214 protein-coding genes, 1 tRNA gene and 1 pseudogene (2 of these 216 only partly in view) are annotated in these 226065 nt (G+C 64.3%); 102 read left to right on the top strand and 114 right to left on the bottom strand.

Annotation, left to right across the window (positions count from 1 at the left end):
• Nucleotides 1-742, bottom strand: the 5' portion of a protein-coding gene (locus HUX88_RS08470; RefSeq protein WP_176361481.1) for an ABC transporter substrate-binding protein. 227 nt of this gene lie to the left of the window's left edge; only the first 742 of its 969 coding nucleotides appear in the window; the start codon lies at nt 740-742; its stop codon lies beyond the left edge, outside the window.
• Nucleotides 743-1004: 262 nt separating this feature from the next.
• Here HUX88_RS08470 and HUX88_RS08475 point away from each other — a divergent pair, with 262 nt between their 5' ends.
• Nucleotides 1005-1481 carry a helix-turn-helix domain-containing protein gene (locus HUX88_RS08475; protein WP_176361482.1) on the top strand — a complete coding sequence of 159 codons (477 nt, stop codon included), beginning with the start codon at nt 1005-1007 and terminating at the stop codon, nt 1479-1481.
• A complete protein-coding gene (locus HUX88_RS08480) occupies nt 1481-2059 on the top strand; it encodes a putative toxin-antitoxin system toxin component, PIN family (protein ID WP_176361483.1) in 579 nt (192 codons plus the stop codon). The genes HUX88_RS08475 and HUX88_RS08480 overlap by 1 nt, the downstream gene beginning before the upstream one ends.
• Nucleotides 2060-2062: 3 nt before the next feature.
• Here HUX88_RS08480 and HUX88_RS08485 read toward each other — a convergent pair whose 3' ends face one another.
• Nucleotides 2063-2620: a hypothetical protein gene (locus HUX88_RS08485; RefSeq protein ID WP_176361484.1), complete on the bottom strand. Its 558-nt coding sequence runs from the start codon at nt 2618-2620 to the stop codon at nt 2063-2065.
• Nucleotides 2621-2826: 206 nt separating this feature from the next.
• On the opposite strand from HUX88_RS08485, the gene HUX88_RS08490 reads away from it, so the two are divergent.
• Nucleotides 2827-3972: an ABC transporter substrate-binding protein gene (locus tag HUX88_RS08490; RefSeq protein WP_176361485.1), complete on the top strand. Its 1146-nt coding sequence runs from the start codon at nt 2827-2829 to the stop codon at nt 3970-3972.
• A gap of 45 nt (nt 3973-4017) precedes the next feature.
• Here HUX88_RS08490 and HUX88_RS08495 read toward each other — a convergent pair whose 3' ends face one another.
• From HUX88_RS08495 to HUX88_RS08515, 5 genes are all read right to left on the bottom strand, one after another.
• On the bottom strand, nt 4018-6084 hold the full coding sequence (locus HUX88_RS08495) for a M13 family metallopeptidase (protein WP_373886766.1): 2067 nt from the start codon (nt 6082-6084) through the stop codon (nt 4018-4020).
• 88 nt (nt 6085-6172) lie between these two features.
• Nucleotides 6173-8173, bottom strand: a complete 2001-nt coding sequence (locus HUX88_RS08500; RefSeq protein ID WP_217916274.1) for a M13 family metallopeptidase — start codon at nt 8171-8173, stop codon at nt 6173-6175.
• Nucleotides 8174-8374: 201 nt separating this feature from the next.
• Nucleotides 8375-10366, bottom strand: coding sequence for a M13 family metallopeptidase (locus HUX88_RS08505; RefSeq protein ID WP_217916275.1), 1992 nt, complete (start codon nt 10364-10366; stop codon nt 8375-8377).
• Between the two features lie 55 nt (nt 10367-10421).
• Nucleotides 10422-12635, bottom strand: coding sequence for a TonB-dependent siderophore receptor (locus tag HUX88_RS08510; RefSeq protein WP_176361487.1), 2214 nt, complete (start codon nt 12633-12635; stop codon nt 10422-10424).
• A gap of 85 nt (nt 12636-12720) precedes the next feature.
• Nucleotides 12721-13302 carry a hypothetical protein gene (locus HUX88_RS08515; protein WP_176361488.1) on the bottom strand — a complete coding sequence of 194 codons (582 nt, stop codon included), beginning with the start codon at nt 13300-13302 and terminating at the stop codon, nt 12721-12723.
• Between the two features lie 363 nt (nt 13303-13665).
• Here HUX88_RS08515 and HUX88_RS08520 point away from each other — a divergent pair, with 363 nt between their 5' ends.
• Nucleotides 13666-15129 (top strand): S41 family peptidase, encoded by a 1464-nt coding sequence (locus tag HUX88_RS08520; RefSeq protein ID WP_176361489.1) that lies wholly within the window; start codon nt 13666-13668, stop codon nt 15127-15129.
• 127 nt (nt 15130-15256) lie between these two features.
• Complete coding sequence (locus HUX88_RS08525) at nt 15257-16378, top strand: beta-ketoacyl-ACP synthase III (RefSeq protein ID WP_176361490.1); 1122 nt, start codon at nt 15257-15259, stop codon at nt 16376-16378.
• Here HUX88_RS08525 and HUX88_RS08530 read toward each other — a convergent pair.
• Together HUX88_RS08530 and HUX88_RS08535 are read right to left on the bottom strand one after the other, a co-directional pair.
• Complete coding sequence (locus HUX88_RS08530) at nt 16375-16989, bottom strand: FMN-dependent NADH-azoreductase (protein ID WP_176361491.1); 615 nt, start codon at nt 16987-16989, stop codon at nt 16375-16377. The genes HUX88_RS08525 and HUX88_RS08530 overlap by 4 nt on opposite strands.
• Nucleotides 16986-17429 (bottom strand): GNAT family N-acetyltransferase, encoded by a 444-nt coding sequence (locus HUX88_RS08535; protein WP_117012485.1) that lies wholly within the window; start codon nt 17427-17429, stop codon nt 16986-16988. Before HUX88_RS08535 ends, HUX88_RS08530 begins: the two co-directional genes overlap by 4 nt.
• A gap of 79 nt (nt 17430-17508) precedes the next feature.
• On the opposite strand from HUX88_RS08535, the gene HUX88_RS08540 reads away from it, so the two are divergent.
• The 4 genes from HUX88_RS08540 to HUX88_RS08555 all read left to right on the top strand — a co-directional run bounded on the left by HUX88_RS08540 (nt 17509) and on the right by HUX88_RS08555 (nt 22250).
• Complete coding sequence (locus tag HUX88_RS08540; protein WP_176361492.1) at nt 17509-18960, top strand: PLP-dependent aminotransferase family protein; 1452 nt, start codon at nt 17509-17511, stop codon at nt 18958-18960.
• A 93-nt stretch (nt 18961-19053) separates the two neighbouring features.
• Nucleotides 19054-19506, top strand: coding sequence for a carboxymuconolactone decarboxylase family protein (locus tag HUX88_RS08545; protein ID WP_117012483.1), 453 nt, complete (start codon nt 19054-19056; stop codon nt 19504-19506).
• Between the two features lie 61 nt (nt 19507-19567).
• Nucleotides 19568-21295, top strand: coding sequence for a YbaL family putative K(+) efflux transporter (ybaL, locus tag HUX88_RS08550; protein WP_176361493.1), 1728 nt, complete (start codon nt 19568-19570; stop codon nt 21293-21295).
• A complete protein-coding gene (locus tag HUX88_RS08555; RefSeq protein ID WP_176361494.1) occupies nt 21285-22250 on the top strand; it encodes a hypothetical protein in 966 nt (321 codons plus the stop codon). Before ybaL ends, HUX88_RS08555 begins: the two co-directional genes overlap by 11 nt.
• A gap of 6 nt (nt 22251-22256) precedes the next feature.
• On the opposite strand, the gene HUX88_RS08560 is transcribed toward HUX88_RS08555, so the two are convergent.
• A complete protein-coding gene (locus HUX88_RS08560; protein WP_176361495.1) occupies nt 22257-24302 on the bottom strand; it encodes an NADPH-dependent 2,4-dienoyl-CoA reductase in 2046 nt (681 codons plus the stop codon).
• A 205-nt stretch (nt 24303-24507) separates the two neighbouring features.
• Between HUX88_RS08560 and HUX88_RS08565 the strand changes: the two genes are divergently transcribed.
• Nucleotides 24508-25035 (top strand): SRPBCC family protein, encoded by a 528-nt coding sequence (locus HUX88_RS08565; RefSeq protein ID WP_229219249.1) that lies wholly within the window; start codon nt 24508-24510, stop codon nt 25033-25035.
• Here the strand turns inward: HUX88_RS08565 and HUX88_RS08570 are convergent, their stop codons facing one another.
• The 6 genes from HUX88_RS08570 to HUX88_RS08595 all read right to left on the bottom strand — a co-directional run bounded on the left by HUX88_RS08570 (nt 25036) and on the right by HUX88_RS08595 (nt 30262).
• A complete protein-coding gene (locus tag HUX88_RS08570; RefSeq protein WP_117012479.1) occupies nt 25036-25488 on the bottom strand; it encodes a hypothetical protein in 453 nt (150 codons plus the stop codon).
• Between the two features lie 24 nt (nt 25489-25512).
• A complete protein-coding gene (locus tag HUX88_RS08575) occupies nt 25513-25956 on the bottom strand; it encodes a DUF2721 domain-containing protein (RefSeq protein WP_117012478.1) in 444 nt (147 codons plus the stop codon).
• A 70-nt stretch (nt 25957-26026) separates the two neighbouring features.
• The gene (gene pip, locus HUX88_RS08580) at nt 26027-26983 is read right to left on the bottom strand and encodes a prolyl aminopeptidase (protein ID WP_117012477.1); all 957 of its coding nucleotides are present in this window, start codon (nt 26981-26983) and stop codon (nt 26027-26029) included.
• 89 nt (nt 26984-27072) lie between these two features.
• Entirely contained in the window at nt 27073-27813 is a 741-nt protein-coding gene (gene phbB, locus HUX88_RS08585; RefSeq protein ID WP_117012476.1) for an acetoacetyl-CoA reductase, read from the bottom strand.
• A 99-nt stretch (nt 27814-27912) separates the two neighbouring features.
• Nucleotides 27913-29091, bottom strand: coding sequence for an acetyl-CoA C-acetyltransferase (locus HUX88_RS08590; protein ID WP_117012475.1), 1179 nt, complete (start codon nt 29089-29091; stop codon nt 27913-27915).
• Nucleotides 29092-29353: 262 nt separating this feature from the next.
• Nucleotides 29354-30262, bottom strand: coding sequence for a LysR family transcriptional regulator (locus HUX88_RS08595; RefSeq protein ID WP_117012474.1), 909 nt, complete (start codon nt 30260-30262; stop codon nt 29354-29356).
• A 106-nt stretch (nt 30263-30368) separates the two neighbouring features.
• Between HUX88_RS08595 and metE the strand changes: the two genes are divergently transcribed.
• The 4 genes from metE (at nt 30369) to minE (ending at nt 34750) form a co-directional block, all read left to right on the top strand.
• Complete coding sequence (metE, locus tag HUX88_RS08600) at nt 30369-32726, top strand: 5-methyltetrahydropteroyltriglutamate--homocysteine S-methyltransferase (protein ID WP_176361497.1); 2358 nt, start codon at nt 30369-30371, stop codon at nt 32724-32726.
• A 149-nt stretch (nt 32727-32875) separates the two neighbouring features.
• A complete protein-coding gene (gene minC, locus HUX88_RS08605; protein WP_176361498.1) occupies nt 32876-33652 on the top strand; it encodes a septum site-determining protein MinC in 777 nt (258 codons plus the stop codon).
• A 28-nt stretch (nt 33653-33680) separates the two neighbouring features.
• Nucleotides 33681-34496: a septum site-determining protein MinD gene (gene minD, locus HUX88_RS08610; RefSeq protein WP_117012471.1), complete on the top strand. Its 816-nt coding sequence runs from the start codon at nt 33681-33683 to the stop codon at nt 34494-34496.
• Nucleotides 34497-34498: 2 nt separating this feature from the next.
• Complete coding sequence (gene minE, locus HUX88_RS08615) at nt 34499-34750, top strand: cell division topological specificity factor MinE (RefSeq protein WP_008443622.1); 252 nt, start codon at nt 34499-34501, stop codon at nt 34748-34750.
• Here the strand turns inward: minE and HUX88_RS08620 are convergent, their stop codons facing one another.
• Nucleotides 34751-35263 carry a hypothetical protein gene (locus tag HUX88_RS08620; RefSeq protein WP_176361499.1) on the bottom strand — a complete coding sequence of 171 codons (513 nt, stop codon included), beginning with the start codon at nt 35261-35263 and terminating at the stop codon, nt 34751-34753. It abuts the gene before it with no gap.
• A 235-nt stretch (nt 35264-35498) separates the two neighbouring features.
• Between HUX88_RS08620 and HUX88_RS08625 the strand changes: the two genes are divergently transcribed.
• The 7 genes from HUX88_RS08625 to HUX88_RS08655 all read left to right on the top strand — a co-directional run bounded on the left by HUX88_RS08625 (nt 35499) and on the right by HUX88_RS08655 (nt 42975).
• Entirely contained in the window at nt 35499-36188 is a 690-nt protein-coding gene (locus HUX88_RS08625) for a response regulator transcription factor (RefSeq protein ID WP_117012469.1), read from the top strand.
• 106 nt (nt 36189-36294) lie between these two features.
• Complete coding sequence (gene hemA / locus HUX88_RS08630) at nt 36295-37569, top strand: glutamyl-tRNA reductase (RefSeq protein WP_117012468.1); 1275 nt, start codon at nt 36295-36297, stop codon at nt 37567-37569.
• Nucleotides 37570-37665: 96 nt separating this feature from the next.
• Nucleotides 37666-38742 (top strand): peptide chain release factor 1, encoded by a 1077-nt coding sequence (prfA, locus tag HUX88_RS08635; RefSeq protein ID WP_176361500.1) that lies wholly within the window; start codon nt 37666-37668, stop codon nt 38740-38742.
• A gap of 87 nt (nt 38743-38829) precedes the next feature.
• The gene (locus HUX88_RS08640; RefSeq protein ID WP_117012466.1) at nt 38830-39297 is read left to right on the top strand and encodes a disulfide bond formation protein B; all 468 of its coding nucleotides are present in this window, start codon (nt 38830-38832) and stop codon (nt 39295-39297) included.
• Entirely contained in the window at nt 39297-40136 is an 840-nt protein-coding gene (gene prmC / locus HUX88_RS08645; protein ID WP_176361501.1) for a peptide chain release factor N(5)-glutamine methyltransferase, read from the top strand. The genes HUX88_RS08640 and prmC overlap by 1 nt, the downstream gene beginning before the upstream one ends.
• A gap of 183 nt (nt 40137-40319) precedes the next feature.
• On the top strand, nt 40320-41918 hold the full coding sequence (gene gshA, locus HUX88_RS08650) for a glutamate--cysteine ligase (RefSeq protein ID WP_176361502.1): 1599 nt from the start codon (nt 40320-40322) through the stop codon (nt 41916-41918).
• Between the two features lie 13 nt (nt 41919-41931).
• On the top strand, nt 41932-42975 hold the full coding sequence (locus HUX88_RS08655) for a histone deacetylase family protein (RefSeq protein WP_176361503.1): 1044 nt from the start codon (nt 41932-41934) through the stop codon (nt 42973-42975).
• Here the strand turns inward: HUX88_RS08655 and HUX88_RS08660 are convergent.
• Entirely contained in the window at nt 42972-45362 is a 2391-nt protein-coding gene (locus HUX88_RS08660) for a sulfite reductase flavoprotein subunit alpha (RefSeq protein ID WP_176361504.1), read from the bottom strand. The two genes, HUX88_RS08655 and HUX88_RS08660, sit on opposite strands and share 4 nt — an antisense overlap.
• A 119-nt stretch (nt 45363-45481) precedes the next feature.
• Here HUX88_RS08660 and HUX88_RS08665 point away from each other — a divergent pair, with 119 nt between their 5' ends.
• Nucleotides 45482-46222: a diguanylate cyclase domain-containing protein gene (locus tag HUX88_RS08665; protein ID WP_176361505.1), complete on the top strand. Its 741-nt coding sequence runs from the start codon at nt 45482-45484 to the stop codon at nt 46220-46222.
• Here HUX88_RS08665 and tolB read toward each other — a convergent pair.
• Entirely contained in the window at nt 46219-47496 is a 1278-nt protein-coding gene (tolB, locus tag HUX88_RS08670) for a Tol-Pal system beta propeller repeat protein TolB (RefSeq protein WP_176361506.1), read from the bottom strand. The two genes, HUX88_RS08665 and tolB, sit on opposite strands and share 4 nt — an antisense overlap.
• Nucleotides 47497-47611: 115 nt before the next feature.
• On the opposite strand from tolB, the gene HUX88_RS08675 reads away from it, so the two are divergent.
• The 3 genes from HUX88_RS08675 to HUX88_RS08685 are packed head-to-tail and all read left to right on the top strand — an operon-like array spanning nt 47612 to nt 50372.
• Entirely contained in the window at nt 47612-48304 is a 693-nt protein-coding gene (locus HUX88_RS08675) for a methyltransferase (RefSeq protein WP_176361507.1), read from the top strand.
• A complete protein-coding gene (locus HUX88_RS08680; protein WP_117012459.1) occupies nt 48301-49548 on the top strand; it encodes a hypothetical protein in 1248 nt (415 codons plus the stop codon). Before HUX88_RS08675 ends, HUX88_RS08680 begins: the two co-directional genes overlap by 4 nt.
• Nucleotides 49539-50372, top strand: coding sequence for an arginase family protein (locus tag HUX88_RS08685; protein WP_229213086.1), 834 nt, complete (start codon nt 49539-49541; stop codon nt 50370-50372). The genes HUX88_RS08680 and HUX88_RS08685 overlap by 10 nt, the downstream gene beginning before the upstream one ends.
• 34 nt (nt 50373-50406) lie before the next feature.
• Here HUX88_RS08685 and HUX88_RS08690 read toward each other — a convergent pair whose 3' ends face one another.
• Nucleotides 50407-51951, bottom strand: coding sequence for a carboxylesterase/lipase family protein (locus HUX88_RS08690; RefSeq protein WP_217916260.1), 1545 nt, complete (start codon nt 51949-51951; stop codon nt 50407-50409).
• A 432-nt stretch (nt 51952-52383) separates the two neighbouring features.
• Between HUX88_RS08690 and HUX88_RS08695 the strand changes: the two genes are divergently transcribed.
• Nucleotides 52384-53352: an FHA domain-containing protein gene (locus HUX88_RS08695; protein WP_176361508.1), complete on the top strand. Its 969-nt coding sequence runs from the start codon at nt 52384-52386 to the stop codon at nt 53350-53352.
• Between the two features lie 169 nt (nt 53353-53521).
• Nucleotides 53522-54412, top strand: coding sequence for a serine/threonine-protein kinase (locus HUX88_RS08700; protein WP_176361509.1), 891 nt, complete (start codon nt 53522-53524; stop codon nt 54410-54412).
• Here the strand turns inward: HUX88_RS08700 and HUX88_RS08705 are convergent.
• The 3 genes from HUX88_RS08705 to HUX88_RS08715 form a co-directional block, all read right to left on the bottom strand.
• Nucleotides 54355-55551 carry a Tat pathway signal protein gene (locus HUX88_RS08705; protein WP_176361510.1) on the bottom strand — a complete coding sequence of 399 codons (1197 nt, stop codon included), beginning with the start codon at nt 55549-55551 and terminating at the stop codon, nt 54355-54357. The two genes, HUX88_RS08700 and HUX88_RS08705, sit on opposite strands and share 58 nt — an antisense overlap.
• Before the next feature lie 378 nt (nt 55552-55929).
• The gene (locus HUX88_RS08710) at nt 55930-56133 is read right to left on the bottom strand and encodes a hypothetical protein (RefSeq protein ID WP_117012454.1); all 204 of its coding nucleotides are present in this window, start codon (nt 56131-56133) and stop codon (nt 55930-55932) included.
• A 122-nt stretch (nt 56134-56255) separates the two neighbouring features.
• Nucleotides 56256-58193, bottom strand: a complete 1938-nt coding sequence (locus HUX88_RS08715; protein WP_176361511.1) for a PatA/PatG family cyanobactin maturation protease — start codon at nt 58191-58193, stop codon at nt 56256-56258.
• Nucleotides 58194-58469: 276 nt separating this feature from the next.
• On the opposite strand from HUX88_RS08715, the gene HUX88_RS08720 reads away from it, so the two are divergent.
• Nucleotides 58470-58895 (top strand): organic hydroperoxide resistance protein, encoded by a 426-nt coding sequence (locus tag HUX88_RS08720; protein ID WP_176361512.1) that lies wholly within the window; start codon nt 58470-58472, stop codon nt 58893-58895.
• 95 nt (nt 58896-58990) lie between these two features.
• Nucleotides 58991-59443: a GNAT family N-acetyltransferase gene (locus HUX88_RS08725; RefSeq protein WP_176361513.1), complete on the top strand. Its 453-nt coding sequence runs from the start codon at nt 58991-58993 to the stop codon at nt 59441-59443.
• Here the strand turns inward: HUX88_RS08725 and HUX88_RS08730 are convergent.
• Both HUX88_RS08730 and HUX88_RS08735 read right to left on the bottom strand, forming a co-directional pair.
• Nucleotides 59440-60687: a PAS domain-containing sensor histidine kinase gene (locus HUX88_RS08730; protein WP_176361514.1), complete on the bottom strand. Its 1248-nt coding sequence runs from the start codon at nt 60685-60687 to the stop codon at nt 59440-59442. The genes HUX88_RS08725 and HUX88_RS08730 overlap by 4 nt on opposite strands.
• The gene (locus HUX88_RS08735) at nt 60677-62053 is read right to left on the bottom strand and encodes a sigma-54 dependent transcriptional regulator (RefSeq protein WP_176361515.1); all 1377 of its coding nucleotides are present in this window, start codon (nt 62051-62053) and stop codon (nt 60677-60679) included. The genes HUX88_RS08730 and HUX88_RS08735 overlap by 11 nt, the downstream gene beginning before the upstream one ends.
• 191 nt (nt 62054-62244) lie before the next feature.
• On the opposite strand from HUX88_RS08735, the gene HUX88_RS08740 reads away from it, so the two are divergent.
• The 4 genes from HUX88_RS08740 to HUX88_RS08755 are packed head-to-tail and all read left to right on the top strand — an operon-like array spanning nt 62245 to nt 69111.
• Entirely contained in the window at nt 62245-63549 is a 1305-nt protein-coding gene (locus tag HUX88_RS08740) for an efflux RND transporter periplasmic adaptor subunit (protein WP_229219250.1), read from the top strand.
• A 31-nt stretch (nt 63550-63580) separates the two neighbouring features.
• Nucleotides 63581-64261 carry an ABC transporter ATP-binding protein gene (locus tag HUX88_RS08745; protein ID WP_161085091.1) on the top strand — a complete coding sequence of 227 codons (681 nt, stop codon included), beginning with the start codon at nt 63581-63583 and terminating at the stop codon, nt 64259-64261.
• Between the two features lie 17 nt (nt 64262-64278).
• Entirely contained in the window at nt 64279-66669 is a 2391-nt protein-coding gene (locus tag HUX88_RS08750; protein ID WP_176361516.1) for an ABC transporter permease, read from the top strand.
• Between the two features lie 12 nt (nt 66670-66681).
• Nucleotides 66682-69111 carry an ABC transporter permease gene (locus HUX88_RS08755; RefSeq protein WP_176361517.1) on the top strand — a complete coding sequence of 810 codons (2430 nt, stop codon included), beginning with the start codon at nt 66682-66684 and terminating at the stop codon, nt 69109-69111.
• Nucleotides 69112-69172: 61 nt separating this feature from the next.
• On the opposite strand, the gene HUX88_RS08760 is transcribed toward HUX88_RS08755, so the two are convergent.
• Nucleotides 69173-70027: an FKBP-type peptidyl-prolyl cis-trans isomerase gene (locus tag HUX88_RS08760; RefSeq protein ID WP_229219251.1), complete on the bottom strand. Its 855-nt coding sequence runs from the start codon at nt 70025-70027 to the stop codon at nt 69173-69175.
• A 126-nt stretch (nt 70028-70153) separates the two neighbouring features.
• Complete coding sequence (locus HUX88_RS08765; protein WP_117012443.1) at nt 70154-72034, bottom strand: potassium transporter Kup; 1881 nt, start codon at nt 72032-72034, stop codon at nt 70154-70156.
• A 202-nt stretch (nt 72035-72236) separates the two neighbouring features.
• On the opposite strand from HUX88_RS08765, the gene rarD reads away from it, so the two are divergent.
• On the top strand, nt 72237-73112 hold the full coding sequence (gene rarD, locus HUX88_RS08770) for an EamA family transporter RarD (protein ID WP_117012442.1): 876 nt from the start codon (nt 72237-72239) through the stop codon (nt 73110-73112).
• 82 nt (nt 73113-73194) lie between these two features.
• Nucleotides 73195-74862 carry an energy-dependent translational throttle protein EttA gene (ettA, locus tag HUX88_RS08775; protein ID WP_117012441.1) on the top strand — a complete coding sequence of 556 codons (1668 nt, stop codon included), beginning with the start codon at nt 73195-73197 and terminating at the stop codon, nt 74860-74862.
• A gap of 49 nt (nt 74863-74911) precedes the next feature.
• Here ettA and HUX88_RS08780 read toward each other — a convergent pair whose 3' ends face one another.
• The gene (locus HUX88_RS08780) at nt 74912-75499 is read right to left on the bottom strand and encodes an outer membrane beta-barrel protein (RefSeq protein ID WP_117012440.1); all 588 of its coding nucleotides are present in this window, start codon (nt 75497-75499) and stop codon (nt 74912-74914) included.
• Nucleotides 75500-75680: 181 nt separating this feature from the next.
• Nucleotides 75681-76286: an alpha-ketoglutarate-dependent dioxygenase AlkB gene (locus HUX88_RS08785; RefSeq protein WP_176361519.1), complete on the bottom strand. Its 606-nt coding sequence runs from the start codon at nt 76284-76286 to the stop codon at nt 75681-75683.
• A 43-nt stretch (nt 76287-76329) separates the two neighbouring features.
• Here HUX88_RS08785 and HUX88_RS08790 point away from each other — a divergent pair, with 43 nt between their 5' ends.
• Nucleotides 76330-76917, top strand: coding sequence for a molybdopterin-dependent oxidoreductase (locus tag HUX88_RS08790; RefSeq protein WP_117012438.1), 588 nt, complete (start codon nt 76330-76332; stop codon nt 76915-76917).
• Here the strand turns inward: HUX88_RS08790 and HUX88_RS08795 are convergent.
• The 6 genes from HUX88_RS08795 to HUX88_RS08820 form a co-directional block, all read right to left on the bottom strand.
• Complete coding sequence (locus tag HUX88_RS08795; RefSeq protein WP_229213088.1) at nt 76914-77180, bottom strand: hypothetical protein; 267 nt, start codon at nt 77178-77180, stop codon at nt 76914-76916. The two genes, HUX88_RS08790 and HUX88_RS08795, sit on opposite strands and share 4 nt — an antisense overlap.
• 331 nt (nt 77181-77511) lie before the next feature.
• Complete coding sequence (locus tag HUX88_RS08800; RefSeq protein WP_176361520.1) at nt 77512-78336, bottom strand: Rossmann-like and DUF2520 domain-containing protein; 825 nt, start codon at nt 78334-78336, stop codon at nt 77512-77514.
• Entirely contained in the window at nt 78336-78935 is a 600-nt protein-coding gene (locus HUX88_RS08805; RefSeq protein WP_176361521.1) for a DUF924 family protein, read from the bottom strand. Before HUX88_RS08805 ends, HUX88_RS08800 begins: the two co-directional genes overlap by 1 nt.
• A 2-nt stretch (nt 78936-78937) precedes the next feature.
• Entirely contained in the window at nt 78938-79684 is a 747-nt protein-coding gene (locus HUX88_RS08810) for an MgtC/SapB family protein (RefSeq protein WP_117012435.1), read from the bottom strand.
• A 25-nt stretch (nt 79685-79709) separates the two neighbouring features.
• Nucleotides 79710-79967 carry a hypothetical protein gene (locus HUX88_RS08815; protein WP_176361522.1) on the bottom strand — a complete coding sequence of 86 codons (258 nt, stop codon included), beginning with the start codon at nt 79965-79967 and terminating at the stop codon, nt 79710-79712.
• Entirely contained in the window at nt 79964-81778 is a 1815-nt protein-coding gene (locus HUX88_RS08820; protein WP_176361523.1) for an aminopeptidase P family protein, read from the bottom strand. The genes HUX88_RS08815 and HUX88_RS08820 overlap by 4 nt, the downstream gene beginning before the upstream one ends.
• A 316-nt stretch (nt 81779-82094) precedes the next feature.
• On the opposite strand from HUX88_RS08820, the gene HUX88_RS33250 reads away from it, so the two are divergent.
• Nucleotides 82095-82274, top strand: coding sequence for a HigA family addiction module antitoxin (locus HUX88_RS33250; RefSeq protein WP_373886767.1), 180 nt, complete (start codon nt 82095-82097; stop codon nt 82272-82274).
• A 221-nt stretch (nt 82275-82495) separates the two neighbouring features.
• Here HUX88_RS33250 and HUX88_RS08830 read toward each other — a convergent pair whose 3' ends face one another.
• Entirely contained in the window at nt 82496-83185 is a 690-nt protein-coding gene (locus tag HUX88_RS08830; protein ID WP_117012431.1) for a Crp/Fnr family transcriptional regulator, read from the bottom strand.
• 139 nt (nt 83186-83324) lie between these two features.
• On the opposite strand from HUX88_RS08830, the gene HUX88_RS08835 reads away from it, so the two are divergent.
• The 9 genes from HUX88_RS08835 (at nt 83325) to HUX88_RS08875 (ending at nt 92539) form a co-directional block, all read left to right on the top strand.
• Nucleotides 83325-85271: an AMP-binding protein gene (locus HUX88_RS08835; protein ID WP_217916276.1), complete on the top strand. Its 1947-nt coding sequence runs from the start codon at nt 83325-83327 to the stop codon at nt 85269-85271.
• Nucleotides 85272-85285: 14 nt separating this feature from the next.
• On the top strand, nt 85286-86119 hold the full coding sequence (locus HUX88_RS08840; RefSeq protein ID WP_176361525.1) for an ABC transporter ATP-binding protein: 834 nt from the start codon (nt 85286-85288) through the stop codon (nt 86117-86119).
• Nucleotides 86116-87018: a branched-chain amino acid ABC transporter permease gene (locus HUX88_RS08845; RefSeq protein ID WP_176361526.1), complete on the top strand. Its 903-nt coding sequence runs from the start codon at nt 86116-86118 to the stop codon at nt 87016-87018. Before HUX88_RS08840 ends, HUX88_RS08845 begins: the two co-directional genes overlap by 4 nt.
• A gap of 9 nt (nt 87019-87027) precedes the next feature.
• A complete protein-coding gene (locus HUX88_RS08850) occupies nt 87028-88086 on the top strand; it encodes a branched-chain amino acid ABC transporter permease (RefSeq protein WP_117012428.1) in 1059 nt (352 codons plus the stop codon).
• Nucleotides 88087-88118: 32 nt separating this feature from the next.
• A complete protein-coding gene (locus HUX88_RS08855) occupies nt 88119-89417 on the top strand; it encodes an ABC transporter substrate-binding protein (RefSeq protein ID WP_176361527.1) in 1299 nt (432 codons plus the stop codon).
• Nucleotides 89414-90253 (top strand): ABC transporter ATP-binding protein, encoded by an 840-nt coding sequence (locus HUX88_RS08860; RefSeq protein ID WP_117012426.1) that lies wholly within the window; start codon nt 89414-89416, stop codon nt 90251-90253. The genes HUX88_RS08855 and HUX88_RS08860 overlap by 4 nt, the downstream gene beginning before the upstream one ends.
• 12 nt (nt 90254-90265) lie before the next feature.
• Nucleotides 90266-90613, top strand: coding sequence for an MmcQ/YjbR family DNA-binding protein (locus tag HUX88_RS08865; RefSeq protein ID WP_117012425.1), 348 nt, complete (start codon nt 90266-90268; stop codon nt 90611-90613).
• 6 nt (nt 90614-90619) lie between these two features.
• Nucleotides 90620-91876: a phenylacetate--CoA ligase family protein gene (locus HUX88_RS08870; protein ID WP_176361528.1), complete on the top strand. Its 1257-nt coding sequence runs from the start codon at nt 90620-90622 to the stop codon at nt 91874-91876.
• A 93-nt stretch (nt 91877-91969) separates the two neighbouring features.
• Complete coding sequence (locus tag HUX88_RS08875; RefSeq protein ID WP_117012423.1) at nt 91970-92539, top strand: hypoxanthine-guanine phosphoribosyltransferase; 570 nt, start codon at nt 91970-91972, stop codon at nt 92537-92539.
• Between the two features lie 3 nt (nt 92540-92542).
• On the opposite strand, the gene HUX88_RS08880 is transcribed toward HUX88_RS08875, so the two are convergent.
• The gene (locus HUX88_RS08880) at nt 92543-93730 is read right to left on the bottom strand and encodes a tetratricopeptide repeat protein (protein WP_176361529.1); all 1188 of its coding nucleotides are present in this window, start codon (nt 93728-93730) and stop codon (nt 92543-92545) included.
• A gap of 84 nt (nt 93731-93814) precedes the next feature.
• Here HUX88_RS08880 and HUX88_RS08885 point away from each other — a divergent pair, with 84 nt between their 5' ends.
• The 3 genes from HUX88_RS08885 to HUX88_RS08895 all read left to right on the top strand — a co-directional run bounded on the left by HUX88_RS08885 (nt 93815) and on the right by HUX88_RS08895 (nt 96933).
• Entirely contained in the window at nt 93815-94249 is a 435-nt protein-coding gene (locus HUX88_RS08885; protein ID WP_217916263.1) for a hypothetical protein, read from the top strand.
• On the top strand, nt 94246-95382 hold the full coding sequence (locus HUX88_RS08890) for a helix-turn-helix transcriptional regulator (RefSeq protein WP_176361531.1): 1137 nt from the start codon (nt 94246-94248) through the stop codon (nt 95380-95382). The genes HUX88_RS08885 and HUX88_RS08890 overlap by 4 nt, the downstream gene beginning before the upstream one ends.
• Before the next feature lie 78 nt (nt 95383-95460).
• Nucleotides 95461-96933 carry an amidohydrolase family protein gene (locus HUX88_RS08895; RefSeq protein ID WP_176361532.1) on the top strand — a complete coding sequence of 491 codons (1473 nt, stop codon included), beginning with the start codon at nt 95461-95463 and terminating at the stop codon, nt 96931-96933.
• On the opposite strand, the gene HUX88_RS08900 is transcribed toward HUX88_RS08895, so the two are convergent.
• The 3 genes from HUX88_RS08900 to HUX88_RS08910 all read right to left on the bottom strand — a co-directional run bounded on the left by HUX88_RS08900 (nt 96934) and on the right by HUX88_RS08910 (nt 99122).
• Nucleotides 96934-97887, bottom strand: coding sequence for a nitronate monooxygenase family protein (locus tag HUX88_RS08900; RefSeq protein WP_117012416.1), 954 nt, complete (start codon nt 97885-97887; stop codon nt 96934-96936).
• A gap of 99 nt (nt 97888-97986) precedes the next feature.
• The gene (locus HUX88_RS08905) at nt 97987-98895 is read right to left on the bottom strand and encodes an MBL fold metallo-hydrolase (RefSeq protein WP_176361533.1); all 909 of its coding nucleotides are present in this window, start codon (nt 98893-98895) and stop codon (nt 97987-97989) included.
• Nucleotides 98892-99122: a DUF1289 domain-containing protein gene (locus HUX88_RS08910; protein WP_117012414.1), complete on the bottom strand. Its 231-nt coding sequence runs from the start codon at nt 99120-99122 to the stop codon at nt 98892-98894. The genes HUX88_RS08905 and HUX88_RS08910 overlap by 4 nt, the downstream gene beginning before the upstream one ends.
• Nucleotides 99123-99208: 86 nt before the next feature.
• Here HUX88_RS08910 and HUX88_RS08915 point away from each other — a divergent pair, with 86 nt between their 5' ends.
• From HUX88_RS08915 to HUX88_RS08930, 4 genes are all read left to right on the top strand, one after another.
• A complete protein-coding gene (locus HUX88_RS08915; RefSeq protein WP_117012413.1) occupies nt 99209-99622 on the top strand; it encodes a CopG family transcriptional regulator in 414 nt (137 codons plus the stop codon).
• A gap of 33 nt (nt 99623-99655) precedes the next feature.
• Nucleotides 99656-100840, top strand: a complete 1185-nt coding sequence (locus HUX88_RS08920; RefSeq protein WP_176361623.1) for a PHB depolymerase family esterase — start codon at nt 99656-99658, stop codon at nt 100838-100840.
• A gap of 87 nt (nt 100841-100927) precedes the next feature.
• The gene (locus HUX88_RS08925) at nt 100928-101485 is read left to right on the top strand and encodes a TetR/AcrR family transcriptional regulator (protein WP_176361534.1); all 558 of its coding nucleotides are present in this window, start codon (nt 100928-100930) and stop codon (nt 101483-101485) included.
• A 16-nt stretch (nt 101486-101501) separates the two neighbouring features.
• Nucleotides 101502-101789, top strand: coding sequence for a YciI family protein (locus HUX88_RS08930; protein ID WP_117012410.1), 288 nt, complete (start codon nt 101502-101504; stop codon nt 101787-101789).
• A 3-nt stretch (nt 101790-101792) separates the two neighbouring features.
• On the opposite strand, the gene HUX88_RS08935 is transcribed toward HUX88_RS08930, so the two are convergent.
• The 5 genes from HUX88_RS08935 to HUX88_RS08955 are packed head-to-tail and all read right to left on the bottom strand — an operon-like array spanning nt 101793 to nt 107066.
• Nucleotides 101793-102926 (bottom strand): two-component system response regulator, encoded by a 1134-nt coding sequence (locus HUX88_RS08935; protein WP_161085121.1) that lies wholly within the window; start codon nt 102924-102926, stop codon nt 101793-101795.
• A 13-nt stretch (nt 102927-102939) separates the two neighbouring features.
• Entirely contained in the window at nt 102940-105987 is a 3048-nt protein-coding gene (locus HUX88_RS08940) for a response regulator (protein WP_176361535.1), read from the bottom strand.
• Between the two features lie 16 nt (nt 105988-106003).
• The gene (locus HUX88_RS08945; protein ID WP_176361536.1) at nt 106004-106198 is read right to left on the bottom strand and encodes a cysteine-rich CWC family protein; all 195 of its coding nucleotides are present in this window, start codon (nt 106196-106198) and stop codon (nt 106004-106006) included.
• 7 nt (nt 106199-106205) lie between these two features.
• On the bottom strand, nt 106206-106454 hold the full coding sequence (locus HUX88_RS08950; protein WP_117012407.1) for a zf-HC2 domain-containing protein: 249 nt from the start codon (nt 106452-106454) through the stop codon (nt 106206-106208).
• Between the two features lie 36 nt (nt 106455-106490).
• Nucleotides 106491-107066, bottom strand: a complete 576-nt coding sequence (locus HUX88_RS08955; protein ID WP_117012406.1) for a sigma-70 family RNA polymerase sigma factor — start codon at nt 107064-107066, stop codon at nt 106491-106493.
• Between the two features lie 145 nt (nt 107067-107211).
• On the opposite strand from HUX88_RS08955, the gene argB reads away from it, so the two are divergent.
• Nucleotides 107212-108105, top strand: a complete 894-nt coding sequence (argB, locus tag HUX88_RS08960; protein ID WP_117012405.1) for an acetylglutamate kinase — start codon at nt 107212-107214, stop codon at nt 108103-108105.
• Nucleotides 108106-108150: 45 nt separating this feature from the next.
• Nucleotides 108151-108225 (top strand) — tRNA-Thr (locus HUX88_RS08965).
• Between the two features lie 22 nt (nt 108226-108247).
• On the opposite strand, the gene HUX88_RS08970 is transcribed toward HUX88_RS08965, so the two are convergent.
• Nucleotides 108248-109105, bottom strand: coding sequence for a TraB/GumN family protein (locus tag HUX88_RS08970; RefSeq protein ID WP_229219253.1), 858 nt, complete (start codon nt 109103-109105; stop codon nt 108248-108250).
• An 88-nt stretch (nt 109106-109193) separates the two neighbouring features.
• Here HUX88_RS08970 and HUX88_RS08975 point away from each other — a divergent pair, with 88 nt between their 5' ends.
• The 3 genes from HUX88_RS08975 to pabB are packed head-to-tail and all read left to right on the top strand — an operon-like array spanning nt 109194 to nt 112404.
• Entirely contained in the window at nt 109194-109922 is a 729-nt protein-coding gene (locus HUX88_RS08975) for an HAD-IA family hydrolase (RefSeq protein WP_229213090.1), read from the top strand.
• Between the two features lie 45 nt (nt 109923-109967).
• Nucleotides 109968-110561, top strand: a complete 594-nt coding sequence (gene slmA, locus HUX88_RS08980; RefSeq protein ID WP_176361538.1) for a nucleoid occlusion factor SlmA — start codon at nt 109968-109970, stop codon at nt 110559-110561.
• On the top strand, nt 110551-112404 hold the full coding sequence (gene pabB / locus HUX88_RS08985; protein WP_176361539.1) for an aminodeoxychorismate synthase component I: 1854 nt from the start codon (nt 110551-110553) through the stop codon (nt 112402-112404). The genes slmA and pabB overlap by 11 nt, the downstream gene beginning before the upstream one ends.
• Here pabB and HUX88_RS08990 read toward each other — a convergent pair.
• The 10 genes from HUX88_RS08990 to ftrA form a co-directional block, all read right to left on the bottom strand.
• Complete coding sequence (locus tag HUX88_RS08990; RefSeq protein WP_176361540.1) at nt 112401-112862, bottom strand: GNAT family N-acetyltransferase; 462 nt, start codon at nt 112860-112862, stop codon at nt 112401-112403. The two genes, pabB and HUX88_RS08990, sit on opposite strands and share 4 nt — an antisense overlap.
• The gene (locus HUX88_RS08995; protein ID WP_176361541.1) at nt 112862-113221 is read right to left on the bottom strand and encodes a DUF1428 domain-containing protein; all 360 of its coding nucleotides are present in this window, start codon (nt 113219-113221) and stop codon (nt 112862-112864) included. The genes HUX88_RS08990 and HUX88_RS08995 overlap by 1 nt, the downstream gene beginning before the upstream one ends.
• A 78-nt stretch (nt 113222-113299) precedes the next feature.
• Nucleotides 113300-115015: a ShlB/FhaC/HecB family hemolysin secretion/activation protein gene (locus HUX88_RS09000; RefSeq protein ID WP_176361542.1), complete on the bottom strand. Its 1716-nt coding sequence runs from the start codon at nt 115013-115015 to the stop codon at nt 113300-113302.
• A gap of 26 nt (nt 115016-115041) precedes the next feature.
• Entirely contained in the window at nt 115042-122328 is a 7287-nt protein-coding gene (locus HUX88_RS09005; protein ID WP_176361543.1) for a YDG domain-containing protein, read from the bottom strand.
• 52 nt (nt 122329-122380) lie between these two features.
• Complete coding sequence (locus tag HUX88_RS09010) at nt 122381-123484, bottom strand: filamentous hemagglutinin N-terminal domain-containing protein (RefSeq protein WP_176361544.1); 1104 nt, start codon at nt 123482-123484, stop codon at nt 122381-122383.
• 40 nt (nt 123485-123524) lie between these two features.
• Nucleotides 123525-123959, bottom strand: coding sequence for a hypothetical protein (locus HUX88_RS09015; protein ID WP_176361545.1), 435 nt, complete (start codon nt 123957-123959; stop codon nt 123525-123527).
• Between the two features lie 41 nt (nt 123960-124000).
• The gene (locus HUX88_RS09020; protein WP_176361546.1) at nt 124001-124522 is read right to left on the bottom strand and encodes a phage tail protein; all 522 of its coding nucleotides are present in this window, start codon (nt 124520-124522) and stop codon (nt 124001-124003) included.
• 12 nt (nt 124523-124534) lie between these two features.
• A complete protein-coding gene (locus HUX88_RS09025) occupies nt 124535-125065 on the bottom strand; it encodes a phage tail protein (protein ID WP_176361547.1) in 531 nt (176 codons plus the stop codon).
• Between the two features lie 8 nt (nt 125066-125073).
• On the bottom strand, nt 125074-125577 hold the full coding sequence (locus tag HUX88_RS09030) for a phage tail protein (RefSeq protein ID WP_176361548.1): 504 nt from the start codon (nt 125575-125577) through the stop codon (nt 125074-125076).
• 154 nt (nt 125578-125731) lie between these two features.
• Nucleotides 125732-126688, bottom strand: a complete 957-nt coding sequence (gene ftrA, locus HUX88_RS09035; RefSeq protein WP_176361549.1) for a transcriptional regulator FtrA — start codon at nt 126686-126688, stop codon at nt 125732-125734.
• 97 nt (nt 126689-126785) lie between these two features.
• Here ftrA and HUX88_RS09040 point away from each other — a divergent pair, with 97 nt between their 5' ends.
• Entirely contained in the window at nt 126786-127211 is a 426-nt protein-coding gene (locus tag HUX88_RS09040; RefSeq protein ID WP_176361550.1) for a rhodanese-like domain-containing protein, read from the top strand.
• Here HUX88_RS09040 and HUX88_RS09045 read toward each other — a convergent pair.
• The 3 genes from HUX88_RS09045 to HUX88_RS09055 all read right to left on the bottom strand — a co-directional run bounded on the left by HUX88_RS09045 (nt 127174) and on the right by HUX88_RS09055 (nt 128547).
• Nucleotides 127174-127869, bottom strand: coding sequence for a toxin (locus HUX88_RS09045; protein ID WP_176361551.1), 696 nt, complete (start codon nt 127867-127869; stop codon nt 127174-127176). The genes HUX88_RS09040 and HUX88_RS09045 overlap by 38 nt on opposite strands.
• A 43-nt stretch (nt 127870-127912) precedes the next feature.
• On the bottom strand, nt 127913-128167 hold the full coding sequence (locus tag HUX88_RS09050) for a hypothetical protein (RefSeq protein WP_176361552.1): 255 nt from the start codon (nt 128165-128167) through the stop codon (nt 127913-127915).
• An 86-nt stretch (nt 128168-128253) separates the two neighbouring features.
• Nucleotides 128254-128547, bottom strand: a complete 294-nt coding sequence (locus HUX88_RS09055) for a hypothetical protein (RefSeq protein ID WP_176361553.1) — start codon at nt 128545-128547, stop codon at nt 128254-128256.
• A gap of 138 nt (nt 128548-128685) precedes the next feature.
• Between HUX88_RS09055 and HUX88_RS09060 the strand changes: the two genes are divergently transcribed.
• Nucleotides 128686-129459 (top strand): ABC transporter substrate-binding protein, encoded by a 774-nt coding sequence (locus tag HUX88_RS09060; RefSeq protein ID WP_176361554.1) that lies wholly within the window; start codon nt 128686-128688, stop codon nt 129457-129459.
• Nucleotides 129460-129465: 6 nt separating this feature from the next.
• Here HUX88_RS09060 and HUX88_RS09065 read toward each other — a convergent pair whose 3' ends face one another.
• Nucleotides 129466-130068 carry a glutathione peroxidase gene (locus HUX88_RS09065; protein WP_176361555.1) on the bottom strand — a complete coding sequence of 201 codons (603 nt, stop codon included), beginning with the start codon at nt 130066-130068 and terminating at the stop codon, nt 129466-129468.
• Between the two features lie 164 nt (nt 130069-130232).
• Between HUX88_RS09065 and HUX88_RS09070 the strand changes: the two genes are divergently transcribed.
• Nucleotides 130233-131282: a PHB depolymerase family esterase gene (locus tag HUX88_RS09070; RefSeq protein WP_229219254.1), complete on the top strand. Its 1050-nt coding sequence runs from the start codon at nt 130233-130235 to the stop codon at nt 131280-131282.
• A gap of 6 nt (nt 131283-131288) precedes the next feature.
• Here the strand turns inward: HUX88_RS09070 and HUX88_RS09075 are convergent, their stop codons facing one another.
• The 4 genes from HUX88_RS09075 to HUX88_RS09090 are packed head-to-tail and all read right to left on the bottom strand — an operon-like array spanning nt 131289 to nt 136733.
• Nucleotides 131289-132743 (bottom strand): NAD-dependent succinate-semialdehyde dehydrogenase, encoded by a 1455-nt coding sequence (locus HUX88_RS09075; RefSeq protein ID WP_176361556.1) that lies wholly within the window; start codon nt 132741-132743, stop codon nt 131289-131291.
• A gap of 13 nt (nt 132744-132756) precedes the next feature.
• Nucleotides 132757-133599: a PPK2 family polyphosphate kinase gene (locus tag HUX88_RS09080; protein WP_117012386.1), complete on the bottom strand. Its 843-nt coding sequence runs from the start codon at nt 133597-133599 to the stop codon at nt 132757-132759.
• A gap of 12 nt (nt 133600-133611) precedes the next feature.
• The gene (locus HUX88_RS09085; RefSeq protein ID WP_176361557.1) at nt 133612-135222 is read right to left on the bottom strand and encodes an NAD(P)-binding protein; all 1611 of its coding nucleotides are present in this window, start codon (nt 135220-135222) and stop codon (nt 133612-133614) included.
• A complete protein-coding gene (locus HUX88_RS09090; protein ID WP_176361558.1) occupies nt 135222-136733 on the bottom strand; it encodes a polyamine aminopropyltransferase in 1512 nt (503 codons plus the stop codon). Before HUX88_RS09090 ends, HUX88_RS09085 begins: the two co-directional genes overlap by 1 nt.
• 65 nt (nt 136734-136798) lie before the next feature.
• Between HUX88_RS09090 and HUX88_RS09095 the strand changes: the two genes are divergently transcribed.
• The 5 genes from HUX88_RS09095 (at nt 136799) to speD (ending at nt 140285) form a co-directional block, all read left to right on the top strand.
• On the top strand, nt 136799-137185 hold the full coding sequence (locus HUX88_RS09095) for a DUF350 domain-containing protein (protein ID WP_117012383.1): 387 nt from the start codon (nt 136799-136801) through the stop codon (nt 137183-137185).
• Nucleotides 137186-137201: 16 nt separating this feature from the next.
• Nucleotides 137202-138239, top strand: a complete 1038-nt coding sequence (locus tag HUX88_RS09100; RefSeq protein WP_117012382.1) for an SPFH domain-containing protein — start codon at nt 137202-137204, stop codon at nt 138237-138239.
• Between the two features lie 62 nt (nt 138240-138301).
• Nucleotides 138302-139717 (top strand): DUF4178 domain-containing protein, encoded by a 1416-nt coding sequence (locus HUX88_RS09105; RefSeq protein WP_229213092.1) that lies wholly within the window; start codon nt 138302-138304, stop codon nt 139715-139717.
• A complete protein-coding gene (locus HUX88_RS09110; RefSeq protein WP_117012380.1) occupies nt 139714-139896 on the top strand; it encodes a hypothetical protein in 183 nt (60 codons plus the stop codon). The genes HUX88_RS09105 and HUX88_RS09110 overlap by 4 nt, the downstream gene beginning before the upstream one ends.
• Entirely contained in the window at nt 139893-140285 is a 393-nt protein-coding gene (gene speD, locus HUX88_RS09115) for an adenosylmethionine decarboxylase (RefSeq protein WP_117012379.1), read from the top strand. The genes HUX88_RS09110 and speD overlap by 4 nt, the downstream gene beginning before the upstream one ends.
• Here the strand turns inward: speD and HUX88_RS09120 are convergent.
• Together HUX88_RS09120 and HUX88_RS09125 are read right to left on the bottom strand one after the other, a co-directional pair.
• Nucleotides 140278-140469 carry a hypothetical protein gene (locus HUX88_RS09120; RefSeq protein ID WP_147330368.1) on the bottom strand — a complete coding sequence of 64 codons (192 nt, stop codon included), beginning with the start codon at nt 140467-140469 and terminating at the stop codon, nt 140278-140280. The two genes, speD and HUX88_RS09120, sit on opposite strands and share 8 nt — an antisense overlap.
• 107 nt (nt 140470-140576) lie before the next feature.
• Nucleotides 140577-141203 carry a glutathione S-transferase family protein gene (locus HUX88_RS09125; RefSeq protein ID WP_176361559.1) on the bottom strand — a complete coding sequence of 209 codons (627 nt, stop codon included), beginning with the start codon at nt 141201-141203 and terminating at the stop codon, nt 140577-140579.
• An 81-nt stretch (nt 141204-141284) separates the two neighbouring features.
• Here HUX88_RS09125 and HUX88_RS09130 point away from each other — a divergent pair, with 81 nt between their 5' ends.
• Nucleotides 141285-142094, top strand: a complete 810-nt coding sequence (locus HUX88_RS09130) for a helix-turn-helix domain-containing protein (protein WP_176361560.1) — start codon at nt 141285-141287, stop codon at nt 142092-142094.
• A gap of 7 nt (nt 142095-142101) precedes the next feature.
• Here HUX88_RS09130 and HUX88_RS09135 read toward each other — a convergent pair whose 3' ends face one another.
• Nucleotides 142102-142569 carry a MarR family winged helix-turn-helix transcriptional regulator gene (locus HUX88_RS09135; RefSeq protein WP_176361561.1) on the bottom strand — a complete coding sequence of 156 codons (468 nt, stop codon included), beginning with the start codon at nt 142567-142569 and terminating at the stop codon, nt 142102-142104.
• 137 nt (nt 142570-142706) lie between these two features.
• Between HUX88_RS09135 and HUX88_RS09140 the strand changes: the two genes are divergently transcribed.
• From HUX88_RS09140 to HUX88_RS09165, 6 genes are all read left to right on the top strand, one after another.
• Nucleotides 142707-143684 (top strand): alpha/beta fold hydrolase, encoded by a 978-nt coding sequence (locus HUX88_RS09140; RefSeq protein ID WP_176361562.1) that lies wholly within the window; start codon nt 142707-142709, stop codon nt 143682-143684.
• Between the two features lie 261 nt (nt 143685-143945).
• A complete protein-coding gene (gene rsgA, locus HUX88_RS09145) occupies nt 143946-144998 on the top strand; it encodes a ribosome small subunit-dependent GTPase A (protein WP_176361563.1) in 1053 nt (350 codons plus the stop codon).
• Nucleotides 144999-145070: 72 nt separating this feature from the next.
• Nucleotides 145071-145289: a DUF433 domain-containing protein gene (locus tag HUX88_RS09150; RefSeq protein ID WP_117012372.1), complete on the top strand. Its 219-nt coding sequence runs from the start codon at nt 145071-145073 to the stop codon at nt 145287-145289.
• Nucleotides 145274-145594 (top strand): DUF5615 family PIN-like protein, encoded by a 321-nt coding sequence (locus HUX88_RS09155; protein ID WP_176361564.1) that lies wholly within the window; start codon nt 145274-145276, stop codon nt 145592-145594. The genes HUX88_RS09150 and HUX88_RS09155 overlap by 16 nt, the downstream gene beginning before the upstream one ends.
• Before the next feature lie 138 nt (nt 145595-145732).
• Nucleotides 145733-146287, top strand: a complete 555-nt coding sequence (locus HUX88_RS09160) for a hypothetical protein (RefSeq protein ID WP_176361565.1) — start codon at nt 145733-145735, stop codon at nt 146285-146287.
• Between the two features lie 38 nt (nt 146288-146325).
• Nucleotides 146326-147207, top strand: coding sequence for an AraC family transcriptional regulator (locus HUX88_RS09165; protein WP_176361566.1), 882 nt, complete (start codon nt 146326-146328; stop codon nt 147205-147207).
• Nucleotides 147208-147218: 11 nt separating this feature from the next.
• Here the strand turns inward: HUX88_RS09165 and tet are convergent, their stop codons facing one another.
• A complete protein-coding gene (tet, locus tag HUX88_RS09170; protein ID WP_301549467.1) occupies nt 147219-148463 on the bottom strand; it encodes a Tet(A)/Tet(B)/Tet(C) family tetracycline efflux MFS transporter in 1245 nt (414 codons plus the stop codon).
• Nucleotides 148464-148543: 80 nt separating this feature from the next.
• Here tet and HUX88_RS09175 point away from each other — a divergent pair, with 80 nt between their 5' ends.
• Nucleotides 148544-148918 (top strand): GFA family protein, encoded by a 375-nt coding sequence (locus tag HUX88_RS09175; protein WP_176361568.1) that lies wholly within the window; start codon nt 148544-148546, stop codon nt 148916-148918.
• A gap of 43 nt (nt 148919-148961) precedes the next feature.
• Here the strand turns inward: HUX88_RS09175 and HUX88_RS09180 are convergent, their stop codons facing one another.
• Genes HUX88_RS09180 through HUX88_RS09190 form a run of 3 tightly spaced genes read right to left on the bottom strand, consistent with a single transcriptional unit; the run spans nt 148962 to nt 151387 of the window.
• On the bottom strand, nt 148962-150161 hold the full coding sequence (locus HUX88_RS09180) for an MFS transporter (protein WP_373886768.1): 1200 nt from the start codon (nt 150159-150161) through the stop codon (nt 148962-148964).
• Between the two features lie 58 nt (nt 150162-150219).
• Complete coding sequence (gene cynS / locus HUX88_RS09185) at nt 150220-150690, bottom strand: cyanase (RefSeq protein ID WP_161084268.1); 471 nt, start codon at nt 150688-150690, stop codon at nt 150220-150222.
• 34 nt (nt 150691-150724) lie between these two features.
• Nucleotides 150725-151387, bottom strand: coding sequence for a carbonic anhydrase (locus tag HUX88_RS09190; RefSeq protein ID WP_176361569.1), 663 nt, complete (start codon nt 151385-151387; stop codon nt 150725-150727).
• Nucleotides 151388-151498: 111 nt separating this feature from the next.
• On the opposite strand from HUX88_RS09190, the gene cynR reads away from it, so the two are divergent.
• The 5 genes from cynR (at nt 151499) to HUX88_RS09215 (ending at nt 154391) form a co-directional block, all read left to right on the top strand.
• The gene (cynR, locus tag HUX88_RS09195; RefSeq protein ID WP_176361570.1) at nt 151499-152380 is read left to right on the top strand and encodes a transcriptional regulator CynR; all 882 of its coding nucleotides are present in this window, start codon (nt 151499-151501) and stop codon (nt 152378-152380) included.
• A 96-nt stretch (nt 152381-152476) separates the two neighbouring features.
• The gene (locus HUX88_RS09200; protein ID WP_117012362.1) at nt 152477-152938 is read left to right on the top strand and encodes a DUF3304 domain-containing protein; all 462 of its coding nucleotides are present in this window, start codon (nt 152477-152479) and stop codon (nt 152936-152938) included.
• A gap of 22 nt (nt 152939-152960) precedes the next feature.
• On the top strand, nt 152961-153422 hold the full coding sequence (locus tag HUX88_RS09205; protein ID WP_176361571.1) for a DUF3304 domain-containing protein: 462 nt from the start codon (nt 152961-152963) through the stop codon (nt 153420-153422).
• An 18-nt stretch (nt 153423-153440) separates the two neighbouring features.
• Nucleotides 153441-153917 (top strand): DUF3304 domain-containing protein, encoded by a 477-nt coding sequence (locus tag HUX88_RS09210; RefSeq protein WP_176361572.1) that lies wholly within the window; start codon nt 153441-153443, stop codon nt 153915-153917.
• A gap of 12 nt (nt 153918-153929) precedes the next feature.
• Nucleotides 153930-154391: a DUF3304 domain-containing protein gene (locus HUX88_RS09215; RefSeq protein ID WP_176361573.1), complete on the top strand. Its 462-nt coding sequence runs from the start codon at nt 153930-153932 to the stop codon at nt 154389-154391.
• 62 nt (nt 154392-154453) lie between these two features.
• Here the strand turns inward: HUX88_RS09215 and HUX88_RS09220 are convergent, their stop codons facing one another.
• From HUX88_RS09220 to HUX88_RS09285, 14 genes are all read right to left on the bottom strand, one after another.
• Nucleotides 154454-154876 carry a F0F1 ATP synthase subunit epsilon gene (locus HUX88_RS09220; RefSeq protein ID WP_008443442.1) on the bottom strand — a complete coding sequence of 141 codons (423 nt, stop codon included), beginning with the start codon at nt 154874-154876 and terminating at the stop codon, nt 154454-154456.
• Between the two features lie 60 nt (nt 154877-154936).
• On the bottom strand, nt 154937-156337 hold the full coding sequence (gene atpD / locus HUX88_RS09225) for a F0F1 ATP synthase subunit beta (protein ID WP_117012360.1): 1401 nt from the start codon (nt 156335-156337) through the stop codon (nt 154937-154939).
• 30 nt (nt 156338-156367) lie between these two features.
• Nucleotides 156368-157243, bottom strand: a complete 876-nt coding sequence (gene atpG, locus HUX88_RS09230) for a F0F1 ATP synthase subunit gamma (RefSeq protein WP_117012359.1) — start codon at nt 157241-157243, stop codon at nt 156368-156370.
• Between the two features lie 60 nt (nt 157244-157303).
• Complete coding sequence (gene atpA, locus HUX88_RS09235) at nt 157304-158845, bottom strand: F0F1 ATP synthase subunit alpha (protein WP_117012358.1); 1542 nt, start codon at nt 158843-158845, stop codon at nt 157304-157306.
• 62 nt (nt 158846-158907) lie between these two features.
• On the bottom strand, nt 158908-159453 hold the full coding sequence (locus HUX88_RS09240) for a F0F1 ATP synthase subunit delta (RefSeq protein ID WP_161084274.1): 546 nt from the start codon (nt 159451-159453) through the stop codon (nt 158908-158910).
• A 2-nt stretch (nt 159454-159455) separates the two neighbouring features.
• On the bottom strand, nt 159456-159926 hold the full coding sequence (locus tag HUX88_RS09245) for a F0F1 ATP synthase subunit B (RefSeq protein ID WP_117012356.1): 471 nt from the start codon (nt 159924-159926) through the stop codon (nt 159456-159458).
• Nucleotides 159927-159968: 42 nt separating this feature from the next.
• The gene (gene atpE / locus HUX88_RS09250; protein WP_371875058.1) at nt 159969-160232 is read right to left on the bottom strand and encodes a F0F1 ATP synthase subunit C; all 264 of its coding nucleotides are present in this window, start codon (nt 160230-160232) and stop codon (nt 159969-159971) included.
• A gap of 75 nt (nt 160233-160307) precedes the next feature.
• The gene (gene atpB / locus HUX88_RS09255; protein WP_117012355.1) at nt 160308-161108 is read right to left on the bottom strand and encodes a F0F1 ATP synthase subunit A; all 801 of its coding nucleotides are present in this window, start codon (nt 161106-161108) and stop codon (nt 160308-160310) included.
• Nucleotides 161109-161129: 21 nt separating this feature from the next.
• The gene (locus tag HUX88_RS09260) at nt 161130-161495 is read right to left on the bottom strand and encodes an ATP synthase subunit I (protein ID WP_117012753.1); all 366 of its coding nucleotides are present in this window, start codon (nt 161493-161495) and stop codon (nt 161130-161132) included.
• Nucleotides 161496-161778: 283 nt separating this feature from the next.
• A complete protein-coding gene (locus HUX88_RS09265; protein ID WP_117012354.1) occupies nt 161779-162666 on the bottom strand; it encodes a ParB/RepB/Spo0J family partition protein in 888 nt (295 codons plus the stop codon).
• 9 nt (nt 162667-162675) lie between these two features.
• Complete coding sequence (locus HUX88_RS09270; RefSeq protein WP_117012353.1) at nt 162676-163446, bottom strand: ParA family protein; 771 nt, start codon at nt 163444-163446, stop codon at nt 162676-162678.
• A gap of 111 nt (nt 163447-163557) precedes the next feature.
• Complete coding sequence (rsmG, locus tag HUX88_RS09275) at nt 163558-164208, bottom strand: 16S rRNA (guanine(527)-N(7))-methyltransferase RsmG (RefSeq protein ID WP_176361574.1); 651 nt, start codon at nt 164206-164208, stop codon at nt 163558-163560.
• Complete coding sequence (mnmG, locus tag HUX88_RS09280; protein ID WP_176361575.1) at nt 164205-166148, bottom strand: tRNA uridine-5-carboxymethylaminomethyl(34) synthesis enzyme MnmG; 1944 nt, start codon at nt 166146-166148, stop codon at nt 164205-164207. Before mnmG ends, rsmG begins: the two co-directional genes overlap by 4 nt.
• Before the next feature lie 158 nt (nt 166149-166306).
• Nucleotides 166307-167071, bottom strand: a complete 765-nt coding sequence (locus HUX88_RS09285; RefSeq protein WP_117012752.1) for a TSUP family transporter — start codon at nt 167069-167071, stop codon at nt 166307-166309.
• A gap of 135 nt (nt 167072-167206) precedes the next feature.
• On the opposite strand from HUX88_RS09285, the gene HUX88_RS09290 reads away from it, so the two are divergent.
• On the top strand, nt 167207-168373 hold the full coding sequence (locus HUX88_RS09290) for an iron-containing alcohol dehydrogenase (RefSeq protein WP_176361576.1): 1167 nt from the start codon (nt 167207-167209) through the stop codon (nt 168371-168373).
• A 3-nt stretch (nt 168374-168376) separates the two neighbouring features.
• Here the strand turns inward: HUX88_RS09290 and HUX88_RS09295 are convergent, their stop codons facing one another.
• The 8 genes from HUX88_RS09295 to HUX88_RS09330 form a co-directional block, all read right to left on the bottom strand.
• Complete coding sequence (locus HUX88_RS09295) at nt 168377-170437, bottom strand: 3-hydroxybutyrate oligomer hydrolase family protein (protein ID WP_176361577.1); 2061 nt, start codon at nt 170435-170437, stop codon at nt 168377-168379.
• A 121-nt stretch (nt 170438-170558) separates the two neighbouring features.
• Entirely contained in the window at nt 170559-171542 is a 984-nt protein-coding gene (locus HUX88_RS09300; protein ID WP_176361578.1) for a branched-chain amino acid ABC transporter permease, read from the bottom strand.
• A gap of 10 nt (nt 171543-171552) precedes the next feature.
• Nucleotides 171553-172437, bottom strand: coding sequence for a branched-chain amino acid ABC transporter permease (locus HUX88_RS09305; protein WP_176361579.1), 885 nt, complete (start codon nt 172435-172437; stop codon nt 171553-171555).
• A 92-nt stretch (nt 172438-172529) separates the two neighbouring features.
• Nucleotides 172530-173738 (bottom strand): ABC transporter substrate-binding protein, encoded by a 1209-nt coding sequence (locus tag HUX88_RS09310; protein ID WP_176361580.1) that lies wholly within the window; start codon nt 173736-173738, stop codon nt 172530-172532.
• Between the two features lie 52 nt (nt 173739-173790).
• The gene (locus HUX88_RS09315; protein WP_117012345.1) at nt 173791-174498 is read right to left on the bottom strand and encodes an ABC transporter ATP-binding protein; all 708 of its coding nucleotides are present in this window, start codon (nt 174496-174498) and stop codon (nt 173791-173793) included.
• Nucleotides 174498-175268, bottom strand: coding sequence for an ABC transporter ATP-binding protein (locus HUX88_RS09320; protein WP_117012344.1), 771 nt, complete (start codon nt 175266-175268; stop codon nt 174498-174500). The genes HUX88_RS09315 and HUX88_RS09320 overlap by 1 nt, the downstream gene beginning before the upstream one ends.
• 124 nt (nt 175269-175392) lie before the next feature.
• Nucleotides 175393-177021 (bottom strand): GMC family oxidoreductase, encoded by a 1629-nt coding sequence (locus tag HUX88_RS09325; RefSeq protein ID WP_176361581.1) that lies wholly within the window; start codon nt 177019-177021, stop codon nt 175393-175395.
• 29 nt (nt 177022-177050) lie between these two features.
• Entirely contained in the window at nt 177051-178088 is a 1038-nt protein-coding gene (locus HUX88_RS09330) for a nitronate monooxygenase family protein (RefSeq protein ID WP_176361582.1), read from the bottom strand.
• A 467-nt stretch (nt 178089-178555) separates the two neighbouring features.
• Between HUX88_RS09330 and HUX88_RS09335 the strand changes: the two genes are divergently transcribed.
• The 3 genes from HUX88_RS09335 to HUX88_RS09345 all read left to right on the top strand — a co-directional run bounded on the left by HUX88_RS09335 (nt 178556) and on the right by HUX88_RS09345 (nt 182942).
• Nucleotides 178556-181270, top strand: coding sequence for an EAL domain-containing protein (locus HUX88_RS09335; RefSeq protein ID WP_176361583.1), 2715 nt, complete (start codon nt 178556-178558; stop codon nt 181268-181270).
• Nucleotides 181271-181591: 321 nt separating this feature from the next.
• On the top strand, nt 181592-182293 hold the full coding sequence (locus HUX88_RS09340; protein WP_176361584.1) for a 5'-methylthioadenosine/adenosylhomocysteine nucleosidase: 702 nt from the start codon (nt 181592-181594) through the stop codon (nt 182291-182293).
• Entirely contained in the window at nt 182277-182942 is a 666-nt protein-coding gene (locus HUX88_RS09345) for a formylglycine-generating enzyme family protein (protein ID WP_217916264.1), read from the top strand. The genes HUX88_RS09340 and HUX88_RS09345 overlap by 17 nt, the downstream gene beginning before the upstream one ends.
• Before the next feature lie 58 nt (nt 182943-183000).
• Here HUX88_RS09345 and putA read toward each other — a convergent pair whose 3' ends face one another.
• Complete coding sequence (gene putA / locus HUX88_RS09350) at nt 183001-186657, bottom strand: trifunctional transcriptional regulator/proline dehydrogenase/L-glutamate gamma-semialdehyde dehydrogenase (RefSeq protein ID WP_176361585.1); 3657 nt, start codon at nt 186655-186657, stop codon at nt 183001-183003.
• Nucleotides 186658-186869: 212 nt separating this feature from the next.
• Here putA and HUX88_RS09355 point away from each other — a divergent pair, with 212 nt between their 5' ends.
• Nucleotides 186870-187325 carry an Lrp/AsnC ligand binding domain-containing protein gene (locus HUX88_RS09355; RefSeq protein ID WP_008443393.1) on the top strand — a complete coding sequence of 152 codons (456 nt, stop codon included), beginning with the start codon at nt 186870-186872 and terminating at the stop codon, nt 187323-187325.
• Nucleotides 187326-187381: 56 nt separating this feature from the next.
• Complete coding sequence (locus HUX88_RS09360; RefSeq protein ID WP_117012338.1) at nt 187382-188947, top strand: methyl-accepting chemotaxis protein; 1566 nt, start codon at nt 187382-187384, stop codon at nt 188945-188947.
• On the opposite strand, the gene HUX88_RS09365 is transcribed toward HUX88_RS09360, so the two are convergent.
• Nucleotides 188948-189916 carry a LysR family transcriptional regulator gene (locus tag HUX88_RS09365; protein ID WP_117012337.1) on the bottom strand — a complete coding sequence of 323 codons (969 nt, stop codon included), beginning with the start codon at nt 189914-189916 and terminating at the stop codon, nt 188948-188950.
• A 171-nt stretch (nt 189917-190087) separates the two neighbouring features.
• Between HUX88_RS09365 and HUX88_RS09370 the strand changes: the two genes are divergently transcribed.
• Entirely contained in the window at nt 190088-190369 is a 282-nt protein-coding gene (locus tag HUX88_RS09370) for a hypothetical protein (protein ID WP_229213094.1), read from the top strand.
• Between the two features lie 42 nt (nt 190370-190411).
• Here HUX88_RS09370 and HUX88_RS09375 read toward each other — a convergent pair whose 3' ends face one another.
• The 5 genes from HUX88_RS09375 to HUX88_RS09395 all read right to left on the bottom strand — a co-directional run bounded on the left by HUX88_RS09375 (nt 190412) and on the right by HUX88_RS09395 (nt 193595).
• Nucleotides 190412-191005, bottom strand: a complete 594-nt coding sequence (locus HUX88_RS09375) for a chalcone isomerase family protein (protein ID WP_117012335.1) — start codon at nt 191003-191005, stop codon at nt 190412-190414.
• Between the two features lie 132 nt (nt 191006-191137).
• Complete coding sequence (locus HUX88_RS09380) at nt 191138-191392, bottom strand: YfhL family 4Fe-4S dicluster ferredoxin (protein ID WP_117012334.1); 255 nt, start codon at nt 191390-191392, stop codon at nt 191138-191140.
• Nucleotides 191393-191404: 12 nt separating this feature from the next.
• Complete coding sequence (coaD, locus tag HUX88_RS09385; RefSeq protein WP_161084294.1) at nt 191405-191902, bottom strand: pantetheine-phosphate adenylyltransferase; 498 nt, start codon at nt 191900-191902, stop codon at nt 191405-191407.
• A 107-nt stretch (nt 191903-192009) separates the two neighbouring features.
• A complete protein-coding gene (gene rsmD / locus HUX88_RS09390; RefSeq protein ID WP_176361586.1) occupies nt 192010-192660 on the bottom strand; it encodes a 16S rRNA (guanine(966)-N(2))-methyltransferase RsmD in 651 nt (216 codons plus the stop codon).
• Nucleotides 192661-192713: 53 nt separating this feature from the next.
• A complete protein-coding gene (locus HUX88_RS09395; protein ID WP_176361587.1) occupies nt 192714-193595 on the bottom strand; it encodes a DUF6279 family lipoprotein in 882 nt (293 codons plus the stop codon).
• 42 nt (nt 193596-193637) lie between these two features.
• Here HUX88_RS09395 and glmU point away from each other — a divergent pair, with 42 nt between their 5' ends.
• Entirely contained in the window at nt 193638-195002 is a 1365-nt protein-coding gene (gene glmU / locus HUX88_RS09400) for a bifunctional UDP-N-acetylglucosamine diphosphorylase/glucosamine-1-phosphate N-acetyltransferase GlmU (RefSeq protein ID WP_176361588.1), read from the top strand.
• Between the two features lie 372 nt (nt 195003-195374).
• Here glmU and HUX88_RS09405 read toward each other — a convergent pair whose 3' ends face one another.
• A complete protein-coding gene (locus HUX88_RS09405; protein WP_117012329.1) occupies nt 195375-195827 on the bottom strand; it encodes an Lrp/AsnC family transcriptional regulator in 453 nt (150 codons plus the stop codon).
• A 139-nt stretch (nt 195828-195966) separates the two neighbouring features.
• On the opposite strand from HUX88_RS09405, the gene glmS reads away from it, so the two are divergent.
• The gene (gene glmS, locus HUX88_RS09410) at nt 195967-197796 is read left to right on the top strand and encodes a glutamine--fructose-6-phosphate transaminase (isomerizing) (RefSeq protein WP_117012328.1); all 1830 of its coding nucleotides are present in this window, start codon (nt 195967-195969) and stop codon (nt 197794-197796) included.
• A 438-nt stretch (nt 197797-198234) separates the two neighbouring features.
• Here the strand turns inward: glmS and HUX88_RS09415 are convergent, their stop codons facing one another.
• Complete coding sequence (locus tag HUX88_RS09415) at nt 198235-198480, bottom strand: hypothetical protein (protein ID WP_176361589.1); 246 nt, start codon at nt 198478-198480, stop codon at nt 198235-198237.
• A gap of 586 nt (nt 198481-199066) precedes the next feature.
• The gene (locus HUX88_RS09420) at nt 199067-199801 is read right to left on the bottom strand and encodes a trypsin-like peptidase domain-containing protein (RefSeq protein ID WP_176361590.1); all 735 of its coding nucleotides are present in this window, start codon (nt 199799-199801) and stop codon (nt 199067-199069) included.
• A gap of 117 nt (nt 199802-199918) precedes the next feature.
• On the opposite strand from HUX88_RS09420, the pseudogene HUX88_RS09425 reads away from it, so the two are divergent.
• A pseudogene (locus HUX88_RS09425) lies at nt 199919-200005 on the top strand (transposase); the annotation flags it as partial.
• Nucleotides 200006-200285: 280 nt separating this feature from the next.
• Here the strand turns inward: HUX88_RS09425 and HUX88_RS31815 are convergent.
• On the bottom strand, nt 200286-200609 hold the full coding sequence (locus HUX88_RS31815; protein ID WP_217916265.1) for a hypothetical protein: 324 nt from the start codon (nt 200607-200609) through the stop codon (nt 200286-200288).
• A gap of 161 nt (nt 200610-200770) precedes the next feature.
• Between HUX88_RS31815 and HUX88_RS09430 the strand changes: the two genes are divergently transcribed.
• On the top strand, nt 200771-201520 hold the full coding sequence (locus HUX88_RS09430) for a hypothetical protein (RefSeq protein WP_176361591.1): 750 nt from the start codon (nt 200771-200773) through the stop codon (nt 201518-201520).
• 198 nt (nt 201521-201718) lie between these two features.
• Nucleotides 201719-202441 carry a hypothetical protein gene (locus HUX88_RS09435; RefSeq protein WP_176361592.1) on the top strand — a complete coding sequence of 241 codons (723 nt, stop codon included), beginning with the start codon at nt 201719-201721 and terminating at the stop codon, nt 202439-202441.
• On the opposite strand, the gene HUX88_RS09440 is transcribed toward HUX88_RS09435, so the two are convergent.
• Both HUX88_RS09440 and HUX88_RS09445 read right to left on the bottom strand, forming a co-directional pair.
• The gene (locus HUX88_RS09440) at nt 202368-203114 is read right to left on the bottom strand and encodes a hypothetical protein (RefSeq protein WP_176361593.1); all 747 of its coding nucleotides are present in this window, start codon (nt 203112-203114) and stop codon (nt 202368-202370) included. The two genes, HUX88_RS09435 and HUX88_RS09440, sit on opposite strands and share 74 nt — an antisense overlap.
• 65 nt (nt 203115-203179) lie before the next feature.
• Nucleotides 203180-203785: a TetR/AcrR family transcriptional regulator gene (locus HUX88_RS09445; protein ID WP_176361594.1), complete on the bottom strand. Its 606-nt coding sequence runs from the start codon at nt 203783-203785 to the stop codon at nt 203180-203182.
• Between the two features lie 99 nt (nt 203786-203884).
• Between HUX88_RS09445 and HUX88_RS09450 the strand changes: the two genes are divergently transcribed.
• From HUX88_RS09450 to HUX88_RS09490, 9 genes are read left to right on the top strand one after another with little or no spacing between them, the layout of a single operon-like run.
• Complete coding sequence (locus HUX88_RS09450) at nt 203885-205168, top strand: NAD(P)/FAD-dependent oxidoreductase (RefSeq protein WP_176361595.1); 1284 nt, start codon at nt 203885-203887, stop codon at nt 205166-205168.
• Complete coding sequence (locus HUX88_RS09455) at nt 205165-205929, top strand: DUF1365 domain-containing protein (protein ID WP_176361596.1); 765 nt, start codon at nt 205165-205167, stop codon at nt 205927-205929. The genes HUX88_RS09450 and HUX88_RS09455 overlap by 4 nt, the downstream gene beginning before the upstream one ends.
• A complete protein-coding gene (locus HUX88_RS09460; protein ID WP_176361597.1) occupies nt 205926-207131 on the top strand; it encodes a cyclopropane-fatty-acyl-phospholipid synthase family protein in 1206 nt (401 codons plus the stop codon). The genes HUX88_RS09455 and HUX88_RS09460 overlap by 4 nt, the downstream gene beginning before the upstream one ends.
• Complete coding sequence (locus HUX88_RS09465; RefSeq protein ID WP_176361598.1) at nt 207100-207663, top strand: chalcone isomerase family protein; 564 nt, start codon at nt 207100-207102, stop codon at nt 207661-207663. Before HUX88_RS09460 ends, HUX88_RS09465 begins: the two co-directional genes overlap by 32 nt.
• Nucleotides 207660-208931, top strand: a complete 1272-nt coding sequence (locus HUX88_RS09470) for an MFS transporter (protein WP_176361599.1) — start codon at nt 207660-207662, stop codon at nt 208929-208931. The genes HUX88_RS09465 and HUX88_RS09470 overlap by 4 nt, the downstream gene beginning before the upstream one ends.
• Entirely contained in the window at nt 208928-209461 is a 534-nt protein-coding gene (locus HUX88_RS09475; RefSeq protein WP_176361600.1) for a DUF3833 domain-containing protein, read from the top strand. The genes HUX88_RS09470 and HUX88_RS09475 overlap by 4 nt, the downstream gene beginning before the upstream one ends.
• Nucleotides 209449-210228, top strand: a complete 780-nt coding sequence (locus HUX88_RS09480; protein ID WP_176361601.1) for an SDR family NAD(P)-dependent oxidoreductase — start codon at nt 209449-209451, stop codon at nt 210226-210228. The genes HUX88_RS09475 and HUX88_RS09480 overlap by 13 nt, the downstream gene beginning before the upstream one ends.
• The gene (locus HUX88_RS09485) at nt 210225-210650 is read left to right on the top strand and encodes a nuclear transport factor 2 family protein (RefSeq protein WP_176361602.1); all 426 of its coding nucleotides are present in this window, start codon (nt 210225-210227) and stop codon (nt 210648-210650) included. Before HUX88_RS09480 ends, HUX88_RS09485 begins: the two co-directional genes overlap by 4 nt.
• Nucleotides 210647-212179 carry a cryptochrome/photolyase family protein gene (locus HUX88_RS09490; protein ID WP_176361603.1) on the top strand — a complete coding sequence of 511 codons (1533 nt, stop codon included), beginning with the start codon at nt 210647-210649 and terminating at the stop codon, nt 212177-212179. The genes HUX88_RS09485 and HUX88_RS09490 overlap by 4 nt, the downstream gene beginning before the upstream one ends.
• A gap of 3 nt (nt 212180-212182) precedes the next feature.
• Here HUX88_RS09490 and HUX88_RS09495 read toward each other — a convergent pair whose 3' ends face one another.
• The 8 genes from HUX88_RS09495 to HUX88_RS09530 form a co-directional block, all read right to left on the bottom strand.
• Nucleotides 212183-213376 (bottom strand): MFS transporter, encoded by a 1194-nt coding sequence (locus HUX88_RS09495; RefSeq protein WP_176361604.1) that lies wholly within the window; start codon nt 213374-213376, stop codon nt 212183-212185.
• 40 nt (nt 213377-213416) lie between these two features.
• Nucleotides 213417-213986: a violacein biosynthesis enzyme VioE gene (vioE, locus tag HUX88_RS09500; protein WP_176361605.1), complete on the bottom strand. Its 570-nt coding sequence runs from the start codon at nt 213984-213986 to the stop codon at nt 213417-213419.
• A gap of 8 nt (nt 213987-213994) precedes the next feature.
• The gene (locus HUX88_RS09505; RefSeq protein ID WP_176361606.1) at nt 213995-215113 is read right to left on the bottom strand and encodes a tryptophan hydroxylase; all 1119 of its coding nucleotides are present in this window, start codon (nt 215111-215113) and stop codon (nt 213995-213997) included.
• The gene (locus tag HUX88_RS09510; RefSeq protein WP_117012317.1) at nt 215113-216405 is read right to left on the bottom strand and encodes an NAD(P)/FAD-dependent oxidoreductase; all 1293 of its coding nucleotides are present in this window, start codon (nt 216403-216405) and stop codon (nt 215113-215115) included. The genes HUX88_RS09505 and HUX88_RS09510 overlap by 1 nt, the downstream gene beginning before the upstream one ends.
• Nucleotides 216405-219425: an iminophenyl-pyruvate dimer synthase VioB gene (vioB, locus tag HUX88_RS09515; protein ID WP_176361607.1), complete on the bottom strand. Its 3021-nt coding sequence runs from the start codon at nt 219423-219425 to the stop codon at nt 216405-216407. The genes HUX88_RS09510 and vioB overlap by 1 nt, the downstream gene beginning before the upstream one ends.
• Nucleotides 219422-220726, bottom strand: coding sequence for an FAD-dependent oxidoreductase (locus tag HUX88_RS09520; protein WP_176361608.1), 1305 nt, complete (start codon nt 220724-220726; stop codon nt 219422-219424). The genes vioB and HUX88_RS09520 overlap by 4 nt, the downstream gene beginning before the upstream one ends.
• Before the next feature lie 517 nt (nt 220727-221243).
• On the bottom strand, nt 221244-221747 hold the full coding sequence (locus tag HUX88_RS09525) for a hypothetical protein (protein ID WP_117023939.1): 504 nt from the start codon (nt 221745-221747) through the stop codon (nt 221244-221246).
• Nucleotides 221748-221807: 60 nt separating this feature from the next.
• Nucleotides 221808-222764 carry a LacI family DNA-binding transcriptional regulator gene (locus tag HUX88_RS09530; protein ID WP_229219267.1) on the bottom strand — a complete coding sequence of 319 codons (957 nt, stop codon included), beginning with the start codon at nt 222762-222764 and terminating at the stop codon, nt 221808-221810.
• Between the two features lie 292 nt (nt 222765-223056).
• Between HUX88_RS09530 and HUX88_RS09535 the strand changes: the two genes are divergently transcribed.
• Together HUX88_RS09535 and HUX88_RS09540 are read left to right on the top strand one after the other, a co-directional pair.
• Nucleotides 223057-225555, top strand: a complete 2499-nt coding sequence (locus HUX88_RS09535; RefSeq protein WP_176361610.1) for a TonB-dependent receptor domain-containing protein — start codon at nt 223057-223059, stop codon at nt 225553-225555.
• A 65-nt stretch (nt 225556-225620) separates the two neighbouring features.
• Nucleotides 225621-226065, top strand: partial view of a glycoside hydrolase family 65 protein gene (locus tag HUX88_RS09540; RefSeq protein ID WP_176361611.1) — the beginning only. 1577 nt of this gene lie beyond the right edge of the window; only the first 445 of its 2022 coding nucleotides appear in the window; the start codon lies at nt 225621-225623; the stop codon falls past the right edge of the window.

A 226065-nucleotide genomic window follows, 5' to 3' on the forward strand; every position in this document is an offset into this window, starting at 1 on the left:
TCTCGGCCACCGGCTTGTTGTCGATGAACAGCTTGGTGGCCTGCACGAAGCAGGTCATGAACTTGGCGGCGGTGGCGCGGTGCTCCTTGTAGAACTTCTCGCTCATCACCATCGTACGCACCGGCGCGCCGATCGGCGTGTCGTACGGCTTCATCACTTCCACGCCGTAGCCCTTGTTGATGGCCTGCGAGGATTGCGGTTCGCTCTGCATGATGGCGTCGAGGTTCTTGCCCATCAGCGCCTGGTTCAGGTCGGCGAACGCCAGGAACACCAGCTGTACGTCCTTGCCCGGCTGGTCGGAGGCGGTCAGGCCGGCCTGGGCCAGTTCGGCGATCAGCAGCACCTCGTGGATGCCGCCGCGCGTGACGCCGACCTTCTTGCCCTTCAAATCCTTGATCGACTTGATGTTGCTGTCGGGACGGGCGACCAGGCGTGCGCCGCCCTTGGCGAAGCCGGCCACAACGTAAATCGGCGCGCCGTTGGCGCGGCCGGAGATGGCGGCCTCGGAGGCGGTGGCGCCGACGTCGAGCTCGCCGGCCAGGATGGCTTGCATCACGTCCGGGCCCTTGGCGAAGACGTGCTCCTCCACCTTGATGCCGCACTTGGGCGCGATTTCCTTGATGTACGAGACAGCGCCGTAGTGGGCGAACTTGAGGTTGCCGAGGCGGACCACCTCCTGCGCTTGCGCGCCCGAGGCGGCCGCCAGCGCGAGGGCCAGCGATAACAGACGGAACTTGGACATGCGTGTCTCCTTTGCGGTTGTAGTTACCGGGAGACATTGCAGCTTCCGTGCCAAGCACGGGCTGCGGTTCAAGTCATTGATTTCTAAGGGAACGAAGAGAAAACTAATCGCTTCATTTGCGAAAATCCGCAATCCGCATCAGGACTCGTGCGAAGTTTCGCCCAATTACTTTGAAAATTCTCTTCGTACCTAAATTCCTGTTGCGGATATTTCGTTTATTTCGTAAGATTCACTTACAGTGATTTTAACAATCCGGGAGAATATGATGTCAGGTGTTCTAGATCGTGAAATGATCCTAGACAATAAAGAAGATGTCGAGCTGGTAAAAGCGGCTCAACGTTGCATAGTGGGTGCGCTTGATCATTCCAATGCAGTTAATATCGCGATCATGGAGGATGGAGTTGAACGAGTCGACGATCTTCCACTGCTCAAGTTACCGCCTAAAGTACTCCGACTCTTTGCAGATATATTGGGCTCCCTGGCACAAGGTAAAGCTGTGGCTATCATGCCAAAGGAGCTGGACGTAACCACACAAGAAGCTGCCATGTTCTTGAATGTCTCGCGGCCATATCTTGTCCGTCTACTAGAAGAGGGCAAAATTCCCTTCCATAAGGTAGGAACACATCGCAGAATTCGGTTCGAGGACGTAGTTCAGTACAAAGAACGAAGGCAACAAATCTCTCTGGATGCGCTCCAGCAGCTGGCGGATCAGGCTCAGGAGCTCAATATGGGCTACTAATGGCTGGCTACTATCGATATACGGCTGTTCTTGATGCTTGCGTGCTATATCCGGCGCCGCTGCGCGATTTGCTTATCAGCTTGGCGGTTGAGGGCGTTTTTCGCGCACGCTGGACAACTACGATCCAGGAAGAATGGACGCGCAATCTATCCGCGAATCGCCCAGATCTACGCCCGGATGCGCTCAACCGCACTATCGCCACAATGAACGACGTAGTTGATGATTGTCTGATCGAAGATTTTGAGTACTTAATCGGGAAGCTAACCCTACCCGCCCCAAATGACAGACATGTCCTGGCCGCAGCCATCATTGGACACGCGGACGCTATCGTAACTTTTAACCTTAGAGATTTTCCGGAAGCCGATACTCGTCAACATGGCATCGAAATATTGCATCCTGACGATTTCATGGTCGCCCAATACGAACTCGATCCAATTCGCGTTCTAAAGACAATCAAGGCAGTCCGTGAACGGCTCAGATCCCCACCCAAAACTGCGCAAGAAATTATCGCGACCTATGAGTCTCAAGGGCTGGCACAAACATGCCAGATTCTACGAAAAGCCATCGAGCTTATTTGACATTTAGCTGCACAAGCCGAAGGCCTTGCGGTCGGCGAAGTAGCGGTAGGTGAAGGTACGCATCGGGTACTTGGTCAGCGCGATCTCGAAGGCGGGCGGGACCACGTCGAAGCGTTCGGGCAGCTTGTTCTTCACGCGCAGGCGCACGCGCCAGATAGTATCGTCGCTGGTGGCGCCGGCCACCAGCATGTCGGGCACCTTGGGGATCACGTCGACGATCTCGGGCCGCGAGTTGGTGGCGCGCTGGTAGAAGCTGACCAGTTCCGCCTTGGCCAGCAACGGCCCCTTGGGCGCGGTGACGAGGTAGTCGCGGGTGAGGAACATGGCGCGCTCGCCGCGCGGCACCAGGTAGACGAAGGTGAACTCGGCGCCGCCGTCCGGCAGCGTGACCGGCGGCGTGGTCGACACGCTGATCCCGCGCGGCAGCTGGTAGCGCGAGCCTTCCTGCCAGGTGGAACACTCCGGCGTCTTGGCCATGTAGACATCGACCGGCGTGAACGAATCGCCGCAAGCGGCCAGCAGGAAAAACAATGGCAGTGGCGCGATATGACGCAGGCGCATGGCAGGAACGGCTTTCAAGAATCGGAGGCACGTAGTCTACCTCATCGCAGCCGAAACTCCATCATGGCCGTCGATGTGAATTGTGATTCGCTAGTGTTGCGTTTCCCATTGCGTCATTGTCGCGCGCTTGAAATCCGCCGGCCACAAGGATACTGTGGATCGACTCAAGCGCGCGGAGGGCCGCGCCCAATCTGAAGGCACGCCATATGAAAAAGCACTTGCTTCCCGTGATAGGCGGATTGTTTCTTGCGGCATGGATGTCGGGCGCGGCGGCCGAAACCGGCGTGACCGCGGGGGAGATCAAGATCGGCATGGCCAACGCCCTGTCCGGCCCGACCGCAGGGCTGGGCCAAGGGATCAAGGCCGGCAGCGAAGCCTATTTCAAGAAGATCAACAACGCCGGCGGCGTCCACGGCCGCAAGATCAACCTGGCCAGCGAGGATGACGGCTACGATCCGCCGCGCACCGCCACCGCGACGGAAAAACTGATCAAGAAGGATGGCGTATTCGCCCTGTTCGGCTATGTGGGCACGCCCACCAGCAAGGCCGCGATCGGCATGGTCAACGACAACAGCATCCCGTTTTTCGCGCCCTTCACCGGCGCCGAATTCCTGCGGACGCCGCTCAACAAATACGTCTTCAACATCCGCGCCTCCTACTTTAACGAGATCGAGCTGCAGGTCGAGCGCCTGGTCACCGACGCCGGCATCACCAGGATCGGCCTGTTCTATCAGGAAGACACCTACGGCAAGGTCGGCAAGGAGGGGCTGCAGTTGTCGCTGCAAAAGCGCAAGATGAGCATCGCCGGCGAAGGCCACTATCTGCGCAACACCGAGGACGTCGACACCGGCCTGGCCGCGTTGCAGGCGGCCAAGCCGGAGGCGGTGCTGATGGTCGGCACCTACAAGGCGTGCGCCGAGTTCGTCAAGAAGGCCAACGCCGCCGGCTTCAAGCCCAAGTTCTTCAACCTGTCGTTCGTCGGCACCGCCAACTTCATCAAGGCGGCCGGCGACGCCGCCGAGGGCGTCTACATCACCCAGGTGGTCCCCTCGCCTTTCGACGACTCGATTCCCATCGTCAAACAGTACCACGCCGACATGAAGGCGGCCGGCATCAACGAGCTGGACTACACCTCGCTCGAAGGCTATATCGACGCCGCCACGCTGGTGGAAGGCTTGAAGAAGGCCGGCACCGACCTGACCCGCGCCAGCTTCCTCGCCGCGCTGGAGAGCATGAGCATCAACCTGGGCGGGCTGGACATCGCTTTCGGGCCGCACGACCATCAGGGCTTGAGCAAGGTCTATCTGACCAAGATACAAAAAGGCAAGCCGGTGCAGGTGAACAAGCTGTAAGCCCGCCGGGATAAAAAAAACCTCGCCGAGGCGAGGTTTTTTGTTTTACCACATGATCACGCGGTCTTTCGGTTCCAGGTACATCTTGTCGCCCGGCTTGACGTTGAAGGCGTCGTAGAAGCCCGGCTGGTTGCGCATCGGGCCGTTGGCGCGGAACTGGCCTGGCGAGTGCGGGTCGGTCTTGATCTGCACGATCTGCTGCGCTTCGCGCATCTTCATGCGCCACACCTGCGCAAAGCCCATGTAGAAGCGCTGGTCGCCGGTCAGGCCGTCGATCACCGGGGCTTCCTTGCCGCCCAGCGACAGTTTGTAGGCCTTGTACGCGATCGCCACGCCGCTGTTGTCGGCGATGTTCTCGCCCAGGGTCAGCTCGCCGTTGACGTGGTAGCCAGGCAGCGGGCTGAACTGGTTGTACTGCTCCACCAGCATCTTGGTCTTGGCCGCGAAGTTCTTGTGGTCCTGGGCGGTCCACCAGTCGCGCAGGTTGCCGTCGCCGTCGTACTGCGCACCCTGGTCGTCGAAGCCGTGGCTGATTTCGTGGCCGATCACGCCGCCGATGGCGCCGTAGTTGACCGCGTCGTCCGCGTCGGCATTGAAGAACGGCGCCTGCAGAATCGAGGCCGGGAACACGATCTCGTTCATTTCCGGGTTGTAGTAGGCGTTGACGGTTTGCGGCGTCATGCCCCACTCTTCGCGGTCGATCGGCTTGCCCAGCTTGGCCAGTTCCTTGTTGTACTCGAACTCGCGCGAACGCAGCACGTTGCCGACCAGGTCGTCCTTGGACACCACCAGCTTGCTGTAGTCGCGCCAGTGGTTCGGGTAGGCGATCTTGGTGGTGAACTTGGCCAGCTTGTCCTGCGCCTGCTTCTTGGTGACCGGGCTCATCCAGTCCAGCTGGTCGATGCTGGTCTTGTAGGCGGCCAGCAGGTTGTTCACCAGCGCCTGCATGCGCGCCTTGCGCTCGGCCGGGAAGTTCTGCTCGACGTAGATCTTGCCGACGGCTTCGCCCAGCGCGCCTTCGGTCACGGAGACGCCGCGCTTCCAGCGTGGGCGCTGTTCGGTCACGCCGCTCAGCACGGTGCCGTAGAAGGCGAAGTTCTCGTCGACGTAGGCCTTGCTCAGGTAAGGCGCGCCGGAACGCAGCAGGTGCCAGCGGAAGTAGGACTTCAGCGTGTCGAGCGGGGTCTTGGCCAGCAGCGCGGTCATGCCCTTCAGGTAGCTGGGCTGGCCGACGATCACGTACTTGACCTTGCCGGTCACGCCGGCGTCGGTCAGGTAGGCGTTCCAGTCGTAGCCCGGCGCGACCTTGCCCAGCTTGGCGATGTCGACCTTGTTGTAGGCCTTGACCGGGTCGCGCAGTTCGACCTTGGTCCACTGGATCTTGGCCAGCTCTTTTTCGAATTCCACGATGGCGTGGGCGGTGATGGCGCCATGGGCGTCGCCGGCCATGGTCAGCATCTTGGCGACGTGCAGCTCATACTTGGCCAGCGCGTCGGCCAATTTCTTGTCGTCCGCCTTCAGGTAGTAGTCGCGGTCCGGCAGGCCCAGGCCGTCCTGGCCCAGGTCGACCACGTATTTGGTCGAATCCTTGTTGTCCTGATGGATGCCGTAGCCGTACGGCGCGGTCACGCCGATCTTGTTCAGATGCGCGATCAGGGCCGGCAGCTGCTTCTTGTTGTTCACGGCGTCGATCTTGGCCAGTTCCGCGTTCAGCGGGGTCAGGCCCAGCTGTTCCAGCTTGGCTTCGTCCATGAAGCTGGCGTAGAAGTCGCCGATGCGCTGGGCTTCGGGGCCGCCGGCCTGGTTGGCGGCGGCGCCTTCGATGATGGCGCGCAGTTGCGGCTGGATGTCGTCGCGCAGCTTGGCGAAGCTGCCCCAACTGGCTTTGTCGGCCGGGATTTCAGTCGTGGCCAGCCATTTGCCGTTCATGTGGGTGAACAGGTCGTCCTGCGCGCGTACCGCTGGATCGATGTACTCCACCGCGATGCCGGAGACCGGCTTGGCGTTTGCTACTTGGGCACTGGCCGGGGCTACACTTGTGGTGTTGTCGGCGGCACCCGCCAGGCCTGCGATCAGGCTCAGGGTCAATGCACTTACGAGATGACGTTTCACGAAATTATCCTCTTGATTGAATAAAGGCCAATCCACGGTGTTTGGCCCTGTTGCGCTTTATATCACAGTGCCGCAATGGCATAAAGGCCTACCACATGATCACCCTGTGTTTTGGCGCCAGATACATTTTATCGCCGGGTTTTACGCCAAAAGCGTTGTAAAAACCCGGCTGATTGCGCACTGTGCCGTTGGCGCGGAACTGGTCCGGCGAGTGCGGATCGGATTTGAGGTAAACGATTTGCTGGGCGTCGCGGATCTTGCTGCGCCACACCTGGCCGAAGCCCATGTAGAAGCGCTGCTCGCCGCTCAGGCCATCGATCACCGGCGACGGCTGGCCGTTCAGCGAGATCAGGTAGGCCTTGAGCGCGATCGCCGCGCCGGAGTTGTCGGCGATGTTCTCGCCCAGCGTCAGCTCGCCGTTGACGCGGTAGCCCTTGAGCGGGCTGAAGGCGCTGTACTGCTTGACCAGCATCTTGCTCTTGGCCGCGAAGTGCTTGTGGTCGGCCTTGGTCCACCAGTCGCGCAGATTGCCGTCGCCGTCGTATTGCGCGCCCTGGTCGTCGAAGCCGTGGCTGATCTCGTGGCCGATCACCGCGCCGATGGCGCCGTAGTTGACCGCGTCGTCGGCGTCGGCGTTGAAGAACGGCGGCTGCAGGATGGCGGCCGGGAACACGATCTCGTTGAGCTCGGGGTTGTAGTAGGCGTTGATGGTCTGCGGCGTCATGCCCCATTCGTCGCGGTCGACCGGCTTGCCGAGCTTGTTCACCTCCTTGTTGTAGTCGAACTCGCGCGAGCGCTGGACATTGCCCACCAGGTCATCCTTGACCACCACCAGCTGCGAGTAGTCGCGCCACTTGTTCGGATAGCCGACCTTGACCATGAACTTGGCCAGCTTGGCCTGCGCCTGCTCCTTGGTGGCCGGGCCCATCCAGTCGAGCGTGTCGATGCTCTGCTTGAAGGCCGCCAGCAGGTTGTGCACCAGCGCCTCCATGCGGGCCTTGCGCTCGGCCGGGAAGTGCTGCTCGACGTACAGCTTGCCCAGGCTCTCGCCCAGCGCGCCGTCGGTGGCGTTGACCGCGCGCTTCCAGCGCGGCTCCTGTTCCTTGATGTCGCCCAGCACGGTGCCGTAGAAGGCGAAGTTCTCCAGCGCGAACTCCTTGGCCAGGTAGGGCGCGCTGGCGTGGATCACCTGCCAACGGAAATACGCCTGCCAGGTGGCCAGCGGGGTCTGGTCGAGCAGCTTGTTGAAGCCGGTGATGAAGCTGGGCTGGCTGACGATCACGTAATCGACCTTGTCGGCGATGCCGGTGTCGTTGAGCCAGGTGGTCCAGTCGTAGCCCGGCGCCAGCTTGGACAGCCTGGCCAGCGGCACCTTGTTGTAGGCCTTGACCGGATCGCGCAGCTCGACCCTGGTCCACTGGATCCTGGCCAACTCGGTCTCCAGCGCCACGATGGCCCTGGCGTCGGCCACCGGGTTGGCGTTGCCGGCCAGGGTCAGCATTTTGGTCACGTGCCGCTGGTACTTGGCCAGCGTGTCGGCCATCTTCTTGTCCGACTTTTTCAGGTAGTAGTCGCGGTCGGGCAGGCTCAGGCCGTCCTGCACGATGTCGGCCACGTATTTGGTCGAATCCTTGTTGTCCTGGTGGATGGCGAAGCCGTAGGGCGCGGTCACGCCGTAGCGGTTGAAGTGCGCGATCAGGGCCGGGATGTCCTTCTTGTCCTTGAGCGCGGCCACGCGGTCCAGGTCGGCGCGCAGCGGCGTCAGGCCCAGCTGTTCGAGCTTGGCCTCGTCCATATAGCTGGCGAAGAAATCGCCGATGCGCTGGGCATCCGAGCCGGGGGTCTTGTCCGGATCGGCGGCGGCCGCCTCGATGAGGGCGCGCAGCTGCGGCTTGGTGTCGTCGTCGAGCTTTTCAAACGCCCCCCAGCTCGACTTGTCGGCCGGGATGTCCGTCTTGGCCAGCCACTTGCCGTTCAGGTTGAGGAAGAAATCGTCCTGCGGGCGGACCGCCGCGTCGATCCCGTCCAGCTCGACGCCCGAACTTTTTTGCTGCGCCTGGACGCCGGCCGAAGCCAGCAGCGCCAGCATCAGCGCGCTTAACAGATGTGCCTTCAAGACTCTCTCCTGTAAGGGGGGGGTCAAGTCTGACATTCGGACACGAGCTCTGCTGTAGACGGCGTCTACAGCAGAGCTCGTGTCCGAATGTCAGACTTGACCCCAAGTTGTGCAACGATAACAAAAAGACCACACGCAGTGGCCTTTTTGTGTTTTTTTGGGGCAGTTAAGCGCTTACCAGATGATCACGCGCTGTTCCGGCGCAACATACATCTGGTCGCCCGGCTTGACGCCGAACGCTTCGTAGAAGCCCGGCTGGTTGACCATGGTGCCGTTGGCGCGGAACTGGCCCGGCGAGTGCGGGTCGGTCTTGATCAGCATGATCTGCTGCTCGTCACGCGTCTTGCTGCGCCATACCTGCGCAAAGCCCATGTAGAAACGCTGGTCGCCCGTCAGGCCGTCGATCACCGGCGCTTCCTTGCCGCCCAGCGACAATTTATAAGCCTTGTACGCGATCGCCACGCCGCTGTTGTCGGCGATGTTCTCGCCCAGCGTCAGCGCGCCGTTGACGTGGTAGCCCTTGATCGGGCTGTAGCCGTCGTATTGCTTGACCAGCGCGTCGGCCTTGGCCTTGAAGTTGGCGCGGTCTTCCTTGGTCCACCAGTCGCGCAGGTTGCCGTCGCCGTCGGACTGGCTGCCCTTGTCGTCGAAACCGTGGCTGATCTCGTGCCCGATCACCGCGCCGATGGCGCCGTAGTTGACGGCGTCGTCGGCCTTGGCGTCGAAGAACGGCGGCTGCAGGATGGCGGCCGGGAACACGATCTCGTTCATCGTCGAGTTGTAATACGCGTTGATGGTCTGCGGCGTCATGCCCCACTCTTCGCGGTCGATCGGCTTGCCCAGCTTGTTGATCATGCGCTGGTGGCCGAACACCGAGGCGCGCATGGCGTTGCCCACCAGGTCGCCCTTGACGATGGCCAGCGACGAGTAGTCGCGCCATTTGTTCGGGTAGCCGATCTTGGGCGTGAACTTGGCCAGCTTGGCTTGCGCCTGCTGCTTGGTTTCCGGGCTCATCCAGTCCAGCGTGTCGATGCTGCTCTTGTATGCGGCCAGCAGGTTCTTGACCAGCTCTTCCATGCGCGCCTTGCGCTCGGGCGGGAAGTACTGGCCCACGTACAGCTTGCCCAGCACTTCGCCCAGGCTGTTCTCCACCAGGCCCACCGCCGACTTCCAGCGCGGCGGCTTGACGGCCACGCCGGTCAGCACGGTGCTGTAGAAATCGAAGTTGGCGTCGGCGAAGTCCTTCGACAGATACGGCGAGGCGCGGCGCAGCAGCTGCCATTCGAAGTAGGATTTCCAGGTCGCCAGGTCGGTCTTGTCCAGCACGGCGTTGAAGCCGCCCAGGTAGCTCGGCTGGTTGACGATGACGTAGTCGACCTTGTTGGCCACGCCGGCCGCCGCCAGCGCGTGCTGCCAGTCGTAGCCTGGGGCCAGTTCGGCCAGCTTGGCGATCGGCACCTTGTTGTAGCGCTTGACCGGGTCGCGGTTCTCGACCTTGCTCCATTGCGCCTCGGCCAGCGCGGTCTCCAGCGCGACCACGGCCTTGGCGCTGGCGGCGGCGTGCTTGTCGCCGCCCAGCGCCAGGATCCTGGCCACGTGCGCCTCGTATTTGACCAGCGTGTCGGCCAGCTTGGCGTCGTCCTTCTTCAGGTAGTAGTCGCGGTCCGGCAGGCCCAGGCCGCTTTGCGAGATGCCGACCGCGTAGCGGGTCGATTCGCGCGCGTCCTGGCTCACGTACACGCCGTACGGCGTGCTGACGCCGATCTCGCCCAGGTGGGCGATCAGCATCGGGAAGGCCTTCTTGTCCTTGATGGCGCGGATGCGGTTGAGCTCGCCTGCCAGCGGCTTCACGCCCAGCGACTCCAGCTTTTTCTCGTCCATGAAGCTGGCGTACAGGTCGCCGATCTTCTGGGCGTCGGTGCCGGCCTTGCGCGTCTTGTCGGCCTCGGCCGCTTCGATGATGGCGCGCAGCTGCGGCAGCACGTCGTCGCGCAGCTTGGCGAAGGTGCCCCAGCTGGACTTGTCTTCCGGGATCTGCGCGGTCTTCAGCCAGCCGCCGTTCAGGTAACGGTAGAAGTCGTCCTGCGGACGCACGCCGGCGTCGATGTATTGGGTGTCGATGCCGGACACCGGGGCGGTGTCGGCGGCGCCGGCGAAGGCGGTCATCAGGCTCAGGGTCAGCGCGCTCAGCACATATCGTTTCACTGCGTTTCCTTCTTGGTCAGAATTTCATTTCGTATTTGACGCTCCAGACGACGTACGTCTGGTTGGTCGTGTTGGCCAATTGTGCCAGGCCGTTGGCGGTGACGATATTACTACCGAGCGCGTCCTCCGCCATCAGATTATTGGCTGAAATGCGGATTTGATGGTGTGAGCTGTATTTCCACAGCGCGTAGGCGTCGAACGAGCGCTTGCGGCTGGTGGTCACGACCTGCTCGGCGCTGCTCTGGATGATGGTGGCCGGCGTCCAGTTCAGGCTGGCGCCCAGGGTCAGCGGCACCGGTTTCAGGCGCCAGTCCAGGCCGGCGTTGGCGGTCTGCTTCGGTTGCGCGTCGAGCCGGTTGTTGGGGCCGGGGATGCCGTCCACGCTGGACCAGAAGCGGCTGTAGTTGGAACGCAAATCGATCGCCGGGCCGCCCGCGACCAGCTCCTGCAGCTGCAGCTTGGCCTCCAGCTCAATGCCCTTGGTGCGCGCGTGGCCGATGTTGGCCGGGGTCGACACCCAGCGCGGGCCGGTCGGCGTGTTTTGCAGGGTCAGCTCGCGGCGGATCAGGTCCTTGATGTCGCGCACGAAGCCGCCTGCCGTGACGATGCCGCTGCGGCCCAGGTAGTGCTCGTACGCGAAGTCGAGCCCGGTCGCCAGCTCGGGCTTCAGGTCGGGGTTGCCGGTGCGGTCGGGCCGGGTGGCGCTGTTCAGCCGCGACAGCGACGGCAAGGCGATCAAATCCTGGATGTTGGCGGCCTTGTAGCTCTTGGTCAGGCTGGCGCGGATCTGGTCCTTGTCGTGGCCGGGAATGCGGTAGACCCCGTGCAGCAACGGGCTCAGCACGCTGCTGGTGTTGACGATGTCCTGGCCGGCGCGCGTGCTGGTGGTGCGGATGCCTTCCCAGCGCAGGCCGGCGTAGCCCGACCATTGCTTGCTGATGTCCCACTCGTCCTGCGCGAACACGGCCAGGCGGCGGGTGTCGGCGCTCAGGTTGTCGCCGGAGTCGCCGAACTGCGTGACGCCGTTCTTGTCCAGCGAGGTCTTGGTCTCGACACGGTGGCCCAGCTCGATATCCCAGCCGGCCGCCAGCGCGTGTTCCTTGCCGATCGGCGTGGTGTACTTGCCGCCGGTGCTGGCGCTGCGGTCGCGCACGGTGGCGTCGTCGCTGTAGCGTTGCAGCAGGTTGCCGGCGTTGTCGTACTGGTAGCGCAGCGAATCGCTGTCGCTGTGGCCGGCACCGAAGCCGAACTTGACGTCCAGCTTGGACGCGCCCGCCAGCTTGTGCACCCAGTTGCCGAAGCCGCGCAGGAAGGTCGACTCCGCATGGCTGCCGGTCAGCGCCAGGTTGTATTCGGGCGGCTGTTGCAGGGCCGGCGGCACCAGGCCGAAGTTCTGCGCCAGGTCGCTGCGCGCGTCGCTGTCGCTGCGGTTGACCATCAGGAAGGGCTGGAAGTTCAGCGTGTCGCCGTTGTCGAACTTGTACGACAGGCGCGGCGTCAGGTGCAGGCCGCGCGAGGTGCGTTTGGTCTGGTCGAGCACGTTCTGGTCCTTGAGCACCACGCCGTCGTCGCGCGTGTCGCGGTTGTAGGTTTCGGCCTGGTCGTGCTGGCGGTTCTCGAAGACCGAGCCGGTCAGCAGCCAGGTCAGGCTGCCCGTCTTGCCCGGCACCGTCAGCGAGACGTTGGGCGCGTGGCGGCCCTGCTCGATGGAGTCGGTGAGCTTGAGCTGCTTGTCCTTCTGCTGGTAGCCGTCGCGCAGGATGATGTTGATGGTGCCGGCGATGGCGCGCGTGCTGTGCTCGGCGACCGGGCCGCGCATCACCTCGACGCGCTCGACCTGGTCGGGCGACAGCGATTCCATCGAGAAGCCGGCCGGCGGCCGTTCGCCGTTCAGCAGCACCTGCGTGTAGCCGCTGCCCATGCCGCGCATGCGGACGTCGCCGCCGCGGCCGGGGCGGCCGCCGATGGTCACGCCGGGCAGGCGCTTGAGCACGTCGCCGAGGTTGCTGTCGCCGTTACGGTCGAGCTCCTCCCGGCCGTAGACCTGCTTGCCGGCCACCGAGTTGCGGCGCTCGTCCATGTCGCTGGCGCGGCCGCCGCTGATCGTGACCTGCGGCACCGGCTTGCCGTCCGGTCCCAGCGCCGGCTTGGCGGGCGCGGCGTCGGTTTGTGCGTGGACTTCGGAGGCGCCCAACAGGGCCAGGCAGGCGAGGGAGATCAGTTTGCTCATAGGCTGCACATTCTACCGGCAGCCCCGCTTGCCAAATGGGCCATAGCCCGATTTTTACTTTACGATACACACCGGCGCGTACCGCTCAACCGCCGCCGCCCGGCAGGCTGATGCTGGCGCCGCCGGGCCCGCCGACGCTGCCGCCCATGCCGCCCTTGCGGCCGCCGCGATGCTGCTCGCCGCCTTCCTGCTTGTGCGGCATGGCGCCGTTGTGGGCGCCCGAGTCCGGCACGCGCTGCAGCTGCTCGGCCACCAGTTGCACCACCGCCTGGCGCTGCGTTTCATTCAAGGCATCGTTGACGGTCAGCCACCATTCGCGCAGCAGCTTTTCCTCCAGCGCGCTGGCGGTGGTTTCCTCGTCGACCGCCTTGGCCAGGTCGCGCAGCTCGACGTTGGCGCCCTGCGCGCCGGCCAGCGTGGCCGCCTGCAGGCGCTCGCGGCGGGCCTGGCGCTCGCGCAGCAGGTTGCGGGTCTTGGTTTCGGTCTGCTGCCACAGGATCTGCTGGTTGGCGTTGAGGTTGAGCGATTTTTTCAGCTCGGCCGCCATCGGCAGCATGTCCTCGGCGCGGATGTCCATGACGGGCAGCGCGCGGGCCGGCAGCAGGGCGGCGCTCAGCGCCAGCGCGACGGCCAGGCGCTGCAACGTGGAAGAGAAGTTAAGACGCATGTCGGCTCCATGGATAAAAAAAAGCCTGCGCTTGGGGCGCAGGCGAAAACCACTTCAGGGTAGAGAGAATTACGAGTTCAGTTTAGGTCGCGCCTCCCGCCGTTACAGGACTTCTTACAATTGCTTACGGTCGTGAGCGTGAAGGATACACTGCGTACAAAACAGCAAAATTGACGTACCGCCAAGCGGGCGCTGGTGTGCTTCAAATGTCAACGCCGGGCGTTGTAAATTCTCGTAAAGGTATAAATCATTTCGCGACGGCCACCATGTTTGCCGAGAATCAGGTTTATACTCGACTCAAGCGCGTTGAGGCGGGATGGCCCGTCGGCGACGGCTGTCGGCAACAGCTTCGATAGGTGAAACATGGGCAAGAAATTAAAGAATTCTGGACTGGTCGGGCTGGGCGTGGTGGCCGGCATCGCGATCTCGCTGCAGTTTTCCGCCATGGCGCAAAAGCCGGTGGACCCGCCACTGCCGCTGGAGGAGCTGCGCCAGCTGGCCGACGTGTTCGGCCTGATCAAATCCGACTACGTCGAAAAGGTCGAGGACAAGAAGCTGCTGACCGAAGCCATCTCCGGCATGGTCGCCTCGCTGGACCCGCACTCCGCCTACCTGGACAAGAAAGCCTACGCCGAACTGCGTGAAGGTTCGCAGGGCAAGTTCGTCGGCCTGGGCATCGAGATCGGCCAGAGCGAGGACGGCTACATCAAGATCGTCGCGCCGATCGAGGACTCGCCGGCCTGGCGCGCCGGCATCAAGGCGGGCGACCTGATCTCGCGCCTGGACAGCACCCCGGTCAAGGGCCTGAGCCTGGACGAGTCGGTCAAGAAGATGCGCGGCGAGCCGCACACCAAGGTCAGCATGACGATCCTGCGCAAGGGCGAGGCCGAGCCGCTGGTGTTCAACATCACGCGCGAGGAAATCCACCAGAAGAGCGTCAAGGGCAAAATGGTCGAGCCCGGCTATGCATGGCTGCGCATCTCGCAGTTCCAGGAGCCGACCGTGGACGACCTGGCCGCCAAGATTGTCGAACTGTACAAACAGGACCCGAACATCAAGGGCCTGGTGCTGGACCTGCGCAACGACCCGGGCGGCGTGCTGCAGGGCGCGATCGGCGTGGCGGCGGCCTTCCTGCCCAAGGACGCGGCCATCGTCTCGACCAACGGCCAGCTGCCGGACTCCAAGCAGATCTTCTACGGCCGCCCCGAATACTACGCGCTGCGCAACGACGGCGACGCGCTGTCCAAGCTGCCGGCCGCGGTCAAGCAGGTGCCGATGGTGGTGCTGGTCAACACCGGTTCGGCCTCGGCGTCGGAAATCGTCGCCGGCGCGCTGCAGGACTACAAGCGGGCCGACATCGTCGGCACCCAGACCTTCGGCAAGGGTTCGGTGCAGACCATCCGCCAGCTGACCGCCGACACCGCCGTCAAGCTGACCACGGCGCGCTACTACACACCGAACGGCCGCTCGATCCAGGCCAAGGGCATCGTGCCCGACCTGGCGGTGGACGAGAACGCCGACGGCGACGGCCTGAACGCGCTGCGCACCCGCGAGGCCGACCTCGACAAGCACCTGAGCAACGACCGCGACCAGGAAATCGCCAAGAGCAAGCGCGACGAGCTGGAAGAACAGCTGCGCATCGTGGCGCTGGAGAAGAAGCGCAAGCCGCTGGAATACGGAAGCGCCGACGATTTCCAGCTGGCGCAGGCGCTCAACCACCTGAAGGGCCTGCCGGTGCAGCTGGCCAAGCCCGAGACCGCCGTGGTGCAGGCCGACGTCGGGGTCAAGAAAGATCTGACCATCAAGAAGGACCTGGCCAAGAAATAAGCGGTTTCGATCACCAAATTCAGCGGCGCCTCAAGGGCGCCGCTTTTATTTTCGCCTAACGTGCAGTCATTGTGTAGAATTTGCGTCATTACTGGCGCACGCCATTGCTTAATTTGAAAGTTTAAACATGAAACAAGCGGTCATCAGCGGTACCGGTCTCTTTACGCCAGCCCAGTCGATCTCCAACGAAGAGCTGGTGGAATGCTTCAACGCCTACGCCGAACAGTTCAACGCCGACAACGCCGCCGCCATCGCGGACGGCACCGTCACGGCGCTGGAAATGTCCAGCGTGGCCTTCATTGAAAAGGCGTCCGGCATCAAGTCGCGCTATGTGATGGAGAAGAGCGGCATCCTGGACCCGACCCGCATGGTGTCGCGCATCCCCGAGCGCGCGGACGAGGAACTGTCGCTGCAGGCGGAAATCTGCGTGGCGGCGGCGCGCCAGGCGCTGGACCGCGCCGGCCGCGTGGCGGCCGATATCGACATGGTGCTGGTGGCCTGCTCCAATATGCAGCGCGGCTATCCGGCGATGGCGGTCGAGGTGCAGGGCGCGCTGGGCATCGAGGGCTACGGCTTCGACATGAACGTGGCCTGCTCGTCGGCCACCTTCGGCATCCAGCAGGCGGTGGCGGCGGTGCAGAGCGGCCAAGCGCGCGCGGTGCTGGTGCTCAATCCTGAAATCACCAGCGGCCACCTGAACTGGCGCGACCGCGACAGCCACTTCATCTTCGGCGACGCCTGCACGGCGATGGTGATCGAAGCGGCCGACACGGCCAAGGGCGCGCACCGCTGGGAGATCGTCGAGACCAAGCTCAAGACCAGCTTCTCGAACAACATCCGCAACAACTTCGGCTTCCTGAACCGCTTCGACGAATCGGGCATCGGCCAGCCGGACAAGCTGTTCCGCCAGCAGGGCCGCAAGGTGTTCAAGGACGTGTGCCCGATGGCCGCCGAGATGATCAAGACCACCATCGCCAGCGCCGGCCTGGAAGTGCCGCAGGTGAGCCGCTACTGGCTGCACCAGGCCAACCTGAACATGAACCTGCTGATCAGCCGCATGGTGCTGGGCCGCGACGCCGAGCCGGGCGAGGCGCCGGTGATTTTGGACACCTACGCCAACACCTCGTCGGCCGGTTCGGTAATCGCCTTCCACAAGCACTCCGACGACATGGCGCCCGGCCAGCTGGGCGTGATCTGCTCCTTCGGCGCCGGCTACTCGATCGGCTGCGTGGTGGTGCGCCGGATCTAAGCGGCGACGACGCAGTCGTCCAGTTCCCGCTCGACGGCCGCGAATGCGGCCGTTGTCGTTTCCGGGCCTGCGGCGGTGGCCTGCACGGACAGGAAGCTCAGGTTCTTCAAGCCTATCGTCGGCAGCAGCGCGCGCAGGTAAGGTTCGAGGAAGTCGGGCTGGCGGGCGCGCTCGCCGGTGCGGTAGCCGCCGGAGCTGACGGCGATGTACACGGGACGATCCGCCAGCGTGCCGACCTTGCCCTCCGGCGTGACGTTGAAGGTGACGCCGATCCGCACCACATGGTCCAGCCAGGCCTTCAGCACCGACGGCACCGTGAAGTTGTGCATCGGCGTGGCGATAACCACATAATCGGCATCGCGCAATTCGGCGATCAGCCGGTCCGACAATGCCAGCGACGACGCGGCGCGCCCATTGGCCGGCTTCGCGCCGCCGCCCAGCGCCGTCGCATAGTCGCCGTCGATATGCGGCAGCGGCTCGGCGCACAGGTCGCGTGTGACGATCTGCGCGGCGGGATGCTGCGTCAGCAGGCGGTCCATCACGCGCTGGGACAGCCGGTAGCTCACCGATTGCGGTCCGCGCGGGCTGCAGGTGATGTGCAGGATCTTCATGCGGCACCCGCTTTCAGGAATTTGCCGAAGCGCAGCGCGCCGGTCAGCAGACCCTCGCGGAAGTAGAAGCGCTGCGCCAGCGCGTTGGCCATGCCGGTGTCGAGCACCAGTTTGACGCACTCCGCGCGGTCGCCGTAGGCCGTCAAGCGCTCCAGCAGCCGCGCGCCCCAGCGCCGTCCGCGCGTCTTCTCGCCGGCCACCAGATCGTCGACATACAGGAAGCGGCCGTACACCAGGTTCTCCTGCAGGCGATAGCCGGCCAGCGCCACCACTTCGCCCTCGTCCCAGGCCGCCAGGATGCGGTAGCCATGCTCGCTCATGCGCGTGACGCGCGCGACGAATTCGTCCTCGGTCTCCAGGTGCGGGCGCAGTTGCTTCATCACCGGATAGCAAGCGCGCAGCTGCTCCGCCGTTTCCACATCCTTCAGTTGGTCGTCCATGATAGCTCCTTTTAAAACACCATCTTATGGCGGCAATGGCATAATCCACAGAGCCATAAAACGACATATCGACTAGGCCATGAAAACCAAACCAGATTTCCTCCTGCTCGACGGTGCCGCCGCCGAACCGCTCTACCGGCAGATCTACACCCGCTTCCGCGGCGCCATCGCCGACGGCCTGCTGCTGCCGGACGCCCGCATCCCGTCGGCGCGCGCGCTGGCGCTGGAGCTGGGCCTGGCGCGCGGAACGGTGGAAGCGGCCTACTCGCTGCTGGTGGCGGAAGGCTATGTGGAGACACGCGGCCAGGCCGGCACGGTGGTCACGCCGGCGCTGGCGCGCCACGCGGCGACGGCGGCAACGACGGCATCATCGCCGGCAGCGCCGACGGCCCGCGCCCGGCCGGCGTCCGCCGCCGGCGCGTCTTCCGCGTCGGCGCTGGCCTCGCTGAACCGCCCCTTTCAAATGGGGCTGCCAGCACTGGACGCCTTCCCGCGCAAGGTGTGGGCGCGGCTGGCGGCGCGCGCGATCCGCGCCACGCAGCCGGACGACATGGTTTGCCCGCCCTACAGAGGCCAGCCGGCGCTGCGCGCGGCCATCGCCACGTACCTGAACCTTTCGCGCGGCATTGTGTGCTCGCCTTCGCAGGTGTTCATCACCTCCGGCTACCGCAACACGCTGGAGCTGATCACGCGCGCCCTGCTGCAACCGGGCGACGGCGTGTGGGTTGAGGATCCCGGCTTCCCGGCCACCACCGAACTGCTCAAGCACGCCGGCATGAAGCTGGCCCCGGTGGCGGTCGACGCGGAAGGCCTGGTGGTGTCGCACGGCGTGGCCACGGCGCCGCGCGCCAGGGCCGCCGTGGTCACGCCGGCGCACCAATGCCCGCTGTGCGTATCACTGTCGCTGCCGCGCCGCCTGGCGCTGCTGGACTGGGCGGCACAAGCCGACGCCTGGATCGTCGAAGACGACTACGACGGCGAATACCGCTACGCCAGCCGCCCGCTGCCCGCGCTGCAAAGCCTGGACCGCGACGGCCGCGTGCTGTACGCCGGCACCTTCAGCAAGGTGCTGTTCCCGGCGGTGCGGCTGGCCTACCTGGTGGTGCCGCCGGCGCAGGTGCCCCGCTTCGAGCAGGTCAGCCAGACCTTCGGCAGCGGAGGACCGATCCTGACGCAGACCATCGTCAGCGACTTCATGAACGAGGGCCACTTCGCCCGCCACATCCAGCGCATGCGCCGCCTGTACGCCGAGCGCCGACAGATCGCCGCGCAAGGTCTGGATGCGGTGCTGGGCAAGCACCTGCGCATCGATCCGCAGCCGGGCGGCATGCACCTGATCCTGCGCATGAAGGGCCGCCACACCGACCGCGCCCTGGCCGAGCGCATGCGGCAGGACGGCATGGCGGCGCTGGCGCTGTCCGAGCGCACGGTGCTGCCGCACGCGGCGTCGGCGTTGCTGCTGGGCTTCACCAACATCGACACGCCGCAACGGGCGCGCGAACTGGGCAAGCAGATACTCAGGCTGCTATGAACATGGCCTAGTCGGATAGCCTATTCTTGGCTCTTCTCGACTGGTCCATGCGCCGGCAGAATAGCGCCATTCGCAACCAGTCAAGGAACAGCCATGGGCAAGCGCCTCGAAGTATTCAAGCACGCACCTGAAGCCTACAAGGGCTTCACCGCCGTCAAACACTACGTGCAAACCTGCGGCCTGCCGGCCGAACTGGTGGAGCTGGTCTACCTGCGCGTATCGCAGATCAACAACTGCGCCTTCTGCATCGACATGCACACGCGCGACCTGCTGAACCAGGGCGTCAGGATCGACAAGGTGGCGCTGGTTCAGGTGTGGGAGGAAGCGGCGGCGCTGTTCAGCGACAAGGAGCGCGCAGCGCTGGCCTGGGCCGAAAGCGTGACCCGCGTCGCCCAGACCAATGTGCCGGACAGCGACTATCAAAAGGCGATCGCGGTCCTCAGCGAGAAGGAACTGGCCGACGTCACAGTGGCAGTATCGCTGATGAACGCCTTCAACCGCTTCGGCGTCGCCATGCGGATGACGCCTGCGGCACTGGTCATGTAATCGCCACGGGCATGATTGTGCTACGCTAGGGTTCATCCACCCTGGCAGGAGCCCCGCACGCATGCCCCACAATATCAGCCTGATCACCACCATCGCGGCCGCACTGGGCTTCGGCCTTTTGTTCGGCTACCTCGCAACGCGCCTCAAGCTGCCGGCGCTGGTGGGCTATCTGGCTGCGGGCATCATCATCGGCCCCGCCACGCCGGGCTTCGTGGCAGATACCGCGCTGGCCGGGCAGCTGGCCGAAATCGGCGTGATGCTGATGATGTTCGGCGTCGGCCTGCATTTTTCCCTCGACGATCTCTGGGCCGTGCGGCGCGTGGCGCTGCCCGGCGCCGTGCTGCAGATCGCGGTCGCCACCGCGCTGGGCATGGCGCTGGCCCACTTCTGGGGCTGGAGCCTGGGCGGCGGGCTGGTATTCGGGCTGGCGCTGTCGGTGGCCAGCACGGTGGTGCTGCTGCGGGCGCTGGAGGAGCGCGGCATCCTCGATAGCTTCAACGGCCGCATCGCGGTCGGCTGGCTGGTGGTGGAAGACCTGGTGACGGTGCTCGTGCTGGTGCTGCTGCCGGCGTTGGCCGGTTCGCTGGGTGGCACGCACAGCGAAAGCCACGGCGTCACCGCCATGGGCGAAGCCAACTTGTGGACCACGCTGGCCATCACGCTGGGCCAGGTGGGCGCCTTCATCGCGCTGATGCTGGTGGTGGGCCGCAAGCTGTTCCCGTGGATCCTGTGGCAGGTGGCGCGCACCGGCTCGCGCGAGCTGTTCACGCTGTGCGTGATCGCCGCCGCCGTCGGCATCGCCTACGCATCGACCTACTACTTCGGCGTCTCCTTCGCGCTGGGCGCCTTCTTCGCCGGCATGGTGCTGCGCGAATCCGAACTGGCGCACCGCGCCGCCGAGGAATCGCTGCCGCTGCGCGACGCGTTCGCGGTGCTGTTCTTCGTCTCGGTCGGCATGCTGTTCGAGCCGTCGATACTGGTAGAGCAGCCGCTCAAGCTGCTGGCCGTGGTGACCATCATCGTGGTCGGCAAATCGGTGGCGGCCTTCCTGCTGGTGCTGTTGCTGCGCTACCCGGCCAAGACGGCGCTGATGGTGTCGGCCAGCCTGGCGCAGATCGGCGAGTTCTCCTTCATCCTGGCGGCGCTGGGCCTGTCCCTGGGCCTGATGCCGGCCGAGGGACAAAGCCTGATCCTGGCCGGCGCCATCATCTCCATCGCGCTCAATCCGCTGGTGTTCCGCGCCACCAAACCGCTGGAGCGCTGGCTGGGCAGGAACGTGGCGCTGGCGGCCAAATTCGAGCGCCCCGCCGATCCGCTGGCGGAGCTGCCGGCATCGGTGCCGCAGGAGCATCTGGCGGGACAGGTCGTGCTGGTCGGCTATGGCCGCGTGGGCCGGCGCATCGCCGCGGCGCTCGCCGAGCGGGGCATTCCCTTCGTGGTGGCCGAGCAGAATCGCGAACTGGTGGACCAGCTGCGCAAGGAAGGCGCACACGCCGTGGCCGGCAACGCTGGCGAGCCGGCGGTGCTGATCCAGGCGCACATCGCGCGCGCCGCGATGCTGGTGATCGCCACGCCGGACACCTTCCACGTGCGGACCATGATCGAGACCGCGCGTGCGCTCAACCCCAACATCAAGACCGTGGTGCGTACGCACAGCGACGAGGAGGCGGAACTCCTGCGCGGCGAACGCGCTGGAGAAATTTTCATCGGCGAGCAGGAGCTGGCAAAGGGAATGACCGAGTCCATACTGACCACTATGACCAAGGGCGGAGGCCACCATGCTCACTAGGCGCGCCTTGATGCGCTGCGCGGCGGCGTTGCCGTTGTCGCTGATCGTTGCCGGCGTCGGTGCGTCGCCAACGCGCGTGCAGCTGGAGTTTCACAGCGCGTTCCTGATGAATCTACACCACTTCCTGTACAACCTTGGAGTGCACCCGGAGCTGGTGGAAAAAATCAGCTGGACGGCCACGCCAAGCGCCGACGAAATGACGGCGCTGCGCAAAGCCGTCGCCCACTACCGAGACAACTACGCCAAGCGCAGCCCGCTGTTCGACGACCAGATGGCATCCATCAAAACCGCCTTGAGCGTGGCCGACACGCGGCGCGAGGCCGGCGGCCTGGCGCTGCCGCCGCAACTGGCGGCCACGTTGGACAGCGTCGCGCCGATGTACGCGCACTGCATCTGGGCGCAGCAGGACGCCAGCAACCAGCAATGGATCGCCGAAGCGAAGCGGCTCGACGCGCGTTATGGTGTGGAGGTCCAGGAAGGCATTGCCCGCTACTTGCAGGCGCCCTTTCCGCTCACGCCGATCCGGATCGACGTCGTGGTGGACACCGGCACGCGCCAGGGCGGCTACACCGACACGCAAACCGTGATCCCCAGCGGACGTCCCGACTATCAAGGCCTGGCGTCGCTGGAAATGGTGTATCACGAAATTTCGCACATCGCGTCGACCGACAAGCTGGAGAGCGCCATCGAGGCGCGCCTCAAGGCCACGCAACGCAAGCCCGATTCGGACCTTTGGCACGGAGTGCAGTTCTACACCGTCGGCACCGTGGTGAAGAACGCGTACAAACGCGATGGCATCGCCTACGAACCCTACGCCGACAAGGGCGGCCTGTTCAAAGGCTACTGGTCGCCGCTGCTGCCGCCGATAGAGCGCGAATGGCGCCCCTACATGAACGGCAAGCAGACCTTCGACCAGGCGGTGGCCCGCATGGTCGACCAACTGCCCGCCGGATAAGGCGCTTTACAGGCTGACCGCCAGCTCCGCGCCTTCCTTGATGGCGCGCTTGGCGTCCAGCTCCGCGGCCAACGCGGCGCCGCCGATCTTGTGGAAGCGAGGCCACTTAGCGTTGGCCTTGACCTCCTCTTCCGACGGCATCAACTCGGTCAGGCTGTCCTGGCCCGCGCAGACCACCACGTTATCCACCGACAGCAGGCGCTGCTCGCCGGCGATGGTCACGTGCAGGCCCTGGTCGTCGATGCGGTCGTACTGCACGCCGGCCAGCATCACCACGCCGTTGCGCGCCAGGACCGCGCGATGCACCCAGCCCGAGGTCTTGCCCAGGCCAGCGCCCAGCTTCGAGACCTTGCGCTGCAGCAGATACAGCTGGCGCACCGGCTCCGGCGCGGAGACCGTCGTCAGGCCGCCCGGCGCGTCGCCCTTCATGTCCACGCCCCACTCCTTGGCCCAGACATCCAACGCCAGCGGCAGCGGGTGTTTGGGATCGTGCAGCAGATATTCGCCCACGTCGAAGCCGATACCGCCGGCACCGATGATGGCCACGCGCTTGCCCACCGGCGCCTTGTTCTGCAGGACGTCGATATACGACAGCACCTTCGGATGGTCGATGCCTTCGATCGGCGGACGGCGCACCTTGATGCCGGTGGCGACCACCACATCGTCGTAACCGTCCGCGATCAGCTGCTCACGCGTCACGCGCACGCCCAGCTTGACGTTCACGCCGGTCAGCTCCAGCTTGCGGCGGAAGTAGCGGATGGTCTCGGCGAATTCCTCCTTGCCCGGGATCTGCATGGCGATCTTGAACTGGCCGCCGACGCTGTCGCTGGAATCGAACAAGGTCACGTCATGGCCGCATTCCGCCGCCACCGTGGCCGCCGACAAACCGGCCGGCCCGGCGCCGACCACCGCCACGCGGCGCTTCTTCGCCGCCGGCGCGTAGACCAGCTCCGTCTCGTGGCAGGCGCGCGGGTTCACTAGGCAGCTGGCGCGCTTGTTGGAGAAGGTGTGGTCCAGGCAGGCCTGGTTGCAGCCGATGCAGGTGTTGATTTCGTCGGTGCGCCCCTGCGCCGCCTTGACCACGAAGTGCGAGTCGGCCAGGAAGGGGCGCGCCATCGAGATCATGTCGGCGTCGCCGCGCTGCAGGATGCCTTCCGCCTCGGCCGGCATGTTGATGCGGTTGGACGCCACCACCGGTATCGTCACCTCGCGGCGCAGGCGGCCCGCCAGGCTGGCGAAGGCGGCGCGCGGCACCGAGGTCACGATGGTCGGCACGCGCGCCTCGTGCCAGCCGTAGCCGGAGTTGAGGATGGTCACGCCGGCGTGCTGCAGCGCCTTGGCCACGGCCACCACGTCTTCCCAGGTGTTGCCGCCGTCGACCAGGTCGAGCAGCGAGTGGCGGTACATGATGATGAAGTCATTGCCCACTTCCGCGCGGATGCGCTTGACGATTTCCACCGACAGCCGCATGCGGTTCTCGATGCTGCCGCCCCATTGGTCGGTGCGCAGGTTGGTGCGCGCGCAGAGGAACTGGTTGAGCAGGTAGCCTTCGCTGCCCATCACTTCGATGCCGTCGTAGCCGGCGTCGCGCGCCAGCTTGGCGCAGCGGGCGTAGTCGCGGATCGTCGCTTCGATGCCGGCCTCGGTCAGCGCGCGCGGCTTGAACGGCGAGATCGGCGATTTCTTCTCCGACGCCGACACCACGAACGGCTGGTAGCCGTAGCGGCCCGCGTGCAGGATCTGCATCAGGATCTTGCCGCCCTCCTCGTGCACCGCGCTGGTGACGCGGCGGTGGTTGATCACGTCGCCCTTGAAATTGAGCGTGCCGCCGAAGGGCAGCAGCCATCCGGAGCGGTTGGGCGAGATGCCGCCGGTGACGATCAGCCCCGCGCCGCCGCGCGCCCGCTCGCGGTAGAAGGCGGCCAGCTTGCCGTAGTTGTAGAAGCGGTCCTCAAGACCGGTGTGCATGGAGCCCATGACGACGCGGTTGCGCAGCGTCGTGAAGCCGAGATCGAGGGGGGCCAGCAGGTGTGGGTATGGTGAAGTTGTCATTATGGTTGTTAGAGTCAGACATGGGGCATGAACATGCCCGCATTAAAACGCAAATCTCTAGACCTGGGCTTCTAAAGTCCCGGCTTCCGCTCCTGAATTTGGCGGAGGGTGCGGTAGCGCTCTTGTATTCTGCCACCCTTTCCCTTACGCTGGAACGATGATGCGATTCCTTTTGTTTTTGTTGGTGGGTGTGGCCGCTCCAGTGATGGCACAGACACCCAGGCTTGAATTGCCCAAGCTGGAGGTGTCGGTCAACCGGGTGGAGCTCGATGCGCTGCACATGTACGAAGTGGACGCCACCGGCACGGTGGCGGCGCCACTGCCGAAGGTATGGCGCATCCTCACAGGCTATGAGCGCATGGCGGAATTCGTGCCGGACATGGAGTCGTGCCGGGTTTTATCACGCAACGGCAATGAGGTCATCATCGAGCAGTTCGGCGTGGCGCGCTTCCTGTTCATGACCAAGTCCATCCACCTGATCGTGCGCGCGACCGAGCAGCCGATGTCGTCGATCGACATCTCGCTGATCTCCGGCGACATGAAGCACTACGAATCGCATTGGGAATTGATACCGGTGCCCGAAACCGGCGGCACCAGGGTGGTCTACAGCGGCAAGCTGATACCGAACTTCTACGTGCCCGGCATCCTCGGGGCGAAGATGATACGCGGCGATATCGAGCGCATGATGAACGCCGTGCTGGCGCGCCTCGACCGCCGCGAGGACGCTAAATAATCAAGCGAGATAGGTGTCGCGGTCGCGCAGCTCCGCGAAGTTTTCCAGGCTGCCGATCTTCACCAGCACCGGATTGAGACTCAGCTTGGCCTGCATGGCGCGCCAGGCGAACTGCCATTCCTGTTCCTGCGCTTCGGCCGCGGTCTTGGTGAAGGCCGCGCCCAGGGCGGCGCGGGTGCCGTATTCCACGGCGCCGTCGATGCCCGCCCAGCTGGGCAAGGTGCGCTGCACCGCGCGGTGCAAACGCTCGCCGAATTCCTCGGTGTTGTGGATGACCAGGCAGCTGTCCGACGAGAACAGCTCGAACAGCTTGCGGTCCCAGACTTGCGAAAAGCTCAGGGTCAGGCAGCTGTTGGCCGGGGTCAGGATGAACTGGCCCTGCGTCAGCGCCAGTTCCAGGTCTTCGCGCACGCCGTAGCGGTACAGGGTCGGAGGGCGTTGGTAGTCGTGCATATCGGTACTCTATTCTTTACAAAGTTATTTGGCCGGGCGGCGCACATGGCGGTGCGCGCGCATCGCCGCCGAGGCAATGAAGATCTCGCGCAGCAGGTAGAAGAAGCTGCCGATCAGGGCCAGCATCGCCACCACGAACATGCCCGCGATGTACTTGTCGAGCGAGATGTTGGTGATGTCGCCCCAAAACAGCATCGCGATCACCAGGCAAATCAGCAGCCCGCAGGCGGTCGACAGCGTGATCGAGACGTTGATCAGGTGCGATCTTCGGTAGAGCACATCGAGTTCGTTCAGGTAGGCGTCGCTGTAGCCGATGTCGAGCCGGTCCTCCAGCACCCGCGAACGGTCGATGATGCGCGCCAGGCGGTTGGTCAGCACCACGAGATTGGTGCAGACGCCGGTCAGCAGGAACACCGGCGCGATCGCCAGCTGGATGATGTGGCCGATATCGCCGACTTGTATATTCATGGGTGCGTGGAAGCTGGAATTATCGATAGTGTATCAGCCCGCGTGGGGTGCGGGCCGATTCCGCGCCGGCTCAGGCGAATCCGCGCGTCTGCTTGAACTGCTCGGTGGCGCCCACCAGCGCGCGCGAGATGCCCTTTTCCATCGCCCCATGGCCGGCGTCCGGCACCACGGTGAGCAGCGATCCGGGCCAGGCCTGGTGCAGCCGCCACGCCGACACCGGCGGGCAGATCACGTCGTAGCGGCCCTGCACGATCACCGCCGGCAGGTGGGCGATGCGGTCGACGTTGCGCAACAGCTGGTCCTCGCTGAAGAAGCCCAGGTTGGCCATGTAGTGCGATTCGAGCCGGCCCACGCCCAGGTCCAGCGTGTCGGACGGCGGATCCTCGGCCTGCGGCATCAGGAACACGCGGCGGCCCTCGAAGCGGCTCCAGGCGCGCACCGCCGGCCAGTGGATGGCCGGGTCGTCGCTCATGATGCGGTTGACGTAGGCCTGCAGCAGGTTGCCGCGTTCGGCCGGCGGGATCGGCGCGACGAATTCGGCGTGCACCTCGGGATGGAACCACTGGGCGCCGTGCAGGAACCAGTCGATTTCCGCCTGCGTGCACAGGAAGATGCCGCGCAGGATGAAGCCCAGGCAGCGCTCGGGATGCGCCTGGCCGTAGGCCAGCGCCAGCGTCGAGCCCCAGGAGCCGCCGAACACCAGCCACTGCTCGATGCCGAACATGGCGCGCAGGCGCTCGATGTCCGCGATCAGCAGCCCGGTGGTGTTGTTGCGGCACTCGCCCAGCGGCAGCGACTTGCCGGCGCCGCGCTGGTCGAACAGGATCACGCGGTACTTCTCCGGATCGAAGAAGCGGCGGTGCTGCGGCGACAGGCCGGCGCCCGGCCCGCCATGCAGGAACACTACCGGTATGCCCTGCGGATTGCCGACCTCTTCCCAGTAGATGGTGTGCAGGTCGTCGACCGCCAGCATGCCGTGGCGCGACGGCAGGACGGGCGGAAACAGGGGCGAGGTCGGGTCGAACATGGCTATCCTTTAAGCATCGATAGCAGATTGTACGAAAAAAAAGCCAGGATCGCGAACGAACCTGGCCCGGGGCTACAACTACACGCCGCTTAGGACATGTGCTGGCCGCCGTTGATGGCGATGTTGGCGCCGGTGACGAAGGCCGCCTCGTCCGACGACAGGTAGGCCACCAGGCCCGCCACTTCTTCCGGCTTGCCCAGGCGGGCCATTGGAATCTGCGGAATGATCTTGGTGTCGAGCACTTCCTGCGGGATCTCCATCACCATCTTGGTGCCGATGTAGCCCGGCGAGATGGTGTTGACGGTCACGCCCTTGCGCGCCACTTCCAGCGCCAGCGCCTTGGTGAAGCCGTGCATGCCGGCCTTGGCGGCCGAATAGTTGGTCTGGCCGAACGCGCCCTTCTGGCCGTTGACCGACGAAATATTGATGATGCGGCCCCAGCCGCGTTCCACCATGCCGTCGCACACCGGCTTGGTCATGTTGAACACGGAATCCAGATTGGTGGCCATGACGGCGTCCCAGTTCGGCTTGTCCATCTTCTTGAAGGTCATGTCGCGGGTGATGCCGGCGTTGTTCACCAGCACGTCGATCGGACCGATATCCTTGACGATCGCGGCGACGCACGCCTGGGCCGAATCGTAATCGGCCACGTCGCACGGGTATGCGCGGAAATTAAAGCCCTGGTCGCGGGTAGTGGCGAGCCATTGCTCGACCTTCGGATTGCCAGGGGAATACGTGGTGACTACGATATAGCCCAGTGCCGACAGTTTGAAACACACTGCCTCGCCCAAGCCACCCATGCCGCCGGTTACTAATGCAACTCTTGCCATTTTCGTCCCCTCTTAAATTGACACCAAAAATCGTCTGACACCGCGCCGGGACCTGCCCGGCGCGGCACTGCTGCTGCGGATGCTACGGATACGGAGTGCTTATGCGCGCTCGATGGCCAGCGCCACACCCATGCCGCCGCCGATGCACAGCGAGGCCAGGCCCTTCTTGGCGTCGCGGCGCACCATTTCGTGGATCAGCGTGACCAGGATGCGGGCGCCGGATGCACCGATCGGGTGACCGATGGCGATGGCGCCGCCGTTCACGTTGATCTTGCTGGTGTCCCAGCCCATTTCCTTGTTCACGGCCACGGCTTGGGCGGCGAAGGCTTCGTTGATTTCCATCAGGTCCAGGTCGTCCGGGGTCCAGCCGGCCTTTTTCAGGCACAGCTTGGTGGCCGAGACCGGGCCCATGCCCATGAAGGCAGGGTCCAGGCCGGACGAGGCGTAGGCCTTGACCTTGGCCAGCACGGTCAGGCCCAGTTCCTTGGCCTTGGAGGCGGACATCATGATGACGGCGGCGGCGCCGTCGTTCAGGCCGGAGGCGTTGCCGGCGGTGACCGTGCCGTCCTTGGCGAAGGCCGGACGCAGGCCGGACAGCGCTTCGATGGTCGAGCCCGGTTTGACGTATTCATCGGTGTCGAACACGATGCTGCCTTTTTTCTGGACGATTTCCAGCGGCAAAATCTCATCTTTGAATTTGCCGGCCTTTTGCGCGGCTTCCGCCTTCAGCTGCGAGTTCAGCGCGAACTCGTCCTGCTCGGTGCGGGAAATCTCGTATTTCTTCGCGACGTTCTCGGCGGTGGTGCCCATGTGGTACTGGTTGTAGGCGTCCCACAGGCCGTCGACAATCATGGAGTCGACCATTTTGAAGTCGCCCATGCGGAAGCCGTCGCGCGAGCCGTTCATCACGTGCGGCGAGGCGCTCATGTTTTCCTGGCCGCCGGCGATGATGATCTCGGCGTCGCCGGCCTTGATGGCCTGGGCCGCCAGGTGGGTGGCCTTCAGGCCGCTGCCGCACACGTGGTTGATGGTGAAACCTGGAATGGTGTTCGGCAGGCCGGACTTGATGACGGCCTGGCGCGCCGGGTTCTGGCCGACGCCGGCGGTCAGCACCTGGCCGAGGATGGCTTCGCTGATCAGGTTGGGATCGATACCGGTCTTGGCCAGCAGGCCCTTGATCACGTGTGCGCCCAGTTCGGAAGCCGGCGTCTTCGCCAGGCTGCCGCCGAATTTGCCGACACCAGTACGGCCAGCGGCCACGATAACTACATCATCCATTTGACTCTCCAATGCGCCGGCCGGGGCCGGCTTAGTTTAGCAACAACGCGAACTTCGATAATACGCTTCGACGGCGGGGCCGTGCTGGGTTTCGATTGTGCGTCGCCGCGAGAACTTCCCCCGAGGGTGACAGGATTTCTCTAGCAGCATCCATGCCAACGATCAGCGCTCGGTGGGGACCCATCGTAAGCGTCGCACATCGTGGCATCTTTGACATGTATCAAACCCAACGCAATCATTTTGAAGAAACAGTGTCAATAAGTCACGATAATAATTTGATACCGTCCAGGGTGCTGGCGCACTGTTCGCGTATCACGTTGACGAAGTCGAGCACGTAGGCCTTCTGTTTCTGCGCCTCGGGCACCGAGACGAACAGGTCGCTCCACAGGCCCTGCTCGCCGACCGGCCTGGCGATCACGTAGTCGTAGTCGACATAGTTCTTGATCGCCCAGTTCGGCAGCGCGGCGATGCCGCGGCGGCTGGCCACCAACTGCAGCACCGCCACCGTCAGCTCGGCGGTGCGGCGTTCGTAGTGGATGTGGGCCGGCTGCAGCACCTCGCGGATCAGGTCGATGCGGGTTTCCGGCACCGGATAGGTGATCAGCGTCTCGCCCTCGAAATCGGCGGCCAGCAGGCGGCGCTGGGCCGCCAGCCGGTGTTTCTGCGCCATCACCACCAGGATTTCAAAGCGGAACAGCGGGAAGGTGGCGAACTCCGGGCCGTAGTGCGAGCCAATCACCAGGTCGGCGGCGCCGCTGCGCAGCAGCTCGGCAGGCTCGCTGTGGAAGCCCGAGACCAGGTCGATCTCCACGTCCGGCCAGCGTTTGCGGAATTCATCCATCACCGGCATCAGCCAGTCGAAGCAGGTATGGCATTCAAGCACCACGCGCAGCTGGCCGGTGTCGCCCTGGGTCAGGCGCGCCACTTCGCGCTCGGCCGCCTCGATTTCCGGCAGCAGCAGGTCGGCCAGCTTGAGCAGCCGGGCGCCGGTGGCGGTAAACCCGATCGGCACGGATTTTCGCTCAAAAAGCGGTCCGCCGTAGCGATCTTCCAGCAATTTGATCTGATGCGACAGGGCCGACTGCGTCAGGTTCAGCAGTTGCGCGGCGCGCACCAGGCTGCCGGCGGAGCGGAGGGCACTCAGGGTGCGCAGGTGACGTATCTCTAGCATGGTCTATTAAATTTTTTCATGTGAAGCCGCAAAATCTTTCGTTTTGATTATAGACCGGATTGCCGCACACTTTATATCACCAATATTAAATGCGGATGACATCAAAATGACAACATCGAATAAACCCATCCAAAGCCACGTTCCCGGTTTTCCGCGCATCGGCGCGGCGCGCGAGCTGAAGTTCGCGCTGGAAGCGAACTGGCGCGGCGAACTGCCGGACGACGGCCTGGAAGCGGCCGGCCGCGACCTGCGCGCCCGCCACTGGGCGCTGCAGCGGCAGGCCGGGCTGGACTTCGTCACCGTCGGCGATTTCGCCTTCTACGACCAGGTCGCCAACCACATCCAGCTGCTGGGCTGCGAGCCGGCCCGCTACGGCTTCACGGCCGGGCAATCGCAGCTGAGCCGCTACTTCGCCATGGCGCGCGGCGACGGCGGCCACCACGAGCCGGCCGCCTGCGGCCACGACCACGCGCACGACGACGGCCAGCAACACGCCTCGGCCGCGCTGGAAATGACCAAGTGGTTCGACACCAACTACCACTACCTGGTGCCGGAGTTCACGGCGAAGACCGCCTTCTCGCTGGCGTGCGAGCGCCTGTTCGACGAGGTGGCCGAGGCGCAGGCGCTGGGCCACGCGGTCAAGGCCGTGCTGCTGGGGCCGTTGAGCTTCCTGTGGCTGGGCAAGGCCAAGGATGGCGGCCTGGATCGCCTCAGCCTGCTGGACCGGCTGCTGCCGGTCTACGGCCAGGTGCTGGACCGCCTGAAGGCGCAGGGCGTGCAATGGGTGCAGATCGACGAGCCCATCCTCGGCCTCGACCTGCCGGCGCCGTGGCGCAGCGCGTTCGAGAACAGCTACTGGCAGCTGAACCAGGTTGGCGTGCCGCTGCTGCTGGCCACGTATTTCTCGCCGCTGGAGGAAAACCTGAGCCTGGCGTGCCGCCTGCCGGTGGCCGGCCTGCACGTGGACGGCGTGCGCGCGCCGCATGAACTGACCAGCATCGCCGACTGGCTGCCGGTGCACAAGGTGCTGTCGGTCGGCATCGTCGATGGCCGCAACATCTGGCGCACCGACCTCGACGCGGCGCTGGCCACGCTGGCGCCCATCGCCGACAAACGCGGCGGCAAGCTGTGGCTGTCGACTTCGTGCTCGCTGCTGCATGTGCCGTTCAGCCTGGCCGCCGAGACCGCGCTCGACCAGGAAATCCGATCATGGCTGGCTTTCGCGACTGAAAAATTGGACGAGCTGTACGTGCTCAAGCAAGCGCTGCAAGGCCACCACGACGCCGCCACCGTCAACGCGCTGGACGCCTCGCGCGCCGCCATCGCCAGCCGCCGCGCCAGCCCGCGCGTGCACCAGCAGGCCGTGCGCGAGCGCATCGCCGCCCTGCCCGCCGACGCCGACCGGCGCCGTTCGCCGTTCGCCCAACGCCAGGCCGAGCAGCGCGCGCGCTTCAAGCTGCCCGACTTCCCGACCACCACCATCGGCTCCTTCCCGCAGACGGCCGCCATCCGCGCCGCCCGCGCCGCCTTCAAGCGCGGCGAACTGAACGCCGGCGACTACGAGGCCAGGATGCGCGAGGAAATCGCCGACGCCGTGCGCCGCCAGGAAGAGCTGGGCCTGGACGTGCTGGTCCACGGCGAAGCCGAGCGCAACGACATGGTCGAATATTTCGGCGAGCAGCTGGCCGGCTTCGTCTTCACGCAACTGGGCTGGGTGCAGTCGTACGGCTCGCGCTGCGTCAAGCCGCCCGTCATCTACGGCGACGTCAGCCGGCCGAAAGCCATGACGGTGGACTGGACCGCGCACGCGCAAAGCCTGACCGGCAAGCCGATGAAGGGCATGCTGACCGGCCCCATCACCATCCTGCAATGGTCCTTCGTGCGCGACGACCAGCCGCGCGCGCGCACCGCGCTGCAGATCGCGCTGGCGATCCGCGACGAGGTGGCCGACCTGGAGCGGGCCGGCATCGGCATCATCCAGATCGACGAGCCGGCCGTGCGCGAAGGCTTGCCGCTGCGCCGCGGCCGCTGGGACGAGTACCTGGACTGGGCCACGCGCGCCTTCCGCGTGTCGGCCAGCGCGGCGGCCGACGGCACGCAGATTCACACCCACATGTGCTACGCCGAGTTCAACGACATCCTGCCGCAGATCGCCGCCATGGATGCCGACGTCATCACCATCGAGACCAGCCGCTCGGACATGGAGCTGCTGAACGGCTTCGGCCGCTTCCGTTATCCGAACGAGATCGGGCCCGGCGTGTACGACATCCACTCGCCGCGCGTGCCGGCCCAGGCCGAGATGGTGCGGCTGCTGCAAAAGGCCAGCGCGGTGATCCCGCCGGCCAACCTGTGGGTCAACCCGGATTGCGGGCTGAAAACGCGCGGCTGGGCGGAGACCGAAACCGCGCTGCGCAACATGGTGGCCGCCGCCCGCCAGCTGCGCGAGGAGCACGCGATCTACTGACCGTCCCATGGCGGCGGCCTGCCGGGCCGCCGCCATCCCGCATTTTTACTGGCCCGGTTCGGCGCCAGCCCTCCCCATCCGTCGTTTTCCACAGTAAAATGCTCGTGCCTGCGCATGCGCGCGAGGTTAACCCTCTAATACTGTCGCCCATGTCCAAGAGCCTGTTTCAAAAGCCCATAGAAATTAAGATTTCCACCGTAGTCGCCGTCTCCGCCATCCTGTCCACCGCGGACCGCCTGGCCCTCGACGCCGCGCTGGCCGAAATGACCGGCGGCACCACCGATTTCTTCGAAGACGACCTGACCGTGATCGACGTCGCCGCCCTGCCGGCCGGCAGCGCCCAGATCGACTGGGCCGGCATCATCGCCCTGCTGAAAAAATACCGCTTGAACCCGGTCGCCGTGCGCAACGCGCCGCCGTCCATGGCCGCCGAGATCGCCGCCCACGGCCTGAGCATCGAAACCGCGACCAAGCCGCGCGACGAGCAGGAGGCCGCGCCCGCGCCGGCCAAACCCGCGCCAGCTGCTGCGGCGGCGGCACCGGCCCCGGCCGCGCCGGCCGAAGGCTTCCCCGGCAACGCCGGCGTGATGATCATCGACACCCCGGTGCGCGCCGGCCAGCGCATCTACGCGCGCGGCTGCGACCTGATCATCACCGCCGTGGTCAACAACGGCGCCGAGATCATCGCCGACGGCAGCATCCACGTGTACAACACGCTCAACGGCCGCGCGCTGGCGGGCGCCTCCGGCAACGCCGACGCGCGCATCTTCGCCATGACCATGTCGCCGGAGTTGGTGTCGATTGCCGGCGTTTACCGCACTTTTGAAGACGGCTTCCCGGCCGAGTACGCGCGTTCTCCTGCGCAAATTCGCTTGGTCGGCGACCGAATCGATATACTATCTGTCAATTCTGCAAACCGCGCTTGACTAGCAACTCTCTGAAAAGGACTTTTTTGTGGCGAGAATTATTGTTGTAACGTCCGGTAAGGGCGGTGTCGGTAAGACGACTTCCAGCGCCAGCTTCTCCACCGGCCTGGCCATGCGCGGTCATAAAACCGCGGTGATCGACTTCGACGTCGGCCTGCGCAACCTCGACCTGATCATGGGCTGCGAACGCCGCGTGGTGTACGACCTGATCAATGTGATCAACAAGGAGGCCTCGCTGACCCAGGCCCTGATCAAGGACAAGCACTGCGACAACCTGTTCATCCTGCCGGCGTCGCAGACGCGCGACAAGGATGCGCTGTCCGAGGACGGCGTGGAAATCGTGCTGCACGAGCTGATCAACATGGGCTTCGAGTACATCATCTGCGATTCGCCGGCCGGCATCGAGCACGGCGCGCTGATGGCGCTGACCTTCGCCGACGAGGCCATCATCGTCACCAACCCGGAAGTGTCGTCGGTGCGCGATTCGGACCGCATCCTCGGCATCATCCAGGCCAAGTCGCGCCGCGCCCAGACCGGCGGCGAGCCGGTCAAGGAGCACCTGCTGATCACCCGCTACTCGCCCAAGCGCGTGGAAGCGGACGAAATGCTGTCGTACGAAGATGTGCAGGAAATCCTGCGCATTCCACTGATCGGCATCATTCCGGAATCGGAATCGGTGCTGCACGCGTCGAACCAGGGCAATCCGGCGATTCACTTCAAGGGCACCGATGTCGCGGAAGCCTACGAAGATGTGGTGTCGCGCTTCCTCGGCCAGGAGTTGCCGTTGCGCTTCACTAACTACGAGAAGCCTGGCCTGCTGCAGCGTATTTTCGGGAGCAAGTAATCATGGCCCTGCTTTCTTTCCTGTTCCCGCAAAAACCGAAAACCGCCACCGCGGCCAAGGAGCGGTTGCAGATCATCATCGCGCGCGAGCGCAATGGCCGCAGCGGTCCGGACTTCCTGCCGGCGCTGCACAAGGAGCTGATCGAGGTGATCTCGAAGTACACCAAGGTCAACGCCGACGACATCAAGATCTCGCTGGACCGCCAGGGCAACCTGGAGGTGCTGGACGTGAACGTGGTGCTGCCGGACGCGTAATCACAGCGGCCGGGATATGCCGGCCGTCACCAGTTCCTGCGCCACCTTGGCGCAGGCGTCCACATGCTGGTAGCCGATCTGGCTGAAGGCCACGAAGCCGATCCCGGCCGAGGCCAGCTGCCCGGCGAACGGCACCAGCTTGCTGGCCTGGCGCGCCACCGACTTCATGCCGGTGCGGCGCAGCAGCTGCAACACCACCTCCCGCGTCACCAGCTTGCCCACCAACATGCCACCGACGCCGATCGCGGCCTCGTAGGCGATCAGCCGGAACTTCGGCTGCATGCGCTCGATCTGCTGCGCCGTCAGGCCGAACTCGTGGTTGATGTCGTCGATCAGCAGCGCGAACAGGCGCAGGTCGGACACCACGTCCAGCCCCGGTATCGGCACCGCCGCCACGCCGGCCGACACCATCGCGCGCCGCCGCACCAGCTTGCGGCAACGTTCGCGCACCGCCTCGATGTCGCGGGGGTTGCCCGGCACCAAGGTCCAATTTGTGTCTTTTTTGAGTCCCATGCGTGCTCCCGGCTGCGGCTAGACTTTCTTTCCTTTTTTCAACTTCTTCATTGAATTCGGCGTTTTTCCAGTGTACCGTGTAATGGTTGCGCAAGTGCGTACGGTGTTTTGGTGAGTTGTCCCCGAGTAAATATTAGTGTCTCAAGAAAAATAATTAGCCATTTTGCTAACTTTTTTGTAAATCTCTGTTATATTTGCAGTGACTTCTCCTTAACATTTTCCTACAGGCAGTTGTATGCGAATCGCCGTATTAGACAATGACCGTGGCCAGGCCGATCTGATCTGCCAGGTGCTGACCTCGGCGGGCCATATCTGCCATAGTTTTCAGAGTGCCAAGGACGTGCTCGCGCAGCTACGCAAGGACAGCTACGACATGCTGATCCTCGACTGGCAAGTGGTCGATCTGGGCGGCGCGGAAGTGTTACGCCGGGCGCGCGAAAAGCTGCCCGACAACGCCCCGGTGCTGTTCCTCACCACCAGCTCGGGCGAGGACGATATCGTGGCCGGCCTGGCCGCCGGCGCCGACGATTACATGATCAAACCCTTGCGCCGCAGTGAAATGGTCGCCCGCGTGCAAGCGCTGTTGCGGCGCGCCTACCCGGCCCAGAACGGCGCCGAACAATTGCAATTCGGTCAATATGTGTTCGAAACCCGGCCCGGCCGTTTGTTGATGGACGGCATAGTGTTGGACGTCACCCACAAAGAGTTCTACTTGGCACTGTTATTTTTCCGCAACATCGGACGGCCGCTGTCGCGCGCCTACATCCATGAGGCGGTGTGGATACGCGAGACCGCCGTGCCCTCGCGCACCATGGACACCCACGTCTCGCGCGTGCGCAACAAGTTGCAATTGAAGCCGGAAAACGGCTTCCGCCTGGTGCCGGTCTACAGTTACGGCTACCGTCTGGAAAAACTGGGGGCCTGATCAGGCCATCGATATGGCCGGTACGCCGTTTGGGCTATGGGCAGATGCCGGCAAGTGAGGGATACTACACGGTATAATGTCCGCTAACTCAACGCACGGACCCGAAATGCAGCTGCTCGCCGTCGGCCTCAACCACAACACCGCCCCTGTCTCGCTGCGCGAGCGGCTGGCGTTCGCCCCTGAGCAACTGGGCCAGGCGGTGGTGGCGGCGCGTTCCTGGTTCGAGCGTATCGACCATCGCGGCAGCGACGAGGCGGCCATCCTGTCCACCTGCAACCGCACCGAGCTGTACGCGGCCAGCCGCGTGCCCGATTCGCTCGACGCCGGCGCGCACTTCCTGGCCGACTTCCACAAGCTGAACTACGCCGAACTGCGCCCGCACCTGTACCTGCTGCCGCAGCACGACGCCGTGCGCCACACCTTCCGCGTCGCCTCCGGGCTCGATTCGATGGTGCTGGGCGAAACGCAGATCCTCGGCCAGATCAAGGACGCGATCCGCACCGCCGACGAGGCGGGCGGCCTGGGCACCTACCTGCACCAGCTGTTCCAGCGCTCGTTCTCGGTGGCCAAGGAAGTGCGCAGCACCACCGAGATCGGCGCGCACAGCGTGTCGATGGCGGCGGCCGCCGTGCGGCTGTCGCAGCGCATCTTCGACAAGATCGCCGAGCAGAACGTGCTGTTCATCGGCGCCGGCGAGATGATCGAGCTGTGCGCCACGCACTTCGCGGCGCAGAACCCCAAGAGCATCACCATCGCCAACCGCACGCTCGACCGCGGCGAGATCCTGGCGCACCGCTTCGGCGGCCGCGCCATCCGCCTGGCCGACCTGCAGGACAAGCTGCACCAGTACGACATCGTCATCTCCTGCACCGCCTCGTCGCTGCCGCTGATCGGCCTGGGCATGGTGGAGCGCGCGATCAAGGCGCGCCGCCACAAGCCGATGTTCATGGTCGACCTGGCCGTGCCGCGCGATATCGAGCCGGAAGTGGCCCGCCTCAACGACGCCTTCCTGTACACGGTGGACGACCTGGGCAAGGTGGTCCAGACCGGCATCGAAAACCGCCAGGCCGCCGTGGCCCAGGCCGAGGCCATCATTGAAACGCGAGTGCAGTCCTTCATGCACTGGATCGACGACCGCGCCGTGGTGCCCGTCATCCAGAGCCTGCACGAAAACGGCGAGGCGCTGCGCCAGCTGGAGCTCGAGCGCGCGCGCAAGATGCTGGCCAAGGGCGAGGACGTCGACGCCGTGCTGGAAGCCCTGTCCAAGGGCCTGACCGCGAAATTCATGCACGGCCCGCAGCAGGCGCTGCATCGTGCGCAGGGCGAGGAACGCGCCCACCTGGCCCAGCTGCTGCCGCAGCTGTTCCGCGGCCGCCGTTAGCGCCACTGCCTTGCCCGCGCGCGCCACGCCGCCGCGCACCCTCCGCCGCCCAGCCGCGGCATCTGCCTCAACCCCCGATACGAATACGAATACGCTATGAAACCATCCATGCTGGCCAAGCTCGACCAACTGGCGAACCGCCTGGTCGAACTCGATGAATTGCTGATGTCCGAAGGCGCGACCAACAACATGGACGCCTACCGCAAGATGACCCGCGAGCACGCCGAACTCGGCCCGCTGGTGGCGCTGTACAAGTCCTACCAGGAAGCCATCGGCGACCTGGACGCGGCGCAGGAGATGCTGGGCGATCCCGAGATGAAGGACTTCGCGCAGGACGAGATCGAAGCGGCCAAGGCCCGCCTGGCGGAGCTGGAACTGGAGCTGCAGAAGATGCTGCTGCCCAAGGACGCCAACGACGAGCGCAACATCTTCCTGGAGATCCGCGCCGGCACCGGCGGCGACGAATCGGCGCTGTTCGCGGGCGACCTGCTGCGCATGTACACCCGCTTCGCCGAGCGCAACCGCTGGCAGGTGGAGGTGGTGTCGGAATCGCCGTCGGACCTGGGCGGCTACCGCGAGGTGATCGTGCGCCTGATCGGCAACGGCGTATATGCCAAGCTGAAGTTCGAATCCGGCGGCCACCGCGTGCAGCGCGTGCCGGCCACCGAAACCCAGGGCCGCATCCACACCTCCGCCTGCACGGTGGCGGTGATGCCGGAGGCGGACGAGGTGGAGGACGTCAACATCAACCCGGCCGACCTGCGCATCGACACCTACCGCGCGTCCGGCGCCGGCGGGCAGCACATCAACAAGACCGATTCGGCCGTGCGTATCACCCACCTGCCGACCGGCATCGTGGTCGAGTGCCAGGACGACCGCTCGCAGCACAAGAACAAGGCGCAGGCTATGAAGGTGCTGGCCGCGCGCATCAAGGACGTGCAGCTGCGCGAGCAGCAGTCGAAGGAGGCGGCCACGCGCAAGAGTTTGATCGGCTCGGGCGACCGCAGCGAGCGCATCCGCACCTACAACTTCCCGCAGGGACGCATGACGGACCACCGCATCAACCTGACCTTGTACAAGCTGGACTTCATCATGGACGGCGACCTGACCGAGCTGACCAACGCGCTGGCCGCCGAACACCAGGCCGAGCTGCTGGCGGCGCTGGGCGACTAAGCCGGAGTTAACACCGGCCTAAGGCTGAAGCGACAACTTTGTGCGAGAATTGCCCGCTACTCCCAACGCCCTCGAATCGGACCACCCATGATACATACGCGCTCCCTGCTGCTGTCCATCGCCATCGCCTGCTTCGGCGTGATCGGCGTCGCCCTGTATTTGCAGATCGGCCTGGACATGCTGCCGTGCCCGCTGTGCGTGATCCAGCGCTACCTGTTCATCGCCGTCGGCATCTGCTGCCTGTTCGGCGCCTACGGCAAGCCCAAGCTCGGCGCCGGCCTCGGCCTGCTGGCCGCGCTGGGCGGCCTGTACACCGCCGGCAAGCACCTGTACATCCTGGCCCATCCCGGCCTGTCGTGCGGCATCGACCCGATGGAGACCTTCCTCAACAAGATCCCCACCGCGACCTACCTGCCCATCCTGTTCCACGCCGACGGCCTGTGCGAGGACGCGCTGGCGCCGTGGTTCGGCCTGTCGATTCCGCAGTGGTCCTTCCTGAGCTTCGGCCTGTGCACGCTGGGCCTGGCCTGGCTGCTGATCCGCCGCGCGCGTTGATGATCACCGACCTCAGCGCCATCGCCGCCGGCGTCACCCTCGGCGCGCTGCAAACGCAGTCGCTGCTGGACCCGCTGGACAACCGCGTGCTGCTGTGCCACGCGCTGGGCCTGTCGCGCGTGAGTTTGATCACCCAGTCCGAGCGCGAGCTCGACGCCGAACAGGCCGCGCGCTTCGCCGCGCTGGTGCAGCGCCGCTTGGCCGGCGAACCGGTGGCCTACATCGTCGGCCAGCGCGAATTCTTCGGCCTACCGTTCGAGGTCAACGGCGCCGTGCTGATCCCCCGTCCCGACACCGAACTGCTGGTCGAGCTGACCCTGGACCGCCTGCCGCCGCAAGGCCGCGTGCTCGACATGGGCACCGGCAGCGGCGCCATCGCCGTGGCGCTGGCGCACACCCGGCGCGACGCCGCCGTCACCGCGCTCGACGTCAGCCCGGACGCGCTGGCCGTGGCGCGCCGCAACGCCGCCGCCAACGGCGCCCAGGTCAACTTCCTGCAGAGCGACTGGTACACGGCGCTGCAAGGCCAGCCGCCGTTCGACGTGATCGCCTCCAACCCGCCCTACATCGCCAGCGGCGACCGCCACCTGTCCGAGGGCGACCTGCGCTACGAGCCGCCCGGCGCGCTGACCGACCACGCCGACGGCCTGTCGGCGCTGCGCATCATCGTCGCCGGCGCCGCCGAGCACCTCAAGCCGCAGGGCTGGCTGCTGATGGAGCACGGCTACGACCAGGCCGCCGCCGTGCGCCAGTTGTTAACCGATCAAGGCTACAGCGAGGTGCAGAGCTGGACCGACCTGGCCGGCATCGAGCGCGTCACGGGTGCGCGAGCGCGCTGACACCTTTTCCTCTTCTGCGGTATTCTGGCTTTCGGGCCCCTTCCGGCGGTATTTGATAAACTAGCAAGCGATCTTCGGCTCCGGGCAACTTTGGGCCGGCGCCGACGCGATTGTCCGTTTTCGGTTAATCTCGCACCTCACGCTTTGATGCAACAGTTGCTGCACTACGAAAGGAAGATCCAATTGTCCAATCTATTGACTCGCCGCCTGGCCTTGCTGGCCCAGCCAGAGCACCGTCCGGTGCTGGGTGGCTTGCGTGGCATCGAACGCGAAACACTGCGGGTGGACGCGCGCGGCCATCTGGCGTCGACGCCGCATCCGGTGGCCATGGGCTCGGCCCTGACGCATCCGCAAATCACCACCGACTACGCCGAGACGCTGCTGGAGTTCATCACCCCGGCCGAGGCCGACATCGGCACCACGCTCGACAAGCTCGACGGCATCCACCGCTATGCGTACAGCAAGCTGGGCGACGAGCTGTTGTGGAGCCAGTCCATGCCCTGCCAGCTGCCGGGCGAGGACGAGATCGAGATCGCCTGGTACGGTACCTCCAACATGGGCACGCTCAAGCATGTGTACCGTCGCGGCCTGGCGCTGCGCTACGGCAAGGCCATGCAGTGCATCGCCGGCATCCACTACAACTACTCGCTGGACGAACGCCTGTGGCGCGTGCTGGCCCAGCATGAGGGCAACGAAAAGCGCCTGTCGCCCAAGTCCTTCCAGTCCGAAGCCTACCTGGCGACGATCCGCAACTTCCGCCGCTACAGCTGGCTGTTGATGTATCTGTTCGGCGCCTCGCCGGTGCTGTCGAGCGGCTTCCTGCGCGGCCGTCCGCACAAGCTGGAGACGCTGTCCGACGACACGCTCTACCTGCCCTACGCCACCAGCCTGCGCATGAGCGACCTGGGTTACCAGAACGACGCGCAGTCGGGACTGAGCCCGCACGAGAACTGCCTGGACAGCTACGTCGCCACCCTGACCAAGGCTGTCAACCAGCCCTACGAGCCGTACGCGGCGCTGGGCACCAAGCGCGATGGCGAATGGATCCAGCTGAGCACCAATGTGCTGCAGATCGAGAACGAGTACTACTCCACCATCCGTCCCAAGCGCGTGATCCAGACCGGCGAGCGGCCGATCCAGGCGCTGTGCGCGCGCGGCGTGCAGTACATCGAAGTGCGCTGCATGGACGTCGACCCGTTCGAGCCGGTCGGCATCAGCGTGCAGACCGGCCGCTTCCTCGACGCCTTCCTGATGTTCTGCGCGCTGGAGGAAAGCCCGGTCATCCCGCCGGAGGAAAGCCTGCGCCACACAGAGAACTTCGCCCGCACCGTGAAGGAAGGCCGCCGTCCGGGCCTGACGCTCACCAGCGATGAAGGGGAGATCAGCCTGCAAGCGTGGGGCCTGCAACTGCTGGAGCGCATCCAGCCGGTGGCGGCGCTGCTGGACGCGCAGCGCGGCGACACCGTGCACGCCGACGCCATCGCGCAGCAGTCGGCCAAGCTGCGCGACGCCGAGCTGACGCCGTCGGCCAAGGTACTGGCGGCCCTGCGCGCCAACGGCAAATCGTTCGCCACCTTCGGGCTGGCGCAGAGCAAGCAGCACGCGGCCTACTTCCGCAGCCATCCGCCGAGCGCCGAGGAAGCCGCGTACTTCGACGGCCTGGCCGCCGTCTCGCTGGCCGAGCAGGCGGAGATGGAAGCGGCGCCGCAATCGAGCTTCGACGATTACGTGGCCGCCTACCGCGCCAGCAACCTGTGCCACTCCAGCATGGACTGCGACTGAACCAGGAGCCGGCTTGCTCACCTTCTACAACGAACTGCACGCGCAACATCGCGGCCGCTACGAGATCTTCCGCGGCGAGATGGTGCCGTGCTTCGAAAAGCCCGAGCGTGTGGATTCGGTGCTGGCGGAGCTGGGACGGCGCGGCCTGGGCAAGATCGTCACGCCGCACGGCGTGCCGTTGATGTCACTGGAGCGCATCCACACGCCGCGCTACCTGCACTTTTTGCGCGGCGCCTGGAACGAATGGCTGGCGCTCGATCCGGCCAACGCCGGCAAGGACGCCTTTCCTTCCGTCTGGCCGGTCCGCACGCTGCGTGACGACATCGAGCCGGACGATTTCTGCGCCAAGCTGGGGCTGTACTCGATGGACAACGGCACGCCGCTGACCGCCGGCACCTGGACCGCCGCCAAGACCGGCGCCGATTGCGCGGTCAACGCCGCGCACGCGCTGCGGCTGGGCGAGCGTGGCGCCTTCGTTTTGAGCCGCCCGCCGGGGCACCATGCGGGCGCTGATTTTTTCGGCGGCTACTGCTTCCTCAACAACGCCGCGCTGGCGGCGCAGCACATGCTGGACGACGGCGCGCGCAAGGTCGCCATCCTCGACATCGACTACCACCACGGCAACGGCACGCAGAGCATCTTCTACCACCGCGACGACGTGCTGTTCATCTCCATCCACGCCGATCCGCGCAGCGAGTATCCGTTCTACCTGGGCCACGCCGACGAGCGCGGCGAGGGTGCTGGGCTGGGGTTCAACATGAATTTGCCGCTGGCGGCGGGCAGCACGGCGCAGGCGTGGTTCGCGGCGCTGGAGACGGCCTGCATCCGCCTGGGCAGCTTCGCGCCGGACGCGCTGGTGGTGTCGCTGGGGGTGGATACGTTCGCGGGCGATCCGCTGTCACGCTTCCTGCTGCAAAGCGCCGACTACCTCAAGATCGGCGAACGCCTGGCCTACCTGAACCTGCCGACCGCCTTCATCTTCGAAGGCGGCTACGCGGTCAAGGAGCTGGGCACCAACGTCGTCAACGTCCTCGAAGGCTACGAGACCGCGCTCTAATACACGTCGCGGCGGTAGCGGCCGGATGCGCGCAGCTCGTCGAGGGCGGCGGCGCCGAGGATGTCTTCCAGCGCCGCATCCACGCCTCCCGCCATGCCTTCCAGACTGCCGCAGACGTAGATCACGGCGCCGTCGGCGATCCAGCCGCGCAGCTGGTCGGCCTTGGCACGCAGGCGGTCCTGCACGTATTGGCCATCGGCGTCGCGCGAGTAGACCAGGTCCAGCTCCGGCAGATAGCCGCGCTGCTGCAGGTCCCGGATTTCGCCGGCGCAGATGCCGTCGAATTCACGCTGCCGCTCTCCGAACACCAGCCAGTTGCGCCCCTGACCACCAGCGGCCCGCGCGCGCAGGTGCGAACGCAAGCCGGCCATGCCCGAGCCGTTGCCGATGTAGATGGCCGGCCGCGCGCCGTCATGCATGTCGAACGCCGGGTTGGCCACCAGCCGCACGCGCACCTCGTCGCCGGGCTTTGCTTGCGCCGTCAGCCAGCCCGAGGCCAGTCCCATGCCCTGCCCATTCCTCACCTGGCGGACCAGCAGCTGCAAGCAGCCATCCGCCGGCAGCGATGCGACCGAGTAGCGGCGCGCGGCCTGCCCCGGCGCGTAATGGCCGGGCCACACATCGAGCAAGGCGCCGGGACGCCAATCGGCGCCGCCGTCCCTGGTCAGCGTGATTTCATGGAGCTCGCCGCCGATGCTGCCGGGATTGAGCAGTTCGCGCCGCGCCAGGCGCCAGCTGGTGTAGTCGCTGTCCGGCGCGGCGGTGGACAGCGCATCCTGCGGCGCCTCGCCGCCGATGCCGGCCAGCTCGCGCAAGGCGTGCGACCAGCGGGCCAGCGCGCCGGCATCGCCGTTGTCGACTTCAATGATCGGGTGCAGCGGCCGCGCGCCCAGCACGCGCAGGCGCGTATCCAGCGTCCGGCCGAAGCCGCAGAACTGCAGGTAATTGCGGTCGCCCAGCGCCAGCACGGCGTACTGCAAATGCGCCAGCTCCTCGGCGGCGGCATGCAGCAGGCGGCTGAAGCGGCGCGCGGGATCGGGCGGCTCGCCTTCGCCGAAACTGCTGGCGACGAACAGCACGCGGCGATAATTCCCCAGCAGCGGAGGTGTGAGCTTTTCCAGCGATTGCACATGCACCGCCACGCCGGCCTTTTGCAGCAAGGCCGCGCTTTGCAGCGCCAGCCGCTCGGCCGATCCGGTCTGGCTGGCGTAGGCCATCAACACAGGATCGGCGCTATCGATACTGCCCGTTCCCGCCAGCTTGGCGCGTTCGGCCAGCGCGCTGCGCTTCTGGCGCCGGCGCTTCAGGTACAGCATCCAGCCGGTGACCGCGAAGCCCGGCAGCGACAGGCTGGCGAAGAACATGAACAGGCGGCCAGGCAATCCGAAGTAGGTCCCGATGTGCAGCGGGTAGAACGTGGTCAACGCGCGCGCGGCCACGCCTATCTGCGCATACGGCTCGTGCTTGACGATGGCGCCGGTCTGCTGGTTGATCGACATGCGGCTGCGCGCACGGATGTGCGTCGCGTCGCCATCCAGCCAAAGCACCTGCAACGGCTGCGTCGCACGCTCGGGCGGACGCAGGACCACCGTCTTCCATCCCGGCGCCTGCTGCTGGAAGGTGGACCAGGCCAGCGTCAAGTCGGCGGCTTCCGCGCGCTTGGCTTCCTTGGGCATCTTGGGTTTGGGCGCAGCCGCCACGCGCGGCGGACGGCTCACGCCGGCCCAGCCATCGACCGTATCGCGCACCACATCGAAGCTCCAATACACGCCGCTGACGGTGAAGACCAGGTAGGCCGCCAGCGCCCAGGTGCCCGCCACCGAGTGCAGCCCCCACAGGAAGGAGCGGCCGGTGAGGCGCGTGTCAAAGGTCAGCCAGGTGCGCCAGTCGAGCGCACGGCGCGGCCAGCGCAGATACAGGCCGCTCAACGCAAGCCCCATCAGGCACAAGGCCAGCCCGCCGACCACCGGACGGCCATCGTCGCGCGGCAGCAGCAGGAAGCGGTGCAGCGACTCCACCCATTCGAACACGTCGTCATAACGCAGGGACGGCAGCATGGCGCCGCTGTACGGATCGACGAAGACGGTCTCGCCGTGCTTCCCGCCCGGCGCCGGCGCCAGCGTGACGCGCGCGGAGGCGCCCGCCTCGGCATACACGGTGATGCTGCTGATGCGCGCCTCGGGATGCGCGCGCTGGACGGCTTCGGCCACCTGCGGCGGCGCCACCATCGGCGCCTGCCGCGCCGCCACGCTGGTCACGCCGGGATTGAGCAAGTCCAGCACCTCATCGCGGAACGCGAGGATGGCGCCGGTCAGGCCGATCACGACCAATACGGTGCCGGCGGTGATGCCGACCAACCAGTGCAACTGGAACCAGAGTTTTTTCACAAATCGACCTTCAAGCGTCAAGCGCGTCCATATCAGCAGTCATTCTACCAGTTAATAAGAATCATTATCAATTGCTGGAGTGGCTTGACGCCCAAAAATGTCGCAACCATACTTGTCGAATGAATAAACCTCTGCCCTGGGCCGACGACACGCCGCGATTGAGCCTGTGGTGCGCCGTGCTGTTCTGCTGCTTCAGCGCCCTGCTGGCGGCGGTGTACCTGCGGCCGCAGTTGGCCGGCCTGCTGTGCGTGCTGCCGGTGGCCTCCTACCTGATGCTGGGTGTTCAGATGGGCATGGTGTACAGCGTGGGCTGGTCGGTGCTGGGCCTGGCCGTGGCGTGGCTCAGGCCGGGCAATCCCGCCGAAACGCTGCTCGGCGTCAGCGCCGCCGTGCTGGCGGCAGGCGCGCTGGCCCACCTGTTCGCACTGCGCCGCGCGGCGCTGATGGCGGCGCTGCGCCGCACCGCCTCGCCCGATCCGCTGACCGGCCTGCACAACCACCTGTACCTGGAATCGATCTTCGGCCAGCTCACGCGCAGCCAGCGCGGCAAGCCGCCAACGGTGTCGCTGATGCTGATCGCGCTGGCGCCGGGCGCCGGCGATGCGCAACTGGTGCAGGCCGCGCGGCAGATCGAGGAAGTGTGCCGCCCCAGCGACTGGGCCTTCCGCTTCGGCGACGACCGCCTCTGCGTGCTGGTGCCGTGGGTGACGCAGGTGCAGGGCCAGCAGATCGCCGACCGCCTGCTGGCCGGCATCAACGCACAACAGCCAAACGCCAGGCTTGGCCTGGCCCGCTGGCCGGACGACGCGCCGGCGCTGGCCGCACTGCACACAATCGCCGAGCGCAACCTGCACGGTTAGCGCAGGAACGGCCCCCACACCGGCTGCCGCACATCGCCATCCTGCGCGGTGAGCCGCTGCTTCACGCGGCCATCCACCGACACCACCATCAACGACTTGCGGCCGGCCGACTCGGTGGCGTAGATGATGTACTTGCCGTTCGGCGCGAAGCTGGGCGACAGGTCGTCGGTGCTGTCGGACAGCCGCGTTTCCTTCCCGGTGGCCAGGTCCATCACGTACAGCTGGTAGTTGCCCTCGCGGCGCGAGATGTAGGCCAGCGTGGTGCCATCGGGCGAGATGCGCGGGCTGATGTTGTAGCTGCCGCCGAAGGTGATCCGCTTGGCGTCAGTGCCGTCCGCGTTCATGCGGTAGATCTGCGGACCGCCACTGCGGTCGCTGACGAAGTAGATGCTCTGGCCGTCGGCCGAGAACTGCGCCTCGGTGTCGATGGCGGCGCCGGTGCCGTCGGAGATGCGGCGCAAGCCGCCGCCGTTGGCGTTGACGGTGTAGATCTGCGTATGCCCATCCATCGACAGCGACACGGCCAGCTTGCCGCCATCCGGCGCCCACGCGGGCGACGAGTTGCTGCCCTTCTCGTTGGCGACCACGGTGCGCGCCTGCGTGGCCAGGTTCTGCACGTACACCACCGGCTTTTTCTGCTCGAACGACACGTAGGCGACCTTGCTGCCATCCGGCGACCAGGCCGGCGACATGATGGGGTCATTCGACACGCGGGCCGTCTGTTCGCCCTCGCCGTCGATATCGGCCACGGCCAGCTTGTAGCGGCTGCCCTCCTGCTTGATGTAGGCCACGCGGGTGGCGAACGCGCCGGGCACGCCGGTGAGCTTGAAGAACACATCGTCGGCGATCTTGTGCGCCGCCAGGCGGGCCGCCTGCGCCGGCACCGACTGGTCCTGGCGCGACAGCTGGCTGGCCTTGACGGTGTCGAACAATTTGTAGCGCACGTCGTAACGGCCATCCGCCAGCGCGGACACGGTGCCCACCACCAGCGCATCGGCGCCCTTGGCCTTCCAGCCGGCGTAGTCGATGTTGTTGACGTCATTGACGGTGCCGGCGTCGATCACATTGAACAATCCACTGCGGCCCAAGTCGGCCTTGATGATGGCGGAGATCTGCTGCGGCGCCAGCATCTCATCGGCAAAGCCGGCGACGGCGACCGGGATCTGGTTGCTGCCAACGCCGCTGATTTCAATTCGCATCTGCGCCTGCGCACCATGCGTGATGACGGCAAGCGACAGGCCGGTATAAATCAGATAGTGACTCAGTCTTTTCATAGAACTCAATTTGATTATCCAACCATAAATTATCGGAGTAGTATCCACTCTTGCATCCCTGAAGGCGGCCTCATGCTGCCCCGATTGTTGTTCCTTCATCCGAAAGGTGACAGAAATGGACAATTCCCTAGGCAAGAATGCACACATCGACCGTTGGCAGAAGAACCGCCAAAAGGCTTTCAAGATAGTACCCGAGGATGGCAAGACCTTACGCTATCTGGGCAAGGATTTCCACGTTTTTCCCAACACCTTCTGGCCCTACACGGACAGCCAGCCGCTGGTGCGCGCCTTGCGCGTAAAGGCGGGCGACAGTGTACTTGATGTCGGCACCGGCTCCGGCGTGATCGCGATATTCGCCTGCTACGCCGGCGCCGCCCGCGTGCTGGCGGTCGACATCAACCCCGCCGCGCTGAAGAGCGCCCGCCACAACGCCGAGGCGCACGGCTTCGGCGACATCATGGAGGTGCGCTCATCGAGCCTGTTCGATGGCGTCGGCGACGAGCGGTTCGACGTCATCACCGCCAACCTCCCCTTCCGCAACAAGGAGGCGCACGACGTGGTCGCCCGTTCGCAATGGGACACCGACTTCCATACCAACACCCGCTTCTTCGAGCAGGTCGGCAAATACCTGAAGCCGGACGGTCGCATCTACTTCGCGCATTCCAATTTCGGCGCGGTGAAGGAAGTGCGCAAGCTGGCCAAGGAGAACGGCTACAGCATGCGCCTGATGGCCAGCGTGCGCGCCGACGAAACCAAGGAATTCTACGCCTTCCTCATCAAGCGATCGCCCCAAGCAAAGCCGGTATGAACGACGTGTACAAGACCATCGCCGGCCTGCGCGAGGTCGCGCATGCGCCGTGGCGCCTTGAGGTAAGGCGCGTCGCGGTCATCCTCAGCAACTCGCGCTCGGGATCAAGCCTGATCAAGCATGTGCTGGCGGAGCATCCCGACGTCGCCTCGCTCGACGGCGAAATGGAGCCCTACCTGCCGCTCACCCACAATGGCTTCGGCATGAACTCCGACAGCGACGCCATCGACGCCCTGGCCCAGCCGGACGCACTGGCCGACAATCTGTTCGCCGACCTCACCGTCCCCAGTCCGGGCCTGCAGCCGCTGGATCAATTGAAGAACCGCTGGCGACGGCGCCTGCTGCTGCAGTTCCCGCTGTGCTTCATCGAGGCGGCGCAACAGCGCAAACTCGACGCGGCGCTGGACGAAGCCATGCGCGGCAAGCAGCATACCGACGCCACGCTCCACCGGTCGATATTGACCGCCGTGTTTCGCGACGAGCCATGGCGCATGAATTTCTACGACATGCAGTCGTCATCGTCGCTGCGCGATTTCGGCCTGGGCGCCAGCGGCTACTACGACGAGCCGTTGAAGATCGAAGAACCGCCCTTCGTGCTGCCGCGCAGCTTCCGCCGCGCGTTCACCATCGACGATGCCGCCCACAAGGTCCTGCTGTTCAAATCGCCGAGCGACGCCTACCGCATCGGCATCCACGAGCAGCTGTTCCCGCGCGCCGACATCCAATACATCCACCTCAGCCGCGGCTATGCGCAATCGGTCAACGGCTTGATGGATGGCTGGCTGTCGCCGAAAGGCTTCTTCGCGCAGGACCTGGCGCGGACCGGCACCACGCTGCGGATACACGGCTACTCGGACGCCACGCCGTTCGGCCAGCGCTGGTGGAAGTTCGACCTGCCGCCCAACTGGCGCCAGTTCACCCGATCCACCCTGGGCGACGTCTGCCTGAACCAGTGGCTGGCGTCGCACGAGGCGATCCTCACCAGCCGCGTGCCGATGCTGCGCCTGGGGTTCGAACAGTTCATGGAACGTCCGGCGACGCAGCTGGAACGCATCGGCGCATGGCTAGGCCTTTCCGACCTCTCGCTGCCCGCGCGGTTGCCGGTGACGATGGCCACCGACATCCCCAGCGCGCAGCGCTGGCGCAAGCGCGAACAGGCCTTGCTGGACATGGGCCGGCGCCCGCCGGTGCGGGCCATGATGGAGCGGCTGGGCTACACGATGGATCCGGAATCATGGACTTGAATAATCACTTGCTGGTGCCGTTCCTGATCGGCCAACGCCGCGACGGCCTGCGGCGCGTCGCTGAACTCGACCGCCACGACTGGGACGTCGTCGACGTGCCGGATTTTACCGACGCATCCCTGGCCGATCCGAACGAGAAGCTGCGCAGGATGGGCCGGATCTACGCCGGCTTGGCGCAGCGTGTCGAACAGGTCGTCGATGCGGGCAAGGTCCCGGTCAGCATCGCCGGCGACTGCATGTCCACGCTGGGCGTGCTTGGCGGCCTGCAACGGAGCGGCCGCGCGCCGGAGCGGATCTTGTGGCTCGACGCGCATGGCGACTTCCATACCTGGGCGACCACGCAGACAAAATACCTCGGCGGCATGCCGCTGGCCATCCTGGTGGGGCGAGGCGACCGCCGCAGGCAAAGCCGCGACGCCATCGGCGCGATGCTGGCGACCATCGGCGTCACACCCTACCCGGAACAGCAGGTGATCCTCTCCGACGCGCGCGACCTCGATCCGGGCGAGCTGGAGGCGGTGAGAAGCTCCGGCGTCGTGGTCTGCCCGATCGGCCGGATCGGTGAGCACCTGAGTCCCGACGAGCGCCTCTACCTGCACTTCGACAGCGACGTGATGGACGCCGAATCGGAAATCCCGGCGCTGAAATACCACGTCAAATCGGGGCCCAAGTATGCGGACATCGCCGCGCTGTTCCGCTCACTGCGGGGGTACAACATCGTCGCGGTCTCGGTATCGGCCTGGCATGAAGAGAAGGACCACGACAACGCGGCTGCGCGCGCCTGCCTGGCGCTGCTGCACGAGTTGGAGATAACAGGCGGTTGAGGTAATTTTTAGTTGGCGTCCGCCGTGGGGCCCCCTAGTCCGAGACCTGTGGAAACAGGGTGAAATCGGGCAGCGGATGCGCTTTCAGTTCCGCCTCGCTACCGATGCGCAGCGTGGTCGCCGGCGTTCCGTTGAACACGGGCCAAGCCGGCAGGCCTTTTCCGCTCGGGGCGCCGGTGCTGGCGAACTGGATCACTGTGTCGGCCAGGCGCGAGGCCAACTGCCGGTCCGCTGGTGCCCAAGCGCGTCCGTCGACGTCCAGATTATCGAACAGGTATTGAATTTCCACGCCATGACCAGCGCCGCAACCCCAGTTGCACGGCGTCGGCGGCGCGGCGGGGCGATGGGCGAAGTAGTAGACATACGGTTTGGCGTGGCCGTATTTCGCCTGCAGCGCAGCCCAGTGTTCCATGCGCCAGCCCCACCAGTCGTTGGTCAGTTGGTGAATGGACGCGACAGCCTGTGCGTCGCCGCCGCCGGGGTAGGCCGCCAGCATGCGCTCGGACGGCGCGTGCCCCAGCAGCGTGGTCACCAGTTCATGATGTCTGGCGCCGTTGATTTCCTGGGTGCCCAGGATTTCTCCGGCCAGGTCCTTGCCTTCTTCGGCGGTCCAGCCCACCAGCAGCGGCACATCGTTCTGACGGTGGTTGCGGTAAATGGTGGTCAGGTCGGCGTGCAGCAGGTAGCCGTCCACATAGGTGCGCGGCAGCCATGCCGGCTTCTGCAGTTCCTTCACACTCAGCTTGCGCAGATCAGCCAGATGTTCAGCGCCGACGGACTTGGCGAGCGCCAGGCCCTTCGCTTCGGCCACGGACTTCTGGTCGAAGCGGTGACTGTCGTCAGGCCGGATCGGCATGGCGTCGTTGCCGCTTTCGGCCACGGCGCGCTGGAACAGGCCTTTCGCCAACGGTGTGGCGACCAGCAGCCCGACCGATTCGCCGCCCGATGAATTGCCCATGATCGTGACCCGCCCAGGGTCGCCGCCAAAGGCCGCGATGTTGTTCTTCACCCAGCGCAATGCCGCGATCTGGTCCAGGATGCCCTGATTGCCGGAGGTGTGCGAGGGCGATTCGGCGCTCAGTTCCGGGTGCGCGAAGAAGCCGAATATACCGAGTCGATAATTGAGCGTGACGACAACGGCCCCGCGCCTGGCCAGATTGGCGCCGTCCTGGACGGGCACCCCGGCGGTGCCGCCATACATGCCGCCTCCGTGTATCCACACGATCACGGGCAGCTTGTGCGCCTTTTCAGGCGTCCACAGGTTCAGGTACAGGCAATCCTCGCTTTTCGGATTCGTGATCCAGTCCGCGGTCTGGGCACATGCCGGCGAAAAGCTGGTTGCCAACTTCACGCCCGTCCATGGCACCACCGGTTGCGGCGCGCGCCAGCGGAAATCGCCGATCGGCGGCGCGGCGAACGGGATGCCCAAATAGGTCCTGTAAGCGTCGGCCTGCATGCCGACGACGGCGCCACCGGTGACGTTGACCGGACTGGTTAGCGGGACGGCATGGGTCGGCGGGGCCGCCAAGGCCAGCAGGCCGAAGGCGGCCAGGCCCAGTGCGCGTACAGACATAGTCATGGATTTTCCTTGCGGTGCGAGAGGGTTGTTGTGGTCTTGACTGGGCCAGACGTTGACGGCGTTGGCCCCGCGCTTGGCGACGAGCACTCAATCATACTGGAGGGCATAGTTGATAAAATTTCAAATTCCCACAACCGGGATTATGAAATTTGCCAAGTTACTTAGCAATTCACACTCCAGGCGCACCACGCGCTCGACCTCGTGGTTCCGGATGCAAAGTGCATTTTCTTCAAGTGACAATTCGATAGATTGTTGGCTATGGCCCACGTGTAAAGTGAAAAAAAATACCAACTTTCAAAAGTCGGAACCGACGTTGATTGTTCCGGGCAGCCTCCATTGCCAATGAATTGGCTTGATATCCAGATGCCATTCAAACCGAATTGCGAATTTACTTATAGGTGACCCATTTAACATCTAGCGAAGGACAATGACGTGGCTATCTTGCAAGAAAGTGGGGCGAAGCAGCTTCTTTTTTTACGCGCATTGCATCTTTTCGGACGAAGCTTGTGGCGGGCCGATACCGTGCTTGATCAGGCAGATGTGTCACTTATTCATGCTTCGATAAGGTGGAACGGCAAGAGCTGGCTATTATTCGACCACAGCCGTAACGGTACTTTTGTTGACCAGAAGGTAGTCGTACCGAACGGCAGTGTTGAAATTAGCGAAGGAAAGACCATACATTTTGGAAGTGACAGGCGACGCAGTTGGACTGTCATCAATCTGGATCCGCCACGTCCGCTGCTGCTACCGCTAGATTCTTTACACCAGCCAATCAGCTTACGGGAACTGCATTTTTTGCCCAGCGTGGATGAGCCGGAAGTCATGATATTTTTGGACGACGGCGGGCAGTGGCTGTGGGAAGACGATACTGGCATCTATGAGCTAAGGGACGGCGACGTGTTGACCTTGGGGCGGCATTCCTGGCGGTACATCAACGGCATGTCTGCTGAAGAGACCGTCGAGCTCGATGTCGGCTTGGCACGCGAACCGGCGAAGGTTTTGTTTTGTTTTGATGTCAGCCAGAACGAGGAGCACGTTGAGCTGCGCATTCAGACCGGTCGGGGCGAGGCGGTGCTCGGCGAGCGCAGCCATCATTACAGCATACTGACGCTGGCGCGCCAGCGCCTGTTCGATGCACAACGAGGCTTTGATGTGCGTAGCCAAGGGTGGCTGGCAACTGAGCACCTTGCCGAAATGCTGAGGCTCGAGCCCAAGCATTTGAATATGCAGCTGCACCGCGCGCGTCATCAAATCAGTACCGCGCTTCCTGCTGAACGCTGTTGGGAGCGATTCATTGAGAGGCGGCGCGGTGAATTACGCTTTGGTGACTTCAGCTTCCAGATTATGAGGGGTTCCCGGTTGGAGGCCAGGTTCGATCCGCTTCAAACAGTTCCGGGATAATTCCGCGATAGTTTGCCGCGCCGCTTATTTTGTTAGTAGTTAGTATGCATAGCCGAGCCCAATAATATTGGCCGTTATCCTGCGTTGATCGCTGTTATTTGACGTGGTTGAGTGCCAATTGCGGTCTGAGTAAAGTCTGTCTTTATGACCGGACTTCGCTAAGGCCGCATTGTCATCTCATTCTCCTCTATTAACTGGCTCCATCGTTGTCAGCATCGCTCGACGTCACTACCGTGTACTTGAGCTATTGGGCGAAGGAGGATTCGGCCAGGTATTCAGAGCGCGGTGTCAGGAGGACGGTGAACTGGTGGCTATCAAGTTTCCCAAAACAGACCAGGATTCCCGTCAATTTGACGATGAAATTACACTTTACCGGCAATTGGCACACCCACACCTGGCGGCTTTATTGGATTGGGGGCCGCACTTCGCCGTATTCGAATTGCTCCATGGTCGCACGCTGCGTGAGCATCTGATCAAGGAAGGGGCGATTGCCGCGATCACCGCGCGTGCGCCGATGTTGCATGTTCTGGAGGCGCTGACTTATCTGCATGAACACGGCGTCGTACACTGTGACGTCAAGCCGCATAACATCATGATTGTGGACGAGGGGGCCAAGCTATTTGACCTCGGTAGTGCGCTGATGATGGCCCCGGGCACGGCAGCCCGCAGGCTGTTTTCTCCCGCTTATAGCGCACCGGAACAATTGCTCGGCACACCGCCGAGCACTAAATTCGATTTATATGCCTGGGGGCTGGTGTGGCTCGAATGTCTCGCTGGGCAGCCGGTGTTCGCCGGCCCAAACGTGGAACGATTGTACCGGCAACAGATCGCCGGTGGTGAGGTGCCGCTGCCGGCCCCGTTGATCGGGCACCCGTTGGGCGAGTTGTTGCGGACAGTATTGCATAAGGACCCCCGTCAGCGCGCTGGTGATGCCCAACAGCTCTATCGGCAGCTGCTGGACATCAACTTGCGGGATATTCCGCGCGGCGTCGGCGTTGGCACTTACAGATACGACCAGTCCACCCAGCCTCTGCCATCCCGTTCCGACGTGACGGGATAGTTGGATTGGGCCGGCGGCACTCCCGCGACGTCCTCCAGGTAATAATAGTTCGCTGGATTGACGCCGGAAATTGACGAAATACGTCGCACCAAGGGTCGCCACGGCAGCGTGCTTGTTCGGTTAGCTCCGCCACCCATTTTGTCGAACGTAGCATGATTCTTGTGTATCGCTTCGCTCAACTCGGCTGACTTGGTCTGCACTGCGCACGGGGTTTCAAACAAGGTGCCCCAGTCCGACAGATGTTCCCGCGCCAGTTTGTAGATCAGTTCCGGTACCGGGGCCACGGTGGGATCGGCTTTGCTGGCATCGTACATGCCGTCTGATGTCCTGTTGCCTGTTACTGTACCGTGCCGTCCCCGGCAAGCATAAAGCTGATAGCCCTTGGGTTGCATGCGGCCTGGTTGGAGTCGCAGCGGGTCGGCGCCTTGGTTGTGGTCGGCTAACGTTTTCCACGTCTTCCCTAGTGTGGGCGGCTGTTGGTCTTCCTGGCACTGGCGCGCGTTTGGCCGAGGGACCAGCGCCATAAAGCCGGCATCAAGGCGTCCCCCCACATGGTCCCAGGCATAGATACCGGTGAAATTGACGACGTTCGGGGGCAACTGGGTCAGGATGCCATACCATTCCCCTGAACCGGGAACGGGGTCGATCGCAAAGATGTTGACGGCAACGTCTCGGCGACCGTAGGCGTACAGGAACCAGGCGGCCATGACACACTCAGCCGCGCCCCGGCTGTGTCCAATCAGATTGTATTGCGCGGCGCCGCTGGCGGCCGCGAGATTGGCGCCGTGCAGGGCGAGGGCGACGGCGGCCCATCCATTGATCTGGCTTGGGTAGGAGAACTGGTTACCGCCTGAGTACGGCTGGGCGTACTTGAGCAGATCTGGTGGCACATTGAGCGGGCCGTCAAGCCTGAGCGGCTCGCTATCGTTCCGAGGGGAGGACCAATCGTTTTCACCAACGCCTCGGACGCTGGCGCTGGCACGACCGGGCTCGAGCGTACCCGTGATTTCCTTGTGGATGCGAACCGGGATGTAGCCGGTGTCCGGGGTGTAGATGTCGCGGTCGCTTTCCTTGCGCGACTTTTCTCCCTCATCGCGGGTGCAGGCAGTGCCGCTGAAGCAAACGGTATAGACAGACATGCTGGCGTCCTTTCTGGCGATGGCTTAGTCGAAGCCGGCCTGGCAATCCCATTGAGCGACCGGCGACAGGATGTGACAGATGGATGGGTGTGCGTGCTGCAGTCCCGCAATCACGTTGAAGAATCCTCCCGCGAAGTCTGGATGGCTTGGTATCGGTCCGTGGTACATACTGCGCTGGATGGGCTGAGCCTGGTCCGGCATGGAGCGGCGCACAGGTGTGTGGTGGTGGCGTGTCTTCATGATGTCCTCGCGTGGGTTGATTGGGGGGCGCGTGACGCATCGAAATTCCACCGGCGCCTGGCCAAGGCCGCCGGCCGGTGGAACCCCGTCCCCCTGGTCAAACCGAACGGGGACGTGCGTCAGCGCGCAAACATGCGCTTACAGCAGGGCGCCCGCGACTTTGGCAGCATATGGGGCGACGGTGGAGGCCACGCTCTTCAGCGTATCCCACCAGCCCGATGCCTCGATGCCGCTGGCGTCGGAGATGGCGCCGCCGCCGGCCATGGTGCGATGCACAGGGCTGGCCTGCATAGGCATGCCGATGTGCTGTTTGCTCGAAAACTCGTAGTTCGCTTTTTTCATGATGATTCTCCAAAGTGAGGTTGAAATATGGCTGGATTTCTCCACGAGGGCCTCTTGAGGCGGACCAGCCGCCACCTCCGCTACTCCCCCGTGTCTTCCTGTCCGGCGCAATACGCCGGATATCAGAAGCTGGTTGCCGCCCAGGCTTTCGGATCGCCTATCGTCACGGGCATCACGTCGCTCACGTCTATCGTGTAGCGCACGATGCGCCATGCGCGCTGATCGTTCTCGGGATCGAAGAAGGCCAGTTTGACGTCCCAGCAATCGGAATCGAGACGGCAGAAGGGGCTCTTCTCCACGGCGATCTTGGCCAGTTGACGCGAATGCCCGTTGTCGTCCGGCGTCAGGTTTTCCGCGAACACGGTGATTGCCTGGAAGGCATTGGTGGCGGCAAAATTCATGGCCCGTTCCGAAGACGCGGTGCCGAGATTGCGGAAGTCGTAGTAAATGCGGTTGAGGAACTCGCGCAGGCCGGTCTTCAGCTTGTCGTCCTTGTCGGTGAGGTTGGCTGCCTTCATCGCAGTGTCGATCAGCTTGTTCACGTTCCAGTAGTAGAGTCCACGCGGAACCACCGAGATCACTGGCACCACCTGGCCGGAATACAGCCGCACCGTTTTGCCGGTGAGGTAGCCGGGAATGGAAACGCGCTCGACATAGCCGTCGGAATCCGGCTTCGCCACCTGCCCTTCCAGGGCGCCCACCAGCAGGCCGTACGTGTCGCGTGCGAAGGGCTCGCTTGGTTCGATTGCATAGATGGGGGTCAGGTCGATGTTGAGCGTCCAGATCAACATGCTGGATTCGAACTCGCGGTTTTCCAGATAGGCCAGCAACTGCTCAGGGTTGTAGGGGCTCTGGCCGGCAGGCATCAGCTGAGTGAAGCCGTCGCGGCGGGCTTCGGTACCGAAGTCGTAGCCGATTTTCCCGAGGGCGTAGACCAACGACGACGATGACGGCTTGCATCCGCACGGGCCGGACGGAACGATGCCGGTGGCGCCGGACGGAATGATGCCCGTGGCGCCGGCGGCCACGCTAACGACGCCTGCGGAATCTACGGGCGCCTCGGCCGGCAAGGCGGCCACCGTGTCCAGGGACCCTTGTGGCTCCAGGCTGGACGGTGTGAGCGATACTGTGGATGGGACGCTGGTGTCGGCGTCCGTTGGTTGGTGAGTCATAGCACTTCCTCCATTGAATAGGTGAGCATAGGCCTGTTGAATATTCAGACGCCCGGCCAGGAATCGGCGACAGTCCGACCCCCAGCGGGGATCGCATGGTGAGGCACTCGCGAGAAGTGCCTCACGCACCTGGTTGGGAGAGGCGGGCATGCCTCTCTTCCGTTGTATAGAGAGCAGCAGGGCGGCAACTGCGGACACGAGTGGGGTGGCGAAACTGGTACCTGTCAGGCGGGCGCTTGCGCCATTGGCCTGGGCACCGAGTATTTCCTGTCCAGGCGCGAGTATTCCTTGCGTGAGGTATTCATTTCCCCAGTTACTGAAATCCATAGGCTGGCCGTTGCTGTCCATGGCGCCTACGGCCAGCACATGCGGCAAGCTGGCGGGAATGTGCCGGCATTCGCAGCCGTTGTTCCCGGCCGCCGCGACAACGAGTATGTTTTTGTCATGGCACTCCTGCAGGATGTCGCGCAGCGATGTGTCGGCTTCATTGTTGGCGCTGACGAGCTGGCCGCCGCTGATATTGATCACCTGGGCCTCGTGGTCGATGGCGATGCGTAGCGCGTTGACCAGGTCTCTTTGCGAGACGCGATTGCTGGGGCCGGCGGAAAAAATCGGAATCGAAATGCCCTTGCAGCCAGGAGCCCAGCCTTGAATGCCTCCGTCTCCATCACCTTCGCCGAAGATTTTGCTGAAGATGTGCGTCGCATGGTTTGTCGTCGCACCGCCAACCGCACCGGCGGCTCCAGTGGTGATGGATTTGATGTCAGCCGATCGCAGCGAGGGATGAGACAAGTCAGGCACCCCATCAAGTACCGCAATGCGAATATCTGGAGACCCCTTCGAGTCCTTCCAAAGCTCGGCCAGTCCGTTGATTACATGCGTATTCATCACAGGGTTCCATCCATAGAGTGCGTTTGATGGATGAATTGTAGGCAGGACAACATGTAAAAACGACCACACCTGATAACCGGTGGGCACCGCAGATAACGGGCGGGATGAGCGGCGACAGTAAGGCCAAAAATATGTTTAAAAATCGCTTGCTATTCAATCGCACACAATCTATAGTGTGCTCATGGGCGCTGCAAACAGCGTCGGATAGTAGAAGTAAGTAGCTAGCGATTAGATAGTTAATTAAACATCCTCACTCACTGAAAAGGAATCATCATGTCGATCGAACAAGTTCTGTACCGCGCAAACGCAAAAGCAACCGGTGGCCGCGAAGGCCGTGCGGTTTCCTCCGACAACGTGCTGGACGTGAAGCTGACCACCCCGAAAGAACTGGGCGGCGCCGGTGCCGTCGGCACCAACCCTGAGCAGCTGTTCGCCGCCGGCTACTCGGCCTGCTTCATCGGCGCGATGAAATTCGTCGGTGGCCGCGACAAGATCGCCGTGCCTGCGGACGTTTCGGTCGAAGGCATCGTCGGCATCGGCGCCATCCCTACCGGTTTCGGCATCGAAGTGGAACTGAAAATCTCGCTGCCAGGCCTGGACCGCGAAACCGCTGAAAAGCTGGTCGCCGCCGCCCACGTCGTGTGCCCATACTCGAACGCCACCCGCGGCAACATCGACGTGACCCTGACCATCGTTTAATCGATCCAGTCAGCGAACGACAGGCCGGCCCCTCCTCCGAGGCGCCGGCCTTTTTTCACATACAATCGATGTTTTGATCCGCATCGGGACGCGCAATGATTGAGTGGCAATGGCTGGCCTTTGAAGACATCCCCCGCCTGGACTGGTACGAAGTGCTGCTGCAACGCCAGCAGGTGTTCATCCTGGAGCAGACCTGTTTGTACCCGGACATCGACGGCTGCGATCCGCAGTGCCACCACCTGATGGCGTGGCGCGAGATCGACGGCAAGCGCACGCTGGTCGCTTACCTGCGTTGCGTGCCGCCGGGCGTGAAGTACGACGAGATGTCGCTGGGCCGCGTGCTGACCACGCAGGCCGCGCGCGGCAGCGGCATCGGCCGCGAGCTGCTGGCCAAGGCGATTCCGCTGGCCGAGGCGCTGCATCCCGGCCATGGCTTCCGCATCGGCGCGCAGGCGCACCTGGAAAAATTCTACGGAAGCTACGGCTTCAAGACGGTCACCGAGCCTTACGACGAAGACGGCATCCTGCACATCGACATGGTGCGCTAGAAGGTCAGCATGAAGCGCGCGCCGGCGCTGACCGAGCGCGCGTAACGCACCGTGCCGCCGTTGGCGTGCACCAGGTGCCGCACCATCGCCAGGCCGATGCCCCGGCCCTGCTTCTTGGTCGAAAAGAACGGCGTGAAGATGTGCGCGGCCAGCGTCTCCGGCACGCCGGGGCCGTTGTCGGACACTTCGATGCGCAGGCGTCCGCCCCGGCTCAGGCGCGCGCGCACCTGCGCTTCCGGCGCCTTGCCGGTGATGGCTTCGGCCGCGTTCTTCAGCAGGTTGATGAGCGCCTGCTCCAGCTGCCCCGGATCGATCATCACCGCCAGCGACGCCGGCTCCACCGAGAACGACACGCGTCCGCCCCGCTCCTGCCACTGCGGCGCGATCAGCATGGACAGGCGTTCGAACAGCTCCTCCAGCAGCACGCGCTGCGGCTGCGCCTGGGGCACCGTGGACAGGCTGCGATAGCTGCCGACGAAATCCACCAGGCTGGCGGCGCGGCGCGAGATGGCGTCCAGCGCGGTGCCCAGGTCGGCGTGGATATCGGCCGGCAGGCCCGCCGCAGCTTCGTCCAGCAGGCCGCAGGCGGTGCGCGACAGCGAGGCGACCGGCGTCAGGGAGTTCATGATCTCGTGGGTCAGCACCTGCACCAGTTCGCGCCAGGCGTTGAGGGCTTCGGCTTCCAGTTCGCTCTCCACCGGCATCAGCGCGGCCAGGCGCTGAGGCGCGCCCTGCATCGCCAGCGCGGAGACGGCGACCAATGCGCGCTCCACGCCACGCTCGGTGTCAAAGCTGATCAGCTGTCGTTGACCGGCGGTTTGCGCGGCCAGCAGCTGGTGCAGGTCCTGCGGCGCGCTGGCGCGGCCGGGTGCGAGCAGGCGGCGCGCGCTGGCGTTGAGCGGCGCCACCGCGCCGGCGCCGGCCGCGTTCTGGATGCTGAACAGGGCGATGGGCGCGTGTTCGAGCCGGGCTTCCAGTGCGTGGATGGTGTCGGACAGTTCGCGGCCGGCAGATGCGGCGCCATGGAGCATGGTGCTGTCCTGCGTTTCCATGCGCGGGGCGCGGGGGGCCAAGCGGCGCAGGCATTGCCACAACGCGGCGGCCGGCACCAGCGCGGCCAGGCCGCACAACACGATGCGGCGCGGCTCGGGCGTGGCGGACATGATGTCGGCAACGGCGGTCAGCGCCATCAAGGCGACGACGCTGGCCACGGCGCCCAGCTTGAGGGCGCGCTCAGATGCCATGCTTGCCCAGCTTGCGATACAGCGCTGCGCGGCTCACGCCCAGCGACTTGGCGGCGTGGCTGATATTGCCGTTGAATTGGGCCAGCGCCGAGGCGATGGCCTCGCGCTCCAGCGCGTCGAGGGTCATGTCGCCGCTGATGGAGCCGCGCGCGGAAGCGGCAACGATGCCCGGCGAGACGATGAAATCCGCGCCGCCGTCCAGCGCCGCCATGCCGGCCCCGAGTCCGAAATCGCTCAAGGAAAATTCGGTTCCCTGGCCCAGGATCACGGCGCGCTCGCAGGCATGGCGCAGCGCGCGGACATTGCCCGGCCAGTCGTGGCGCAGCAAGCCGTCCATCGCAGCCGCGCTCACGTTGCGTGCCGGCCGCTCGTACTGCAGCGCGTACAGGTTCAGATAATGCGTCAGCAGCAGCGGAATATCCTCGCGCCGCTCGCGCAGCGGCGGCACGCGGATCACGATGGTGTTCAACCGGAACAGCAAATCCGGCCGGAACACGGCGGGATCGAACAGCCGCGCCTCATCCAGATTGGTCGCGCTGACGATGCGAACGTCGATGGCTTCCGGCTTGTCGGCGCCGATCGGCGTCACTTCGCGCCGTTCCAGCGCGGTCAGCAGCTTGGCCTGCGCCGCCAGCGGCATATTGCCGATTTCGTCCAAGAACAGCGAACCGCCGCGCGCGGCCTGGAAGCGCCCCGCCCTGTCGGCCTTCGCATCAGTGAACGAGCCTTTGCGATGGCCGAACAACTCGCTCTCGAACGTCGATTCCGGCAGCGCCCCCATGTCCACCGCCAGCAGCGTGCCGGCCGCGCGGCGCGACAGCGCATGGATCGCGCGCGCCACCAGCTCCTTGCCGACGCCGTTCTCGCCCAGCACCATCACGTTGGCCTCGGTCGGCGCCACGCTGGCGATCAACGCCTTCAGCTCGCGCATCGCCGAGGATTCGCCCATCAGGTCGGGCGTCGTCGCGGCCGGGCCACGCATCGCGGCGCGGCGGGCCAACGCCTGGTCGATGGCGGCCACAAGCCGCGCGTTGTCCCACGGCTTGGTGATGAAATCGCCGGCGCCGCGCTTCAACGCTTCCACCGCCAGCGGCACGTCGGCGTAGGCGGTCATCGCGATCACGGCAGGCGGCTGCGCCTGGGAGCGCAACAGGTCCAGCACCGCCAGCCCTTCTTCGCCGTCGATGGAGCCGGGTGTGAAGTTCAGGTCCAGCAGCACCACGTCCGGCACGCCCTGCGCCAGCAAGGCGGGCAGGCCCGCCGGATCGCACAGCGTGGCGACCTTGCCATAGCGTCGCCGCAGCAGCAACTGTGCGGCAGTGGCGACATCGGCGTCATCATCGAGTATCAATACGTAAGCGGACATGCAGGCATTCTAGCAGCCGCTCACCGGCTGTGGACATGGCTTGCGGCCGCGCGCCGCACACACACGCGGCAAGTGTTCGGTTCCGAACACCGGCCGCTGTTCATAAGCGGACACCGAATGCCCGGCGCCGGCCAGACAGGCCGTCAATACAGGGTTTTCCGGCTTGGCACAGCGCTTGCTGTATGGCCGGTATGCACATCAAAAAAAATATCGGTCCCACTCCAACTCACCTGCCATCCAGCGGCGCGGCGATGGACGTGGTCGTGCCCCGCAAACGCGGCAAGACCATCGCCATCGGCCTGGCGGCCACGCTGGCCGTCGCGGCGGCCGGCTACGGCCTGTGGGCCTGGATGCCGCGCGGCCTGCAGGTGGACGGCGCCGACCTGCGCATCGGCCAGGCGGAACGCGGCATCTTCGTCGACGAAATCGTGGTGCGCGCCAACGCGGAGCCGCTCAATTCCGTGATACTCGACTCGGTCGAATCGGGCCGCGTCGAGGAAGTCTTCGCCATCGACGGCACGCTGGTGAAAAAAGGCCAGCTGCTGTTCCGCATCTCCAACCCGCAGCGCAACCTGGAGCTGCTGGCGCGCCAGTCGGAACACGCGGTCAGCATCTTCAACCTGTCCAACCTGCGCGTGGCGCAGGAAGCCAGCGCCAGCGACCATCAACGCCGGCGCGAGGATCTCCAGTTCGCGCTGGAGCAGGTCCGCAAGCAGCACGAGCGCAATGTGCGGCTGGCGGCGCAGGGCTACATCTCCGCCGTCGCGCTGGAGGAATCGGCGGACAAGCTGCAACAGCAGCGCCGCCTGCTGGCGCAGGAGGAACGCGCCTCCGGCACAGAGGAAAACGTGCGCCGCAGCGCCGCGACGCAGTTGGAGACGGCGATCGAGGGCCTCAACTCCGGCCTGAAACTGGTCTCCGCCACCGTCGACGCGCTGGCAGTGCGGGCGCCGGTCGAAGGCCGGCTGACCAACTTCCGCCTACAGGTGGGCGAATCGATCAGCACCGGCAAGAACATCGGCCGCATCGACGACCCGGCGCGCTTCAAGCTCTCCGCCAGTGTGGACGAGTACTACCTGAACCGCATGGCGGTGGGCCGGCACGGCAGCGTCAAGCAGGATGAACGCAGCTTCGCGGTCGACATCCGCACCATCTACCCGCAGATCAAGGAGGGCCGCTTCATGGTGGAACTGGTGTTCACCGCCGGCCAGCCGCCGGTGCTCAACCCCGGCCAGAGCCTGGACGCGCGCATCACGCTGGGCGAGCCGGCCAAGGCGCTGCTGCTGCCCAACGGCGCCTTCATCAACGACAGCGGCGGCGCCTGGGTCTATGTGCTGGACGCGGGCGGACGCACGGCGCAGCGCCGCGCGGTGCGGGTCGGACGCCGCAACAACAGCCAGCTGGAAGTGCTCGAAGGCCTGGCCGCCGGCGACAAGGTGATCCTGTCCAGCTACGCGGCCTACGGAAATTCACCACGGCTTCAAATAACGCAGTAAATTCCCATAACCACCAACAGAGGCAAACCCCATGATCAAACTTGTCGGCGTCAGCAAAATCCATCAGGCAGGAGAAATCCAGACCACCGCGCTGGATCGCATCGACCTGGAAATCGAAGCGGGCGAATACGTCGCCATCACCGGGCCTTCCGGCTGCGGCAAGTCGACCATGCTGGGCATACTGGGCCTGCTCGACGTGCCGAACCACGGCGAATACTGGTTCGAGGGCCAGAATGTCGCCGGCTGGAGCGAATCGAAACTGAACCAACTGCGGCGCGGCCGCATCGGCTTCATCTTCCAGAGCTTCAACCTGATCGAGGAATTGACGGTGTTCGAGAACGTCGAACTGGCGCTGGAGTACAACGGCACGCCGGCGCGCGAACGGCGCGAGCGCGTGACGGCGATGCTCGCCAAGCTGGGTGTCGGCCATCGCGCCTCGCACCGGCCATCGCAGCTGTCGGGCGGCCAGCAGCAGCGCGTGGCGATCGCGCGCGCGCTGGTGGCCGGCCCCGCCGTCCTGCTGGCCGATGAACCGACCGGTAACCTGGACACGGCGCACGGCGATGAAGTCATGCGCCTGCTGCGCGAGATTAACGCCGAAGGCACGACGGTGGTCATGGTCACGCACTCGCCGGACCACGCCGCGCAGGCTTCGCGCACATTGAATCTGCTGGACGGCCGCATCATGGTCGACGTACTGCAAGCCGCTTAAGCGTCAGGATCACACCAATGAACCTGCGCGATTTTCGCATAGGCTGGCGGCTGCTGTTGCAGCAGCCGGCCTACTCCGCCGTGGTGATCGGCGGTCTCGCCATCGGCTTCGCAGCTTGCTTCCTTCTGTTCGGCTTTGTCGAATTCTGCCTCAACTTCAACAGCGCGATACCGGACAACGACCGCGTGGTCGTGATCAAGCAGCGCATCAACGTCTTCCCGCGTCCGGAATGGCAGGCTTGGGCCTTCATTCCCTTGCGCGATATCGCCATCGCCAGCGGCCTGGTGTCCGAGGCCAGTGTCGCCAAGCCTTTGGACTCGCCACTACGCGCCGGCAACGAGCTGCGTGCGCTGGACCTGCAAGTGGTCGATCCCGCTTTTCGCACCATGTTCGGCATCGCCGCCTTGCAGGGCGACTTGAGCGCGGCGCTGACGCAACCGGACGGCCTGGCGTTGACACGGACCGGCGCGCAAAAGCTGTTCGGCGCCAGCCCGGCGATCGGGCAGACCGTCACGATCGACGGCACGGTACTGCAGGTGCGGGCGCTGATGCCCAACCCTCCGGCCAACAGCAGCCAGCAGTACGAGGCATTGGTTGGCACCGCCAGCAGCGCATGGCCGGAGCGCGAGACCGCGATCAGCAAATGGGGACGCGGCACGGTCTACATGAAGCTCAAGCCCGGGGCGTCGATGCAGGCGTTGACGGCGCTGCTGCAGGAGGCCAGCGAGAATTCGCCGACCAACCAGCGGGTGAAAAGCAGCGGGATGGGCAAGGGCCTGAACGGCCGCAACGTGGCCGATATCAGCCTGCTGCCGCTGCGCGACGCCTACTTCGACGAGGGCCTGGCCAACAGTCGTGCGGGCGAGGAGTATGGCCGGCGCAGCAGCGTCTTCGGCCTGGCGGCCGGGGGCTTCCTGATCCTGCTGCTGGCGGCGATCAACTACGTGAACCTGGCGACCGTGCGTACCTTGCGCCGCCAGCGCGAGATCGGCATCCGCAAGCTGCTGGGCGCCAGCGCGGCGCGGCTGGTGCGCCAGTTCCTCAGCGAGGCGGCGCTGACCTCCGTGCTGGCCGCCGCCGCCGGCCTGGTGCTGGCGTGGCTGCTGCTGCCAACGTTCTCCGATCTGATGAACCGTCCACTGGCCGGCATGTTCACGCCCTTGCGTTGCCTGATCGCGTTGGCGTTCGGGTTGTTCATCGGCGTGTGCGCCGGCGCTTATCCCGCCTGGCTTGCGCAGCATGCGCTGCCGGGACCAGCTCTCGCGGGACGCGGCAACGGCGAAACCGCCGCCGGCTTGTGGGTGCGGCGCGTGCTGACGGTGCTGCAGTTTTCCAGTGCGATGGCGCTTTCCGCGACGGCGCTGGCGGTCGGCTGGCAGACGTATTTTGCCAGCCACGCCACACCCGGCTTCGATCCGGCCCACCTGCTGGTGCTGAACCTACCGTCCTATGGGGACGACAAGCAAGCCGCCGTCGCCTTCATGGAACAAGTAGCCCGGCTGCCGCGCGTCGAAGGCGTGGCCTCCATTTCGGAAGCGGTGGGCCGTGACGGCATGAAGCTGACCAACACGGTGACGACGCGGGATGGCCGCGAGATCCCGTTGGAGGGCAAAAACGTCAGCGCCAACTGGTTTGAGCTGGTCCGCCTGAAGGCCTTGCACGGACGCGTATACAACGCGGTGCAGGATGTCGATTACAGCAAGGTCCCGCGCGTGGTGGTCAACACCGCCGCCGCGCTGGCGCTGGGCTATGCGTCGCCGCAGGAGGCGGTCGGCCAGGTGGTACCGGGCGGCATGGAGATCGTCGGCGTGGCGCCGGACGTGCGCTTCCAGGGACTGCACCAGCCGTCGAAGGCGGTCGTGTATTTCGTCCGTCCCGGCGGCGTGGTGATGGTACGCACCGGCGACAGCCTGGAGACCGCGTACGCCGCGATCGAACCGGTATGGCGCCGGCACTTCCCCAACGCCATCATGGAAATGAAAACGCAGCAGGCGGTGCTTGAAGAACGCTACGGCACTGAAAAGCGCCTGATACGGATACTGGCCGCCACCAGCCTGATAGCAATCGCGCTGGCGGCGTTCGGCATCTACGTGCTGTCCGCCTACAGCGTGCAGCGCAGCCGGCGCGAGATCGTGATGCGCAAGCTGCACGGCGCCGGCCGCGTCGACATCGCGCTGATGATGGGCCGCGAGTTCTCGGCGCTGGTGGGCGCCGGTGCGTTGATCGGCCTGCCGCTGGCGGCGGTGGCGATCCAGCGCTACCTGGCCGAGTACACGGAGCACGCGCCCATCGGCGCCTGGACGCTGGCGGCCGCGCTGGCGATGGCGATGCTGGTGGCGCTGCTGGCCACCACCCGCCACACGGCGACCGCCCTACGCATGTCCCCCGCGCTGGCACTGCGCGACTGACCGGAGAACAAAATGAAACCAAGCGACTTTCGGATCGGCTGGCGCCTGCTGCTGCGCCACCCACTACAATCGGCCGTGGAGATACTCGGGCTGGCGACCGGCTTCGCGGTCTGCTTCCTGCTGCTGGGCTTTGTGGCCTACTCCTTCAGCTACGACAAGGACGTGCCGCAGAGCGAGCGGGTGTTCGTCATCAAGCACCGGCTGAACTTCATCCCGCAACCGCAATGGATGGAATACACGCCGTTCGCGCTGCGCGAGGTGGCGCTGCGCAGCGGGCTGCCGCTGGAGGCCAGCGCCTGGTGGCCGCGCAAAGCCACGCTGCAACTGCAGGGACGCACGCAGGAACTGGACGTGACGGCGGTCGATCCGGCCTTCCAGTCCATCAGCGGCCTGCCCGCGCTGGAAGGCGACCTGCGCGCCGCGCTGACCCGGCCCGACGGCCTGGCCGTGACCCGGCAGACCGCGCTGCGCCTGTTCGGCACCACGCAGGCGCTGGGACGCACCATCGAAATCAACCACCAGGCGCTGCAGGTGCGCGCCGTGCTGGCGGACCGTCCGGCCAACAGCACGCTGCAATTCAATGCGCTGGTCGGCTTGGACAGCGCGCTGTGGCCCGAGAAGGAGCGGCAGGAGGCGATGTCCAGCTGGATGAGCATCGGTGGCCGCATCTACGTCAAGACCGGTCCAGGCACCACGCCACAAGCGTTGCAGCGGGTGCTGCAGGACACGATCGACCGCGCGCCGTGGGACAACCTGGCGACGCCGGAAATGAAGGCGGCGCTGGCCAAGCGCAAGATGGTCGACATCGCCCTCGGCCCGCTGGCCGACGCCTACTTCGACCGCAGCGTCGCCAACACCATGGGCGCCGGCCCGCGCGGCGACCTGCGCGTGGTGCTGGCGCTCGGCGCCACCGGCCTGCTGATACTGCTGCTCGCGGTGGTCAACTACGTCAACCTGGCGACGGTGCGCGCCTTGCGCCGCCAGCGCGAGATCGCCATGCGCCGCGTGCTGGGCGCCAGCACGCATCAGCTGCTGACCCAGTTCATGGCCGAATCGATGCTGCTGTCCACAGCCGCCGCCGCGTTGGGGGTGCTGCTGGCGTGGCTGCTGCTGCCGCTGGCCTCCGACCTGCTGGAGCGCTCGCTGGACGGCGTGTTCACGCCGGCGGCGGTCGGCGCTTGCCTGCTGTTCGGCGCCCTGGTCGGCGCGGCGGCCGGCGTCTATCCGGGCTGGCTGGCGCGCGGCGTCGACATGAACGCCACGCTGGCACACCGCAGCGGCGAAACCACCGGCGGCGTGTGGCTGCGGCGCGTGCTGACGACGGTGCAGTTCAGCGTCGCCATGAGCATGGGCAGCCTGGCGCTGGCGATACTGTGGCAGACGCAGTTCGCCTCCGCAGCGCCACCGGGCTTCGATCCCGCGCCGCTGCTGGTGGTGGAGATGAAGGACAACCTGCGCGACAGCTCCGCCGCCCGCTCGCTGCGCGACGCCATCGCGCAGCTGCCCGGCGTGGCGGGCGTGGCCGACAGCCGCGACGTCCCGGGTCGCGACGACATGACAGGCACGCACGGCAGCGGCACGTTCCTGCGTGTGGACGGCAGCAGCACGTCGCTGTCGATCCATTTTGTGGGGCCGGACTTCTTCAACGTCTACGGGTTGAAGGCGCTGGCTGGGCGCATGTTCGATGCGCGCATCGAAGGCGCCGCCGCCGACGGCGAGCAAAACGTCGTGATCAACCAGGCTGCAGTGCTTGCGCTGGGCTGGCCGTCCGCGCAGCAGGCGCTGGGACAACGCATCGGCGGCACACAGTTCCGCATCATCGGCGTGGCGCCGGATCCGCGCTGGGAGACGCTGCGCGATCCGGTGCGTCCGACCCTGTACCAGATCGCCCACGACAACCAGCTGCTGACGGTGCACATGCGCGATGTGCCGGACGCGCGCAACCGGGAGGCGCTGGAGCGGGATATCGCCGCCGCCTGGAGCCGCTACTTCCCGGCCAGCGAACCGGTGATACGCGCGGCCGGCAGCTACTACGCGCAAGCCTATGCCGAAGACGTGCGCGTGGCCAGGCTGCTGGCCTGCGCCACGGCGGTGGTGTTCGCGCTGGCGGCATTCGGCATCTACGTGCTGGCGGCGCACAGCGTGCAGCGGCGCGCGCGGGAGATCGTGCTGCGCAAGCTGCACGGCGCCGGGCGCGATGCGATCGCGGTGCTGGTCAGCCGTGAATTCCTGCTGTTGACGGCTGCCGCGGCGGCGGTGGGCCTGCCGCTGGCGTGGCTGGCCATCGAGCGCTATCTGGCGGGCTTCGCCGAGCGCTCACCGCTGGGCGGCTGGGCGCCGGCGGCGGCGCTGGCGTTCGCGCTGCTGATCGTGACGATGGCCACCATCCGGCACACCGTCGCCGCCATGCGTATAGCGCCGGCGCAGGCGCTACGAGACTAGCCGCAACGCGGGCGAAAAAAAAGCAGCCGATGGCTGCTTTTTTTTGCGCGCGAACTGGCTTTTATTTAACGCCAACGAGCACGATATCGAAGATCAGCGTGGAGTTGGGAGGAATGGTGTCATGCTGTACCGCGCCGTAACCCAGGCCAGGCGGAATCGTCAACGTGCGCTTGCCGCCGACCTTCATACCCGGTATGCCTTGGACCCAACCGGTGATGACATTGGTATTGGTCAGCACAAAATCTTGCGCCGCAGCGCCAATGGTGGTTTGCACCAGCGGGCCGCGCAAATCGGCGCGGGTGCCATCGTACAGATACAGGGCGTAGTTCGCGGTCACCGTCTGGCCGGCGGCCACCGTGGCGCCGGTACCCACCAGCGTATCGACCGATTGCAGCGTCGTCGGCGGAGGCACGACCACCGGCACGGTGCCCTTGACGACATTGACCAGCTCAAAATCGTAGACCATCGGCGAGTTGGCCTTGATCGCCACGTAGCCGTATGGGTTGGGGTTCGGCACGTCGCGCGTGCCGGCGCCGTACACTAGGGCGGCAGGCAGGATGGCGGTGCGTTTGCCGCCGATTTTCATCGCGGCGAAAGGCGCCACGCCGAGGATGGACTGGTCCCAGCCGGTCACCACGCTGCCGACACCCACCGTGAACGGCGTGGCTGGCTTGCCGGTATCGACCGAGCTTTCCACTTTGGAGCCTTTGAAATCGGCCTTGGTCGAGTCGTACAGGTAGCCGGTGAAGTTGATCACCACCAGGTCGCCCGCCGCCGCCTGGGTGCCGGTGCCGACCACGGTATCGGTCAATTTAAAGTCCGGCTGCGGCACCACCACCGCCGTCGGGGTTTTCGCGCCGCCGCCGCAGGCGGTCAAGGCCGCTACGCAGGCAACGGCAGCAATATATTGAAACATCGATTTCATGATTACCTTAGATGTGTGTTCGTATTGGTCCCACTTTCGGAGCAGAAGTTTAGCAGACCGCGCCGCTTCCGCTCCGGGCGCTACATTCGGTTACATCATTTAGCGCCGGGGACGTATTTAAATTTCCACTTGCGTGCCAAGTTCGATCACGCGGTTGGTGGGAATCTGGTAGTAGTCGGCGGCGCCGCGGGCGTTGCGCGACATGGTCACGAACAGGTGCTCGCGCCAGGTCGACATGCCGGCGCCGGGGGTCGAGATGACCGTCTGGCGGGCGATGAAGAACGAGGTCTCCATCATCTCGAACGGCAGGCCGAGGCAGTCGCACTGCGCCAGCGCTTTCGGGATGTCCGGTTCGTCCTTGAAGCCGTAGTGCACATTCACCTGGTAGCACTGGTGGCCCAGGTCCGTCACCTTCACCTGCTCGGCCTCCGGCACGAACGGCTCCTCCACCACGTGCACCGTGAAGAACACCACGCGTTCATGCAGCACCTTGTTGTGCGACAGGTTATGCAGCAGCGCGTGCGGCACGCCATCGCTCTCGCCGCGCAGGAAGATGGCGGTGCCGTACACGCGCGTCGGCGGCGCCACGAACAGCGAGGACAGGAAGTCCTCCAGCGGAATCGCATGCTTCTGCAGATTCTGGAACACCAGCTCGCGGCCGCGCTTCCAGGTCAGCATCACCGTGAACAGGATGATCGCCAGCAGCAGCGGGAACCAGCCGCCGTGGAACAGCTTGAGCGAGCTGGCCGAGAACAGCAGCAGGTCGATCACGATGAAGAAGCCGGTGGCGGCAAAGCACAGCCACAGCGGCAGGTGCCAGCGGTAGCGGATCACGAAGAAGGTCAGGAAGGTGGTCGCCAGCATGGTGGCCGTTACCGCGATGCCGTAGGCGCCGGCCAACTTTTCCGACGAGCCGAATCCGACCACCGCCATCAGCACCACCGACAGCTGCAGCCAGTTGACGATGGGGATGTAGATCTGGCCGATCTCGGTGGCCGAGGTGTGCAGCACGCGCATGCGCGGCAGCAGGCCCAGTGCGATGGCCTGCTTGGTCATCGAGAAGGTGCCGGAGATGGTGGCCTGCGAGGCGATCACCGTCGCCACGGTCGACAGCGCGACCAGCGGGTAGACGCTCCAGGCGCCGAGCTGCTGGAAGAAGGGATTGGCGATCGCCTCGGGATGGGCCAGCAGCAGCGCGCCCTGGCCCAGGTAGTTCACCGCCAGCGACGGGAACACGATCATGAACCACGCGACCCGGATCGGCCGCGCGCCGAAGTGGCCCATGTCGGCGTACAACGCCTCGGCGCCGGTGAAGGCCAGCACCACGGCGCCCAGCGCGACGAAGGCGATCATGCGGTTTTCAAACATGAAGCGCAACGCGTGCAGCGGATTGAGCGCCCACAGGATCTGCGGCGCCTGCACGATGTTGATCAGGCCCATGACCGCCAGCGCGGCAAACCAGACCAGCATCACCGGGCCGAACCAGCGGCCGATGCCGGCCGTGCCGTGGCGCTGCACCGCGTACAGCGAGACCAGCACGATGATGGTCAGCGGCACGATGTACTGCTCCAGCCCCGGCGTGGCCACTTCCAGACCCTCGATCGCGCTGAGCACCGAGATGGCCGGCGTGATCACGCTGTCGCCGTAGAACATGGTGGCGCCGATCACGCCCAGCAGCATCAGCGGATAGTGCCAGCGCGGTGCGGTCTTGGTCACGGAATTGAGCGCCAGCGCCATCAGCGCCATGATGCCGCCCTCGCCGCGGTTGTCCGCGCGCAGCACCAGGCTGACGTATTTGAGCGAGACGATCATCGTCAGGCCCCAGAAGATGAGCGAAATAATGCCCAGCAGGTTGTTGCCGTTCAGGGCCAGGCCATGTTCGGGATCGAAAATGGTTTTGAGGGTGTAGAGGGGACTGGTACCGATGTCGCCGTAGACGATGCCTACTGCTGCCAGCGTCAGGGCGACGAGGCTGCTTTTCTTATGTTGCTCGGTCAAGATTGCACCTGTTGTTGTTTTGGTGCATTGCACAATAGGATAAGTATTTGCAAAAGGCAAGGAGATTTTCGCATGGAAGGACGTTCCAAAAATTCAATATCGCCAGTGTACGCTGCTGCGGGCCGAAGCGCGAGGCCGCACAGCGACGGTGCGCCAGATCGGCGATAATGGCAGACCTTGTCTCCGTCCCGCCGTCCTTCCCATGAACATTGGTATTGTTTACGCCACATTCGCGTTCTTTTGCTGGGGCTTGTTCCCGCTGTACTTCCACGCCATCGGCGAGGTGCCGGCGATGGAGATCCTGGCGCACCGCATGCTGTGGTCGCTGTTGTTCCTGGGCCTGGTGCTGACCGCGCGCCAGCAATGGAAGTGGCTGCCGCAGGTGTGGCGCAAGCCGCGCGTGCTGGCCAGCTTCGTCGCCTCAGCGGTGCTGCTGACGGCCAACTGGTTCGTCTACATCTGGTCGGTCAACAACGGTCATGTGATCGACGCCAGCCTGGGCTATTTCATCAATCCGCTGATCAACGTGCTGCTGGGCTTGCTGGTGCTGAAGGAAAAGCTGCGCCGCGGCCAGTGGATCGCCATCGGCGTGGCGGCCAGCGGCGTGCTGTGGCTGACCTGGTCGGCCGGCCAGCTCCCGTGGATCGCGCTGATCCTGGGCCTGACCTTCGGCGGCTACGGCCTGCTGCGCAAGACCGCCGCGCTGGCCGCGCTGGAGGGCCTGTCGCTGGAGACCCTGCTGCTGTTCCCGCTGGCGCTGGCGTATGTGCTGTGGCTGACCGCGCACGGCCAGAACACCTTCCTCAACACGCCGTACGACAGCACCCGCTGGCTGCTGGCGGCGGCCGGGCCGATCACCGCGATACCGCTGGTGATGTTCGCGGCCGGCGCGCGCAAGATTCCGATGTCGGTGCTGGGGCTGCTGCAATACCTGTCGCCCAGCATGCAGGCGCTGCTGGGCGTGTGGGTGTTCCACGAGACCTTCCCGCAGGCGCGGCTGATCGGCTTCGTCATCATCTGGGCCGCGCTGGCGCTGTACGTGGCCGAGGGGCTGTGGGCCTCCCGACGCGCTAAATAGTGGGCGGGCGGCGGGATTTATCGTATCCTGTCGTCCTTCCTTGCATTTCCATGCAATTAAAAAATTCTGACTGAGATTCTCAATGGCAAATTACGTCTATACCATGAACCGCGTGGGCAAAATCGTCCCGCCCAAGCGCCAGATCCTGAAAGATATTTCGCTGTCCTTCTTCCCCGGCGCAAAGATCGGCGTACTGGGCCTGAACGGCTCCGGTAAGTCGACCTTGCTGAAAATTATGGCAGGCATCGACACCGACATCCAGGGCGAAGCCGTGCCGATGCCGGGCCTGAACATCGGCTACCTGCCGCAGGAACCGCAGCTCGATCCCGAAAAAACCGTGCGCCAGGAAGTGGAGTCGGGCCTGGGCGAAGTGTTCGAGGCGCAAGCCAAGCTGGAGGCCGTGTACGCCGCCTACGCCGAGGAAGACGCCGACTTCGACGCGCTGGCCACCGAGCAGGCGCGCCTGGAAGCGATCATCTCGACCTCCGACGGCGGCAACCTGAACCTGCAACTGGAAATGGCCGCCGACGCGCTGCGCCTGCCGCCCTGGGACGCCAAGATCGGCGTGCTGTCCGGCGGTGAGAAGCGCCGTGTGGCGCTGTGCAAGCTGCTGCTGTCCAAGCCGGACATGCTGCTGCTCGACGAACCGACCAACCACCTGGATGCCGAGTCGGTCGAATGGCTGGAGCAGTTCCTGCTGCGCTTCCCTGGCACCGTGGTCGGCATCACCCACGATCGCTACTTCCTCGACAACGCCGCCGAGTGGATCCTGGAACTGGACCGCGGCCATGGCATTCCATGGAAGGGCAACTACTCGTCGTGGCTGGACCAGAAGGCCAACCGCCTGAAGCAGGAAGAAGCCACCGAATCGGCGCGCCAGAAGGCGCTGGCCAAGGAACTGGAGTGGTCGCGCCAGAATCCGAAGGCACGCCAGGCCAAGTCCAAGGCCCGCCTGGCCCGCTTCAACGAGCTGAGCGAGTACGAATACCAGAAGCGCAACGAGACCCAGGAGATCTTCATCCCTGTGGCCGAGCGCCTGGGCAACGAAGTGATCGAGTTCAAGAACGTGTCGAAAGCGTTCGGCGACCGCCTGCTGATCGACAACGTGTCGTTCACCATTCCGCCGGGCGCCATCGTCGGCATCATCGGCCCGAACGGCGCAGGTAAGTCGACCCTGTTCAAGATGATCGCCGGCCTCGACAAGCCAGACAGCGGCGAAGTGGTGATCGGCCAGACCGCCCGCATCTCGCTGGTGGACCAGAGCCGCGATACGCTGAGCGACAGCAAGACCGTGTTCGAGGACGTGTCCGGCGGCGCCGACATGCTCAGCGTCGGCCGTTTCGACATGCCGTCGCGCGCCTACCTGGGCCGCTTCAACTTCAAGGGTTCGGACCAGCAGAAAGTGGTCGGCAACCTGTCCGGTGGTGAGCGCGGCCGCCTGCACCTGGCCAAGACCTTGCTCAAGGGCGGCAACGTGCTGCTGCTGGATGAACCGTCGAACGATCTGGACGTGGAAACCCTGCGCGCGCTGGAAGATGCGCTGCTGGAGTTCGCCGGTTCCGTGCTGGTGATCTCGCACGATCGCTGGTTCCTGGACCGTATCGCCACCCACATCCTGGCGTTCGAAGGCAACTCGCAGGTGACCTTCTTCGACGGTAACTATCAGGAATACGAAGCCGACAAGAAGAAACGCCTGGGCGAGGAAGGCGCGAAGCCGAAACGCATCCGCTACAAGCCACTGACCGTGTAAACGACGAAGGCCACCGCAAGGTGGCCTTTTTTATTTCCGCTAGCTGAACTTAGAAGTTGTAGCGCACGCCGGCGGTGATGGCGCCGTTCTTGCGGCCCAGGTCGATGTTGTTCTTGCCGTAGTTTTCATACTCCAGCGAGACCTTCACGTTCTTGTTGATCGCGTACTCGGCGCCGACCGAGCCGTACAGCGCGGTCTTGTTGCTGTCGCCCGTGACGGAGGCGATGCCGGTGGTGGTGACGTCGTTGTGGTTGCGTGCCACGCCCAGCTTGCCGAACAGGGCGACCTGGTCATTCACGGTGTACGTGCCCTTGCCGGCGATGTACAGCGAATCCGCCTTGGTCTGCACATGGCCTGGCGCGCCGCCTACCGTGTAGTCGTAACCCTTCTTGCCGAAGTCGGTGTAGCCGCCTTCAATCGCCCAGGTCTTGTCGAAGTTGTAGCCGGCGAAGATCTTGCCGGTGGCCTTGTCGCCGCTGCGGTCGGAGGTGCTGGTCGCGCCGGGCACGTCGAATTTGTAGTGGCTGCCCACGACACCGGCGCCGATGTAGGCGGTGCCGGCGTCATCGGCGGCGTAAGCGGAGGTGCCGGCCAGGGCGGCAGCGGAAGCAACTAATGCGAACAGAATTTTTTTCATGGTCTTGGATCTTTCAGCAGTGATTGTTGGACTTGCTTGGGATCGCAGTTCTCTGAATTGCGATGAAACCAAGATAGCACTCACGCCAACCCCTGTCCGCACCGATTTAGTAAGAAGTGTGACAGGATGTAAGCCAAATTATGGATGGCTTAAATAAGATTTCACCAAACTTAAGATCAGCTTAAGGTTCGCGCAGGATGTTGCGGAAAGTGAGGTTGATGCGCGGTCCGCGTGGCCCGCGTTCGCTGTTGATGCCGTGCAGCCAGTGATGCTGCAGGCTGCCCGCCATCAGCAGCAGGCAGCCGTCGCCCAGCGCCAGCTTGACGGTCTTCGGCAGGGTCCGGTGCTTGAGGATGAAGGTGCGCGGGTCGCCAAAGCTGACCGAGGCGATGGCGGGATTGCGGCCCAGCGCCGGCTCGTTGTCGGCATGGAAGCCCATGCGATCGCGCTCGTCGCGGTAGTAGTTCAGCAGCAGGCTGTTGAACTGGCGGCCGGTGGCCTGCTCGACTGCCTGTTTAATGTGCAGCTGCAAGGGCGTGAACGGCAGCGGATGGAACACCTTGCCGGAATAGCGGTAGCGGGCGTCGCCATGCCAGGCGCTCAGGCGCGGCTGCATGTGCAGCTTGCCCCAGACCTGGATCTGTTCCGCGCGCCAGTCGGTCTCGTCGAGCAGGCGCTGCATGACCTCGGCCGGCGCCAGGTCCAGCGCCAGCCGCTGCTGGAACCACAGTTCGCCATCCTCGATCGGGATGGGCATCAAGGCGCTGTCGTCGGCAAATAAGTCCATGCGCGGTATCATACCGGCACTACGTCAACCCGGAGTATGCCCTATGAAAAAACGCCAGTTCCTTGGCCGCGCCGCGCTCGCCGGCATGGCCGCCGCCGCCCTGCCCGCATCGCAAGCCGCCGCCGCGAACAATGCCGGCCCGGCGCTGCTGACCGTCACCGGCGCGGTCGGCAAGGTCAACCGGGGCCGCTTCGATCCGGTGCGGGACCAGATGATGTTCAAGCAAAAGCTCAGCTTCGACAAGGCGCATGCCTTCGACTTCGCGGCGCTGGCCGCGCTGCCGGCCATCACCATCCAGCCGACGCTGGAATACGACGGCAAGGTCCACACGCTGCGCGGCCCGCTGCTGCTGGACGTGATGCGTGCGGCCGGCGCGTCGCTGGGCGACGCCGGCAAGCTGGTGTTGCGTGCGGTGGATGGGTATGCCGCCGTGGTCACGGTCGCGCAGGCGCGCGCGCAGCGCTACATCGTCGCCACCCATCTGGATGGCGCGCCGATGGCGCTGGGCGGGCTGGGGCCGCTATGGGCGGTCTACGATGCCGACAAGGTCCCGGAAATGGCGGCCAAACCGCTCGCTGAACGGTTTGGTTCCTGCCCATGGGCCCTGTATCACATCGAAGTGCAGGTTTAAGCGTAGGCTTCGGCCAAAGTCATCACACGTGGCGCGATGGTGATGCCGATGCCGCTGAACAGCGCGGTGATGGCGGCCATGTTGGCTTCCATCTCTTCGGCTTTCCAGCCCTGAAACAAGTCGGTGCCGTCTTTCTGGAAGTGCAGGTCCAGCACCTTGCCGCGGTCCTTATGGGTGTAGCCGCCGCTGTAGGTGTTCTTGAAGCCCATCGCGGCCAGCGCGGCCAGCACTTCGGCCGGCGGATTGTCCGGATCGGTGGCCATGAACACACCAAAGGTTTTGCCGGGTGGTTTAGCGGCGATATCCACGTCGTAAATCCCTGGCGCTTTCGTGACGGTCGTACTCTTCAGAAATAACATGTTCTTACCCCTATCCTATTGGTGCGCCGGCTCAGTGCTAGATTCTTCAAGAAAACATTCTAAGAAACAAGCTTATTGCTAATTCCGTGGTTTGTCGACTAGTCCCGCCACTTATTTGTGAATTCGTACCAATAAAACTGCAACGCCCGGCGCCTGGTCGAACGTACACCTACTTAAAATATAGTTGTTAAGCAGTAATTTGCAAGGAGATAAGAGCCGTTACGGCCCTGGCGGGCTATTTCTGCCGTTTTCGGCGCGCCAGATCGGCGGTGGGCGCGACCAGCGCACGGTAGAGCTCGCCTGTCGGCGCGTCCCATTGATCGACCGCCCGTTGTTGACGTTCCACAGTCGCCATGTCGCCGCGCGCGATCGGGCCGCTGAGCGCGGCGGCGGCGCCGAGGCGGAATACATTGGCCATCGACTCGGCGGCCAGCGGCTGCGCCATCCGGCGCGCCACCGGTTCCGGGATGCCGGCCGCCATGTAGGCACGCAGGGCGGCGTCCAGCACCGTCACCAGGTAGTTGCTGGCGAAGACGGCGGCGGCGTGGTACACGGTCTTGGCCGAGGCGTCGATGGGCACGGGCTGCGCGCCGATCGCCCGCAGGGCAGGCGTGAGCACGGCCAGCGCGGCGGCGTCGCCCTCGATGCCGCAGAAGGTGCCTGAAAATTGGGCAGCCACCGCCGCCGGATCGGCAAAGCTGCGGATCGGATGGACGCTGGCGACCAGCGCGCCCGCGTCGCGCGCCGCCTGCAGCTGGCCGGACGCCAGCGCGCCGCTGCAATGGAACACCACGCTACCCTTCAGCGGCACCGCCTGCGCCAAGGCGGCGCAAGCGGCGGCGATCTGGTCGTCGCCGACCGCCAGCACGTGCAGGTCGGCCGGTTGCAGTTGATCGTAGCGCTCCACCGGCGTGCCGCTGCCGATGAAATCCACAGCCGCCTGCGCCGACGCGGCGGACCGCGTCAGCACCTGCTGCACTTGGAAGCCGCCCTGCGCCGCCAGCAGGCGTCCCAGCACGCGGCCGACATGGCCGGCGCCGATCAGGTTCAGGGCAGCCATCAGAAACCGGACCCCGGCTGCTGCAAATATGCCTGTTCTTCCGGCGTCGATGCACGGCCAAGGATGGCGTTACGATGCGGGAAGCGGCCGAAACGCTTGATCACCTCACGATGACGCCGCGCGAAATCGAGCATGCCGGCGACGTCTGGGGCGGTGGGCCCGGCATCGTGCATGCGCTCGAACAGGGCCACGGCCCGCTCCTGCATCGCGATGTCCTCCGCGTGCTCGAACGGCAGGTAGACAAAGCCCCGCTGCAAAGGCGTGAGCATCTCGTCCTGTCGCGCATCAACCATGGCGAGTGCCGCCTGCAATGCCTGCGGATCGCCGGCGAAGGCCAATGGCGTGCCGCGATGGACGTTGCGGCAGAACTGGTCCAGCACCACGATGCGCGCCAGCGCCGACCGCGGGCCTTCCATGTCCCAGTGCCGCAGATCGCCGGCCAGCGCCTGCTCGATCAACGCGCCGAAACGGCCGGCGATCTCGCGGTCGAAATCGTCGTTCTTCTGGAACCACTCGCGGCGCGGCGCGTCGGCGGCCTGGCCTTCCGAGGGCTGGAACCAGAAATCGAATACCGCCTTGGCTTGTACGTTCATGTTCATGTTCAGTTACGCGCGTGCGACAGTTGGAAGCTGTGGATGCCGTCGAATTGCGCCAGCTCGGCCGACAGCACCGACATCGGCGCGCCGCTACGCTTGCTCAGCGCGATGGCGACGAAGCGCCACTCCTGCATGCCGCCGTCGCTGCCTATCATCAGCGAGCCGCCGGCGATTTCGTAGCCGCGCTGCAGCGCCATGGCGCGCAGCGCCGGCTCCTGCGGCAGATAGCCCGCCTTGAAGCGCATGGTGATCGCGATCGCATGCCGCGAGGGCAGCCAGGCCTCGACCCTGGTCAGCAGGATCATCGCGCCCGCGCTCAGCACCGCCAGCCCCATCGCACCAAGATAGAAGCCGATGCCGACCATCACGCCGATCACCGACGAAGCCCAGATCGAGGCCGCCGTCGTCAGGCCGCTGATGTTAAAGCCTTCACGCATGATGACGCCGGCGCCGAGGAAGCCGATGCCGGTGACGATGCCCTGCACGATGCGGGTCGGGTCGGAGGTGAGGACGGTGTGGCCGGCATGGCCGCCGAACCATTCGGCGGGATAGCCGCCGATCACCGTCAGCGCGGCGGACGCCATGCATACCAGCCCGTAGGTACGCATGCCGGCCGCGCGGCCGTGGTACGAGCGCTCGTAGCCGACCATCAGGCCTAGCAGCAGCGCACCGACCAGATTGAGCAAAATAACGCCGTTGGTGGCAACTTCGTGGGCAGACCAGTAGGCAAACAGGGACTCGATCGATGGCATGCTTGGTCTCTTTCAGCGATGGCGCTCAGGGCGCTTTTTTAACGAGCTGCTTTTCAAATGCGACATCGAGCCTGCTGACGCGCTTGGGCGCTGCGGGCGAGATACCGTTGACGAAGGCGACAAAGTCGTCCAGCTCCAGCGGGGCGCACAGCGGCGGCTGGCCGGGGCCTTCGGTCAGGAAGAAATGGCCGCTGCCGGTGCGCGACATCGAATACTTGGCGTTCCCGCTGCGGACCTTGAGGCGGTCGACGGCCGTCGTGGCCCTGGTTGCGCGGCCGCTCATAGCGCCTCCGTGCGGGTTTCGAGCCAGGCCAGCGCGTCGCCAGACAGCAGCGGGCGCAAACGCTTGCGCACCGTGGCGTGATAGTCGTTCAGCCAACGTTTCTCGTCGTCGCGCAGCAGCGAGGGTTCGATGCAGCGGGTGTCGATCGGGCACAGTGTCAGCGTTTCGAATTCGAGGAACTCGCCGAATTCGGTCTGGCCCGCCGGCCGGTTGAGCACCAGGTTCTCGATCCGGATGCCCCACTGGCCGGGACGGTACAGCCCCGGTTCTATCGATGTGATCATGCCTGGCTCCATGGCGGTGTGCGGCTCCGGCATCGCCGATTGCGAAATCGACTGCGGGCCTTCGTGCACGTTGAGGAAGTAGCCGACGCCGTGGCCGGTGCCGTGACCGAAGTCCAGCCCTTCGGCCCACAGCGGCGCGCGGGCGATGGCGTCGAGCATCGGCGATTTGGTCCCGCGCGGGAAGCGCGCCGAGGACAGGGCGATCACGCCCTTGAGCACCAGCGTGAAATCGCGTCTGTGCTCGCCCGTGATGGCGCCGACGCCGACCACGCGGGTGATGTCGGTGGTGCCGCCCAAATACTGGCCGCCGGAGTCGATCAGCAGCAGGCCGTCGCCTTCGATGATGGAATGCTGCGCTTCGGTGGCGCGGTAATGCATGATCGCGCCGTTGGAGCGGAAGCCGGCGATGGTGGCGAAGCTGGGGCTGACGAAGCCGGGACGGCGCGCGCGGGCCGCCGTGATCTCGCGGTCGATGGCCAGCTCGGTCAGCGGGGCGCGGCGGGGATCGGCCAGCGTCTGGTCCAGCCAGGTGAAGAATTCGCATAGGGCGGCGCCGTCCTGCTCCATGGCGGCGCGCACGTGGGCGGCATCGGCCTCGCTCTTTTTGGATTTGGCGAAGGTGGTCGGGTTGATCGCCTCGATCACGCGGACCGTGGCCGGCACCCACTGGCGCGTGCCGTAGGTGACGCGGCGCGGATCGATCAGCAGCGTGCTGTCGGCGGGCAGCGCGGCCAATGCGGCGGCGGCCGATTCATACGGCGCGACGTCGACGCCGTCCTCCGCCAGCGTGGCGCGCAGCGCGGGCGAGACCTTGCCGTCGGCGACAAACAAGGTGGCGCGCTCCGGCCCGACCAGCGCGTGCGACAGGAAGATCGGGTTGAAATTGACGTCGGCGCCGCGCAGGTTGAACAGGTAGGCGATATCGTCCAGCGTCGAAATCAGGTGGTGCTGGGCGCCCAGTTGCCGCATCGTTGTGCGCAAATTGACAAGCTTTTCGGCGCGGGTCTGCGATGCGAACGGTGGCAGGTGTTCGTAAACCGGCGCTTCGGGCAGCGATGGACGGCCGGTCCAGACTTCGTCCAGCAGGTCCAGATCGGTGCACAGGGTGACGTTTTTCGCTTTCAGCGCCTGTTCCAGCAGGCGGGCGATGGACAGGCCGAGCACCGCGCCGTCGACCGCCGCCGTCTGGCCTGGTTGCAGGGTCGTTGCCAACCAGTCAACGTATTGGACGCTGGCGCCGGAGGTCAGCTTCATTAGCGCGATGCCGGTGCCGGCCAGTTGCTGCTCGGCCTGGGTCCAGTAACGGGCGTCGGTCCAGACGCCGGCGAATTCCGGCGTGACAATAAAAGTACCAACCGAGCCGGTAAATCCCGACAGCCATTCACGGCCCTGCCAGCGCATCGGCAGATATTCGGACAAGTGGGGATCGGCGGACGGCACGATCAGCGCGTCGATATTCTGGCGGCGCATTGCCGCGCGCAACAGCGCAAGGCGCTCGACGATCGGGGAGGTATCTGGAGTATGCATGAGTCGATTCCGGTGTGCCGCCGATGCGGCATAGCTTGTCGCTATGATACTCCGATTGCCAGGGGCGCAGGTTTGGATCTGCCATCACTTAGCCAAGCATGCGAAATGCTTTAATTGCTCTGCTTGTTCCACAGTGCTCCGAAAGCTATAGTGAGAATTATGGCCTCGTTTCAGCGGCGGTTTTTCGAAGCGTGAAATTATGCTGAGATACAGCCTTGGACAGACCTGGAGGATTAATGGACATGCATAATCCTCTTCATCCCGGTGAATTCATCCTGGAAGTATATCTGCGGCCACAAAAAATCAGCGGCCGGCGATGTGCCGCGAAACTGGGCGTCGCGCGTCAACGTTAAGTCGTATTTTAAGCGGTCGTGGAAGAGTGACCGCTTCAATGGCTCAACGCTTGGCAACCGCACTGGGAAGTTCACCAGAAAGTTGGCTTGCCATGCAGGAAATGTACGATCGCTGGTTAGAAAAACAGCGTAATGCAGCATAACGATCCAATCGCCGCTTTATTCGCATAACGCGTGCTCCCGATATTTCCCTTCACTTTCATGGTCATCGACGACGACGCGGCATTTAGCAGCCGCACGATTCGTGCGCATGACGCAAATCCGCCCTTCCCGCGCTGGATTTTGGCTCAAACACGCTAAAATTTAGCATGTTTTGAGGGCAAAACGTCCCTGATCGGGATTTCATCGTTCCAAGAAATAGGACTCAGGCCTCGTAGCGGCGCAGGCCTTCGAGATCGAGTATGCGGATGCCGCCGTAATCAAGACTTAATAAGCCTTGTTTTTCCAGCAGCTGCAACGCCTGATTGGCGCGCTGGCGCGAGGCGCCGGACAGCAGGCCTAATTCCTCCTGCGATATTTGCACCAGTTTCTCCAATCCCGGATAAAGATGGGAATTAAACATGGAAACCAGACAACGCGCCACGCGGGTATCGGGATTTAATAAGCGGTCATTTTCCACCATCCCGATAAACTGTCCCAAGCGCTCATTCAGCTGCATTAATAAAAACCGCGTAAATGGCAAACTGGTTTCCAACAGCCAATGAAAAGTAGAAAGCGGCATGCGCGCAATACGGCTATCGCGTAAAGCCATCGCATCGTATTTAAGGTGCTCCCTTTTTAAAAGCGAACCCTCACTGAACCAGCCCCCCGGCGGTACGCCGGTAAATGACACGCTTTTACCCGCCGCCGAGAAATTGGTCATCTTCACCATGCCCTCGATAATACCCAGCCAATGCTCCACCATTTCCCCCTTGCGGCAAACATAACCGCCCTTCGGGACAAAGGTTTCAAAGGTCTCGGCCTCTACGCGCGCCATTTGTTCCGGCGTCAGGCCCTGGGCCCAGATCGCCGTACGCAATGCGTCCTTGAGGGTAATTTGATGTTGATTAGGCATTATTGCAACGCACCATGGAAAGTTCAGTCAAATGTCGCCGAAAAGACAACCTGACTGTCGGCGGCAAGCTACTATCATCACATAAAAAGGCTGCCGTATCAGAAGTTTAACAAGTACGAGCAAATAGCAACAGGAGACACTGGTGCATACACAGAACGACACGTTCCCGCGCTGGCTGCTGGCCCATGGCCAGCTCCGTCCAGGGAAACCCGCTTTCAGGGAAAAATACCTGGGCATCTGGCAGAGCTGGACTTGGGCCCAGGTCAACGACGAAGTGCGGGCGCTGGCCTGCGGCCTGGCCGCCATCGGCTTCCAGCGCGGCATGAACCTGGCCATCATCGGCGACAACCGCCCCCGCCTCTACTGGTCGATGCTGGCCGCGCAGTGCCTGGGCGGCGTGCCCGTGCCACTGTACCAGGACGCCCCGGCCGCCGACATGGCCTATGTGCTGGAAAACGCCGAGATCCGCTACGCCATCGTCGAAGACCAGGAACAGGTCGACAAGTTGATGGAATTGCAAAGCCTGTACCCGCACATCGAGCACGTCGCCTACGACGATGAACGCGGCATGCGCCACTATCGCCAGCAAGGCCTGCTGTCCTTCGCCCGCCTGCAGGAGATCGGCCGCGCCTGGGACAAGGCCAATCCCGGCATGTTCGACAACGCCGTCAAGGCCGGCCAGGGCGGCGACAACGCCATCATCCTGTACACCTCCGGCACCACCGGCAAGCCCAAAGGCGTGTGCCAGACCCACTCCGCGCTGATCGCGGCCGGCACCGGCGGCGTCGGTTTCGAGCACCTCACCGACGCCGAGGACATCCTGTCCTACCTGCCGATGGCCTGGGTGGGCGACTGCCTGTTCTCCTTCGCACAGGCGATGACGGCCGGCTTCACTGTCAACTGCCCCGAATCCGGCGACACCGTCATGACCGACATGCGCGAAATCGGCCCTACTTATTACTTCGCCCCGCCGCGCGTGTTCGAGAACATGCTCACCACCGTGATGATACGGATGGAGGACGCAGGCGCCATCAAGCGCCGCATGTTCCATCACTTCATGGCGGTGGCCCGCCGCAGCGGCGCCGCCATTTTGGATGGCAAGCCGGTGCCGCTGTCGGACCGCATCGCTTATGCGATAGGTCAGGTTCTGGTTTACGGCCCGCTGAAGAATGTGCTCGGAATGTCACGCGTGCGGGTCGCCTACACGGCCGGCGCCGCGATCGGGCCGGACCTGTTCCGCTTCTACCGCTCCATCGGCGTCAACCTGAAGCAGTTCTACGGTTCCACCGAAACCTGCGCCTACATCTGCCTGCAGCCGGACGGCCAGATCAAGTTCGACAGCGTCGGCCTGCCGGCGCCCGGCGTCGAGGTCAAGCTGGCCGACAACGGCGAAGTGCTGGTCAGGTCGCCAACATTGATGGACTGTTATTACAAGCGCCCCGACGCCACCAGCGAAGCGATCGACGCCGAAGGCTACTTCCACACCGGCGACGCCGGCCTGTTCGACCACGAAGGCCACCTGAAGATCATCGACCGTGCGGCGGATGTAGGCAGGATGAACAGCGGCGCCATCTTCGCGCCCAACTACGTGGAGAACAAACTCAAGTTCTTCCCCTTCATCAAAGAGGCGGTGGTGTTCGGCGACAAGCGCGACGAGGTCTGCGCCTTCATCAATATCGACATGGAAGCCGTGGGCAACTGGGCCGAACGCCGCAGCATCGCCTATTCCGGCTACACCGACCTGGCCGCGCACCCGCAGGTGTATGGCCTGGTGCGCGACTGCATCGAGCAGGTCAACGCCGACCTGGCGTCCGAGCCGATGATGAGCGACACGCAGATCCACCGCTACCTGGTGCTGCACAAGGAGCTCGACCCGGACGACGATGAGCTGACCCGCACGCGCAAGGTGCGCCGCAAGTTCATCGCAGAGAAATACGCGGTGCTGATCGATGCACTCTACAGCGGCAAGCAATCGCAGTACATTGAAACGCAGGTCAAGTTCGAGGACGGCCGTACAGGGCTGGTGGCGGCGGACCTGAAGATCGAGTCCTGCAAGACCTTCCCTGCCATCCAGGCAGCGGCATGACAGAGGAAGCCACCATGCAAATGAACGAACCAGACACCCACTTCGGGGCGGACGCCGATCCCGGCCGCCGCAAGATCGGCCCGGTGATCCTCGACCTGAAGAACATCTCGCTGTCGTTCGGCGGCGTGAAGGCGCTGACCGACATCTCCTTCGACGTGAAGCAGCACGAGATCCGCGCCATCATCGGCCCAAACGGCGCCGGCAAAAGCTCGATGCTCAACGTGATCAACGGCGTGTACCGCCCGCAGCTGGGGGAGATCATCTACCGCGGCGAGCATCGCAAGAACATGGACTGCCACGCCGCCGCCAAATCCGGCATCGCCCGCACCTTCCAGAACATCGCGCTGTTCAAGGGCATGACGGTCCTCGACAACATCATGACCGGCCGTAACCTGAAGATGAAGTCCAACTTCCTGATGCAGGCGCTGTACTGGGGCCCGGCGCGGCGCGAGGAAATCGCCCACCGCGTCAAGGCCGAGGAGATCATCGACTTCCTGGAGATCCAGGCGATTCGCAAGACGCCGGTGGGCCGCCTGCCCTACGGCCTGCAAAAGCGCGTGGAGCTGGGCCGCGCGCTGGCCGCCGAACCGGATATCCTGCTGCTGGACGAACCGATGGCCGGCATGAACGTGGAAGAGAAGCAGGACATGTGCCGCTTCATCCTCGACGTGAACGACCAATTCGGAACCACCATCGTGCTGATCGAGCATGACATGGGCGTGGTGATGGACATCTCGGACCGCGTGGTGGTGCTCGACTACGGCAAGAAGATCGGCGACGGCACACCCGACGACATCCGCTGCAACCAGGACGTGATCAACGCCTACCTCGGAAAGGCCCACGAATGAACGTTAACTTCTTCTTTGAGGTGCTGATCGGCGGCCTGCTGTCCGGCGTGATGTACGCGCTGGTGGCGATCGGCTTTGTGCTGATCTACAAGGCCTCCGGCGTTTTCAACTTCGCCCAGGGCGCGATGGTGTTCTTCGCCGCGCTCACCTGCGTCGGCTTCGTCGACAAATTCGGCGTGTCGCTGTGGGTGGCGATACCGCTGACCATCGTGGTCATGATCCTGCTCGGCATGGCGATCGAGCGCGTGGTGCTACGGCCTTTGGTGAACCAGCCGGAGATCACGCTGTTCATGGCCACCATCGGCCTGGCGTTCTTCATCGAAGGCCTGGCGCAGCTGATATGGGGCTCGCAGGTGCACAAGCTGGAACTGCCGATCGAGGACGTGCCGTCCGAATACCTGATGAACAAATTTAACATCCTGGTCTCGCAGTTCGACATCATGGCGGCCGCCGTCTGCGGCCTGCTGGTGACGGCGCTGGCCCTGCTGTTCTCCAAGACCAAGGTAGGCCGCGCCCTGCGCGCGGTGGCGGACGACCACCAGGCCGCGCTGGCCGTCGGCATTCCGCTGCAGCGCATCTGGGCGGTGCTGTGGGCGGTGGCCGGGTTGGTCGCGCTGGTGGCCGGCCTGCTGTGGGGCGCCCGCAACGGCGTGCAGTTCGCGCTGACCTTCGTCGCGCTGAAGGCGCTGCCGGTGCTAATCCTCGGCGGCTTCACGTCGATGCCGGGCGCGATTGTCGGTGGCCTGATCATCGGCGCCTCCGAGAAGATGGCCGAGGTGTATATCGGCCCGCTGGTCGGCGGCGGCATCGAAGGCTGGTTCCCGTACGTGCTGGCGCTGTTGTTCCTGCTGGTGCGGCCGGAAGGCCTGTTCGGCGAAAAAATCATCCGCAGAATCTGAGAGGCCATCATGCTCTACCGCGAAGCAGGACAATTCAAAACCAGCTATCAGGCCGACAGCCAGATCTTCCCCATCCTGCAGGACCGCATCGCGCTGTTCGCGCTGCTGGCGGTGGCGATCGTGGTGGTGCCGCTGTTCGCATCGCCATACACCTTGTCGGCGATCCTGATCCCCTTCCTGATCTTCTCGCTGGCCGCGCTAGGACTGAACATCCTCACCGGCTACGCAGGCCAGCTGTCGCTGGGCACCGCCGCCTTCATGGCGGTCGGCGCCTTCGCCTCGTACAACTTCCTGGCGCGCCTGCCTGGACTGCCGGTGCTGCTGGCCTTCGTGCTGGGCGGCTTGAGCGCGGCGATGGTCGGCATCGCCTTCGGCCTGCCGTCGCTGCGGATACGCGGCTTCTACCTGGCCGCGTCCACGCTGGCCACGCAGTTCTTCGTGGTGTGGTGCCTCACCAAGATCCCCTACCTGACCAACTACAGCACCTCCGGCGTGATCACCGCGCAGAAGATCGCCATCCTCGGCTACCAGTTCGACACGCCGGGCCGCAAATACCTGCTGGTGCTGGGCGTGGTGGCCGTGATGGCGCTGCTGGCCAAGAACATGATCCGCTCCAACGTGGGCCGCTCGTGGATGGCGGTGCGCGACATGGACGTGGCGGCCGAAGTGATCGGCTTCCGCCTGATGCGCACCAAGCTGCTGGCCTTCGCCGTCAGCTCCTTCTACTGCGGCGTGGCCGGCGCGCTGTATGCGTATGCCTACCTCGGCACGGTGGAACCGGAAGCCTATAACCTCGACCTGTCGTTCCGCATCCTGTTCATGGTGATCATCGGCGGCGTCGGTTCGGTGCTCGGCTCCTTCCTCGGCGCGGCCTTCATCGTGCTGCTGCCGGTGTTCCTGAACATCTTCGCGCACGGCCTGGCGCTGCCGACCAGCGTGGCCTCCAACCTGGAGCTGATGGTGTTCGGTGCATTGATCGTATTTTTCCTGATCGTGGAACCCCACGGTCTGGCGCGTTTATGGCAAATCGGTAAAGAGAAACTGCGTCTGTGGCCATTCCCGCACTGAACGCAAACAACAATAACCTGGAGGAGAAGACAATGAAACGCATCGCATCCCTGGTACTTGGACTCACACTGGCGGCATCCATTCCCGCATGGGCCCAGGACCAATACGTCGCCCTGCCCTCGTACCGCGTAGGCCCTTATGCGGCGGGCGGTTCCGGCTTCTACGGCGGCATCATCGACTACTTCAACCTGGTCAACCTGGCCGGTGGCGTGAACGGCGTGAAGATCTCGTGGGAAGAGTGCGAGACCGAATACAACCCTTCGCGCGGCGTCGAATGCTACGAGCGCCTGAAGACCAAGAACGGCGGCGCCACGCTGGTCGAGCCGCTGTCCACCGGCGTGGCCTACGGCGTGCTGGATCGTTTGGCCGTCGATAAAATCCCGATGACCATGATCGGCTACGGCCGTTCGGACGCCGCCAACGGCAAGGTCTTCCCCTACGTGTTCCCGCTGATTACCAGCTACTGGAATCAGGCCGCCGCGATGGTCAAATACCTCGGCGACAAGGACGGCGGCATGGCCAAGCTGAAAGGCAAGAAGATCGCCTACCTGTACCACGACTCCGCGTTCGGCAAGGAACCCTTGCCGGTGCTGGAGGCCTTGTCCAAGCAGTATGGCTTCGACCTGGTCAAGGTTCCCGTCACGCCGCCGGGCACGGAGCAGCAATCGCAGTGGCTGCAGATCCGCCAGGCCAATCCCGACCACGTGATCCTGTGGGGCTGGGGCTCGATGAACGCGGTCGCCATCAAGACCGCACAGCGCAACGGCATCCCGCGCGAGAAGATCCTGGGCGTGTGGTGGGCCGGCTCCGAAGAAGACACCGTGCCGGCCGGCGACGCCGCCAAAGGCTACAGCGCGATGACCTTCAACACCCCGGGCAACTACCCGGTGATGGACGATATCCATAAAAAACTCTACGACGCCGGCAAGGGCAACCTGGCCGACCGCACCCGCATCGGCTCCGTGTATCACATGCGCGGCGTCAGCGCGGCCATCCTGTGGGTGGAGGCGATGCGTACCGCGCAGGAAAAATTCGGCAAGGGAAAACCGGTCAACGGCGAGCAAATGCGCTGGGGCCTGGAACACCTGAACGTGGACGAGGCGCGCCAGAAAGCCATCGGCGCCCTGGGCATGCTGCCGCCGGTGAAGACCAGCTGCGACGACCATGAAGGCTCGGGCGCGGTCAAGGTCCAGCAATGGGACGGCAAGAAGTGGAACGCCATCACGCCGAACTGGATCGTCGGCGACAAGGCGCTGACCCGCAAGCTGCTGGAGGATAGCTCCGCAGCCTACGCGGCCGAGAAAAAAATCACGCCGGCCTGCGCAAAATGATCGCCGCCGCCAGCACAGCGGCCGCTCCGGCGGCGGCGCCCTACCTGTCCGTGAACAACGTGGAGGTGATCTACGACCACGTGATCCTGGTGCTCAAGGGCGTGTCCCTGCAAGTCCCGCAGGGGAAGATCGTGGCCCTGCTGGGCGCCAACGGCGCCGGCAAGTCCACGACGTTGAAAACCATCTCCACGCTGCTGCGCGGCGAACGGGGCGACGTCACCAAAGGCGAAGTCCAGTTCAAGGGCGAACGCATCGACCAGCTCACGCCCAATGAGCTGGTGCGGCGCGGCCTGTCGCAGGTGATGGAGGGGCGCCACTGCTTCGGCCACCTGACCATCGAAGAGAACCTGCTCACCGGCGCCTACACCCGCAGCGCATCGCGGGGGGAGCTGAAGGAATCGCTGGAGAAGGTCTACCACTACTTCCCGCGCCTGCGCGAGCGGCGCGCCAGCCAGGCCGGCTACACCTCCGGCGGCGAGCAGCAGATGTGCGCCATCGGCCGCGCGCTGATGGCCAAGCCGTCGATGATCCTGCTGGACGAGCCGTCGATGGGCATCGCGCCGCAGATCGTCGACGAGATATTCGGCATCGTCAAGGACTTGAACAGCAAGGAGAACGTCTCCTTCCTGCTGGCCGAGCAGAACACCAGCATCGCGCTGCGCTACGCGGACTTCGGCTACATCCTGGAGAACGGCCGCGTGGTGATGGAGGGCGCGGCCTCCGAGCTGGCCAGCAATGAAGACGTCAAGGAGTTCTACCTCGGCGTTTCCGGCGCCGGCCGCAAGAGCTTCCGCGACATGAAGTTTTACCGCCGCCGCAAACGCTGGCTGGCCTGAGGAACAGGGGACATGAACATCAAGCAGGCCAAGGCCCTGTGCCGCACCTTCCCCGGCGCGACAGAGGACACCAAGTGGGGCGCGGACCTCGTGTTCTCCGTCGGGACGAAAATGTTCGCCGTCACCGAACTGGATGACAAGGCCAAGGCCATCAGCTTCAAGGTGGAGGACGACCGCTTCCTGGAACTGACCGACCGCCCCGGCATCATCCCCGCACCCTACCTGGCGCGCGCGAAGTGGGTGCGCGTCGAAGATTTGAAAACCCTCAGCGACGCCGAAGCCAAAGAGCTGCTGACGCGTTCCTATGAACTGGTGTTCGGCAAACTGACCAAGAAGCTGCAACGCGAGATACAAGGATAAACAACCATGGCCGATACACTCGACAGTCTGGAAGCGCGTTCGCCCGAACAACGCGAGCGCGAGCTGATGTCACGCCTGCCGCAACTCGTCGCGCGTGCCAAGGCGGCCGCCGGCTGGTCGCGCATCCTGCACGATGTGAACGCCGCCGACATCAACAGCCGCGCCGCGCTGGCCACGCTGCCGGTGACGCGCAAGTCCGACCTGCACGGATTGCAGAAACAACAGGCGCCGTTCGGCGGCCTCAATACCACGCCGGTGGGCCAGCTGTCGCGGGTGTTCATGTCGCCCGGCCCGATCTTCGATCCCGAGGGACGCGGCCAGGACTGGTGGCGTTTCGCCAGGCCGATGTACGCGGCCGGCGTGCGCGCCGGCGGCCTGCTGCAGAACTGCTTCTCGTATCACTTCACGCCGGCGGCGTTCATGGTCGAAGGCGGCGCCGCGCGCATCGGCTGCGCCGTGATACCGGCCGGCGCCGGCCAGACCGAATTGCAAGTGCAGGCCATCAGCCACCTGCGGCCCGATACCTACATCGGCACGCCGTCCTTCCTGAAGATCATCATCGAGAAGGCACAGGAGCTGGGCGCGGACATCAGCAGCATCAGGCAGGCCTTGATGTCCGCCGAGGCGCTGCCCGAATCGCTGCGCAACTGGTTCGTCGAGCATGGCGTGCCGCACGTGCTGCAATGCTACGCGTCGGCCGATATCGGCAGCATCGCGTATGAAACCCAGAGCGGCGGCACGCGCGATCCCGGCATGGTGCTGGACGAGGACCTGATACTGGAAATCGTCCGCCCCGGCACCGGCGACCCCGTGCCGGACGGTGAAATCGGCGAGGTGGTGGTCACCCTCTTCAATTCCGACTATCCGCTGATACGCTTCGCCACCGGCGACCTGTCCGCGATCCTGACCGACGTGCCACCGTCGCCCTGCGGCCGCACCAACACCCGCATCAAGGGCTGGATGGGCCGCGCCGACCAGACCACCAAGGTGCGCGCCATGTTCGTGCATCCGTCGCAGGTGCACGACGTCACCCGCCGCCATCCCGAGATCGTCAAGGCGCGGCTGGTGGTGTCGGGCCAGATGGCGCACGACGTGATGACGCTGCATTGCGAGGTGGCCGATCCGTCCAGCGCCAGCAGCGCGGTCGCCATCACCGAATCGATACGCGACCTGACCAAATTGCGGGGCGAGGTGCGGTTCGCCGCCATCGGCAGCCTGCCCAACGACGGCAAGGTGATCGACGACATCCGCGATTACAAGTAACCGGTTGTGGCGGAAAACCAACGGCATGCGGTGCAGCGGGATATGGCGGATAATAGCGAACTTACCACCCGTTTTTAGAAGCCGAAGAAGACCATGCAAGACTTCCACCACAACCGCGCCCGCGCCCTGCTGGAAAACGCGGAAGAGCTGTTCACCAAGGCAGACGTCGACCACGCCGTCACCGCGATGGCCGAGACCCTCAATACCCGTTTCAACCAGCCGGACAGCGACGCTTTCCCGCTGGTGCTGGGCGTGATGGGCGGCGCGGTGGTCTTCACCGGCAACCTGCTGCCGCAGCTGACCTTCCCGCTCGAATTCGACTACATCCACGTCAGCCGCTACGGCGACGACGACCAGGGCGGACAAGTGGTGTGGAAAGTGGTGCCGCGTTCGAACGTGGCCGGCCGCGTGGTCATCGTGCTCGACGACATCCTGGACGAAGGCGAAACGCTGGCCCACGTCAAACAGCGCCTGCTGGACATGGGCGCGGCCGAAGTGGTGCTGGCCGTCTTCGCCGACAAGGCGATCGGCAAGGCCAAGCCGGTCAAGGCGGACATCGTCGGTATCACCATCCCCAACCGCTTCGTGGTGGGCTTCGGCATGGACGCCTACGGCTACTGGCGCAACCTGCCAGGCCTGTGGGCCATCCAGACCGAGAACTAAGCCTTACGGCCGCAGGCCGTATGCGTCGACGAATTTGCGGATGCCATCCGGGTGTTCGCGCTTCCACGCCTCGAACTCGGGGCGCCAGGACTCCTTGTACTGCAACAGCATCAGCGCGGTCTCCAGCTGGCCGGCCTTGGCCAGCATGTGCATGGTCTTCAAGTTGGGATCGGTGACTTCGCCGTTGCCGTTGGCGGCTAGTTCGTCCGCCACCTTCATCGCACCCTCCCACGACGCCAGCTCGATGGCGAACGGCCTGTCGGCCACCTTGTCTGCGCGGTTCCTGCCGCGCAGGCCCGACTCGGTGGCGGCGAGCATCAGCCATACCCCGCTGTCGGAACTCTTTTGCTCCGGCCCCCTGAGCGCCGGGTCCAGATTGATGGTGAACTTGCCGGTCGCCGGGTCCATGACGGCGCTGGCCTTGCGCTTCATCTGCAGGGCCGTCAGCGGATAGCCTTGTGCGCTGCGCAGGGAGGCCAGCTTGTCCCAGGTGGGGCGCTGGCTGGGCTGCGCGGCGATACCGCTCAACAGCGCGGCTTCGGCGGCGGTGCGCTTGCCCTGCTTGGCCAGCGCATCGGACAGGAAGCGCCACGCCTGGCCGTTCAACGGCTCCAGCTCGGCCGCCTTGCGGAACCAGGCCTCCGCTTCCGGCATATTCTCCTGCACGTAGTAGGTATCGCCGATGAAGACCAGCACCGAGGAATACCGCGGGTCCATCTTCGCGGCCTGCTCGTATTTGACGCGCGCCTCATCGAGCTTGCGCCCGTGGTACAGCACTTCGCCTTCCTGCACCACTTTCAGCACATCCATCGACGGCTCATGCAGGGGCGCGCTCTTTCCATCCTCCAGGCGGCGCAGCACTTCCTGCGCCAACGGGTCGGAGGAATCCAGCTTGAGCGCCTGACGCACGGCGCCCTCCGACTGCTGCCGCAGCTTGGCGGCGTTGGCGCCATCGGCGTTCAGCGACGCCACCATCAACACATGTGCGATATGCGACAGCGGCATCGATGCCGCCGGATCGGCCTTGGCCGCCGCCGAAAACTTGTTCAGCGCCTCCTGGAACTTGCCCTGCGCGGTCAGCACCTCCCCCTCCTGCACCAGCGGCTGGGCCGCCTCGTTGGGCAGCACGGTGGCATAAGCATGGGCGCCGGCCAGCGCCAGCACCATCGTCAAAACACGGATTTTTTTCATCGAACGAAGTTCACCAATTGATAAGATTAGAATTAGTATAATTGCTTTCATCCTCGTAGGGCTCTGTCAGGGAAGTGGCCAGCAATGAGAAAAACCTGTTTGGTGGTGCTGCTGATGGGCGTCGAGGTCTGCGGTTGCCTGCGGGCGGAGCCTGTTCAATCGAATGAACTGACCATCCCCAACTTCGACCCGGACAGTCCCGCGTGTGTCATAAAATTCGAAGGCGCGTCGCCGGAGTCCCTGCGCCTGAACTTCAGCTGCCTGCCAAAATCGGCGCCGACCGGATTTGAAAATCCGGCTCCGGAGGTAAAAGTTCAGTCCATTCGTGCGAAGAACGCCAAGGGACACATGTCGCTAATCGACGCTGTGCAGTCCCCCCTCGCCGACCGCACGCGGGAATTAAACTTTTGCCTGTATGGCAAACAGAATAATTTCTGCGGCAACGCCAAGGTTGATGGCACCTCGACGATCAAGGCTTGGATTCAACGAATAGAGCTACAGGATGGCGGTTCACAATGAGCACATCAACGGATACCGCCACCTTCAGCGGTCTGATACTTTCGTGGCTGTTCCTGCTGGCGATAGGCCAGGCCTTCCTGATGGCGGCGTCGCTGCTCAGCGTGCGCCAGCCGGAGATGCGTACCGCTAACCGGCTGCTGTCCGCGCTGCTGCTGGTGTTCGCGGCCATCATCGGCCATAACTGGCTGGGCCTCAATCACCTGTATCAGCAGTATCCGCACAGCGCGCTGGCCATCGTCACGCTCGGCCTGGCCGTCGGGCCGCTTCAATATCTCTACCTGCACGCGATGCTGTCGGACCAGCCGCTGGGCCGCCGCGCGCTGCTGCACTTTGCGCCCTTCGCCGCCGCCACGCTGGCGATGACGCCGTTCTACCTGCGCTCGGCCGAGGAGAAGCTGGCGTGGATGCACCACTGGGACGGCTGGCCGTGGTACATGACCGTGGCGGGACTGGTCAAGCTGGCGATCCTGCTGGCCTACATCCGCGCCACCTTCCTGCTGGTGCGCCGCGTGCCGGACGAATCGGACCTGGTGCGCGACCTGCGGCGCCTGATGCGCGCATGGCTGGTCAGCGCTGTGCTGAGCGTCGTCGCGCTGGCGATGGCGATGCTGGACGTGGAAACGCCGCTGTCCGCCGATGCGATGGACGGCATCTCGCTGATGGTGTTCGTGTTCGCGACCGCCATCACGGCGATGCGGCTGCCGCTAGGTTATCGTCCGCGCGCGCTGCCGCCGCCCGCCCCCGCCAAACAGCGCTACGCCAGCAAGCAGTTGTCCACAGGCGACCGCGATGCCTTTCTCGCCCGCCTGACCGACTGCATGGCGCAGGACCAGCCCTACCGCAACGGCGAGTTGAAGCTGGAAGACCTGGCCGCGCAGGTGGCGATGACGCCGCACGAACTGTCCCAGCTGATCAACGAAAACTGCGGCGGCAATTTCGCCGATTTCCTGAACCGCCACCGCGTGGACGCGCTGAAACTGGCCCTGCACGACCCCGAACAGGCCAACGCCAGCATCCTCGACCTGTCGATACTGGCCGGATTTAACAGCAAAAGCGCGATGAACCGCGCATTTAAAAAACAGACCGGCATGACGCCGGGCGAGTTCCGCGACCAGGCCAAAACGCCTGCGTAGCAGGTGCCAGATCATCATTTGGGACGCAAAACGCCGGTTGCGGCGGCACACTGGACTCCTCACAACACGGAGCCACGCATGAAAACCACCCGCATTCTCGCCAGCCTTTCCCTGCTCCTCTGCGCCCAGGCCTGCGCGGCCGGGCAGAAGACCTGGATCACCAACGTCAAGCTGGTGTCGCCGGAAAAGCTGGACCGCATTGAAACCGGCAGTGTCCTGATCGAAGACGAGCGCATTGTCCGCGTCGAGCGCGGCGCCGGCAAAAAGGCGCCGGCCGGCGCCCGCCGCATCGACGGCAAGGGCCAGTACCTCACGCCTGGCCTCATCGACTCGCACGTCCACCTGTACTCCGTCCCCGGCATGAGCTTCGAACAAGCCGACCAGAAAAAGACCATGGCCGCCGAGTACTTCGCGCAGATGCCGCGCTCCTTCCTCTACTACGGCTACACCACGGTGATCGACCTGGCCGCCGGCAGCCGCGAGTTCATCGACCGCGTGAAGGCCACGCCGCTGCACCCGGACGTCTACGACTGCGGCGCGCCGCTGGTGTTCGCCAACGGCTATCCCTCGTCCTACGCGCCGCCGGAGACGCGCTTCGAGATGTTCTCCAACTTTATCTACGACCCGGCGCAGGCAGACAAGATCCCGGCCAAATTCAAGCCGGAGGACTACACCCCGGCCAAGGGCGTGGCGCGGGTCAAGGCCGACGGCGCCATCTGCGTCAAGACCCACTTCGAACACGGCTTCGGCACCATGCACAACCTGCCGGTGATGAGCCCCGCCGTGTACGCGGACGTGCGCTCGGCCGCCAGCAAGGACGGCCTGGTGCTGGTCACCCACGGCAACTCGTTCGAGGCGCAGACCTTCGCCGTCAACGGCGGCGTCGACGTGCTGGCGCACGGCATGTGGCACTGGGGAGAACTGGACAAGCAGAAGGAGCTGCCGGCCGAAATCAAGCGGCTGCTGGACACGATCGCCGAGCGCAAGATCGGCTACCAGGCGACGATGCAGGTGCTGCATGGTCTGAACGCCTACTTCGAACCGGCCTATCTGAACAATCCGGCGCTGGCCAAGCTGCTGCCGCCGGCGATGCTGGCCTGGCTCAAGACGCCCGAAGGCCAGTGGTTCCGGCAGGAGATCGCGGAAGATGAAACCGACGCTGCGGTTTTAAAAGGCATGGAGGCGCCGCTGCGCCGCCAGCGGCAAGTGGTGGCCTACCTGGCCGGCAAGGACGCCAACTTCGTGTTCGGCACCGACACGCCATCCTCGCCGACCTACGGCAACATCCCCGGCCTGAACGGCTACCTGGAGATGCAGGACCTGCACAACGCCGGCCTGTCGCTGGCGCAGCTGTTCAAGGCGGCGACCATCAACAACGCCCGCACCTTCAGGATCGACGCGCAGGTCGGCACCATCGAAGCGGGCAAGGTCGCCAACCTGGTGCTGATGAAGATGTCGCCGCTGGACGATATCCGCGCCTACGACAGCATCGATACCGTCTGGGTGCGCGGCAAACAGGCTGCGCGCGGCAGCCTGGAGGTCAAGCAGTAATCACAGCGCCAGGCGTGCGCGGGCCGCGTCGTACTCGCGCTTCAGGCGCGCCACCATCTCGGCGGTGGTCGGCACGTCGTCCATCAGGCCCACGCCCTGGCCTGCGCCCCAGATGTCGCGCCAGGCCTTGGCGCTGCTGGAGCCGAAGTTCATCGAGCTCTTGTCGGCCTGCGGCAGCGCGTCCGGATCCAGGCCGGCGGCGACGATGGATTTCTTCAGGTAGTTGCCATGCACGCCGGTGAACAGGTTCGAGTACACGATGTCCGCCGCCGACGATTCCACGATCGCCTCGCGATAACCATCGCTGACGTTCGATTCCTGCGTCGCCAGCCAGCGCGAGCCGATGTACGCGAAGTCCGCGCCCATGGCCTGCGCCGCCAGGATCGCGTCGCCGGTCGCGATGGAGCCGGACAGCGCGATCGGACCCTTGAAGAATTTGCGCACCTCGCCCACCAGCGCGAACGGCGACAGCGTGCCGGCATGGCCGCCGGCGCCGCTGGCCACCAGGATCAGGCCATCGACGCCCGCCTCCAGCGCCTTCTCGGCGTGGCGGATCGAGATCACGTCGTGCATGACGATGCCGCCGTAGCTGTGGATCGCGTCCAGCATCTCCTTCGGCGGCGCGCGCAGCGACGAGATGATGATCGGGATCTGGTGCTTGACGCAGACTTCCACGTCATGCGCCAGGCGGTCGTTCGACTGGTGCACGATCTGGTTGACGGCGATCGGGCCGACGCGCTTGTCCGGATTGGCGGCCTGGAAGTCGGCCAGCTCTTTTTGCAAATCGGTCAGCCACACGTCCAGCATTTCCGCGGGACGCGCGTTCAGCGCCGGGAAGGAGCCGACGATGCCGGCCTTGCACTGCGCCGCGACCAGGGCCGGGCCGCTGGCGATGAACATCGGGGATGCAATGACGGGAAGGGTAAGGTTTTGCAAGACTGCTGGCAGGGCCATGGCGCACTCGCTGTCGGTAAGTTGAGGAAAATCGATTATAGATCGAAAATAGTACGACCGTGCCGAAACTAGGCGACTTCCTCTACACTTGCCTGGCGTCTACACATTAAGTAAGTGCTCACCCTCGACACGGGCCGCGCCGGCGCGTACCAGCTGGCCGGCCGCCCAAGTGGCGACCTCTTCCGGCGTCCGCTTCAGGAAGTTGCTGTTGGCCTTGGCGAACACCGGCATCGCCAGCAGCAGCTGCGGCACCTCCACCAGCGGAATGCTCTGGCGCTCCAGCAGCAGGAATTTCAGCAGCACCTTCAGCGCGTTCTGCGCGTTGCGCAGCGGGTCGGCCTCCAGGTAGTCCACCCGCGAACGGGCCCGCGCCAGCGCGCCGGCCACGTCGTTGAACGGCTTGCCGTGGCCGGGGATCACCAGCCGCACGTCCAGCCCTTCGATCAGGTCCAGCGTGGCGCGTTCCTCGGCAAAGCCGGACTGGCCGTCCAGCTCCGGGAAGATGATGCCGAAGCCGTTTTCCCACAGCGCGTCCGCCGAGATCAGCACCCGCTCCTGCGGGCAGTAGAAGATCAGCGAATGCGGATCGTGGCCGGGTGCACCCAGCGCCTGCCATTCCATGTCCGCCAGCCGCAGCACGTCGCCCGGGGCGACGGTGGCGTCGAAGGTGAATCGCTCGCAGCGCTGGCCGGTGGCCTTGAAGCTGAGCGCCTCCACGTCCCAGTGCCGCACCTTGTCCGCCTCGGCCACCGGAATCGAGGTGCGGCTGCCGAAGTGCGCCTGCAAGCTGGCATTGCCGCCGCAATGGTCGGAATGCAGATGGGTGTTGATGATCTGGTCCAGGTGCCGTCCGCGCAGCGCGTGGCGCACCAACTCCAGCGTTTGCGGCGCGTGGGTCATGTAGCCGGTGTCGATGATGGCCGTATCGTCGCGGCCCAGCAGCATGACGTTGTTGGACGACAGCCAACCCCGCTCAAAAACCTGAATCGAATCGGGAAGGGCGTTCATTCGTCCTCGAAGTTGATCAATTGTTCACGGCGGCGGATTTCCGCCCACACGCCGCGCTTGTAGTCGTCGTCGGCCGTGGACCAGGCGACGATTTCCGGGATGGTACGCATGCAGCCCATGCAATAGAGGCGGTCGGCGTCCATTTTGCACAGGCTTACGCAGGGCGACGGCACCGGCACGGCCAGTTCCGGCGCGCCGGGAGGGATCAGGTTGGCAGGTTCACTCATGCCGCCATTATGACGCGAACACGCTTGACTTGGTGATTTTCAGGTCTATACTACCATCCATGTAGATGGTAACCGGATGGAGACTCATGGCAAAGCAAGAATTAAAACTGAAGACCGCCGAATCGGAAAAGATCACGATCAATCTCGGTCCCATCGACCTGGGGCAGATCGATCTGCTGGTGCAGGAGGGGTTTTACTCGAACCGCACCGATTTGATACGCACGGCGATCCGCAATCAGTTGAACCAGCACGCCGACGTCGTCAAACAGACGGTGGCGCGCAAAAGCCTGGTACTCGGGATGCAGCACTATTCGCGCGCCGACCTGGAAGCCATCCAGGCGGCCGGCGAACGGCTGCAGATCCAGGTACTGGGGTTGGCCAGCATCGCCAGCGACGTTTCGGTCGAACTGGCGCTGGCGACGATCGACTCTATCTTCGTATTGGGATCGCTGCATGCCAGCGCCGTGCTCAAAACCGCGCTGGCCCAACGCATCCATTAAAGGATCATCATGAAACTACCGTTGTTTTCACATATGCGCGAGGCCGCGCAAAAGCTGATGAACCGAAGCGCGTCGGCCGCCATTCAACAGGCGCTGGACAGCCTGCGCGGACATCCGTCCCTGCGGCCGGCCGCACCGGCGCAACCGCCGATGCGCGACATTAATCCGCCGCCGTCCGGGCCAGCGGCGGAAGCCGCGCCCGAAGCCGCCGCGCGGACGGCGTCCGCGCCGGCCACGCCGAATCCGGCCACGCATCCCGCCGAATACGCGCAGGACATGCTGAACCGCATGGGCATCCAGATCGACCTGCAAGCCAACATCGACCGCGCCATGGACGCCGGCGCCTTCATGCATCCGGCGCCGGAAGTGGCGCTGCCGGAAGGCGCGCGGTTCATCAAGGGCAGCTACACCAACCACGCCGGCACCCGCAACTACAAGCTGTACATCCCGGCCAGCTATCACGGCCAGGCCATGCCGCTGCTGGTGATGCTGCACGGCTGCACCCAGAACCCGGACGATTTCGCCGTCGGCACGCAAATGAATGCGCTGGCCGAGGAAAAGGAATGCTTCGTGGTCTACCCGGAGCAGACGCCCAACGCCAACCAGCAGCGCTGCTGGAACTGGTTCAACGCCATCGACCAGCAGCACGGCCAGGGCGAACCATCCATCATCGCCGGCATCGCGCGGCAGATCATCGACGAATACCCGGTCAACGAGCGCCAGGTGTACGTGGCCGGCCTGTCGGCGGGCGGTGCGATGGCGGTGATCGTCGGCACGCTGTATCCGGAATTGTTCGCGGCGGTGGGGGTGCATTCGGGGCTGCCGTTCGCCTCGGCGCAGGACCTGCCGTCGGCGCTGTCGGCCATGAAGCGCGGCGTCAACTCGCCGCACAAGGCCGGCAACGGCGCGCAACCCATCATCGTCTTCCACGGCGACAGCGACACCACCGTCCATCCGCGCAACGGCGAACAGGTGATCGAACAGCGCCTGAACGGTCACCGGGGCAAACCGTCGGTGCAGTCGGGCAGTGTGCCGAACGGCCACCGCTACACGCAAACCACGCACACCAAGGCGGACGGTACGCCGCTGGGCGAACATTGGGTGGTGCACGGCGCCGGCCACGCCTGGTTCGGCGGTAACGCCAGCGGCACCTACACCGACGCCAAAGGCCCGGACGCCAGCCGCGAGATGCTGCGCTTCTTCCGCACCGTCAGCTAAGCTTTTTTACAACATCCATCTTGCGCACATTAGGACAACCGTCCTAAAATCTCCCTGCAACTTAACCAACGGGAGACGTGGGCAGGAATGGGGACGCGCGAACAAATCGTGGAGGCCGCGAACCGGCTGTTCTACCAACAGGGGTATGAACGGACGTCGTTCGCCTCCATCGCCGAAACCGTGGGTATCTCCCGCGGCAATTTCTACTATCACTTCAAGACCAAGGACGAGATCCTGGAAGCGGTCCTCCAGGCACGCCTGGCGGATACCCGCGCCATGCTGGCCCGCTGGACCGAAGGCGCGGCCACGCCGCTGGAGCGCGTGTTCCGCTTCGTCGAGATCGTGGTGGCCAACCGCGCGGACATCGAGCATTACGGCTGCCCGGTCGGCACCATGACCAGCGAGCTCGCGAAGCTGGACCATCCTTCGCGGGCGCAGGCCGTGGATATCTTCCGCGTCTTCCGCGATTGGCTGCGGGAGCAGTTCACGGAACTCGGCCACGCGACCAACGCGGACGATCTCGCGCTGCAGGTACTGGCGTTCAGCCAGGGCGTCGCGACCTTGTCGAACGCTTTCGGCGAGCGCGGTTACGTGAAGCGCGAAGTGGAACGACTGAAGACCCGGCTCATGTCACTCGACACCTAACCAAAAGGAGAAACCTATGTACATCGTCCTGCTTCGCTTCTCTGCCAACAAAAGCCAGGCGCCAGCGCACATGGCGGGCCATCGCGAATGGCTGCAAAAAGGGATAGCCGACGGCGTCTTCCTGCTGGCCGGCAGCATCCGGCCCGGATTGGGCGGCGCCATCCTGGCCGCCGGGCCGTCGCCCGAGGCGCTGCAAGCGCGCATCGACCAGGACCCGTTCGTGGTCCACGACATCGTCAAGGCCGAGATCATCGACGTCGACCCTAACCACACCGCCGAGGGCCTGGCCCTGCTGGCCGCTTGACGGTCAACCGGTAAAGCGCTCGATCTTCTCGCGGTTCTTTTCCATGTCGTGGTCGGAGTCCGCGTAGCGCTTGGCGATATCGATGAAGTCCTGCTGCAGCTCCATGAAGGCGTCGACCATGTCGGGATCGAAGTGCTTGCCGCGTCCCTCGGCGATGATGGCCACCGCCGCCTCGTGCGACATGCCGGCCTTGTAGACGCGGCGGCTGATCAGCGCGTCGTACACGTCGGCCACCGCCATCAAGCGCGCGGAGATCGGGATGTCGTCGCCGCTCAGGCCCTCGGGATAGCCGCTGCCGTCCCATTTCTCCTGGTGGCCGTAGGCGATCTCCTTGGCGAACTTGAGGAAGTCCACCTCCAGCCCCAGCTCGCGCTCGGCCTGGCGGATCGCGTCGCGGCCCAGCGTGGTGTGGGTTTTCATGATCTCGAACTCGTTGCCCTCGAAGCGGCCGGGCTTGAGCAGGATGCGGTCCGGGATGCCGACCTTGCCGATGTCGTGCAGCGGCGCGGACTTGAACAACAGCTCGATGTTCTTATCGGTCAGGAAGGCACTGAAGCGCGGATTGGTGCGCAGCTTTTCCGCCAGCGTCTTCACGTAATGCGCGGTGCGGCGGATATGGTTGCCGGTTTCGCTGTCGCGCGTTTCGGCCAGCGAGGCCATGGTGTGGATGGTCACGTCCTGCAGCGCGACGATTTCGCGCGTGCGCTTTTCGATTTCGGTTTCGAGGAAGTTGTTCTGGTCGCGCAGGAAGTCGTGCACCCGCTTCATCGACAACTGGGTCTTGATGCGCGCCTGCACGATGGGCGCGGAGATCGGCTTGGTGATGTAGTCCGCCGCGCCCAGGCTCAGGCCGAGCTGCTCGTCCACCGTCTCGCTCATGGCGGTGACGAAGATGATCGGAATGTCGCGCGTGGCGGGATTGGCCTTGAGCGCCTTGCACACGTCGTAGCCACTCATCCCCGGCATCATCACGTCCAGCAGGATCAGGTCCGGCTTGGATTCGCCGTTGGCGATCTTCAGGGCGCGCTCGCCGTTGACGGCGATCTTGGTGCGGTAGTCGTCTTCCAGCACGGCGCACAGCAGATCGATATTGTCCGGGATGTCGTCGACCACGAGGATCGTTGGTTTAGCGTTCATCGGCGTTCTCTCTTCACAAAGCGATACCCAGTGCATCGGCGGCGGCCTTCAGTTCATCCAGCGCGCCTTCAAAATCGTACTGACCCAGCATGCGCCGCAGCTGGCGCGCATGCTCGGCCTGGCCGGCCGCGGCCAGCGCGCCGCACAGGCGGTCCAGCAGCTTGACGGCGGCGCCGTCGTCCTGTGCCAGCAGGCGCGCCATCTCGTGCGCCACCGCCGCCAGTTCGTCCTTGTCCACCGCCTGCGGCGCCGGCGTTGCCTCCACTACGGCCGGCTTGTCGTCCATCGCCATCGCGATGCGCGCCACCAGGTCGTTCAATTCGTTCGCCATGTCGGCGATGGCTTCGTCGCGGCCCTTGGTCGCGCCCATCGCCAGCATCTGCTCTACCTTGCCGGCCGCATCGGCCATGCCGCCCGCGCCGATATTGCCGGCCAGGCCCTTCACAGTATGCGCCTCGCGCGTGGCGCCGGCCAGGTCGTTGTTTTCGATGGCGGTGGCGATACGCTGCATGGCGTCGAACTGGGTTTCGACAAAGCGCGACAGCAGTTTGCGCATCAGCTTAACATTACCGCCCACACGCTGTAGCGCGGCTTCCATGCGCAGGCCGGCGACCACCGGCAGCACCTCGTCGCGGCCCGCGCCGGCCGGCGTTTCGGCCGCCGTTTCAAGCGCCAGCGGATTCTTCACCGTGACCCAGCGCGCCAGCGTCGTGAACAGCTGCGCCACGTCGATAGGCTTGGCGATAAAGTCGTTCATGCCGGCGGCCAGGCACTTCTCCTTGTCGCCGACCATGGCGTTGGCTGTCATGGCGATCACCGGCAGGCCGGCGTTGCGTGCATCCTCGCGCAGCTTGCGGGTGGCGTCGTAGCCGTCCATCACCGGCATCTGGCAGTCCATCAGCACGCCGTCGTAGTCCGCCACGGCGATCTTCGCCAGCGCCATCGCGCCGTTGACGGCGATGTCGACCCGGATGCCGGCGTCGCTGAGGATCTGCTGCGCCACTTCCTGATTGACCTCGTTGTCCTCCACCAGCAGCAGGTAGGCGCCGCGCATGGCCTCCTCGGCCGCCATGTAGTCGGCGCGGCGGCGCGTGCTGCGGCAGCGGCTCAAGTCCTTGCCGAACACGGTGGATATCGAATCGAGCAGCGTCGAGGAGCTGACCGGCTTGTTCAGCATGGCGTCGATGGCGATGCCGCGCGCCTCTTCCATCAGCACGTCGCGGTTGTAGGCGGTGACCATGATGAAGGCCGGCGATTCCGCGCCCGCCTCCTCCGCCTGGGCGCGCAGCGCCTGCAGCGTCTCCAGGCCGTTCATGCCGGGCATCTGCCAGTCCAGCAGCACCACATTGAAGGGCCGTCCCTCGCTGCGCGCCTGCGCGGCCAGGTCGAGGGCGCGCGGGCCGCCGTCGGCGCAGGCGGCGGCGAACTGCATCGACGACAGCATGCCCATGAAGATTTCCCGGGCGCTGGCATTGTCGTCCACCACCAGCACGCGCAGGCCGGAGATGTCCGGCAGCGGCAGCGGCGCCTCGACGGCGGCCACGCCGAATACCGCCGTGAAGTAAAAGGTGCTGCCGACGCCGGGCCGGCTTTCCAGGCCGATCTCGCCGTCCATCAGCTCCACCAAGCGCTTGCTGATGGTCAGGCCCAGGCCCGTGCCGCCGTGGTGGCGGGTGGTGGAGGTGTCGGCCTGCGAGAAGGCCTGGAACAGGCGCGCCTGCTGCTCCGGCGTCAGGCCCGGGCCGGTGTCGCGCACGTCCACCCGCAGGCGCACGCGCTGGTCCGGCAGGCGCTCCTGCACGTGGATGGTCACCACGATCTCGCCCTGCTGCGTGAACTTGATGGCGTTGTTGGTCAGGTTGATCATCACCTGGCCGAAGCGCAGCGGATCGCCCACCAGCGCCTGCGGCACGTCCGGCCCGACATCGAACAGCAGCTCCAGGCCCTTGTCCTGCGCCCGCATCACGGACAGGTCGGCGATGTTCGCCATCACGTCCTCGACGTAGAAATCGACCTGCTCGAAGGCCAGCTTGCCGGCCTCGATCTTCGAGAAGTCCAGGATGTCGTTGATGATGCCCAGCAGGTTCTTGGCCGCGCCCTCCACCTTCTCCAGGTAGTTGCGCTGCTTGGGTGTGAGGTCGGTCTGCAGCGCCAGGTGCGTCATGCCGATGATGCCGTTCATCGGCGTGCGGATCTCGTGCGACATATTGGCCAGGAAGTCGGACTTCATCTTGGTCGCATCCTCGGCCACCATCACCGCGTGGCGCAGCTGCTGTTCGGCGGCCAGGCTGGCCGTCATCAGCTTGAGCGCGTGCAGCAATTCGCCCGTCTCGTCCTGCGAGGTCACCTCGATCACCGAACTGAGGTCGCCCTGCCCGACCCGCTTGGCGATCTCGATCGCCGCCTCCAGCGGCCGCGTGATCGAGCGCACCGAAATGCCGAAGACTATCCCCACCAGCACCGCCGCGCCGCCCATCAGCGAAATCAGCACCAGCGAAAAATTGATGTCGGCGCGCGCTCGATCGGCGCTGGCCATCACCTGGCTTTGCTGCAGCTGGTCCAGCAGCTTGATCTGCTCCAGCAGATGGTCCAGCGCCGGCAGCGCCGCCGCGTTCATCCTTTCCTCGGCCTGGTCGCGGTCCTCGGCCTCCACCATGTCCGCCACGGCGATGAAGCTGTCGTAGTAGGCGGCGCGCGCCTGCTTGACCTTCTCGATCTGCGCCCGCGCTTCCGGCGCGGTGTCCAGTTTGGCCAGCAGCTCCAGCTGGGCGTCGATTTCGAGCTTGATGCGGTCGATGCGGCTGTAGCTGTCGATGCGGTGCTTCTGGTCCTTCTGGATGATCAGCGTGACGATGCGGGTGGCCGCCTCGCGCGACTGCGTGTCGATGGCGTTGATGGCGGCGCTGGCGGCCCAGTCCTGGTGCAGGATATGGTCGCTCTCGGCGCGGATGGCGTAGATGCGGCTCACGCCGACCAGGATCACGCCGATCATCAACAGGATCAGGATGATGTAGCCGCTGCTGATGCGCGCGCGGATACCCATGTCGCTAAAACGGCGCATGCGTGCTTCCTTCAGGCTAGCCGGCCGGCTTGGGATGGTCGGCGATGTGCTTTTTCAGACAATCCGGACACCAGCAGCTGGCCCCCGGCGCGGACGGCACCGGCAGCGAGGCCGGAAGATACGTGCACCAGCAGGGCTGCGCCGGCGCCGAGGGATCGGCATCGGCCATGGCGCAGCTGAATTGGGCGCCGCAGCGCGAGCAGGTGCTCATGGCGCGCCTATGGGTGGTGGTGTTCGGGGTCGTCGTCCAGCGGCGCGCCGTCTTCCGGCAGGTCGAGCGGGAAGCGCCGCATGGCCGTGCGCAGCAGCGACATCTGGCCGTTGAACCGGGTGCAGGCGTCGCACACCATCAAGTGCAGCCGCATGCGGGTGCGCTCGACGAAGGACAAATCGCGGTCCATCCCTTCCGACACCAGCCGGTGCACTTCGCGGCAGGTCGGCTTCAAGCCGGTTTTATGTGGTTCCATGGTCGCAGACAGTAGGTGAAGCAGTAAGTGGCGCCGTCACGTGGCCTGGCGGTTGCCAAACCAGTTCAAGTCCAGGCACTCGCGCAAACGCATGCGCGCACGATACAGGAGCACCCAGGCATTAGACGTTGTAATCGCCAGTTCCTTACAAATTTCGTCGGTTTCCAGCTCCAGCCACTCGCGCATCATGAAAATGCGGGCGGTCTTGGCGGGCAGCTTTTCCAGGCAAATCTCCAGCACCTTGAAGAAATCCTTCTGCTCCAGCGTCGCATCCGGGTCGCCCCAGGCCATCGGCTGTTCGACGGTGTGGCCGTCCGGCTTGAACAGCGCGTCGATGGCGTCGTCCTCGGACTGGTCCTCGGCGGTGTCGATCTGGCGCTCGCGCGAGCTGGCGCGCAGGCAGTCGATGATCTTGAACTTCAGGATGCCGGTCACATAGGTGCGCAGCGAGGACTGGCCGTTGAAGCGGTCGGGCTTTTCCAGCACGGCGATCAGCGCGTCCTGGACCGCGTCCTCGGCCAGGGCCTGGTTCCGAATTTGCAACTGTGCAAATCGGACAAGCAGGGGGCGCATGACTTCCAGCTGGCGGTGAAGGGTATCGGTAGGGCTCATATGACGGCCAGCGTATCGGATGATCCGGGAAAATACAACCGGATAGCCCTATAATGCATGGTTGATTGCAGCTTGAGGCTGTAAAATTGCACAGAATTTTCTAACCGGACTCGCCATGACCCAACTGACTAACCTTAACTTAGGCATGAATGACGACTTGACCGCGGTGGCGCCGCAGATCAAGGCGCAGATCCTGGCTGAGGCCCTGCCCTACATCCGCAACTTCCACGGCAAGACCATCGTCATCAAATACGGTGGCAATGCGATGACCGACGAGCGCCTGAAACACGGCTTCGCCCGCGATGTCATTTTGCTCAAACTGGTGGGCATGAACCCGGTCGTGGTGCACGGCGGCGGTCCGCAGATCGACAACGCACTGAAAAAAATCGGCAAGCAGGGCACCTTCGTGCAGGGCATGCGTATCACCGACGAAGAGACCATGGAAGTGGTGGAGTGGGTGCTGGGCGGCGAAGTCCAGCAGGACATCGTGATGCTGATTAATCACTACGGCGGCCAGGCCGTGGGCCTGACCGGCAAGGACGGCGGCCTGATTCGCGCCAAGAAGATGGCCATGCCGGACAAGGACAATCCGGGCCAGTTCCTCGACATCGGCTTCGTCGGCGAGATCGACGCGATCAACCCGGCGGTGGTCAAGGCGCTGCAGGACGACGCCTTCATCCCCATCATTTCGCCGATCGGCTTCGGCCAGGACGGCCAGGCGTACAACATCAACGCCGACGTCGTCGCCGGCAAGATCGCCGAGATCCTGAAGGCTGAAAAGCTGATCATGATGACCAATATCGCCGGCGTGCAGGACAAGCAGGGCAACCTGGTGACCGATTTGTCGGCGCGCGAGATCGACGAGATGTTCGCCGACGGGACGATTTCGGGCGGCATGCTGCCTAAAATTTCATCAGCTTTGGATGCCGCCAAGTCCGGCGTCAACACGGTTCACATCATCGACGGGCGAATTGAACACAGTTTATTGCTCGAGGTGTTGACCGAACAGGCTTTTGGCACTATGATCCGGTCTCACTGAAAAAACGGCGGTCTCGCCGAATCGGTGAAACCGCCACATTTGTATGCCCTTGTAGCTCAGTGGTAGAGCACTCCCTTGGTAAGGGAGAGGCCACGTGTTCAATCCACGTCAAGGGCACCATTTCTGCAGTACCCTCCCCCGCTCAGTAAATCCGTTCCACCGACAGCCCGCGTTTGCGCAGCAGTTCCGGTACGCTTCCCTTGCCGATCAAATGCAGCACGCCGATCGCCGCCACGCAATTGTTCTCGCGCGCCATCAGCTTGACCATGCCGTCAGCCAGCGTGGGATTGCGGCTGTCCAGCAGCACCTTCTGCACGAAGCGGCCGGAGTAGGTGTCGTCCATCTCCGCCTTGAGGGCCAGCGCGTCCAGCGCCACCACGTCGGCCTTGCGCCAGGCGTCGGCGATCTCGCGCGCCTGGTTGGCTTGTTCCTTGTCCTCGATGCCGGCGATGGCCTCCTGCAGGAAGACCAGCTGCTCCTCGGCGCTCATCTGGTCGAACAGCGCCATCTGGCTCTCGGCCGACTCCAGCTCGACCACCTTCTGGCCGCGCTGGTGCGCCTGCTTCGACAAATGGCTGTCCACCGCCAGCGCCGCCTCGTAGCCTTGGGCCGAGAACTCGCTCACCGTCAGCAGGCTGGCCAGCAACCAGGGCTTCATCGCCGCCACCGTCTCCGGCTCGATGTTGTACTGCTTGAGCAGGCGGTCCAGCCGCAGGCGCCAGTCGGCCGACAGCTCCGGTCCGGCCGGGCCGCCCTTGGCCAGCATGCCGTGGCGCTGCACCGCGCGCATCAGGTTCTGCTGGTCGCCCAGCGGATCGATCTCCAGCGCCAGCACCGGCGCCTTCTTCAGCGCCGCCGTAATGCGCGGCTCCAGCGGATAGAAATCGGGCGCGCCGACGTGGATGGTGCCGAACAGGTACAGCGTATGGCCGCCCTGCTGCACCTTGAACAGGGCGCCGTGGTTGGGCGCCTGGGCTTTGTCCGCGGCCCATGCCGGCATCGACACAAAACAGAACAAAGTCCAGAACATCACTATAATCTGGCGCTGTATGGCTTCCCGCATGGCTTCCTTGAATGACTGACTTGAAGTGAACATTATTACCCGCAAATCCCCGGTGTGGCTATTCGATCTGGATAACACGCTGCACAACGCCTCGCACGCGATCTTCCCGGCGCTCATGGCCAACATGAACGTCTACATCGCCAATGTGCTGGGCGACGGCGTCACGCCGGCCGGCGCGGACGCCGTCAACGCCGCACGCACGCTGTACTGGCGGCGCTACGGCGCCACCATGCTGGGACTGGTGAAGCACCACGGCGTGCAGCCCGCGCATTTTCTCGACGTGACCCACCGCTTCGAACGGCTCACCGACATGATCCGCGCCGAACGCGGCCTGCGCCAGCTGCTGCGCCGCCTGCCCGGCCGCAAAATCCTGCTGACCAACGCGCCGCACCGCTACTCGACGCAGGTGCTGCGCCACCTGGGATTGCAGCGCCACTTCAACCACCACATCTCGGTCGAGTCGATGACGGTGCACCGGCAGATGCGGCCCAAGCCATCCAAGCTGCTGCTGCGCAAACTGATGCGCCGCCACGGACTCGCGCCCGGCCGCTGCGTGCTGGTCGAAGACACGCTGGCCAACCTGCGCAGCGCGCACGCCCTGGGCATACGTACCGCATGGGTCACGCAATACCTGAAGGTGGGCGACGCGGTCGGCCTGGCGCATCCGCAAAAAAGGTTAATTCGCCCCGCTTATGTCGATGTCAAAGTAAAATCTGTCAGGAATTTGCCGGCGCGGCTGCACCATCTGCGCTGAAGCCAGGTCAAAAAGACATACCCATTCACTTATCCGCGAGATCACATGGCAAGCACACCGCCGGGCCAGCGCCGCATGCAGATCCTGCAGGCGCTGGCGGAGATGCTGGAACAACCCAAGGGCGAGAAGATCACCACCGCCGCGCTGGCGCGCAAGCTGGAGTTCTCCGAGGCCGCGCTGTACCGGCACTTCGCCAGCAAGGCGCAGATGTTCGAGGGGCTGATCGAGTTCATCGAGTCCTCGGTGTTCGGCCTGATCAACCGCATCGCCGAACGCCAGAGCGACGGCCTGGCGCAGGCGCGCGACATCGTCGGCATGCTGCTCAACTTCGCCAGCCAGAATCCGGGCATGACGCGGGTGCTGACCGGCGACGCGCTGGTGAACGAGGACGAGCGCCTGCAGCTGCGCATGAACCAGTTCTACGACCGCGTGGAACTGGCGCTCAAGCAGGCCTTGCGGCTGGCCGTGACCGAAGGCCAGGCGCACGAGGCGGACGTGCAGGCGCGCGCCGGCATGCTGGTGAGTTTCGTCATCGGCCGCTGGCACCGTTACGCCAAGAGTGGATTCAAGAACAACCCTGCGCAGGACGCGCCGCTGCAAATCGCCCTGCTGCTTCCGTACGTTGAAGATGAACGCTGAAGTATTCGCGCTGCTGGACGACGCCAGCCCGGAAGGCACGCAAGCGCCGGGAGCGCGTTCGCGCCTGTACACCGGCCACACCGCCACCCTGCGCTGCGACGACATCGGCCAGTGGCCGCAAGTGCTGGAGCGGATGCGGGCGGCGCTGACGCGCGGCGAATACGCCGTCACCATCTGCAGCTACGAGCTGGGCGCCGAACTGCTGCAACTGGGCGGACACGCGCCAGCCACCGAGGCAGCACAGCCGCCGCTTGCGCAGATCCTGCTGTTCTCGCAATGCACGCTGCTGTCCCCCGCCGAGGTGGGCGACTGGCTGGCGGCGCGCTCCTTCCCGATCGACCGCCCGTCCGGCATCGCCAACATCCGTCCGAACATCGGCCAGGAAGCCTTCAGCGGGGCGCTGGCGCGCATCCACGACTACATCGAGGCCGGCGACACCTACCAGGTCAATTACACGTACAGGCTGCGTTTTGACGCGTTTGGCAGCGTGCACGCGCTGTACGCCCGCCTCCGCGGACGCCAGCCGGTGCCCTACGGCGCGCTGGTGGGCCTGGAGGACGGCGGCGCCATCCTGTCGCTGTCGCCGGAACTGTTCGTGCGCCACGAGGACGGCGTGCTGACCGCGCGGCCGATGAAAGGCACGGCGCCCGCCGCGCCGCCGTCGCAGGCCGCCGAGAACATCCTGCGCGCCACCACGCTGGCCGCCGATCCCAAGAACCGCGCCGAGAACCTGATGATCGTCGACCTGCTGCGCAACGACATCGCCCGCGTCGCGCAGACCGGCAGCGTCGAAGTGCCGGCGCTGTTCGAGGTGCACCGCTACAGCAGCGTGCTGCAGATGACCTCCACCATCACCGCCAAGCTGCGCGACGACGCCACGCTGGCCGATATCTTCAACGCGCTGTACCCGTGCGGCTCAATCACCGGCGCGCCCAAGCGGCGCACCATGGAGATCATCCGCGAACTGGAGCCGGACCCGCGCGGCATCTACACCGGCGCCATCGGCTGGTTCGATCCGCGCAGCGACGGCAAGGTGGGCGACTTCTGCATGTCGGTGCCGATCCGCACGCTGATGCTGCAGCCGGCGGACAGCCCTAACGGCATCCGCCACGGCGAGATGGGCGTGGGCGCCGGCATCGTCTTCGACAGCGACGCGCAGGAGGAATACGCCGAATGCCAGCTCAAGGCGCGCTTCCTCACCGGCCTGAAAAACGAATTCGAGATTTTCGAAACCATGCGCGCCACGCGGGCCGGCGGCGTGCGCCACCGCGCGCGCCATCTGAAGCGGCTGGCGGCATCGGCGGCCTGCTTCGGCTACGCGTGGGACGAGGCGGCGGCCAACGCCTACCTGGACACCGCCTGCGCCATGCTGGACGCGGACGTCGACTACCGGCTGCGGTTGGCCCTGAGCGCGGCGGGCGCGTTCTCGGTGCAGCATGCGCCGCTGTCGCCGTTGACCGAGCCGGTGCGCGTGCTGCTGGCGCCGGACGCCACCGAATCGGGCGACCTGTTCCTGCGCCACAAGACCAGCGTCCGCAGCCGCTACGATGCCGCCTGGCGCGACGCCGAGGCGCAAGGCGCTTTCGATACGCTGTTCTTCAACGAACGCGGCGAGCTGACCGAAGGCGGCCGCACCAATGTGTTCGTGCACGTGGACGGCCGCTGGCTCACGCCGCCGTTGAGCTGCGGCCTGCTGCCCGGCGTGATGCGCGGCGTGATGCTGGACGATCCACAGTGGCAGGCCAGCGAAGCCGTCGTCACACGCGCGATGCTGGAGGCGGCCGATGAAATCGTGGTCTGCAACGCGCTGCGCGGCGCCATGCGCGCCGTGCTGGCAAGCTAGGCACGCCACTCCAGCATCTTGTACGGACCGGAGTCGCCGGTCACGCGGAAGCCCAGGCGCTCATACAAACGCTGCGCCGGATTGCTGCCCTCCACCTGCATGCTGATGCCGCCGCCGTCGCGCGCGGCGTCCTGCTGCAGGCCGCGCAGCAGCTGCGTGCCGTGGCCCTGCCCCTGCCAAGGCGGCAGCAGCGAGATGTCGATCACGTGGATCATCCCCGGCAGCCGCGCGACATAGAAGCGGCCGATCGCCACGCCATCCAGTTCGACGATATCGAAGCGCGCATCGGGATAGGCCGCGCGGTAGTGGCGGTCCTGCGCGTCGAACTGCATGCGCAGGAAGATCTCGGCCTGGCTGGAGTGCCAGCCGAACAGGCTGATTTCGCCGGCGCGGGTGGAGGCGTACACGCCGCGCAGGAAGGCCTCGTCGTCGGGCTGGCTGGGTCGGCGTTCCAGCATCACAGGTCGATCATCATCTCGAAGCCGCCCCAGATCATGCGCTTGCCGTCGAAGGGCATGTTCTTCGGATCCATGTGGTGGGCGACGCGCGGGTCCTTCATCACCTTGTCGTTGATCTCGTCGCGCGCGGCGCGCGAGGCGTAGACGATCCACGAGAACACCACGGCCTCGCCCTCCTTCAAATCGACGCTGAGCGGGAAGGACGTCACCTTGCCGGGCGGGACATCGTCGCCTATGCACTCGCGGAATTCGAGCGCGCCGTATTCCTTCCAGACCTTGCCGCACTCCATCGACATTTTCTTGTACGCCTCGACGTTTTCCTTCGGGACCGGAATCACAAAACCATCTACGTAGGACATGGCCGTCTCCTTTTCAGTGGGAGATTCAGGGTAGCCAAATCCGGCCCGCATGACAAGCGGCGCACCGCTTGCCACGCTTCAGAAGTAGGTCGAGACGTTGAACCAGGCGCGCACGCGGGATGAGCTGCCGTCGGCGTCGGCGCCCTTGCTGCTGCGGGCCGGATTGCTGCCCACCTTGGCCGCGACCTGGATCTGCACCACGGTGCGCTCCAGCGGACGCCAGCTCCAGCCCAGCCCCACGCCTTTGAGGCTGTAGCTGTTGCCCGGCCCGCCGGCCGCCAGCGCGCCCTCGTACACCTTGTGGTTCAGCGTGATGTGGCCGTAATCGAAGAAGGCCGCGATGTCGGACTTCAGCGCCGGCAGCTCGTAGTGGCCTTCGAGCGTCATCACATAACCCTCGTCGCCGCTGGCCTCCCCGGCCGGATAGGCGCGCACCCGCCCCGGCCCGCCGAGCGACATCTTCTCGCCAGATTCGAGGTTGGCCGTGGCCAGCTGTCCGCTGACGCTGGCCGACACCATCACGCCGTCGCGCAGCCGCTGGTATTGGCTGGCCTGGTAGTTGGCGCGGACGAAATGGCCCTGGGTGCCGGCGGCATCGGCCGCCAGCGAAGCCGGGTTGGCCGACAGGTCGACCTTGCCCGGCGTGACATCCAGCGAGGCGCTGGTGTAGCCGCCCAGCCAGCGATACTGGCTGGTGTAGCCGATCCCCAGCGCCAGCGTGTCGACCCGCTTGTCGCTGGTGCGCGCGCCGTTGGCGTCGTTGGTGTAGCGCTTGTTGTCGTAGCCGGCGCGCAGCTGGATGTTGGTGTCGCCGCTGCGCAGCAGCGGATGCGTCACCAGCAGCTGCGCCACCTTGGCGCCACCGAAGCCGTTCAGCGACGCGAACTCCGCGCCCAGCTGGTAGCGCAGCGCCGAGTAGGCGGCGCCGACGCGGGTGCCGTGGTCGCCCACCGGCATCACGTAGCCGGCGCGCAGGTACTGGAAATCGGCGCCGGTGGTCGAACCGAGCAGCGAGGCCTGGCCGCCCGCGCCGCCGATGTCGTTGAAGTTGATGCCGCCCTGCGCGCGCACGCGGCCGGTGTAGCGGTTGGACGAGTTGTCCACGCCGACGGTGCCGCTGACCAGCGGCGCTTCGCTCAGCGCGATATCGAGTTCGGTTTCGCCCACGCGCGCGCCGGGCGCCAGTTCGGCGCGCGCGGTCAGGCCGGGGAAGTCGTCGGTCAGCAGCAGCGCGCGTTCCAGCGCGCTGTCGCGCAGCGGCTGGCCCACCGGCGTCAGCGCGTCGAAATAGCGGCGCGCCTGCTCCGGCTTGAGGCGCACGGTGGCGTCGGGCAGCAGCTTGATCTCGCCGACCCGCCCTTCCAGCACGGTGATACGCACCTCGCCCTGGCCCAGCTCCTGCGGCTGCAGCATGGCGGTGGCCAGCAGGTAGCCGCGCTCGCGGTAGCAGCTGGTGACGGCGTTGGCGGCGGCGCTCAGTTCATCGAAGGTCAGTTCGCGGCCGGTGTAGGGCTTGAGCAGTTCCCGCAGCGTCGCTTCCGGCACCGCGCCGGCGCCGTCGAACACGAAGCGGCGCACCATCACGCGCTGCGCGCCGCTCAGTTGCACGCCCTTGCGGGCCTTGCTGTCCGGGAGCACGGGGCCGCCGGTCTTGGGCGGCAGGATCAGCGCCGGCGGACGGTTGGTTTCCAGCAGGCGGCCGGCGTCCGGGGCCGGCGTGGTTTGCGCCAGCACCAGCGCGGGGGTGAGCAGTATCGCCAGCGCCAACGCGCCCGCGGTGTGATTGTGATGCACGTGATTCCTTGGTTTCGTTTGCATTGTTATTCCGGGGTCCGCAGGCCGCCATCGCGCGACGCCACCTGCGTACCGCCTGGCAGTGTCGCCGTGCCGATGGCGGGGCCGGACGGCGCGCCGAAGGTGGCATTCGCGCCTGTGCCTTCGTTGACGTTCAGGTTGGCCGCGGCGGCAATGGATGGCGCCGCGCCGACGTTCGCCAGGCGCTGCTGCGGCAAGTCCGGCGCGGTCGGCACGGCGAAGTTGCTGACGCCCGGAGCGGCTGGCGTGGCCGGTATCGTCGGCCGCACGATGGAGCCGATGGTGTCCGTCAATGGCACGCGCGGACTGGTCACCGTCAGCACGCCCTCAACGTAGCTGACCTTGTAGTTCTGCAGATCGGTTCCGGCCAGGGTGATCGGATAGGCGCCGGCCGGCGACTGCACCGTGGCGCTGGTGCTGGCCGTGACCGCGCCGACCGCGTCGCCGGCCACCAGCCCGCCGACCGTGTAGCCCAGGACCGGATTGGCGAATCCGGCGGTGCGCGTCAGGCTATTGGCGGTGATGGTCAGGTCCTTGCGCGCGATGGCGGCGGCGGTCGTGGCGCTGGACGAAGCCAGTGCGTAGTTGCGGGCATCGGCGCCGCCCAGCGACAGGCCGCTGACCGTGACCGTCTTGCCGGCGCCGGCGTTCTTGTCGGCGAAGGCCGCGCTGCCGCCCAACACCTCCAGCACATCGCCGGCGATACGGTTGTCGGCGACCGAGAACTGCGCGGCCACCGTGCCGTCGTACACCTTGTCGGCCGCGCTCACGCTGGCGACCAGCGCGCGCGGCGTGATCGCCGCGCTGGCCTTGAGGCTGGCGGTGTCCAGTTTGTAGTTGCCGGCGTCGGCGCCGGACAAGGCAACGCCGCTCAGGACGATGTTCTTGCCCGCGCCGGCGTTCTTGTCCGCGAACGCGCCGCTGCCGCTGATGCGTACCGCATCGCCGGCCAGCGCGTTCACGCTCAGGGCCACGCTGGCCGCCGTGCCGCCGTCGTAGACCTTGTCCGAGGCCGTCACGCTGGCGCTCAACGCGCGTTGCGCGATCGTCGCGCTGCCCGCGCCACCCACCGATATCGTGTAGTTGGCGGCATCGGCGCCCGCCACCGTCACGCCATCCAGCCGCACCTGCTGCACGCCGGCGTTCTTGCTGGCGAAACTGGCGCTACCGGCCAGCGACAGCTCATCGCCCGCCACGCGGTCATCCTTGAACTGGACGCTGGCGGCCGTGGTGCCGTCGTACACCTTGTCGGCCGCGCTGGCGCTGACGGCCAGCGCGCGCGGCGTGATCGACGCGGAGGCGCTGCCAGTAGTGGTGGTCAGCCTGTAGTTGGCCGCATCCGCGCCGCTCAACGACAGGCCGGACACGGTGATCGTCTTGCCCGTGCCGACGTTCTTGTCGCTGAACGCAGCCGACGACACGAAACTCAAGCTGTCGCCGGCGAGGCGGTTGTCGGTGAACGAGAGCGTCGCGTTGGTGCCGCCGTCGTACACCTTGTCGTAACCGCTGGCGGTAAAGGTCAGGTCGCGCTGGGTGATCGTCCCGCTGCCGTTGGCGGTGGCCGACGCCAGCCGGTAGTTGCCGGCGTCGGCGCCGGACAGCGTCACGCCGCCCACGCTGACGGCCTTGGCGGCGCCCGCGTTCTTGTCGGCGAAGGCCGCCGTGCCGCCGGTGACCGTCAGCACGTCGCCGCCGATACGGTCGTCGCTCAGCGTGGCGCTGGCGGCGGTGGTGCCGTCGTAGACCTTGCCGGCGGCGTTGGCCGTCACGGCCAGCACGCGCGGCGTGATCGCGGCCCGCACCGGCGCATTGCCCAGCGCGAGAACGTAGTTGCCGCTGTCCGCGCCGCCCAGCGTCACGCCGGCCACGTTGACCGTCTTGGCGCCGCCGGCGTTCTTGTCGGCGAAACTGGCGCTGGCGTTGTAGGCCAGGACATCGCCGCGCACGCGGTCGTCGTTCCAGGCCAGGGTCGCCGCGGTGGTGCCGTCATAAACCTTGTCGACGCCCGCCGCGCCGGCGTTCAGCGTGCGCGGCGTGATGGCGCCGGTGCCGCCGCTGCCCGCCACGTCCAGCACGTAGTTGCCGCTGTCCGCGCCGGACAGCGCCACGCCGCTGAAGGTCAACGCCTTGTGGGCATCCACGTTCTTGTCCACATAGCTGGCGCTGCCGACGGTGACGTTCAACTGGTCGCCGCCGACGCGATTGTCGGCGAAGGTCACGCTAGCGGCGGCGGTGCCGTCGTACACCTTGCTCACACCCGAACCGGTGACCGTCAGCGTGCGCGGCGTGATGTCCGCGCGGGTGGTGGCGCCGGTGTTCGACAGCGTGTAGTTGCCCGCATCGGCGCCGGACAGCGCGATACCGCTCACGCTGACCGTCTTGCCGCTGCCGACGTTCTTGTCCGCGTAGCTGGCGGCGTTGCTGGCGAAGCTGAGCACATCGCCGCCGACCCGGTCGTCGGTCATGCCGACGATGGCCGAGGTGGTGCCGTCGTACACCTTGCCGGCGCTGGCGATGCCCACATTGAGCGCACGCGCCGTGATGCTGCCGCTGGCGTCCAGGGTGGCCGGTGCGACCGCGTAGTTGCCGGCGTCCGTGCCGCTCAGGGCGATGCCGGTCACGCTGATGGTCTTGCCGGCGCCGACGTTCTTGTCGGCGTAGCTGGCGTTGCCGCTGACGGTGAACTGGTCGCCCGCGATGCGGCCGCTGTCGGTATAGCTGACATGGGCGGCGGCGGTGCCGTCGTACACCTTGTCGCTGCCGGTCGCGGCGACCGTCAGCGCCTTTTGCGTGACGGTGCCCGTGCCGTGGGCGATGTTTGATGCCAGCACGTAGTTGCCGGCATCGGCGCCGGACAGCGCAACGCCGGTAACGCTGAGCTCCTTGCCGCTGCCGGCGTTCTTGTCGGCGTAGGCGGCGCCGCCGCTGGCGGTCAGCGTCAGCTGGTCGCCCTGGACGCGGTTGTCGCCCAGCGTCGCCACGGCGGCGGTGGTGCCGTCGTAGACGCGCGTGACGCCGCTGGCGGTGGCCGTCAGCGTGCGCGCGGTGATGCCGGCGGTGGTGGCGGCGCTGGTGGAGGCCAGCGTGTAGTTGCCCGCGTCCGCGCCGTTGAGCGCGATGCCGGTCACGGTGACGGCCTTGCCGGCGCCTACGTTCTTGTCGCCGTAGCTGGCGTTGGCGCCAAAGCCCAGCTGGTCGCCGGCCAGGCGGTCGTCATGGAAGTCCACATGGGCGGCGGTGGTGCCGTCGTACACCTTGTCCGCGCCGCTGACGCTGAAGGCCAGCGCCTTGGGCATGATGACGCCGGCGCCGGTGGCGCTGCCCGAGGCCACCTGGTAGTTGCCGGCGTCGGCGCCGCCCAGCGTGATGCCGGACACGATGACGCTGCGGTTGCCGGCGTTCTTGCTGTCGTAATTGGCGCTGCCGGCCAGCGCCAGCTGGTCGCCGGCCACGCGGTCGTCGCCCAGCGTCACGCTGGCGGCGGTGGTGCCGTCATAGACCTTGCCGGCCGCGCCGACGGATACCGTCAACGCGCGCTGCGTGATGACGCCGGTGGTGCTGGCGTTGCCGCCGGCCGCCAGCACATAGTTGCCGGCGTCCGCGCCGCCGATGGTCACGCTGCCGATGGCGACCGCCTTGCCGGCGCCGGCGTTCTTGTCGGCGTAGCTGGCGCTGCCGCCGTAGGTGATGGCGTCGCCGGCCACGCGGTCGTCGCTATAGGTCACGGTGGCGGCGGTGGTGCCGTCGTACACCTTGGTGGCGCCGGTGGCCACCGCGTTCAGCGTGCGCGGCGTGATGCTGCCGGTGCCGCTGGCGCTGGACGAGGCCAGCACGTAGTTGCCGGCGTCGGCGCCGCCCAGCGCCAGCCCGGACGCGGTCACGGTCTTGGCGTTGCCGACGTTCTTGTCGGCGTACGCGGCGGCGGCGGACACGGTCAGCGCGTCGCCATTGACGCGGTCGTCGCCCAGCGTGACGGCGGCGTCGCGGTTGCCGTCGTAGACCTTGCTGGCGCCGGTGGCGCTGACGTTCAGCGTGCGCGCCGTGATGGCGGCCTGCGCGGTGACGCTGGCCGCGCCCAGCGTGTAGTTGGCCGCGTCCGCGCCGGACAGCGTGATGCCGCCCACGGTGATGGTCTTGGCGGCGCCGGCCTGCTTGTCGGCGTAGCTGGCGCCGCCCGGGGCCAGCACCAGCTGGTCGCCGGCGACGCGGTCGTCGCCCAGCGTCACGCTGGCGATGGTGTTGCCATCGTAGACCTTGCCGGCGCTGGTGGCGCTGGCGTTGAGGGTGCGCGGCGTGATGCTGGCGGTGGTGGCCGCCGTGCTGCTGCTCAGCGTGTAGTTGCCGGCGTCGGCGCCGCCCAGCGTGATGCCGCTGACGGTCACGCTCTTGCCGGCTTGCGCGTTCTTGTCGGCGAAGCTGGCGTTGCCGCTGATGCTGAGCGCATCGCCGCCGATGGCGTCGCTGCTGTAGTTGACGCTCGCGTTGCGGGTGCCGTCATACACCTTGTCGATGCCGGTCGCCGCCACGGTCAACGCCTTTGGCGTCACCGTCAGCGTGGCGCCGTTGCCGGCCAGGTTGATGGTGTAGCCCATCGCGCTGGCCAGCGTGCCTTGGCCGATGGCGTAGCTGCCGGCGTTCCTGCCGCCGCCGGCCACGCCTAGCGCGCCGCTCAACGCGGCGGAGACGTCGCCGTCGATATAGCCGCCGACCGAATAGGCCAGCGCGCCAGCGCCCTGGCCGTCATACACCTTGCTGGCGTTGGAGGCGGTGATGGTCAGCGTCGGCGCGATCGAATACAGGAACCAGTTGCCGGCCGCCGCGTAGGCCGGCGTGCCGCCGCCGTAGCTTTGCGCGTAATGCTTGTTGTACGCGGCGGCGGATACGCCCTCCACGCTGGTGGCCGGATTGGCGGCATACACCAGGAAGCGGCCGGCGCCGGTCAGGTTCAGGCCCGCGCCCAGCGGCGTCGCCTGCGCGGAGTTGTTGGTGAACAGGCCGCCGCCGGCGGGTCCGGCCACCACTTCGATGGCGGTGCCGCTGCCCGACGCGGACAGCACGCCGCCGGCGCCCAGCGCCACGGTGCCGACGGTCGGCCCCTGGTTCTTCAGGCTGATGCCGCGCGCCGTGACGGCGGCGTTCACCTGCAGCGCGCCGTTGTCGCGGTTGGTCTTGCCGCTGCCGTCGGCAATCGCCAGGCTGACATCGCCGCCGCTGGTGAGCGCGCCGTTGACCGTCAGCATGGCGGCGCCGGCGTCGCGGTCGGCGTCGACCGGGCCGGTGGACGGCGTCGGCTTGCCGTCGTTGGCCACCACCGTCAGCGAGCCGCCGCCCAGCGTGATGGCGGAATTGAGGACCACGCTGCGGCCGGCCTGCAGCGTCAGCGAATCGCGGCGCCGGCGTTGATCGCGCTGCCGCTGTCGGGCGTCATCGAGTCGTTGCTGGCCTGGAGCGTCAACGGGCGCCGCTGGCCCAGCTGCGCCGCCAGCGCGACCGAGCTGACGCGGTGGAGTGCCGCCGCTCAGGTTGGCGTAGGACTGGCTGTCGACCCGGCGCCGGCGCCAGCACGAAGGCGTGGACGCTGCCGCTGCCCGGCGGTGCCGGCCCACTGCCGCGCCGTCGCTGTACGGCGCGCCGACCACCATGCGGTGCCGCGGGTGAAGGCGCCACCGCGTAGCCGAAAGCTGTCGTAGTCGTTGAGCGGCGTCCACATTCGGCGCGCCGCCGTAGCCGCGGCCCAGCGTGGCGCTCAGCACCGGCGTGGCGTAGCCGGTGTCGGCGAAGTCGTAGACGCGCACGGCGCCCGGGCCGAGGGTGGCGCCGCCGCTGGCGGGCGACGATGGCGCGCCCACGGCCAGCCGGGTGCCGGCCGCGTTGAAGGCCAGCGCGGAGCCGAAATATTCGCCGTCCAGCAGCGCCACGTTGGTGTTGTTGCCGCCGCTGGCGCCCGCGCTCAGTTTGCGCAGCAGGGCCGGGGCGGCGCTGGTGTCGTACAGGTAGACCGCGCCCCTGCCGTTGCTCTCGCCGATGGCGCCCACGGCCAGGCGGTCGCCGGCGCCGTTGTAGGCCAGCGCGGTGCCGAACAGCGCGTCGCCGCCGCTGCCGTTGAGGGTGGCGGTGCGGGTGACCGCGGCCAGGTCGCCATTGGCGTACAGGTGGGCCGCGCCGGCGTTGGTGCCGGCCGTGCCGTCGTACAGCGCGCCCACCGCCAGCTTGCCGCCGTCGCTATTGAGCGCGACCGCCGTGCCGAAGGCGTCGGCGAACGCGCCGCGCGGATTGGCCACGGTGGCCGTGGTGGTGGCGCCGCTGAAATTGGCGCCGCTGTAGCGATACTCGTACACCTGGCCGGCGCCGCCCTGCTGGCCCGGCGCGCCCACCGCCAGCGTGCGGCCGTCGCCGCTGAGCGCGACGCTGGCGCCGAACAGCGCGTTGGCCGGCAGGCTGACATTGGTGTTGCCGTTGCCGGTGTAGCCGGCGCCCAGCGTCCCGCGCAGCATGGCGCCGCCGAAGCTGTCGTTGGTGAAGGTGTACAGGCGCACCGCACCGGCGGCGCCGGTCGCGTTGTCCTGGCCGGCGTCGTACGGCGCGCCCACCGCCAGCTGGGTGCCGGAGGCGCTCAGCGCCACGCCGGCGCCATAGGCGTCGCCGGAGTCCAGCCCGCCGACATTGACGTTGCCGCCGCCGCTGCGGCCGGCGCCGAGGATGGCCTGGTAGGTCCACTGGCCGGCGTCGGCGCGGATGATCAGATTCTTCGGATCGAGCAGCAGCTGGCCGCCGGCGCCGACCGTCACCTTGTCCAGGCCGATCCGAGCAAGTCGTTTTTGGACGAGATCTCCACCGCGCCGCCGGCGGCCGCGCCGGTCGCCTTGAGCGCGCCCAGCATGGTGGTGACGTCCTGCGACCAGACCACGGCGGTGCCGCCCTGCCCGGCCGCGCCGCGCGCCGACACGTCGATCGCGCTGCTGTCGTTGATGAAAGTGGGCCCGGCGTTGGCGATGGCGGCGGCGCCGCCCCAGCGCGTGACGAAGCGGGCGGGTCGGGCGCGCCGGCGGCGGGGTGCCGCCCTGGAAGGCGCCGCCCGCGCGCACCAGCCCGCCCCAGGTCTGGCCGGAGGCGTCCAGCACCGCGCTGAACAGGCTGACGTCCTTGCCGCTGGCGTCGATGCGCCCGCCCGCGCCGGCGGCGCCGCGCGCGCGTGCGCGCGGACGAGGCCAGGCCGGTGCCGGCGCCAGCAAATCACTGCCGCCGTCGGCGGTGGCGCCGTCGGCGCGGCTGGCGGCACTGCTGTTTTCCACCAGGGCGCCGCGGCGCGTAGACGATGCCGCCGGCACGCTGGCGCCCGCCGCGCTATTGCCGCCGACACCGACAGGTTGCCGCCGGCCCGCGCGTCGATGCTGCCGCCGCGCGCTGCCGTCGGCGTTGAGCGCCGTCGAGCGCGGCTGAACTGGCCGCCGACCGCGATGGCGCCGCCGGCGCAAAGCGCGGCTGGACAATCGAGCGCGCCGGCGTGCACGTCGCCGTCGCCAGCCAGGCGGATGCTGCCGCCGTCGCCCACCAAACCCGCGCCGCCTGCACGATGCCGGTGTTGTTGACGGTGGAGCGGGTCAGCGCATCGGCGGCCGCCGCGCTGAGCACGACGCGGCCGGCGTCGGCGCTGATCGCGCCGCTGTTTTCCACCAACGCTTTGAGCGCGCCGCGCGTGGTACGCACGCCGATCAAGCCGTCGCCGCGCAGGTCGACGCTGACCTGCTCCCCGGCCGCCAGCGCCACGCCGCCCCGCGGCGCGCTGATGCTGCCGTGGTTGACCACGGACGGCCCGATCAGCGCCACGTAGCCGCCGGCGGCGACGCGGATGCTGCCGTCGTTGCGCACGGCGCCGGCGCCGCTGCTGCCGGCAAAGTCGTAGCGGCCGCTGAGGAAGGCGCTGTCCGACAGGTTCAGCGACGAGGCGCCGAGCGCGCCGACGTCGACCTGGGCGCCGGCGCCGAACAGCACGCCCTGCGGATTGATCAGGAACACGCTGCCGTTGGACGACAGCTTGCCGTAGATCTGCGACGGGTCGCCGCCGATCACGCGGTTCAGCGCCACCGCCGCCGACGAGGGCTGGTCGAAGCGCACGCCGGCGTTGGCGCCGATGTCGAAGCGCTGCCAGTTGAGGATGGCCTGGTTGCTGCCCTGCGTCACCGTCATCTGGTTGCCGCTGGTGGCGATGGACGCCTGCCCGGCCACCAGCTGCGCACCGGATGGCAGCGCGTTGACGGCGGGCGGCCCCGCCAGCGCCGCGCCGCCGGCCGTCCCCAATGCCAGCAGCACGCCCAGGCGGCGCGCCGCGCGCCGGGTCGAGCCGCGCTTGCCCTGCCCGCGCGCGCCCTCGGCGACGGCTACCCAGCAGGCGTGCACGTGACTCCAGACGAGTCGGTAGAAACGGTTGGCGGAGGCGTGTTTATGCATGGGGTGTCCGTACGGGTTCGGGGTGCGGGGGAAGGGGTGCTCAGGCCAGCAGCAGGCTGAATTCGGCGCGGTAGAGGCGCGAGCCGGTGCGCTTTTCGCCTGGGATCAGGTACAGCGCGAAGCGGCCGATCTGGTCGTGGTCCATTTCGTAGTTGCCGGCGGCCAGCGCGCCGCCGGCCGGGCCGGCGAAGTACAGCAAAAATTGCGCGATGGCGGGCGCACCGGCGGCGGCGCGCGCCGGCAGTTCGCGCACCGTCTCCAGCGTCAGCGCGACCGCGCCCTGCGCCGGATCGTTGACCCAGAAGCGCTGGCCGAGCAGCGCGCGGGCGCCGTCCGCCGTCCACTGGTGGTCGTTGCCGGCGGCCGCCTCGCCGCCGGCCGCCGGGCCGCCGGCGCGCGCCGGCGCCATCAGGCCCAGGCCGGCCAGCGCCAGCGAGCCGCCGCCCATTTTCAAGAGTTCGCGACGTTTCAACATGGTGGTTCTCCGTTGGTGAGAGGGGTGTCCGGCGCGCGGCATTATCGCGGCGGGAAGTTGCCCATCGTGGCGATGCAGAAGCTCAGCGCCAGGTAGGGCGGCATATTGTTGTGCGGCTGGCTGGCGCCGGCCGTGCCGGTCGTACCGCGCGCGGCCATGCCGCCGGCGGCGCCGGTGTACACCGGCACCGCGCCGGCGTCGGCCAGCAGCGTCGACGGCCCCGGCGCGCTCTGCGTGGCGGCGCCGGTCAGCGCGGTGACGGCATGGATATGCGGCGGCAGGTGACTGGGTTGCAGGGTGACGCTGGCTTCGCCGCCCTGCTCGCCCAGACTGTGCGGGCTCAGGTAGGGCGAAACGCTGCCGCCCACATGCAGGGGCATGCGCCCGCCCAGGTCGGGCAGGCAAAACGTGTTGACGCCGTCGCCGCCATAGACCGTGCCCAGCACGGCGAACAGGGCCGTATATTGGCGTATCGCCAGCCGCTGTCCTTCGCACCGGAGCCAGCCCACGGGCTCGAAGCTATACGTGAACATGCGGATTTCGCCGATAAATTGATCGCTCATGGAATTGTCCTGTCACCCGTAGGACGGGTAGATGCCCGTCAGCGCAATGATGAAATTGAGGCCCAGATACGGCGCCATGTTGTTGTGGGGCTGGCCGCTGCCCACCCGCACGATGGTGTCGGCCCGCATGGCGGCGGTGCCGCCGCTGCCGCTCAGTCCGTAGACCGGGGCACCGCCGGTGTTGGCGAAGGCGCCGGCGCCGCCCTGGGCGTAGGCCGGCGTGGCGCGGTCCTGGCTGGCCGACAGTGCGTGGCTGTGGGCGCTCATGGTCTGCGAGGTCAGCGCCACCGTCTCAACGCCGCCCGGCTGGCCCTGGTAAAAGGGGCGCGGCCCCCCGCCCTGGTTGGCGTGCAGGGGCACGCGCCCGCGCAAGTCCGGCAGCGCGAAGGTCTGCTGGCCATCGCCGCCGTACTGGGTCTGGAGCAGGGCGAACAAGACGTCGTTCTGCGCGATGGACAGTTCGCTGCCGTCGCAGAACGCCCAGCCCTGCGGGGCGAACTGTCCGGCAAACAGGCGGATTTCGCCGATAAATGGTTCACTCATGGGGTCGCTCAGTTTCGAGGTGGGAAAATGCCGGTCAGCGCAATGGCGAAGGTCAGCGGCAGGTAGGGCTGCATGTTTTCGTGCGGCTGGTTGCCGCCGGCGACGCTCAGCGCGGCCGGCGCCAGCGTGGAATTGGCCGGTCCCATCAGGTCGCGGCCAAGGCGGCCCTTGGTCCCCAGCACCGCGTTGGCCGGCGCGCCGGTGACGGCCGGCGCACCACTGCCCTGCAGCGCGTGGCTGTGGGCCGGCATTTCCGCGTTGGTCAGCGTATGCGCGTCCTCGCCGCCTGCCTGGCCCAGCCAATAGCTGGCGCCGTTGGCGTGCAAGGGAATGCGGCCGCGCAGGTCGGGCAGCGCAAAGGTGCGTATGCCGTCGCCGCCGTAATTCGTCCCCAGCAGGGAAAACAGGGCCTGGTTCTGCTGGATGGAGAGTATCTGTCCATCGCACCTCGCCCAGCCGCGCGGCACGAAATTGAAAGCCATGATCCTGATTTCGCCCAGGTAGGGGTCCATATCGGGTTCCTAGTAAGGAAATGTGAAGGGCGCGCGGCGGCTGCCGCGGCTTGCTTGGATAAAAATGCAGTGTGACTCATTTGACAAGTCAATCTTGTCAATTATAGAGATCAAGTTGCCTAAAAAAAACAGTCCATTTGGACTGTTTTGCGGCTCAGGCGGGGTGGGTGAAGCGGCGGCGGTAGGCGGCCGGCGTGGTCGCGGCCAGGCGGCGGAAGTGGTGGCGCAGCGACTCCTCGGAACCGAAACCGGCGCGCTCGGCGATGCGCGCCAGCGGCAGGTCGGGCTCTTCCAGCAAGTCCTTGACCAGGGCGATGCGCTCGCGGATCAGCCATTCGACCGGTCCGAAGCCGGTGGCCTGCTGGAACTGGCGCTGCAGGGTGCGCGGGCTCATCGCGGCGCGCGCGGCCATGCTGTCGACCGTGTGCGGCTGCGCGGGATGGCTGCGCAGCCAGTCCATCAGCCGCGACAGCCGGCCCTGCTCGCCGCGCGCCATCGGCCGCGGCAGGAACTGCGCCTGGCCGCCCTCGCGGTGCGGCGCCACCACCAGCCGCCGCGCCACCAGGTTGCCGACCTTGGCGCCGTAATCCCGCCGCACCAGATGCAGCAGCATGTCGAGGCCGGCGGCCGATCCGGCGGCGGTGATGACCTGGCCGTTGTCCACATACAGGTCGTCGGGCTGGACCTGGATCTGTGGATAACGCTGCGCCAGCCGGTCGGCGTAGCGCCAGTGGGTGGTGGCGCGCTGGCCGTCCAGCACGCCGGCGGCGGCCAGCACGAACGCGCCCGAGCAGATCGAGCACAGGCGGGCGCCGCGCCGGTGGGCGGCGCGGATCGCCTCCAGCATAGCCGGCGGCGGCGGCTCGTCGGCGTCGCGCCAGCCGGGGATGACAATGGTGTCGGCCCGCTCCAGCAGCTCGGGCGCGTACGGCGCCTGCACGGTGATGCCGCCGGCCGCGCGGATCGGGCCGGGCTCGACGGCGCAGACCACGAAGTCGTACCAGTCCACGTCCAGCTCGGGGCGCTCCAGCGCGAACAGTTCGACCGTGCAGCCGAACTCGAAGGTGCACAGGCGATCGTAGGCCAGTGCGACGACCAGGTGTTTTTTCATGGCGTGATCTTAACGCAGAATGGCTTATGCGCCACTGCCGGCGACGGCGGCGGCGCCGCACAATGGCGTCACTGTCCACTCAATGAAGGAGATCACGATGTCCGCCAAGTCCCTCGTCGCCGCCATACCAGCCGCCGCCAGTGCCGACGCGCTGGCCCGCTTTGAAGCGAGCTTCAGCTATGAAACCGACTGCTGGGATGTTCACGACGCGCTGACCAACGGTCCGCAGGATTTCGTCCTGCTGGACGTGCGCGGCACGGAGAAATATGCAGCCGGCCACGTGCCGGGCGCGCTGGACCTGGCGCACCGCAAGATCATCGGTTCCCGGCTGGCCGGGTTCCCGGCCGACACGCTGTTCGTCGTGTACTGCGCCGGCCCGCACTGCAACGGCGCGGCCCGCGCCGCCGTGCGCCTGGCGCGGCTGGGCCGTCCGGTCAAGCTGATGCCGGGAGGGATCACCGGCTGGCTGGACGAGGGCTTTGCTCTCACGACAGCGGCGCAACCAGATCAAGCCATCGCGTGATGGCCTCTGCAGGAGATCCCGCTTCGCGGATATCGAACAGAATCTCTTTATTCGCGCGCACATGGACGGGAGTGTAGGCCTGCCGCAGCGCACCGCTGTTATCGAACAGAATCGCGACATCCACAACGTCCAGCGCTTGGGCCACCGCCGCCTGGGTACGTGGGAAGCGCTCAACTAGCTTGCGGTGCGCAACTTTGTGGCCACCCTCATGTACCCGCGTCAGCACTCGTCCGATGGAAAGCCCCACATCGGCCAGGCCAACGAACAGCAGCACTACAAAGTAACCGGCGTTGCGTAGTCGCCCTATCAGCTCTATCTTGCTGCGAACAGTCCCGTCAGGCATCGGCTCCCAGTACGAAAACACGGTCTCGAAGGCGAAGGTGGCTTGCCTGGCAATGGCCTCGTCCATCAAACAAGCAATACCATGTTGGGAAATACCCATCCATAAGGCGTTTTGATCGCGAAATCTTCGCGCCCAAGCCGACCAAACTCGACTCTCATGCTGTTCAGGCAATAGCGAAAGCAAGAGCCGATCGGCATTTAGAAGCGGAATTTTGAAATGATCAGCCAGAAACTCGTACCATAAAGTCGATTTTCCCGATCCATTGGGACCGCAGAGGACAATGGCCAGTTGCCTGTTCTCCTGTGGCAGCGCCATGCGTACTGCGCCGCGAACGGTGCGAACCACGCGCACAACATGCTCACTTTATCTCGACAAACTTACCGCCAACAAAGCGGCCACGAGAGGTTTTTCGCCTGAGCTTGCGAATGACGATCGTCGGATCAGAGGGATCAGCGAAAAATAGCGGAGTATCGCTCTTGAATCGCAGATTCAGCTCCGCAGGCAATGCGCCGACTGCCTCAGGTAAGGCCTTGGTTACACGACGACTGTCACGCAGATCGACATCATCCGCCGCCAGCGGAACTATCATCTGCATTTTTCTGTTACGCGCCATAGCTTCCTCCAGCACCGGCCGTTAAGCCGCAGAGGCGGCCATTACTGGTAGACCGCTAGCCTATGCAAAAGTTCAATCCGCTTCGATTATAAGACTTCAATAAATCTCCCGGCTTTGAAATAGCCCCTGGCCGCCCTGCCGTCGAGTTCACGTATCACCAACTCGGGGTCTAGCGCATCAAGGCTGAAGACGGGCGTGCCGGGTTCAACGGCGATATCGCCTGCGGCCTCGACCAGCATGATGGCGGTCCGCCTGCCCTCGCCGCGCGCCCGCACCAGTTGCCGGGCCGTCGGCATGGTCGTCCGGATGACGATGTCGCCACACGAGATATCGATCGGGCCGCTGGCCGCGGCTGCCGCCCTTTTCGCGATACGCGCCATGAAGTCCTCCTGCTCTGCCGGTTGAGCCGCCGCAGCAGCCATCACTGGTAGACCTCCGCCGTACGCCGAAGTTCAGCGTTGCTTCCCTCGCCGGCGCATTTCGCTATACTGGAATGCCTGATGCCGTTGGAGCGCTCCATGACCGTCACCGCCGGCCGGATGTCCACCGCCGCGCTGCTCGCTTGCCTGCTGGCCTCGGCGGGCCCGGCGCAGGCCGGCCCGCTGATCCGCCTGGGCTCGGACGACTGGTGTCCCTACGTGTGCGCGCTCGACGGCAAGCCGCCCAGCGGCTACCTGGTGGAACTGGCGACGATGGCGATGGCTGCGGAAGGCTATCGGGTGGAGCCGGTGCTCATGCCGCTCAACCGCGCCATCACCCAGACGGTGCATGGCGATATCGAGGGCGTCTACGCCCCGCCCATCGACCGGCGCCTGCGCCTGAGTGCGCCCGTGGCGCAGTCGCGGGCCTGCTTCTACACGCGGGCCGGCGACGACTGGAATTTTCACTCCATCGCGTCGCTCAAGACGCAGGTGGTGGGCGTGATCGACGACTACGGCTACGACGACGGGCCGATGGATGCCTATATCGCGGAAAACCGCCATCAGCCCGGCCTCATCGCGCTGGCCTTCGGCGCGTCGGCCGGCACCACCAATGTGCAGAAGCTGCTGGGCGGACGCTATCGCGTGATCCTGGAACATTCCGCCGTCATGGCGCAACTGGGCAAGCGGCTCGACGTGGCCAGCCGCATCCGCCAGGCGGGCTGCCTCGACAACGAGCTGCCGCTGACCATCGGCTTTGCGACGCAGGATATCCGCGCCGACACCTGGGTCCGCGCGCTGGCCGACGGCGTGCACAAGCTGGAAGCCTCGGGCGAGCTCAAGGCCCTGCAAAAGCGCTACAAGCTGGACTAGCCCGGCTTACATCGCCAGCGCTTTTTCCACCGCGCCGACCAGCTGCTTGTCCGAAGGCGTGACCTTGCTGCCGAAGTTCTCCACCACCTTGCCGTTGCGGTCAATCAGGTATTTGTGGAAGTTCCAGGCCGGCGCCTTGCCGGTGATCTTGATCAGGTTGGCGAACAGCGGATTCGGTTCCTTGCCCGACACCACCGACTTGGCGAACATCGGGAACTTCACGCCGTAGGTGTTGTAGCAGAAGTCGGCGATTTCCTTGCTGCTGCCCGGTTCCTGCTGGCCGAAGTCGTTCGACGGGAAGCCCAGGATCACCAGGCCCTTGCTGCCGTACTTGGCGTACATCGCCTCCAGCCCTTCGTACTGGTTGGTGAAGCCGCAGTAGCTGGCCGTGTTGACCACCAAAATCACCTTGCCGGAATACTGGCACAGGTCCTGCGGCGATTCGTCCTGCAGGCGCTTGAAGGTCTGCTTGAGGATGGCCGGGCAGCTGGCCGGCGCGGCGGCGGGTGCGGCGGCCGGTGCGGCCACGGGGGCTTGCGCAAAAGCGGAGGCGCTGGCCATCACGGTCAGCGCGGAAAACAGGCATAACTGGGCAAGGGTCTTGGACATGATGGTCGGCCGGAAAAGGGAAAAAACCATTTTATGCCAAACTCGGCCGGCCTGCTTGCCGAGGCTGTGGATAACCCCTTCCCGCCCCGCGCACGATTGAGCGAAATTAAGCGGAATGCGCCCCGCTGCTCCACACTGCATGCCTGACCTGACGCGAGGATGCCATGACGAAGCTGCTCTGCCTGCTGTGTTTGCTGTTGGCCGGCCCCGCCCCGGCGCAAACGGTCACGCTGCCGAACATGACGGCCACCCAGGTCACCGTGTCCGGCCTGTCGTCCGGCGCCTACATGGCGGTGCAGTTCGAGGTGGCCTTCTCGCAGACGGTGCAAGGGGCCGGCATCATCGCGGGCGGGCCGTACTTCTGCTCGCAGGGCAGCGTGCTCATCGCGACCACCAGCTGCAGCTGCACCAGCGAGCTGTTCCCGTGCCGCGTGCGCCCCGGCGGCACCCACATCGCCGAGCTGATCGCCTTCACCGACTGGTTCGCCGGCGCCGGCGGCATCGATCCGCCCGCCGCCCTGGCCGGCCACCACATCTGGATGTTGTCCGGCAGCGCCGATACGGTCGTGCCGCAGCCGGTGATGAACGACCTGTTCTTCTACTATCGCCACTACATCGACGCCGACCACATCTCCTACACCCGCAACCTGCCGGCCGAGCACGCGATGCCGACCGACCAGTACGGCAACAGCTGCGCCACGCTGGGCACGCCCTACATCAACAACTGCGGCTACGACGCGGCGGGCGAGCTGCTGCGCTGGATCTACGGCCCGCTCACGCCGCGCAACAACGGCACGCTAAGCGGCCGCTTCATCGCCTTCGACCAGTCGGAATTTTTGCCGCTGCCGGGCTGGCACGGCATGGCCGAAACCGGCTACCTGTACGTGCCCAAGGCCTGCGACGGCAACAACGGCGCGGGTTGCCGCTTGCATGTGGCCTTCCACGGCTGCGAGCAGGACCTGGACGACATCGGCACCACCTTCGTCGAGCGCGCCGGCTACAACGCCTGGGCCGACAGCAACAAGATCGTGGTGCTGTACCCGCAGGCGTCGGCGATCTACCCGTACACCAATCCCAAGGCGTGCTGGGACTGGTTCGCCTACGACGACGCGCGCTACGCGCAAAAATCCGGCAACCAGATGGCCGCCGTCAAGCGCATGGTGGACCGGCTGACCGGCGTGGCGCCGGCCACCATGCTGGTGCGGCTGCGCTAACGGCCGCTAGATCCCGCCCATGCAGATGTATTTGATGACCAGGAAATCGTCCAGCCCGTAGTGCGAACCCTCGCGCCCCAGGCCCGATTGCTTGACGCCGCCGAATGGCGCGATCTCGTTGGAGATCAGGCCGCTGTTGACGCCGACCATGCCGCTCTCCAGCCCCTCCGCCACGCGCCAGATGCGGCCGATGTCGCGCGAATAGAAGTAGCTGGCCAGGCCGAACTCGGTGCTGTTGGCCAGCTCCACCACTTCCTCGTCGGTGGTGAAGCGGAACAGCGGCGCCAGCGGGCCGAAGGTCTCCTCGGTGGCGACGATCATGTCGCTGGTGACGTCGGCGATCACGGTCGGCTGGAAGAAGCTGTGGCCCAGCGCGTGGCGCTTGCCGCCGGCCAGCAGGCGGCCGCCCTTGGCCAGCGCGTCGGCCACGTGCTGCTCCACCTTCTGCACGGCCTTCTCGTCGATCAGCGGGCCTTGCGTGACGCCCTCCTCCGCGCCGTTGCCGACCTTGAGCTTGGCCACGGCCGCCACCAACTTCTCGGCGAACCGGTCGTACACGCCGTCCTGCACGTAGATGCGGTTGGCGCAGACGCAGGTCTGGCCGGCGTTGCGGTACTTGGAGGCCAGCGCGCCCTCCACCGCCGCGTCCAGGTCGGCGTCGTCGAACACGATGAACGGCGCGTTGCCGCCCAGTTCCAGCGACAGCTTCTTGATGGTCGGCGCACTCTGCTCCATCAGCAGGCGGCCCACCGCCGTGGAGCCGGTGAAGGTCAGCTTGCGCACGGTGGGGTTGGACGTCATCTCGCCGCCGATCTCCTTCGGCGTGCCCGTCACCACGCTGAACACGCCGGCCGGCACCCCGGCGCGCTCGGCCAGCACGGCCAGCGCCAGCGCGCAGTACGGCGTCGATTCGGCCGGCTTGAGCACCATCGGACAGCCCGCCGCCAGCGCCGGGCCGGCCTTGCGGGTGATCATCGCGATCGGGAAGTTCCACGGCGTGATGGCAGCACAGACGCCGATCGGCTCCTTGGTCACCAGCAGGCGGCGGTCCGGCCACGGCGAGGCCAGCGTCTCGCCGGCCACGCGCTTGGCCTCCTCGCCGAACCACTCGATGAAGGAGGCGCCATACGCCACCTCGCCGCGCGACTCGGCCAGCGGCTTGCCCTGTTCGGCCGTCATCAGCTGCGCCAGGTCTTCGGTGTTCTCCAGGATCAGGTCATTCCACTTGCGCAGGATGGCGGCGCGCTCCTTGGCGCTCTTCTTGCGCCAGGCCGGCCAGGCGACTTTGGCGGCGGCGATGGCGCGGCGCGTTTCGGCTGCGCCCATCAGCGGCACGGTGCCGAGCTGCTCGCCGGTGGCGGGATTGGTCACGGCCAGCGTGGCGCCGTTGTCGGCGTCGCTCCAGGCGCCGTCGATGTAAGCCTGCTGGCGCAGCAGGGTGGGATCTTTAAGTTTCAGCATGAGTAGGCTCCTTTTACTCGACGGTGAACGAGGACAGGTCGGGATGCGGGTCGGGATAGGCCAGGTCCATGTCTTCCAGGGTCTCCAGCAGCAGGCTGGCGACCACCAGATTGCGGTGGGTCTTGGAATTGGCCGGCACCACGTACCATGGCGCGTGCGGCATGTTGGTCTCGCGGATGGCGCGCTCGTAGGCGCGCTGGTAGTCGTCCCATTTCTTGCGCTGTTCGACGTCGGCCGGGTTGAACTTCCATTGTTTGTCGGGATCGTCCAGCCGCTCCTGCAGCCGCTGGCGCTGTTCTTCCTTCGAGATGTGCAGGAACACCTTGACGACCACGGTGCCCGTCTCCGCCAGCATGCGCTCGAAATCGCGGATCTGCGCGTAGCGGCGCTTGCATTCGTCGCCGTCGATCATGCCCTGCACCTTGGTGATCAACACGTCTTCGTAGTGGCTGCGGTTGAAGATCGCGATCTCGCCCTTGACCGGCACCTGCTGGTGCACGCGCCACAGGTAGTCGTGGGCCAGTTCGTTGTCGGTCGGCTGCTTGAAGGCCGCCGCGCGCACGCCCATCGGGCTGATTCCGTTGAACATGACGCGTATCGTGCCGTCCTTGCCGGCGGTGTCCATGCCCTGCAGGATCAGCAGCACCTTCTGCCGGCGCTGCGCATACAGCTTGTCCTGCAGGGCGCCGATGCGGTCTATCAGCGCGGCGGTGCGCTTCAGGTCCAGCGTCTTGGCCTTGGCCTTGCTCAGTTCCGGGTTGGCGGAGCGGCTGGAAAATGCCGCGTCGTCTGCGTCGCTTTCACGCAGTTTCAGTTTGGCGGGGGCGCCGAAGCGCTGGCGGGCGTTATGTGTCATGGGACTAGCTTATCACTTTGCGGCAAGAGTGGCGGCACGGCAGCCCCACCACGCGGCTTCCTCGAATACCGAGAAGCCCGACAGGTCGGCGTGCGCGAACAGGATGGGGCCATCCACCTCGCGCAGCGCCTTCATGCCGGCGTTGCTGCGGAAGTTGGGCCCCGGCGAGGCCATGGCGTGGCCGCGCAGCGTGATGTCGACCCGCTCGACGCAGGAGGCGAACTGCGATCCGTAGGCCTCCTTCAAATCGGCGCTGGCCAGCGCCAGCAGCTCCTCCGGCGTGGCGGCCTCCATCCAGCGGCGCGCGGCGCCGGGCTTGCGGTCCGACAGCGCGACGTAGGCGCTGAACACGGTCTTCTCCGGCGGCTGCACGCGGATGTCCTGGTGGGTGGAAACGACGAAGCCCAGTCCCGGCTCGCTGTACACCACGTTGTCCCAGGACAGCGGCTGGCTGGGTCGCTCGTCCGGGAAGCGCTTGAGCAGGAAGTTCGCCACCATCCACGGCGCGTATTGCGGCACGTGTTGGGCCGGATCGAAGCCGTAGGCGGCGATGTTCTCCACCACCCGCGCCGCCACGTAGGTCGGCATCGCGCAGATGGCCTTGCGGGCGCGGACGATGTAGCTCGACGGCTGGCCGTTTTCCAGCTTGAAGCACAGCGCTTCGACGCCGTCCGCCGTCGTCTTCAGCGACACGGCGGTGCCGGCCATGCGCTGCACGCCGGACGCGCGCTCGATGCCGGAGGCCAGCGGCTGCAAGCCTCCCGGCCACGTGAGCCAGGCGCCGTTGCCGGCGTTGGCGGCCTGTCCCCAGCGGCTGCAGTAGTAGTGCAGCCCGGCCCAGGCCGAGACCTGGTCGTAGCGCGTGCCGTAGTCGTCGCGGCAGCAGTAGTTCAGGTACCAGTGCAGCGTCGGCGACTTGTAGCCGTTCTGCTCCAGCCATTGCTTGAGCGTGATGCGGTCCAGCGCCTGCCACTGCGGATCTTCCGACGACAGCACGGTGGGGAACACGAACACGCGGCGGCCGTCCGCTCCATGCGTCTGGCGCAGCCGCGTCACCTCGGCGAAGAAACGCGTGTGTTCGTCGCGCTCCCACTGCGGCACGCCGTCGGTGGGAATGAAGCCGTCCTGCCAGTGGCCGTTGAACAGCAGCCGCTCCTCCGGCCCGTGCAGGATGTAGCGCTCGTCGTAGTAGGGCTTCTCCGCCATCGCATCCTTCTGGATGATGCCCAGGTCGGCCAGGATCTCGCGCACGTGCACCGATTCCGGCGACGGCAGCGGCAGGTAGTGCGCGCCGGTCGGATATTCGAGGTCGCCGAAGGCGCCGCCGGCGGCGTTGCCGTGCGGCTGAGGGCCGTCGATCATCAGCACGTCGGTCTTGCCGAGCTTTTTCAGCTTCCACGCGGCGGTCAGGCCGGCCACGCCGGAGCCGAGGATGGCGATATCGGTGTGGATAACTTTCGATGGCGGCGGCAAGGGGCGGCGCTCGCGCAGGAAGTGGCCCTCGGCGCGGCCCGGATAATGCACCGCTGGCGTGATCTCCTGCCAGCGGTGAAATCCCGCCACGCTGCCCGCCGCCACCACGCCGCTGGCACCGGCCCATACCAGGAAGGAACGGCGCAGCATCAGCGTATCACCCGGCGCCAGTCCTGCTCGAACTCGTGCACCAGCGATTGCGTGTTGAGGCGGTTCGGCTCCATCGGCAAGGCCTTCATATCCGGCGGGAAGATGAACATCTCGCGCGTGGTGTCGGCGTTCAGGTAGCGCATCGGCAGGCGGTATTCGGTGGGCGGCTTATAGTCCGCCTGCGGCGTGGCGAGAATGAAGCCCCATTCGCCGAACGACGGCACGTAGGCGTGGTACGGATAGGTCTTCAGGCCGACCTCGCGCAGCGTGGCGTCGATGGTCCAGTAGGCGTGCGGCGCGAAGAACGGCGACGTCGATTGCACCACCATCAAGCCGTTGGCGGCCAAATGCTTCTTCACCATGCCGTAGAACGGCACCGAATACAGCTTGCCCAGCGCGAAACTGGACGGATCGGGGAAATCGACGATGACGGCGTCGAACATGTCGTCGTTGTGCTGCAGCCAGATCGCGGCGTCGGCGTTGATGACGCGCACGCGCTTGTCGCTGAAGGAACCGTGGTTCAACTTGACCAGCTCCTCGCGCTTGGTGAAGGCCCCGGTCATGGCCGGGTCGAGGTCCACCAGCGTGACCTGCTCGATGTTCGGATAGCGCAGGATCTCGCGCAGCGCCAGGCCGTCGCCGCCGCCCAGCACCAGCACGCGCCGCGCCCAGGGCAGCGGTTGCAGCACCGGATGCACCAGCGCCTCGTGGTAGCGGTACTCGTCGCGCGAGGAGAATTGCAGGTTGCCGTTGATGTACAGGCGCAGGTCGTCCTTCCAGCGCGTGATCACCAGCCGCTGGTAGGGCGTGGTGGTGGCGTACACGATCTCGTCGCCGAACAGGCCATGCTCGCCCCAGTAGGTCATCTTGTCGGCGAAGGCGAAGCCGAACACCAGCACGCACATCACGCTGGCGGCGCGCAGCATGCGGCCGGTGACGTTCTTCAGCTCCGTGCGAAACGCGGTGATGGTCCACAGGGCCACGCCCACGTTCAGCATGCCGAACAAGAATCCGGTCCGCACCAGCCCCAGATACGGCGCCAGCACCAGCGGGAACAGCAGCGACACGGCCAGCGCGCCCAGGTAGTCGAAGGTCAGCACGCGGCTGACCAGCTCATTGAATTCGGTCTTGCGCTCGTTCAGGGCGCGCATCACCAGCGGCACCTCCATGCCGACGAAGGCGCCGATCAGGAACACCATCACGTACAGCAGCGTGCGGAACGGCGCCGCCATCCACGAGAAGGTCAGGAACAACACCGCCGCCGACAGGCCGCCCACCAGGCCGACCGCCAGTTCGATGTCCACAAAGCGCGCCAGCACATCCTCATCCCTGACATACTTGGAAAAGTGCGCGCCCACGCCCATGGCGAACAAGTAGCAGCCGATAATGGTGGAAAATTGCAGGATCGAGTCGCCCAGCAGGTAGCTGGACAAGGCGCCGGCGATTAATTCGTAGGCAAGGCCGCAGGAAGCGACGACGAAGACGGACAGGATGAGAATCTTTTTGGTCATTTAGCTATTTTTGCACTAATATGTTTGAGCGTTAGCAAGTTAACCACTTTAACCCAAGGTGCGCCGTGCCCGCCATCCAAAACTACCTGATTCATCTTTTACTGGCTGCAGTGCTGCTGGCGGTCTTTTTCAAAGCCTACACGTGGATGACGCCTTTCGACGAGGTGCTGCTGATACGGCAGGGGAATTTCGCCGCGGCGCTATCGCTGGGCGGGGCCTTGATAGGTTTTTCCATCACCATCGCCTCGGCGCTGGTGCATACTGCCGATTACCGCGAGTTCTCCGCCTGGGCGCTCGGCGCGATGGTGGTGCAGATGCTGGCCTACGCCATCACCACGCGCGCGCTGAACATGTCGAAGGACCAGATCGAAGGCAACAACGCGGCCTTCGGCGGCTTGCTGGGCGCGATCTCCATTTCCATCGGCGCCATCAACGGCGCCTGCATTTCCTAATCAAGCGAGGACCATCATGGGCTTAGGCAGCTTTATCAAGAAGCAGTTTATCGACGTACTGCAGTGGAACGAGGAAGTCGACGGCGTCCTCGCGTGGCGTTATCCGATGCAGGACCAGGAGATCCAGAACGGCGGCGTGCTGGTGGTGCGCGAATCGCAGATGGCGGTGTTCGTCAACGAGGGCCAGATCGCCGACGTGTTCGGCCCCGGCACCCACAAGCTGACCACGCAGACCCTGCCGGTGCTGACCAACCTGAAAAACTGGGACAAGCTGTTCGACTCGCCGTTCAAGTCGGACGTCTACTACTTCAGCACCCGCGTGCAGACCGGCCGCAAATGGGGCACGCCGCAGCCGATCACCATCCGCGACAAGGACTTCGACATGGTGCGCGTGCGCGCCTTCGGCATGTACTCGTACCGCGTGGCCGATCCGCGTTTGTTCTTCAAGGAGATCAGCGGCACCCGCGAGGCCTACACCCGCGACGAGGTGGAAGAACAGCTGCGCGGCATCCTGATGGCGACCATGGCCAGCTCGCTGGGCAGCGCGCAAGTGCCCTTCCTCGACATGGCGGCCAACCAGGCGCTGATGGCGCAGCAGGTCAAGGGCGACCTGGCCACGGCGTTCGGGCGCTACGGCATCGGCCTCGATGAATTCAACGTCGCCAGCGTCAGCCTGCCGGAGGAACTGCAGGCCGCGCTGGACGAGCGCATCTCCGCCGGCATGAAGGGCGGCATGAGCGCCGACAAGATGGCCGGCTTCACCAAGTACCAGGCGGCCACCGCGATCCCGCTGGCGGCGCAGAACGAGGGCGGCATGGCCGGCATCGGCGTCGGCCTGGGAGCGGGCGTGCAACTGGGCCAGGTGATGGGCCAGGCGCTGGGCGCGTCGCTGGCGCCGCAGGCCGCGCCGGCGGCCGCGGCTCCTGCGGCACCGGCCGAGGACTCGATCGAGGCGCGGCTGGAAAAACTTAAGGGTCTGCTCGACAAGGGCTTGATCACGGCTACCGACTACGACAGCACCAAGGCCGAACTGCTGAAAAAACTGCTCGGCTAATGCAAATCGTTTCCTGTCCCAGCTGCGGCGCGGAAGTCAAATTCCGCTCGCATGCCTCGGTTATGGCTGTCTGCGAATATTGCAGCACCAGCGTGCTCAAGGACGCCGACTCGGTCAAGGACTTGGGCAAGATGTCGTCCGTGCTGGAGGACTACTCGCCGATCCAGATCGGCACCTCCGGTGTGCTGGGCAAGCGCCAGTTCACGGTGGTCGGCCGCATCCAGCTGCGCTACTCGGCCGGCATGTGGAACGAGTGGTACCTGCTGTTCGACGACGGCGTGACCTCGTGGCTGGGCGATTCGTCCGGCATGTACACCGTCACCGCCGAATTCAAGATCGATCCCGTGGCCGCGACGCAGCTGCCGGTGTTCGAGCATCTGCAGCCCGGCCAGAATTTCCCGATCAACGGCGCGCTGTACACCGCCGCCGAAATCCGCACCGCCGATTGCATCGGCGGCCAGGGCGAGCTGCCGTTCAAGGTGGGCGAAGGCTACCAGGCCAGGGTGGCGGACTTCCGCCGTGGCGGGGAATTCATCACGCTCGATTATTCGGATTCGCCGCGCCCGGTGGTCTACACCGGCCTGGCCGTCACGCTGGAGAGCATGAAGTGCCAGCTGCTGCGCGACGACGACACCATCCAGCGCGCGGCCGGACGCTATCGCGGCAAGCTCGATGCGCTCGACTGCCCGTCGTGCGGCAGCGGCATCAAGTACATCCCCGGCGTGACGGCCACGCTGGTGTGCCCGGCCTGCCACGCGCAGATCGACGCCGCCAGCCCGAAGGCCGAAGTGCTGGCCGCCGGCGAGCGCGTGGCCGCCGTGCCGATGACGATAGAACTGGGCGCGACCGCCAGGATCAACAATCAGGACTTCACCATCATCGGCATGATGCGCCGCGCCGACGACGAGGGCACGCAGTGGAACGAGTACCTGATGTACGGCACCCGCGCCGGCTTCTCGTGGCTGGTGGAGACGGACGAAGGCTGGTCCGGCTCGAACGTGATGGCCGAGTGGCCGGTGGCGTACGCGCCCGGCGCGCCGGAGGTGACGGTGGACAGGTCGCGGTTCTCCCGCCTGTACGACTACGGCTCGGTGGTGACCTTCGCCGCCGGCGCCTTCAACTGGCGCGTGGCGGCGGGCGACCGCACGCGGGTGGAGGAATTCTCCGCCGGCCAGATCCGCCTGGCCGCCGAAAGCACGGACCAGGAAATGACCTGGTCGCGCTCGTCGCCGGTGTCGGCCGACCAGCTCAAGGCCTGGTTCGGCGACAAGTTCAAGGGCCGCGTGGGCGCGCCGGCGGCAAGCAAGGGCGGCAAGCGCCGCTACCGCGATACCGCCAAGTTCATCATCTGGTTCATGCTGGCGATTAACGCGATACCGCTGCTGATGAACTTCTCCGGCACCTGGTTCCTCAGCCTGCTCGGCGCGGCGGCGATCTACCTGCCCGCCTGGTTTATGGATAACGAAGACAAATCATGAGCAAATTCTTCATCTACGCGGTCATCGTTTCCGTGGTCACCTCGGGCAGCAGCTGGATGCGCGCCGTGAGCGGCAACAGCAACTACAGCAGCGGCTACCGGGGCAGCACCTGGAGCTCGAACACCGGCGGTGGCGGCGGCAGCTACGGCGGCGGCTCCGGCGGCGGGGGCCACAAGTGAAACGCGAGGCGCTCCCGGACCGGGCGGCCGTGCATCAGCCGGCCGGCACGCATCTACTGGCGGACCTGAGCGGCATCGCCGCCGAAAAATTGAGCGATTGCGCCGCGCTGGAGGCGTTGTTGCGCGCGGCCGCCGGGGCCGCGCACGCGCGCGTGCTGTTCAGCCATTTCCACGGCTTCGGGGAAGGCTTGGGCGTGACCGGCGTGGTGCTGCTGGCGGAATCGCACATCTCGATCCACACCTGGCCCGAATGCGGCTTCGCCGCCGCCGACATCTTCATGTGCGGCAGCGCGCAGCCTGATGTGGCGCTCGCCATCATCGAAGCGGCCCTGCAGCCGGCCGCCTGCCAGGTCAACACGGTGCGGCGCGCGCCTCCCGCGATCAGTTGACCCTGGCGGCGCTCTGGCTGGGCGACATCAGCTTGAGCGGCACATCGACGACCGGTTCGTTGACGCTCATGGCAGGCGCTGCCAGCGGCTGCATCATCGCCGCCAGCGGTTGCGCTTTGCCTGCCACCACCGATGCGCAACCGGTCATCGCCACGACGGCCAACAGCACGAGCATTGTCTTCATGTATTTCCCCCTGGGTGGACTAAGTGCCAACCAAATTATCACTCAGGAAATAGACGATGACAATATGCAACTGCTATTGTGCGCGGCGTGTTTGTTGCGCCGTGTGCTCAGGCGGCTTGGGCGGCGGCCAGTTCGCCATCCTTGGCGTTGGCTGCGGCAAAAGCGGGCCGGCTGATGACGCGCGCCACGTACTGCTCGATCACGGGCAGCTTGGGCAGCAGGTCGAAGGCGCCCATCCAGCCCAGCGACGTGGCCCACAGCACGTCGAGCGCGCTGAATTGCTCGCCCAGCATGTACGGCCCCTTCGACAACTGTTCGATGAAGGTGTTGAACATGGTGTCGAAATCGCCGTAGTGGCAGGACGCCTTGTCGGCCGGCGTGTTCTTCATCCACTTGTCGACGATGGCCGGCTCGAAGCAGCTGCCGTAGAACGCCATCCAGCGCAGGTAAGGCCCGCGCAGCGGATCGCCCGGCGGCGGCGCCAGTTTGGCGTCCGGGAAAAGGTCGGCCAGGTACAGGTAGATCGCCACCTGCTCAGTGACGATGGCGTCGCCGTGGCGGATCGCCGGCACCTTGCCCATCGGGTTGACGGCCAGGTAGGCGGCTTCGCGGTTCTCGCCCTTTTTCATGTTCATCACATGCAGCGCGTAGGGGGCGTGCAGCGCTTCCAGCAAGGCCATCACGCCGCTGGAGCGCGAATACGGGCAGTGGTACAAGGTCAGTTGGGGTGCCATGGTGTTTCTCCTGTCGATGGTGAAGAAACGCCACGTTATCTCTTGCTATGATGACGGTCTTGTAAAAACGCGAACCCGATCATGCAAACCGTGACGAGCCGGCCCAAAGGCGTGGTCTATCCCGCCGCAGCCGAGAAAGCCTTCCGCCTGGAACGCTACCTGCCGGCGCCCGACCTGGCGCCTTTCGTCGAGTACTTCTGGCTGGTGGCGTGGACCTTGCCGGACGGCGTGGTCCACGTGCAGCGCACCCTGCCCTCGCCCTGCATCCACCTGGTGTTCGACGCCGGCCGCACGGCGGTGTTCGGCGTGATGACGGGGGCTTTCGAATACACGCTCAAGGGCAGCGGCCGCATCCTCGGCGTGCGCTTTCTGCCGGGGGCGTTCCGTAGTTTCCTCAAGCAGCCGGTGCAGACCGCGACCAACCGCGAATTGCCGCTGTCGGCGCTGTTCGATTGCGACGACGCCGAGGCCGAACGCAGCGTGCTGGCGGCGCCCGACGACGACGGCATGGTGGAGGCGGCCAGCGCCATCCTGCGCCGCACCCTGCCCGCGCCCGATCCGCAGACCGCGCGCATCGCGCAGATACTGGACGCGGTCCGGCAGCATCCCGACATCACCCAGGTGCGGCAGCTGGCCGACCACGCGGGCATCGGCGTGCGCAGCCTGCAGATGCTGTTCAAGGAATACGTGGGCGCCACGCCGAAATGGGTGATACGCCGCAACCGCCTGCTGGACGCGGCCGATCAGCTGTCGCACGGCAGCGAGGTCGACCTGGCCGCGCTGGCGCAGGCGCTGGGTTACTACGACCAGGCCCACTTCACCACCGATTTCGAAAAACTGGTCGGCAAGCCGCCGGCCGACTATCGCCGCGGTTGCAGGGAATCGGCGTGAGGGCGGATCACGGCGCCGGGTCTGCCGCGTCCATCAGGTTGGTGCGTAGATTGACCACCGCTTTCTGCAAAGCGCGGAATTCTTCGGGCGCCAGGCCCGCCGCCTTGGCCGTGATCTCCCGGTAATCGAAGGCTTTTTCACGCAGCGCGCGCCCGGCGTCGGTCAGCGACACGCGCACGCTGCGCTCGTCTTCCGTGTCGCGCTCGCGGCGCACATAACCCATGGCTTCCAGGCGCTTGAGCATCGGCGTGAGCGTGCTCGGCTCCAGGAACAACTTTTCACTGAGCCCCTTGACCGTCTGCCGGTCCTCCTCCCACAGGCAAATGATGGTGACGTACTGCGTGTAAGTCAGGCCGAGCTGCTCGAGCACGGGCTTGTAGACGCGCGAGTAGGCCAGGTTGGTCGAATAGATCGCGAAGCACATGAAATCGCCCAGTTTCGCGACGTTCTTGCGGGCATGGTGGTCATTGCTCATATGAACTCCAAAATTTATTTATCGAGATAATCATTATCGTACTTGAAAAGTGCGGAATCCCGGTATATATTTACGTTCATAATGATTATCGCAATAAGTAATTCATCCCAAACGATCCGCCAACCCAGGAGTGAACCATGAAGAACATCCGCATCCTCGCCGTAGCAGCCGCCATCGCCACGCAATTTGCCCTGCCAGCCATGGCACAGGAGCAGCAGCCCTTTGCAGCGATCAAGCAGATCGACGCCGGCGTGCTCAACGTAGGCTACGCGGATGAGGGGCCGGCCAACGGCCCGGTGGTGATCCTGCTGCACGGCTGGCCGTATGACATCCACAGCTACGTCGACGTCGTTCCCCTGCTGACCAAGGCCGGCTACCGCGTGATCGTGCCGCACCTGCGCGGCTACGGCAGCACGCGCTTCCTGGATGCCAAGGCGGTCCGCAACGGCGAACCGGCCGCGCTGGCCGCCGACGTGGTGGCGCTGATGGATGCCTTGAAGATCGACAAGGCCGTGCTGGCCGGCTACGACTGGGGCGCGCGCACCGCCGACATCGTGGCGGCGCTGTGGCCGCAACGGGTCAAGGGACTGGTGTCGGTGAGCGGCTACCTGATCGGCAGCCAGGAGGCCGGCAAGCAGCCGCTGCCGCCAGGCGCCGAACTGCAATGGTGGTACCAGTTCTACTTCGCCACCGAACGCGGCCAGGCCGGCTACGAAAAGAACCGCCACGATTTCGCCAAACTGATCTGGCAAACCGCTTCGCCGCAATGGCGCTTCGACAACGCCACCTTCGACCGCAGCGCCGCCTCGCTGGACAACCCGGACCACGTGGCCATCACGGTGCACAACTACCGCTGGCGGCTCGGCCTGGTGTCCGGAGAAGCGCAGTATGCCGGCCTGGAAGCGCGCCTCGCGCAATTCCCCGCCATCACGGTGCCCACCATCACGCTGGAGGGCGACGCCAACGGCGCGCCACACCCCGAGCCGGTCGCGTACGCCAAGCGCTTCACCGGCAAGTACAAGCATGAAACGATCATCGGCGGCATCGGCCACAACCTGCCGCAGGAAGCGCCGCGCGCCTTCGCCCAGGCCGTGATCGAAGTCGACCACCTGTAATCAACAGGCGTCAGAATGTGCGAAGACAATTGACGGCGCCATCATCCGATGAGACACTGAGCGCCTTATCCACCCACAGGAGACCATAAGATGCGCCAAGTAGATACTGCCCTCCTGTCGGCTGCCTGATTACGTCGGGACTCCCCTCTGTAGTGTGTTGATCCACGCGTTCTCGCGCAGCTGACTTCCCGTATTCGCCACCCATTCGTCCAGTCGCGAAGGGTATTGCTCGTCTTACCGGAATCAGGAAACACACACACCATGATCGACATCGATTTTGAATCGCTGCGCCTTATCGGCTTAACGCAAACCATCGCCAACCAGCTTTACCTCTTGCACGACGCACCGGCCAACGCCCGGCTGGCGCGCATCACGGAAATCCAGCGCGACTGGCTCACCGTCCACGACGGCCGCGAGGAGTTCCGCGCCCGCGTACTGCCGGCGCTGCACGACGCCGCGCTGGCCGTCGGCGACTGGGTGCTCAGCACCACGCTGGCCCACGACGAGCGCTGGCTCAGCGCGCTGCTGCCGCCCACCACCCACATCGCCCGACGCGGCAACGACGGCCGACATCACAGCCTGGTCAGCAATGTCGACACGGCGCTGCTGGTGATGGGGCTGGACCACGACTTCAATCCGCGCCGGCTGGAACGCTACCTCGCCATCGTCAAGACGGCCGGCGTGGAGCCGGTGGTGGTGATGAGCAAGGCCGACATCGGCGACGAGGTGGACCAGCGCATGGAGCTGCTGCGCCAGCGCCTGCCCGCCAGCATTCCGCTGCTGGCCGTGAACACGCTCAGCGACGACGCGGCGCGGCAGCTGGCGCCGTGGCTGGGTGCGGGCCAGACGCTGGTGTTGCTGGGCTCCTCGGGCGCCGGCAAGTCCACGCTGACCAACACGCTGACGCAGGCCGGCCAGCAGACCGGCGGCGTGCGCAAGGGGGATGGGCGCGGCCGGCACACGACCACGTCGCGCTCGCTGCACCGCTGCGCCGGCGGCGCCTGCATCATCGACACGCCGGGCCTGCGCAGCTGGCAGCCCGACGCCGACGAGGCCAGCCTGACGGCCGCCTTCGACGACATCGACGCATTGGCGGCGCAATGCCAGTTCCGCGACTGCCGCCACGCGGGCGAGCCCGGCTGCGCGGTGCGCGGCGCGGTGGACGAGGACCGTCTGCTGAACTACCACAAGCTGCTGCGCGAAGCGCGCCGCAGCCAGCAGACGCCGCTGGACCGCATCGCCGAAGTCGCCAAGTGGAAGGTGATGCAACGCGCCGCCGTGGCCCGCTCGAAGGACAAGTTCGGCAAGCGATAACCGGCATTTGATGCTGCACCAGATCGACTATACTGCCTTTAGGTATAGTCGATCGACAGAGCAGGAGGACATATGAGCCAGCAAGTCATCCATCGTGATCCGGAGATTTATAGCGGCGCCACGGTGTTTGTGGGGACTCGCGTGCCACTTTCGGCACTCTTTGATTACTTGAAAGCCGGAGAGTCCCTTCAAGGTTTTCTTTCCGACTTTCCATCGGTATCAAAAAGCGCAGCGATCGCGGCACTAGTGATCGCTGAACAATGTGCGGACCGACAATGCAGATCCTGTTAGATGAGTCCTTGCGACGCCGATTCGCTGCGGAACTGTCTGGCCATCAAGTCAGGACTGTCGTTTCCTGCGGCTGGGGAGGCGCAAAGAACGGTCAAGTACTGGCACTTGCAGCGACTGCTTTTGATGTTCTGATAACCGGCGACAGGAACATGCAGTATCAACAAAATCTCAGCACGCTGCCTATAGCAGTGATCGTCCTCGCCACGACAGATAATCACCTCGACTCATTGCGCAAGCTGGTACCAAAGTTACTCAGTGCACTTACGAACCTGCAACCTCGTAAGTTGATTGAACTTACGCTCTAACGGCCCTTGGCCGCTGCTTACAGCGCGACCACGGCGGCAATTTCGGAATAGTTCCAACAACTCCGGAACAGCAGGGAAGCCCGGCTAACGTGAAAATCTCCACGTAACCCATACTTCCCCCTCGTCAGGAGCCGCCGCATGGACCAACAGCCGCCTGCCATCATCCTGCTGCACCGTGGCCCGCCACGGTTGCAGCCCTGTCACGACGGCACCGCGTACGGCTGCTTCACCGAGGCGGGCCGGCGCGGCAATCATCTTTCGCTGCGGGCTTATCCAAGCACAGAAAGCGCGCGCGCAGCGCAGGCTGCAACACCGCTAACAGAACACACAATGCTGTTGCAGGCCCCGAATCACATGCACGCCCTCCCGCTTCTGCCACCCGCCGATCCGCTGCGCGAACCTCGCTGCAAGCGCGGCGTGGTGCTGGTCCACCTGTTCCACGGCGCCTGCTTCGAACGCGTCGACGAGCTCGTGGACCGCTACCGCGGCGTCGGCGTGGTGGAGGCGGGCCTACTGGAGGCGGTCGATACCGATTGCGTGGTCTGGATAGCCATCGTGCAAGACATGCAGGCGCTGGCCGCCCTGCACCCTGCCTTGCGCGCGACCGAGGCGGCGCTCGACACCCATGCCGAGTTGCTGCTGCTGGAACCTTGTGCCATGTCACGCATGCGCTGGATCGGGGTAAAGCAGTGATATCCTTACAAGGTTGTCGCCAATGGAGATATCAAGTCATGCTGGACCGCAGCGCCATGCAGGAGATGAATCGCGTACTCGATGTCGCGCCGCGCCTGCGGCCCGACGTGTGCGGCCGTGGCGCATCCATCACCGAGCGTTGGGCCCACAGTGGCTTCACATCCCACGTCGAGCCGATGGCGGACCATGTGGTCATGACCTATTACGGCGCGCCGCAAAGAATCGAATGGCGCGACGGCAGCCGCTACCAGCAAGGCGTCACGCGGCAGAAGGCGATCACGGTGATCCCCAGCGGTCATGAGGCGGCCTGGATGATCGCCGGCGCGATCGAGGTTTCGCATGTTTATTTTTCGGACGCGCGCCTGCAAACCTGCGCCGAGGCGACCGGCCATCGCGGTCCGGCGGTCCAGCTGCTGGACCGGGTGGCGCTGCCCGATCCCACCGCCAGTGCCTTGCTGGAGATCCTATCTTCCGAAGCCTGCCGCGACGATGCCGGCAACGGCCTGTTTGTCGAGCAGGCGGTCGACCTGCTGTGCATGCAACTGGTGCGCGCCCACTCGACCACCTGCCACGACCAGGGCAAGCGCGCCAGCGGCTGCCTGGCGAACTGGCAGGTGCGCCGCGTGACGGACTATCTGCGGGAGCGGCTCGATGAGGAAGTGCGGCTGGATGATTTGGCGAAGCTGGCCGGCTTATCCCGCTTCTACTTCTGCGCCGCCTTCCGCCGCAGCACCGGCCTGACGCCGCATCAATGGCTGCTGAGCCAGCGCATGGCGCGCGCCCGCGCATTGGTGGCCGATCCTTCGATACCGCTGACCCAGGTCGCGATGGCGGTCGGCTACCAGACCCCGTCCGCCTTCGCCGCCGCGTTCCGGCGCACCGAAGGGATGAGCCCCACGGAATACCGGCTGCGCTGCTGAAGTGCCGCCGGCTACGATGCGGCCGACGGCACCTCCGGCTTGCGCATCAACACCGGCAGGCAGAACACATACAGGCCTGCGCCGATCAGCCACACCAGGCCGGGGAAGCTGCCGCGCGACATGAAGTAGATCGTGCTGATCGCCACCGGGCCGATCACGGTCGCCAGGCTGGCGGTGCTGGCCAGCACGCCTTGCAGTTTGCCCTGCTGGTCCGGGCCGACGCTGGCCGACACCAGCGATTGCAGGGCCGGCGCGCCGATGCCGCCCAGGCAGAACAAGGGCATCAGCGCGAAGGCCATCCAGCCCTGGTTGGCCAATGCGATCAGGACATAGGCGCAGCTGTCGGCCGCGATGCCCACCATCAGCGCGCGGCGTTCGCCCCAGCGCTCCGCAATCGGCCCCACGATGAACGCTTGCGCCAGCGCGTGAAACGCGCCGAAGCAGGCCAGCGAAATGCCGATGGTCAGCGAGTCCCAGGCGAACTTGTCCTCGCCGTACAGCACCCACACGGTGCCGCCGATTTCACCGATCACCACCAGCAGGCCGGACGCCCCGATCAACGGCAACAACGATTTGAAGCCGGCCGCCCAGCGCAGGTTGGTCAGCGGATTGAAGGACATGCGCCCCGTGGCCCCCGCGTCGCTGGCGCGCGCCGCGTGCGATTCACGCACCACCAGCAAGGTCAGCACCAGGTTGACGGCATTCATCGCCGCGGCCGCCAGGAAAGGCGCCCTCACCCACCATTCGCCCAGCAGGCCGCCGATCACCGGACCGATGATGAAGCCGATGCCGAAGCAGGCGCCCAGCTGGCCATAGCGGCGCGAGCGCTGGTCTTCCGGCGTGACGTCGGCGATGTAGGCCGACGTCACGGCCATGCTGGCTCCGGTGATGCCGGCGATCGCGCGGCCCACGAACAGCAAGGCCAGCGTCGGCGCCATCGCCATGAACAGGTAGTCGACCACGGCGCCGGCCAGCGACAGCAGCAGCACCGGCCGGCGGCCGATGCGGTCGCTCAGCACGCCGAGGATGGGCGAGAAGATGAACTGCATCAGCGCATACAGTCCGGTGAAGGCGCCGAAGCGCCAGCCCAGCTCGGACGTATGGCCGACGTCGCGCATCAGTTGCGGAATGATGGGCATGGTCAGCCCGATGCCGACGGCGCTCAGGACAACGGTGGCAAGGATGGTCAGCAGCGCTCGGTTCATCTGGCTCTTTTCAGGAAGTAGCCGCCGATTGTACGGCGGCCAAGTCCGCAGTGCTGTGCCCGCTGTCACAAACCACCAGCCTTGCTCCACCAATGACGCGCAAATGGTAGGCTGGGAAAAAGGAGAACGATATGACGATCACAGGAAGCTGCCACTGCGGGAAGACCACGTTTCGTATCGACGGCGAGATTCCCGTCGCCTTGACCCGCTGCACATGCTCGTTTTGCGCCAAGCGCGGCGCACTGCTGGCGTACTACCCGGTTGCCCAGTTTCACGTGACGTCGGCGGCGGCCGACGATGCGGTGTATCGCTGGCATACCAAGCTGGTGGCGCATCATTTCTGCGCCAGCTGCGGCTGCGCCACCTACTCCGATAGTCCGGCGTTCGAGCCGGACGGCAGTTGGGACCAGCATACCCGCCGGCTCGGCGTCAACGCCCGCCTGTTCGATGACTTCGACGCCGCCACCGCCCACATCGAGGTCATCGACGGCAAGCATCTTTGGTAGCGCCGGCGTCCATCCCGGGCGGCCGCCGAGGCGCCGCCGGTGGTCACAATTTGCTTGCCTCGGCGGACGCGATCCGCGCCGGCTGAACGCGCCAGGCGGCCAGCGCGACGAGGCTCAGCGCGGCGCCGGCCAGCGACACGCCGCTCCACCCGGCGCGGGCGTAGACGTAGGTGGACAGCAAGGAGCCGGTGGCGCCGCCGATGAAATAACAGGTCATGTAGCAGGCCGTGAGGCGGCTTCCGGCGTCGGGACGCAGCTGGTTGATGACGCTGAGGTTCATCACGTGGACCGCCTGCGCCGTCAGGTCGAGCACCAGGATGCCGGCCACGAGTGCGGCGACGGACGTCCTGGCGGCGGCCAGCGGCAGCCAGGACAGCAGCAGCAGGCTCAGTCCCACGCTGGTGACCAGGCCGGCCTTGCCGCGATCCGCCCAGCGCCCGACCGGCGAAGCGGCCAGCGCGCCCGCCGCGCCGACCAGCCCGAACAGGCCGATCGTGCCGTCGTCGTAGCGGTAGGGTTCGGCCGCCAGCAGGAAGGACAGCGAAGTCCACAGCACGCTGAACACGCAAAACACCACCGCACCCAGGAAGGCACGGATGCGCAGCACCGGTTCTTCCGCGAACAGGGACAGGGTCGAGGCCAGCAGGCGCGGATAACTCAGCCCCGCCGACTGGTGATGCCGGGGCAGCGCCCGGCCAAGCGCGATCGCCGTCGCGACCATCATGGCGGCGCCGAACCAGTACACCGCCTGCCAGCCGGCGGCGGCGGACAAATAGCCGGCGACGGTCCGCGCCAGCAGAATGCCGAGCAGCAGGCCGCTCATGACGTTGCCGACGACCCGGCCGCGCTCTTCCGGCGCGGCCAGCGTGGCCGCGAACGGCACCAGGATTTGCGCCAGCACCGAGAACAGGCCGGTGACCAGCGTACCGGCCAGCACCAGCACCAGGCTGTCGGCGAGCGCCGTCAGCATCAGCCCCGCCGCGGACAGCAGGGCCATCACGACAATGAGCCGCTTGCGCTCGAACAGGTCGGCCAGCGGCACCAGCAGCATCAGGCCCAGGGCATAGCCGAGCTGGGCGGCGGTGACGATGCATCCGGCGCCGGCGTTGGAGATGCCCAGCCGGGCGGCGATGGTGTGCAGCAGCGGTTGCGCGTAGTAGTTGCTGGCCACGGCGACGCCGGTGGCCGCGGACATCAGGACGACGAGGCCTGTGCCGAGCTTGTTGGACGGGATGGTTGCCACGGTCGGGCGCCTTTCGGATGAGTGGCCCACGCCTGCGCTGGCGTGGGCCGGGCTGGCGTCAGTACGGCTTGTTCGGCAGGAACTTGCCGTTCAGGGTGATCACGGCGCGCTTGCCGCCTTCGGGATCGTCCTCGGTCTTGAAGTCCAGCTTGAAGTTGATCGCGCTGATGATGCCGTCGCCGAGCTCTTCGTGCACCAGCGCCTTCAGGGTCGTGCCATAGATCTGCACCATTTCATAGAAACGATAGATCGTCGGATCAGTGGGGATGCCGCCGGGGATGCTGCCGCGCAGGGGGATGGCTTGCAGTTGCGCGGCGTCGGCCTGGTCCAGGCCGAGGCGCTGGCACACCAGCTCGGCCGCTTCCTTGTTCAGCGTGTGCTGGCCCAGCAGCGCGGCGGTCACGTACGGGACGCTCAGGCCGCTGCCGGCGGCGATCTCTTTCCAGGACAGGTCTTTCAGCGCCTTGGCGGCCAGCACGCGATAGGTGACTTCGAGGCGGGGATCTTGAAATACATTCGACTGTTGCATGGTGATTTCCTTTATTAACGGGGTGGGTGGATGGTCAGGCGGCCAGGGCGCTGTGTTTCGGTGGCGTCGCCTGGGTGTGGGGATGGTCGGCCAGCGGAACGAAGCTGTTGGTCTCGCCGTCCAGCGCCACGATGGCGCCGGTTTCGATGTCGTAGACCCAGCCGTGCAGGTTCAGGCGGCCCTGCTCCAGCGCCAGCGCCACCGAGGGATGGGTGCGAATGTTGACCAGCTGCGCGATGACGTTTTCGCGCACCATGGAGTTGAGCCGCGCGGCCGGCGAGGCGTGGGTGCGGGCGGCGTTGACGACCTTGGCCGAATCCGCGTGGCGCAGCCAGCTGGCCACGGCCGGCAAGTGATCCAGGCACTTGCAGCTGGAGATGGCGGTCATCGCGCCGCAGTCCGAGTGGCCGCAGACGACGATGTCGGTCACGCCCAGCACCGCGACTGCGTACTCGACCGTGGCGGTCACGCCGCCGGGCTCGGAGCTGTAGGACGGCACGATATTGCCGGCGTTGCGGATGACGAAGATGTCGCCGGGATCCTGCTGGGTCAGCAGTTCGGGCACGACGCGGCTGTCCGAACAGGTGATGAACAACGCGCTCGGGCTTTGGGTGGTGGCCAGCTCCTTGAACAGCGACGACAGCGCCGGGAAGGCATGCTGCTGAAATTTGATCACTCCGTCGACGATGGACTTCATGGCGTTTCTCCTTGTGTGATGAGGCAGTGACGTCATGATGAGGCGGTGGAGCTATTACGTCCAAGACTCATATACAATGAAGTCCATAAGCAATACCTATAGTTTTAAGACATGCAACTACGCCATATCCGCTACCTGCTCGCCGTCGTGGAGCACCAGAATTTCACCCGCGCCGCCGAGGTGCTGCATGTGTCGCAGCCGACGTTGTCGCAGCAGATCCGCCAGCTGGAGGACACGCTGGGTGCCCAGCTGCTGGACCGGAGCGGACGGACGGTGCGGCCGACCGACGCCGGAACGGCTTATATCGAATACGCGCGCAGGGCATTGAGGGAACTTCAAGCGGGACAGCGCGCCATCCACGACGTCCGCGACCTGTCGCGCGGCGCGCTGCGCCTGGCGATGACGCCGACCTTCACCGCCTATCTGGTGGGGCCGGCGATCGAGCGCTTCAACGCCCGCTATCCCGGCATCGCCATCAACATCCGCGAGATGGCGCTGGACGCGATCGAATCCGCGCTGGCGGAAGACGAGGTCGATCTCGCCATCGCCTTCAGCGCGGTGCGGTCGGCGGAGCTCGATTGCCGCGCGCTATTTGTCGAGCAGCTCAGCGTGGTGGTGGGCGCCGGCCATCCGTTCACCGCGCGCGAGGATGGCATCGCTCCGGCCGACCTGGCGGCCATGCCGCTGGCGCTGCTGACCGCAGATTTCGCCACCCGCGTGCATGTGGACGCGTACTTCCAGGCGCAGGGCATGCGCCCGAGGATAGCCGTCGAGGCCAACACGATCAGCGGGATAGTCGAGATTGTTCGCCGGGGCAGCATCGCGACGATACTGCCGGACGCCATCGCGCGCGAGCACGAGGGGCTGCGGGCCATCGCCCTGACGCCGGCCTTCGCCCACCGCGGCGTTGCGCTGCTGAGCCGGAAAGGCGCTTACCAAAGCGCGGCGGCGATCGCCTTCGCCGAGCTGCTGGCGGCCATGGTCGCACTATGAAAAATCACTCATATCACCACGTGTGGAGCGGCATCCGCGGGTGGCCATCGCCAACGGGCTTCACGCCGCGCCAGCGCAACAGGTTGGGCTGAAAAAATGAAACGATTTATACACTTATTCGCGCTGGCCTCGGCGTTGGCTATCTCGGGATGCGCATCGCATCAACCGCAGGCGCAGCCGAGCGACAGGGCCACTGCCCAGGTCGGGATCGTCAACCATACCGGCAATTATATTTATTCGGCCTCGGTAGATGGCGCCGGCGGCGGGAATATGGCACGCTGGGGACAAGGCTTCGCCAATATCTGCTGCACTTCCATACCGCGTGTGTGGTATCCCGGTATGAAGGTGCTGGTGCGTTGGAATATGCCGATTGGCATTCAAGATGTCATCAAAGAAAAAACGGTGGAAGTCGAGAAGTACGACAAGCCGGGCAGCATCTACATGCACTTCTTCCCGAACGACGAGGTCCGCGTGGTGGTTAGCCCGGTTATACCAGGTAGTCCCGAATATCCCATTCGCCATCTCGGCAATCCTGACGCGCCCCCGGCTTCAAACTGACCACACGCGAAGAAATCATGAGATGAAACGATTTATACACTTACTCGCCGTCGCCTCGGCGTTAGCTATCTCGGGATGTGCATTGCATCAATCGCGGGTGCAGCCGAGCGACAGGGCCAACGCTCAGATCGGGATTGTTAACCATACTGGCAGCTATATTTATTCCGCCTCGGTAGATGGCGCCGGTGGCGGCAATATGGAAAGTTGGGGGGAAGGCTTCGCCAATATCTGCTGCACTTCCATCCCGCGTGTGTGGTATCCCGGCATGCAGGTTTTAGTGCGATGGGATATGCCTGAAGGACTGCAACACATAGTGAAAGAAAAAACGGTGGAAGTCGAGAAGTACGAAGCGCCGGGCAGCATCTACATGCACTTTTTTCCGAACGACGAAGTCCGTGTTGTGGTCAGCCGGGTCGCTCCGGGCAATCCCGCATATCCCATTCGTCATCTTGGCAATCCTGACACGCCACCGGCTTCAAACTGACAGGCGAAGAATCACGAGATGAAACGATTTATACACTTATTCACCGTCGCCTCGGCGGTAGCTGTCTCGGGTTGCGCGCTGCATCAACCGCAGGCGCAGCCGCGCGACAGGGCCACGGCCCAGGTCGGGATCGTCAACCATACCGGCAATTATATTTATTCGGCCTCGGTAGATGGCGCCGGGGGCGGGCATATGGAAAGTTGGGGAGAGGGATACGCCAATATCTGTTGCACTTCCATTCCGCGTGCATGGTATCCAGGTATGAAGGTTTTGGTCCGATGGGATATGCCAGAGGGGCATAAACACATCGTGAAAGAGAAAATAGTCGAAGTGGAGAAATATGAAGAAACAGGCAGCATCTACATGCACTTTTTCCCGAACGACGAGGTCCGCGTGGTGGTTAGCCCGGTTATACCAGGTAGTCCCGAATATCCCATTCGCCATCTTGGCAATCCTGACGCGCGCCCAGCTTCAAAACGACCACAGGCAGAGTGAAGAAATCACGAAATGAAACGATTTATACACTTATTCGCCATCGCCTCGGCGGTGGCCATCTCGGGATGCGCGTTGCATCAATCGCGGGCGCGGCCGAATGACCGAGCCAATGCTCAGATCGGAATTGTTAACCACACCGGCAATTACATTGATTCCGCATCGGTTGATGGCGCCGGTGGCGGGAATATGGCGCGCTGGGGGGAAGGCTTCGCCAATATCTGCTGCACTTCCATCCCGCGTGTGTGGTATCCCGGCATGCAGGTTTTAGTGCGATGGGATATGCCTGAAGGACATCAACACGTAGTGAGAGAAAAAACGGTGGAAGTCGAGAAGTACGAAGCGCCGGGCAGCATCTACATGCACTTTTTTCCGAACGACGAAGTCCGTGTTGTGGTCAGCCGGGTCGCTCCGGGCAATCCCGCGTATCCCATTCGTCATCTTGGCAATCCTGACGCATCCCCTGCTGCGAACTGACCAACGCCGCGCAATAAAAAAGGCAGCCGAGGCTGCCTTTTTGCTGTGATGCTTTGCGTTGCTTAGTGCTTGGCGCGCAGTTTGGCGATCGCCGCCAGCTGGCCGATGGCCGCCGCCAGTTCGGCTTGCGCTTTCGCGTAGTCGATCCCGGAGGTGTTGTTCGCCAGCGCTTCTTCGGCGCGTTTCTTGGCCGCTGCCGCTTTGGCCTCGTCCAGATCCTTGCCGCGAATCGCGGTATCCGCCAGCACCGTCACGGCGCCCGGCTGCACTTCCAGCAGGCCGCCAGCGACGAAGACAAATTCTTCCTCGGCTTGACCTGGTACCTGGATGCGCACCGCGCCCGGACGGATGCGGGTGATCAGCGGCGTGTGCTTGGGATAGATCCCCAGCTCGCCCTGCTCGCCCGGCAACGCGACGAATTCGGCTTCGCCCGAGTAGATCAACTCCTCGGCGGAAACCACGTCAACGTGAATAGTGTTTGCCATGTGTGTCCTGTCGGTGTGATGCGGCCCCGCTTGCACAGGGCCGCGCTCAAAGCTCAACGATTAGTTGAGTTTCTTGGCTTTTTCGATTGCTTCGTCGATCGTGCCAACCATGTAGAACGCTTGTTCTGGCAGGTGATCGAGTTCGCCGGAAGCGATCATTTTGAAGCCCTTGATCGTGTCTTTCAGCGAAACGTATTTACCTGGCGAACCGGTAAACACTTCAGCAACGTGGAATGGCTGCGACAGGAAACGCTGCATCTTACGTGCGCGCGATACCAGCAGCTTGTCTTCCGGCGCCAGTTCGTCCATGCCCAGAATCGCGATGATGTCGCGCAGTTCCTTGTAACGCTGCAGGGTGCCCTGAACAGCGCGCGCGGTGTCGTAGTGCTCTTGGCCGACGACCAGCGGATCCAGCTGACGCGAGGTCGAATCCAGCGGGTCCACCGCAGGGTAGATACCCAGCGAGGCGATGTCACGCGACAGAACGACGGTCGAATCCAGGTGACCGAAGGTGGTCGCTGGCGATGGGTCGGTCAAGTCATCCGCTGGAACGTAGACGGCCTGGATCGAGGTGATCGAACCGGTCTTGGTCGAGGTGATGCGCTCTTGCAGACGGCCCATTTCTTCGGCCAGGGTAGGCTGGTAACCCACTGCGGAAGGCATACGGCCCAGCAGTGCGGAAACTTCGGTACCGGCCAGCGTGAAGCGGTAGATGTTATCGACGAAGAACAGAACGTCCTTGCCTTCGTCACGGAACGCTTCCGCCATGGTCAGGCCGGTCAGCGCGACGCGCAGACGGTTGCCAGGTGGTTCGTTCATCTGACCGTAGACCATCGCCACTTTCGAGTTGGCCGGGTTTTCCAGGTCGACCACTTTGGCGTCAGCCATTTCGTGGTAGAAGTCGTTACCTTCGCGGGTACGCTCACCAACGCCGGCGAACACGGACAGACCCGAGTGCGCTTTGGCGATGTTGTTGATCAGTTCCATCATGTTCACGGTCTTGCCCACACCTGCACCGCCGAACAGACCGACCTTACCGCCTTTTGCGAACGGGCAGACCAGGTCGATAACTTTGATGCCGGTTTCCAGCAGGTCCTGCGATGGCGACAGTTCGTCGTATGCAGGAGGCGTGCGGTGGATCGAGGCGATCTGGTCGTGAGCGACCGGGCCGCATTCGTCGATCGGGTTGCCCAGCACGTCCATGATGCGACCCAGGGTAGCTTTACCCACTGGCACCATGATCGGCTTGCCGGTGTTCTGGATCATCATGCCGCGGCGCAGGCCGTCGGACGAACCCAGAGCAATGGTACGGACCACGCCGTCGCCCAGCTGTTGTTGTACTTCCAGGGTCAGCTCGGAGCCAGCCATCTTCAAGGCATCAAATACCTTAGGCATCGCGTTGCGTGGAAACTCTACGTCCACCACAGCGCCGATACACTGAACGATTTTGCCATCAGCCATGTTCGTTCCTTCAAATATAGTTAAATTCGTTTAAACCGCAGCCGCACCGGCGACGATTTCGGAGAGTTCTTTGGTAATCGCAGCTTGACGGGTCTTGTTGTAAATCAGCTTCAATTCGCCGATCACGTTACCGGCGTTGTCGCTTGCCGATTTCATCGCCACCATACGCGCCGATTGCTCGGACGCCAGGTTTTCCGCCACCGACTGGTACACCAGCGCTTCCACATAGCGCTCCAGCAGCTCATCAATCACGGTCGCCGCGTCTGGCTCGTAGATGTAATCCCAGTTGTGATTACCTGCGTCAGCCTGCGTCTTGGCCGCTGGCAGTGGCAGCAACTGCTCCACTACCGGCTCTTGCTTCATCGTGTTAATGAACTTGGTGTAGCACAGGTAGACTGCGTCGATCTCGCCATTCTGGAACTTTTCCAGCATGACCTTGACCGGTCCGATCAGTTTTTCCAGGTGCGGCGTGTCGCCGATCTGCGTTACTTGCGCAACGACAGGGATGCCCACGCGATTCAAAAAACCCAAACCTTTGTTACCGATAGCTACCGCGGCAATCTTGTTGCCGGCTGTTTCCAGCTCACGGGTTTTCGCCGTCACCATGCGCAGGATGTTGGTGTTCATGCCGCCGCACAGACCTTTGTCGGTGGTGACGATCACGAAGCCAACTGCCTTCGCCGTGTCCTTTTGCTCTTCAGCCAGGAACGGGTGGGTGTATTCCGGATTTGCGGTAGCCAGATTAGCGGCGATATTGCGAATCTTTTCACTGTAGGGACGGGCGGCGCGCATGCGATCCTGCGCTTTGCGCATTTTCGATGCGGCGACCATTTCCATCGCCTTGGTGATCTTCTTCGTATTCTCTACGCTCTTGATCTTGCCACGTATCTCTTTGCCTACTGCCATGAGTCCTTACTCCTTCTGCGCTGAAGGCGATCCAGGGTTCAGTCTGGATCGCCGTGCCGATTAATATGCGCCGGATTTCTTGAAGTCAGCAATGGCGGCCGACAGCGTTGCTTCGCCGTCCTTGTCCAGTTGCTTCGACGATTCAATCTTGGACATCAGGTCAGCTTGCTTGGTCTTCAGGTAGGCGTGCAGGCCAGCTTCGAACGGCAGAACTTTCTTGACAGGCACGTCGTCCAGGTAGCCCTTGTTCACTGCGAACAGCGAAGCGGCCATCATGGAGATCGACAGTGGCGAGTACTGAGCCTGCTTCAGCAGTTCGGTCACGCGGGCGCCGCGGTCCAGCTGCTTGCGGGTCGATTCGTCCAGGTCGGAAGCGAACTGCGCGAACGCAGCCAGTTCACGGTACTGCGCCAAGTCGGTACGGATACCGCCGGACAGGTTTTTGATGACCTTGGTCTGAGCGGCGCCACCAACGCGCGACACCGAGATACCGGCGTTGATCGCAGGACGGATGCCCGAGTTGAACAGCGAGGTTTCCAGGAAGATCTGGCCGTCGGTAATCGAAATCACGTTGGTTGGAACGAACGCCGAAACGTCGCCAGCCTGGGTTTCAATGATCGGCAGTGCGGTCAGCGAGCCGGTCTTGCCTTTGACTGCGCCGCCGGTGAAGGCTTCGACGTAGTCGGCGTTGACGCGTGCTGCGCGTTCCAGCAGACGGGAGTGCAGGTAGAACACGTCGCCTGGGTAGGCTTCGCGGCCTGGTGGGCGGCGCAGCAGCAGGGAGATCTGACGGTAGGCCACGGCTTGCTTGGACAGGTCGTCGTACACGATCAGCGCGTCTTCGCCGCGGTCGCGGAAGTACTCGCCCATGGTGCAGCCCGAGTAGGCCGAGATGTACTGCATCGCTGCCGATTCGGCGGCCGATGCGGCCACAACGATGGTGTACTCCATCGCGCCGTGCTGTTCCAGCGAACGCACGATGTTCTTGATCGTCGAGGCTTTCTGACCGATAGCCACGTAGATGCAGGTCATGCCCTGGCCTTTTTGGTTGATGATCGCATCAACGGCCACGGCGGACTTACCGGTTTGACGGTCGCCGATGATCAGCTCGCGCTGGCCACGGCCAATTGGTACCATCGCGTCGATCGATTTCAGGCCGGTCTGCATAGGCTGCGAGACGGACTCGCGGGCGATAACGCCCGGCGCGATCTTTTCGATTGGTGCGGTCAGTTTGGCATCGACAGCGCCTTTGCCGTCGATCGGCTGGCCCAGGGCGTTGACCACGCGGCCACGCAGTTCAGGACCGACCGGCACTTCCAGGATGCGGCCGGTGCACTTGACCGTGTCGCCTTCGGAGATGTGCTCGTAAGCACCCAGAATCACGGCGCCGACGGAGTCACGCTCCAGGTTCATCGCCAGACCAAAGGTGTTACCAGGGAATTCCAGCATTTCGCCCTGCATCACGTCCGACAGGCCGTGGATGCGGACGATACCGTCGGCCACGGAAATAACCGTGCCTTGGTTGCGTACTTCAGCGCCGCCATCAAGGCCTTGGATACGGCTCTTGATCAGCTCGCTGATTTCAGATGGGTTGAGTTGCATACTAACTCCTAAAAGTGTTTCTCTCAGCTTGCGCGAGATGAAGAATCTGTTCTAAGCGGCGCTTACGCGACCAGCGCAACACGCATTTGCTGCAACTTGGCGCGGACCGACGTGTCCAGCACCTGGTCGCCAACGACGACGCGCACGCCACCGATCAACGCGGGATCCACGGTCACGACCGGGTTCAGCTTGCGGCTGAATTTCTTCTCCAGCGTGGCGACCAGCTCGCTCACTTGAGCCGAGCTCAGGTCGAAGGCGCTGGTGATGTCGGCGTCTGCCGCACCTTCCACGGCGTTTTTCAACGCCTGGAATTGCGCGCCGATTTCCGGCAGCAGACTGATGCGGCCGTTTTCGACCAGCATCGCCAGGAAGTTTTTCGCTTCCGTGTTGAGCGGCGACTTGACCAGTGCCGTAATGGCGGCGCTCACATCGCTAGCCGAAGCTTTCGGGTTGCGGGCGAATGCTTGCACCTCGGGGTGGGCACCGATCTGGGCCAGTTCGGCCACCAGTTCGGACCACGCCGCGAGGTTGAACGATTCCTTACCTGCTTGGGCTACGCGGAACAAAGCTTCCGCGTAGGGACGGGCGACGGTTGCGTTTTCTGCCATGATTACAGCTCGACAGACAGGCGCGACAACAGATCGGCGTGGGCCGAGGCGTTGACTTCGCGCTTGAGGATTTGCTCGGCGCCCTTCACAGCCAGGTCAGCCACCTGAGCGCGCAGCGCTTCGCGCGCCTTGGCCAGTTGCTGATCGGCGTCGGCCTTGGCTTGCGCAATGATGCGGTCCGCTTCGGCTTGTGCATTAGCTTTGATTTCTTCTGCCACCAGTTGCGCGCGCTTTTCAGCGTCGGCAACGCGTTGCGAAGCTTCTTCGCGTGCACCTGCCAGCGCTTCGCTGGCGCGCTTCTCAGCCACTACCATCGCTTGCTGGCCTTGGTCGGCCGCAGCCAGACCATCAGCGATACGCTTGGCACGCTCATCCAACGCTGCATTCAGCGATGGAAATACGAACTTCATCGAAACCCAGACCAACACCGCGAAGGTGATCATCTGACCGATGAGAGACATATTGATGTCCATACCTTTGCTCCTAACTAAAAGTTTCTCCTAGAAGGGAGCGAATTAATGTGCCGCCAGAACAGCTGCCAGGAATGGGTTGCTGAAGGTGTACAGCAGAGCAACGCCGACGCCGATCATCGAGATCGCATCCAGCAGACCGGCGATAACGAACAGTTTGGTTTGCAGTTGTGGCATCAGTTCTGGTTGACGAGCCGAAGCTTCCAGGAATTTGCCGCCCAGAATTGCGAAACCGAGTGCGGTGCCGATAGCGGCCAGGCCGATGATGATTGCTGCGGCCAGAACGGTCATGCTTTGTACTTGTGCGATCAGAGCTTGCATTGAATTTCTCCTAAGATTTTAAAAAAGACTACGATACTGAAAAGTTAAAAACGATTTTGTTGCTTAGTGCTTCTCAACCGCGAGGCTCAGGTACACGACAGTCAACGCCATAAACACAAACGCTTGCAGGGTCACCACCAGGATGTGGAAGATAACCCAAGGACCACCCAGCAGCCACTGCGCCCACCATGGCAGCAGAGCGATCAGAATGAACAGCAGCTCGCCGGCATACATATTGCCGAAGAGTCGCAGCGACAGCGACAGTGGCTTGGCCAGCAACTCGATCATCTGGAAGATGAAGTTGACCGGGGCCAGCACGACAGCCATGAAGCCATGGGCGTGGAACGGCGCGGTCAGCAACTCTTTACCCCAGCCGCCGAGACCTTTGGCTTTGATCGAGAAACCAATAATGCACAGCATGACGCCGAACGACATGCCGAAAGTGTGGTTGACGTCCGCGGTCGGCACGACTCGCAGCTTGTGGACGCCAGCGTAGCCAAGCAGCTTAGGCAGCAGGTCGACCGGCAGGAAGTCCATCGCGTTCATCAGCCAAACCCAGCAGAAGATCGTGATGGCCAGCGGCGCGATAACCTTGCTCTTGGCGTGGAATGCGGAATTGACGACTTCGTTCACCAGCTCCATGACGGCTTCGACGAAGTTTTGCAGCTTGCCCGGCACGCCGGCGGTCGCGCGGCGCGAGGCCATGTAGAACACACCGAGGAAAATCAAGCCCAGAATGGCCGAAACCCAGAACGTGTCCAGGTTAAAGGCGCCATCCGCAGACTTCAGATGCGACAGGTGATGCTGAATGTACTCGATGGAGGTGGGCGCTTCGTGTGCCCCTACAGCGTTTTCTGTGGTCATAAAAGTAGTAGATTTTGGTGATTAAATTGCGAGCAGTGAAAACCAATAAGCTAAGGTTGCCACCGCGAAACCCAAGATCAGCCATAACCAAGAGGCCGACTGAAACAGCGCCAGTGCCAAAATAAACAGCACTACCGTGATAAATATTTTTACAACTTCGGCGCGTACATGCGACCGGAAAGCTTTTTTGGCGTCATTTGTTCCGCCCGCAACAATCATCGCGTACATCAGACTCCCGATGACTGCGATTGCTCCGCCATAGGCGGCCGACCAAGCTTTGAGCACTCCGCCCAAGTTCCAGGCGAGCAAGGCGAATCCAGTGGCGATGGCCAACTGGAGGGCGACGACTTTAAAAATCGGCTTGGAAATACTCGTCGAATCATTCATCTGGCGAGCTCCCGAAAAGCCGATAAAACCCAAAGACACGGGATTATATGTGTCTTTACTGTATCACGTCAAACATTGCTGCACCGCAGCAGAGCAATTGGTGCACGAAAGCGACGCTTTTATAAACAATTCCGCGCCGGTTGCACCAAGTTGGAACCAGTTAAGCGTTTTCGTTTTTCGGGAGCATTTTTGGGGTCAAGTCTGACATTCGGACACGGCCTCTGCCGTAACGGCGGTCTACGGCCGAGTTCGTGTCCGAATGTCAGACTTGACCCCAATTTTGTTAGGCGCGCAGGCGGGCGAGGACGCCGTCGAGGATGTCCAGGTCGGCGAAGTCGATGATCATCTGGCCGCGGCCCTTGCTGCCCATCTTGAAGACGACCGGGGTGGCCAGCTTGTCCGACAATTCTTCTTCCAGGCGGACGATGTCGCCGGATTTCTCTTTTTGACGTGCTTCGGCCGGCGGCGCTTTTTGATCTTCCAGCGTTTTTGCCACCAACTTTTCGGTTTCACGCACGGATAACCGTTTGGCGATGACCATGTTGGCCAGGTTGATCTGCGTCGCGGCGTCGACCGACAGCAAGGCGCGGGCGTGGCCCATGTCGATGTCGCCGGCCATCAGCATGGTCTGGACCGCATTGGCCAGGTTCATCAGGCGCAGCAGGTTGGAGACGGCGCTGCGCGAACGGCCCACGGCCGTGGCCGCCTGCTCGTGCGTGAAACTGAAGTCGGTGATCAGGCGATGGATGCCCTGCGCTTCTTCCAGCGGATTCAGGTCCTCGCGCTGCATGTTCTCGATCAGGGCCATCGCGGCGGCGGCCTGGTCGTCGACGTCGCGCACCAAAACAGGGAGCACTTCCAGGCCGGCGATTTGCGCGGCGCGGAATCGGCGTTCGCCGGCGATGATCTCGTACTTGGTTGCGCCGGTCAGCTTGTCGGTGCCGACCGGGCGGACCAGGATCGGTTGCATGATGCCCTGGGTCTTGATCGACGCGGCCAGCTCCTGCAGGCCGCCCTCGTCCATGCGCGTGCGCGGCTGGTACTTACCGGCCTGCATCTGCGTGACCGGCAGTTCGGACGGCGTGTTCGCGTCCGGGGTGGTGATGTCGCCGTCGCCGCCGAGCAGCGCTTCCAGGCCGCGACCCAGGCCTTTGAGTTTTTTGGTTGCCATTTTATTGCCTTACATTTTCTTGATGCGCTTGACCATCTCGGCGCCGAAGGCGATATACGCCTGCGCTCCCTTGGAGGATGGATCGAAGGTGACGCCCGGCAGGCCGTACGACGGCGCTTCGGCCAGCCGCACGTTGCGGGGGATGATGGTTTTGAAGACCTTGTCGCCGAAGTGCTGCTCCAGCTGGGCCGACACTTGCTGCGATAGCGTCATGCGCGGATCGAACATCACGCGCAGCAGGCCGATGATCTTCAGGTCCGGATTCAGGTTGGCGTGCACCTTCTTGATGGTGTTGACCAGGTCGGACAGCCCTTCCAGCGCGTAGTACTCGCACTGCATCGGGATGATGACGCCGTGCGCGGCGCACAGGCCGTTCAAGGTCAGCATCGACAGCGCGGGCGGGCAGTCGATCAGGATGAAGTCGTACTCCTTGTCGACCACGGCCAGCGCATCCTTCAGGCGGCGCTCGCGGTTGTCCAGCGAGACCATCTCGACTTCGGCGCCGGCCAGCTCGCGGTTGGACGGCAGGACGTCGAACTGTCCCGGCTCCGAACGCTGGCGCGCGGTGGCGACGTCGGACTCGCCCAGCATCACCTCATAGGTCGACGCAGGCAGGCCCGCCTTGTTGATGCCCGCGCCCATCGTCGCGTTGCCTTGCGGGTCCAGGTCGACCAGCAATACCCGCTGGCCCAGCTTTGCCAATCCGGCGGCCAAGTTTACCGTCGTGGTGGTTTTCCCCACACCACCCTTTTGATTCGCTACGCAAAAAATTTTCGCCATGTATTTCTTTGTGTTGTACTTCTTAATTATTTATACTATTAAAACGATATAAACGATTTATACTGTTTATACGGTATGAACCATATAAACCGTTTATATCGTATAAATCATTTACTTGGTTTCGGCCTGGATAAATACCAGGTGGCGCTCCGCGTCCAGCCCCGGCACTTCCAAAGGTTCCAGTTTCTGCACTTTCCATGGCTCCGGCAGCCGCTCGCGCTCCTCTGCCGGCGCCGTCCCTTTCAAGGCGATGAATCGCCCGCCCTCCTGCAGCAGGTGCCCGGACCAGTTGACGAAGTCGGACAGGTCGGCAAACGCCCGCGAGGTGATGACATCGAACTTGGTCTTCACTTCCAGCTGCTCCACGCGCTTGGTGTACACCGTCACGTTGGCCAGGCCCAGCTCCGCCTTCACCTGGTTCAGGAAGGCGGTCTTCTTGTGCACCGTGTCGATCATCGACACCTTCATGTCCGGACGGCTGATCGCCAGCACCATGCCCGGCAGGCCGCCCCCTGCCCCCACGTCCAGCACATTCTGCGCGCCGGCGAAGGCGGGCACCGCCGCCAGCGAATCGAGCACGTGCAGGGTGACCATCTGCATCGGATCGCGCACCGAGGTCAGGTTGTACACCGCGTTCCACTTGTTCAGCAGCGCCAGGTAGTCCAGCAATTTCTCCACCTGGTCGTCGCCGAGGTCCAGCTTCAGACTGTTGATACCTTGTTTTAAAACATCCGCAATGGCTACACGGTCAAACACCTTCATTGAACAGCCTCATCTTTTTGCGCGTTATCTTGATTAACAAATCCGCCGAAACCGGCTTTCTTCAGGTGCACCAGCAGCAGCGAGATCGCCGCGGGCGTCACGCCGGAGATGCGCGATGCCTGGCCCAGCGTTTCCGGACGCTGCGCGTGCAGCTTCTGGCGCACTTCCACCGACAGCGCGGTGATGTCCAGGTAGCTGAAACCTTCCGGCAATTTCAGGTTTTCGTAGTGCTCGTGGCGCTCGACTTCCTTGGTCTGGCGGTCGATATAGCCCGAATATTTGAGCTGGATTTCCACCTGTTCGCGCACCGCTTCGTCGCTCACGCCGGGGCCGGCCAGCTCGCGGCCGTCGATGCCGGACAGGCTCATCAGCTTGTCGTATTCGACGCCGGGACGGGCCAGCAGGTTGGCCAGCGAGTACTCGCGCTCGATCGCCTGGCCGATGACGCGCTCGGATTCGGCCGCTTCCAGGATGCGCGGATTCACCCACGTGGAACGCAGGCGCTCCAGCTCGCGCGCGACGGCTTCGCGCTTGGTCTCAAAGGCTTCCCACTGCGCGTCGCCGACGCAGCCCAGCTTGCGGCCGATCTCGGTCAGGCGCATGTCGGCGTTGTCTTCGCGCAGGCTCAGGCGATACTCGGCGCGGCTGGTGAACATGCGGTACGGTTCCATCACACCCTGCGTGACCAGATCGTCGACCATCACGCCCAGGTAGGCTTCGGAACGGGCCGGCGTCCAGGCTTCGCGGCCCTGGGTTTGCAGCGCGGCGTTGATGCCGGCCAGCATGCCCTGCGCCGCCGCTTCCTCGTAGCCGGTGGTGCCGTTGATCTGGCCGGCGAAGTACAGGCCGCCGATGGCCTTGGTTTCCAGCGAGGCCTTGAGGCCGCGCGGGTCGAAATAATCGTATTCGATGGCGTAGCCGGGACGCAGGATATGGGCGTTTTCCATGCCCTTCATCGAGCGCACCAGGTTGATTTGCACGTCGAACGGCAGGCTGGTGGAGATGCCGTTTGGATAGAATTCGTTGGTGGTCAGGCCTTCCGGTTCCAGGAAAATCTGGTGCGATTCCTTGGCCGAGAAGCGGTGGATCTTGTCCTCGATCGACGGGCAGTAGCGCGGGCCGACGCCTTCGATGACGCCGGTGTACATCGGGCTGCGGTCCAGGCCGGCGCGGATGATGTCGTGGGTCTGGGTGTTGGTGTGCGTGACCCAGCACGGCATTTGCTCGGGGTGCATGGCGGCGTTGCCCATCACCGAGAACACCGGCACCGGATCGAGGTCGCCGGGCTGTTCGGTCATCAGCGAGAAGTCGATACTGCGGCCGTCGATGCGCGGCGGCGTGCCGGTCTTCAGGCGGCCTTGCGGCAGCTTCAGTTCCTTCAGGCGGGCCGACAGCGAGATGGCCGGCGGATCGCCGGCGCGGCCGGCCGAGTAGTTCTGCAGGCCGACGTGGATCTTCCCATCGAGGAAAGTGCCGGCGGTCAGCACCACGGCCGGCGCCAGGAACTGCAGGCCGATCTGGGTGACGGCGCCAATCACGCGTTCGCCCTCCACCATCAGGTCGTCCACGGCCTGCTGGAACAGCCACAGGTTGGGCTGGTTTTCCAGGCGCGAACGGATGGCTTGCTTGTACAGGATGCGGTCGGCCTGGGCGCGGGTGGCGCGCACAGCCGGGCCCTTGGACGAATTCAGGATACGGAACTGGATGCCCGACTCATCGGTGGCGATGGCCATGGCGCCGCCCATGGCGTCGACTTCCTTGACCAGATGGCCTTTGCCGATACCGCCGATGGAGGGATTGCACGACATCTGGCCCAGCGTCTCAATGTTATGCGTGAGCAGCAGAGTCTTCTGGCCCATGCGGGCCGAAGCGAGGGCGGCTTCGGTGCCGGCGTGACCACCACCGACGACGATGACGTCGAATTTTGTAGGAAATAGCATGTTGGAATTGGTTAAAGCGAAGGGATCAAGGTCAGATTATAGAGTCTTTTTGCTGCTGCGACTTTTTTAAGCAAAAAAAATATCGGTGGATTGTTCCACGTGAAACATTGAAAAAGGGCTCCGAAGAGCCCTTAAACTTTGTTCCACGTGAAACAGTGTCACCACCGCAACCATGCATCGTAGCCAGTTTTTACGATCAAAACGATGACCACGACCAGGAACAGCTTGCGCACGAATCCGCTACCATGCTTCATCGCCATGCGTGAGCCGATGATGGAGCCGGCGATCTGAGCCACCGCCATGGTCGCGCCCAGTTGCCAGATCAGGTGGCCGCTGTAGCCGAACCAGACCAGCGCGGCAAAGTTGCACGCCACATTGACGACCTTGGCCACGGCCGACGCGCCGAGGAAGTCGAAGCCGAAGATGCGTACGAACAGGAACACCAGGAAGCTGCCGGTGCCGGGGCCGAAGAACCCGTCGTAGAAGCCGATGCCGGCGCCGATCAGCAGCGCCAGCGTCTGTTCCCTGGCGCCCGAGTGCACGGGCGCGTGGACGCTCCCGAAGTCTTTCTTGGCGAAGGTGTAGATCGCGACCGCCACCAGTACCACCGGCAGCAGCAGGCGCATGAAATCGGCCGAGACCTTGGTCACGGTGTAGGCGCCGAGGAAGGCGAAGACCAGCGCGGCGAGTGCGGCCGGCGTCGCCACCGACCAGGCGATCGCGACCCGGCGCGCGTAGCTCACCGCCGCGACGCCGGTGCCGAAGATGCTGGCCAGCTTGTTGGTGCCGATCAGCGTGGCGGGCGCCATGTTGGGAAACACCGAGAACATGGCAGGGAGTTGTATCAGCCCCCCGCCCCCAACCACCGCATCCACCAGACCCGCACCGAACGCCGCCACACCCAACACCAGATAATCGACCATCGCCTTGCCATCCTCAACCATGCAAAGGCTACATTGTACGGAAGAAATTCAAAGCGGCTCATGCACATCCTGCATGGCCCAGGGCGGGCGCAAATCAGGTAAGCTTCACGTGAAATCCACCACCCTGGAACCGCCATGACCGACTTCCCAGCGTTCGCCTTCAGCACCGTCGCCCACATCGTTTCCGAGCTCGGCGCCGCCGGCCGGCTCGGCGAGCACATCGCCCAACGCTTCCCGGCGGCCAAGCGCGCCCTCCTCGTCACCGATCCCGGCTTCCTGAAAACCGGCCTGGTCGATGCACCGGCCGCCAGCCTGCGCGCGGCGGGCCTGGCGGTGGCGATCTATTCCAACGTGGTGGCGGACCCGCCGGAGGCGGTGGTGCTTGAGGCGGTTGCAGCCGCCCGCGAGCACCGGGCCGACATCGTCATCGGTCTCGGCGGCGGCAGTTCGATGGACGTCGCCAAGCTGATCGCCGTGCTGGCCGGCAATGACCAGCCGCTCCACGCGATCTACGGCATCGGCAATGTGAAGGGCTCGCGGCTGCCGCTGGTGCAGATTCCGACCACCGCCGGCACCGGTTCGGAGGTGACCAACATCGCCATCGTCACCACCGGGGCCACCACAAAAATGGGCGTCGTCGCGCCGCAACTCTATGCCGATCTTGCATTGCTGGATGCAGAACTGACGCTCGGCCTGCCGCCCATGGTCACCGCCGCGACCGGCATCGACGCAATGGTGCACGCCATCGAGGCCTACACCAGCCGCCATAAAAAGAATCCGCTGTCCGACATCTTTGCGCGCAAGGCGCTCAGCCTGCTGTCCGCCAACCTGATCCGCGCCTGCGAAAACGGCAGCGACCTGGCGGCGCGCCAGGCCATGCTGCTGGGTGCGATGCTGGCCGGGCAGGCGTTCTCGAACGCACCGGTGGCGGCGGTGCATGCGCTGGCGTATCCGATAGGCGGGATCTTCCACGTGCCGCATGGGCTGTCGAACTCGCTGGTGCTGCCGCACGTGCTGCGCTTCAATGCGCCGGAGGCGGCAGGGCTGTACGCGGAACTGGCGGAGATCGTCGTGCCTCAGGCCAGCGGCAGCATCGAGGCGAGGGCGGAGGCGTTGGTTGTTGCGATGCAGCAAATAGCCATCATCACGGGGATAGAGCGGACTTTGCAGCAGGTGGGAATCAGGGAAACGGATCTGGACCGGCTGGCGGATGACGCCATGCTCCAGACCCGCTTGTTGGGGAATAACCCCCGCACCGTCACGCGCGACGATGCGAGGGCGATCTACGCGGCGGCCTTGTAGACCTTAGTTGGGCACATCGACCGTGGTGCCGCTGACCGTGATCGCGTTGGCGCCGGGCGTGGCGGCGATGGGCGGCACGTTGACCACGGTGATCGGCGTGGTGTTGTCGGCCCGCGGCACCGTGCGTACCAGCTGCGACGATGGCAGCGGCGTCGCCGAACTGCGCAGATTGGCCAGCATCGCATCCAGCGCGCGGAACAGGTAGACGTGCAACGGCACGATGTTGGCCGGCAGCGCGTTGGTGAAGGAATCGAAGTGGTTGGCGTTGGTCACCTCGATGTAGCGCAGCTTGCTGGCAGAGCCTTCCACCGACGCGTTCAGGCCCAGGTAGGCGCGTGAAGCGAAGTTCACCGGAATCAGCGTATCGCTGCGTCCCTGCACGATGATGGCAGGCTTGCCGTGCAGATTGCCGGTAGCCGCCACCTCGGCCATGCCCGCCTTCACGCGCGCGCTCTGCGCCGCCAGCGTGCCGCTCAGCGCACCGCCGGTGACAGGATCGATACCCGTCCCGAGCGAACGCAGGCACAGGAAGCCGTCCAGCGACTGGTCCGCCAGGCTGCTGCTCGGCGACACGCCAAAGTTGTAGGCCTTGGCGCCACCCACCGAATTCTCGTACACCACGCTGCCGACGATGCCGTTTTGCGTGGCGAAGCTGCTGGCCTTTTGCGCGGCAGTGAACGCCACCGGCGAGCCGGTCGCGTCGGTCGGGGCGAACGAGAATCCGCACACCTTGTCCGTCACCGAGAACTTGCCATAGGCGTTCGCATACGTCACCGCCACCAGGATGTTGGTGCCGGCGTGCGCCGCCTGCAGGATGTCGGAATCGACCAGCCAGCCGTAGGCCTTCAGACGCGCCTTGGCGTCCGCCTGCTGCGACGCCAGGTCGGTGCCGGTCAACAAGCCCTTGGCGGCCAGCGCCGTGCAACGGCCCGGCGCGGCGGCGGTGGAGGCGATGCAGGGCTGGTACAGCGCCGCATACGTCGAGTAGTCGAACAGCGCCTTGCCCTGCCCTGTCACGTTGACGCCGCCCTGGCGCACCGTGTAGCCGGTGGCGGTCTTGGGCTGAACCTGCGGCTCGGTGGCCGCCACGCCGCCGATCAGGCCCTTGGTGTCCTGTTCCGCAGCCAGCAGGGCCGAGCCGGCGCCGTTGGAGATGCTGGAGGCGATCGTCACCGTGTTCTTCGGCGTCAGGCGCACGATGTGGCTTTTGTTGTCCTTGGCCAGCACGCCGTACTTTTCGTTGAGCACGTAGAAGGCGAATTCCAGCGATTGCAGGGTGACCTTGCCCCAGTCCTTTTCCGGGTTCTGCTGCGAGTGCGCGTGCTTGAAGGCGATGCGCCCGGGCGACGACGAGGCGAACGCGGCGCGGTCGGCATCGCTTAGCGCCGGAGCGAACATGGCGTTCTTGCCGGCCGCGGCGCGGGTGGAGCGCACGCCGCTTTGCAGGTTCACGCTGTCGTCGTCGAAGGTGTAGAGGCCGGTACCGCTGCCCTTGTCGGCGTACGCCACCGCGCAGTTGTTCTTCAGGCCCCACTCGCCGGCGCTGCCGATGGCGCCGTACACGCCGCGCGATCCGCTCGATGTGCCGGTGACGATGCAGGGGTTGTTGACGTCGAAGCCGTTCGGGATCTGCACCATCAGGGTCACGTTCTGGTTGCCGGTGCCGTCGTCGGAGTAGGCGATGTACTCGGTGCCGGCGATCATGCCCTGCCCTGTTCCGGCCACGCCCCTGGCGTCCACGTTCGGGCCGTACAGCGTGCCATAGCCGCTGTTGACGTTGATGTCGAGCACGGCACGGTAGTTGGCGTAGATGGCGTTGCGCCGCAGCTCGGCGGCGGTGGGATTGGACGGATCGGCATACGCCGGCGCCGTGGTGGCGGCCAGGCCGGTCGCGCCCAGGCCGGCGGTCAGCAGGTCGTCGGTGGTGCCGTCGTAGGTCTTGCTGCTGATGGTGCCCAGATACGCGGGCAGCACGTTTAAGTCCTCGGCCGTGTCGTGCTCATTGGCACCGCAGGCGGTCAGCGCAATGCCGGCCAGCGCCAGCGTGATTTTCTTGATGTGCATGTCATCCTCTATGTCGATAAAAAGTTACGGACGGACTACTCCCACTCCGGCCTGCGGCCAGACGAAATGTACTACCGGTGAAATAAAAACGCCGGACAGAACGTCCGGCGTGTGTGCTGCATCAAGCTGCTTTTTTGGCGCCGCCGAGGCCGAACTTGGCGACGATCTCGCCGACTATGCCGCGCCGGAACAGCAGCACGCAAACGATGAAGATGAAACCGATCACCATGTTGACCGCTTCGCCGATGGTGTTGAACCATTCGATGCCGGTGTGCGAAACCATGAAGATGCCGAAATCGCCCAGCTTGTTTTCCAGCGCGATGATGAGGATGGCGCCCAGCATCGGGCCGGCCAGCGTGCCCATGCCGCCCACCAGGGTCATCAAGATCACCAGGCCGGACATGCTCCAGTGGACGTCGGTCAGCGTTTCAAAACCCTGCACCAGCATGTTGGACGCGCCCGCCAGGCCGGCCAGCGCGGCCGACAGCACGAAGGCCAGCAGCTTGTACTTGTCCACATCGTAGCCGAGCGAAATAGCGCGCGGCTCGTTTTCCTTGATCGCCTTCAGCACCTGGCCGAACGGCGAATGCACGGTGCGAACGATCAGCATGAAGGCCAGCACGGCGATGCCCAGCACGAAGAAGTACAGCGCGGTGTCGTTGCTCAGGTCGACCAGGCCCAGCAGTTTTCCACGTGGAACGCCCTGCAGCCCATCCTCGCCGCCGGTGAACTCGCCGGCGCGCAGCGCGCCGAAGTACACCATCTGGGCCAGCGCCAGCGTGATCATCGAGAAATAGATGCCCTGGCGGCGGATCGCCAGCGCGCCCATCACCAGGCCGATGAAGGCGCCGGCCACGACGCCGGCCAGCAGGCCCAGCTCGACCGGCCAGCCCCACACCTTCATGGCGTTGCCGGCCACGTAGCCGGCGGCGCCGAAGAAGGCCGCGTGGCCGAACGACAGCAAGCCGGTGAAGCCGATCAGCAAATTGAAGGCGCTGGCGAACAACGCAAAGCACAGCAGCTTGGCCAGGAACACCGGATAGCCGACAAACGGCGCCGCCAGCGCAATCGCGAAGGCGACGAGATAACCTATGTTTTTATTCATCTGCGGCCTCTTATTTTTCTTTACCGAACAAGCCGGCGGGACGGATCAACAACACGACGACCATCACCAGGAACACCACCGTCGACGAAAATTCCGGGTAGAACACCTTGGTCAGGCCCTCGATCACGCCCAGGCCGAGACCGGTCAGGATGGAGCCCATGATCGAACCCATGCCACCGATCACCACAACGGCGAATACGACGATAATCAGGTTCTGCCCCATCAGGGGCTGCACCTGGATCACCGGGGCCGCCAGCACCCCTGCAAAGCCCGCCAAAGCGACGCCGAAGCCGTAGGTAAGCGTGACCATCAGCGGAACGTTGATGCCGAACGCCTCGACCAGCTTGGGATTCTCGGTGCCGGCGCGCAAGTAGGCGCCCAGTTTGGTCTTTTCGATGACGAACCAGGTCGACAGGCACACCGCCAGCGACGCCACCACCACCCAGGCGCGGTAGTTCGGCAACACCATGAAGCCGAGGTCGGTCGCGCCCGCCAACGCCTCGGGCACTTGGAAAGGCTGGCCGGACACGCCGTAGAACGAGCGGAACACGCCTTCCACCAGCAGCGTGATGCCGAAGGTCAGCAGCAGGCCGTAAAGATGGTCCAGCTTGTAGAGCCAGCGCAGCATGGTTTTTTCGATGACGATGCCGAACACGCCGACGATCAGCGGCGCCAGCACCAGCATCACCCAGTAGTTCAGGCCGAGGTAGGCCATGCCCATCCAGGCGACAAACGCGCCCATCATGTACAGCGCGCCGTGCGAGAAATTAATCACGTTCAGCAGGCCGAAGATCACCGCCAGGCCGAGCGACAGCATGGCATAGAAGGAGCCGTTGACCAGGCCCAGCATCAGCTGGCTCATAATCATGGGCAAGGGGTAGCCGAATATTTCCATGAGATCACAATATAAAGATCGCCCTCCCGGACGGGACGGCGTGACACCAGAAAAAGGCCGGGCAAGGGCGCCCGGCCTGTGTGCAACTCAGCTTATTTCCACAGGGAGCACTTGGTTTCCGCCTTGGTGGCGTAAGCCTGGTCGCCCGGAATGGTGGCGATGACCTTGTAGTAGTCCCATGGATATTTCGATTCCGACGGCTTCTTCACTTCCATCAGGTACATATCGTGGACCATGCGGCCGTCCGGACGGATCACGCCGTTCTTGGCGAACATGTCGTTGATCTTGTTGGCCTTCAGGTAGGCCATGACCTTGTCGGTGTCGTCGCTGCCCACTGCCTTGACCGCCTTCAGGTAGTTGGCCGCCGCCGAGTAGTCGGCCGCCTGCAGCATCGACGGTTCCTTCTTCATTTTGGCGAAGTAGCGCTGCGACCAGGCGCGGGTGTCGGCATTCGCATCCCAGTACCAGCCGTCGGTCAGGTACATGCCCTGGGTCAGGTTCAGGCCCAGCGAGTGCACGTCGTTGATGAAGATCAGCAAGCCGGCCAGTTTCATCTTCTTGGTGATGCCGAACTCGTTGGCGGCCTTGATCGAGTTGATCGCGTCGCCGCCGGCGTTGGCCAGGCCCAGGATCTGCGCGCCCGACGATTGCGCCTGCAGCAGGAAGGACGAGAAGTCCGACGCCGACAGCGGATGCTTGACCGCACCCAGCACCTTGCCGCCGTTGGCTTTCACCACGTCCGCCGTGTCTTTTTCCAGCGACTGGCCGAAAGCATAGTCGGCGGTCAGGAAGTACCAGCTCTTGCCGCCCTGCTTGACGATGGCGCCGCCGGTGCCGCGCGCCAGCGCGATGGTGTCGTAGGCGTAGTGGATCGTGTACGGCGTGCATTCCTCATTGGTCAAACGGGCCGAGCCGGCGCCGATCGAGATGAACACTTTTTTCTTCTCGGCCGCGACCTTGGCCATGGCCAGGTTGGCGCCCGAGTTGGTGCCGCCGATCAGCATGTCGACGCCCTGCTGGTCGAACCATTCGCGCGCCTTGGAGGCGGCGATGTCGGCCTTGTTCTGGTGGTCGGCGGAGATGAACTCGACCTTTTTACCGGCGATGACCACGCCGGCGTCGGCAATCGCCATCTTGATGGCCTCGGCACCGCCGGCGCCGTCGATGTCCGTGTAGAGGCCGGACATGTCGGTGATCATGCCGATCTTGATGGTGTCGCCGGAAACCTGGGCTTGGGCAGCAAAGGACAGGCCGAGTGCGCACACGGCGGTGGCTGCGATGGTGATGGCTTTGAGTTTCATTTTGTCTCCGTTCGTTCAAGAAGTAGTGCTGGTCTATTTTTTGTACACTTACTCAGACACCCAGAAGCTCGGTCAGGACCGGCATCTTGGCGCTCAATTCCGATGCAACAAAGGTCTCGACGATCTGACCATGTTCCATCACATAAAACCGGTCCGCCAGCGGGGCGGCAAACCGGAAATTCTGTTCCACCATGACGATGGTGTAGCCCTTGGCCTTGAGCGTGGTGATCATCCGCGCCAGGCCCTGCACGATGACCGGCGCCAGGCCTTCGGAGATTTCATCGAGCAGCAGCAGGCGCGCGCCGGTGCGCAGGATGCGCGCCACCGCCAGCATCTGCTGCTCGCCGCCGGACAGCCGCGTGCCCTGGCTGTGCTTGCGCTCCTCCAGGTTGGGGAACATCGCGTAGATTTCCTCGACCGACATGCCCTTCTCGCCGGTGGCCAGTTGCGGCGGCAGCATCAGGTTTTCCTCGGTCGACAGCGACGAGAAAATGCCGCGCTCTTCCGGGCAATAGCCGATGCCGAGGTGGGCGATTTTATGCGTCGGGAAACCGATCGCCTCCACGCCGTTGACCTTGATCGACCCCTTGCGCGCACCAGTCAGGCCCATGATGGCGCGCAGCGTGGTGGTGCGGCCGGCGCCGTTGCGGCCCAGCAGCGTCACCACTTCGCCGGGCTGCACCGTCAGGTTCACGTCGTGCAAAATATGCGATTCGCCGTACCAGGTTTGCAGGTTGGAGATTTCCAGAGCGGCGGCCATCAGTGGGCTCCTTCCAGCACTGCGGCTTCGGTGCCCATATAGGCTTCCATCACTTGTGGATTACTTGAAACTTCGGCGTATGTGCCTTCCGCCAGCATCGCGCCGCGCTGCAAGACGGAGATCTTGTCGCAGATGCCGGAGACCACTTTCATATTGTGTTCGACCATCAGAATGGTGCGGCCTGCCGAAACTTTTTTGATCAGTTCCGTCACGCGGTGCACGTCCTCGTGGCCCATGCCCTGGGTCGGTTCGTCCAGCAGCATCAGCTCCGGTTCCATCGCCAGCGTGGTGGCGATTTCCAAAGCGCGCTTGCGGCCATAAGGCATATCGACGGTGATGGTGTCCGCGAACTCGGTCAGGTCGACCTCCGCCAGCAACTGCATCGCGCGGTCGTTGAGCTTGTTCAGCGACCGTTCGCTCTGCCAGAAATTGAAGCTGGTGCCGAGCTGGCGCTGCAATCCGATGCGAACATTTTGCAGCACCGTCAGGTGCGGAAAGACTGCGGAAATCTGGAAGGAACGGATCACGCCCATGCGGGCGATCTGCGCCGGCTTGGCGAAGGTGATGTCCTTGTCGTTGAAAAGAATCTGACCCGAGGTGGGCACCAGAAACTTGGTGAGCAAATTGAAGCATGTGGTTTTACCGGCGCCATTGGGGCCGATCAGCGCGTGGATGTGGCCGCGCTGTACTTTCAAATTCACATCATTGACCGCGGTAAAACCTTTGAATTCCTTGGTCAAGTGCTTTGTTTCCAAGATAACGCCGGACATCCTGTCTCCTTGTTATTCTTTTCAAACTACTAAATTTTTTTTAGATCATACACAGTAACAAATTGGCTAACAATACAGTATAACTACGGTCTACTTTTGATCTAGACCTAGCGAACACAGGGTTTCATTTCCACTCTGAACGAATCAGCTCTGAAGCTTTCTCCGCAATCATAATCGTCGGTGAATTGGTATTTCCCGAGGTGATAAACGGCATGACGGAAGCGTCAATCACGCGCAATCCTTGTATGCCAATTACACGCAAAGCGCTGTCGACGACGGCGCTCCGGTCATCGACGGGGCCCATTTTGCAGGTGCCTACCGGATGGAAAATCGTGGTGCCAATCGCGCCCGCCGCCGCAGCCAGTTCTTCCTCCGTGCGGTAGTGAACGCCTGGCTTGTACTCCTCCGGCGCGTAGCGTTTCAACGCCGGCGCCGCGACGATCTGGCGCGTCAACGTCAACGCGTCGGCGGCGACTTTGCGGTCTTCCGGCGTACTCAGATACATCGGCGAAATCTTCGGCGGCGCGTACGAATCCGCGCTGGCGATACGTACATGGCCGCGCGAGGTCGGCCGCAGATTGCAAACGCTGGCAGTGAACGCGGGGAAGGCGTGCAAGGGTTCGCCGAATTTTTCCAGCGACAGCGGCTGGACGTGGTACTGCAGATTCGGCGTGGTTTGCGTGGAATCGGAACGCGCAAAAGCACCCAGCTGCGAAGGCGCCATCGACATCGGCCCGCTCTGGAACATCGCGTACTCAAGGCCGATTTTCATCTTGCCGTACCAACTGGATGCCATCGTGTTCAACGTGCGGGCGCCGCCGCCGAGCTTGTAGATCATGCGCAGTTGCAGATGGTCCTGCAGGTTTTCGCCGACGCCAGGCAGGTCGGCAAGCGGCTCGATTCCATGCTGGCGCAAACGGTCGGCCGCGCCGATACCCGAGCATTGCAAAATCTGTGGAGAACCAACGGCCCCAGCCGCCAGCAGGGTTTCTTTGTCGGCGGTGGCGGTGAACTGCGTGCCGCCGCCGGTGAAAATCACACCTTTGCACACCGGCCCGCGATCGCTCATTTCGATCTGCAAACGTTCCACGTGGCAGCCGGTCATAATGGTCAGGTTGGGCCGCATCGACACCGGTTTCAAAAACGCCTTCGCCGTATTCCAGCGGATGCCGCGTTTTTGATTGACGTCGAAATAGCCGCAGCCGGCGTTGTCGCCGCGATTGAAATCGTCCACTTTCTGAATGCCGGTCTGCTCCGCCGCGTCGCGGAACGCGTCGAGGATTTTCCACGACAGGCGCTGCTTTTCCACGCGCCACGGACCGCCCGCGCCGTGCAATTCGGATGCGCCGCCGTGATAGTCCTCGCTCTTTTTGAACAGCGGCAGCACCGACGACCAGCGCCAGCTGTCGTCGCCTGTCAGCTCGGCCCAGCGGTCGTAATCTCCGGCCTGGCCCCGCATGTAGATCATGCCGTTGATGGAGGAACTGCCGCCCAGCACTTTGCCGCGCGGGTAAAGCAGGCTGCGTCCGCCCAAGCCGGGATCGGCCTCGGTGCGGAACATCCAATCGGTCCGCGGATTATCTATGCAATGCAGATAACCAACGGGGATATGGATCCACACATAATCGTCTTTGCCACCTGCCTCGATCAGCAGGACATTCGCGTTTCTGTTCGCGCTCAAGCGGTTTGCCAATACGCAGCCAGCCGAGCCTGCACCAATGATGATGTAATCGTAAATGCCTGCTGATTCCAAAAACTTCTCCTCCAAGAGCGGTGCTTCAGTCAGGCGGCAGCTATCTCCGCCAACAAGGTTTTTACCAGCTGCGCCGCCGGCATAGGCCGCGCCCGCGCGACACCGGTTCCGCACCACAGCGACATCAGTTCGGTCTCGCCGCACTTGCCCGCTTCCGCGCGGATGGCGCCGGTCAATGCGTTCTGTATCGGATAAGGTGGAATTTGTTTTTCCACTGCGGCCATTTCAAGCATGAAGCGGTTCTCCAATCCGCGCGCATAACGGCCGGAAAACGTGCGCGTCAGCCGGGTCGGATGATCGCCCGCCGTCAGCAGACGTTGCTTGTAATGCGGATTGATGGACGATTCATCGCACACCAGGAACGCCGTGCCCATCTGCACCGCTTGGGCGCCGCCGTCCAGTGCCCGCTTGATATCGGCGCCGTCCATGATGCCACCGGCGGCGATCACCGGAATATGCACCGCCTCGACGATGGTCGGCAGCAGCTCGAAAGTGGTCAGCTTGGCGTCTTCCTGCGCGCCGATGAAGGTGCCGCGATGGCCGCCGGACTCGGTGCCGGAAGCGATCACCGCATCGGCGCCCCTGCTTTGCCAGGCCAGCGCTTCGTCGGCATGGGTGATCGTGCCGATGACGAAAATGCCTGCTTCATGCAAGCGCCGGATCTGCTCCGCGCTGAGGATGCCGAAGGTAAAACTGGCCACGGCGGGCCGCAATTCGATCAGCGTTTCGAACTGGGCGGCGAAGTCTTCGCACCATTTCGCCGGGGTCGGCACCTCGGTCCAGCCCAGCGTCGAGGCGAACGGCTTCAGCCATTCCTTGGCACGGGCCACTTCTTCCGGGGCCGGCTTAGGCGTCTCCAAGACGAAGAAATTCAGGCAAAACGGCTTGTCGGTCAGGGCGCGGATTTGCTCGGTCTGGCTACGGATGACGTCCGGCGAAAGCAGGGAGCAGGCCAGCGAACCCAGCGCGCCGGCATTGGAGACAGCAGCCACCTGCGCGGGATTGTTGTTGCCGCCGGCGGTCGGTCCCTGAATGATGGGATGAGGAAAAATTGATGCCAAATTCATCGGATTTCTCACTAAAAATGGCGTTTACGACATGTGGATAAGTCTATGGATATCCACAGGCACGAAATGTGTGTAAACAAAAAATTTCTGGGGACGCTTTTTCTTATCCCAAAACAGTTCTTTGCTCATACACGGCTTTCTCGCCCGCTTATGCAGTTCGTAAACGCCTGATTTTAATCCAAAATGAACACTTATCCACAGAAAAGTGTCTGCGTTAACAACTACTACTATTTTTATATATACATCTTTAGAGTAAACCATAAACCCAAAAACCACAGGCGCAAGCGCCTGGACAGCCTGATACCCCACTGAAACGGAAATAAGATTTCGCCAACATCTGCTTTCCCCTATACTGAATTCGCAAACAACCAGCCTCAGGCGGAGACATTTTGTCCTCTCAGCGCAAACATCTGCGGTCGCCGGCTTATCTGCGCTTTCGGCGACGTCTGATCACAGGCCTTTTCCTGATGGCTACCCTGGCCATTGCCGTCGTTGTTTCCCAATTCCGCACCACCTACGTTGAACGCGAACTCGCGGTCAAGACCCAGACCGAACATCACGTCAAGGCGATGGAAGCGCATGTGCTGTACTCGCTTCAATCGGTCGACCTGTCCTTGATCGGCTTCGCGAACGCCATCAAGGTTTTGAACGCGCAACAACGGAACTCACCGGAAATGATGTCGGAACTGTTGTCCTCGCGCGGCTCCACGTTCAACGGCGAATACTGGATCACTTTTCTCGACACCAAGGGCGTTGCAATCGCCACTTCGACCGGCAACAACATCAACGGTTCCCGCTACGCCGATCGCGATTATTTCAAAGCCCACCTGGATATCGCAATGCGCGGCAAATTGTTCGTTGGGGAACCCGCACTCGGCCTGCGCAGCAGCCAGAGGTTGTTTTTTCTCAGCCGCCGGGTGGAAAGCGCCAAGGGAGAATTTCTGGGAGTGATCGTTGCTCCGCTCAATGTCAGCCGCTATGTCACCGTATTTGAAAATTCGCGCTTCAATTCGGACATCTCGATCGCGCTGGTCCATGCCCGCGGCAAGGTGATCGCTGCCGTGCCGAATTTTGAAACTTCGTTTGGCCGCGACTTGGGATCGACCGACCTGTTCGACAATGTTCGTCGCGCCAACTCCGGCACCTACAAAACCATCGGCAACGCCGACAAGCTCACGCGCGTATTCAGCTATCGCGTTTTTGAAAAACTTCCATTGATCGTCGTTGTCGGCAGCAGCGATTCCGAGTCGGCCAGATTGCTTCAGCAAAACTCCTTGATTGCTGGCGCTGGTTTGATCTTGTTGCTGATCCTGATCGCAGGCGCCGGTCATTTTTCACTGCGCACCTACACCAGGCAGGAGGAACGCGAACTGCGCTTCCGCGCGCTCTACTCCGCGAGCCGGGAAATGGAACAAAAGCTGCTGGCCAACGAGGAAGAACGCAAGAAAAACGAGGAATCCATGAAGTTGGCGGCCTTGCTTTTCCAGAACAGCGGCGAAGGCATGATGGTCACCGACGCGGATGGCCGGATCCTGACCGTGAATCCTGCCTTTTCCCTGCTGAGCGGCTATACGGAAAAGGAAGTCATCGGCCACCGGGGCTATGAGTTGACGACCACCCGCCAGGACATCAACTTCTACACGCGCATGTTCGAGTCGATCGCCCATACCGGCCAGTGGGAAGGTGAACTCTGGCATCAGCATAAGGACGGCGAAGAGTACCTGGTGGCGATGCGCTTCAACACCGTTTATGACGAATTGGGCAATCCATTCCGCTACGTTGCATTGTTGAGCGACATCACCAAAAGGAAGGCATCGGAAGAACTGGTCTGGCGCCAGGCCAATTTCGATGCGCTGACCGGACTGCCAAACCGGCGCATGTTCCATGAACATCTACGCCAGGAAATGAAAAAGACCGACCGCTCTCATCTGCCGATGGCGCTGGTGTTTATCGATCTCGACCACTTCAAGGAAATCAACGACACCTTGGGCCACGACAAAGGCGATCTGCTGCTCAAAGAAGTGGCAATCCGCCTGTCCGCCGCCGTGCGCGGGACGGATACGGTCGCGCGCCTGGGCGGCGACGAGTTCACCGTCATCTTGAGCGAGCTGCACAACGCCAGCGACGTGGTCCGCACGGCGCAGGAAATCCTCAAGCAAATGAGCACGCCGTTCAACTTGGGCAATGCCGGGGACAAGCACATTGCCCATATTTCCAGCAGCATCGGCATCACGCTGTATCCCGAGGACGGCGCCGATGCTGAAACTTTAATCAAAAACGCCGACCAGGCCATGTACGCGGCCAAGCAGCAGGGCCGGAACCGCTTCAATTATTTCGCCCCGTTCATGCAGGAGGCGACGCGCGTACGCATGACCTTGGTCAACGAATTGCGCGAAGCGGTCAATCACGATGAGTTGCGGATCTTGTTCCAGCCGATTATCGACCTGGCCAGCGGCAAGATCTGCAAGGCGGAAGCGCTGGTGCGTTGGCAACATCCAGTGCGCGGACTGCTAAATCCTGCCGAATTTATCAGCATCGCGGAAAGCAGCGGCATGATCGTCGGCATCGGCGACTGGGTTTTCAAGCAGGCGGCGCGGGAAGTGCAGAAGCTGCAGGCCCTGGGATTGCCTGATTTTCAGATCAGCGTGAACAAATCGGCGTGGCAGTTCCGCGATAACGGCAGCAATTACGAACAATGGCTGGATTTTCTCCAAGAACTGCATCTGGACGCGAACAGCATCATCATCGAAGTGACGGAAAACTTGTTGCTGGATACGGCGAACTCGGTTTCGGAGCGGATGTTGGCGCTTCAACATGCCCATATGCAGATTTCGTTGGACGATTTCGGTACCGGCTATTGCTCGGTAGCCTTTTTAAGGCGCTTCGATATCGATTACATCAAAATCGACCCGACTTTTGTGTCCAATCTGTCGAACGGGACCGACGGCATCGTACTTTGCGAGGCGATTATCGCCATGGCGCACAAGCTGGACATCAAAGTCATCGCCGAAGGCATCGAAACACCTCAACAGCTTGCCGCTTTGACGGCCGCCGGATGCGATTTAGGGCAGGGATACCTGTTTTCCAAGCCGATTTCGGCCGAAGAATTGGAAAAACAGATCAAAAACGAGCTTCCACCTGTGAATAACTCGCTGGATATCCACAGGACGACTTGTGAGTAAGGACGAAGTTGTCCAAAGGCCGACATTTTATACAGAATTGCTCCTGAACTGGTACAGCGCTTATGCAAGTGCTTATCTTTCGCGTAAACAAATGATTTGTAAACGTATACATGACTTATCCACAGGCTTTTGCTCGTTTACTATTACTACTATTTTTATATAAATCCTTTGTAAACAAGTAAACCGAATCTGAACGCCTGCTCGCGTTCTGAAAAGACCCCAGAGCACAAAAAACGCCTTAAAATCGACCGTTTTTCGTAAACCTCTGTGGAAAAACCGCTTGAAATCCACAGCCTCCACCTCTGAAAACCAAGGAAAAGTATGCGTTTAGGCATCATCAGTGCATTAGCTGAAGAACAGCATGGGCTGATAGAAGCCCTTGAGAGCCCCTACAAGCTCGTCCACGGCATGCGCGAGTACACGGGAGGGAAGCTCTGGGAAATCGACGCTGTGTGCGTTCTGTCGCGTATTGGCAAGGTTGCAGCGGCCATGACAGCCTCCATCCTTGTGGAAAAGTTCGGAGTTACCCACATCGTCTTCACCGGCGTCGCCGGAAGCGGGGATAAAAATGTAAAAGTCGGGGATATCGTTGTCGCCGAGGAACTGGTTCAACATGATTTCGATGCCAGCCCGCTTTTTCCACAGTTTGAAATCCCTTTGACGGGCTTGTCGCGCTTCGCGACTGACACTGCCTTAACCGAACAATTGGCTGCCGCAGCTGCGCAAACCACGCGCGTACACCGTGGAATGATCGCCAGCGGTGATCAATTTATAGGCAAATTGGCCCAGATTCAGGCGTTGAAGGCTGCTTTGCCTGATTTGTTGGCAGTGGAAATGGAAGGCGCAGCCGTCGCGCAGGTGTGTTTTGAGCTGGGCATTCCGTTTGCCGTCATCCGCACGATCTCGGACAACGCCAATGACGATGCGGCCGTCGACTTTATGCATTTCATCAAAACCGTGGCCTCCCGCTACGCTTTTGACGTGATTGAGCGTTTTTGCAGGGAACATGTTCGATCCGTCTGAAATGATGGTTATCCCCGGCGGAACCATCGCCATGCGGGACGATAGAACCGGCCGGGCCTGGGTCGTCGAGCTGCCGTCGTTCGCAATCGGCTGCTATCCGGTGACACAGGCACAATATGCCGCCGTCACCGGGCTTTGGCCCTCTTCCCGCACTTTTGGGCAATGCCCTGTGGAGAACGTCTCCTGGCTCGATGCGGTCCGGTTTTGCAATTTGCTGTCGCACAACGCCGGTCTGCGCGCCGCTTATGAGCCAGACGACAATGGCATGGGCGCCTCGCGCATAGCCGGCGCCAACGGCTATCGCCTGCCCACCGAAGCCGAGTGGGAATATGCCTGCCGGGCCGGCACCAACGGCCCGCGCTACGGTGATCTGGATGAGATTGCCTGGTACCGGGAAAATTCAGGCGGCCGCCCGCACACCGTCGGCCAGAAACAGCCCAATAGCTGGGGTCTGCACGACATGCTGGGCAATGTCTGGGAATGGTGCGAAGACCAGTACGATCCGGAGGTGTATGGGCCGTACCGGGTATTCCGGGGCGGCGGCTGGGCGGATACCGAACGGGGCTGCCTGGCGGCGAACCGCCGCCGCAGCCATCCCACCTTCGCCATCGACGATCTCGGCTTCCGGATTGTCCGGCCATTGGCCTGATCAGGCAAAAAAAGGGCCGGGTTTTATCCCGGCCCGAAAACAACAACAGGTGATAGGTTTATGCGTCCAGCGTCATCAGGCTGGCGTTGCCGCCAGCTGCGGTCGTATTCACGCACAGAGCGCGCTCAGCGAGCAAACGCCACAGGGGGATGGCGCCATCCTCGTTGGTGTCGATCAAGCCCACCAGCGCCCCGCTACGGGCCGCCAGGGAGGCGCGCAGGCCACCGACCAGCATCGTCTCCACCAGCGCGATCTGGAAATCGCCATTGAAGCTGTCCAGGCTGCCAATGACCTGTATACGGTCCTTGACCACCGCGGGCATATCCGCCGGCAACAATTTGGACGATTCAGCGGTCAACAGCGCGATATTGCCGGTCGCCAGCGTCGCCGCGATCTGGTTCAGCAGGCCGGCTTGCGTGCCGGCCGCGCAGACCACGCAGCCGCGCGCGACCAGCGCCAGTGTGTTGCGTTCGCCCGTCGGGCCTGGCAATACCGTCAGGCTGCCCAGCATCGTGGTGCGGCTGTATTGCTCCGCCAGGTTGGCGATGCGTTCGTGGCCGTGCATTTTCGACCAGACGGTCAGCGCGTCCAGGCCCGGCGTCGCCTGGCGTTCGTGTTGCGTGCTGATGATGGCGCCGCGTTGCAGGCGCTTCAGGTACAGCGGGCCGCCGGCTTTCGGGCCGGTGCCGGATTTGCCTTCGCCGCCGAACGGCTGCACGCCTACCACCGCGCCGACGATGTTGCGATTGATGTAGATGTTGCCCACATGCGCGCGCGAGCTGATGTAGTCGATGGTTTCATCGATGCGCGAGTGCACGCCCAGCGTCAGGCCGTAGCCGCTGTCGTTGATTTGCTCGATCAGCTTGGGCAGGTCGGCGCGCTTGTAGCGGATCACGTGCAGCACCGGGCCGAACACTTCCTGCGTCAGCTCGGACAGCGAACGGATTTCCAGCACGGTCGGCGGCACGAAGGTGCCGGCCGTGGTCACGCTGGCCGGCAGGTCCAGCGAGAAGTAGTTCAGCGCGGTCGCCTTCAGCTTGTTGATGTGCGCCAGCAGGTTTTGCTGGGCTTCGGCGTCGATCACCGGGCCGATGTCGGTCGCCAGGCGGTCCGGGCAGCCGACTTTCAGCTCCTGCATCGCGCCCTTGAGCATCTTGATGGTCTTGTCGGCGATATCTTCCTGCAGGAACAGCACGCGCAGCGCCGAGCAACGCTGGCCGGCGCTGTCGAAGGCCGACGAGATCGCGTCCTGCACCACCTGCTCCGGCAGCGCCGACGAATCGACGATCATGGCGTTCTGGCCGCCGGTTTCGGCGATCAGCGGGATGTCGGCGTTTTCCGCGACGGCGCGCTTGGCCAGGGTGCGGTTGATCAGTTGCGCCACTTCGGTCGAGCCGGTGAAGATCACGCCTTTGACGCGTGCGTCGGCGGTCAGCGCGGCGCCGACCACTTCGCCGCGGCCCGGCAGGAATTGCAGCGCGGCGCGCGGAACGCCCGCCTCGTGCAGCAGCTCGACGGCGCGGTGGGCGATCAGCGGCGTCTGCTCGGCCGGCTTGGCCAGCACCACGTTGCCGGCCGCCAGCGATGCCGCCACCTGGCCGGTGAAGATCGCCAGCGGGAAGTTCCACGGGCTGATGCAGGTCACCGGACCCAGCGCCAGCGTGTTGGTCGAGCCGTGCACTTCGGCCGCGTAGTAGCGCAGGAAGTCGACCGCCTCGCGCAGTTCGGCGATGGCGTTCGGCAGCGATTTGCCGGCTTCGCGGATCGCCAGCGTCATCAGTTCCATGGCGTTGGCTTCGAACAGGCCGGCGGCGCGGTTCAGCGCGGCCGCGCGTTGCGACGGCTCGGTGGTCTGCCAATCCATGGCGAAACTGCTGGCGCTGGTCAGCGCGGTTTCCACGTCGGCGGCGCTGGCTTCCACCAGCTGGCCGACGATGTCGCTGCGTTGCGCCGGGTTGCTCACGTCCTGCACCGGCTGGCCGGCGCTCAGGCCGCCCGCCAGCAAAGGCGCGGCGTGCCAGCGGCGCGGCGCGGCCAACTCTGCCGAAATTTTACGCAGCACGTCCTCGTTGGCGAGGTCGAAGCCGGCCGAGTTCTTGCGCTCGGCGCCGAACATGTCGAGCGGCAGCGCGATGCCGGTGTGCGGCAGGCCGCCCTGCTCGCGCGCCAGCGCCACCGGATCCTTGATCAGCGAATCGACCGGGATCGCCTCGTCGACGATCTGGTTGACGAAGGAGGAGTTGGCGCCGTTTTCCAGCAGGCGGCGCACCAGGTAGGCCAGCAGCGTTTCATGGGTGCCGACCGGAGCGTAGATGCGGCAAGGCTTGTCCAGGTTGTCCTTGCCGACCACCTGGTCGTACAGCGATTCGCCCATGCCGTGCAGGCACTGGAATTCGTAGTCGGTCACGCCGTCGCGCTTGGCCCAGGTGTAGATCGTCGACAGGGTTTGCGCGTTGTGGGTGGCGAATTGCGGATAGATCACGCCGGTCGAGCCCAGCAGCTTTTGCGCGCACACCAGGTAGGAGACGTCGGTGTAGACCTTGCGCGTGTAGACCGGGTAGCCGCTCATGCCGTCGACCTGGGCGCGCTTGATCTCGGCATCCCAGTACGCGCCCTTGACCAGGCGCACCATGAACTTGCGGCCGCTGCGCTTGGCCAGGTCGATCAGGTAGTCGATGACGAAGGGGCAACGCTTCTGGTAGGCCTGCACAACGATGCCGATGCCTTCGAAACCGGCCAGCGCGGGGTCGTGCGCCAGCGCTTCAATCAGGTCCAGCGACAGTTCCAGGCGATCGGCCTCTTCCGCGTCGATGTTCAGGCCGATGTCGTAGTGCTTGGCCAGCAACATCAACTCGCGCACGCGCGGCAGCAGTTCCTCCATCACGCGGGCGCGCTGGGCGCGGCTGTAGCGCGGATGCAGCGCCGACAGCTTCACCGAAATGCCGGGGCCGTTCTTGATGCCGCGGCCGTTCGATGCCTTGCCAATCGCGTGGATCGCGGTTTCGTAGGAGGCGTAGTAATTCTTGGCGTCGGCCTCGGTCAGCGCGGCCTCGCCCAGCATGTCATAGGAATAACGGTAGCCGCGCGCCTCGTTGGACTGGCCGTTCTTGATGGCCTCGGCGATGGTCTGGCCGGTGACGAACTGGTTGCCCAGCATGCGCATCGCCAGGTCCACGCCCTTGCGGATCAGCGGTTCGCCGCCCTTGGAGATGAGCTTGGTCAACGCCGAACCCAGGCCGGTCTCGCTGCTGGTGGACACCAGCTTGCCGGTGATCAGCAGGCCCCAGGTGGCGGCGTTGACGAACAGCGACGGCGATTCGCCCAGATGCTTGCGCCAGTCGCCCTTGCTGATTTTGTCGGCGATCAGGCGGTCGGCGGTGGCGTTGTCGGGAATACGCAACAGTGCTTCGGCCAGGCACATCAGCGCCACGCCTTCTTCGGATGACAAGGAAAACTCATGCATCAGGGCATCGACGCCGGAGGCGCGGGTGCGCTGTTCGCGCACTGAACTGACCAGTTTATGGGCCAGTTGCTGGGCCTGCTGCAGCGTGCCGGCGTCGTTGTTTTTGATCTGTTCCAGCAACCACTGAACGGCGCTGACTTCGTCGCGGCGATAGGCTGCCGTCACTGCTGCGCGCAGGGGAATCGGGTCGCGCAGGATCTCATCCTGCAGGGCGGCGAAAGGGGTGAAACCGGTGGCTGCTGCTGCTTGCATTGAATACTCTCAGAAAGGAAATTTTGGCGCGGCTCATTACAAAAAAACGCTCGACCGGCGAGTGCTGGCGAGCGTGAATCTGTGCGAACTGCTGATGATTCGATTGTAAAGCGATTTCTTCTGGATTAATTCTGGTATTGCAGGGGGCTAGCAATAGATTGTTTTTAGTGCGACAATTTAACCAAATAATATTTATTTGGGAGTTCCCGGAAATGTTAGACAAGATCAGCAAGAAAATCTTGATGGAATTGCAGAGCGATGGCCGCATCAGCAATGTGGAACTGGCGGCGCGCGTGAACCTGTCACCGGCCGCTTGCCTGGAACGCGTGCGCAAGTTGCACGAGTCCGGCTACATCATGGGCTACACCGCGCAGCTGAATCCCCAGCTGCTCGACGTGTCCCTGCTCGTCTTCATCGAAGTGGTGCTCGATCGCACCACGCCCGAAGTGTTCGACGCCTTCAAGCACAGCGTTCAGGTGATCCCCGAAGTGCTGGAATGCCACATGGTTGCCGGCGGCTTCGACTACCTGGTCAAAGCCCGCGTCAAGGACATGGCGGCCTACCGCGAATTCCTGGGTAAAACCCTGCTCCAGAAGGGCGTACGTGAAACCCACACTTACGCCGTGATGGAAGAAGTGAAGAATACCACCAAGTTACCTATAAAATAGCGTCACGGAAATAATTTAGTCGAGACGCCCAAGGCGCCTGGTAAAACGGGGGACAAATGAAGCTTTTGCAGCACAAGCTGGTGCAACGTGGATTGTGGTTATTGGGTGCAACGGCTGGTGGTACTTGCCTGGCATATCTCTTCAAGCTGGCGGCCGGCGACGGTGCCGCATTAGTCTACACGGCCGCGCCGGCGGCGCTGGCCGGGGCCCTGGTGGCGTGGTGGGCCGCCCGGCAGAACAGCGACGAGGGCGGCGTCAAACGCTTCGCTCAAGTGGTCGGCGATGAAATCGATGCCATCATGATCGGCGCGGCGGAAACCTCATATTTCGTCGATTCCGTCAAAAAGAAAATCGAGCTGGACGTCGGGATAGCTGGCGGCATCGCCCGCAGCTCGGCCCACAATGCGCAGGCCACCGCCGCCATTGCGGCCAACGCCGAGCGCGCCGCCAAGATCGCAGCCCAGGTGCGCGGCGAAACCGTGACCGGCCGCGCCGAGGCCGATCACGGTTTGCAGCGCATCAATACGGCGCGCGAGGATGCGCAGACTGCGGCGGCCGTCATGGCCAGCCTGCAAACGAATTCTCGCAAGATTTACGGATTCACCGAGGCCATCAGCGAAATCTCGGCCCGCACCAACCTGCTGGCGCTGAATGCTGCCATCGAGGCGGCGCGCGCCGGCGAGCAGGGACGCGGTTTCGCCGTGGTCGCCAGCGAAGTGCGCCAGCTGGCGCTGCGCACCAAGGAAGCCACCGACGAAATCAGCATCATGGTGCGCGAAATCAATCAGCAGGCCGAGAAGGCCGCCACCGGCATGAATTCGCTGGCGGCCAAGGTGAGCGAGGCCGCCGGCAACGTGGAAACCGTGCATGGCTTGCTGGGCAATATCGAGCGCTCCTCCGGCGTGTCGGAGGAAGAGATCGGCGAGATCGCGCGGGCCTCGCGCGAACATGTCGTCACCACCGATGAAATCGCCGCCGCCATCGCCAGCATCCGCGACAGCCTGTTATCCACCGAGAAGGAATTGCCGCGCGCCGCCAGCTCGGCGATGGCGCTGGCGGAACGGGCCGAAGTCATCACCGGCGCGCTGGGCGAGTCGTCGATCGAAACGTCGCACGACGCCATCCGCGTCGCCGCGCAGCAGGCGGCCGTGCAGGTGGGACGCTTGTTCGAGGCTGCCATCGCCTCCGGCAAGATCACGCGCGAGGCGCTGTTCGACCGCCACTACACGCCGATCCCGAACACCGATCCGCCCAAGCACAAGACCCGCTTCGACGATTTCACCGACCGGGCTTTGCCGCAGTTGCAGGAAGGCGTGCTGGCGGCGATGCCGCAGCTGGCCTACGCCGGCGCTGTGGATAACAATGGATATTTCCCCACCCACAACAAGAAGTTCTCGCAGCCGTTGACGGGCAATTACGACGTCGACATGGTCAACAACCGCACCAAGCGCATTTTCAGCGACCGCACCGGCAAGCGCTGCGGCTCGAATACCAAGCCTTTCCTGCTGCAAACCTACAAGCGCGACACCGGCGAGGTGATGCACGACCTGTCGGCGCCGATCTATGTGAACGGCAAGCACTGGGGCGGTTTCCGCATCGGCTACCGCTCCAGCCACCAGTAATCAGTAGGTGTCGTTCTTGGGCGCCGTGCCCGGCGCGGTGCGCTGGGCCACGGTGTTCATGCCTTCCAGGTTCATGCGCAGCCACTTGTGGGCCGGGCTGCGCGCATCGCGCTCGTGCCACAGCATGTCCAGGTGGACGGCCGGCAGCTGGAACGGCAACTCCTTGGAAATCAGCGCGTCGGTCATGCCGGTGGAGGCGATCAGGTGGCGCGGCAGCACCGTGATCAGGTCGGAATTGGCCACCACGCGGCCGGCCGTGAAGAACTGGTTCACCGTCAGCAGGATGCGGCGTTCGCGCTGGATCTGCGCCAGCGCCTCGTCGACCAGGCCGTGCGCGCGGCCGGAGAAGCTCACCAGCAAGTGGTTGGCTTTGCAATAGTTGTCCAGGGTCAGGTCGACCTTGGACAGCGGATGGTCGCGCCGCATCACGCAGACATAATGTCCCGAATACAGGCGCTCGTGGCGGATCGGCGAACCGGTCTCATACGACAGCTGCGCCGCCACGCCGGGGAAGAAGCCCACCGCCAGGTCGATATCGCCGCGCAGCAGCATCGGCCGCGGCTCGCGCGTGGTCAGCGGCACCATGCGTACGTTGACGCCCGGCGCCTCCCTCTCGATCGAACGCATCAGCGACGGCAGCCAGAAGGCGGCGGTGGCGTCGGCCATCGCCATGCGGAAGGTGGCGTGGGCGGCGGACACGTCGAAGGTCTCCGGCGCCACGGCTGCTTCCAGGCTGGCCAGCGCGCTGCGCACCGACGGCCACAGCGCTTCCGCGCGCGGGGTCGGCTTGACGCCGTAGGCGGTGCGGATCAGCAACTCGTCGCCCAGGCTCTCGCGCAGGCGCTTGATGGCGTTGGAGACGGCGGGTTGGGTCATGGCCAGGTGGCCGGCGGCGCGTGTGAGGTTCTGCTCTGTCATCACGGCGTCGAAGACGCGTAACAAATTCAAGTCCAGCGTCAAAAAGCTCATGTCGGCTCGGGATGTGGGGTTGGGTTCAGTGCAGTATCGAGAAATATGGATTCCCCGTCAATGATAAGACATCCCATTCACCAAACGAATAATTGTTATCGGGGAAGTAAATTGGATACTTATGTTGCGCTGCACTATAGTTACACTTGATTCTAAATGCAGTATAACAACATGTCCACCATCATCTCAGTCGTACAGAATATTTCCTTGATCGCCGCCGGTGAGCTGGCGTTGGCGAGCGGCGTCGTGTGCGCGCTGGCCGTCCTGTTCAAACCGCTGCTGCGCGGCCTGGCGCGGGCCGCCGTGCTGGTCGTCAAACCCAAGCGCAGCAAGGAAGAGCAGCTGCAGCGCCGCCAGATGCGCGATGCGATGATGCTCAAGCGCATGCTCAATTCGATGGAGGGCGACCCGAGCCACGCCGCCGAACTGCGCGCCATGGCCTCGCGTGCCTAAATATTCAGCAGCGGTACCGGCCCCCGGTACCGCGCCGCAACATTATTTCTCGCCCAGCAGGGCGGGCTTCAACGAGCTGTCGACCGGCTTGTCGCCCAGCCAGATGCGCAGCACGGCGTTGTAGAACGCCACGTCCGGCATCAATTCCCCGATTTTCTTTCCGTTCAGATAGCACTGCGTGCCCTCGCCCGGGTTCCAGTCCAGCGTCAGCTGGTCGCCCTTTTTCAGCGTCTGGATCTGCGCGAACACCTCGCCGAACTTCATCGTCTGCGGCAGGATCTTGCTGCGCTCGTTCTTGTCGGTGTTGTTGTTCAGGCCTTCCATGAAGGCCTTGCCGAAGTCTTCCGAGCTCACTTCGCGCAGCATCGTGATCGCCACGCGGCGCGGGCCCTGCGTGGCCAGCACGTCCGGCACGGTGGTTTTCTTTTCGGTCAGGTAGAGGCCGGCGGCGTAGACCTTGAAGATCACCTTGGTCCGCAGTCCCGCGCCGTTGAGCTTGAGTTCCTTGCCGGCGACATTGATGCTGTCGTCGAACTTGACGCCGGCCACTTCCACGGCGGCAAATGCGGGCAGGCTGAAGCTGCCGGCCAGGAAGGCGGCCGCCATCAGGCTCTTGATGATGTTTCTGCGATTCATGAATTGTCTCCGAGGATGGTGAATGCCAGCGTCCCGCCTGCGATGCGGGCGTTGCTGGAATATACCACCGGGAGCGGGGCAAAAACGCGCTGCGGCGCAAATTGGCCGCACGGTCATGCTTTTTTAGGCTCGTCAGGCCTTGGCGGCCTGCAAGCGCTCGAATTTTTCGCGCAGTTGGTCCTCACTCTCGCGCCAGGCGGGATTGAAGGGGATGCAGCTGACCGGGCACACCTGCTGGCATTGCGGCTCATTGAAATGGCCGACGCATTCGGTGCACTTGTCCGGGTTGATTTCGTAAATTTCGGCGCCCATGTAGATGGCGTCGTTCGGGCACTCCGGCTCGCAAACGTCGCAATTGATACAGTCGTCGGTGATCATCAAGGCCATACTGGAACTCGCTTATTGCTCGGCGGCGTTGTTGGCGGCAATTTTCTTTTGCAGCCAGCGGTCGACCGATGGGAAGACAAACTTCGATACGTCGCCGCCCAGCACCGCGATCTCGCGCACGATGGTGCCGGAGATGAACTGATACTGGTCGGACGGGGTCAGGAACAGGGTTTCGACGTCAGGCAGCAGGTAGCGGTTCATGCCCGCCATCTGGAACTCGTACTCGAAGTCGGACACGGCGCGCAGGCCGCGCACGATGACGCGGGCGTCGTGCTCCCGCACAAAATCTTTCAGCAGGCCGGAGAAACTCTCGACCTTGACGTTGGGATAGTGGCCCAGGACTTCGTTGGCGATGGTCAGGCGCTCTTCCAGCGAGAAGAACGGTTTCTTGTTCTTGCTGTCGGCGACGCCCACCACCAGCGTGTCGAACAGACCGGATGCGCGACGCACCAGATCTTCGTGACCACGGGTCAGCGGATCAAAAGTTCCTGGATAAACGGCTACTACCATCGCGGCTCCTTGCAGTGCACCAATATAGAACGCGCATTATGCCTGAAAAACCCTTTCTGCCTTAATTTGGGGCTGCTTGGGGTCTATTTGACGGCAAATACGGACGTTTAGGGGGCCTTGTGCTTCAACAAATGATAGAACACCATCCCGGCCTTGTCAGCCCGGATCACTTCCCACGGCGCCATCCATTCCGGCACGTCGCCCTCGTCGAACTCCAGCGCCAGGCCGGATTCGGCGTAGATCAGGCCGCCCTCTTTCAAAATGCGCGTGCACAGTGGCAGGCAGCGTTCGAGGAACTCCTGCTGGTACGGCGGATCGAGGAAGATCAGGTCGTACTTCTGGCCGCGCGCGGCGGCCGACTGGGCCACGGCCAGCGCGTCGGCGCGCATGATCTGCACGTTCTCGGCCTTCAGCTTGGCCTTGATGTCTTCCAGCTGGCGCACCACCGGCACCACGGTGTCGATCATCGTCACCGATTGTGCACCGCGGCTGGCCGCCTCGAAACCCAGCGCGCCGCTGCCGGCGAACAAGTCCAGCACCTGGGCGTCGGCCCAATAGCCGTCGCGCTGGTGATTGATCCAGTTGAACACGGTCTCGCGCACGCGGTCCGGCGTCGGGCGCAGGCCGGAGGCGCTCAGCACCGGCAGCGGCGTGCGCTTCCAGGCGCCGCCGATGATGCGTACCTGGTTGCTGTGCTGGGGACCGTGGACCGGGACTTTGGCGGGTTTCGCTGGTTTGCTGGCGGGCTTCTTTGGCATGTGGCTGTGTTCTAAGTCATTGATTCAACAGGGGCCACTATACCATATGGGCCTTAGCGGGGTTCCGCCGACAGGCTGTTGAAGTCGTCGATCCAGCCCTGCATGCGCTTCTGCGCGTGGGCTTTCTGGGCCGGCGTGGCGATCTTGACGACGGTCAGGACCAGCTGGGCTGTGGAGGCTTCGTAAGCGTCGAAGAACTGTTTGCGCTCGGAATGTTCGAGGCGCTCGAAGGTGTCCCTGATCAGCGTGTGGATCAGCGCCATCGTCGCTTCCTTGTTCAGCTTTTCGCGCTGCACCTTCTGCACCAGGGTCAGGATGTTTTTCTGGCGGCGCATGCGTTCGTCCAGCCAGATGTCGTTGTCCAGCGGGCGCGCGTCGGAGGCCTTGCGGATTTGCGCTTCCTGCTCCGGGCTGAAATTGCCGAACCAAAGCTCGAACTGCTCCATCGATTTTTTATAGCGGAACTTCAGCTGGGCATCCAGGTCGCCCTTCATGTTCTTCTTGCGGAACTCGGCGTTGTTGGCGGCGAATTTCTTTTCCAGCGTGGCGATCTGGTCCGGCTGCAGCGAGCGCGCCAGGTCGGCCAATTCCGGCAGCGCCTTGAACAGCAGCAGTTGCGTGCGGCTTTTGACCTCGTCGTAATCGCCGATCAGGTCGGCTGTCGTCGGGTTGCCGGCCAGCTGGCGCTGCGCCGTCTGCAGGATTTGCGCATAGTCGTGCAGCTGGGTCTTGCGATGCCAGCGGAACAGCTCGTCGATATCCCGCTTGACCCAGGTCTTTTGATCGGAGTTGAGGTCGACGTAGGCGTCCAGCCACCAGTACAGCAAGGTATCGCCGTGGTTGTAGGCCAGGCGCAACGAGCTGCAGCCGGCCAGGACAGCCAGGAGGATAACCATCAAAAGGCGGCGCAGTGCGCGGCTGTGGATAATTGGCATGTTAAACTTTCGCTTTGATTAACTCTCTTTGACTTGGCACCTATGAACGTAGTTATCCTCGCAGCCGGCATGGGCAAACGCATGCAATCCGCGCTGCCGAAAGTGTTGCATCCACTGGCGGGCAAGCCGCTGTTGTCGCACGTTCTGGATACGGCGCGTAGCCTGTCTGCCAGCCAATTATGCGTGATTTACGGGCACGGCGGCGCAGCCGTGCTGGAGATGCTGGCGGCGCAGCCGGAAAAAGTCGCCGCCGCGCTGCAGGAACCGCAGCTGGGCACCGGCCACGCCGTCATGCAGGCGCTGCCCGAGCTGGACGACAGCGCCGCCACCCTGATCCTGTACGGCGACGTGCCGCTGACCACCGCCGCCTCGCTGCAGGCGCTGGTGGATGTGGCCGGCAAGGACAAGCTGGGCATCCTGACCGTGGTGCAGGACGATCCCTTCGGCCTCGGCCGCATCGTCCGTGAAAACGGCGAAATCGTCCGCATCGTCGAGCAAAAAGACGCCAACGAAGCCGAACGTGCGATCAAAGAGATCAACAGCGGCATCATGGTGGTGCCGACCGCGCGCCTGAAGCAATGGCTGGGCGCGCTGAAGAACAACAACGCCCAGGGCGAGTACTATTTGACCGACATCGTCGCCATGGCGGTGGCGGATGGCGTGCCGGTGGTGTCGGCCCAGCCGTCGGCGCAATGGGAGGTGGCGGGCGTGAACAGCAAGGTGCAGCTGGCCGAGCTGGAACGCATCCACCAGGCCAATATCGCCTTGAAATTGCTTGAACAGGGTGTGACGCTGATGGACCCGGCCCGCATCGACGTGCGGGGCGAGCTGGTCTGCGGGCGCGACGTCACCATCGACGTCGGCTGCGTGTTTGAAGGCAAGGTCGAGCTGGCCGATGGCGTGCGCGTCGGCCCGCACTGCGTGATCGTCAATTCCCGCATCCTGGCCGGCGCCCAGATCAAGCCGTTCTGTCACATCGAAGAGGCGGTGGTGGGTGAAGTGTCCATCATCGGCCCGTACGCGCGCCTGCGCCCCGGCACCGTGCTGGCGGAGGATGTGCATGTGGGTAACTTCGTTGAAATCAAGAATGGCCAGGTCGCCGCGCACAGCAAGGCCAACCACCTGGCCTACATCGGCGACGCGACGATCGGCTCGCGCGTGAACATCGGCGCCGGCACCATCACCTGCAATTACGACGGCGCCAACAAGTTCCGCACCGTGATCGAAGACGACGCCTTCATCGGCAGCGACAGCCAGCTGGTGGCACCGGTGACTGTCGGCAAGGGCGCCACGCTGGGCGCGGGCACCACGCTGACCAAGGATGCGCCGGCCGGCAAGCTGACCATTTCCCGCGCGCGTCAGCTCACCGTCGAAAACTGGAGCCGCCCGGTTAAAAAGCCGAAGTAACGGCACCACGCTCCACAGGAAGCCGGGACATGTCCCGGCTTTTTTCATTTGTGGATAACGATGTGGAGAAGCCATCGGATAAGCGGTGAAAAAGCCGCGTATAAGCCGGGGAAAACAGTTGCACAACTATGCTAGCAGGAGAAAAGTGACCGCGCGCGACGGCATGCAGCCACGCTTCAGTCCTTGGTGTGGATAAGCCTGTGGGAAATCATGTGAGTAAATCAGGATAACTATTTACTGTGGATAAGGTTGTGTGTAAGCCCGTGCATAGCTGTTGGAAAAGCCGTGGAAAAGACGGGAAAACATTTCCCGCCATCACTCCAGTGTGGATAAACCTGTGCAGAAGCCATTGAACAAGCCCGGGATAAGTCGCTAAACCGCGATCCGCGTCTCGAATTTGCTGCGGAAGGTGGAAAAGTAGGCTTTGACGTTGCGTACATTGGTCTGTGTGGCGAACAGGCGGTGCGCCAGCGCGTGGTAGGCCGGCATGTCCGCCACCTGCACGACCAGCACGAAATCCGGCCCCGGCGCCACGCGGTAGCACTGCAGCACGGCATCGTCGTCGGCCACATGGGCCTCGAACTCGGCCATGCGCTCGGCGGCCTGGACATCCAGCGAAATTTCCACAATCGCCGTCAGGCTGGGGCCGACCTTCTCCGGCGCCACGATGGCCACCTGGCGCTGGATCACCCCGCTTTCGGTCAGATGCTTGACCCGCCGCAAACACGTCGGCGCGGAGACGTGGACCGCCAGCGCCAGCTCGCTGTTTGTCTGTGACGAATCAATCTGCAGCGCATTCAAAATGCGACGATCTATCTCATCCATAAAAATAATCCTCAAAAATGAAATAATATTTCACATGTTCACACTGGTGAAAGAATATTCCAAAATATACAGGATTTAGAAAGCATATTTCAGAAGTCATGCTCTAGCATGGCTACACTTATTTTTAGCGAGGTATTCTATGTGCGGCATCGTCGGCGCGGTAGCGCAACGCAACATCACCCCCATCCTGATCGAAGGCCTCAAGCGCCTGGAATACCGCGGCTACGACTCCTGCGGCGTCGCCCTGCACGTGGATGGCCAGTTGCAGCGCTCGCGCAGCACCTCGCGCGTGGCCGACCTGGAAAAGCAGATCGCCGAAGTCGGCATGCAGGGCTTCACCGGCATCGCCCACACCCGCTGGGCCACGCACGGCGCGCCGGCATCGCACAACGCCCACCCGCACTTCTCGCCGACCACCGAACAGGCGCGCATCGCCCTGGTCCACAACGGCATCATTGAAAACCACGACGAACTGCGCGCCGAACTGACCGCGCTCGGCTACGTCTTCCAGAGCCAGACCGACACCGAAGTGATCGCCCACCTGGTCGACCACATGTACAACGGCGACCTGTTCGACACCGTCCAGCAAGCCGTCAAGCGCCTGCACGGCGCCTACGCGATCGCCGTGTTCGCCCGCGAAGAACCGCACCGCGTGGTGGCCGCGCGCCAGGGCTCACCGCTGATCGTCGGCCTGGGCCAGGGCGAAAACTTCGTCGCCTCGGACGCGATGGCGCTGGCCGGCACCACCGACCAGATCATCTACCTGGAGGAAGGCGACGTGGTCGACCTGCAACTGGCGCGCACCTGGATCGTCGACGTGAACGGCAAGCCGGTCACCCGCGAAGTGAAGACCGTGCAGGCGCACACCGGCGCGGCCGAGCTGGGGCCGTACCGCCACTATATGCAGAAGGAAATCTTCGAACAGCCGCGCGTCATCGGCGACACGCTCGAAGGCGTCACCGGCATCATGCCGGAACTGTTCGGCGACGGCGCCTACAACGTCTTCAAGCAGATCGACCGCGTGCTGATCCTGGCCTGCGGCACCAGCTACTACTCCGGCCTTACCGCCAAGTACTGGATCGAATCGGTGGCCAAGATCCCGGTCAACGTCGAGATCGCCAGCGAATACCGCTACCGCGACAGCGTGCCGCATCCGAACACGCTGGTGGTCACCATCTCGCAAAGCGGCGAGACCGCCGACACCTTGGCCGCGCTCAAGCACGCGCGCAGCCTGGGCATGGAGCACACGCTGACGATCTGCAACGTCTCGACCAGCGCCATGGTGCGCGAGTGCAAGCTGGCTTACATCACCCGCGCCGGCGTGGAAGTGGGCGTGGCCTCGACCAAGGCCTTCACCACGCAGCTGGCAGCCTTGTTCCTGCTGACCCTGTCGCTGGCGCAAGTCAACGGCCGCCTGACCGACGCCGAAGAAGAGCAGCACCTGAAAGCCATGCGCCACCTGCCGGTAGCGATTTCCGCCGTGCTGGCGCTGGAGCCGCAGATCATCGCCTGGTCGGAAGATTTCGCCCGCAAGGAAAACGCCCTGTTCCTGGGCCGCGGCATGCACTACCCGATCGCGCTGGAAGGCGCGCTGAAGCTGAAAGAGATTTCCTACATCCACGCCGAAGCGTATCCTGCGGGCGAACTGAAGCACGGCCCGCTGGCGCTGGTGACGGAGGAAATGCCGGTCGTGACCATCGCTCCGAACGACGCGCTGATCGAGAAGCTGAAGTCCAACATGCAGGAAGTGCGCGCGCGCGGCGGGCAGCTGTACGTGTTCGCCGACGTCGACTCGCGCATCACCTCGGGCGAAGGCGTGCATGTGATTCGTCTGCCGGAACACTACGGCCTGCTGTCGCCGATCCTGCACGTGGTGTCGCTGCAGCTGCTGGCCTACCACTCGGCGCTGGCTCGCGGCACCGATGTGGACAAGCCGCGCAACCTGGCCAAGTCGGTGACAGTGGAGTAATAGCTGCCGGGAAGCGTGGACGGTTGACGAAAAACAATAGAGTCTGACAAAAAACAATAAAGTCTGACAAAGAACAATAAAGTCTGACACAGACTTTAATCGACTAAAGGGGGCCGCGAATAACTGGTGATTCGTGGCTGATTTTCATCTAAACATCAGGAGTAATAGAGAGGGCTCGGCGGGTTGCCCCAATCCGCCTGCCCCCCCTCTATGGCCTGGCGAACGCCGTCAGGCGATCGTAAGATCCTCTGAATTCCAATTCGGTTAGATCCTCGCGGTCTTGAGCCAGCCTGAGAGCTGGAAGGCGTAGCCTTGTTGAGCAAATTACTCGACGCGGTAAGCGATGGCGGAATCGCTACTGGTTCTGTGTTACGGGAGAAGTTTCGCGCGCGAAAGCCGTATTCGAAAAAAAATGGCCCCTGGCCCCTGGCCGCTTCCTCATGCTGACTTTTGCTTCCGAGCGCTGGAAAATTCGGGAATGTCGATGGAAGACGGTCCGAACGCATCCGAGCGTGCGTTCCGGCTGATCGCTTTGCCACCCAGGGTGACACGGATTCGGCCTTGGGAGGGCTTAACCTCACCGACGATCAGCGCACCCATGGAAGTGACCTTGGCGCGGCGAGCGGCGGCCGCCAATTTATAGGCGCTGTCCGGGCTGGGGGAGGTCTTCTTCAAAGCAGTCATGGTTCAATCTCCTGCAAAGAGAGTGATTGATACAAGCAGTCTAGCAGAATCGCCAAACTGCGACTATCGGCGCTCAAGTCGAAGCGCATATCCCGGCCTCGGCCGTGTACATTCCGCCAGTCAGGGTCCACCGCAATGACCTCCTGGACCGTCCGGCAAGCACGCAAGGCCTCGGATGGCGCCATGTTCAGCTCGGCGGGCTCGAAGGGAGCGTCAAACCCGAATTTTGGCCAGACGGCGAATCCGACGAAACCTCCGGTTGTCCGGATCGATGGCCCCGTTTCCAGACTAGTTTACGACTTTATTTGGCGCGAATACTCGGCCTTGGACCACCCCGATAGCAGCCCCCGTTATGTGCGCTTCCAACACCATCTACAGTCCGATTGAATGCTCAGAATATCCGCAACGATATCGATGAACTTGAGCTATACGCACTGCAGCCTGAAGCCGAGGCAACCGCGAGTAAGGTTGCTATAGACATGCTTCTTTGGCCCATGGAATGGGCATTAACGGCAAGTTGGTCGTGTCCATGGATCGCACTGTGGAAATGGCAAAATTGTTCGGACGGTGTTCATGCTCAAGCATATCAAGAGCTGGTGGCTGTAAATTTGAGCAGTCCATTCGATTTCATGATCTCAATAATCACCGTTGACTTATAAAAAAACGAAACGCCACTGTGTGCGCCGCCAAATCCCTCTTTGCTCTTAATATGACCAGCGTTCACGCCGACAAGGAAGCCGTGTCGTGAACCCGCAATATTTGTCGCACCGCGTGGTGGAGCGTATATCGGACTTCCTGAGGAGCCTCCCTTGGAGAATCCTTCGTAGGCTACACATTGTCCGCGGTACTGTTTATCCCATGTGTAATCGAAACGTGGATCGCTTGCGATATGTCCACTACGGACAATTGGTCTCAAGCCCAGCTTGTCATGTTCATTTGGAAAGCCTGAATAGCAAACGAGATCGAAGGCGCGCATAGATTGTTCGAACGTGGCGAGATTCGCTAGTTGGTCATGACCGAAGTGCCAATGCAGTTTCCTTAATTCTTCCGGAACGCCTTCCCAGATAAAGCGACATTCAATCACCGCCACGTCATTTTCGGCGTCGTCATGAAAGAAAATTTTGGCATCCGGATGCAGACGAAATGTGTAGATGGTGTCATTTGCGCGGCGTCCAGTAACCTGTAGCTCATGCAACTTGTACTTCAAGAATTTATCGTCGCTTGGGCGATATGTTGGGTCCACCACGTGGCGATTGGTGACTAACCATGGGACCGATGAGCCGCCCTCAATGACGAAGCCCGTTGCCGTTCCACGTTCCACATTTCCGTTCTCGTCGGCGTGGGTGATTTCAAGTTTGTATGCCGAGTAGATGAAGTCTGAATCGCCACGAGTCTTGTAGACGCTCTTGAGCCATAATTCTAGGCAAAAGGAGTGGTCATGAGTGGAAATCGGTACACCGAAGAATTTAAGATAGAAGCAGTCAAGCAGGTCACTGAACGCGGCCACGCGGTCGCTGAGGTCGCGGCAACACGCCACCGCGTTCCTGTTTGCCCACAACACTGCCAGAGGTCGATTTCCCAGTCTGCTTACGTAAAGGCTTGGACATGCTCTTCTCCTTTAAGGAATTCAATGCGCGTCTTGGGCTGCCGCTATTTAGGCCAGCATTCCGAGAAAAAGTGTACCAGAACCTTTGGTTTACACCATCGTAACCTGGTCGTACGCTTGGAGCGCTCTGGCTGATGAGCCTTGAATTTTTCACCGTGGTAGAGTTAGCGACGCGACTAACGCATCCCCCGCCAATCGATCATGGCTTGTATTCGGGAACACTATCCGCAGGACCTTCGCTTTCCCCTTGTTCACGCCAAGTGCAGCCGACGACATGTTCGTGATCTCGATGTCTTTGGAAATATGGCGACCGATACTTTGTTTCGCCGCCTTCGGCAGGCGTCAGGCGGTCGTAGAGAGCCGCGATGACAGTTGGGCGAGCCTGTGCTCGGCATAGCGAGTCTCCGCACTGAAACTTGAAACGTTTACGATCACCTGGAGGTTGCGCGAAGTACAGCTCGTGTGCCTCGTCCAGCGTGATGGTTTTGCTGTGCTCTACACAGTATGCTTTGGCCTGAGTCATAGGAGTTCGAAATTATTTCCACATGGGAATAATATATCAGGTAATTGCACGGTAGGTGCGGAGTCTCCCAGCTGTCGTTCTAGACTGTTCAACCACAATGAACAGGGTACTATTAAGGCAATTACGTATCGACAGAGGTTCCGTTTACAGCTGGTAGATTGTTGGCGATTTACGATAGCTTGATAAATAATCCCAATAGCCGCGACAAGGCAATGGTTTGGCTCTGGGCTCAGGTCTTTGATATACCCGAAACGGATCCGCATGTAGAGGATGATGTTGTCGCGTGCTTGCAGGCGATGCGCTCAGAGATTGATTTGTTGAGTTCGAAGTTAAAGTCGCGCGGAGTCTCAGATCATTTGTTGCACCCTGGCTTGCCACGTCTGCGGAATGTCGCCTCGCCGACCTATTTGAATACTCCGTGGAATAATCATAGGGATGAGCAGTCTAGGGTAGAGAATCGCATAATACTTTTATGGGCCACCTGGGCACTGCAAGATGAAAATGAGCAAGACCTCGATAGTGATGAACTCGCTGCGCTGCGCTCCGAGTTGGACTCATTGGAGGTCAGCTTGCGCAACGTGGATATGCCGACATATCTATATGATTTTGTTTTGCGGCAGATATCCGTGATTCGGTCCGCTCTACGCATTTCGCGCGTTAGAGGCGTAGCTCCGATCAAAGAGGCGTTGCGTCAAGTAGTGGGGAACTGCGTTGTGGAGCGAGACCATGTCGAGGCAGAGTCTAAGGCGGCTTCGGAGAATGCACGCAGTGTAATGGCGCGAGCAGGAGACCTCATCAAGAAGACCGCTGAATATGCCGATCGTTTTGAGAAGATACGAAAGGCCGGTGAGGGAGCTGTGGGGTTAGCCAAAACTGTGGGACCGATTCTACTTGCGTGGGTACAGGGATGAAGTCGTTCGACGAATTACCGAACTTAGGAAATTCGACTGGGTGTCACCTTAATGATATGTGTTTGATTTAGTGCGTGTTGCGGTTTGTTCTCCGTTGCATAGTTGGACTTTCTGCCGCTACCGGCCAAAAGAGCGGGCTGGGTAAGCTGTTGTAGCCTGAAACAACGAAATATTTTTTTGGATTGTAGAGAATAATAAATGTATTTTCTTGGCTCTAAATTTATTTGCCTATTATCACTTATCCCATTCAAAGACATTGCTGTAAATGCTTTTGGTAGCTTGATTGGTGGATTTGTACTACTTTGGCTTACTGTTGGATTAAAAGGCATAAAGTCGATCCGAGCGAGATTTGGTCGCCCCTCCATCGAGATAGAAGTCGCTCGAGCACCGAGTAACATATTTTCTGCGATTAAACTCGGTTCTTCAGCTGATTGGATTAAGCAGCAATTTGGTCATCCCGCGCAAGTAAGCGAAGGATGGTGGGGGTATAATTTTCAGGATGCCTTGGTCACATTAGAGTTCGATTCGCAGATGGCGGTGCAGACGATAGCGGTTGCCCTCGTAGACGAAAAGACTACTTTCAATTTTCCAACTATACATTTTGACTGTCCACCATTAGGGAAAGCGGTGTTGTCTGATGCGATAGTGGAACATCTCAATTTAGAGTATGTGGAATCGACCCGGCATTCAGAGCTTTTAGTTTCTGGCCGAGAAGGTCCTCGCGGTGCGTGGCACTACATCACGCTGGGGGTACTTTGGCCACATTTTCCAGGTCGTCTTTTAGAGGTTGAATTCGAGTGGAACAAGGACGATAACAGTTTAACTACTCCACCATCCGATGTTAAAATTAATTGGGTAGCAATTTCAAGAAATTCTGGCCCAGCTCATTTCCGTTGGGACTTAGGTTTAAATCTGCAGTAAGTAATTCCAAGTTTCGCCTGATAGTGGAAAATGACCACCCATAACGGGGCGTAAGCAGCCGGCCATGTGGAAATCTTCGCAATTGAACTATATGTGTTCCGCCGGCTGAGAACATAAAAAATTGCTGAGCGAACCAATCACTAGAAATGGAATGAATAATCCCCCCATTCGACTCTAACAAAGACAGCATACTGATAGGTACGTCGTGCACCAGCCTCCTCTGTTTGAAGAAACTTACGAGGATGATTGCGCCGTGACGCTCGTCGTGTAGCAATCTATGGGTGATCGTGTCGCACGAGACTAAGGCTACCGGGACGTGAGACTTGACCAAGTCATGATGCATCTGCATTTCGGAAGCATTTAGCCAGAAAACTTCCATGGCCTGGGATGTGTCTTCGCCCTTTTCTATCGCGTTGAGCAGCCGGCATTTACGAATCATGAATTCGATGCCCCAACATGTTGTAGTTTGGTCGAGAAAATGCGTTATTTCGTGTTTGATCAAGGCGCGCAATTCGCGCAGTTCAATCGCCTCCGGCGATAACTCTGGCGCAGGAATGGCAAGGAGTGCGGTAGCTAATTTTGGTAAGTCCTTGCCATCGAACTTGTCGAGGGTGATCAGCCCGGTAAGGAAATCATAGTGTCCCTGATCTTCTGCAGTGTCGAATGTTCTCATGAATAATACGGGCCCAAATGGCCTTAAAACGGCCGCATCACAGTGCGGCTGTAGCACAGCTGAAATCAACGGAAGCCCTCGAATGACACCTTCAGCATATGCCGCACGATGTCCTCGGCTTCCATCTTGCTGTATTTCTGCAGATACTCGACGGCCGGGTCGCAAGTGCGCGCGTAGTAGCTGAACAGGATCACGTCGGTGGGCAGATCCCGGTTCAGCTGCCCCTGCTGCTGCGCCTGCTTGACCAGGGCCTCCAGTTGCCGGTTCAGTTTCATCACCCGCAGCATGTACTTCACATTGCGGATCAGCATGTCCCGCACGTGCGGGCTGGTGGAAGGCAGGAACGGCAGGCCGCCGTCCAGGCGCACCCGCAGCGCCCATTCCAGCAGGGCCGACAATTTCTGCACCGGACTCAGCGCCGGATCGATCGCCGCCACGTAATCCAGCGCGCCGTCCAGCAGGCGGATCAGCGCCTCGCCCACCAGCTCCTCCTTCGACTTGAAGTGCTTGTACAGGCTGGGTTTGGAGATGCCCACCGCGCCGGCGACGTCGTCCATGGTCATCAAGTCATAGCCTTTTTGGCTCAGCACCGCCGTCGCGGCATCGAGGATCGCGTTCTCGCGCAGCTTAAATGCTTGATTCTTAAAGCTTAATCTGGGAAGAATACTCATTGGTAAATTTACGCTACTAATCAGTAGCTTTTGTTATTTGATGGTAGTAATATTAGCACGCCGGTACAAAGACGGCCAGAATATAACCATCATAACGACATGACACCGCCACGCAAACGTATCGCCATCATCGGCTCCGGCATCTCCGGCCTGGCCAGCGCCTATTTCCTCAGCCGCAAGCACGACGTGGTGCTGTTCGAGGCGGCGGACTATCTCGGCGGCCACACCCACACCGTCGATGTGACGCTGGAGGGCCGCAGCCACGGCGTCGACACCGGCTTCCTGGTCTACAACGAGCACACCTATCCCAACCTGGTGGCGCTGTTCGACGAGCTCGGCGTGGCCAGCATCGCCAGCGACATGTCGTTCGGCGTGTCGATGGAGGATGGCGCGCTGGAATGGGCAGGCACCAGCCTCGACACCGTGTTCGCGCAGCGTGCCAACCTGGGCTCGCCGTCCTTCCTGCGCATGCTGTGGGACATCCTGCACTTCAACCGCAACGCCGAGCGCTTTCTCCAACTGTCGACGCAGACCGGCCTGACGCTGGGACAGCTGTTGCAGCAGCAGGGCTACGGCGCGCGCTTCCGCGATGCCTACCTGCTGCCGATGGCGGCGGCGATCTGGTCCAGCTCGCCGAACGACATCCTGCAGTTTCCGGCCGCGACTTTCCTGCGCTTCTGCCTCAACCACGCGCTGTTGCAGGTCAACGACCGCCCGCAGTGGCGCACCGTCGCGGGCGGCGCGCGCAACTATGTCGAGCGGATCGCCGCCGTGCTGCCGGACGTGCGGCTGCGCACGCCGGTGCATGCGGTGCGGCGCCGCAACGGCCGCCTGGAAGTCGCGCGCGGCAGCGCCGGCAGCGAGGAGTTCGACGCCGTGGTGATGGCCACCCACGCGCCCAACACGCTGGCGCTGCTGCCCGAGGCCAGCGAGACCGAGCGCGCCATTCTCGGCGCCGTGCGCTACCAGCCCAACACCGCCTGGCTGCACACCGATGAGCGGCTGATGCCGCGCCGGCACAAGGTCTGGTCGGCCTGGAACTATCTGTCCGGCGCGCAATCGGCCGGGCAGCGCCCCGTGTGCGTGAGCTATTGGCTGAACCAGTTGCAGGCGCTGCCGTTCGCCACGCCGGTGATCGTCACGCTCAACCCGCACACGCCGCCGGCCGAGGACAAGTTGCTGGCCAGGTTCGAGTATGACCATCCGATCATGGACCAGGCCACCGTGCGCGCGCAGCAGCAACTGGCGCAGATCCAGGGCGACGGCGGCATCTGGTACGCCGGCGCCTGGACCGGCTACGGCTTCCACGAGGACGGCCTGAAATCCGCGTTGCGCGTCGCGGCGGCGTTCGACGCGGCGCCTGCCTGGACGACGCTGCCGTGAGCCGCCCCGCCGCCGAACTGGTCCACGGCCAGGTGATGCACGCGCGCCTGCGCCCTGCGCCGCATCGCTTCGTCTACCCGCTGTTCTATGTGCGCCTGAACCTGGCCCGGCTGGACGAGTGCAACACGCACTGGTTCGGCGTGGACCGCTGGCGGCCGCTGTCGATCCGCCGCCGCGACTACGGTCCGCGCGACGGCGGCAGCCTGGAACAATGGATGCGCGCGCTGCTGCGCGAGCACCACATCGAGGCCGATGGCGAGATCTGGCTGCAGACCTTCCCCCGCGTGGCCGGTTATGTTTTCAATCCGGTCAGCTTCTGGCACTGCCACGACGCGGCGGGCCGGCTGTGCGCCGTGCTGGCCGAGGTCAACAACACCTTCGGCGAAACCCACCGCTACCTGATGCGCGTGTCCGGCGCGGGCACCGCCATCGCCGACAAGCAGCTGCACGTGTCGCCGTTCTGCGCCGTGCGCGGGCACTATCGATTCCGCTTCCGCCTCGACGGCGCCAGCCACTGCACCGGCCTCGACTATGACGACGGCGACGGCCCGCTGCTCAGGACCGCGCTCAGCGGACGCCCGGTGCCCATGACCGGCCGCGCCATTGCGGGCGCCCTGCTGCGCTATCCGCTGCTGGGGCTGGGCATCGTGTTCCGCATCCACTGGCAGGCGCTCAGGCTGTGGCTGAAACGCGTGCCATGGTTCAGCAAGCCGCCCGCCCCCGACCACTCCACCACCGTGCACCAGGAGACTGCCCGATGAAGTCCACCGTATCCACCGCCGCGCTGTCGGCGCCCGCCGGCGCCCGGCTGTTCCTGGCGATGCTCGGCCATATCCGGCATGGCCACCTGGAGCTGATCACGCCCTGCAACACCCGCATGGTGTTCGGCGACGCCCATGCGCCCAGCGGCGCCACGCTCAAGCTGCATGATTGGCGCGCCTGCCAGCGCATCCTGCGCGCGGGCGATATCGGCTTTGCCGAAGCCTACGCCGCCGGCTGGGCCGACACGCCCGACCTGACCGCGCTGCTGCGGCTGGCGCTGCGCAACGAGGCATCGCTGGAGCAGATGATGTTCGGCGGTGTGCTGGCGCGCTGCTGGTACCGGCTGCTGCACTGGCTGCGTCCCAACACGCGCCAGGGCAGCCAGCGCAACATCCACGCCCACTACGACATCGGCAACGACTTCTACCGGCTGTGGCTCGATCCCAGCTGGACCTATTCCAGCGCGCTGTTCGACGGCGACTACAGCCTGCCGCTGCACACCGCGCAGCAGCGCAAGTACCAGCGCATCATCGACACGCTGCAGCTGCGCCCGGGCCAGCGCGTGCTGGAGATTGGCTGCGGCTGGGGCGGCTTTGCCGAGCTGGCGGGGCGGCAGGGCATCCACGTGCATGGCGTGACGATTTCACCGTCGCAGCTGGAGGTGGCGCAGCGCCGCGTGCAGGCGCAGGGATTGACGGAGCTGGTCCAGCTGGAACTGTGCGACTACCGCGACCTGCAGGGCGAGTACGACGCCGTGGTGTCGATCGAAATGTTCGAGGCCGTCGGCGAGCAGTACTGGCCGCAGTTTTTCCACACGGTGCAGGCGCGCCTCAAGCCCGGCGCGCAGGCGCTGGTGCAGTCGATCACTATCGGCGAGCAGTATTTCCCGCGCTACCGCAGCAGCGCCGACTTCATCCAGCAGTACATCTTCCCCGGCGGCATGCTGCCGAGCGTCGAGCGCTTCGAGCGGCTGGCTGGCCGCTGCGGCCTGCGCCCGGTGGAGCGCCACGCCTTCGGCCGCGACTACGCGGAAACGCTGCGCCGCTGGGACGCGCAGTGCCGCCAGCACCAGCATCAGATTGCCGGGCTGGGCTTCGATGAGCATTTCATGCGGATCTGGCAGATGTACTTCGCCTATTGCGAGGCGGCCTTTGACGAGGGGCGAACCGATGTTGTCCAATTCCTGCTGCAAAAGGCCTGATCGCGTCCGGCCATCGCTGCTGCTGTACGCCCTGCTGTGCTGCGCGCTGGCGAGCGCCCCGAGCCGCGCCGGCGGCTGGCGCGACGAGCTGCCGCGCGCCGAGGCGCTGGGCAACGGCGAACTGCGCTGGCTGGGCTTTCGCATCTATCAGGCCACGCTGTGGGCCGAGCAGCGGCCGTTCCAGCCGGAGCGTGGGTTCGCTCTGCAATTGCGCTACTACCGCAGCATCAGCCGCGAGCGGTTGGTGCAGACCAGCCTGGACGAAATCCAGCGTCTGAACGGCGCCATCATCGACGCCGCCACGCTGGCGCAATGGGACAAGTCGCTCAACCGCGCGTTCACCGACGTGGCGCCGGGCGACGAGCTGATCGGCGTGTACGCGCCGGGCCACGGCATGCGCTTCTACAACCAGCAGCGCCTGCTGGCGGACATCGATGACGTGCGCCTGGCACGGGCCTTCTTCGGCATCTGGCTTGATGAGCAAACCCGCGACCAGGGCCTGCGCCGCAAGCTGATGGGAACGCCGCCATGACGCCGGCCCCGCCGCCACGCTGGCGCCTGGCCGCCTACGGCCTGCTTGGCCTGCCGCTGGCGATGGCCGCGCTGCCCGTCTACGTGCAAGTGGCCGCGTACTATTCGATGCAGCGCGGCGTGGTGCTGGCGACGCTGGGCTGGGTGCTGTTCGCCGCGCGCCTGCTCGACACCTTGCAGGACCCGCTGCAGGGCCACCTCATCGACCGCCTGCGCCACGGCATCGCGCGCTGGCTGCTGCTGGGCGGCGCGATGCTGGCGCTGGCCTTCGCCGGACTGTGGCAGCCGCCCGCCTCGGCCATCCCGCCGGCACTGTGGCTGGGCGCCATGCTGGTGCTGGCCTACAGCGCCCACAGCATGCTCAACATCGCCTACCTGACCTGGGGCGCGCGCCTGGCCGGCGGCGGCAGCGCCCTGCTGTCGGCCTCGGCCTGGCGCGAAGGGGCGGGGCTGGCGGGCATGCTGATCGCCAGCGTGATCCCGGCCACCATCCTCAGCGGCGACGCCGAACGCATCCCCGCCCGCATGGCGCTGTACAGCCTGGCGTTTGCCGCGCTGCTGCTGGCCGCCCTGCTGGCCCTGCTGAAACTGGCGCCCGCGTGGCCGCACGCCACACCGCAGCCCAACGGTTGGCGCAACGCGCTGCGGCGCATGGCGTCGAACCGCGCCTTTCTGCGCCTGCTCGGCCCGTACTTCCTGAACGCGTGCTCGGTGTCGCTGCCGGCCACGCTGGCGCTGTTCTTCATCCGCGACCAGTTGCAGGCGGCGCCGCTGGCCGGGGCCTTCCTCGGCTGCTATTTCGCCGGCGCCGCCTGCGGCCTGCCGCTGTGGACCGCGCTGGCGCGCCGCATCGGCGTGCTGCCGTGCTGGCGCATCGGCATGGTGCTCGCGGTCGCCAGCTTTGCCGGCGCCGGCTTGCTGGGCGCGGGCGATGTGCTGCCGTATTTTGCCGTCTGCCTCGGCGCCGGCGTGGCGCTGGGTGCGGACCTGGCCATGCCGCCCGTGCTGCTGGCCGGGCTGATCGGCGACGACGACCCCGCCGGCGCCTACTACGGCGTGCTCACGCTGCTCGGCAAGCTGGCGCTGGCCTTGTCCGGCCTGGCGCTGCCGTTGCTGGCCGCGCTCGGCTACCGTCCCGGTGTCGCCGGCGGCGCCGCGCTGGCGCTGGTGTACGCCGGCTTGCCCTGCCTGCTCAAACTGCTGGCCTTGGCCGCGCTGCGGCCGCAGCCGGAACCCATGCCCGTCCAACTTTACCGGAGCCGTCCATGAAGAAGCTGTTCCCCGCCCTGCTGCTGGTCCTGCTCGGCGGCTGCGCCGGTCCCGATGTCCAGCAATACAAGGCGCAGCAGCCGGTGCTGGACCTGGCCGCCTACTTCCACGGCACCACCGATGCCTGGGGCATGTTCCAGCGCCGTGGCGGCACGGTGGAAAAGCGCTTCCATGTCGTCATCACCGGTACCGGCGGCGACGGCACGCTGACGCTGGACGAACAGTTTCAGTACGACGACGGCAGCACGCAGCGCCGCGTGTGGCGTCTGACGCGCGGCGCCGCTGGCCGCTGGCGTGGCCGAGCCGACGACGTCAAGGGCGAGGCGCTCGGCGAACTGGCCGGCAACGCACTGCGCTGGCAATACACGCTGCTGTTGCCGGTCGGCGGCAGCACCTACGAAATGGCGTTCGACGACTGGATGTTCCTGATCGATGACTGCACCATGATCAACCGCGCCAGCATGGCCAAGTTCGGCGTCGAGCTGGGCCAGGTCACGCTGATGTTCCGGAGGCGCGCATGCGCCCGCTGAACCGGCCCGTCACGGCATGGGCTGGCCGGCGCGTGTGGCTGGTCGGCGCCTCCAGCGGCATCGGCGCCGCACTGGCCCAAGCGCTGCTGCAGGCTGGCGCGCGGGTGGCGCTGTCGGCGCGCCGCGACACCCTGCTGCAAGCCGTCGCGGCCGGCCATGCGCAGGCCGTGGTCGCGCCGTTCGACATCCTGGACCAGGACGCTTGGAGCGCCAGCTACCAGTACATCTGCGCGCAGATGGGCGGGGTGGACCTGATCGTGTTCTGCGCCGCCGCCTACCGCCCGGAGCGCAGCTGGGACGTCAGCCCGGACGGCGCGGCCAATACCCTGGCCGTCAACCTGGGCAGCGTCTACACCGGTCTGGCCACGGTGCTGCCGGCGATGCTGGCGCGCGGCAGCGGCGGCATTGCCATCGTCGCCAGCGTGGCGGGTTATGTCGGGTTGCCCAACGCCAGCGTGTACGGGCCCAGCAAGGCCGCGCTGATCAACCTGGCCGAGCTGCTGTACACCGACCTCCAGCCGCGCGGGCTGGACGTGTACCTGATCAATCCCGGTTTCGTGCAAACGCCGCTGACCGCGCAGAACAAGTTCGCCATGCCGGCGCTGCAGACGCCACAGGCTGCGGCCGGCGCGATCGTGCGCGGATTGTCGGCCGGCCAGTTCGAGATCCATTTTCCGAAGCGCTTCACGCTGCTGGTCAAGCTGCTGCGCTGGCTGCCGTACCGCTGGCGCTTCGCCCTTATCACTCATTTTCTGGTGCCACAATGAACGATGCTGAACCACTGCTGGCATGGTATGCCACGCTGACCCCGGAGACGGTCGCGCGCGCCGGCGACTTCTATGCGGCGGACGCGCAGTTCCGCGACCCCTTCAACGACGTGCGCGGCGTGGCCGCGATCGAGGCGATCTTCCGCCACATGTTCGAGCACACCGAGCAGCCGCGCTTTCTCATCGGCGAGCGCATCGCGCAGGGCGGCCAGGTGTTCGTCACCTGGCAATTCCTGTTCCGCCTGCGCGGCGTGCCGTACCAGATCGAAGGCGGCAGCCATCTGCGCTTCAACGCGGACGGCCTGGTCGTCATGCACCGCGACTACTGGGATGCCGCCGAAGAGCTGCTGCAAAAGCTGCCGCTGGTCGGCCCGCCGATCCGCTGGCTGCGCGCCCGCTTCCGCGTGCCCGTGCCGGCATGAACACCACGCTCAAGCTGATCCTCGGCGACCAGCTCAACTGCCGTCACAGCTGGTTCGCGCAGCCCAGCCCGGACGTGGTGTTCGTGCTGATGGAGGTGCGCCAGGAAACCGACTACGTGCTGCACCACGCGCAGAAGATCATCGCCATCTTCGCCGCCATGCGCGACCTGGCGCGCAGGCTGCGCGAGGCCGGGCACCGCGTCCACTACCTGGCCATCGACGACGCCGACAACCGCCAGTCGCTGCCGGCCAACCTGGACTATTTGCTGGCGCATTACGCGGCGGACGCCTTCGCCTGGCAGGCGCCGGACGAATGGCGGCTGGACCGGCAACTGGCCGACTACGCCGCCGGACTGGGCATCGAAACCTGGATGGACGACAGCGAGCATTTCTACGCCGCGCGCCACGAGGCGGCCGGCTTTTTCGACGGCCGCGCCGCGTGGGTCATGGAACCGTTCTACCGCCACATGCGCAAGCGCCATGGCGTGCTGATGGGCGTGGGCGGCGCGCCGGCGGGCGGCCAGTGGAATTTCGACCACGACAACCGCGAGGCCTGGCCGGGCCTTCCATGGGAGCCGGCCGATGCGCGTCCGCGCCACGACCACAGCGCGCTGTGGCGCACCATCACGGCGGCGGGCGTGCGCAGCTTCGGCGCAGCGCAGGCCGATGATTTCCGCTGGCCGCTCAATCGCGAGGAAGCCTTGCAGCAGCTGGAGCGCTTCGTGCAGGACGCGCTGCCGAATTTCGGCCGCTACCAGGATGCGATGAGCCTGCGCGCATGGCGCTTGTTCCACTCGCTGCTGTCGTTCGCGATGAACAGCAAGATGCTCGATCCGCGCACGGTGGTCGAACGGGTCGAAGCGGCCTGGCGCGATGGCGCGGTGCCGCTGGCGTCGGCCGAGGGCTATATCCGGCAAATCCTCGGCTGGCGCGAATACGTGCGCGGCGTTTACTGGCAGCGGATGCCGGGCTACGACCTTCTCAACGCCTTCGGCCATAACGCGCCGCTGCCGCACTGGTTCTGGAGCGGCGACACGCGCATGCGCTGCCTGGCGACGGCGATCGGCCAGTCGCTGGAGCACGCGCACAGCCACCACATCAACCGTCTCATGGTGATCGGCAATTTCGCGCTGCTGGCGGGACTGTCGCCGCAGGAGCTGCATCAATGGTACCTGGGCATCTACATCGACGCCTTCGAGTGGGTGGAATTGCCGAACACACTGGGCATGAGCCAGTATGCCGACGGCGGCCTGCTGGCCACCAAGCCGTATGTGTCGAGCGCAGCCTACATTGACCGCATGAGCGATTACTGCAAGGGCTGCCACTACCAAAAAAAGCAGCGCACCGGCGAGCGCGCCTGTCCCTACAACGCGCTGTATTGGGATTTTTTCCTGCGCAACGAACAGCGGCTGGGCAAGAACCACCGGCTCGGCATGGTCTACCAGCAGTTGCGCCGCATGAGCGACATCGACAAGCAAGCCTTGCAGGAACAGGCCGCCGCCACCCGCGCCGGTCTTGCCGGGCTGTAGTCCCTACGTCGGCGATCGCGATGGGCGGCCGCCCAAGGCCACCGCGTCGAGGCTGCGTGCCTTCTGTCCGACATACGGCAGCAAGCTGACCAGCGCCAGCACGGCCAGCGCGACGCCCAGCCACAGCGGCGCGCGCAGGCCGTAGCCGGCGGCGATGCCGGCGCCGCCTATCCACGATCCCGCGCCCAGGCCGATGTTGATGACCGACGTGTGCACGGTGTTGACCAGCGGCCCGGGATGCGCGGTCTTCATCACGCGGGCGATGATGGCCGGATTCATCGACACGCCGACCAGCCCGGTCACGACCAGCAGGATGACGCTGACCGTCTTGTCGTCCGCGAACACCGCGAACAGCGCCAGGCTGACGCCCAGCACGATCATGCCCCACACCATGATGAGGATGGCGTGCTGGTCCGCGTAGCGTCCCACCACGCCGTTGCCCACCACGTTGGCGATGCCGTACGCGCCCAGCAGCCACGGGATGGCCGACGGCGCGAAGCCGGTGATCTGGATCAGGATGGGCGTGAAGTAGCTGAAGGCGGCGAAGATGGCGCTGATGATGAGCGCGCTGGTGGCGTAGGCCGCCCACAGGTGGGGATTCCTGAACTCCACCATCTCCCTGCCGAGGCTGATTTGCTCGGACGAGCGCGAACGCGGCACCAGCAGCGCCACCAGCACCATGCACATGCCCGTCAGCGCGACCACCAGCCAGAAGCTGGCGCGCCATCCCAAGTGCTGGTCGATGAGCGTGGTGACCGGCACGCCGACCACCGCCGCGAGCATCAGGCCGCCGATCACGACGGCGGCGGCGCGCCCGCGCACCGTGGGGCTGACCACCTCGGCGCTGATCGCCAGCGACATGCCGAAGCACGCCGAGCCGGCCACGCCGGTGGCGACCCGCGCGATGGCCATGACGTCGTAGCTGTCGGCCGAGGCGGCCACCGATTGCGCCAGCGCGTACAGTCCGAGCAAGCCCATCAGCCCCTGCTTGTTGGGCACGCGCAGCTTGAGCAGGCCCACCGTCGCCAGCGGCCCGCCGACCACCATGCCGATGGCGTACAAGGAGATCAGATAGCCGATCTGCGTCACTGGCACGTTCAGCGCCTGGGCCAGCGACGGCATGATGCCCGCCACCATGAATTCGGACGTGGTCAACGAAAAGATCGTCAACCCGAGTATGTAGACAACCAACGGCATAAAGGGTTCCTTCAAGATTGGGGGAATGGGCGCGCCGCCGTCAGCGCGAGAAAATGTTGTCCGCGATATCGCCGGTGCAGAAGTTCGGGAAGTCGCGCACCGACAGGTGGTGCGGATCGTTGCCGGTGACCATGCGCAGCAGGCGGTTGCCGCCGGCCTGCAGGTAGAACACCGACGATGCCGCCGGCCGCTCCACCACCCAGGCGTCGGCGGCCTGGCCCAGCACGGTGTGGCGGCCGTCGTGCAGCGCGCCGCCGTCGCGCAGGATCGCTTGCGGCAGGAACAGCTCGGAGAAGGACGACAACTCGTCGTCCAGCACGGTCTCCAGCAGCTGCTCGCCGGCCGTCGTGCCTTCCCTCGCATAAGCCACCTTCTGCTTGCGGCTTTGCCCGCGCCCGGCGTCGCCGAGCTCCGACATCCACAGCCGGTAGCCCTTCGCTTTCTCCGGCCAGGGGTTGAACAGGCCGTCGATGCGGCAGATGTTGCGGGCGTAGTCGAACCAGCAATAGCCGGAGGTGACCTGGTCCTCCTCCCGCATCGGCGACCAATAGGAGACGTAGGCGCTGCTCCATTGCGTCGGCAGCAGCGGCGGCGTGGCGTGGACTGGCATGGCGGCTCCTATCGGCCCAGCGCGTAGCCGAGGGCGGCCATCAACGCGTCCTGCAGCGGCGGCAGGTCCTTGCGGCGGGCGTCGAAGCTGATGGTCAGCTCGGCGTTGCTCAGACCGATGCGGTCGCCGACGGTTTCGAACCAGCGGCGGCTGCTGTTGGCGTGTTCCTTGAACAGCTGCACCAGCGGCACGGCGCGCTCGTTGAAGTTGCGCAGCGCGGCGGCGGTGTCGGGCCCGGTGGCCAGCGTCTTCACCAGCAGGTGGGCCACCACCACCGCCATCGTGGTGCCGTGGCCGATCGAGAAGTGGCCCGACTGCAGCGCGTCGCCGATCAGCACGAACTTGCCATCGCAGGCCAGGTCGTGGCTGAGCGTCATGAAGTTGCGCCAGCCCTGGCCCGGCTGGCTCACCAGTCCGTGCTCGCCCAGCTCGGCGCTGAAGGTGCTGGCGATCCAGGCGGCCGCTTCGCGTTCGGTCATGTTGTCCAGCCCGGCGCGTTCGTAGCTTTGCTCGCTGCATTCGACGATGAAGGTGCTCATCGTGTCCGAGTACTTGTAGGCGTGGCCGATGAAGATGCCCTTGTCGTTGCTGCGGAAGACCAGGTTCATCTGGTCGAACAGCTGGGTGGTGCCGTACCAGATGTATTTGTTGCGGCCGAAGTCGACCTGCGCCGCCAGCGCCGGCGGCAGCTCCAGCGATTTGTGGTTGACGCCGTTGGACACGACCACCAGGTCGTACCCGGCCTCCAGCTCCTCCCGGCTTTGCATCGGCGTTTCGTAGCTGATGGCGATGCCGGCCGCCACGCACTTGGCGCGCAGGGCCTGCACCAGGCCGCGGCGCTCGACGCCGCACAGCGTCACGCCGGTGCTCATCAGGTTGGGCTGGTCGCGGTGCACCAGCTTGAACTCCTCGATGAACTGCGGGTTCAGCAGTTCCGGCTGCTCCAGGTAGGACAGCGGATTGGCCGGATGGCGCGGCGGCCGTCCGGGCAGCACCACGCCCCAGCCCAGCACTTCTTCCTTGGTGTTCTTTTCCGCGATGCTGATGTCCCAGCTGGGCTGGGCTTGTTTCATCTGGCTGGCAAAAATCAATCCTGCCGGGCCGGCGCCGATAACGAGAATCTTCATTAATTTACCCTTCCAAGTTTGTACCACACGTTTTGCTTCTTCTGGATTTGCTGCAGCTCATCGTAGGGAACCGATGTGAAGTACAGTTTCTCCGCCATGTCCGGCGGATAAACATTGGGGAATTTCTTGTGCATGTAGCGCGTGTAGCGCGTCTGCAGGAAGAAAATGAAATTGGGGTTGCTCAGCGCTTCGTAGTTGGCGATCGCCATGTCCTGCATGGCGTCCGCCTGCACCTTGCGCTGGCGGGTGAATTCGGACAGCACCACGTCCAGCGCCTCGCCGTGTTTTTCCAGCAGCGTGATGAAGACGTACACATCCTCCAGCGCCATGTTCATGCCCTGGCCGAGGAAGGGCGCGGTGGCGTGCGCCGAGTCGCCCAGCAGCAGCACGTTGCCCTTGTAGTGGAAGGTGCTGGAGCGCACGTTGATCAGGTCGTTGCTGGGCAGGGCGATGAACTGGTCCACCAGCGCTTGCCGGCTGGCCTCCGGCAGCATGCTGAAGTAGCGGCCAAAGAACTCCGCCATCGTTTCGCGGTGCAGCGTGGCCAGGCTGGGCATGCCGCTGTAGGGCAGGCAGATGGCGAAGCTGATGCTGCCGTCCGGGATGGTGGCGGCGCGGCCGGCGAACAGGCCCTTGGAATCCATGCCGAAGAAGTACAGCAGGTCCTTGCGGAAGCCCAGTTCCTTGGCGTTCGGCAGCACCAGCGTCTTGTAGCCGTGGCGGAAGAAGCTCTGCTTGAATTCGAAGCGCCGCATGCCGCTCTGCATGGCGCGCCGCACGGCCGAGTGGGCACCGTCGGCGCCGATGATCAGGTCGCCGTGCAGGTGCTGCATGACGCCGCCCTTGCCCTGGATGAGCACGGTCTTGTGCTCGAGGTCGACGTCCAGGCAGCGGTGTTCGAAGTAGTACTTCACGTTGTGCTTGACGGCGTAGCGGTTGAGCAGGCGCTGGAAGGCGTTGCGGTCCAGCGAGAGCGGGAACATGTCTTCCAGCGGGCTCAGTTCGCGCACCTTCAACTGACCGCGCACGCAGAACGCCATGCCGACGATGGCCTCGCCGCATTGCTCCAGTTCCTGCCGGCTGATGCCGGCCGCCAGCACGGCCTTGATGCCGCGCACGGTCATGCTGACGCCGATGGCGCGCGAGCTGACCGGGTCGGCCGTGGCGGAGTTGTCCTGCAGCGGGTCGCTGCGCTTTTCGATGACGTGGATGTCGTATCCGCGCTGGGCCAGGTAGATGGCGGTCAGGCTGCCGGCCAGCCCGCCGCCGACAATGATGATGGTCTTTTTCATTACGCTTCCCTTGACATCCTTCCCCGAGATAAATCGGTCAATTGCTGATTAAAGAACTCCAACATTTCGATCTGCGCCAGGCCGACCACGCCGGCCTGCAGGCCGCGCGCATACTGCGCCAGCGACTGGCATTTGTACGCCAGTTGTTCGCATCCCTGGCTGAAGTCGCTGTCGACCTGCGCGCCCGGAGGCATCGGCACCGGCGGCCCGGCGTTGCGGCCCGGCAGGCCGGACGGCATGTTCATCAGCGCCGCCGACAAGGGCCGCAGCAGGCCGGTCATGATGTCGATGGACGCGTTCATCAGCCGCGAGCGGCGCAGGCTGCCCAGCGGCTGCTGCGCGAAGTGGTGCGCCATCAGCTGGAAGGTCAGCTCGTAGCAGCCCTGGTAAAGCTGCATCAGCGAGCGGGCCTTGTGGTCGGTCACCACGGTGCAGTCGGTGCGCGCTTCCAGCACCGGGTTCTTCAGCGCCGGCACGGCCGGTTCGAACGGCTGGGCGCGGGTCGTGTACTGGCCGGCTATCGTGCGCAGCCGCTGGAAGTGCGAGGAGGCGAAGTGCGGCGAGTCGACCGCCACGCCCTCGCCCTGCTCGGTGACGAAGTCGATCGCGAACAGCGCGCTGTCGCGGTCGAACACTTCCAGCTGGTAGCCTGGATAGGCGCGGTTGGTCAGCTCCTTGAGGAACAGGTGGTGCTCGCCGCCGCGCTTGCCGCCGTTGGGGGCGAACAGCTCGGGCAGTTCGGCCAGCGCCTGGCGGATGGCGATGTAGAAGCTGGCGATGGACTTGCCCGGCGTGGGCAGGTAGTCCGGCCATTCGAAGCGCACGAACCTGGCCAGCACATGTTCGGAGAACGGTTCGAAGGCGAACTCGGTGTCGAGGCCGAAGCGCTGCCGCGCCTGCTCGCCCAGCAGCGGCGTGCCGGCGTGGAAGGGTTCGCCGAGCGCCATCAGCACGTTGTTCACCACCAGGTAGTGGATCATTTCCTCGTGGGCGATTTCCAGCAGCGCGCCGCGCGTGCCGCTGTTGCGGCGGCGGTCTTCGGTGCCGCAGGCCAGTTCCAGCTCGTCCTGTTGCCAGCGGCCGGCCTGCACCAGCTGCGCGCCCTGCTCGTAGTTGGGAATCGTGTAGGCGGCGTACAGGTATTGCAGCATCAGCGACAGTTCCAGGTCGATCGCTGTTTTCAGCTCGGCGATCAGCTCGGCCTTGCTGCCGATGGCGCGCGCCGTCGTCGCGGGTTCCGGCTGCGCGGTCCTGGCGGCGGCCTCGACTTGCGTCAGGTATTTCAGGAACAGGCGCGACTTCGGCAGCGACAGCTCGCGCGTGCTCGGCATGTAGTAGCTCTTGTCGCGGTTTTGCGGATCGCACATTTGCCACATCAGGCGCGAGTAGGTTTCGGTCTTGCACTGGTCCGCCAGGCTGAACACCTTGTCCGACATGAAGGGATAGACCAGCTCGTAGTAGCTCATCACGTGCCGGTACAGGAAGTCGTAGTCGACCTGTTCGGCGGGGACGTCGTCCAGGTGCCAGTCGTCAGGCAGCACGCGTGCGCCGATGTGCTGCGCTTCCCGGCCTTCGCCCAGCACGATGCGGGTGGCGCCGGGGCGGCGGCCGGTGACGGTCAGGTCGACGTAGCCTTCGCCGCATGCGGACGGTTGCAGTTGCAGCGCCAGCATGCCGGCGTCCTGCGCCTGCGCGGTCAGCGCCGGGTGCGCGGCCAGCTTGCCGCGGAAGCGGCTTTGCAGCGTGATCGTCTGTGGATAATCCTGTTGTTGTCCACAGTTGGGCGCTTCCAGGTACAGCTGGTTGCTGTCGGACTGCAGCACCCAGTCGGCCTCGTCCCATTGCGCGTGCGCGCTGCCCAGGCGCAGCGCGCCGGACGGCGTGGCGCCGTGCCGCAGCGGCACGTCGAACACACCGTTGTGGCGCCGGTGGTCCAGGTACAGCTGCTCGGGAATGCGCGCCACCAGCGTGCCCGCCGCGTCGTGCAGCGCGAGGTCGCCCAGCGCCTGCTTGCCTCCGAGCGCGTGCGTGGGATGCTGTTCGGAGACGGCATGGGCGGCGCGCGTGGTGTAGGGGATGGCGGTCGGCATGTTGAGCGAGACGCGGTCCGCGTGCAGCTTCACCATCACCGGCCCCAAGCTGCCCTGTTGCGGCAGCAGCAGGCGGCCGCTGGGGTAGGTGGCCAGCTCGTCGCGGCGCCACAGGCCGATGCTGCCGGCCAAGTCGTAGAACACCGGCGAATCGGGCTTCAACGGCGTCGACATGTTGAACAGCGCGTACTGGATGGTCAGGCCCAGCACGTCGTCGTCGTCCAGTGCGTGCTGCAGCGCGCACATGCTGGATGGCAGCGGCGCGTCGGGATTGAACAGGAAGTTGCGGTCCTGCTTGGCCACCGAGAACTGGAACAGGCGCGAACGGCCGAATTCCTCGTCGAGGAAGTGGCCGCTGCGCTCGGTGACGTGGCCGTGGCCGAGCCAGCGCACCGAATGCGCCTGCGGGATGTCGGCGCTGAACAGCGCCGGGGTGTGCGGCGTGGCCAGCTTGCCGCTCAGCGTGAACTGGCCGGCGTAGATCAGCGTGGTGTCCGGCTGGCCCGGGTTGTTGTCGACCCACCGAGCACGGTTGAAGGTGGTGCGCAGGTAGTCGTTGTAGTGTCCCCACAAGGCCAGCCTGGCGCCGACCAGTGCGTCCTCCGTGTCGATGTCCCCTTCCTGCAGCTGCACGCCGGTGATGCGGACGTTCTCCCACGAAAAGTGGTTGTTGCCGCAGAAGTTGTAGCCGGCCGCCTGGCTGAACACGCCTTCCGGGGCCGGCTTGCCGGCGGCGTTGAAGCGGGGCTCGAGCTGCCTGAGGTGCTGGTGGAACTCGGACGGCGGGCGGCTCAGGTCGAACGGCGCGCCCGCCATCGAGATCGCGTTGGTGGCGATGTCGATGTGGCCGTGCGTGTTGCGGTTCGCGGTCGGGACGTTGGCGCGCGCGAAGCCGCGGAAGTGCAGCCGGGGCAGGTCGAGGATGCTCATGCGCCCTCTGCCGACGTGGTGGCCAGCGCATCGGCCTCGCCGGCTGCTTCGGCTTGCTGGCGCAGGCGCTCCAGCAGCAGGCGGGTGGCGTGGCGCGCGCTGATCAGGCTGCCCTCCATCCAGCCGCAGTGCTGGGTGTAGGCGTCCGAGCAGGAGATGATGCCGTCCTGGTGCAGCAGCACGGCCGGATGCGCGCTGTGCGGATCGGTGTAGAACTCGACGCCGTGCGGCCAGTGCTTGTGGAAATGTCCCTTGATCGGCGGCATAGGCTGGCCGTCCAGCGGCAGCGCTTCCTCCAGGTGGCGGCGCACCTGTTCCAGGTACGCGTCCTCGCCCTGCTCCAGGCATTCCCGCCAATAGCTGGCGCTGTCGCTGTCGTTGTAGAACAGCAGGTACTGGTCGCCCTTGAAGTAGATCTTGCGCAGCGGGTTGTTGGTCATCACCACCTTGTCGGTCAGGCCGAGCGCTTGCCACCAGGCGTGGTCGAAGGTCAGGAAGCCTTTGAACAGGGGCAGGGAATCGTATTCGAACGAGCTCCACGCGGACGGGAAATCCAGGTTCAGCTGCGGCATCGCCGATGGCGGCACGGCCATGATCAGGTGGCGGGTGCGGTGCACCGTGGTATCGCCCTGGTGGCTGAAGACGAGCACGTGGTCGGCGCCGGCGCGTTCGACCGACAGCAGCCGGTGCTCCATCTGGAACTCCACGCCGGCGGCCTGCGCCTGGCGTTGCAGCTGGGCCAGCAGTCCGGCGTAGCCTTCGATGGCGTAGCGCCATTCGTTGCCGGCGTTCTCGGTGAAGCTTTGCGTTTCCGGATGCTTCTTGATGATGTCGTAGGCCATGGCGCCGGAGACGATGGGCAGCAGCAAGGCGTCGTAGCCGGTGGCCTTGATCATGCGGATGGCTTCCGCCTCGCCCAGGTAGTGGCTGACGAATTCCAGGAAGGACTCGGTCGGGTGTTCCTTCAGCATCGCGCTCAGGCTGTGCAGCGTGGACTTGAGCTTTTCCTGCTCGCGTCCGCCGGCGGCCACCTCGGTGAAGGGATAGGTCGCGTGCTCCAGTCCGCTGTCCTGCATGAGCTCGTCGAAATGCGGATGCAGCTGCGGCGAGTAGCGGGCCGCGCCCAGTTCGGCGACCTCGTCGCCCACCATGCGCGACTGGATGCGTCCGCCGACCCTGGCGTTCAGATCGAAGATGCGGATGCGGAGATGCTTGCCGAAAGCGGCTTTAATCAACTGAGTTGCACATGCCAACCCTCCCAGGCCGGCGCCAATGATGCAAATGTCGGAATACTGTGTCATCCAGGGGTTCCTTTCAGTCGTAGGCAAGCTACTGATGCGGCTCAAAAAAGTTCAAGTTTGACGAGTGGTTTTTCTGCGTCAGATCAAAGACAGGCCGAACGATAACTTACTTGCATCATTGGCGATTTGACAAACGTCAATGCACCAAAACGGGGCATGTGCTACTTTTGTAGCCTTAAATTTCCAAGGGGAAGTGGATTGACGCGACCGGCAATATCAAGCTATTGCGGGTGAGAATCGTGTGGTGCCGTGCGGCTGGGTTTGGAAGGTGCGGGAGGCAAGCCACGCCGCCCGGCGCTCCGGGCGAAGCGCGTGGATCGGGGGGCGGTGGGAGGAAGGGGCGGTTAGGCGATTGTGCGTAGCCGCTTTCGGCGAGCAAGCGCTCGAAATCCCTTCGTGGAAAATATCGACGATGGCTTGTTTCTTGTCAGTGGCTTGCTGATGGTAAGTCTGGCGGCGCAGCTGTTCTTACTCGAGCGCCGCCACCGCTGGTAGCGGCTGATCTGCTGGCTGGGCGTCAGCGGCCGCCGCAGGCCACCGACGAGCCGTCCGGCGAGGCCTGGCAGAAGGATGCCTGGCCGCCGCACGCGACCTCGTGGCCGTTGGCCGACTGTTCGCAGAAGCTCGCCTTGCCGCCGCAAGCCACGTGCTGGCCATCGGCCGATTTTTCGCAGTAGGAAGCTTCGCCGCCGCAGGCCACGGCGCTGCCGTCGGCCGACTTGGCGCAGAACGAGGCCTGGCCGCCGCAGGCGACTTGCTTGCCGTCGGACGAGGTGTCGCAGAAGCTGGCCTTGTATCCGCAGGCGACCGCGTTGCCGGCCGATGATTTCTGGCAGAAGCTGGCGGCGGGGCCGCAGGCCACCGCCTTGCCGTCGGGCGAGGTCTGGCAGAACGCCGGGCCGCCGTCGGCGCCGGTCGTGGACGAGGCATGGCCGGACTGCGGCACGATGGCCACGCAGCCGGCGCACAACAGGGTGGCAAGGAAGGTCAAGGTGGAACGTGCTGCCTGCGAAATACGCATGGATATCCCCGGAATGGTTGTTGATCTTTTGCTATTATACCCACCGGCGCGCGCGGCGCGTCACCCCGGCTGCATGCAGGCGGCCGTGGTGGCGCCCAGATGCAGCCGCACCGGCACCACGATCTCGCGCAGCGGTCCGCCGTCGATCAACTCCTCGGCCAGGGTGATGGCTTCCACCGCGATGCGCTCGATGTCCTGCACCACCGTGGTCAGGTCGTAGGGCATGCCCGGCAGGCCGTCGAAGCCGACCACCGACACCTGCTCCGGCATCCGCAAGCCCAGGTCTTCAAGCGCGCCGATGGCGCCTATCGCCATCTCGTCGCTGGCGCAGAACAAGGCCGTGAAGCGCAACCCGCCCTCCCATGCGCGCCGCACGGCCCGATAGCCGCCCAGCACCGAGAACTGCCCGTCCAGCTCAAGTTCCGGACGCAGCGCGACGCCGGCCTCCGCCAGTGCCGCGCGGTAGCCGTGCCGGCGGTCGACGTCGGATTGCTGCGCGGTTGGCATGCCGACAAAGCCGATCGCGCGGTGACCCAGTTCCAGCAGGCAGCGGGTGGCGGCCGCGCCGCCGCCGGCGTCGTCCGGCACCACGAAGGCGGCGTTCGGCTGGTGGCCCAGCACCACCGCCGGCACCTTGCGTTGCGCCAGCAGCGCCAGGCGTTCCTGCACCGCTTCGGTGTTGTGCAGCAGCACCGCGTCCGGCAGCCGGGCATAGGTGTCCAGCGGCTCGTTCATTTCGACAAAGCGGGTGCCGCGTTCACCGGCCACCTGCACCAGGGCGCGCCAGAACAGGGTGAAGTAGGGACCGAAGCCGCCCTTGCTCAAGGAGATGCCGACGCTGTGGCGCGAACGCCGGCTCAATTCGCGCGCGGTCGGATCGGGCGAGTAGCCGGAGGCGTTCATCGCGGCCAGGATGCGTTGGCGGGTTTCTTCGGCCATGCGGCCTTTGCCGTTGAGCGCGCGGCTGACCGTGCCTTTCGACAGGCCGAGATTCAATGCAAGTTGGTCCAACGTCATCTTCACTGCGCTTCCCCCGGCCCTGGCACGCCATCCAAAAGCGGCATGATACCGCCATTTGCCGGTTTCGCCGCATGTGTTGCTAATTGCATCGTTGAAGCGGAATAAATTGCAATTCGGTTTGGAACGCTGCATAATTATTTCGTTGCGCAACCGGTTGCGCACAAATGAAACACCGGTTGCTCAATCGATAATTTCGGAAAACAGCAAGATCCGTCAGCGCCGATCCCCAGCCACACCGCAGCGACCGCTTATACAGTTATAGTTAAAAAGATAATAGACGGAGACAAAAATGAAGAATCGCAAGCGTTATTTGCTGTCCACCATCACGCTGGCTGTGTGGGCGTTGACACATCAGGCACAGGCGCAGGAAGGCGCCGCCGCCGCCGCCGACATCGGCGGCGCCAGCCAGGACCGCGCCGACGACAAGCTCAACCAGGTGGTGGTCACCGGCAGCACCTCGCTCAAGCGCACCGTGCGCGAGAGCTCGGTGGCCGTCACCAGCGCCGACCGCGCCGACCTCGACCGCAAGGCGCCGCGCAGCACCGCCAGCGCGCTGGAACTGATCCCCGGCATGATGGTCGAGGACTCCGGCGGCGAGGTGTCCAACAACTACACGGTGCGCGGCCTGGCCGGCGGCGGCCAGAACTTCGTCCAGCTGTCCGAGGACGGGCTGCCGGTGTTCTACCATCCGGGCCTGGCCGACGCCGTGCTCAAGCAGGAACTGTCGATCGACCGCATGGAGGCGGTGCGCGGCGGCACCTCCGGCATCCTGACGGTCAACGGCGCCGGCGCCACCGTCAACTTCATCACGGTGCGCGCCAAGGACGAACCGGAGGGCGCGCTGCGCCTGACCGGCTCCGACTACGGCACCCGGCGCATCGACCTGCGCTACGGCGGCGCGCTGGGCAACGGCTGGTACGCCGGCTTCGGCGGCTTCTACCGCCGCGCCGACTCGGTGCGCGACATCGGCTTCACCGCCGACCATGGCGGCCTGCTGCGCGCCTACGCGGGCCGCAAATGGGGCGGCGGCGAATTCAGCGTCAACGTCAAGCTGGTCAACGACCACAACACCTTCCTGCTGCCGACGCCGTTCCAGAACCCGTCCAATCCGCAGCCGGTGCCCGGCTTCAACGGCAACTACGGCACCTTGCTGAGCGCGGACAACGGCGTGCAGGCCGGCCGCAACTCCAACGGCATCCAGACCAACGACTTGAACGACGGCGTGGCCACCAAGTCGACCTCGGTCGGCTACGCCTTCGAACAGCGCCTGAGCGACGCCTTCACGGTGCGCTCCAAGGGCCGCTACACCGACTTCAAGAACGACTTCAACGCGGTGTTCACCTTCGACAACAACAGCCTGCGCTCGGCCGCCGACCGCCTGAACCCGGCCACCAACGGCGACATCAAGGCCATGCTGGCGCGCTTCCCCGGCACCACGGCGGCCATCCGCGGCGTGGCCAGCGGCACCGTGTACGCCGGCGCCAATCTCGCCAACGTCAGCGGCAACGGCCTGCTGACGGACAACATCTCGGCCAAGAACCGCGCCTACCGCCAGAACTTCGTCAACGATCTGAGCGTCACCTGGACCGCGGCCGGCAACAGCCTGACCGCCGGCCTGCTGACCATCGACCAGGATGAACAGGGCGGCAACGACGGCAACACCCGCTTCCTGGGCGAGGTGAGGAACAACCCGGCCCGCCTCGACATCGTCGCCATCGACGGCGCCGGCAAGGTGGTCGGCCAGCTGACCGACAAGGGCGTGCTGGAATACAACCCGTGGGGCGTGGGCCTGAGCCGCTCCTCGCTGTCGTCGCAGAACCTGTACCTGAACGACGAGTACCAGTTCAACGAGCGCCTGCGGGTGGACGCCGGCATGCGCCTGGAGCATTTCCACTACCGCGCCTGGCGCCCGCAGGGCTCGACCGTGGCGATACCGGGATCGAGCAAGCCGGACGGCAGCGACGCCGACAACATCATGGTCAACAACACCATGCCGGCCTTCAACGGCCAGTACGACTACGTCGACAACGGCGCCGCCAACCACAGCTCGGCCACGGCCGGCGCCAATTACCTGATCAACGACAACCTGGCGGCCTACGCGCGCTATTCGCAAAGCTACCAGGCCAACAACGAGAACCCGGTGACCCGCATCAGCTTTGGCGAGCTGGGCGCGCGCTACCAGCGGCGCGGCTTCTCCGCCTCGCTGACGGCGTTCCGCACCAACTTCAAGAACTACCAGTTCAGCCGCCTGCTCGAAGGCGACAGCCTGGAAACCAAGATCGGCGGCGACATCATCGTCAACGGCCTGGAGTACGACCTGCAATGGAAGCCGCTGCGCTACGCCCGCGTCAACCTGACCGGCGTGGTGCAGAAGTCGTCGATGAACATCAAGAGCGTCAGCGGGCCGTCGGCGTCGACCGTCAACACCGCCAGCCTGGGCTCGCACCCGGAGCGCTCGCCGGACCAGAACTACACGATTACGCCGGCCCTGCTGCTGCCGGATAACAAGGGGGAGGTCTACCTGTCCTACCACCAGGTCGGCAAGCGCTACGCCGACGCCGCCAACTCCTTCGTGCTGCCGGCCTACCACACGGTGGACCTGGGCGCGAACTACCAGTTGACGCCGACGCTGGCGCTGAACCTGAGCGTGCAGAACCTGACCAACACCATCGGCCTGACCGAGGGCAATCCGCGCGCCGGATTCACCGAGGTCGCCGGCGGCAACTACTTCTTTGCGCGCGCCATCCTGGGCCGCAACATGCAGTTCAGCCTGACCGCGTCGTTCTGATTGTGCGTCCTTTGCCGGCCGGCGCGCGCGTCGGCCGGATTTTTTTCAGGCGGAAGAATCCATCCATGATGAAATACCTTAGCATTGCAGCGTTGCTGGTCAGTTCGGCGGTGCACGCCGGCGCGGACGAGGACTGGACCATCGTCGCCCCGGCCATCGATCCGGCCCGCTATCACGGCGTGACGGTCGCCAATGGCGTGCTGGGCCTGGTGTCCTCGGCCGAGCCGATGACGATGGGCGAAGTGGTCCTCAACGGCGCGTTCGACACCTACGGCCGCGGCCGGGTCGACAACATCCTGAAGGGCTTCAACTTCATGAACATCAATCTCGACGTCGATGGCCAGCGCGCCGACGCGGCCCACGTGTCGGGCCTGCGGCAAACGCTGGACATGAAGCGGGCGCTGCTGATCACCGAGTTCGACCTCAAGGACAAGGTCCACGTCCGGCACAGCATCGCCGCCCTGCGCCAGCTGCCCTACACCGCGCTGGCCACGGTGGAGATCATGGCGC

This window comes from Duganella sp. BJB1802, from assembly GCF_013369445.1.
In the GTDB taxonomy this organism is placed as follows: Bacteria; Pseudomonadota; Gammaproteobacteria; order Burkholderiales; family Burkholderiaceae_D; genus Rugamonas; species Rugamonas vulcania_A.

Coding starts and splice junctions, on each gene's coding strand:
- HUX88_RS08475 (WP_176361482.1), top strand. CDS start 1,005: ATGATGTCAGGTGTTCTAGATCGTGAAATGATCCTAGACAATAAAGAA.
- HUX88_RS08480 (WP_176361483.1), top strand. CDS start 1,481: ATGGCTGGCTACTATCGATATACGGCTGTTCTTGATGCTTGCGTGCTA.
- HUX88_RS08485 (WP_176361484.1), bottom strand. CDS start 2,620: ATGCGCCTGCGTCATATCGCGCCACTGCCATTGTTTTTCCTGCTGGCC.
- HUX88_RS08490 (WP_176361485.1), top strand. CDS start 2,827: ATGAAAAAGCACTTGCTTCCCGTGATAGGCGGATTGTTTCTTGCGGCA.
- HUX88_RS08500 (WP_217916274.1), bottom strand. CDS start 8,173: ATGCTGGCGCTGCTGGCTTCGGCCGGCGTCCAGGCGCAGCAAAAAAGT.
- HUX88_RS08505 (WP_217916275.1), bottom strand. CDS start 10,366: ATGACCGCCTTCGCCGGCGCCGCCGACACCGCCCCGGTGTCCGGCATC.
- HUX88_RS08510 (WP_176361487.1), bottom strand. CDS start 12,635: ATGAGCAAACTGATCTCCCTCGCCTGCCTGGCCCTGTTGGGCGCCTCC.
- HUX88_RS08515 (WP_176361488.1), bottom strand. CDS start 13,302: ATGCGTCTTAACTTCTCTTCCACGTTGCAGCGCCTGGCCGTCGCGCTG.
- HUX88_RS08520 (WP_176361489.1), top strand. CDS start 13,666: ATGGGCAAGAAATTAAAGAATTCTGGACTGGTCGGGCTGGGCGTGGTG.
- HUX88_RS08525 (WP_176361490.1), top strand. CDS start 15,257: ATGAAACAAGCGGTCATCAGCGGTACCGGTCTCTTTACGCCAGCCCAG.
- HUX88_RS08530 (WP_176361491.1), bottom strand. CDS start 16,989: ATGAAGATCCTGCACATCACCTGCAGCCCGCGCGGACCGCAATCGGTG.
- HUX88_RS08535 (WP_117012485.1), bottom strand. CDS start 17,429: ATGGACGACCAACTGAAGGATGTGGAAACGGCGGAGCAGCTGCGCGCT.
- HUX88_RS08540 (WP_176361492.1), top strand. CDS start 17,509: ATGAAAACCAAACCAGATTTCCTCCTGCTCGACGGTGCCGCCGCCGAA.
- HUX88_RS08545 (WP_117012483.1), top strand. CDS start 19,054: ATGGGCAAGCGCCTCGAAGTATTCAAGCACGCACCTGAAGCCTACAAG.
- ybaL (WP_176361493.1), top strand. CDS start 19,568: ATGCCCCACAATATCAGCCTGATCACCACCATCGCGGCCGCACTGGGC.
- HUX88_RS08555 (WP_176361494.1), top strand. CDS start 21,285: ATGCTCACTAGGCGCGCCTTGATGCGCTGCGCGGCGGCGTTGCCGTTG.
- HUX88_RS08560 (WP_176361495.1), bottom strand. CDS start 24,302: ATGACAACTTCACCATACCCACACCTGCTGGCCCCCCTCGATCTCGGC.
- HUX88_RS08565 (WP_229219249.1), top strand. CDS start 24,508: ATGGCACAGACACCCAGGCTTGAATTGCCCAAGCTGGAGGTGTCGGTC.
- HUX88_RS08570 (WP_117012479.1), bottom strand. CDS start 25,488: ATGCACGACTACCAACGCCCTCCGACCCTGTACCGCTACGGCGTGCGC.
- HUX88_RS08575 (WP_117012478.1), bottom strand. CDS start 25,956: ATGAATATACAAGTCGGCGATATCGGCCACATCATCCAGCTGGCGATC.
- pip (WP_117012477.1), bottom strand. CDS start 26,983: ATGTTCGACCCGACCTCGCCCCTGTTTCCGCCCGTCCTGCCGTCGCGC.
- phbB (WP_117012476.1), bottom strand. CDS start 27,813: ATGGCAAGAGTTGCATTAGTAACCGGCGGCATGGGTGGCTTGGGCGAG.
- HUX88_RS08590 (WP_117012475.1), bottom strand. CDS start 29,091: ATGGATGATGTAGTTATCGTGGCCGCTGGCCGTACTGGTGTCGGCAAA.
- HUX88_RS08595 (WP_117012474.1), bottom strand. CDS start 30,262: ATGCTAGAGATACGTCACCTGCGCACCCTGAGTGCCCTCCGCTCCGCC.
- metE (WP_176361497.1), top strand. CDS start 30,369: ATGACAACATCGAATAAACCCATCCAAAGCCACGTTCCCGGTTTTCCG.
- minC (WP_176361498.1), top strand. CDS start 32,876: ATGTCCAAGAGCCTGTTTCAAAAGCCCATAGAAATTAAGATTTCCACC.
- minE (WP_008443622.1), top strand. CDS start 34,499: ATGGCCCTGCTTTCTTTCCTGTTCCCGCAAAAACCGAAAACCGCCACC.
- HUX88_RS08620 (WP_176361499.1), bottom strand. CDS start 35,263: ATGGGACTCAAAAAAGACACAAATTGGACCTTGGTGCCGGGCAACCCC.
- HUX88_RS08625 (WP_117012469.1), top strand. CDS start 35,499: ATGCGAATCGCCGTATTAGACAATGACCGTGGCCAGGCCGATCTGATC.
- hemA (WP_117012468.1), top strand. CDS start 36,295: ATGCAGCTGCTCGCCGTCGGCCTCAACCACAACACCGCCCCTGTCTCG.
- prfA (WP_176361500.1), top strand. CDS start 37,666: ATGAAACCATCCATGCTGGCCAAGCTCGACCAACTGGCGAACCGCCTG.
- HUX88_RS08640 (WP_117012466.1), top strand. CDS start 38,830: ATGATACATACGCGCTCCCTGCTGCTGTCCATCGCCATCGCCTGCTTC.
- prmC (WP_176361501.1), top strand. CDS start 39,297: ATGATCACCGACCTCAGCGCCATCGCCGCCGGCGTCACCCTCGGCGCG.
- HUX88_RS08665 (WP_176361505.1), top strand. CDS start 45,482: ATGAATAAACCTCTGCCCTGGGCCGACGACACGCCGCGATTGAGCCTG.
- tolB (WP_176361506.1), bottom strand. CDS start 47,496: ATGAAAAGACTGAGTCACTATCTGATTTATACCGGCCTGTCGCTTGCC.
- HUX88_RS08675 (WP_176361507.1), top strand. CDS start 47,612: ATGGACAATTCCCTAGGCAAGAATGCACACATCGACCGTTGGCAGAAG.
- HUX88_RS08680 (WP_117012459.1), top strand. CDS start 48,301: ATGAACGACGTGTACAAGACCATCGCCGGCCTGCGCGAGGTCGCGCAT.
- HUX88_RS08685 (WP_229213086.1), top strand. CDS start 49,539: ATGGACTTGAATAATCACTTGCTGGTGCCGTTCCTGATCGGCCAACGC.
- HUX88_RS08690 (WP_217916260.1), bottom strand. CDS start 51,951: ATGACTATGTCTGTACGCGCACTGGGCCTGGCCGCCTTCGGCCTGCTG.
- HUX88_RS08705 (WP_176361510.1), bottom strand. CDS start 55,551: ATGTCTGTCTATACCGTTTGCTTCAGCGGCACTGCCTGCACCCGCGAT.
- HUX88_RS08710 (WP_117012454.1), bottom strand. CDS start 56,133: ATGAAAAAAGCGAACTACGAGTTTTCGAGCAAACAGCACATCGGCATG.
- HUX88_RS08715 (WP_176361511.1), bottom strand. CDS start 58,193: ATGAATACGCATGTAATCAACGGACTGGCCGAGCTTTGGAAGGACTCG.
- HUX88_RS08720 (WP_176361512.1), top strand. CDS start 58,470: ATGTCGATCGAACAAGTTCTGTACCGCGCAAACGCAAAAGCAACCGGT.
- HUX88_RS08725 (WP_176361513.1), top strand. CDS start 58,991: ATGATTGAGTGGCAATGGCTGGCCTTTGAAGACATCCCCCGCCTGGAC.
- HUX88_RS08730 (WP_176361514.1), bottom strand. CDS start 60,687: ATGGCATCTGAGCGCGCCCTCAAGCTGGGCGCCGTGGCCAGCGTCGTC.
- HUX88_RS08735 (WP_176361515.1), bottom strand. CDS start 62,053: ATGTCCGCTTACGTATTGATACTCGATGATGACGCCGATGTCGCCACT.
- HUX88_RS08740 (WP_229219250.1), top strand. CDS start 62,245: ATGCACATCAAAAAAAATATCGGTCCCACTCCAACTCACCTGCCATCC.
- HUX88_RS08745 (WP_161085091.1), top strand. CDS start 63,581: ATGATCAAACTTGTCGGCGTCAGCAAAATCCATCAGGCAGGAGAAATC.
- HUX88_RS08750 (WP_176361516.1), top strand. CDS start 64,279: ATGAACCTGCGCGATTTTCGCATAGGCTGGCGGCTGCTGTTGCAGCAG.
- HUX88_RS08755 (WP_176361517.1), top strand. CDS start 66,682: ATGAAACCAAGCGACTTTCGGATCGGCTGGCGCCTGCTGCTGCGCCAC.
- HUX88_RS08760 (WP_229219251.1), bottom strand. CDS start 70,027: ATGTTTCAATATATTGCTGCCGTTGCCTGCGTAGCGGCCTTGACCGCC.
- rarD (WP_117012442.1), top strand. CDS start 72,237: ATGAACATTGGTATTGTTTACGCCACATTCGCGTTCTTTTGCTGGGGC.
- ettA (WP_117012441.1), top strand. CDS start 73,195: ATGGCAAATTACGTCTATACCATGAACCGCGTGGGCAAAATCGTCCCG.
- HUX88_RS08780 (WP_117012440.1), bottom strand. CDS start 75,499: ATGAAAAAAATTCTGTTCGCATTAGTTGCTTCCGCTGCCGCCCTGGCC.
- HUX88_RS08785 (WP_176361519.1), bottom strand. CDS start 76,286: ATGGACTTATTTGCCGACGACAGCGCCTTGATGCCCATCCCGATCGAG.
- HUX88_RS08790 (WP_117012438.1), top strand. CDS start 76,330: ATGAAAAAACGCCAGTTCCTTGGCCGCGCCGCGCTCGCCGGCATGGCC.
- HUX88_RS08795 (WP_229213088.1), bottom strand. CDS start 77,180: ATGGCCACCGATCCGGACAATCCGCCGGCCGAAGTGCTGGCCGCGCTG.
- HUX88_RS08800 (WP_176361520.1), bottom strand. CDS start 78,336: ATGGCTGCCCTGAACCTGATCGGCGCCGGCCATGTCGGCCGCGTGCTG.
- HUX88_RS08805 (WP_176361521.1), bottom strand. CDS start 78,935: ATGAACATGAACGTACAAGCCAAGGCGGTATTCGATTTCTGGTTCCAG.
- HUX88_RS08810 (WP_117012435.1), bottom strand. CDS start 79,684: ATGCCATCGATCGAGTCCCTGTTTGCCTACTGGTCTGCCCACGAAGTT.
- HUX88_RS08815 (WP_176361522.1), bottom strand. CDS start 79,967: ATGAGCGGCCGCGCAACCAGGGCCACGACGGCCGTCGACCGCCTCAAG.
- HUX88_RS08820 (WP_176361523.1), bottom strand. CDS start 81,778: ATGCATACTCCAGATACCTCCCCGATCGTCGAGCGCCTTGCGCTGTTG.
- HUX88_RS33250 (WP_373886767.1), top strand. CDS start 82,095: ATGTGCCGCGAAACTGGGCGTCGCGCGTCAACGTTAAGTCGTATTTTA.
- HUX88_RS08830 (WP_117012431.1), bottom strand. CDS start 83,185: ATGCCTAATCAACATCAAATTACCCTCAAGGACGCATTGCGTACGGCG.
- HUX88_RS08840 (WP_176361525.1), top strand. CDS start 85,286: ATGCAAATGAACGAACCAGACACCCACTTCGGGGCGGACGCCGATCCC.
- HUX88_RS08845 (WP_176361526.1), top strand. CDS start 86,116: ATGAACGTTAACTTCTTCTTTGAGGTGCTGATCGGCGGCCTGCTGTCC.
- HUX88_RS08850 (WP_117012428.1), top strand. CDS start 87,028: ATGCTCTACCGCGAAGCAGGACAATTCAAAACCAGCTATCAGGCCGAC.
- HUX88_RS08855 (WP_176361527.1), top strand. CDS start 88,119: ATGAAACGCATCGCATCCCTGGTACTTGGACTCACACTGGCGGCATCC.
- HUX88_RS08860 (WP_117012426.1), top strand. CDS start 89,414: ATGATCGCCGCCGCCAGCACAGCGGCCGCTCCGGCGGCGGCGCCCTAC.
- HUX88_RS08865 (WP_117012425.1), top strand. CDS start 90,266: ATGAACATCAAGCAGGCCAAGGCCCTGTGCCGCACCTTCCCCGGCGCG.
- HUX88_RS08870 (WP_176361528.1), top strand. CDS start 90,620: ATGGCCGATACACTCGACAGTCTGGAAGCGCGTTCGCCCGAACAACGC.
- HUX88_RS08875 (WP_117012423.1), top strand. CDS start 91,970: ATGCAAGACTTCCACCACAACCGCGCCCGCGCCCTGCTGGAAAACGCG.
- HUX88_RS08880 (WP_176361529.1), bottom strand. CDS start 93,730: ATGAAAAAAATCCGTGTTTTGACGATGGTGCTGGCGCTGGCCGGCGCC.
- HUX88_RS08885 (WP_217916263.1), top strand. CDS start 93,815: ATGAGAAAAACCTGTTTGGTGGTGCTGCTGATGGGCGTCGAGGTCTGC.
- HUX88_RS08890 (WP_176361531.1), top strand. CDS start 94,246: ATGAGCACATCAACGGATACCGCCACCTTCAGCGGTCTGATACTTTCG.
- HUX88_RS08895 (WP_176361532.1), top strand. CDS start 95,461: ATGAAAACCACCCGCATTCTCGCCAGCCTTTCCCTGCTCCTCTGCGCC.
- HUX88_RS08900 (WP_117012416.1), bottom strand. CDS start 97,887: ATGGCCCTGCCAGCAGTCTTGCAAAACCTTACCCTTCCCGTCATTGCA.
- HUX88_RS08905 (WP_176361533.1), bottom strand. CDS start 98,895: ATGAACGCCCTTCCCGATTCGATTCAGGTTTTTGAGCGGGGTTGGCTG.
- HUX88_RS08910 (WP_117012414.1), bottom strand. CDS start 99,122: ATGAGTGAACCTGCCAACCTGATCCCTCCCGGCGCGCCGGAACTGGCC.
- HUX88_RS08915 (WP_117012413.1), top strand. CDS start 99,209: ATGGCAAAGCAAGAATTAAAACTGAAGACCGCCGAATCGGAAAAGATC.
- HUX88_RS08920 (WP_176361623.1), top strand. CDS start 99,656: ATGCGCGAGGCCGCGCAAAAGCTGATGAACCGAAGCGCGTCGGCCGCC.
- HUX88_RS08925 (WP_176361534.1), top strand. CDS start 100,928: ATGGGGACGCGCGAACAAATCGTGGAGGCCGCGAACCGGCTGTTCTAC.
- HUX88_RS08930 (WP_117012410.1), top strand. CDS start 101,502: ATGTACATCGTCCTGCTTCGCTTCTCTGCCAACAAAAGCCAGGCGCCA.
- HUX88_RS08935 (WP_161085121.1), bottom strand. CDS start 102,926: ATGAACGCTAAACCAACGATCCTCGTGGTCGACGACATCCCGGACAAT.
- HUX88_RS08940 (WP_176361535.1), bottom strand. CDS start 105,987: ATGCGCCGTTTTAGCGACATGGGTATCCGCGCGCGCATCAGCAGCGGC.
- HUX88_RS08945 (WP_176361536.1), bottom strand. CDS start 106,198: ATGAGCACCTGCTCGCGCTGCGGCGCCCAATTCAGCTGCGCCATGGCC.
- HUX88_RS08950 (WP_117012407.1), bottom strand. CDS start 106,454: ATGGAACCACATAAAACCGGCTTGAAGCCGACCTGCCGCGAAGTGCAC.
- HUX88_RS08955 (WP_117012406.1), bottom strand. CDS start 107,066: ATGAGCCCTACCGATACCCTTCACCGCCAGCTGGAAGTCATGCGCCCC.
- argB (WP_117012405.1), top strand. CDS start 107,212: ATGAATGACGACTTGACCGCGGTGGCGCCGCAGATCAAGGCGCAGATC.
- HUX88_RS08970 (WP_229219253.1), bottom strand. CDS start 109,105: ATGCCGGCATGGGCCGCGGACAAAGCCCAGGCGCCCAACCACGGCGCC.
- slmA (WP_176361538.1), top strand. CDS start 109,968: ATGGCAAGCACACCGCCGGGCCAGCGCCGCATGCAGATCCTGCAGGCG.
- pabB (WP_176361539.1), top strand. CDS start 110,551: ATGAACGCTGAAGTATTCGCGCTGCTGGACGACGCCAGCCCGGAAGGC.
- HUX88_RS08990 (WP_176361540.1), bottom strand. CDS start 112,862: ATGCTGGAACGCCGACCCAGCCAGCCCGACGACGAGGCCTTCCTGCGC.
- HUX88_RS08995 (WP_176361541.1), bottom strand. CDS start 113,221: ATGTCCTACGTAGATGGTTTTGTGATTCCGGTCCCGAAGGAAAACGTC.
- HUX88_RS09010 (WP_176361544.1), bottom strand. CDS start 123,484: ATGCATAAACACGCCTCCGCCAACCGTTTCTACCGACTCGTCTGGAGT.
- HUX88_RS09015 (WP_176361545.1), bottom strand. CDS start 123,959: ATGTTGAAACGTCGCGAACTCTTGAAAATGGGCGGCGGCTCGCTGGCG.
- HUX88_RS09020 (WP_176361546.1), bottom strand. CDS start 124,522: ATGAGCGATCAATTTATCGGCGAAATCCGCATGTTCACGTATAGCTTC.
- HUX88_RS09025 (WP_176361547.1), bottom strand. CDS start 125,065: ATGAGTGAACCATTTATCGGCGAAATCCGCCTGTTTGCCGGACAGTTC.
- HUX88_RS09030 (WP_176361548.1), bottom strand. CDS start 125,577: ATGGACCCCTACCTGGGCGAAATCAGGATCATGGCTTTCAATTTCGTG.
- ftrA (WP_176361549.1), bottom strand. CDS start 126,688: ATGAAAAAACACCTGGTCGTCGCACTGGCCTACGATCGCCTGTGCACC.
- HUX88_RS09040 (WP_176361550.1), top strand. CDS start 126,786: ATGTCCGCCAAGTCCCTCGTCGCCGCCATACCAGCCGCCGCCAGTGCC.
- HUX88_RS09045 (WP_176361551.1), bottom strand. CDS start 127,869: ATGGCGCTGCCACAGGAGAACAGGCAACTGGCCATTGTCCTCTGCGGT.
- HUX88_RS09050 (WP_176361552.1), bottom strand. CDS start 128,167: ATGGCGCGTAACAGAAAAATGCAGATGATAGTTCCGCTGGCGGCGGAT.
- HUX88_RS09055 (WP_176361553.1), bottom strand. CDS start 128,547: ATGGCGCGTATCGCGAAAAGGGCGGCAGCCGCGGCCAGCGGCCCGATC.
- HUX88_RS09060 (WP_176361554.1), top strand. CDS start 128,686: ATGACCGTCACCGCCGGCCGGATGTCCACCGCCGCGCTGCTCGCTTGC.
- HUX88_RS09065 (WP_176361555.1), bottom strand. CDS start 130,068: ATGTCCAAGACCCTTGCCCAGTTATGCCTGTTTTCCGCGCTGACCGTG.
- HUX88_RS09070 (WP_229219254.1), top strand. CDS start 130,233: ATGACGAAGCTGCTCTGCCTGCTGTGTTTGCTGTTGGCCGGCCCCGCC.
- HUX88_RS09075 (WP_176361556.1), bottom strand. CDS start 132,743: ATGCTGAAACTTAAAGATCCCACCCTGCTGCGCCAGCAGGCTTACATC.
- HUX88_RS09080 (WP_117012386.1), bottom strand. CDS start 133,599: ATGACACATAACGCCCGCCAGCGCTTCGGCGCCCCCGCCAAACTGAAA.
- HUX88_RS09085 (WP_176361557.1), bottom strand. CDS start 135,222: ATGCTGCGCCGTTCCTTCCTGGTATGGGCCGGTGCCAGCGGCGTGGTG.
- HUX88_RS09090 (WP_176361558.1), bottom strand. CDS start 136,733: ATGACCAAAAAGATTCTCATCCTGTCCGTCTTCGTCGTCGCTTCCTGC.
- HUX88_RS09100 (WP_117012382.1), top strand. CDS start 137,202: ATGGGCTTAGGCAGCTTTATCAAGAAGCAGTTTATCGACGTACTGCAG.
- HUX88_RS09105 (WP_229213092.1), top strand. CDS start 138,302: ATGGCTGTCTGCGAATATTGCAGCACCAGCGTGCTCAAGGACGCCGAC.
- HUX88_RS09110 (WP_117012380.1), top strand. CDS start 139,714: ATGAGCAAATTCTTCATCTACGCGGTCATCGTTTCCGTGGTCACCTCG.
- HUX88_RS09120 (WP_147330368.1), bottom strand. CDS start 140,469: ATGAAGACAATGCTCGTGCTGTTGGCCGTCGTGGCGATGACCGGTTGC.
- HUX88_RS09125 (WP_176361559.1), bottom strand. CDS start 141,203: ATGGCACCCCAACTGACCTTGTACCACTGCCCGTATTCGCGCTCCAGC.
- HUX88_RS09130 (WP_176361560.1), top strand. CDS start 141,285: ATGCAAACCGTGACGAGCCGGCCCAAAGGCGTGGTCTATCCCGCCGCA.
- HUX88_RS09135 (WP_176361561.1), bottom strand. CDS start 142,569: ATGAGCAATGACCACCATGCCCGCAAGAACGTCGCGAAACTGGGCGAT.
- HUX88_RS09140 (WP_176361562.1), top strand. CDS start 142,707: ATGAAGAACATCCGCATCCTCGCCGTAGCAGCCGCCATCGCCACGCAA.
- rsgA (WP_176361563.1), top strand. CDS start 143,946: ATGATCGACATCGATTTTGAATCGCTGCGCCTTATCGGCTTAACGCAA.
- HUX88_RS09150 (WP_117012372.1), top strand. CDS start 145,071: ATGAGCCAGCAAGTCATCCATCGTGATCCGGAGATTTATAGCGGCGCC.
- HUX88_RS09155 (WP_176361564.1), top strand. CDS start 145,274: ATGCAGATCCTGTTAGATGAGTCCTTGCGACGCCGATTCGCTGCGGAA.
- HUX88_RS09160 (WP_176361565.1), top strand. CDS start 145,733: ATGGACCAACAGCCGCCTGCCATCATCCTGCTGCACCGTGGCCCGCCA.
- HUX88_RS09165 (WP_176361566.1), top strand. CDS start 146,326: ATGCTGGACCGCAGCGCCATGCAGGAGATGAATCGCGTACTCGATGTC.
- HUX88_RS09175 (WP_176361568.1), top strand. CDS start 148,544: ATGACGATCACAGGAAGCTGCCACTGCGGGAAGACCACGTTTCGTATC.
- cynS (WP_161084268.1), bottom strand. CDS start 150,690: ATGCAACAGTCGAATGTATTTCAAGATCCCCGCCTCGAAGTCACCTAT.
- HUX88_RS09190 (WP_176361569.1), bottom strand. CDS start 151,387: ATGAAGTCCATCGTCGACGGAGTGATCAAATTTCAGCAGCATGCCTTC.
- cynR (WP_176361570.1), top strand. CDS start 151,499: ATGCAACTACGCCATATCCGCTACCTGCTCGCCGTCGTGGAGCACCAG.
- HUX88_RS09200 (WP_117012362.1), top strand. CDS start 152,477: ATGAAACGATTTATACACTTATTCGCGCTGGCCTCGGCGTTGGCTATC.
- HUX88_RS09205 (WP_176361571.1), top strand. CDS start 152,961: ATGAAACGATTTATACACTTACTCGCCGTCGCCTCGGCGTTAGCTATC.
- HUX88_RS09210 (WP_176361572.1), top strand. CDS start 153,441: ATGAAACGATTTATACACTTATTCACCGTCGCCTCGGCGGTAGCTGTC.
- HUX88_RS09215 (WP_176361573.1), top strand. CDS start 153,930: ATGAAACGATTTATACACTTATTCGCCATCGCCTCGGCGGTGGCCATC.
- HUX88_RS09220 (WP_008443442.1), bottom strand. CDS start 154,876: ATGGCAAACACTATTCACGTTGACGTGGTTTCCGCCGAGGAGTTGATC.
- atpD (WP_117012360.1), bottom strand. CDS start 156,337: ATGGCTGATGGCAAAATCGTTCAGTGTATCGGCGCTGTGGTGGACGTA.
- atpG (WP_117012359.1), bottom strand. CDS start 157,243: ATGGCAGTAGGCAAAGAGATACGTGGCAAGATCAAGAGCGTAGAGAAT.
- atpA (WP_117012358.1), bottom strand. CDS start 158,845: ATGCAACTCAACCCATCTGAAATCAGCGAGCTGATCAAGAGCCGTATC.
- HUX88_RS09240 (WP_161084274.1), bottom strand. CDS start 159,453: ATGGCAGAAAACGCAACCGTCGCCCGTCCCTACGCGGAAGCTTTGTTC.
- HUX88_RS09245 (WP_117012356.1), bottom strand. CDS start 159,926: ATGGACATCAATATGTCTCTCATCGGTCAGATGATCACCTTCGCGGTG.
- atpB (WP_117012355.1), bottom strand. CDS start 161,108: ATGACCACAGAAAACGCTGTAGGGGCACACGAAGCGCCCACCTCCATC.
- HUX88_RS09260 (WP_117012753.1), bottom strand. CDS start 161,495: ATGAATGATTCGACGAGTATTTCCAAGCCGATTTTTAAAGTCGTCGCC.
- HUX88_RS09265 (WP_117012354.1), bottom strand. CDS start 162,666: ATGGCAACCAAAAAACTCAAAGGCCTGGGTCGCGGCCTGGAAGCGCTG.
- HUX88_RS09270 (WP_117012353.1), bottom strand. CDS start 163,446: ATGGCGAAAATTTTTTGCGTAGCGAATCAAAAGGGTGGTGTGGGGAAA.
- rsmG (WP_176361574.1), bottom strand. CDS start 164,208: ATGAAGGTGTTTGACCGTGTAGCCATTGCGGATGTTTTAAAACAAGGT.
- mnmG (WP_176361575.1), bottom strand. CDS start 166,148: ATGCTATTTCCTACAAAATTCGACGTCATCGTCGTCGGTGGTGGTCAC.
- HUX88_RS09285 (WP_117012752.1), bottom strand. CDS start 167,071: ATGGTCGATTATCTGGTGTTGGGTGTGGCGGCGTTCGGTGCGGGTCTG.
- HUX88_RS09290 (WP_176361576.1), top strand. CDS start 167,207: ATGACCGACTTCCCAGCGTTCGCCTTCAGCACCGTCGCCCACATCGTT.
- HUX88_RS09295 (WP_176361577.1), bottom strand. CDS start 170,437: ATGCACATCAAGAAAATCACGCTGGCGCTGGCCGGCATTGCGCTGACC.
- HUX88_RS09300 (WP_176361578.1), bottom strand. CDS start 171,542: ATGAATAAAAACATAGGTTATCTCGTCGCCTTCGCGATTGCGCTGGCG.
- HUX88_RS09305 (WP_176361579.1), bottom strand. CDS start 172,437: ATGGAAATATTCGGCTACCCCTTGCCCATGATTATGAGCCAGCTGATG.
- HUX88_RS09310 (WP_176361580.1), bottom strand. CDS start 173,738: ATGAAACTCAAAGCCATCACCATCGCAGCCACCGCCGTGTGCGCACTC.
- HUX88_RS09315 (WP_117012345.1), bottom strand. CDS start 174,498: ATGGCCGCCGCTCTGGAAATCTCCAACCTGCAAACCTGGTACGGCGAA.
- HUX88_RS09320 (WP_117012344.1), bottom strand. CDS start 175,268: ATGTCCGGCGTTATCTTGGAAACAAAGCACTTGACCAAGGAATTCAAA.
- HUX88_RS09330 (WP_176361582.1), bottom strand. CDS start 178,088: ATGAATTTGGCATCAATTTTTCCTCATCCCATCATTCAGGGACCGACC.
- HUX88_RS09335 (WP_176361583.1), top strand. CDS start 178,556: ATGGCTACCCTGGCCATTGCCGTCGTTGTTTCCCAATTCCGCACCACC.
- HUX88_RS09340 (WP_176361584.1), top strand. CDS start 181,592: ATGCGTTTAGGCATCATCAGTGCATTAGCTGAAGAACAGCATGGGCTG.
- HUX88_RS09345 (WP_217916264.1), top strand. CDS start 182,277: ATGTTCGATCCGTCTGAAATGATGGTTATCCCCGGCGGAACCATCGCC.
- putA (WP_176361585.1), bottom strand. CDS start 186,657: ATGCAAGCAGCAGCAGCCACCGGTTTCACCCCTTTCGCCGCCCTGCAG.
- HUX88_RS09355 (WP_008443393.1), top strand. CDS start 186,870: ATGTTAGACAAGATCAGCAAGAAAATCTTGATGGAATTGCAGAGCGAT.
- HUX88_RS09360 (WP_117012338.1), top strand. CDS start 187,382: ATGAAGCTTTTGCAGCACAAGCTGGTGCAACGTGGATTGTGGTTATTG.
- HUX88_RS09365 (WP_117012337.1), bottom strand. CDS start 189,916: ATGAGCTTTTTGACGCTGGACTTGAATTTGTTACGCGTCTTCGACGCC.
- HUX88_RS09370 (WP_229213094.1), top strand. CDS start 190,088: ATGTCCACCATCATCTCAGTCGTACAGAATATTTCCTTGATCGCCGCC.
- HUX88_RS09375 (WP_117012335.1), bottom strand. CDS start 191,005: ATGAATCGCAGAAACATCATCAAGAGCCTGATGGCGGCCGCCTTCCTG.
- HUX88_RS09380 (WP_117012334.1), bottom strand. CDS start 191,392: ATGGCCTTGATGATCACCGACGACTGTATCAATTGCGACGTTTGCGAG.
- coaD (WP_161084294.1), bottom strand. CDS start 191,902: ATGGTAGTAGCCGTTTATCCAGGAACTTTTGATCCGCTGACCCGTGGT.
- rsmD (WP_176361586.1), bottom strand. CDS start 192,660: ATGCCAAAGAAGCCCGCCAGCAAACCAGCGAAACCCGCCAAAGTCCCG.
- HUX88_RS09395 (WP_176361587.1), bottom strand. CDS start 193,595: ATGCCAATTATCCACAGCCGCGCACTGCGCCGCCTTTTGATGGTTATC.
- glmU (WP_176361588.1), top strand. CDS start 193,638: ATGAACGTAGTTATCCTCGCAGCCGGCATGGGCAAACGCATGCAATCC.
- HUX88_RS09405 (WP_117012329.1), bottom strand. CDS start 195,827: ATGGATGAGATAGATCGTCGCATTTTGAATGCGCTGCAGATTGATTCG.
- glmS (WP_117012328.1), top strand. CDS start 195,967: ATGTGCGGCATCGTCGGCGCGGTAGCGCAACGCAACATCACCCCCATC.
- HUX88_RS09415 (WP_176361589.1), bottom strand. CDS start 198,480: ATGACTGCTTTGAAGAAGACCTCCCCCAGCCCGGACAGCGCCTATAAA.
- HUX88_RS31815 (WP_217916265.1), bottom strand. CDS start 200,609: ATGACTCAGGCCAAAGCATACTGTGTAGAGCACAGCAAAACCATCACG.
- HUX88_RS09435 (WP_176361592.1), top strand. CDS start 201,719: ATGTATTTTCTTGGCTCTAAATTTATTTGCCTATTATCACTTATCCCA.
- HUX88_RS09440 (WP_176361593.1), bottom strand. CDS start 203,114: ATGAGAACATTCGACACTGCAGAAGATCAGGGACACTATGATTTCCTT.
- HUX88_RS09445 (WP_176361594.1), bottom strand. CDS start 203,785: ATGAGTATTCTTCCCAGATTAAGCTTTAAGAATCAAGCATTTAAGCTG.
- HUX88_RS09450 (WP_176361595.1), top strand. CDS start 203,885: ATGACACCGCCACGCAAACGTATCGCCATCATCGGCTCCGGCATCTCC.
- HUX88_RS09460 (WP_176361597.1), top strand. CDS start 205,926: ATGAAGTCCACCGTATCCACCGCCGCGCTGTCGGCGCCCGCCGGCGCC.
- HUX88_RS09465 (WP_176361598.1), top strand. CDS start 207,100: ATGTTGTCCAATTCCTGCTGCAAAAGGCCTGATCGCGTCCGGCCATCG.
- HUX88_RS09470 (WP_176361599.1), top strand. CDS start 207,660: ATGACGCCGGCCCCGCCGCCACGCTGGCGCCTGGCCGCCTACGGCCTG.
- HUX88_RS09475 (WP_176361600.1), top strand. CDS start 208,928: ATGAAGAAGCTGTTCCCCGCCCTGCTGCTGGTCCTGCTCGGCGGCTGC.
- HUX88_RS09480 (WP_176361601.1), top strand. CDS start 209,449: ATGCGCCCGCTGAACCGGCCCGTCACGGCATGGGCTGGCCGGCGCGTG.
- HUX88_RS09485 (WP_176361602.1), top strand. CDS start 210,225: ATGAACGATGCTGAACCACTGCTGGCATGGTATGCCACGCTGACCCCG.
- HUX88_RS09490 (WP_176361603.1), top strand. CDS start 210,647: ATGAACACCACGCTCAAGCTGATCCTCGGCGACCAGCTCAACTGCCGT.
- HUX88_RS09495 (WP_176361604.1), bottom strand. CDS start 213,376: ATGCCGTTGGTTGTCTACATACTCGGGTTGACGATCTTTTCGTTGACC.
- vioE (WP_176361605.1), bottom strand. CDS start 213,986: ATGCCAGTCCACGCCACGCCGCCGCTGCTGCCGACGCAATGGAGCAGC.
- HUX88_RS09505 (WP_176361606.1), bottom strand. CDS start 215,113: ATGAAGATTCTCGTTATCGGCGCCGGCCCGGCAGGATTGATTTTTGCC.
- HUX88_RS09510 (WP_117012317.1), bottom strand. CDS start 216,405: ATGAAAAAGACCATCATCATTGTCGGCGGCGGGCTGGCCGGCAGCCTG.
- vioB (WP_176361607.1), bottom strand. CDS start 219,425: ATGAGCATCCTCGACCTGCCCCGGCTGCACTTCCGCGGCTTCGCGCGC.
- HUX88_RS09520 (WP_176361608.1), bottom strand. CDS start 220,726: ATGACACAGTATTCCGACATTTGCATCATTGGCGCCGGCCTGGGAGGG.
- HUX88_RS09525 (WP_117023939.1), bottom strand. CDS start 221,747: ATGCGTATTTCGCAGGCAGCACGTTCCACCTTGACCTTCCTTGCCACC.
- HUX88_RS09530 (WP_229219267.1), bottom strand. CDS start 222,764: ATGACGTTGGACCAACTTGCATTGAATCTCGGCCTGTCGAAAGGCACG.
- HUX88_RS09535 (WP_176361610.1), top strand. CDS start 223,057: ATGAAGAATCGCAAGCGTTATTTGCTGTCCACCATCACGCTGGCTGTG.